Source organism: Paenibacillus sp. PastF-3, assembly GCF_029893135.1.
Taxonomy (GTDB): domain Bacteria; phylum Bacillota; class Bacilli; order Paenibacillales; family Paenibacillaceae; genus Paenibacillus_AQ; species Paenibacillus_AQ nitricinens.
Map to the genome: position 1 here is coordinate 57,672 of NZ_JARXWM010000005.1, position 230,686 is coordinate 288,357.

A 230,686-nucleotide genomic window follows, 5' to 3' on the forward strand; every position below is an offset into this window, starting at 1 on the left:
GCTCGCCCTGTAGCATTCGCTGAAAGGCTTGAAAGGTATCTTGTAAAGGATACATACTATCAATGATAGGGCGTATCGAGTGGAGTTCCATAAATTGAAGCATCGCAACAAACTCTTCACTGCTTCCCATTGAGGTTCCGATGACACTGATTTGGGGAAAAAATATGGATCGTACTGCTAATTCCATTCGATCTCCTGAGCTTGCCCCAAACGTGACGATCCGGCCATTTGGCTTAATGATATCAAAGTACTGTTGGAACGTCGCTGGCCCGATACTATCCAGGATGAGATCTACTGTTTCTCCGTTCATACTTTCCTTCCAATCACTATAACTGTCAAAGGCATGATCTGCTCCATGTGCAAGAGCAACTTGTCTTTTTGTTTCCCTTCGTGATGTGACACTGACTCGTGCACCCGCTGCTGAAGCCATAAGCATGGCATAAGTAGCCACACCGCCACCAATACCTGGAATAAGGATATGTTCACCTTGCTGTAAGCGGCCTCTCGTAAACAAAGCCCGATAGGCTGTCAAGGCAGATAAGGGCAACACGCCCGCTTCTTCCCAAGACAAATAAGCCGGCTTACTGATGGCATTTTGCACAGGGATGATGATAGACTCGGCAAATGTACCATCTGAAGGGCCGCCCACTATGGCCGGAACATTCGGGACATCGTGGGTGATTTCCCATCCGATACACGGATTAATGATTACATCGGTACCTACTGTAAGTGATGTTACGCCTTCACCTACCGCTTCAATTATACCCGCCCCATCAGAGCCCATAATCAGGGGAGAATCCTCATTTGTTCGATCCGCCATGAGAAATAAGTCTCGATGATTTAACCCTGCGGTTTTCAGCCTTACTTTTACTTCGCCGAAGCCCGGCTGTTTGCCAACAACGTCTTCATATGTCAGGCTCTTCAAGCCGTTCATCCCAGCATGTACGATTGCTTTCATCCTAATCCTCCAGTAATTCGTATTTCAATGAATCTATTCTGAATTGTACAGAGTGGGAATCATACAGTAAAATGAACAAAACCGAATGTGAGTATCATAAATGATCATACCAAGCAGGTGACATAGAAATGGAAAGCGGAGATTTAAGAATATTTCAAGCTGTAGCTCAAGAGGGTAGTATAACCAAGGCTGCGCAAATGTTAAATTATGTACAATCTAATGTGACGACTCGAATTCAGTATCTTGAGGCGCAGTTGAAAACCCCTCTTTTTCGGAGGTCCAATCGAGGAATGACGCTAACTTTGGCTGGCGAAAATTTACTGGAATATGCGGATAAGATACTGGCTCTGATGGATGAGGCTGTGAAAACTACACAATATTCGGACCATCCTGCAGGGCCTCTTCGGATAGGCTCCATTGAAGCGACAGCAGTCATTCATCTGACTCCGCTATTGGCCGAGTATCAATCACGATATCCGGATGTTAATTTATCGCTCACTACGGGTGTGACACATACGCTCTTACAAAAGGTGTTGGATTACGAGCTTGATGGAGCATTCGTCTATGGTCCTGTTGATGATCCAGATATAGAACATATTGCGGCCTTTGAAGAGGAGTTGGTGTTGATCTCTGAGCCGGGACAAAACGAAATGTATGATCTACTCATGAAACCGATGTTGTTCTTTGACGTTGGATGTACGCATCGGGCAAAAGCAGAGAGTTTTCTGAGAGGCACTGGCCTGACCACTTATCAGATAATGGAATTTGGAACATTAGCAGTTATTCTAGATGGCGTTTCCTCTGGACTCGGTGTGTCTATGCTGCCACAGTCATCGATAGCCAAGGCTGAAGAACAGGGCATAATTACTTCCCACCGTTTGCCTGAAGAGTATCGAGATTTGCAGGTATGGTTTGTGCATAGGCATGACTCGATTTACTCAAGCGCGTTGACAAGGTTAATCCAACTAGTTAAAACTAGGCAATAATAGTTAACCCGCAACGACCGAAGTGTTGAATGTTAGTTTAGTACTAGACTATTTCATCAAACAACAATCTAAGAACACGCAGCAGGAGGAAAATGATGAACTTTATTAAAGATCAACTAGCAGAATACGGTGTAAGCGAACAAATGACAGTTTATCTTTCGAATATAATCATGGTCTTATTTATAGCACTACTCTCTATATTGGCCAATTTAATAGCCAAAAAAATTGTGCTGAAGATAATTATTCATTTCATTAGTAAGGATCGGTATTCGTGGGATAATATCGTTTTGGAGAAAAAAGTGTTTCACAAGCTGTCGCATCTCGCGCCAGCCTTCATCATCTATTATTCTGCGTCTATCTTTCCGCTATATCAGGCTTTTATTGAAAAATCCGCCTTAACTTATATGATTATCGTAACTATCACAGTGTTTAATGCACTACTTAATGCAATCGATGCTATTTATCGCTCGTTTGAGATCTCCAAGATTAGACCGATTAAAGGGTACATTCAGGTTGCAAAGATTATTCTATTTATCATTGGTGTTATTGTGGTGATCTCTAACCTCGTTGGTCAGAATCCACTGATTATACTTAGTGGGTTAGGTGCATTATCAGCTGTTTTTATGCTAATTTTCAAAGATTCTATATTGGGCTTGGTGGCAGGTGTTCAATTATCATCGAATGATATGGTGCGTGTAGGTGACTGGATCGAAATGCCAAAATATAATGCGGATGGTGATGTAATTGACATTACATTGAATACGGTAAAGGTTATGAATTTCGATAAAACAATCACCATGATTCCTAGCTACGCCCTTATTTCAGACTCGTTTAAAAACTGGAGGGGCATGCAAGTATCTGGCGGCAGAAGGATTAAACGAAGTGTTCATATCGATACAAGCAGCATATGCTTTTGTACAAAAGAAATGATGGAGGAATTCCAGAAGATTCACTACCTTTCCGATTTTATAAAGGCAAGATTAAATGAAATTAGCATTTATAATATCGAACATCAAATCAATACGGAGAGTAAAGTAAATGGAAGACATCTCACTAATGTTGGTGTATTCAGAGAATATATCCATGAATATCTGAGGAATCATCCTAAAATTCATAAGGATATGACACTGATCGTCAGACAGCTAGCGCCAGAGGATAATGGACTGCCCTTAGAAATCTACGCGTTTAGCAATGATACTAACTGGGTGGTGTATGAATCGGTTCAAGCTGATATCTTTGATCACATTTTTGCAGTTGTACCGATATTTGGGCTTCGTGTCTTTCAAAACCCGACGGGCCATGATATTGCTCGCTTAAAAGAAAGCAAAGAGTATTCATCCGGATACTGAAGATAAAAATGATTTGCAGGAGAAGGCATTTCTTAATATCAGTAAAAAAGCGACCATCGTGGTCGCTTTTTTACGCTTTTTTCATTTTGGAAAGGATCATAAAACGTACAATTTATTGGGGTTCTGACATAGCAGAAGACTCTAATGGAAGTTCCCAGATTCATTTTCTGAGAATTTGCCATCGCTGTCATGCAGAGCTTGTTTGCGGCGATCATTACGGGCTTGCTGCTGCTGTTGGGCTTCCAGGCTGTTTACGGGCGTGGCTTCCAGTTCTTTTACTGTGTTGATTAGATTCTTATCTGGTTGATTTGCACTCAATTGAAAGCTCCTCCCTTGATTATCTAATGGTTGTGATTTTTATTATGTGCTGGCTACTGTGTGGCTATTCGTGTTGTATTTTCACAAGAGCCCAGGATACATTGCCGAGAGTACGGATGTATCAATGCTCTGTCCTATAATCATTAACTCAGAATACTGTTAGATGTGAAAAATATGAGGAAATGATTGTATCGGAACTGATTTCTGTTCTGATATGTTGGGGATGTTTCAGTTCTATAAAATGTAATATTTCAGGAGGGAATAAAATGAAAAAAAGTATTGCCAAGGTAATCAGTATTGGTGTGTTGTTTTCTCTTGCACTTTCTTTGATAGCAGGTGGATGGACAAATACAGTAGTGCATGCTGCTGGTCTTTCGATAACAGGCAGTGGAGGCTGGAATGAAGCGGCATATGTGGAATGGTCACCTGTAAGTAATGCGACAGGATATAACGTATATGTTAAACAGGCAAGCGCGTCAGATTCGGGGTACCAACAGATTGATAATGAATTGATCCGCAAATATTCTTCCTATTGGAGAGCGGATGCTGTAGGGCTTGCAGCTGGAAGTTATGTAATGAAGGTTGAAGCTACCCTTTCGGGGGGAGGAGCGGCAAGTGCAGTATCAAATACGTTATCCGTAACGTCATATGATCGATCTGGATTTTCTTTTTCGGCAAGCTCGCCATTTGGTACGGGTTCTGGTGCTTATAATGAGAATGGAACCCTTAGGAATGGTGCTCAAGTGCTTTATATAACATCTCAGAATGCGAAAACCATAACACTTGATGTGAAAATCAACAGCTCAGGTGCTGTACAAACTGGCGTTGGTCTTGGTAGTATCTTGGCTCTGAGACAAAAGGGTTATGATACAACCCCACTTGCCATCCGAATTATCGGTAAAGTTACAGCTGCTGACCTGAGCGGACAGCTTAACAGCAGTGGATATCTTGAAGTCAAAGGTAAAAATAATTATTCGGAAATGAATATTACAATCGAAGGTATCGGAAAAGATGCTTATGCATACAGTTGGGGGTTGCTGCTTAGATATGTTGGTAATTTGGAAGTAAGAAATCTGGGTGTGATGTTATTTCCTGACGATGGCATTTCAATGGACACAGGCAATGCGAATGTATGGGTGCATAATAATGATATTTTCTATGGATCCGCAGGGAGCGATGCAGACCAAGCCAAGGGTGACGGATCTACGGACCTCAAAAAAGGATCGACGTACATTACCATCTCGTATAATCACTACTTTGATTCCGGAAAGGCTGCTCTAGTCGGACTTAGTGAGTCTGCAGAATTCTTTGTTACCTTCCACCATAACTGGTTCGATCATTCGGACTCCCGTCATCCGCGGATCAGAGTGGCCTCTGTTCACGTCTATAATAACTTCTATGATGGAGTCTCGAAATATGGTGTCGGCGTTACAACCGGAGCTTCGGCTTTTGTGGAATCCAATGTATTTAGAAATACTAAAGACCCAATGCTTAGTTCTTTACAGGGTACAGATGCTTTAGGTGAGGGTACGTTCTCGGGTGAAAATGGAGGTGTGATTAAAGCTTATAACAATCTAATTGTTGATGCTTCAAGTCTTATCTACGCTAACTCCAATACAGGCACAGCTCCTGCTAATGCAGCCTCATTTGATGCCTACTTAGCCTCGTCTAGAAATGAATCCGTCCCAGGCTCATACAAAGCATTAAAAGGCGGAACAGCATATAATAACTTCGATACGAGCGTCCAAACCGGAGTGAACGTATCGAATATTGATAACGTAAGCAATGTAGAACAGGTTGTTACGGCAAAAGCCGGACGTCTGAATGGCGGAGACTTCACATGGGCATTTAATGATTCCGTGGATGATGCATCGTATGCGCTGAATACAGCGCTGATGTCTGCAATCAGAAGCTACACAACGGGGCTTGTCTCTGTAGGGGGCAATTCAAACCCAACAAGTCCGACTCCAACAGCTACTCCTGTGCAAACAGCAACACCATCTCCAACAATAACACCAACACCTGTACCTACACCGACTCCAGCGGGCACGCCAGTGCCTTCAGCGGAAGCAACCTTGCATAACTTTACCACTGATGGAACAACGAGCAGCTTCTTTAATATTCAGGGGAATCTCTCAACCAGTAAGGGAAATGTGACATATCAGGGTTCAACCCTAACCCAATGTCTAAAAATTGAGAGTGCAACCAGTATTCAGTTCACAGCTGCTAAAGCTTCAACCCTAACCCTAGTGTTCAACACAGAAGGAACCAAAATCAAAGTGGATGGAACAAGTTATCCTATAACGAATGGCATTGCCACTGTCTCCATTACGGCGGGCGCACATATCATAACGAAGGATAGTACGGCGAATCTGTATTATATGAAGTTGGAATAGATAGTTTTATAAAATAAAAGCTGCTAGCGATATTGTGATATGCTCCCATCATAATAGACAGTAGAAAAAACAAAAACTTCTACTGCTACAATGATGGGAGTTTTTCTAATGTCTAAAAGATCTTCAGGACAATCGCGGTCGCAAAAAGCCTGAAGAAGAACTAGATGAGCATGAACGTCTGAAGCTACGGATTAAAGAGCTAGAAGCGCGAAATGAATACCTAGAGATGGAGAATGACTTCGCAAAAAAGTTGGCGGAGATCAAGCGACGAAATACATGCTAACGCTCGTTCGGCAAGTGAACTTGTATCAAGCGATTCAAGAACTGAACAAAGAAAAAGATCACGCAATTACGAAATTGTGTGCATTAGCTGGAGTTGCTCGATCTGCCTATTACAAGTGGTTAAAATGGAAACCCTCTAGCATGGAACTTGAAATTCATGCGTTAGCCAAAGAAATAAAGCTTCGTTATGACAAGCGAAAAGGGATACTTGGCTATCGTCAAATGCGCACGCAATTGAACCGAAAGCTCAAAAAGAAGTACAACAAAAAGCGTTATTACCGAATCATGTGCGCACTTGGGCTCAAAGCGGTCATTCGCAGAAAACGAGCAAGTTATGTGAAAGCTGCGGAGATCCATGTAGCTGAAAATGTAATGAACCGTAACTTTAATGCAAATTCCCCTAATTCAAAATGGTGTACAGATGTGACAGAATTGAAGTACGGGAATGGGCGCAAAGCCTATTGGAGTGCCATTATTGATGTATATGATAATTCTATTGTCTCATGGGTATTAAGCCATTCCAACAACAATAACCTCGTGATGGATACGTTGAAAAGGGCTTACGTCGAAGCATCCTGGCGCAAGCTTTATCCTATGAACGGAAAATCCCCTTTATATTGATATATTGGTGGTGAACGACAATCTCTCCAACAAGGCGGGATGTCTTTCCTCTGTCTGCTTATTCGATAAAAGGTCTAACCATTCGACTTAAACTCCATTTGTTCGATAGAATGTTTTTTATAAGACTTAAGTAATTAAGAAAAATTGTCAAAATCTATCGAAATTGATAATCAAAGCGGTCATTCAATATTAACTTCATCTTCCTTCCCCATACCGATCAATCGCCATAGCTGCGGATTTCAGCATGCGCCGTTTAAGATACTCACCCTCGACGATTTTTACGCGCAGGCCAAGAAAACGGATTTTGGACAACAGAAATTCGCTGTCGTCTCTCATGTAGATGACTTTGACGCGATAGATACCCGAGTTTTCATCAAAGGACACGGATTTATCAAAACAGGAAAAGGCATATAGAATTCGTGACAGCTCAGTATTAAAGGTTGGTATGACTTGAATACATGCACATTCTTTTTGATCCTCTAATAAGCCAGCTATCCTTGCTTTCAAGCCTTCAATCCGTTTGGCGGGGAAGGGGGCTGCTTCGACAGAAACAATGTTTTTTAGTTTGGTGGACATAAGAGAACGCTGCCGGGTACTGTACCATTGCAGATACCACTCCCGCTTATACAAATTATATTCCAGCTTGTGAGGGAACCCGGCTTGGTCAGTTCGTTGCCCTCCATGCTTAATACGGAAAGTAATAAGGATCGCTTGATTCTGCATGATTATACGGCGGAGTGTACGTAGCATTGGATGATAGACCTGCAGCTCTTTGCTTTTGGCTTTCTCCATAATAATTTCCTTCACTTCTGTGGACGGTTCTGTCTCCAATATGGAGTTCAATTTACTTAAGGTGTCTAGTGTAAAAGCTGCTTCTGAAGCCGGGTGCTTTAACATGGTTTTTAGCCAAGAACGTTCCTGGGAGGTCAGCGCTAATGAACCCACTTCGTCGAGGCGGGAATTAATTTGAAAGTTAAATATTTTCTCAAATGGATTCATAATAGCTGTGAATCTCCTTCCACTCCGCGATGAATTGCTTACGCAGCCAAGGGGGTTCTAATACCTCGCAGCTCGAACCAAAGCTTCGTAACCACGGCTTAATTTCATAAATACCATTCACTGTGATCTCATAAAGGAATGTAGAATCGGACTCTTCCGTAATTACTCCCCACTGTCCCTGTGCTTCAACCCGCTCCCGAATGAAATTAACACCTGGACGATTGGGGTTATAAAATCTCGCCACCACTTTAATCGCACGGGTGGTATCTATAACCCAGCTGTTTGTCATCTGCTCTTCCAGATTGCTGAGTTTCTGAGCAAACTCTGCTTCTTCCACAGTGTCGCCCTCTTCAATCTGAGTAAGGCCCTCCATTCGGAATTTCATGATGCCCATACGTGAATTATGTCCGATTAAATACCAGCGCCCATATTGAAGGTCATAGATGACGCGGAGCGGAAGAACGGTTTCTGTGACGCCCCTTGTTTCCCGCTCAAAGAGAGGATTGGTATTCTGAGAGGCGTAGTTTTTTCCCTTTTTAGGGGATAAATATAGAAATTTTATTTTTTTTCGCTGCTGAATCGCTGCAAATATCGTATATAGGTGTGCCTCATCAAGAATACGTGAATGATAATTATATTTGTATCTATGGGTTTCCGTAGCTTCGAGGTTATAACCCCGCTTCCGCAGGACCTTTTTTAGGGTGTCGCGCAGCAGGTAACCTTGCACAGACGGAGTCTGCGTGTTGGCGATGACATCAACATAGTCGTAAAGATCCAAGAGCTGATCGCCGGATAATTGATCAATCAGATCGTTAGCAGCCTTGTATCGATAAGGGCGCCCTTCGTTTACACGAAGAATAACGCCAACTTCCTCAAGGTATTTCAGATCTCCACGGATGGTCTTCTCATCGGGCATTGGATAATGGGTTGGCATTTTCTCACTGCAGACATCCTGTAGATCTTTAGCCGTTAGCTCCTGAGTCTGGAGCGCAGTTAATAATAGAGTAAGCCGGATGCTCTCCGTTTCCTTAAGCGACTTCGCCCGGAACAAGAACAGGAGCAGCGGGTCGGCAGATTCATAGTAGTTATAGCGGAGCCACTCAGAGAGTTCTGTTCCTTGTTCTGTAGGCAGGTCTTGTTGTAAGACGGTTACCATGCCCTTCAGGTTGCGCAGCGTTTTGTCATAGGTATGTACAGAAATGCCGAGACGATCGGCGAATTGTTGTCTGCTGTAAGCTCCCCCTGCCAAAGAGAGCATGCGAAGAAATTGAATCTCCTTGTCAAAACTTTCCCGGGCCATTTGTATTCCTCCAGCCTGTAGCGAATCCATTAGAAATAGTAGTACTCATTATATTAAGCACCAGAGTTGAATAAAATGGAAGTGTTTTTGGCCGCCGCCATACTTCCGCCCTGTTCGTTACAGGGAAGATGAGCGAAGATAGATCCATGAAGCCGAAACAATTCTGATGAGGCGTTCGAATAGTAACAAGGGTAGAGAATAGGGAAGTAACCGATCTGGAGGGGTGAAGATGGATCCTATAAACAAGATTATCCGTGAGCAGCTGGAACAGATTGAACAGGAGGAGCAAGTTACAATATTGTATGCCTGTGAATCAGGCAGCCGGGCGTGGGGATTCCCATCGCAGGACAGTGATTATGATGTGAGGTTTATTTATCTGCATAAACCGGAATGGTACCTATCTATTTTTGATAAGCGGGATGTGATCGAGCGTCCTATTAACAATAGGCTTGATATCAATGGCTGGGATTTGCGGAAAGCACTGAATTTATTTCGGAAGTCTAATCCACCCCTGCTGGAGTGGTTGCAATCACCCATTCAATATGCAGAAAAGTACAGTATAGCAGAGAAGCTTAGAAGCATCTCCTCGTACACCTTTTCGCCGAAGTCTTGTATGTACCATTACTTAAACATGGCAAGAGGCAACTACCGGGATTATCTGCAAGGCGAGCAGGTCAAGATCAAAAAGTATTTTTATGTACTTCGTCCCGTTCTAGCCTGTGAATGGACTCACCGATATGGAGAGATGCCGCCGATGGAGTTCGATATATTGGTAGAGCGGCTTATTCCGAAGGATGAAGAGCTGTGGCAGGTGATTCAGCAATTGCTGGCCCGGAAAAAATCTGGTGAGGAACTAGACTATGAACCGCAGCTAACCGCAATTAACGATTATTTAGAAGAACAGTTCCAAGTGTTGGATAAGGTGGCGGCGTCCTTAAATGCTAAGGAGGACAAAAGAGATCATCAGCTGGATGCTCTATTTCGAGAAGCTTTACAGGAAGTATGGGGACGGGTCTTATAGAAAGATTGATAGGAGGAAGATGGTATGGCTATTGTACAACTGAAATCAACGAATCCAAAATTCACTTTTTTAATTAAAAAGAATCCAGTGACAGGTATGCAGCTTCGTCCGGTTCGTCAGGGATTGGCTTATGGATGGTATTCTGACGATGGAACTTATAACGTTTATTTTAAGGATGCAGATAACGATATATCCTACAAGCAGAACGAAAGTGAGAGCTTTGAGTATTTAAATGTCTCCCGGTTTAATACACCTCTATTTCCGCTTAATACGGTCAATGAGTTTTTCTCTACACCCTTCAAAGCGCAGGATGAACGCGATGTGGAAGGATATGAGCATTCTTTTTTCATCAATATGGTTCAGGTTGAGCGGATACACTATATTGAATTTTTCCAAAAGCATTTAAAGGGCTATACCTTCTCCTTGCAGCATCAGGCGCATAAGAGCTATTCACTGACAATTACCACACATAAAAGCTTGTATCATCTCTTGCATGTTGTTAGTGTGTTGTCCTTGTTCTTGTCCATATTTGGGGAAGAGTACATAGATATTTCGGATGCTATTTTGGATAAATATATCCGCAGCCTTAACGTCATTGATGCACCTTTTTATATAAGAAGTCTATTTGCAAGGAATTTCCTTACCTCTAAGGAACGGTTCAAGCGATATAAAGCCTCCATCGAACAAACGGACCAGTATTCTATTGGGCTGGAGTATGGCGGTACTGCAATGCAGCGGCGTACGTTTATTTCAAGTGTGCTTCCATTCAATAAGTCGATTCTGGACATCGGCTGCGGAGAAGGTTTCTATGCGATACCGTTTGCCGGAAAAATAGAGAGTACCTATTATGCGGTAGATATAGCCGAGGCGTTGCTGGAGGTTGTGAATCGGAAAGCGAAAGCTAAGGACATTGATAACATTGCAACCTTTGGCTCGCTGGACCATTTTCTGGAGTCGTACAACGGGGAGCAGGTTGATGTGATTCTAACAGAAGTTGTAGAGCACATGAGTGAAGGTGAAGCCGCAGAGCTTATTCAGCAAATTGTCGGTAATGTGAATTTCGAACAACTTATTGTGACCACACCGAATGCTGATTTCAATCGTTATTATGAGCTGGAAGGGTTCCGGCATGAAGATCATAAATGGGAAATGGGACAGCAAGCGTTCGGGCAATGGGTTTTGGATACGGTTCAAGGTTTAGCAGTCGAGGTCGAATATTTGATGGTTGGTGACCGGGTTGGCGAGATCCGTACGACGCAATGCGCTATTGTGCGAAGAAAGGAGGAATAGACAGTGGAAATTCAAACGCGTGTACACACCATATTTCTGCTTGTAGGAGCAACGGAATGCGGGAAATCGACTTTTGCTAAAGAAGTTCTGATCCCGCAGTTAAAACTAGAGGATGCCTCCAAAGATTTACGTACGAATGTGCAGTATTTATCCTCAGATAGTATCCGCCAGGAGATATTGGGCTACGACTATGATAAGTATGATCAGGTTATGCTGGAGGCGAGTTCGCATACCTTTCAATTATTATTTGAGAGATTGAAGTTAGTCACTTCTTTTCCGATTAATGCGGAGTTTGTGGTGATGGATACCATTGGGCTATCCGAAGATTATCGTAGTAAAGTCCGTGAGATCGCCGGGCAAAATAATTACAATCTGGAGGTTATTCTGTTTGATTACCGCAAACGGGAGGATTACTACGTCTCGGAGCGCTCGAAGAAGCTGATCTCCAATCATTTAAACCGGCTGAGAAAAGAAGTCCTGCCTGTTCTGTCACGGGAAGGCTACAACAAGATTCATAAGGTGCGTGCTAAAGATTTTATTCTCGAGGACGAAGATATACCTAACCCGGACTACCGGGTGATTATACAGGATTGGGATACTTACGCATCTACGGTACTTCTACAAGCACAAGAGTATATTGTGGTTGGGGATGTTCATGAGTGTGTCGAAGAGCTTCGGGGACTATTACTTAATTACGGCTACCGGGTGCACGAAGGGAAGTTAAGTGCTACAGATAAGCTGAGTAACACCCGAGTTATTCTTGCTGGTGACTGGATTGATAAGGGCAAGCAGACGCGGGAGACGATTGAGTTCTTATTTGATAACCGCGAGCATTTCCTATTTGTTATGGGTAATCACGAGAACTTTGTTTACAAGTACGTAAAGGGTGAGATTCAAGGTACCGATCCCGAACTGCTAAGAACGTACTTTGATTCCACCCAAGTGCTTAAGGAGGATGCTGCGCTTTTTAGTAAATTTTCGGCTTTAGTAGAGCAATCCCAGCCCTTTTACCGCTATATCGGTATGCAAGGTCCTTCTTTTTATGTTACCCATGCTCCTTGCCGTAATAAGTACATTGGTAAGCTGGATACGAATTCACTACGCCATCAGCGTAACTTTCGGCTGGATCGTGAGGTTTCCTTTGAGGAACAGCTTGATTTCCTAAAGCAAGAAGCTGTTAGTAATCACCCCTTTCATCTCTTCGGACATATTGCAGCCAAGCAGACTTTTCGGATCAAAAACAAACTCCACCTCGACACAGGGAGTGCGCAGGGTAATGAACTAACTTCTGTTCGCATGTCGTTTAAACCTTTCTATAAAAGTCAAAAATCGCATGTGACTACGGTGCACGAAGAGCTACCTATCCTGTTCCGGGCTGAGCAAACCGTATCCTTGTTAGAGCTTGATTATGAGTCTGTGCGCAGACTGCAGTATTCCTCGCAGAACCGGGTCAACTTCATCTCCGGGACGATGTCACCTGCGGATAAGGATGTGGCTGCCGGTGAGCTTGAGTCTCTGCGAAAAGGGTTGGATTATTTTGCCGAGCGTCGTATATCTGAAGTCGTCCTGCAGCCTAAATATATGGGATCACGCTGTAGTGTGTACCTTTATCGGGATATAGAGCAGTGTTACGCAATTAGCCGGAACGGCTATAAGGTTCAGGCGGTCGATCTAACGCCCATCTACGAACAGCTGCTTCATAAATTCGGAACCTATATGGCTGAGCAGGGGATTGGTGTGCTTTTACTGGATGGCGAGCTGCTACCTTGGAAAGCGCTTGGGGATGGGTTAATTGAGCGTCAGTTCCAGCCGATTGGCAAGGCGCTGGAGACAGAGCTGGATTTCCTAAGACAATATGGATTTGAGGAGTCACTGGGTAAACTGATACAGGATTTTGAAGTAAGCGGGTTTGAACAAGACCAGCACCATATGTCGAAAGAGGCGCTTAACAATAACTATGGGTCTCATGTTTACCAGACTTTTAAGCATGTCCGTGACATAAGAGAATCGTATGTAGATCTTGACCAGCGTGACGAAGCCTACCGGGTATATAAGCAGCAGCTGGAGCTATATGCGGGTGATGCGGAATTCGCATACAAACCTTTTGCAATCCTGAAGGAAGTGCTGGAGAATGGCGATGAACGGGTACCTGACGGCAAAACCTCCGAACTATACCGGTTCTTAAATGATGATGAATTTCTGATTCTGGACATGAATGAGCCCGATGCTTACATCAGGGCAGAGGCGTATTTCGCAAAGATAACGGTAGAGAAACATATGGAGGGAATTGTAATCAAACCGGAGCAAGAACAGCAGGGGGTAGTCCCATATATGAAGGTCCGCAATCCGGGCTACTTGTCGATCATCTACGGGTACGACTACAAGTTTCCACATAAGTATGCCAAGCTGATGAAGCAGAAGAATATCGCTCCTAAGCTTCGTACGTCCTTAATTGAGCACCGGCTGGGCAGACAAATGCTAGAAGTGAAGCTGGGTGAGATTTCGTCTGCCAACGAGGTCTACAAGCAAATTGCGGCAAACTTGTTATTCGAGGTAACGAAAGAGAAAGCGATCGACCCGAGGTTGTAGAGGATTGTTTTGGGTGAAGAAACTTGGGTTGCCAATTATGAGTTCAGGCTGTCGGGAAGGTCCCGGGAGTCTTTTTTTGTCTGGGGAGAAGCACAACAAGGAAAATATATTTGAAGCGGACTCACCTATAGAGATGTCTTTTTATATGCAGCTTCTGTTATGAATACGTGGACATATTAGTACGATTTGATAAGATGTACTTACTTAATGAGTTGATTATAGGAGGAATCTAATGAGTAAATATAAAATCCATAGCGACTTTGAACCCTATGAAAAGAGAGCACTTCCCTTAAATCCATTGTTATTGCCAATTTTAAATAAATTCATAGCGAGAAGTTTGAAAAAATTCAACTCTGCTGAAGGTGTGAAGGTAACAAAAAAAGTTATTTCAGGCTATAAAGACGGAAGCGTTCAGCTGACAATAATTGAACCTGAGGGTATATCCCAAAACGCTCCCTGCCTTATTTACATTCATGGAGGAGCCTTTGTCCTAAAGGCAGCACCTTCCCATATCCATTGGGCCTGTGAGTATGCTTCAAAGACACCTTGCAAAGTAATATTTGTGGATTATAGATTAGCCCCGAAGTACGCTTTCCCATATGGCGTTGAAGATTGCTATGCAGCATTTGAATGGGCCAGTGATCATGCGGATGCCTTAGGCATTGATAGGAGTAGAATTGCTATAGGTGGGGATAGTGCAGGTGGGGCGCTTGCTGCTGCAGTGACTCTAATGGCTCGCGATAGGCAGGCGCCTCCTATTTGTTTTCAAATGTTACTCTATCCAGTGACAGATGCAAGACAGACTACGGAATCCATTAAAGAGTTTACAGACACACCTCTGTGGAACTCTAAGCTTAATGAGAAGATGTGGAAGCTATATCTCAAGAATGGAGTAGCAGCTGGCAAGAGAGAATATGCGTCTCCTATGGAAGCAACTTCATTAAAAGGTTTGCCTAATGCTTATGTTGAAATTACGGAGTTTGATTGTTTGAGAGACGAAGGAATTCATTACGCAGAAGCCTTACAAGAATGTGGAGTTCAGGTTGAATTGTATCACACCAAAGGAACCATTCATGGATACGATATAGCGGAAAAAAGCGGAATTGTGCAGCAGAGTGTAGCGAGAAGAATTGAAGCTTTACGAGGAGCTTTTAAGTAGAAAAGGAGAATCAAGCCGTGAGTATCTTTTCGATGATCCGCGCGGTTGATTCTTTTTTGTTTTTATATCCACAAAATGTAAAAATGTCATATGATAATTTGATGACTGCTGTCACTATTTATCTTAAATTAAAACAATTACAATAAAGGATAGTCCTGAATTTTTAACTTTTATCCTAAAAAGAATTATTCACTCACACTGGAGGTCTCTCTTGAAGGTGAACCCACAACTGTTGCGCGATTTCCCGTTCTTTGAACATCTGGATTTTGAATATTTAGCTGAAATTTCCAAGCTATGTAGCGAGCGTACATATATAAAAGGAGAATCCATCTTTTTTGAAGGGGAAGAGGGAGAGGAGTTCTATCTTATTATCTCTGGAGTTGTTCAAATTTATCAAGATAACCACTCTAGGGATGTAATCCTTTCTATTTTTAGAGAAGGTGATTTCTTTGGAGAGATGGCTTTGTTACAAAATGAAAGAGCACGCTCTGCTTCTGCAAGGACCATCGAGAAATCCACCTTATGTATTCTGAAAAAACGCGATTTCATTCCCTTATTAAAAAGTAATCCGGAAATACTAATCGGCATTTTGGAAACAGCGTTAGATCGTCTGCGTGATGCCAATAAATTAATCACAGACTTAACCGTTATCGATGTGCGTACGCGCATTGCTCGCGTGTTGTTGCGTCTAACGGAACAGCATGGAGTGTCCTCTGATGATGGTGTTCTTATCGATTTGAAACTGACGCATCAACATCTGGCGGATATGACAGGAACGGCACGTGAGACAGTGACGAAATCATTGCTTGGATTGCAGGATGAGCAGTTGATACGGATTGATCAGAGGAAAATACTCGTGTGTAACACAGATAGACTTAGAAATATACTCGACGTCATTTGAGCTTGAATATATGGGAATTGTAATTGGGATTACAGACTGTAAATCACCCTAAATGATATAATATTATTAACAAAGAACGCGTTCGTTTGGCTTTATGAATCGTGATGACACAATGACCATCCATAAACGAAAGGAGGAAATGGAATGAGTGTGAAAAAATTGGTTTTATCTATGTCCGGTACTTTTGTGCTGGGGATCATTGTAGGAGGGGCTTTGTTATATAACAATTCGGTTTATAACTCCGTTAAAGATGCCCTGAATGGAAATGCCACGCAAAATTCGGTAGGCAGTGTGAATGGAGTGGGTGGTATGACACAGGTTAACATTCAGGACATGGATCTTGAAACAGCAATGATGGCTGTACAATCGAGTCGTGCAAGTATGTTAGACGAGCAGCTGAAAGATCAAATTGCAGCTGTACAAGCCAAGAATGAAACAATCTCACAACTGAATCAATTGCTAGGAGTGATCAATGAAGAGCTGGGGAAGCTTCCTTCAGGTGCTGAGGTCAGCTCTGCTGTACAGCTGGCAGATAACAAGGGGGCCATGTTTACTGCTATGGGTATGGCTATACCGCAAACCAAAGGAGAGCTTGAGAATCTGTTGGGACAAATCAAGTCAAAGATTGATAGTGCAAGCAATAGTCAGCAAATGGATATGCTGCGCCTGCAAAGTTTATCGAATAAACGTAACGAAGCTTTTGATGTAATGACGAATTTTGTTAAAAAAATGCAAGATTCCAGAAGTAGTATTATAGGAAATATGCGGTGATGAGTTAAAACTATGATACCTAATACTGCAGTTGATTTTCTACGTGATCATCCATTATTGCGAGGCATTCCTGATGGTGAGCTACGAAATGTAATTGATGCTATAAAACTTGTGTCTTTAGAGGATGGACAACGACTTCTTATGGAAGCGTCCACCTCTAAGGACTGTTTCATTATATGGCAAGGGAAGGTGCAGGTCACCTCGGTTAACTTAGTTGGGAAGGCACTGCTCTTGGCTGAACTTGGACCGGGAGAATTAGTAGGAGAAATCGGTCTTATTCGGAACCTACAAAGATCGGCTAGTGTTACGGCAATCGGTCAAGTAAGGGCGCTGCGTCTAGACCGTCCATCGTTCGAATATTTGGCGAACCTGAGTCCGTTATTTTATGAAAGTGTGCTTGTGAACATACGAATCCGAATGATTCATAGTATGCTTCGAAAAGCGACCATCTGGTCGGTCATACCTGATGCTGAACTTCGGGGTCTTGCGGAGATTACAATGATCAAGAAAGTGATGAAGGGCGAAGAAATTATCGCGGAAGGTGCAGTAATTGATCAATTTCTCATGATTAGCAGCGGGAGTATTGAGCTTCGCGGCCGAAAGCGGCGCAAGATTGTCCTTCGAGAAGGGGATTTTTATGGAGAGACAGAGTTACTAACAGACACGGTCTCCTCACATACGTTGATCGCGGTAGAAGATAGTGAAATACTGATTATGGGCAAGTTAGAGTTCTTAACTATACTCGATTATTACGCTCCGGTTCGTCAACAACTCATTAAGGTTCTAAACATACGAACACCCCATCTGATGGAGAAAGTTACAATTGCCTTCGGTGAGGAATTTATTGTCGAGGATAATGAATCGCTACCTAAGGCCAAAGACAAGTGGATGGACCAGTTGCTGTGGCTGGGAGGCGGATTTCTTGTCTTATCCCTCTTGGCATTGTTCTTACATAGTCAATGGTGGAAGATCGCCGCCTTAATTGTTGGAGGTGTAGTGGGTCCCGTAGCATTCGTAGCCTTTGTAAGAAGTCAGCAGTTAGTAGGCTTTCGTCAGATGAGGGTTGGTTTAGTTTTTGTGTCTACCGCGATTGTCGCCATCCCTCTGGCTTGGTATTTAGAGCGGATTTGGCTTTTTGAAGTAAAAGCAAATTCCTTTGACTTTTCGCAGCTTTATGTACCTTTGTCTGTGGCTTTAATAGAAGAAACTGCTAAATTGTTAATCTGTGTGATACTCGTTCGAACGCGAAAAATCCAATTTCTGATGGATGCAGTGGTGTTTGGTGCCGCAGCAGGAATGGGATTTGCAGCAGTGGAAAGTATTATTTATGGATGGGTACATTTAGACGAAGCATCTTCACTTGGGATGCTCGCGGTCCTATGGATGAGAGCATTATTATCACCCTTCGGCCATGGAACATGGACTGCAATTGCAACTGTGGGGATATGGTATGCAAGCAGCATGCATAAGAACTCGAACTTGGGGAATGGCAAGCCATGGACAAGATGGCGACATGCATTGGAGATGTTCTTGGCAGCAGTGGTGATGCATGCACTTTGGAATTATCGCTTTGAATCGGGTCTGATAAAGGCGGGTGCTATGACTTTAGTCGGGTTCATGGGCCTCTATTTATTGTTCTCACTCCTTCGCAGGGGAAGAAGAGAAGAATTCCACGTATTGAATATGTTAAATCCAACCACGCATGAGGCAATTCTGCATGACGATCAAGTGAAGTCAATGACACAGGAGCTTTACTGTGAAGGCTGCGGGTCAATGTCTCCCCAAGGTACCCGCTACTGTGCACGCTGTAGCCAGGCATTACGGATTAAATAATGGTCAATTCTATCTTAGAGCCAAAAGCTCCATTCCTCGTGGAACGGAGCTTTTCTGTGTGTTCATTTAGAAACAGGTGAAGGATTGGATGGACTGCAGGCTCAAGCCTGTATACATCCAAAACCTTCCGTTCCACTGAAAACCCGCAACCGAGGTGCGTCCTACGAAAACCGGGAAAAACCAGAATTGATTTCTATTTACGAGCCATACGTACGTATTCCGAAACAAACAACCAGCAATTGCTCCCGGGTCGACAGCAAAAGACGAAATGGCAGGTTGTTGAGGGATGAGTTGCGGGGGAGGTGAGCTGGGTGCCGTGAGTCCCGGTTGTCCTGGTGACCCTGGTATTCCTGGTTGTCCTGGTATTCCTGGTGGTCCGGGTTGCCCAGGCTGCCCAGGCTGTCCTGGGAATCCTGGGAAACTTGGAGATGGGAAAAATGACATGATCTTGTCACTCCTTAATGAATGGGCTAAAACATTGTATGTAGGAGCGGAGATAAGTGAATGGGCGTATCCGATATTTTATTGATAAATTTAGCGAGGAAGTTCCTCGACGTGGCTCTAACTTACTTAGCTTCTTCACATAGCTCAGTAATTGCTTTGTTTTTGGTTAGCTGTAATAGAAGGTCATAGAATTGCTTTCTTTGCTCTAGCGAGAGATTGTCCAGCATGTTGTCAGCGACTGTATCTTGGAAAGCCAGAACTTGCTCAATAGTGGATTGCGCAAGCTCCGTAAGCTGGATCAGTGTAGCGCGTCGGTCGGTTGGATCAGGAATTCGAACAAGGAGTTTATCCTGCTCAAGCGCATCAATAAAATCGGTAACGGTACGTGCTTTGATCCCTAATTTAACGGCTAACTCATTCATGCGGATACTGCCTGCTTCCGCGACGACTGAGAGCAGACGCAATCTAGGGCCGGAGAGATGATAAGGCGTATTAAGCGCTAATAACTGGGATTGAAACTCTGTTTTAATGTAGTTGGTTGATCTCATTAATATGTGGATGACGTCTATCGCCTTGGGATGATCTGTGTTCATGATGTAGGGCCTCCTTGACTTTATTGTCAATTTTTTATTCTCAATTTCGTGAGATGGATCAATATGTGGATACTCTTAATGAGTGTGCTCTTTAAATTATACTCTTATAAGGTGTATTCAACTATAGTTCGGTGAAACAGAATGTTTGTAGTTTGGTGAAGCGTGCACCAAGAGGCTCGAAGTAAAGGATATACCTTGACACCAGAGAAAATAGTGAGTATCCTCAGTATTAATGTTTTTACTTATAATTCATTCTGAATCAGAAAAGAGGTTTAGATTATGTCAGATACATCCACAGAAAATGCAGATAAGCTGCTAAAAATACTTGTAGTTACCTTAATATTCTCAGTTATGAACGGTACGATGTTCAATGTAGCTCTTCCTGAGATTGGCAAAGAGTTCAATCTTGTTCCTTCTCAGGTTAGTTGGATGATGACTAGTTATATGGTGGTATACGCGGTAGGTTCCATCGTCATGGGGAAATTAGCAGATAAATATCGGTTGAAGGATTTATTAACGTATGGACTGCTTATCTTCGCTCTCGGTTCATTAATAGGTCTGCTTGCTAGTGAGTTTTGGATTATTATTCTGGGCCGTGTAATTCAAGCTGCCGGTGCTTCCGTTCTTCCTGCAACAGCAATGATCATTCCAATTCGTTATTTTGTTCCCGAGAAGAGGGGGCGGGCACTTGGAACTTCTGCGGTTGGGTTAGCGCTTGGTAATGCTTTGGGACCGGTCGCTGCAGGCCTCATCACCAGCTTTGGAAGCTGGAGGCTTATGTTTGTTCTTTCCTTACTTCCGCTACTGACACTCCCTTTTTTTCGGAAGTATTTAGATAATGTGAAAGGGAAGGCAGGAAGTATTGATGTTCTTGGCGGCGGGTTATTAGCTACAGCAGTCGCAATCCTCCTACTTGCCATCACTCAGATGCAAGTGTGGTTGTTCCTTGGAGGGCTTGTTTTGCTGGCCTTATTCATCATTCGGATTCGGAAAGCTGTGGAGCCTTTTATTAAACCAGTATTGTTCCGTAACAAAACCTATTCGATCGGGTTGCTGCTTGCTTTTACAACGACAGCGATGAGCTTTAGTATGACGTTCATGACCCCACAATTTCTAGCGGCAGTGAATGGCTTGACTCCTTCGACCATTGGTTTTGTGTTAGTGCCAGCAGCAATTGCTTCAGCGATCATGGGACGTAAGGGTGGCAGATTGGCTGATGATCGCGGCAATTTGGCACTTGTGTTCGTGGCTTCGGTATTGTTATTTCTAGCGTTCTCCCTACTATCTACTTTTATTGGGGTATCGGCATATTTTATTGCCATTATTTTAATATTAGGAAACGTAGGTCAGACCTTCATGCAAATCTCAATGTCCAATACGATTTCGCAGACGCTGCCAAAAGAGGAGACAGGAGTTGGCATGGGATTACTCTCCATGATCAATTTCATTTCTGGCGCGATGGCTATGAGCGTGGTTGGGAAAATGCTAGACAAGGGCACTGCCGCTGTGCAGTTCAATCCTCTGAATACTAATGTTACTGCCCATGTGTATAGTAATATTTTTCTCGTTATGTCCCTGGTGACTATTGCTGTAGTTGTGCTGTACCGTTATCAGTTTGGTACGGGTGCTTCCGGGTCGAGGAAGAATAAAAAAGGAATGGAGATTTAAGAGGTTATGCCATCTACGGATCAAAGAAAAACATTATAAAGCTGGATACTGGATGTCACGAAGTAATCAAGCAAATAAAACCATTTTATGGTATGTTTTTTGTGATGGATGTTATAACCTAGGAGCTGCATAAGGATGATAGGGAATAGTACAGACAAAGAACGGACGATATTTGATCATGCTGGAAATACGATCAAGACAGAAGATCGAGAGATTCGAATTATTGCCAAGTATGAGGAGCCACTAGTTGTCTTACTAGGAAATGTGCTTAGCGATGAGGAATGCCATGAGCTAATTGAATATTCTAGGGAACGATTGCAACGTTCAAAAATAGGTGAAGACCATGTGGTCAATCCAATTAGAACGAGCAGTGGTGTGTTCTGTGAGGAGAATGAGACGGTTACTAGAATCGAGAAACGTTTCTCTCAAATTATGAATATTCCTGTCGAGCATGGTGATGGCTTGCAAGTCCTGCTGTATATCCCTGGCCAAGAGTATCTACCCCATTATGATTTCTTCGCAGAAACGAGTCGAGCAAGTAGCAATAATCGAATTAGTACGCTAGTGATGTATTTGAATGATGTGGAGGAAGGCGGAGAAACAGCTTTCCCTATGCTTAATTTATCCGTAAGTCCTAACAAAGGTATGGCGGTCTACTTTGAATATTTTTATGATAATCATGAATTAAATGAGTCTACCCTGCATGCAGGTACACCAGTGATCAAAGGTGAAAAATGGGTTGCAACGATGTGGATGAGAAGGCAAGCCCTTCGTTCCTCTTAAACAACTATATCTTCCAATATGATTCCATATGATTATCAGCAAAGACACCTAAATAGGTGTCTTTTTTCGAATTTAACGGCAATGTCTATTCCACCAAAATACCATTAATGAACGTCATAGTTTTGTCTTTAAATTCAAGGATAAATGTATTCGAAAAATCCGGATCGCTATGAATCTCCGTCCCCAACATCACCTCTGTTCCAACATTATCAAAGGGGTTATGAAGCAAACCTCTAGGCTTATACCTAGTTTCGGAACCAATCACATTATTATTCTCATCACGAATAAATGTAGTTTTCCCTGAGAACACCAAGTCCTTGCCGTTTTCCAAAGTTAGGTGAACCTCCAGACGAGTTTTTGTCTTCTGATAATCAATGGCCACATCTTTAGTGGATACAGGGAAACCAATAACGAAAAGTCCAACAAGGGCTGTAGCCAGTATGATCACTGTTAAGAGGGAAAAGACGAGCGTCTTTATATTTTTTGTTTTTACCTTTTTAAAATAATTAAGTTTCTTAACCTCCTCTTGATCAACAATAGGCAGACTTAGATTTGCTGTTGCGGTCATTTCATTATAAGATTGAAGGCATTTTTCACAGGATTGCAGATGTTTTTCAATCTCTTCGTTACTATGTAAAGAGGTGAGCTTTTCAATATAGGAAGGTAATAAATCCTGAATGATTTCGCATTTCATGTAGTTCTTCCTTTCATCAGTTTTTGTTTTCCACGGTAAAAGGTAACTCTCGCCCAGGTCTCATCTCTTCCAAGAATCTCGCCAATTTCCCGAAAGCTGAATTCTCCAGTCAAACGCAGATACAGTACTTCCTTGGTATTGGGATCAAGTAAATGAAGCTGTTTAAACAATTCCATTTTGTCTTGTGCAAGAATGAATTGAGATTCAGTTGAATTTGCGCTAGAAACAGGAGGATCATCTAGTTCATAAGACTTCCTTTTATGTTGCTTGTCCAGCTCCTGATACCATACATGCTTAGCAATCTGACAAAGCCATACATATACTTTGCAGGTTCCATCATATTTGTGTATGGACTTTACAGCTCTATAAAAAGTTTCTTGGGTGATTTCTTCTGCCAGTAAATGATTATGACAAAAACTAAATACGAATTTATATACTTGGGTTGAATATTCCCTGTATAATTCCTCGTTGTCCTGCATTCGTTCACCTCCTCAGGTTATATATCCGTAAAAAGCTATAAACGTTACAGCCTTTCTAAAAATATTATGAGTATAACGAAATAACGCCTTGGGTGTGTAGTATGATAAAAATCCTTAGAAATGTAAAAAAAGAAGGACTGCTTTTCCTCTATAATTAGATGAGATCTTATTGTACAAGTTACAAGGAGGCTCATAAATGACAATAAAGGTAACCCGACAATTAAACGAAGGTCCTAAAATTCAAAAAGAACAAGATATTGTCACGAAAATGATTCGTATATATTGTAAGAAAAAACATCATCATAAGGGGCTTTGCAACGAATGTCAGGATCTAAACGATTATGCTCTGAAGAGGTTAGCTTATTGTAAGTTCGGGGAAGTGAAAACGGCTTGTGCTAAATGCCCTATTCATTGTTATAAACCGGAGTATCGTCAAAGAATAAAAGGGGTTATGCGTTTTTCAGGTCCATGGATGTTACTATATCATCCCATTGAGTCAATTAGGCATATTCCATTACCCAATAAGCTGAGAAAATAAGAAAAAAAACGGACATCATTGGATGTCCGTTTTATGATCTAGCATTTTTACGTTCTATTTGCCACTTGGCAGTAGTTTATTCAGTACGATCGCTGCTAATGAAGCCGCTAGTATAGGTGAGCCCAATAAATATTGCACGAATGAAGGTAAGGAATGCAAGTAGTCGCCAGGAATGAGCACCAAAGCTAACGTGATAATCATCGGTATTGCGATAATGTACATTTCTTTCTCGCCAATCGTTACGTTCTTCATCACCTGCACACCATTAATTGCAATGATCCCGCAGACGATAGCGAAGACGCCGCCGATTACAGCGGATGGAATGGAAGAAATCAGAGCAGCTAATTTACCAGAACAACCGAAGAGGACAAACCATCCTCCAACAGCGAGGAAAACCCGGCGGGAGGCAACACCTGTGATGGAGATAATCCCCGCATTGGTAGAATAGCCTGTAACAGGTGTTGAACCGAGTGCAGAAGCAATAAGACAGCCAATCCCCTCACCGATAACCCCTTTATTAATATGATCGTCTGTTAAAGGTTTATTGATTACGTTGCTGACAGCAAACCAGGTACCTGTTGTTTCCGCTAGCAGTACGAGATAAATAATAACCATGGTGATAATAGCCGAAAAGTTGAACGAGAATCCGAAATCTACAAAAGCGATACGCGGCATGCTAAACCAGTTCGCTTTGCTAATCGCTGAGAAATCTAACACACCCATCAAGTTAGCAGAGATACATCCAACTACTAATGCCATCATGACGGAAATAATTCGGAAGATCGATCCTTTATTACGGAACATAGAACCGAGAATCACGAATAAAAGGAGTGTGCCCGCTGAAATAAGGGCTAACAAAACGTTCTGATTGATTGAAGCGCCTGAAGCTCCATAGATATTGTCTCTTATAGCAACAGGTAATAAAGAAAGACCGACTATGAATATGATCGTACCACCTACAATGGGTGGGATAAAGTTCTTAACGATTTTATTAAAGATCCCGACATAGCCTAAAATAATAACTAGAATCGCACCGATTAAGCTGGCACCTAACACGGAACTCCAGCCCAGCTCCCCGCCGCCACTAGCGGCATAAATACTGACGATCGCACCAAGCGGAACATAGGAAGGACCTTGAGCGATAGGAAGCTTCATACAGAAATAAGTCTGCACAATCGTTGCAAGTCCAGCAGCAATAAAGGTAGATTGAATTAACGCGCTTGACTGATTCGGCTGTAAGCCGATTAACATTGCAATCAGGAACGGAACCACATAAACGTCCATGGCCAATACATGTTGAAAGCCTAAGATGATGGATTTACTGAATGAAACTTTTTCATCGGGTAGAACGGTTAATAGTTGTGACTTTAATGGTGCTTGATCTTGTACGTTTGCTTGTGTTTCCACTCAGATGCCCACCTTAACTTTTCTAGTTTTTTCGGTCCTTAACGTGAATAAACCTTTTCACCCTGTACCCAGACCTCGCGGATATTCTCAGGTCGAGCTAGATACATCATTTTTTGAAACACGTCGTATAAATCTTCATTCCCATCAAAGAGAGGCAGTCTAGCCGATGGTACTTTTGTATCGATGATTTGAACATCCCACGTATAGCCTTCTAATATCCGGCCGATAGGTAAACTTAAGCTTTCTCCGCCACCAGCAGTAGCAAGATAGAAGGATTCATCAATCGTAATTCGTGATCCTAGTAATCCACGCTCTTGTGCAGGAAGGGAGGGATTAACGCCATCCTCAAGCATTCTTGAAGACATTACAGCTTGTCTTATGTTATCGAATAGACTAGGTGAGAAACCTCCGGAAATATCAGACCCCAAACCAATCTCCACACCCTTGGAATGGAAATGTGCGATCGGAATGACACTATTGGCAAAATAAGCGTTCGAGATCGGACAATGTGCAATAGCCGTTCCAGTCTCCGCAAATAAATCCACATCATCCTCATCCAAAAAATTGCAATGTGCCATGACTGATTTATCACTGAGCAGACCGAAATCATGCAAGGCAAAAGCATCGTTTTTCTGGAATCGTTCTTTTACATAACCGTGCGCCCAATCACTTTCACTACAGTGCGATTGAATATAAGTATCGTATTTAGCGGCTAATTCACCTAAACCTTGCAATGCCTTATCTGTACAGCTTGGAATGAACCTAGGTGTCACTACAGGGTAAACGCCTTGCTTAGTCGATTTGGCTAGTTCTTTTACAGCTAAAATAAATTCTTCCGTATCTTTTAGTGCCGTTTGGGTGTCAGCATCGTGATAGCTTTCTGGATTTCCTTGTGGATCATCCATTACCACTTTTCCAACGAGTCCGCGTTGCCCTTTATCCGCACAGATTTGGGCTAACAGTAAACTGGCTTCTTTATGCACCGTTGCAAAATAAAGAGCTGTAGTCGTTCCGTTCGCGAGTAAAGTGTCAACCACATCATCGTAGACCTTTTTTGCAAAATCCAGGTCCGAAAATTTAGATTCCAATGGGAAGGTGTAAGTATTTAACCAGTCATAGAGTGGAATATCTAATGCCGTTCCAGATTGAGCCCATTGGGGCGCGTGAACATGCAAGTCGATAAAGCCGGGCAAGAAAAACTGACCGTCCCCTAATCGATGGAAGTTGCCTTGGTCTTGGTAAGTATCTAGTAATGGTTGATAGTCCGGCGCTTCTGGAGAAACGATCCTTTCTATCATTCCATCTCTATTTATACAGAAGAGGTGATCTTTTAAAATTTGAATTTCCTTAGGTGATTTACTTGAAAATGAAGTCCCTAGGAATATTTGCATATATTTATTCATATTATCCGCCTTAATGTTCGTCTTTTGGTGTATGTTTGTTATTATAATCCGTAAAAACTGATAAGTCTACACCAAAAGTCGAACGAAAACGAATGTTAGTTACTGATTTATGCTCTAACTAGATCGAAATGTATGAATTTACATACGCTCTTCGGCAATCTCCTTCGGAGATACTTTGAAGATAATGTCCTTTTCGGCTATTAGCATTACGTAAAATGTATGCGGTTACTTACTTATGCTATAATACACATAGATAATTTAGGTTAAGCGCTTAAGAAAATTGGGTTAGGAGTGTTACTGAAATGAGAAGATATAACTTTTGGCGTCCGATCATGCTAATTATTGTCGCGTTGCTTACGAGAAGCCTGGTGACTAACGTATGTATTTTGTTTGGTATGCAGACTGAAGTAGCGAGTAGTATAGGTACACTGGGCATGGTCGTCGCCGGTTTAGTGATGTATAATCGCATGAATATTCGCCGTCGAAAATAACGATAGAATTTCTGGAATCCGATCGATTTGGTTAAGATATGAAATTAGCGCAGGAGCATTTGTTGACCCGTTATACATAAAAATGAATCGATCTGGATTTGTTTTTAAGACATGGCCAGTATCATACAAAATAATGAAAAAGACACCCTTAAGGGTGTCTTTTTTGGGTTGTCCAAGTGACTATACAAAACAGTTATAGTCATTCTTTCATCTTTACCGCTGTAAATATATGTGAGTAAATAGGTGGGTAAAGAAAGGGGAGAAAAAGAATGCCATATGTTGATAAACTTCCCAAGTCTATAGAAATGCAGCTTACGGAACAGCCGTTATTCCACTTTGGAACTGATTTAATGAATGATGGACAATTCGGTGAGCAATGGCTTGTATTGACAGAGAAGGAAGTGTCCGTTTGGGGAACGGACGGGGAAATGGTTTCGAAGTTTTTTGTTTCGAGTATAGCCGATGCTCGAGTAGTAGGTGGGATTGGTGGCGGTTCGTTACTTGTCGATACTAAAGAGGGTCCAATTATCCTTATACGTTATACCGCATCGCTTACCTCTATATTTGGATATGCGTCTAAATTAATTGCTGCTGTAGCTAAAGGGGAGGAGCGGCCAACGGCTTCTGAAAAAGAATTTCCAAGACATTGTCCGAAATGCCGCAATCCGCTACCAGACGATTCTCAGACCTGTCCGGTGTGTAAAAGTAACGGCAAGGTTCTATTTCGAATGTTAGGTTACGCGAAGCCGTATAAAATCCAAATGATCGCAGCAGCAATTATGCTGATTTTCACTACATTGATAGAGCTTGTTCCACCTTTTTTGACGAAAATGATTGTAGATAACGTGCTAACAAAAAAGGACATGGGTTCAACGTTACTATGGATTGTAATTGGGCTTGCTGCCACCTCTCTGATGGTTACTCTAATGCAGACTGTACGTGGACTTATCGGGGTATGGATTGGCTCGAAAATTATGGGTGATCTGCGTCATGATGTATATCATTCCTTGATGAAATTGTCGCTATCTTTCTTCGATCGAAGACAGTCTTCGCAATTCATTGGACGGGTAAATAATGACTCTGAGGCGATGCGGCAATTCATGACAGATGGCGTAATATGGGTCTCGGGTGAATCATTAAGGGTGATCGCAATCTTCGCCATTATGTTTAGTATGGATTGGAAGCTAACGCTGCTAGCCATGCTGCCTATGCCGCTTATGGTCGTTCTATCGACTGTGTTATGGCCGATGATTGGCAGACGGTGGTACCAGCAGTGGAGATCTATTTTTAGACTAAACGCTTTGGTGGGCGATTCTTTGCAGGGAATTCGTGTGGTTAAAGCATTTGGTCAGGAAACTACGGAAATGTCCCGTTATACTGTCGCTAATAAGGAATTGGTGCGGCACAATATCCGGATTGAAGGCTTGTGGCAGGGAATGTTTCCCGCTTTTGCGTTAGTTGCTGGCGTTGGTACGCTTTTAATTTGGTATTATGGCGGCAGAACGGTGCTTGACGGACAATTATCTATTGGTACGCTAATCGCTTTGGTTACTTACCTGGGGATGCTCCTCGGACCTTTGCAGTGGGTAAGTCAAATGATCAATTGGGCCAGCCATGCGATTTCAGCAGCAGATCGGGTCTTTGAAATTATGGATACACCATCGGATGTGCCTGATACGACGAACCCAGCTGATATTGGTCGTGTTAATGGTGAGGTAGAGTTTAAACAGGTCACTTATGGATACGAAAAGCATCACCCTGTGCTCAAGAACGTGGATTTAAAAGTAGGCGCAGGAGAGATGATTGGTCTGGTCGGACATTCAGGTGCTGGGAAGTCGACCTTCATCAATATGATTTGCCGATTCTATGACACAGATGAGGGCACCATCACCATCGACGGAGTGGATATCCGAAATATTAGCCAGTCTGACCTCCGGAGTCAGATCGGTGTAGTGCTGCAGGAGACATTCCTGTTCGACGGCACGATTGCTGAGAATATCGCTTATTCTAAACCGGATGCTACAGAGCTAGAAATTATGCGTGCTGCTAAAATTGCCAATGCACATGACTTCATCGTTCAGCTACCTGATGGCTATGACACAAGGGTAGGAGAACGTGGGCATAAGTTATCCGGAGGGGAGAAGCAGCGAGTGTCTATTGCCCGAGCAATAATTCACGATCCGCGGATTCTAATTCTGGACGAAGCAACGGCTTCTGTGGATACAGTGACTGAGCGGCAAATCCAAGAAGCCATCTCGCGTCTGGTCAAAGGTAGAACGACATTCGCCATTGCTCATCGATTGTCCACTTTAAGAAATGCCAATCGGCTCGTCGTGCTGGAACGCGGTAAGATTATTGAGGTGGGTACGCATGAAGAATTGCTAGCAGTAGAAGGGGCTTACTTCAAACTGGTCGAGGCACAGAAAGAAATGTCCCAGATTAAGGGGGTAGAAGTGCATGAGTGATCCAATCAGTGTCAGTGATGAATTGAAAGCTCAAGATAAAGATCCCTATGAAATTAACATTTTTGAACCGGGTCTGATTTCCTTTAACCGTAGTCAAGGTGGGGTATTTCAAGGGGTAGTAGAAGGTAAGGTTTATGAAGAGCTAGTCCTTTTTCGTATATTTCCTTTTCAATACAACACCCAGTATATTTCTGTGAGGAATTCTAAGAGTGAGGAGATTGGTGTCATTCGTGACATTGATCAGCTGGATGAGGAAAGTCGGGGGGAAGTGGACAAAGAACTGCAGCTGCGCTACTTTCTTCCCGTTGTGACCCGAATTGATTCCATTAAACAGAAGGCAGATATGTGGATTTGGGAGCTGCAAACGAATCTGGGGCAGACTCGTATCGTTATGCGTAACCTGCATGAGCATATGCAATACCCGAGTCTTAACCGCATCATTCTGACTGACGTCAATGGAAAAAGATGCGAAATTCGTGATTATTCCACTTTGGATATTCAGAGTCGGAATAAGCTGAAAGACGTTTTATAGTGGCAGAAGCAAAGTGCTTGGTAGTTTATACTACTGAGCACTTTTTTTTGATCTGTGTAAGCATGCGCGGTTATCCCTCCATTTATGAGGAGGAAACGCATTAGATTGGAGCAAATTTGTCACTAAACTTCCAGTATATGTGGTAATATATTACAACTAGATGATTTACTATATGGAGGTATGTGAGTGAAGCATAAATGGATGAACTCGCCGTACACCTTTGCTTTTGGAATGTTTGCGATGATGGTTCCCAGTCAGGCTTTTAGTTCTTTTTACAGTTATTTTTATGTGGAGAAATTGGGCTTGGGCATTGGACTTGCTACACTGGCCAGAACAATCTTTCTGATCTGGGATGCGGTGAATAATCCGTTGTTTGGATATTGGTCAGACCGGACAAATACCCGCTATGGTCGGCGTAGACCCTGGGTGTTCGGATCGATCCCTTTGTTTATGCTGGCGTTTGTGCTGGTGTTCTCTCCCCCCGGCGGTTTATCCGAGAATGGACTCTTCACTTGGTTTCTAGTGACGCTTATTTTCTATGAGGCTGTGGCTACGGTCTTGTGGGTGAACTATGGCGCGCTGCTTCCGGAGCTCTTCCGTGGAGATCGTATTCGGGCAAAAGCCTCGGCGATTCAGCAAGGGTATCAAGTGGTCGCTCTGTTAATCGGTACGGCTCTAACGCCAATCCTTTTCGCAGCGATTAACTTCTCTAATATGGCTATTGTGTATGCCTGTGTCTTCGGCGTGTTTATGTTCTTATGCATGATGAACGTTCAAGAGAAGAAAGAGACTACTAAGACCGAACCATTGAAGCTCATTCCGGCGTTTCGGGAGACGATTCGGAATAAGAAGTTCTGGGTGTTTAATATTTCGAACTCTTTTGCCCAAACGGTGAATGGACTTGTAAGCTCGATGATTCCCTTTTATGCAAAATATGTTCTACATATTTCAGAAACACAGGTGTCTATTATGCTCGCAGCTGTCTTTGTCTCGGTTATTCCATTAGTGTTCGTGTGGTATTGGATTATTCGTAAGATGGATGGGGTCAAGGCATGGCGGCTATCGCTTATCCTATATGCTTTATCTGTCATTCCGCTATGGTTCGGTTATGATCTTGTAAGTGGTGTAGCCGCTGGTATTGTTGTCGGTTTCGGACTAGCAGGATTTCTAGTAACCCCGGCAATCGTAGGTGGCAAAATTATTGATGAGGATGCGGAGAAGACAGGTCTGAGAAGAGAAGGCATCTATACCGCGGTAAGTGGATTTATCACTCGTTCGAGCGGATTAATCTCGGCGCTCGCCTTTTTCATTGTAGGGATGATCTTTGGTTATAAGGGTGGTGATGATCCAGGGTCTGATCCAGAAGCAACGTTCCGGTATTTAATAAGCGTGGTGCCGTTATGTCTGCTAGCCATATCTGTTGTCATATCTTTTACGATTAAATTCACATTTACGGGGCAATTGAGAGGTGATGCTGACTATGAGCAAAAGATTAATCATCAATTGTGATGATTTTGGGCAAAGCCCTGCCATGAATCAGGCGATTATGCATCTGTTAGAAGAAGGAAAAGTATCTTCAGCGACGATAATGGCGGTGGCCCCTGGATTCGAGGAGGCAGCTAGATGGTGTAGCCGTAGGCAACAACGAAATGTGGGCCTTCATTTGACAATGACTAGTGAGTTTGAGGCTTTACGCTGGAGCAGCCTGACGGGGGACTCTTCACTACATGACGATGGCGGGCATCAATATAAGACGGTAAAAGAGTTTGAACAGGGGGCGCAGACAAAAGCTGTGCTAAAGGAGATTGTTGCGCAGTATGAGAGAGTGAAACAATCCGGAATCGTGATTAGTCATGTAGACAACCATATGGGAAGTTTATATGGCATGGAAACAGGACGCAGCTTGCTTCCGCAGACGTTGTGGAGAACTTCGCGCTGGGGATTGCCATCACGGTTCTTTCGATACATCCATCCTGAGGATCCCCTGTTAGGATCGCTGAAAAATATTGAACGTCCTGTTGCACTTGGATCCGGGCTGGCCGATACACTTGGAGTTCCGATTCCTGATTACTTGTTGTCGCATCCTTTTGGTGTAGAGGAGGGTGAGACGTACGATCGTTTCAAACAATCTATTATTGATAAGCTATATTCGCTACCTGATGGTGTTAGTGAAACCTATATTCATCCCGGAATCGACGATCCATGGATGCTTGCAAATATACCACATTGGGAGAAGCGAGTCTGGGAATACCGTCTACCCTTTGATGATGATTTTACCTATGCGATTCGTGATGCTAGTGTTGAATTGACAGACTATCGCTACGTACAGGAGCATCTAAAGCGCCCACGGGTAAGATCTGCGGGGATACTTTTGAAGAAACTGATAAGTTCATAAGGAAAAATAAAAAGACACCTTGCGGGGTGTCTTTTGACTATCCCATTAAACCCTTCAGCCCATTCAAGAATGGGGAAATAGATCTAATCATATTGTAGCCCATTTTCACAACCGGCATTGTTCTTTGGATCATCCCTACGAAGCCCATAATTCCACCGAATCCTGAAGCGCCTGAACTTGCACCCTCGGCAGCGCCAGCAGCCCCTCCTCCCATTCCGAAGAGTGAGCCGAATAATGGCATGAGTCCGGATACGTTCGCTTTCCGGGAGCGGGAAGAAGTGTGTTTTTTTGATTTTTTGTTTTTATTTTTATTTTTACGTGGTTTGGAAAGGGTCAATCCATCCTTATCGAGGCCAGTTATCCATCCTACATACGTACGTCCATCATGAAGCGTAACGCATACAGGTCTACCCTTGAGCTGTTCAGCTCGCTTGCGAATTTTTGCTCTGTTTGACATTTGTGGATCACCTCATTGGTCTATTTAATTATATATTACTCAGATATTCCGGTGTTGCTTGTGCGAGTTCATCATTAATATGAAAATAAAGTCCAAAAATTGATGAGGAGAGGTTATAAGATTTGAATACCAATTAGTGAAGGGGGTGGAAGGGTGTTATCTGCATGGATTGGGAGTATTACTTTTGCGGGAGCGGCGATTCTTTACATATTACTGTCTTTAGGATTACCTTATGGTGAATTTGCAATGGGTGGCAAACATAGAATCATGCCCTCACAGATGAGGATTGCGTGTGCGATCTCAGTTGTTATACAATCGATTGCAATCTTGTACTTGTTGCAGGCAGGAAACGTGATTTCTATAGGATTACCTTTTGATAGAAGCGTATGTTATTTTTTCGCAGTCTATCTAATTCTCAATACCGTAATGAATATATTATCGAAGAGTAAAAAAGAAAGACTTGTGATGTCACCTTTGTCTTTAATCACGGCAATTTGCATTGGGTTTACTGCCATCATGAGTGGGTCTTGAGAGAGTTATTGTCAGATAAAGATTCGACGCTTTTAGACCTTATGTATGCGCTTTCTTAGAGTGCATCTGTATAAGGTGTGTTTTTGTATGTCTAGAGACTCTTGATCTAATAAAAACACAATGTGACCTAGGTCTTTCTTCACACGTTATTATATTTGACACGAATTTATATTAATTTTACAATCCTATACTTTTTCGTCATGTTTGTGTGATATAATATCACCGAAATTATGTAAAAATACTAGGGGGAATAAATCTTTATGGGATGGAAGACACGATGGAACAAGCCTCTCGCTTCTGTACTAGCAACTGCAGTGCTTTCAGCACAGGTACTAGGTGGTGTCGTTTTGGGTACGGTTTGGAGTCCGGACAAAGCCGAAGCCGCATCCGATACCACAGCCAAACTACGGTTGATGAGCACCACGGACGTACACACGAATGTCTACGGCTGGGACTATTTTAAGAATGCAGCCTCTACAACAGTAGGGCTCGATCGAACGGCTACGTTGGTTACTTATGCTAGAAGCGAATATCCTGTTAATAATCTTTTGCTCGACAACGGGGATCTGATTCAAGGTACTCCACTAGGGACCTATATTGCGAACGAAAGTAACCTGATGGAATCAGAGACCAAGCTACACCCTATGATTGCGGCTATGAATATTATGCAATATGATGTGGCCACATTTGGTAATCATGAATTTAATTACGGACTGGAATTCTTAAATCGTACTATTAAAGGCTATGATAATAATCCATTGAGCGGTGCCGATTTCCCATATGTAAATGCCAATATATATATTGATGACAAAGATGGTAATCCAGATAATGACGTAAATGCTTTTAAACCTTATGTAATTATCGACAAGACGATAATGGATAGCGATAACCAACCTCAGGAAATTAAGGTCGGCGTACTTGGCCTTGTAACCCCTCAAATTATGGAATGGGACAAGGTTAATCTGGAAGGCCGTGTCATCGCCAAGGACATTGCAGAAACTGCAGCGAAATTTGTTCCTGACATGAAAATTCAGGGAGCCGATGTAATCGTAGCAATGGCACATACCGGCTTCGATGCAACTGCAGTTGCGGGCACTGATGCAGAAAATGCTATCAATCTTTTAAGCAAAGTTGAAGGCATCGATGCGATTACCTTCTCACACACCCACAAAGTGTTCCCAACAGGTGACAATGCAACGCTTGATGCTTCTTTTAAAGATCCATTAACAAAACTACCATATAATAACGCTCAATCCGTTGTTGATAATGTTTACGGCCACATTAATAGTACTCCGGCTGTACAAGCAGGTTATGGTGGGGGTTACTTGGGTCTGATTGATCTTAATCTGGTGCAGGAAGGCGGCAAATGGAAAGTCGACAAAAAGAACTCTAAAGCTTCGACCCGCTCCATAGCCAATGCTAAACCGGATGCTGCTGTTGATGCTGCTGTTGCAGCAGACCACCAAGCTACTATTGACTATACAGGTCAAGAGCTCGGCGTTACTACCGCTCCGATGAACAGCTATTTCGCAATGGTTCAGGATGATCCAACCGTGCAAATTGTTACCAATGCCCAGAAGTGGTATGTGGAGAAGTATATTAATACTAACCTTCCACAGTATAAAAATCTTCCGATTCTCAGCGTAGGTGCTCCTTTCAAGGCTGGACGCAACGGTCCTTCTGAGTATACGAGTATTGAGAAAGGTCCGCTGACTATTCGCAGTGCGAGTGACTTGTACCTGTATGACAACACGCTGAAAGCTATTAAAGTCAAAGGCTCTGTTGTTAAGGAATGGGTTGAAATGAGTGCGGGCGCATTTAATACCATCGATGTGAAAAGCATAGCTTCACAAAGTTTGCTCAATGGAGATTTTGCGGTTTATAACTTCGATGTCATTGATGGCATTAAATACACAATTGATGTAACTAAACCTGCAAAATATACCCCTACCGGAACAATTAACGATGCTTCATCGAGTCGTGTGAAGCAAATTACGTATAACGGTAAAACGTTGGATCCGAACCAAGATTTTATTGTTGTGACTAACAATTACCGCGCAAGTGGTGGTGGGAACTTCCCGGGTGTGAAAGGTTCAGAGATGGTAGTCGATTCTCAGGATGAGAATCGCCAGATCCTCATGGACTACATTAAAGAAGTAGGTACTATAGACCCTTCTGCAGATGGCAACTGGTCTTTGGCTCCTATTTCAGATGAAGTGAATATTACGTTTACATCGTCACCGGATGCAGCAGCGGTTATGCCATCCAACATTAAGGACACTGGTGCAAAAGATATTAAGGGATTTAGTATTTATAAACTGGCTCTCCCATTTAAAGATGTAGAAGTTCACCTTCTGGGAATCAATGATTTCCACGGTCAACTGGATACAGTTTCTGTTGTGAATGACAAAAATGTGGGAACAGCTGCAATTCTTGCAACTTATCTGAATGAAGCACAGGCTAGATATGACAACTCCTTGCTCTTTCATAATGGGGATTCTGTTGGTGCGTCAGCTCCAGTATCTTCACTTGAGCGTGATGAGCCAACGATTGAGTGGATGAACATGATGAGATTTGATGTTGGATCATTGGGGAACCATGAATTTGACCAAGGTGTCGATGCATTAATGACACAATTGAAAGGCGGTGTGGACCCTAAGAACGAGAACGTTACCCATAAAGGTACGAATTTTGATTATGTAAATGCAAATGCAGTGAAAGCGGAAACCCGCGAACCGATTATTGCACCTTATGTAATCAAAGAAGTAGGTGGTGTAAAGATCGGCTTTATTGGACTTGTGACGAAGGCTACACCAAGCAAAGTTTCACCTTCCGGCACAGAAGGTGTATATTTCCTCACACCTGATGAGGAAGTAGCGGCTGTTGAAAAATATGCGAAGGAGCTCCAAACTGAGGGCGTAGAGACGATTGTTGTGCTTGCACATGATCCTGCCACTACTAAAAATGGAGTTACTACAGGTGAAGCTGCTGATCTGGCCAAAGCACTTCCTGCTGATTCTCCGGTTGACGTTATCGTTGCTGGTGACAACCATGGTCTGGCAAACGGAACTGTAAACGGTAAGCTAATTGTACAAGCGTATTCTTACGGTATGGCATTTGAAGATATTAAGCTGACCATTGATCCTAAAACAGGTGATGTGAAGGACAAGTCTGCTGTAGTAACGTACACCAATCACGATGGTGTAACGCCAGATCCGAGAAGTGTGGCACTGGTTGATGCTTACCTTAAGAAACATCCCGAACTTACCCAACCAGTCGGTACAACAGACGGAACTATAACTCGTACCGATGCTTACACCAAAGAAAGCGCACTTGGTAATTTGATCGCTGACGCTATGCGTACTGCTGACTTCGATGACAAAGCAGGTGCTGCTGATTTTGCCTTTATGAATCCAGGTGGTATCCGTGCAGATCTTCCGAAAGGCCCTGTAACCTTTGGCGATCTCGCTAAAATCCAGCCATTCGGTAATACACTAGTGAAGCTGACGCTAACTGGAGCACAGATCAAAACGTTACTTCAGCAGCAATGGAATGTGACAGCTGACGGAAAACCAGATATCAAGACGCTACAAATTTCGGGACTGAAATATACAGCAATTATGAATCTGCCAGTGGCAGATCGTATTACGAGTCTTACGTTAACTAATGGAACACCAATTAATCCTACGCAGAAATATACGGCAGTAGTCAATAACTTTATGGCTGCGGGTGGGGATAATTACAAGGTTCTGACTGAAGGTAAGAATTCACTGGCTGGTCCTATTGATTTGGATGTATTCTACGATTACATTGTGAATACGTTTGATCGCAAAGAGATCAAGGCAGCTATTGAAGGTCGTATTACGAACAAAGAGAAGGCTGATACGGGATCGGGTAGTGGCGATGGAAGTTCTAATGTTGTAACTCCAACACCTACTCCAACCGTGAAACCAACAGCAACACCAGCACCAACAGCAACACCAGCGCCAACTACTGCTCCAGCAGCAAACTTCAAAGATCTGGGTAAGGTAGCTTGGGCACAGGAAGCTATTCAAGCATTGGCTGCTAAGGGCATTATAAAAGGATTGGATGCAAATACTTTTGCGCCAACCAAAACAGTGACTAGAGCAGAGTTTATTACGATGCTGGTTCGCGCATTGAATCTGACGGGTTCGGCAACAACCAGTTCATTTAGCGATGTTAAACAAGGAGTTTGGTACACGGATTCTATCGCCCTTGCGGTGAAAGCCGGACTTGTAAAAGGCTCTGGAAATGGTAAATTTGAACCGGGTCGTGAAGTGACTCGTGAAGAGATGGCGATTATGATTGCTAATGCATTGAAGGATAAACTACAGCCGATTGATAAGAATGCAGCGCTGGGCAAGTTTGCAGACAAGTCCAGTATTGCTCCTTACGCACAGGATGCTATAGCACAACTGACCCAAATGGGAATTGTTAACGGTGTTGAGGGTGGTAAATTTGCACCTAAGGGCATAGCTAACCGCGCTCAAGCGGCAGTCATTATCTACCGTATGCTTGAACAAGCTTCATAATCCGATAGTTCTTCTAAAAAGTGTATCGATGATCCCTAATAGGGACTCGGTACACTTTTTCTTTTCACATTAGGTATTGCCCTTTGCGCTAATATATGATAATTTAGTTCTGCACTGCATGGTTCTTTTATATTTTGTGCGGTCGTGGCGGAATTGGCAGACGCGCACGGTTCAGGTCCGTGTGGGTTAATCCCCGTGGAGGTTCGAGTCCTCTCGACCGCATACCTAAGTGCTTATAAATTAGCTGTACTTTTGAATTGCTCTTCAACCTGAAGAGCCTTTTTCTATTTATAAGGATATTTCAAATTTGGATAACTCTAATGTAAAAGAAGTGAAGCGAAGATGGAACCTATTGTAAATGTCAATACGAAGCGAAGTGTGCGGTTTCTTGAAAAATATTTTTCAGGAGAATCGTTAGATTATCGCCATATGATTGCTTTATTTATCCCTATTCTGGTAGATCAGGCCTTTATAGTGGGGCTAAATCTAGTGAATACGGCCATGATCAGTTCGTCCGGTGTGGCGGCTATCAGTGCGGTGAACATGATTGATTCCCTTAATCTTTTTCTCATTAGTGTGTTTATCGCGGTATCAACAGGTGGTACGGTTGTCGTAGCGCAGTATAAAGGAAGCGGCAATAGTCTTATGGTATCAAAAGCTACCGCAGGCGCCACTTCATCGGTTTCCCTTATGGCTTTTGTTATTGGTATGTTTGGCATTCTTTTTCACAATCCGCTGCTCAACTTACTATTTGGAGCGGCCTCGCCAGAGGTAATGCACAACGCCCGAATCTATTTAATTGGGAGCTGCATCTCCTATCTTGGAATAGCTGTGGTAGAGGCAGTTTGTGGTGCTCTTCGAGGAATCGGAAGGACGAGAGCCTCGCTTGCGCTATCGCTCATTATGAATTTAGTTTACGTCCTCTTGAATCTCGTATTTATTAACCTTTTGCATATGGGCGTTCTTGGGATGACCATTTCTATAAATATAGCCCGATATTTGGGTGCGATATGCGCTCTTTATTATTTGTTCCGGATGGACAATGAATTGCATATTCGAATTCGTGACTTATTGGTTGTTCAATTCTCTATGCTCAAAAAAATAATGTTCATCGGTATGCCTTTTGCGGCAGAGCAGATGTTCTTTAATGGTGGTAAGATTCTGACGCAAGTCTTTATCGTCAGTCTCGGTACTTACGCGCTTGCTACAAACGCTATTGCCTCTTCCTTTGCGGGGATTATGCAAATTCCGGGTAATGCGCTGTCTTTGACGATTATTACAGTGGTCGGACAATGTATGGGAAGCAATAATGTTAAGGATGCCCGGAAATTTATTAAATCGTTTCTCGTAGCATCTTCCCTTTCCTTTGTGGTGATGGGATTGTTAGTTATGCCTTTCTTCCATCCGCTAGTGTCGATGTTCCATCCACCTGCAGAGATTGTGAGGGATATCTTCATAATTGTACTTATTAATACAATCGTACAAATACCGCTGTGGTCTGTTAGCTTCATAACACCGTCAGCGCTTAGAGCAGCAGGGGATTCCAAGTTCACATCTATGGTGTCTATGTTGAGTATGTGGTTGTTCCGTGTAGTACTCGGATACATTTTAGGGATTGTTCTTGATTTCGGTCTACTTGGGGTTTGGTTAGCTATGAACTGTGAGTGGGGAATTAGAGGATTCATATTTCTACGGCGCTTCATGGGTAAGAAGTGGGTTCAGCATCGTGTTATATAGTAAAAGTAAAAGACACCCCGTGTGGGTGTCTTTTTGTTTGCCATGCATGTAGTATTATTCTTTGATCTGTGAGAACAAATCATTCAAAGCTTCACTCATTGTAGGGTGAGTAAAGATATGATCTCTCAGAAAGGTAAAATCTTGCCCTGTTTGTATTGCCATGCTCACGATATTAATCACTTCGCTGGATTCCGCACAGAACAATGTAGCTCCTAGGATTTTATTGGTTTTTGCATCTACAATTGCTTTTAGGAAGCCCTCGGTTTCATTGATTAAGCGGGCACGGGGGATAGCTGCTGAAGGTAACTTAGCGACTTTGATTTCAAGTCCTTGTTCCACGGCGGCTTCTTCACTTATTCCTACTCTGGATAGTGGGGGATCAATAAATACGCTATATGGAACAACGTCACGGTCATTTGTGGTATGGGAATGATCCCCGAAAAGATCATTTCTTACAATTCTATAATCATCTAGTGAGATATAGGTAAACTGTAAACCGCCTTTGACATCGCCGAGGGCCCAAATATGGGGAACAGTGGTTTTTAGAGAAGGGTCTACCTTAATGGCCCCCCGATCGGTCACTTCAACACCGGCGGCTTCTAAATTTAAACCCTCAATGTTTGGTTTTCTCCCCGTTGCAACTAACACAGCATCGACTTCCAACTCTTGAATAGTACCGTCTATAGTATAGGAGATGATGGCTCCGTCATTAACATCCTTCAGTCCTATAATCTTTGCATTCAGTTTGACCTCAATGTTCTTCTTGGTAAAGGTTTGGAGGACGGCGTCCGCGACATCGCGGTCTTCTTTAGGAATGAATTTCGAGGAACCCTCCAGCACCGTAACCTGTGAGCCGAATTGACTGTAGATCGAAGCGAATTCCAATCCAATATAACCACCACCAATGATGGCTAGTTTAGTTGGGAGCTCCCTAAGATCCATAATGGATGTGCTGGTATATACGAACTTACTATCTTGTATCCCATCAATAGTAGGAATGATGGTTTCAGCGCCCGTATTAATGAAGATTTTATCGGCGGTTAAGATTTTCGTCTCACCTGCATCCTTTACTTGGAGTTCGTGTTCCGATAAGAAGGAAGCTTCACCATTGATAATTTCTATATTCTCGTTCTGATTTAGATTATCGTAATTTTTTTGGCGTAGACTTGAAATAAGCTGATCCTTATTATGGACCGCTTCTATATAATCTTCCCCTTGATGGGCTTGATAAGCTAAGGATTTCGTAGGGATACAGGCGATGTTAATGCAAGTTCCACCGTACATTTTCTTAGAGCGTTCAATCACGGCTACTTTCCATTTTCGATTAGCTAGTTCTGTGGCAAGGGTCTTTCCACCTTTACCGAAACCAATAATAATAGCGTCAAACTTGTTCATTTTAATACCTCCGGGTCACACAGGATGTTTTAGATTATGCATATGCATAAATAGCATGTTACTTTATTATTACCCTAAATCCGATGGTCATTAAACGAATAATAAGGAGAATTGAAGGCAAAAAAGAGATCTCCAAAAAAGGAAATCTCTTAGTCATTCATAGGATAGAGTATAATTTATCGTAATTTAATCGATCCCCCATCGACCATGATCGTTTGACCCGTAACATAGTCGGAATCTTCGCTAGCTAGGAATACTGCAACACGGCCGATATCACTTTCCAGCTCGCCCAGTCTTCTCAAAGGGATCTTCGAAATCATGCTTTGGTAGTACTCTGGGTTCGCTTCTGCCCACTCCATCATGCCAGGTGAATTAGCGATAGGAGAGATGAGGTTTACATTGATCCCGAATGGGCCAAATTCATTGGCGGCTACACGGGTAATTCCGCGGATGGCTTCTTTTGCGGCCGCATAGGAACCTTGATTGACATCGCCATTAATCCCAGCACCCGATGAAAAGTTTATAATCTTTCCTTTAGTTTCTTTTAAATAAGGTAGTGCGGCTTGCATGAAATAGAAGGTAGGATAGAATCCGGTGTTAAAAGATAAATCCAAATCCTCCTGTGTCATTTCTTCGATCGAACTCATTCTAGATGCATGTGCATTGTTGACCAAAATATCTATCTTTCCAAACTTCTCAGCCACCTGCTGTGTAATACCTGAAAGTTTATCGTGCTCCATTAGATTGGCTTGAATGAAGATTGATTCAGGTTGATATGCTTGTAATTCCTTAATGGTTTGGTTACCAGCTTCTTCGTTGAGATCGATAATAACTACCTTGGCACCTTCTTTAACAAATGCCATGGCCATTCCTTTACCGATACCGCCAGCTCCACCTGTGATGATTGCAACTTTCCCTTCGAGTCTATTCATGTTGACATCTCCTTTTTTGAAAAAAATGTTACCGCATGTCCAAACCCTTATCTGTATTAAGGGATAATTGTTCTTCTCCATACTTTACCCAAATTAGTAACTAACTTTACTATGAAGTGAAATTTATATTATTCCCACCCCATGAGTTTAAAATTAATTATGGATAAATAAAGGGAAGCCTATGGAAATTATCGCTCCACCATCTGTACGGTTCCTCGCCGTGATCAGACCTCCGGAGCGCTCGACGATCGCACGGGATATGGCTAGGCCTAATCCTGATTCCCCATCTTTTCCTTTAACAAATCGGTGGAACAGGTACGGAAGCAGGTCTTCTGAAATGCCAGGACCATCATCACTAACGGATAGTTGAACTTGTTCATCTTTAATAAAAGCATGAATGTAGATATGTTTGTTGGCATAACGAGTGGCATTGGAAACTACATTCAGAAGGGCTTGCAGCAGCTTATCTCTATCAGCCCGGATCGTAAGTGGCTTACAATCATCGTACGCTACATGTAGAGTCAGCCCTTTTTTTATTAAAAGAGGGTTCATACGTTCAATCGTTTCTACGACTAAATCGTCCAGAGGGATCTCGCTAGATCTAAATATATCTTCTTCACTATCCAGCTTGGCAAGTAGGGTCATCTCCGTAACGAGTTTCTTCAGACGACTACTCTCACTCATAATAATATCCAGACCTTTATCGATGCCTTCCCCTTCGAAGATGCCATCCTTGATCCCTTCAGCATAACCAGAAATAGACATCAACGGGGTTTTTAATTCATGGGAGGCATTCTGGAAAAATTGCTTCTGCACGTGGTTAAAACGATTCAATTCGCCAGCCATGTCATATACAGATTTAGCAACAGCGCCAATCTCTCCACCAGCTTTAATCAGCTTAACTTCAGAGAAGTGGCGTTCTTTTACCTTTTTCAGCTCTTGCTGTAGCTTCATTAGAGGTTGGATTAGTTTTTTTGTGATAAATAGAGCAAATAGGAACATAAATGCGCCTGCTGCACCGAAAACGATCAGTAGTCTTTTGAGCAGCGCTTGTTCAATCGTTGTAACTGCACTCATGGGTGTAAGCAGAGTTAGCGTGCCTATTGGCGTGGCTTTCACTTCTGTTATATATCTGGTATCTGTTCCATTCCAAATGCTCTGGAGATCAGAGGTCTGACCTGCGACAAACTGCGAAGTGGAGTCTAGCGTGATCGAACTCATATTCGATGAGGTGGACAATACTTTTCCTGTCTCATCGCTAAGAATAGCTTCGACGTTTGCTGCGCCTACAGAGGAGGACATGAACGCTGGCAATGTACGGATTTCAGTCTCTATATCGGCCCTTTGTGCACTCTCTTGAATCATAGTGGCTGACATGGCTGTACCAAGGGTTCGTAATTCCGCCTTTTGTGTTCCTACGAAATGATTGAGCAGCACGAAGTGGATCACGAAAGCGGTAATAGACAGGAGTAACACCAATACAATGCTAAAAGCAAAATTAATCTGATGAGCTAGCTTCATTGATTTCCACTCCTTCCTCAATACGCATGCGATAGCCATGTCCCCACACGGCTTCAATCGGCAGCAGATCCAGCTTTTTTCGCATTCGTTTAATTAAATGGTCTACGGCACGGTCGCTCCCGAAATAGTCATCGCCCCATACATGGGTTAGTAGCTCATCTCTTGTAAATGCGCGATTCGGAGAAGTTGCGAACACTTTTAGAAGGGTGAATTCTTTGCTAGTGAGTTCAATCTCCTTTCCATGCCAGAACACTCGTCTTTCATCCAATAATAACTGTAGGTGGCTAACTTCAATATGCGTCGGTGTGTGTGGACTACTACTTGCGGATTCCATTGGATTACTCATTTTATACCACCGTTGTAACTGGCGTTTAATGCGAGCAACTAGCTCCCGAGGGCTGAATGGCTTGACCAGATAATCATCACTGCCAAGCTCTAAGCCTAATATTTTATCCACTTCATTATCCCTTGCGGAGATCATAATAATGGGTACTTCGGCTTCGTTGCGAATTCGCCGGCAAAATTCGTACCCGTCCATGCCGGGCAGCATAACGTCGAGCACCCACATATCCGGGGGGCTTGTCTGCCATAAGGTCCATGCTTCCTCAGCGCTGCCAAGGCCAATCGTGCGGTAATTTTCTTTTTGTAAATAAGCTTCTACAAGATTACGTATATGTTGATCATCGTCTACTACGGCAATGAGATAGTTGGTATTCATTTCGTTACCTCCAGATTATTCTTCTACAAGTATATCAATCTGCAGGTGGGTATAGGGGTCTGCCATCGTTTTTCCACAAATTAACCAATGTTATGCCACACCCCTTTTGTATGCTTGGACTTGTAAGATCATTCAAATCGACAAGGAGTGTTGTATTTATGAATCAACAGATGTTATTTAAAAAGTTAGCGTTGTCCGCCCTACTAGTGTCCGCAGTTGCCGCACCGACTGCAGTGAACGCAGCTAGTGAAGCTAAGGATCAAAGCGCGAAATCAACAAAAGCAGCGGTGGTTACTCCAGCAACGAGTGGAGCACTTTCTGTAACCTTAACTAAGATGGATTGGGTAGATCCTTTGGAGCTAGCTAAGACCTATGCACCTAATACCCTAGAAGATTGGAAGAAAACTTTGGACGAATATTATAAGAATGCTGGATTCAGTGTGACCGGAGCTACCGGGCTTGTGCCTGCGCAACCGGTGGAGGGAGTTCAATTCACAAAAGAAATTTTATCCGACGATGCCCTGCCAGTGAGTTATATTGAAGCGGGCCACAGTGCTCAATTAGTATTGCCTGATGATATGGAGCGGGATACTGAATTCACTACTACTTCAATTAAAGCTGTAGCGGCGACTTCAATAGCAATTTCCATGGCAGACCTTAGTGAAGCTGATAAAGCCTTTTTTAAAGCTCAAGAAGATCTGAATAGTGCAGCTAAATCCAAGGATGCCACCGTAATTAAGGAAGCTCTGGCTAATCTGTTGGACCATTATAAAGAGAAGATCAAGGATCTAGAAACAGCTAAGTAACAGCAATTAACGCGGCTGGGTACAAAGTTGAGATATAGAAAAGGTAAAAGTAAAAAAAGACACCTCGAGGGGTGTCTTTTTTTCATGATACGAAGAATGGCTAAGCAATAATTCCTGCAAATCTGCAGGTTCCCTCTAATCCAACTCAATTCCACTCTTTACTTGAAGCCTAGCCTTTTTACGCCAATTCACTCCGATTACCCCGGCGATAATCATCACGGTGCCGGTCCAATGGTACCATTCCAGTTGTTCATTCAGCAGAAGCACACCGCCGAGAATAGAGACAACCGTCGAAAGACTGCCGAAGATACTCACGCGGGATGCTTCCATTCGAGATAATGCGTAGTTGGAAAGGAAGGAGGTCACGAGGGAGGAGAGTACCCCAAGATAGATCATGGAGAATATGAATTTAGGCTCCTGAAAAGGTGTGAAATATTGATTCAAGGTTCCTGCCGAACCATGCTTAATGATGGAAAGTCCATTGAAGAATATAAACCCGAATAAAGTGATCATATAGGTAAGTTCCTTGGGACTCCAGGTACGTGTTAGCTTTCGGGCTGCGACGTTATAACCGGCAAGGGATAATGCTGAGATCAGTATGAGTAAAACTCCCCAAAGACTAGAGGAAGATATACTGACACCCGGAATGGCAAAGATAAGAATAATGCCCGCAACCGAGATTAGTGTAGAGATCTTCTGAAAGCCGCTCGTAGTTTCCTTCAAGAACAACGTCGCCAAAATGATGGTGAAGATAGGCATGGTCGCCTGAATAATGCCTGCTACAGATGAGGTTGTATGCAGAAGCCCGAAGGCTTGAAGCGTAAAATACAACGAAGGGTATAGTAGAGCAAGTGGGATTACCACTGCTGCCTTGGATATTCCGAACTTCACCCGCCGCCACCCTGGAAATGCAAATAACGAAGCGGCAAGGAAAGATAATGTGAAGCGGTGAGCTAATGTATCGAATGGGTCAGAGACGGTTAAGGCCATTTTTACAAATATAAAAGAAAATCCGACAATAACAGCATTCAAGACCGCAGCTATGATCGCTTTTTGAGTAGAAGATTTATTCATCAGTATGACCTCCAAAGTGTTGCGCGCATTTAGGACCGGTCCTGTTATGCTCTTTATTCTAAGGCTAGAATAGCTATGCTACAATGTAATTATTGTTCATCTGTACCGGTACAAATTAGATTCGGAGGAAGGTGAAGAGGATGTATAAGTATTCGGAAATAATCAATGATCTAGAATTACAAATCGTTGAAGACACGTATCGAGAAGGCGACAAGCTACCCTCTATTCGGGAACTAGCACTTCGTTATGATTGCAATAAGAGCACGGTGATTCGTGCACTCCAGGACCTTCAAGATAAACATCTAATCTACTCAGCTTCAAAGAGCGGATATTATGTCATGAAACGCAGTGGACAGCGGAAAGAGGAAGGTTCGCACTGGATCGATTTTACGGCATCTGCACCAGACCCTGATATTTTTCCATATCTGGATTTTCAACATTGCATCAATAAAGCGATTGATATGTACCGTAAGGATCTGTTTATCTATGGAACACCGCAGGGGCTGCCGTCTCTTATCCGTGAAATGCAGCGACAACTGGCTTCTTATCAGGTATTCGCTGATCCAAAGCAGATTTTTATCACCTCTGGTGTGCAGCAGGCCCTTGGACTCTTGACCCGTATTCCTTTTCCGAATGGTAAGGAGCGAGTATTGATTGAACAGCCGAGTTATCCTTTGTTTATGGAGTATTTGAAGACATATGAAATCGAGGCAGAGGGGATACGGCGTTCGGATGATGGGGTGGATTTGGATGAATTAGAGCGGTTATTTAAAATTGGTGAATTTAAGTTCTTTTATACCGTTCCACGGTTCCATAATCCGCTGGGCGTTTCCTTTACACGAAATCAGAAGAAGGCGATTGCCCAGCTTGCAGCTAAATACGATGTGTATATCGTAGAGGATGACTACATGGCAGATTTGGAGCAGGATGCGAAGCAAGATCCGATCTATGCCTATGATAATACATCACATGTTATTTATTTAAAAAGCTTCTCCAAGATTATATTCCCAGGTCTGCGCGTTGGTGTGGCCGTACTTCCCGAGGTGCTCTGTGAGTCCTTTAACCGATTCAAAAGACTGATGGATATAGATAGCTCTATGTTGTCGCAAGCTGCGCTGGAGTTGTATTTGAAAAGCGGGATGTTCGAGCGCCACCGAAAAAAAATGCGTTCCTGCTACGGAAAAAGATCAATGCTCCTCCACGATTCGATTATGAGGGAGGCAAATGCAGCGTCTGAAGAGCATTATTCCTATGTTCCAGCCAGTCAGCTAGGTGTTCATACTTATCTGAAATTGGAGGATAACCTTAGAGCAGAGCAGATGATCAAACGGCTGCAAAAAAAGTCCATTCGAGTGGAATTGGCGGATAGCGGTTACCTTCCCTATTTTGCAAAAAAAGAGAGGATTCTAAAGCTCAATGTATCTAGTGTAAAAGAGCCTGATATTCCCTCAGGTATTGAACAGGTCATTCGAGAAATACGCTGAAGTAGCATCTTATGGATGCTATAAGCCTTCAATATCATCAGGGACAATCTTTCCCTCAGTCCTGCCCCAATCCTCCATTCGAATTAATTTTTTTGATTCTCCTCTAACAGGAGGTTTTATACTTGGTTCAGGTCGACAGCCAGTAGAGAAATCCAAGGAGGATTATAGATTATGAGATGGATTGAAATCATGCTTGTCTTATTTAATGTATTGATTTTGAGTGGGTTAATACTAGGACGCCCCAAATCACAACGCGGGTGGCTGATAGGCGGCGGAATTTCTGCTGCTTTACTGCTTGTCCACGCTTTCGTGGAAGGCTTTCGGTGGCCGATGATCCCAATGTATCTGGTCACACTATGGGTGATTGTAGGAGGGGTAAGGCCTTTCTTCCGATCCACAGCAAGGGCAGAAAGAAAGCCGCGACAGCGCTGGAGGGCGCTAATTCTCGGAGGAGTTGGAGTGGTTTATGCTGCTGTGTCCATTGCGCTGCCGATCCTATTCCCTGTATTTTCTTTTGCGGAGCCCACAGGTCCTTACGCGATAGGGACCGTCACCTACCATTGGACCGATTCTGCAAGAGAAGAGAAATTTACGAAAACATCCGGTGATTCCCGCGAATTAATGGTACAAATCTGGTATCCGGCAAGTTCGGAGGCTACTGGGAAAAAGGCGCCATATTTATCTGATCCTGCTCCGTATATAGAAGGACTGCATGAATTTTTGCACTTGCCGGAGTTTTTATTCTCAGGATTTAAGCTAGTCAATACCCATGCTATTGCGAATGCCGGATTAGCCGATACAGAATCTAAATATCCTGTGCTGCTCTTCTCGCATGGATTTATGGGCTACAAGAATCAGAACACGTTTCAAGTCGAGCAATTGGCAAGTCACGGCTATATTGTCGTTGGGATTGAACATGCTTATAGCAGCGTAGCTTCAGCATTTCCAGATAAGCCTGTGGTGAAGTTTGATTCAGAGGGGAAAATGGGCTATGAGCAAATGAAGTATTCTTTTATGGATCGGCGTAATGAAGTTTGGGTAGAAGATGCGAAGTTTGTGCTTGATCGAATGGAGGCCTTGTCTGCGAACGACCCTAGCGGTCTGTTTACTGACCGGATCGATCTTGAACATATGGGCATGTTCGGACATTCCTTTGGGGGAGCTACGACGGTGCAAATGCTGCTGGATGATCAGAGAATACAAGCAGGCATCGATATGGATGGGGTACTTTACGGTGAAAAGCGGATTCCTGCAGACGGCCTAAAGAAGCCTTTTTTGCTCATGAGTGCCGATGAAACGTTAAAAGGAGTAGACCAAACCACTGATGAAGAGATCGCCGCATTGGGAGCGAACAGAGACGAAATTACAGCCTACTATAATGAGCTGTTTGCCCGTTATGAGCCGGTAACCGTTGGCGGAAACTATTGGATGACATTCAAAAACAGCACACATATGAGCTTCTCCGATCTATATCTGCTCACCCCGTTGTTTAAATGGATGGAGGGCGTGGATGTGCGTGGAACGCATGAGCTGATTAATGAGTACACGCTCGATTTTTTTGACCATTATTTGAAAGGGCAGCCCTTGCAATATTTGAACATCAACCTGGGAGACCATCCGAAGTTCACACTTCAACAAGGCGCCGAATGAGCGTTGTCCTGCTCGAGTTTCCATTGTAATCCTTGCATCAGCAAGGCATTTCCTTTTACAATAACATCCCATTTGGGGTTGAGGAGCAGGCACAGTTTATTAAAGCGTTCTATTCGTTTGGAAGGAGCAGTTTGCATGCATTGAGCATATTGGCGGAAAAAGGCAGCCTTATCGCGGAACTGCTCTGGACCTGCATACTTCATCACAAAATCTTCAACAATTGCCTGTACAACAGCGCTGTCTGCTGATAATTTGTGTTGCAGGGCTGTCTCCACCCGGATTCGGATACTCTCCAGCGTTCTGATCCAAGATGCAGCGGGAACACGAGGGTGCTTGACCATATTTAAGAAGGGTAGTTCGAATCGGACGAGCTCCTCCATGTACTGCGCATCATTCATTAGCGCTTGCAGCTCATTCCAAGCTATGGTTTGCCCGGCCGTCACTTTGACTTCATTGATAATATATTTATTGAACAAATACAAAAAAGTATTCTGCCATTCGGACGGCAATTGACCGAGCGGCTGTATTTCTTCTATTTTGCTGGAGATGAACTCGTTTCGTTTAGCAGCATTCATGGACAAGGAGTCAGCCAGCTCATTCATGTAATCCATGGAATTGCCTGATGAATGATGCTCTTGAGCTTGGCGTAGAATCGAAATCATATTAGTCAGTGTACTAACCTGCGTCTCCAGTGCTTCGATTTGCCAGTTGAGTGCTGTATTGAGCTGAATCTCTCCAGCGATGACTTGGCGAATCTCGTCAATGCCGAAGCTCAAATAACGCAGTGTAGTGATCAGCCGCAGGCGGGAAATATCTTCGGGCGTATATAACCGATGTCCACCTTCGCTATGACTCGATGGCTTCAAAAGATCAATGTCGTCATAATAACGGATGGTTTTAATGGTTGTGCCCAGCAGCTTAGCCGCCTCGCCGATGGTTTTGGTATCTTTACGCAAGAAATCACCCCTTCTGATGGAATCATACGATGTTAGAATTGATTGTACCGAAAGGAACGACAACTTACAATTTGCCATTCCCACAACGCAAAACAGCGATCCACCAATAACGGGGGACCGCTGTTTTTTACCGCAACTATTTATCAGTATGGATGATGTCTCTTATTGATCTTTTAGAATCTCTGACTGCCAGCCTAACTGTCTGCACATTTCGCTCATCTTGCGGATATTCAGCCTTGCCTCAATCCGGGTTAAGCCCAGTCTGATCGAAGTATCAGCAGCCCAGCGAAGTAAGTACACTAAGGTATCGGCTTGCGCTTCTTTAGCCGCATAATCTAATAATATGAGGGTATTGTCTACGACACCGGCGCGTACATATCCCCAATAGCTGCCATCAAATTGCCGTAGGGTAAACAACTCGCGATCCTCTGTCACTCCAACCTCTACTAGTGGACTCTCCAGATGCTCCAGCCACTCCTTTTCAGAAGTGAAATGCAGTGTATATTGCGGAATGTTCCACTCAGTTGTCTGGGCCGCGAGATCGGCAAGCTGCTTACAATTTTCTATAGGGACCCAATTTTCCGCGGAATGATCTAACTCCGCCGGAACTTCTACGGCTATTTTCCAAGGTCTATAGTTTACTTCTACGCCAATGGACCCTAGGATCTCAGGTACGCCGACACTCTCCAAGCCTCTTTGCTTGGCGATCCGAATAAGTGCTCTTAATGCATCCGGTGAACCCTTTGCAACATCATTGCTATGCATAACCACAATGGTTCCATTCTCTAGCTTAGGTTCAACGTTGGCAACGATTTCTTCTGCAGGAATACCTGCCCAGTCTCCGCAATCAACGCCCTCAATATCCAGATAATCGCCCCATTCTGTCAGCCAATCGAGATTCTCACCCCGGTAGGAGCAGTATGGAAAACGCATGAAATTGGGAGACGGAAGACCTGTTGCGTCTTGATATGCCAGCTCAGTCAGCTTCAATTGCTCTAAGAATACCGTCTTTGGTACTTGGGCCATTCGCCGATGATGATACGTATGCGGAGCAAGCACATGACCCCGGGAGAGAATTAATCTCGCCTTCTCTGGATGCTGATCCATCCATTCTCCAGTGAAGAAGAAGGTACCAACCGCCCCTTCCTCCTCTAGAACATCCAGCCATAATTCAACGGGAAGCTGGGAAGGCCCATCATCAAATGTAAACGCGCATAATGCTTGGTTGACATCGCCTTTCCAAACCGCTTTAGCTGACATATTGACGCCTCTTTTCTATGATTGTTTGCCAAAAAAGTTCGGCAAGAACTCTTTATTGGCTTCCAGCATTTCATCCAGCATCCGAACCGCCACATCTACAGATGGAACGAGTGGATGATGTACCATTGCCTGAAGGGCAAGCGCACGATCACCAGTTACAGCGGCATCAATGGCTAGCTGCTCGTAGGTTTTGACCGCATGAATAAGCCCTTTGGCCATCGGTGGAATCTTAGTCAATGGTAAAGGTAGTGGTCCGTTCTTGGTGACAACACAGTTCACTTCAATACTTGCATCATCTGGCAAGAAGTCCAGTATGCCACGGTTAGCAACATTTAAGGTCTGGATGTCGTTTGAACCGTTATGGAGCGATCTCATGAGATTAACTGCTGCTTCTGAATAGAAAGCTCCACCGCGTTGTTCTAGCTGTTTCGGTTTCTCGCTCAGCTCTAAGTTGGCGTATAGCTCAAATAGCTCTTCTTCTACGCGTTTGACGACTTCAGCACGGTTGATACCTTGCTTAAACGATTCCATCTGCTCTTCGAGCATGGCATCCGTCATATAGAAATATTTCAAATAGTAGGAAGGCACGGCGCGAAGAGATTGTAGGAATTCTGGATTCCACTCTCGGGCGGGCACGTTCTTGGCACTGTAGCCCTCTGTGAGCATGTCATCCAGTTTATCTTCACCATCAACGTCGATTCGAGTAATCCAGTGCAAGTGATTCAGACCCACAAACTCAGCATATACACGGTCGGCAGCTACGTTATATTTGGAAGATACTTGCTTGATTAGGCCGATAGGTGCATTACAGAGACCGATACTCTTTACTTTGGAGTATTTCAGAACAGCCTCAGTGACCATTCCTGCAGGATTGGTGAAATTGAGCAGCCATGCGTTAGGAGCCAGCTCTTCAATATCCCGGCATACATCCAGAATGACAGGGATCGTACGCAGTGCTTTCATCATTCCGCCAGGACCTGTCGTTTCTTGACCAATGACACCATATTTAAGAGGAATCGATTCATCACGTGCGCGGGCATCAAGCATACCGACACGCATCTGAGTGCTGACGAAGTCTGCGCCTTCGATAGCCTTCCGGCGGTCTGTTGTAAGATGAACTTCAATCGGTAGCCCGGATTTCTCAACCATACGTTTAGCGAGATTTCCAACAATGTTCAGCTTGCGAAGTCCAGGTTCGATGTCTACGAGCCATAGTTCACGAACAGGAAGCTCCTTGTAATGAAGAATAAATCCCTCTACCAATTCGGGTGTATACGAAGAACCCCCACCGATAACTGCGATCTTTAATCCTTGATTAGTTGCCAAGATCAACCACTCCTGTCTTTTTTGTTTGTTGGATCGATTCATAATCTTGAAATTGCCGCATACTCTCATACACTTCACTACTAAGGGTCAAACCATCTTGATCCATCGCAGACCATACGGCACCTACTACAGGCTCTGTGGCAAGAGTCACCACAGTTGCATGTGGGGCTGCGGCTTGTACAGCTTTCTCAATAGGTCCGCGAATCCAGCCGCGATCCCCACGGGTTAGCAGACTTCCCGCCAGAACCACATCGAAAGTATCCTGCTCCATCCCAAGCTTGTGGATGACTGCAGCAGCGGACTTCCCTAACTCAACGCCTTGCCGATTTAGAATCTCTAAGGCTACAGCATCTCCTTCAGCTGCTGCTTCGAAGAGCAAGCGTGCAGCATGAACAGGGACCCTTTTCCAATGATTGAGGAAATCATTAAACATATCTGCAACTTCCTCATAACCTAGCAAGTTGAGTAGAAGTCCGGTCAAGAGGGTAGGTTGTTCCCGTCCATCCCAAGCTCTTATGACAGAACGAAAGACTTCAATGTTGAGTGCACCGCCACCGCCGAAGTCACCATACATGTAGTCAAAACCACCACACTGATAGTACTCTCCTTGCGTGTTTCTGCCAGCCGAATTGGTGCCTGTGCCGCAGATTAGTGCAACTCCATAAGGGCGAGTCGTCCCTGCACGTAATCCGATCATGGTGTCACAGTTAATGGTGTAATTGATAAATCCGATCTTGCGAATCATTGGATGGAGAATAGCATAATCGGCCTCGCGGTCAGCACCGGCAAGCCCAAGATAAGTATGTTGGATGTCCTCCAATCGGAGTCCGGCCTCATTTAGTGCCCCGAATGTGGCCTCTCGAATACTGTGGGCTGCCTCAAGGGCGCCTGTCTGGTGGTTGCCGTTACCGCTCCTGCCCTTACCGAGAACATTGCCATGTTCATCGCATAGCAGAGCATAGGTTTTGGTGCCTCCACCATCGATTCCCAAGTAGTAAGTCAATGGTTGTCACTCCTTGTTTATATTATTTAATTACTTGGAAGTAGTAGATTCCCGTACTATTAACTCTGGGTCAATCTTTACACCAGCTCCGCGCTTCATCTTTCCGGAGATACGCTTTAAGAGCATTTCGGCAGCTGCTAATCCAATTTTGTCCGAGGGCTGACGGATCGTTGTTAAATATGGATGAAGCTGTGAAGCGATATAATGATCATCATAGCCAATCACAGCTACCTGTTCGGGTACCCGAATGCCAGCTTCCATCAGCGCGTTGATAACGCCAAGGGCGATATTGTCATCGCCAGCGAATACTGCAGTAGGTAACTGTCCTTTGTTCAGCCAACGCTTACAGGTATCGTATCCCATTTCAATTTCGAATTCGCCATGTACAATTTCAAATGGAGTAAGATCTTTTTCCTCAAGCGCTTGTAGGAATCCGGCACGCCGCTCCCGTGTACTACGGAACATTTCCTGTCCACAGAGATGAGCGATTGATGTATGGCCGAGCGCTAACAGATGACGGGTAGCCATATATCCGCCTTTGAAGTTGTCGATTGTAATAGAGTAGGTGTCATTCTCAGGCTTTTGGTTATCGATTAGTACATAAGGGATGCCTCGTCGTTTCATTTCCACAATATAATTGTCCTCTTCTATCGGAGAGAGCAGAATCAAACCATCTACACGATCTTCTTGGATCAAATAATGGCTATCATCCGATTCGATGCCTGTTGAGATGGATATGGCTGAAAAATAACCATGCATCGCTAATACTTCATTCAGCTCTTTGACCACCGCGTCAAAAAAGGAATCCTGCAGCGTGGTGACAATAATACCGATAATTCCCGTCTTACCGCTTGCCAGACTGCGTGCCGCTGCATTAGGGCGATAATCCAGCTCTTTAATGGCCTCCAGCACCTTCTGGCGATTATTCTCGCGTACCGATTCGGCCCCGTTTAAGACCCGGGATACGGTTACAACGGATAATCCCGACTTTTTGGCTACATCAAAAATACTCACTTTCATCTCAAGCTCTCCTCGCGGCAGATTTTCCGATCCTGTTTTCTACCTTCAGTATACAGGGTTGGCAGACTGTCCGCTGAACGTATGATTTCAAACAGGCATACCGTCCCTAAAGGGACGGCATACTTGCCAAATATTAACGATGAATGATCTCCGTAACTTTTTTCTGAATCGTCGTCATCACCTCTTCCACCGTCTTATGTCCAGTTTCTACTGGCTGCAATTCATTAATGAACATGTCATTAATTTGCGAGTAGTTGGTGATCAAATGGTTATAGGATTCGAAGCCATAGTTCACAGCACCCTCGTAGACATTTTTGATATCTTGTGGATCGATGCCGTCAAAATGTTTATAGTAAGCTTCAGCAGCTTCGGTGTTGACGGGTGGGTTACCGCCACTAAGCTCAATGGATTTCTCCTGCACTTCGGTAGTGATCAAATATTTGATCCATTCCAAAGCTTCCTTCGGATGTTTGGAGTCCTTCAAGATCAGCAGCGGATCGACGTAAAGTGTGCTGCGCACCTTATCGTTTCCTCCCCATGGTACGGCGGCTACGCCGATTTTGAAGGGAAAGTCATTCGCACCTGCAAGGTTCCATGAGCCACCGATAGACATCCCGATTTTACCTGCAACGAAGGGATCGCCGTTCTGTCCGGCTACGCTTTTGCTCCACTCAGAGGAAGGGGAGACCTTATCCTTGAAGACGAGATCAAAGAGCTTGTTATAGGCGGCAATCACTTCAGGGGAATCAAAATAAGTCTCAGAAGGCACACCGCCATTAGTCCATGTATCCTCTGAATAAGGCTGCGCTCCAAAATATAATGGCCGCATATCGCGTTCAGACCAGGTAAAGTCTACGCCATATTGTGTTTTGGCAATATCATCGGAGACGAGAGTCATTTGTTTAGCTTGGTCGACCATCTTTTCAAACGTCCAGCTCTTATCTTCATAATCGCTTGTTGGGTAAGTCAGCTTGGCAGCATCAAACATGTCTTTGTTATAGAGCATTAAGGTGACATACATATTAACTGGGATACCATATGTGTGATCTTTAACCTTATAGATATTCATGAGGTTCTCTGGGATGTTGTAATCCGCTGGCTTGAAACCATCCTCTTTAATTAGGTCGGTCAAATCGAGCAGCATATCCTTGTTGTAGTATTCTGCGAAACCTCCATAACCCCAGTGACTTGTCACATCTGGTGATTTGCCACCGGCAATTAGCGTTTGCAGCTTGCTGTCGAACTGCTCATAAGGTGCTTTTTCCACTTTCACTTTAATGTTAGGGTGCTGCTTTTCGAAATCAGGAATTAATTTCTCAACAAATGTCCGGTCCTCTGAATCTATTGTGTAATGGGTGATGGTTACCGTTTCTGCCTTGCCTCCTGAATTGGTCGAGCCGCCATTTCCTTCGGATAGAGTGTTACCAGCCGATTTACCTCCGCTACAGCCTGACAATGCCAGAACAACTAGCATGGTTGTTGCAAGTAAAAGCGCACTACTTTTCCTGTTCTTGTTCATTAGCTAAACCCTCCATGATTTCAAGTATATTTGGCCGCCCTGTTGGCAGATTATTACTTAATCCCTGTAAGTACAATCCCTTCGACGAACTGTTTCTGTGCTACAGCGAACAGCGTAACGATTGGAACCATAGCCAGAACTGAAGCGACCATCAGCAGATGCCATGGTGGAATGCGGAATCTCGATGAGGTGAGAGAAGCCATCCCGACGGGTAGCGTGAACTTCTCTGAAGAGCTTAGGTATAGCACCGGTGTAAGCAGATCGTTCCAGTTGTAGATAAAAGCAAAGATAGCTACAGTGGCTAGGGCAGGCTTGGAGAGTGGGAGTGCTATAGTAGCCCACATCCGTATTTCGCCGCAGCCATCAATGCGTCCGGCATCAAACAGCTCTTCAGGCAACGTGGAGAAGAATTGGCGCAGCAGGAAAATGTTATAAGCTGAGCCGAAGAAAGCAGGCACAATCAAGGGTAGAAAGGTGTCGATCCAGTTCATTTGTGAAAAGAGTACGAATTGCGGAATCATAATGGCTGGATAAGGCAACATCATTGTGCTCAATAATAGAATGAACCATATCTGATTCCCTTTACCTCTAAATCTGGCGAATCCATAGGCGACCAGCGCCGAAGAAATTAATGTACCTACAACGCTGAGACCGGCGATAATTAAACTGTTTTTGTAAAGCGTACCGAACTGCAGGGTATCAAAAATTTCTGTGTAATTGCTCCACTGCCAGCTCTCCGGTAGAAAGGTGGGCGGGAACTTCAGCATCTCGCGTTTGGACTTAAGTGAAGTGGAGACCATGAAGAACAAAGGAAGCAGCATCAGAAAGGTTGTTACTACTAAAGTGATAAAGCTGAAAATCTTAACAGGTTCCACTTTCCGGCGGCGTCTTGTTCCTTTAGTCTGGGGGCTTAGCGCTCTTACTGTACTCATTTGCGTCCGCCTCCTTCGTAGTGAACATAACGGTTAGATAATTTCATAATTAGTGCGGTGCACAGCATAACTACGATGAGGAGCACCCAGGCCAAGGCTGAGGAATAACCGGCACGATATTCTTTGAAAGCACTGGTGTAGAGATTATACACATAGAACCAGGTTGAGTAATTTGGACCTCCTTGAGTCATGACAAAAGCTTGGGTAAAGACTTGGAAAGAATCGATCAGCCCCATAATTAGTTGAAAGAGCAGGACAGGAGAGATCATTGGTAAGGTAATGTTCAAGAAAATTCTGAAGCGTCCAGCACCGTCAAGATTGGCTGCTTCGATCAAACTGGCCGGTACGCCTTGCAGTCCTGCGAGGAATAAAATCATTCCTGAGCCTGCTGTCCAGAAAGTCATGATGATTAAGGCGTATAGCGCAGTGTCGGGGTTCATCAGCCAAGCCGGTCCATGAATGCCGAACCAGGAAAGAATGTAATTGAAGAGCCCGATTTGCGGGTTGAAGATCCAGTACCATAGCAGGGACATAGCCACGCCGGATACCATACTTGGAAAATACATTGCTGTTCGGAAAAAGCCGCGGAGAGGAATGGTCTGGTGGAGCAATAGCGCAAAACCAAGACCAAGTGCAAGCTGGATGGGAACACCGATGAAGGTATATCTCAGCGTGACAACTACCGATTTCCAGAACAGGTCATTGTGAAACATCTCTGTGTAGTTAGCGAGCCCGATGAACTTAGGTGGGTGAATGATGTCATAATCAGTGAAGCTGAAGTAAAGCGATGACAAAATAGGATAAAGGGCGAATACAAGGAAGCCGATAATCCAAGGAGAAATGAACAGATACATATAAAACGTCTGCCGCCTGTTCTCGCGATTGATCATGACACATCAACCTTTCAGTTTTAAAGTATAAGCGCTTTAACTTTTGATCATGACAACACTATTTAATAGCAATAATACTAGAAACTCAAAATCAAAAGTTTAACCGCTTTAACTTTTTGGTTCGCTTGATAAGCTTATCATAGAGGATGATTAATAAATAATCAACACTTATTTTTTCTGTAAAAGCGTTATCAGTCATAAAACATAACATAAACTCTATATATTTTCTGAGAAAGAGCCTATTTATCAAGATTTTGAGTGTGTGTTTGTTAGCTTAACTAACATATAAATATGTTTTCGATTGATATTTCTCATGCTATGATTAGGTTTGGTATTATTTTGTTGGAAATGAGGAAACTGAATGACGACTAGGCCTTACTTAAAAATGATCCAGCATTCTGTTACAACCTCAGGGATTACCTTTGAGGAAGTTACACCGAATTTCGTATATAGAGCGTCGGATGGATTGAAATCCTTTGTGATGGTAGACGCTGAAATAGGTCTGAATAGCAGTGCCTCTACAATTATTGCTATGAGTAAATCTCTAACTTATGACGTTCTTCACAAAGAGGATGTTGCGGCTGTAGAACATACCTATTTAGCACATCCCGACGCAAAATTTAATCATTCAGATCCTTATGAATTAGCCGAGCGTTCTTTTTATAAGTTCAATAAGCAGGTAGTTGTGAAGCAGGATAACGGGGCGCAGGGAAATCATGTTTATAAAATTAATGAGATAGCCGATCTGCACGAAAAGCTGGATTTATTATTTTCTTTGCAGCTTAATGGGGCGATAGGTCCTTATTATGAAGCGGAGATTGAGTATAGAATCGTAACTTTTAATCATCAAGCGCGTGTATTCCTTGGCAAAAAAAGAGTGCATTCCTGGAAGCATAATTTGATTAATGGGGCTCTTGCGATTGAAGTTAACGATCATGCCAAACGAGTGACGCTAGCGGAGCTTGCTTCCCGGGCTTCTAAAGCACTAGGCCTTGATTTCTGCTCCGTAGATATTTTAGAGACAAATCAAGGCCTCATGGTTATTGAAGTCAATCATAAGGTGATGTTAGATGAGTATTGTAAGCAGAATCCAAGTGAGGTGCCAGCTCTATCTGATCTTTATAGGGAAGTAATTCTCCAGCGCTTGGATCAGTTATAATCCGATATCGAGCAGCGATTGCCCGAATAATCTTTTGGCGTTTCCGATAAAGGTTTGCGTGCCGACAATAACAATAATTTCGGAGGAAGAGCTTGCCTTTAGGTGTGAGAGAGCATCCTCCAAATAAGGGAACTCGTAGCTTTTTTCGATAAAATGTTTGGCGATATGAAGTGCATCTGTAGGAAAAGAAAGATGACTTATATCAGGCTTTGTGACGATGATTTGCTCCGAGACCGTACTCATCATTTCAATAACTCCTGTATAATCCTTATCTTTAGGGACACCGATGATTGAAGTTACAGAGCGGTTGCGGTCAGGATTAACGAGTTGAATAAGTTCAGCCAAATAGCTTGCAGATTCTTTATGAATCGCCCCATCAATAATCGTTAATGGATCATGAGAGATCACTTCACAGCGCCCCGGCCACTGCAGTTTTGCAAAACAATTGCCAACGAGTTCCCTATTGAGGGAACCTCCTGTAATATCCTCACATAGTGCGACTGCAGTAGCTGCATTGAGTGCTTGAAACTGCCCTAATAACGGAATCGTTAAGGATGGATAAATCGCTTGATTTGTCCGAATATCAAAAGTAGTTCCAACCGGTCCAATCGCAATAGAATCAGCCCCAAATTGCTCCTCATAATACTGTGCAGAATGGGCGCTAAGGTTCTCCTTTATAGTCGCGAGTACGCTCGGTTTCTGTTTGCTGATATATACGTTTGTTGCTTTATTTTTGACGATGCCCAGCTTATGAAGCGTAATACTGTTTAGGTCAGCTCCCAAATTAGCTACATGCTCTTCCATAATCGGAGTGATGACAGCCCAGTCATTCTTCAGAACATTGGTGTCATCAAATCTTCCACCTCTTCCGCATTCAATCACATTGAAGTCAGTAAGATTCTCCTTGAAGTACAACGCCGCAATCGCTAGACCTACACCAACAGGACCTTGATACTCATCTGTGGCAAGCTGATCTTCAATCCTTTGGAATTCCTCGCCAACTATATTTCCTAATCGTACAAAATCGTCCGTGGATATGGCCTTCCCGTCAATCCGTATTCTTTCGTTGAAATCAACCAGATGGGGTGAGGTGAATAAGCCCACTTTATATCCTAAGTGACTTAACAAAGAGGAGATAAATCTAGAGGTGGAGCCCTTACCTTTACTGCCTGTGACTAGTATGTATTGTTGATCTCGATCCGGATTTCCGACTAGATCCAGCAATGCTCTGGTGAATTCCGGTCGTCTAACTTGTTCATCCAAAGATTCTGTGATGTTGTTAATGGCTCTCAGATAAGAGCTGTAGATCATATCTTCTACCTGGGATTGTGAAGTGAATTTCACGATCATCGCTCCATTTAGTTAATTTTTGCTCGTTCTTCGGATAGTGTTGTATAGATGATGATCGGAAGTAGTACAACGGAAATACCAACAGTCAGAGCGATGCTCCAGTTCAAATCCTTATACAGCTGCACTACTGTAAACAATAAAGCGATTACGGGCAAGACCAGCTTATTTAAGTGTTTTAAAAATAGAGAGTTCATGCTTCTTTTTACAGTAACCGATGTGCCGATGTTGGGGATTTCTAATTCATTTCGTGACAAAGCAGTGATTCCGATAAATAAGTGGCTGTCGATAAATTTAAGCTGCTCATTCTCCTCATTTAGCTTGATTAGCTGGGCAATATGCTCCGTATCTATGTCTAAGATGGGGACGGCGATTTCTTTATGGTTGTAGGAAATGACGATTTTATCGGTCTCTTCCATGCCCAGCAGTTTTCTAACATTGGGGTGAATTCGGCATAAGTTTTGGTGCTCATCAAAAGGGTAGGGATGTCCTACTCTTAGCGTAAGCTCTCTTTTGCCAATAAAAAGATTTCCTAATGCGGTTAAGGGCCGTTTGATTCCCAGATGTATAAGTTTATGTATGCCTGGCTTGGATTGAGGACTTGTTCTTGCACGGGTAATGATTAGTTGATCATCCTCAGTGGCCTGAGTCTCAAGCAACAACATGATGTACCTGTTGAAATACAGCGTATTCGGCTTGGCTGTGTGATCCTCTTTTAGAGTGATGTTTATGCGAAAGCCATTCTTAGGATTAATCAGCTCGACATGATTCGAATATTTACGGACGAGTGTTGGACATGCTTTGACATAAGGTTTGGCAATCTCGTTCACTTTAGGAATTCCCCGAAGGATTGTGTTGTACTCCGGTTTAGTGATGGTTAATCCTGTTAAGGGGCAGTCTCCTAGCTTGTCCTTTGCTCTTTTAGATAATTGTATACTCCCTCTTGGGATATCACCTTTTGATAAAAGTAAACAGCTAACCTGAGTGCCATTCTCTGCTGTAAGCTCGACAAAAATATGGTGAACTAAGCCTAAATCAACCAGCTCATCGGGATTCATCGTAATTTCTTCTCTGGCAGTATAGCTTTGTTTGTCTAATATGGTGAAGGTCTGCTCGATATTTATGTTAGGCGCCTCCCAATTGATTGATAATTTGTTCGAGGGAATGAATGGTTTTTTGGAATAAATCAAAGGATTTCGGGTTACGATAATTTCGATTAATTTCAATTTGAACACTTTGAACTAACAATTCTTTGGCTGAATATGAAGTGATCGTTCCGGGATGAGATGCAGAAAATGTATGGTTTTGATGAACATTGGTAATACCATTATTGAAAAAAATACGTACAACCTCATTTATATTATTTGCTTGTATGGATGTTCCGTGTAATGTGCCTAAATCCATATCGAATTCTCTATCTTTAGAAGCCCCATGCAGGTCTATAACGAATTTAATTTGATGTTCTTTGACAATTGTTCCAAGTGCAGCTTTATATTCTCCGCCAAGGATGTAATTGGGATCTTCTTTGGAGAAGCTATTGGAATAGATACAATGACAACCTGTGAGCTTTTGTAATAGCAGAGCAAGTGAACCTGTATACATATCCGCAGGTTTTACAGCATTTTCTCTATAGTGGTTAATGGCATGCGGAGCTGACACAAGTACCGGGAGAGCGCCTTTTACAATGGTGTAGGAGGGCTCCACTCCAATATCGCCAAAATAATTGTTATTAGAGAATTGTAACTCATACTTCTCGATCAGAGATAAGATATGCCATCACCTATTCCTATTTACTATTGTGAAATACAAGAAAGTATAAGTTTCACGTTTTATCTTATATTTTTACATTTCACGCTTAAACGATCAACGTCCTTATTAGGACACCGAAGGCGTTTATACTTATCTATTATAGCGTTCGAAGATTTCAGATGGCTAGTTTTACCAATAAAAAGGCTATTGTAATGTGGAAATTGGTGTGCTAATATTTCAATTGAAAACGTTACCGATAAGGATACCGGAAAAATAAAAAAAGATATTTAAGTTAAATGTAACCGCTGACATCATTTCGGTAGCGCTACTCGGAAACGTCTTCAAATGAAATTATGAAATAAAAAGTATGAGGGGGAAGAAAAATGAAGAACATCAAAAAATACTTAGGGCTCATGTTGGTAATGTCTATGGTTGTAGTCTTGGCAGCAGGATGCGGTAATAAAGAGAACAATACAGCAACAAATGATGGAAACGCTTCATCTGGCAAAAAAGGATCGGTTTACTTTTTAAACTTCAAGCCTGAAATTGCAGAAATATATGAAAAAATCGCTAAGGATTATGAAGCAGAGACAGGAGTTAAAGTGAAAGTCGTAACGGCTGCTGCAGGTACTTACGAAACGAAATTGAAATCGGAAATTTCTAAGTCCGAAGCACCTACGATTTTTCAAATCAACGGACCTGTTGGTTTTCAATCATGGAAGGATTACACCTTGGATTTGAAAGATACTAAGCTGTACAGCTACCTATCCGACAAGAGCTTGGCTGTAACTGAAGGTGAAGGTGTATATGGTATCCCTTACGTCGTTGAAGGATACGGTATTATTTACAACGATGCGATTATGAAGAAATACTTTGCGCTACCTGATAAAGCTGTGTCGATCTCTTCCACCACTGAAATCAATAACTTCGACACTTTGAAAGCAGTAGTAGAAGATATGACCGCTAAAAAAGATCAACTGGGTATTAAAGGCGTATTCGCTTCCACTTCCCTCGCTGCTGGTGAGCAATGGAGATGGCAGACTCACTTGGCTAACTTGCCACTGTATTATGAATTCAAGGACAACACTGAGTTTGATAACACAGTTCTTGCCGGTTTAGCCTCTAAAGAAGTTGAATTCAAATACAATGATAAATTTAAAAATATCTTCGATCTTTACATCAAGAACTCTGTGACTAAAGAATCTTTGCTAGGCAGTAAGTCTGTAGCTGATTCCATGGCTGAATTCGCACTCGGTAACGCGGCTATGGTTCAAAACGGTAACTGGGCTTGGTCACAAATCAATGATGTTGACGGTAACGTAGTGAAAGCAGATGAGATTAAATTCTTGCCTATCTACACAGGTATGGAAGGCGAAGAGAAACAAGGTCTGGCTGTAGGTACAGAAAACTATTTTGCAATCAACAGCAAAGCATCTGCTGAGAACCAACAAGCTTCTATCGCTTTCTTGGAATGGTTGTTCTCCAGTGAAAAAGGTAAAGCTTATGTAACGAACGATCTAGGTTTCATCGCTCCATTCAATACCTTTGAAGAAAATGAAAAACCAGCAGATCCACTGGCTAAAGAAGTCTCCGCTTGGATGGAAAAAGATTTGACCTCCGTAGCTTGGACATTTGCAGCATTCCCAAGTGAAGAATTCAAAAATGTCTTTGGTGATGCCCTCTTGCAATATGCTCAAGGGAATAAAACCTGGGATGAAGTTGTAACCATCTTTAAGGATACTTGGAAGGCTGAAAAAGCAAAATAAAAAAGGCGTGGAAAGATGATTGAATAATTCTCAGTTGTCATACAGATATAAGCTTAGTGCCACTGGAGTCGAGACGGATTTCAGTGGCACTAAGCAACAATTCGAGTAAATTACATCTAGTTCATCATTTTCCATACTGAGATAGGAGAAGACTCCATGGAAAAATCGATAAGAAAATATTTTGCTCTTTTTGCGTTACCGACCATGATAGCCTTTGGGATCGCGTTTGTTGTACCTTTTCTGCTGGGGATATATTTATCCTTTACAGAGTTTACTACCGTCAATGATGCAAAATGGATCGGGTTTGGCAATTACATTAAAGCATTTTCAAATCAAGAATTTCTAAATGCACTGGGTTTTACGGTTAAGTTTACAGTTCTATCGGTTCTTACGATTAATGTATTCGCCTTCATACTGGCGATGTTGTTAACTAGAAAGCTAAAAGGGACTAATGTATTTAGAACTATTTTTTTCATGCCTAACTTGATAGGCGGTATCGTTTTAGGATACATCTGGCAGCTGATTTTCAATGGTATTTTGTACAAATTTGGAGTTACTTTAACCTCTGACGCAACTTATGGATTTTGGGGATTAATCATCCTTATGAATTGGCAATTGATAGGTTACATGATGATTATCTATGTTGCAGGTATTCAAAATGTGCCTAAGGATATAGTAGAAGCGGCAAGAATTGATGGAGCTTCACGTTCGAAGATTCTACGTAATGTGACGATTCCACTCGTAATGCCGTCCATTACCATTTGTTTATTCTTAACGTTATCGAATTCATTCAAATTGTTTGACCAAAACTTAGCGTTGACTGCGGGTGCTCCTTCTAAGCAGACTTCGATGTTAGCACTCGACATCTACAATACGTTCTACGGAAAAACAGGATGGGAAGGTGTCGGTCAAGCGAAAGCCGTCGTATTTTTTGCACTGGTAGCCTTAATCGCCTTAATACAACTTGTCATTACTAGAAGAAAGGAGGTTGAGAACTAATGCAACAGACTAGAGCAAAAGACTACTCCATTTTCACCATTTTGTTGGTCTTGGCCATTGCGTTCTTATCTCCGATCTTTATTGTTCTGATGAACTCCTTTAAAGGTAAGTTTTACATTAGTGATACACCTTTCTTACTCCCTAATGGAACTACTTTTGTTGGTTTGAAGAACTATACTAGCGGTATAGCGAAGATTGATTTCTTCAGTGCTTTCGGAATGTCCTTGTTTATCACGGTGTGTTCGGTTGCTGTAATCGTGTTATTCACTTCCATGACCGCATGGTATATTACTCGGGTCAAATCAAAATTTACAGGTATGATGTATTATGCTTTTGTGTTCTCAATGATCGTACCATTCCAAATGGTTATGTTCACAATGACTAAAACGGCTAACGTTCTACATCTGGACAATCCAATCGGAATTATCTTGATCTATTTAGGATTTGGATCAGGGCTGTCTGTGTTTATGTTTAGTGGATTTGTGAAGTCTATCCCTCTTGAGGTTGAAGAAGCGGTTATGATCGATGGATGTAATCCGCCACAAGCCTTCTTTAAAGTGGTATTGCCGATCCTGAAGCCGATTGCTGTAACTGTAGCTATTCTTAATGTAATGTGGGTGTGGAACGACTTTCTATTGCCAGACCTGCTGATTGGTACAGAATATAAAACGATTCCTATTGCGATTCAGTACCTAAAAGGTGGATATGGATCGATTGACATGGGAGCTATGATGGCGATGCTGGTCTTAGCGATTGTGCCAATCATTATTTTCTACCTGACTTGTCAAAAGTACATCATCGAAGGTGTCGTTGCAGGAGCCGTTAAGGGTTAAATAGAATATGTATGTAGAAGCGAGTAGGGTGCTTTTCTTGTTGAGTCTTTTCTTCAAGAATCCCCTACTTTCTTATTTAACGTGTAAAGGAAAGATAGAGATGGAGAGACTGACTATTATAGATATCGCTAAATTATGTGGGGTTGGCGTGACTACAGTATCTAGAGCTATAAATAATCATCCGGATATTAATGAAGAAACAAAAGCGATGGTTATGAAAGTCATCAAAGAAAATCATTATGTTCCGAATAACAGTGCCAGAAATTTAAAACGTTCCGATTCGAAAACGATTGCAGTGTTGATCAAAGGGATATCTAACCCATTTTTCAGCCCGATGATTAAAGTATTTGAAAAAGAGATCCAGCGAAAGAAATACTCCTTCATCCTACAACGTGTCGATGAGAATCAGGATGAGATCGAAGTGGCAATTGAGCTGGAGAAAGAAAAACGCCTGAAGGGAATTGTGTTCCTGGGGGGATTATTCTCACACTCTCAAGAAAAATTACAGCAATTGACGGTTCCATTTGTCCTGAGTACGATTGGAATGACGGAAGAGTTTGATCTAAGTGACTATTCTTCTGTATCTGTAGATGACTTTAATGAGAGCTATAAAATTGTGGACTATTTATGTAATCTAGGGCATGAGAAAATCGCAGTCATTACCGCGCCTGAAGATGATGTGAGTATCGGTAAATTGAGATATGAAGGGTATAAGAAGGCTCTTTCTGATCATGGGATAGCTTATAATGAACGGTTAGTACGCCGGATGAAAGAGAATATTGACAGCTATAGTATGGAAAATGGGTATGCGGTTACAAAAGAACTGCTGGAGTCAGGGGAAGAGTTTACTGCTATTTTCACCTCATCAGATAGTATGGCCATCGGTGCTTGTAAAGCAATATTTGAAGCAGGTAAGCGAGTTCCAGAAGAGTACTCTGTGGCAGGTTATGACGGACTGGATATTTCCTTCTATTATAATCCTTCCATTACTACCATCAAACAGCCTGTAGTAGAAATTGCGGAAGCAACGATTAAGATTTTGTTTGATCTCATTAATAAGAAGGTAAATCATGCGCATCAGATCTTCCCTGCAGAATTAATGATTAGAGAATCTACGAGGTCTATATTGTAGTGTCAAGCAGTTCATATGTTTAAGTTTATTTACGAATCGGGGTGGGGAGATAGAACCGCAAGAGATTAAATCTAACGATATCAACAGCATCACACGGTTTCTCACCGCATTCGGTGACCCTACTCGGATTCGGATTGTTACGTTATATGAGTTTAGTCCCATTTTAGGATAACCAGGCACTTATCGTATCGGAAATGGGTTTATAGATAAATATCATCCATCCCAGTGGGTTAGAGACCGAGATATGTAACGCATTGATAAGACTGAAGAAAGCTCCCAGCAACAGAAGAAATGAGAAAGCCCACATCTCCTTGATTAATTTTTTCTTCCACATAAGAGGCACTTCAATGGCTGCAATAACGGCTACAACTATGAGGGTCACTACTATACCCAATGTTCACAACCTCCCAAACTATCTTTAGTTTCCGGATTTCAAATCATTGCTTAGGGCCCTTCGAAACATACCCACACTTAATAACACCAAGGGTAGAAATAACCCGAAGGTTATAGCATAGTATACCCAATAATTATCAAATACCGTGTTGTAATATGTGAAATTGGGGGCAATAAGGGGAGCTAGTGCAACCAAAATTAACCCTGTGGGTAAGGTTAATACTCGATACTCCTTTAGTTTTAATAATTGGGATAACCCTAGAATGAAAGCATAGAAGAACAAAGTTACTTTTATAAACAGGGTTAACATCCACTGTAGAGCTATCAAGGCCTCAACTCGCTCGAAGAATCCGCCCACAGATATTCGCCTTGCTATGTTATAACTTGGATATATATCTCTAGTCGTCAGATCCGAACCTAGCACTAATATGGAAACAGTCAGTGTCAGGAAGATTATAATACCTCCTAGGAAACAACCCTGAAGTAAGCTTTTTGTTATCTTTTGTTGTTCGTTTACATAAGGGAGGAACATTAGAAAGACAACCGGCTCTAAAAAGGTGTAAGCCGTAATGGAAATAGATCCTCTCAGCACTGGTTTTAATCCATCCTCCATTATGGGCAGCAGTCTGACAATTTCCATCTGAGGAATAATTGCTACCGTAAGGATCAGAAATAGGATAATAATCATGGGAGTAAAGATCTCACCAGTTCTGCCTACGACCTCTATGCCGAGTCGTGTTGCCATAATCACGATAAGTATAAATAAAGTTAGAATAGCCGGAATAGGGGTTCCTGGCAACATTTCTGAAATCACAAAATCACTGATCTCACGCATACTTCCAACGGTAACGATAAGAAAAAACATTAAAGTCATAAGCGATAAAATCGTCCCTAACCATTTTCCAAAAGCCTTTTGAATCGCCTGAATAAGGGTTAATTTGGGATATAACTTTGTGAACCTGCTGTACATATAGATGGCTAGCAAACCTGTTGCCATCCCTATTAAAGTGGAAATCCAGGCATTTTGTCTGGCGTAGTGTGTAGTGGAAGGGGGGATTACGAGAATGGAATCCCCGATGGTAAGAAGCATAACCAGTATAGTTAGCTGACGAATACTTAGTTTACCTTTTTCGAGCATAACTTCGTTCCCTCCAATGCATCACTTCATCTCTTCTAAGAAAGAGTTAGTTACTTTTCCTAACAGTCGAATCTTAATGTCCGTCTTTACACTTACTGGAAGGTTTATAAAGGTTTGATCCCAATTGTCCCGCAGTTTCTTCCATTCCTGTGGGTTAGAGCGATGGATGACCTCGCCGAAGCCAAAAATATCGGATTTGTATTCTTGTTGTATTTTTTTAATCGTAGTTTCGAATAAATCCACTACTTTCTGGTTAGCGATTTGTTCTAATTCGGTGATGGTCTTTGGATCGGTCAGGTCTAGATTTCTACATTGAACCTCTCCTAAATCTGATTCTATATGTTGTTCGATCCTGATTTCTGGCTTGCCGGTTTTCATGCTACCTTTTATTTTGGAGTGGGCTTCAAATACATCAAGAGACACCTTATCTCCTTCGGGACACTTGATGTAGAATACTGTGCTCTTCACCTTATTGGTTAAATAGTTATATACTTTTGATTCCTCTTGATTTAGCCAGCCAATCAATTTGTCTTCTTTGAATAGGGCTAATCCAGAGTATTTCAATTCTGTTGGAGAGTCTACTGTTTCAACATTCGTCTGAGTTTCTCCCACATCTACATTTCCATCGATGACAACCCCTGTTAAGACTGGATTCTTACCTTTAGTTACAAGCTCTGTTGTCAGTGTTCCTAATGTCACAGTAGATGTTGGTGCCCATTGTTTCTCCGATGTTTCCAGACTAGAATATAATCGCATGGCAGGAATCTTTTCAAGGCTGGTTAATATTTTCAAAGCGTCTGACGCTTTGGAGTTTTTGGATACGACTATAAAAAAGTCAGTTCTCACTTCCGTATCTCTAGACAAGAGATCAAGAACTTGACTAATTCCTTCTTTTGCTAAATCTTCGCCCAGAACCAATATTCGCAAATGAGCGATGTAAATTTTGCGGGGGCTAAGGGTTGTGATTTTCCTTACGGCTTCATAAACGGTGCTTCCAGTCGCTTTATAAAGGTTTACGGGTGACTGAGGACTTCCTCCTTTTGAGCCTGCAATCTGACTGGGTAAAACGACTTGTGCAGAAACTTGATAATGATCTCCTATCTTATCGATGCCCAACCCGACGGTGATCGCAAGATCGTTTAATTCCCGGCGACTCCAGCAGCCTGTTACGAATACTTGTACGAGTATAACCATACACAGCAGAAGTGCTCTTCGTTTCATAGTTTATTCCTCCGTTAGATCTCCCGGTTTTTCCGGTGGTGTACTCTTCACCCGAACCATATTTGCTTGATTGATTAGCTTAGGGCGGGTAAACATAGCCCAGCGGGGCATTCGGAAAAAGGTATCCTTTTGATCAGCAAGATTAAACGGAGCTAACGGGCTCATATAAGGAATTCCAAAGGAGCGTAAGCTACACATATGAAGCACTATAGCGATAACACCAATAATGATTCCGAACAATCCAAAGGAAGCGGCTAGAAACATCATTGGGAAACGAAGCATTCTGATTGTCAAGGCGAGATCAAAGGCTGGCAGAACAAAGCTGGAGATCGCGGTAACTGCAACGACAATGAGCATGGCGGCAGAAACAATGCCAGCATCTACTGCAGCTGTTCCAATAACCAATGTCCCTACTATAGAGACAGATTGGGCTATGGTTTGAGGCATACGCACACTGGCTTCCCTTAGAATCTCAAAAGCAAGCTCCATTAGAAGTGCTTCAATAAACGCTGGAAGCGGCACGCCTTCCCGTTGAGCAGCTAAGCTAATGAGCAGCGTTGTGGGCAACATCTCTTGATGGAAGGTAGTAATAGCTACATATAAAGATGGGGCTAGTAATGAAATGAATATACAGAGATAACGGAGCATCCGAACTAAGGTACCAACATCCGCACGTTGATAATAATCCTCAGCGGTCTGCATGAAGGAAACAAAGGTAGTAGGAACGGTCATGACTATAGGCGTTCCATCTACTAATATAGCTACTTTTCCTTCCATAAGCGCAGCGGCAATAACATCAGGACGTTCGGTATGATGAACGGTTGGAAATGGAGTATAGGTTTCATCCTCGATTAATTCCTCAATATAACCACTCTCCAAGATGCCATCAATATCGATCCGATCTAAACGCTTATGTACTTCTTGTACAATCCCGTCATCTACAATTCCTTTGATATACATAATGGCTACATCGGTTTGGGTGACGCGTCCGATTTGTTGTGTTTCTAACCACAAATTAGGGTCTTTTATTTTCCGCCTTATTAAGGCGGTATTAGTACGCAAGCTTTCTGTGAAGGCTTCCTTAGGTCCGCGGATCACCGTTTCGGTGGCACTTTCCGATACACCACGATCTTTCCAGCCACGCATGCCAATCGTGAAACCCTTGGCGTATCCATCTAGTAAGAGGATCACATCTCCGGATAATAGGGAGGTTAACAAAGCATGGAACTCCATCGCATCTTTGATATCACCTACGGTAAGCATGTGATTTCTTAATAAGGAATAGTTGTCTTTCTCAGGTTCTAAGCTCAAATCTGGAATTTCTAAGACAAGAGACTCCAGAATGAAATCCTGAATAGCTTTACTGTCAGCAAGTCCATCCGTATAGAAAATAGCTGCTTTCATCTGTTGCTTGGAGCCGATGAAGAAATCTCTGACCACAAGGTCTGTGCTATTTCCGAGCGTTGTCTTTATATGTTCAATATTATCTTGGAGGTTTTCCTTGAGAGGCTCTTTAGGTAATTCTTTAGTGGGGTTCGGGTGCCCTACTGTAGGGTTTTTGAATACTTTGGTTATTGTTCTGTTCAGAAATCCCATGGTTGTTATCCCTCTTCCGCAAGCTGCTGTAATTTAGCTATTACCATAATGCGGAGGGATTATTCTTTGAATAATCCATGGTGGGATTGGGGATGAGCTCGCAAAAAAAAAAAAGGCCATCGAGATTCTCTCGACAGCCAGGGTAGAACTAGATATTTAAGAACTAGAGGATGTCCAATCATTCGTCAGGTGTTTCTCAGTTAATATAGACAGCAACTGGATACCGACCTCATTATGGCCACCTTCTGGGATGATCAAATCGGCGTATTTCTTGGATGGTTCAATAAAAGCTTCATGCATTGGCTTAACCGTGCTCAAATATTGGTGATGGATCGATTGGATGCTCCGGCCACGTTCTTCGATATCGCGGAGTACCCGGCGGAGGATGCGTACATCAGGATCAGCATCCACAAAGACTTTGATATCAAGCATATCTCGGAGGTTCTCGTCGGATAGAACATGGAGTCCCTCGATGATTACAATGTTGTTTGGTTTCAGTTCTACAGTCTCCGTAGTGGAGCGGGCATGAACTGTGAAGTCGTACACCGGTGCATATGCGGTCTGATCTTCACGCAGACATTTAAGATGCTCAATAAGCAGCTCATTGTCGAAAGCGAAAGGATGATCGTAATTGATGGATTCACGTTCAGCGAAGCTGAGGTGTGAATGATCTTTATAGTAGTTATCTTGAGATATGAAAGTTACCTTTCCCGTTCCAAGACGGTCAATGACGGAGCGGGCTACGGTTGTTTTTCCCGAGCCGGTGCCGCCGGCGATACCAATGATAAGCATGTGATTCAATAACCCTCCCTAAGATTGCCGTTGCAATTCCAATATTGTAGCACAGCGCTCATGTTTTTTCACCTTAGATCGGGTAAAATTAAGATGGGATTTTTTGAAATTCGTCTATATTAGGGACAAGGCAAACACGGAAGGGGCAATTCTACCAATGAACGGAAAAAAATCAGTGCAAGAGGCCTTTAATGAAACGACGTATCGGATCGTAGGACATGGAAATCGAGAGGTTCAAGTCTTGAAGGAAGCTTTTGAAGCTGTAGAAAATAGTACACCGTCTGATATTTATGGATCGGGGAAGGTTATTGAGGATTTTCAATCGGAGATGGCGAAACTTCTGGGTAAAGAGACAGCGGTCTTCTTTCCGAGTGGAACAATGGCACAGCAAATCGCTTTAAGAATATGGTGTGATGAAAAAGGACTCAAGAGCGTCGCCTATCATCCTTTATGTCATTTGGAGATCCATGAGCAGGATGGGTTGAAGGAACTGCATCATATTGAGCCTGTCCTACTTGCGAACAAGGATCGACTAATCACCTTGGATGATGTATTACATATGAAGGAAGATATTGCTTGTCTGCTGCTCGAATTGCCGCAGCGCGAGATTGGTGGACAGTTACCGGAGTATAAGGAGCTTGAAGCGATTTCTGCACATTGCCGTGCTCGGGGAATTAAGCTGCATTTGGATGGCGCAAGATTGCTTGAGACGCTTCCCTATTATGGCAAGACAGCTGCTGAGATCTGCGCCCTCTTTGATAGTGTCTATATCTCACTGTATAAAGGAATCGGAGGAATTGCAGGCGCGATTCTTGCAGGCGGTGAGGCATTTACGAAGCAATCGAAGATATGGAAACGGCGGCATGGTGGCGACCTAATCAGTCTGTATCCATACATTATTTCCTCTGATTATTACTACCAGCAAAGAGTAGATAAGATGCAGCAGTATTACGAAGGGGCTAAGGAGCTTGCTGCTTTAGTTAATCAATGTTACGGGGTGACTACGTTACCTGCTGAGCCTGTCTCCAACATGTTTCATATGCATTTTCAAATGTCTAGGGAGAGCATTGAACCGATCCTGTCTTCTGTATATGAGTCAACAGGAATCGGTTTAAGCGCAGCGATAAGACCAACGGGAGAAGATACTTCTTATTGTGAGATCAGTATTGGAGACAAGTACGCCGACATTCCTAAAGAAGAGGTAAAAGGATTCTTTTTGCTGCTCGATAAGCTAATGCGCGAGTCATCTTCCGAGCAGTGTTCGAAGTAACGAGATCCGTAATAATTGCTTTTTAATAAGCTTCGTACGGAATTCATTTCTTAACTGATTGTAAATAGGCGGGCAATGGTTAAGAGCCCAATGATACATGAATTTAAAGTCTGTAGCGTCTTTTGCAGAATTTAATAAATAGTAGGAGATCGTATCATAAGCATTATGGTTAAACCATTCCGCCATTTCTGGCTCGCTATATCCATATTTCTGAACGGCCATATTCTTAATCAACAGCTTCTCCTCCAGATTCTCAATTAAGAATCCCTGACTCAGATTAAAGGTGATATTGTCCCCGTGTAATCTGTATACACCGGCAAGTGTATCTATGAAGCCGGCATCACCGACCAACAAGGAACGCAGATAAATAGAAGCATCATTAACCATGTTCATATTTAGGATATCCATAGCTATTAAAGCCTCACGCTTAAAGACAGTTGTTAAGGTGGAGGAGGGCTTCGGATATCCTTTTTTCTCGAAATTCATGAAATAATCCTGCTTCTTAATAATCTTGCTTAGCTGTAGGCTGTTGATCTTCAGTTGCTTGGCCTTTGAAAATTCAAGAAAAACATTAGCAGCCACAAATGATATTTCGGGATGGTGATTGTGAAACTCTACAGCCTTACTTAAATAATTCATGTCAATCAGATAGTCATCATCATCGAGAAAAAGAACATACTCACCATTACCATGAGCAGCAAAAGCTATACGGCGATTATTTCCCGGCCCGCTGTTCTTTTCGTTTCGCATGTAGATTACCTGTGACTCGCCTCCGAAGCTTTGATGCATTAACTCTTCCGTGCCATCTGTAGAGCAATCATCAATAACTGTAATCTCTTTATGCGGATAGTCCTGCATTAAGATGCTTTGGATCGCTTGATTTAGGAATGCCTTTCTATTGTAGGTAGTGATAATGACACTGACCTTAGGATAATCGGCAAAGGAAAGGAGAGTGGAGTCTGAGATAGCCATATCTGAGGACTGATGTTTGATTGCGACGATCCCATGGATTAACCCGTCTATCTCTTCGTTTACGATACTGAATTGCTCTGACAGATAGAATCTTATTGCATCCTCTGAAGCTCTCCCTGTGAGATAAGCACGGATCACTTCGGATAGGGTTTCTAGAAAGGTTTTGATTTGCGGATTTTGTTCTTTATCTAGGATCAGGCGGCATCGTTGAAAGATTTCCTGATCATCCATTTGAAGGGCAGATGAATGGTTTATTTCATCATTCAGGTCATTTAGAAAGACGTAACAGGCTTGCTGCAAAACCTCGCTATGATCCATTTCGAGTCCTCCTGATGTGTTATTTAGATACACTACTTACCTTAGGTCTAGCCAGAACCTTATGCTTGAGCTTCGCCCGATATCCTCTGAGATGCTCCCATGTATACAGGAAAACTTCCCGTTCCATTAAGGAGGCGATCACGAAATATATAGGCAGGATTACAAGCCCTAGCAGTACACCCCACAACATAAGCCCCACATAGGAATGGATTCGGATAGGGATGGCGCTAGAGATCAGAATAATGCCCGCAAAAACCACTGCATTCGTTAGCCATCTTCTAAAGGTGACCCAAGGGCTCCGATTCAGCAGATGTTTGCTAGCATAGACCACAATATCTACGGAGCGGTATAAGAGGGCAGCTATGGTTCCCATCAGTACACCGTAAATTCCCATAAAGATTACAAAGACAATAGAAGCGACTAGATTGATTACGGATTCTAGAATGGAACGGTTCTGTGTTTTCTTGAAATGTCCGGCAATTGTTATCACATTATTGGAAGAAGCTCTGGCATTGGTTAATAATTTGATGACTACGAACAAGACCGGCAGCCACATATCGATATAATTCACGTCGTTTACCCCTGCGGTATACAATTTCATAAAAGGTAGAATCAGAATATAGGCCACTGTTAGTATCGAGAAGATGAGCCCCATAAAATACACTTCGTAAGCATCATAAAATTTAATAAAGGCCTCTTTACTCTCATGAAAGCTCTGACCGAGAGCAGCTTTCACGCTTCCGTTTATGGTTTGGACGATGTTATCAACAATCGTAAAAATCATGTTGTACATGACATAAATGCTGACGATCTTTAAGTTCGTAAATATAGTCAGGATCAGCACGTCGGTATTTCTAAACACCAAGTAGGAGATCTCATGGACTAACACGGAATTTTTTTGACCAATGGCTTCATAGTCTGGTTTGAGAGTTAGGTTGATCCATTTGTAATGTTTATTGATATAGATATAGAAGACGACGATTTGAAGTACGGTTAATATGAAATAGGAAGCTTGCACAGCGATGATGTTAACCCCTTGAAGCAATAACAGAATCCGAATCACATTGTTCAGAATGTTAGCTACAGTGACTATAGATGTCTCTACATAGCTTTTTCCCTCTGCAGCAAGCAGAACTTTGAATTTTCCTTGAAAATAATAATTGATCGCCCCGCCCATTCCTGTGAGTAAAATAATGAGCGTAATCGATAATTTATCGATTTCAGAAGTAATCACTAATGGATACAGGGTGGCGATTAGAAGGACGGCGAAAAAATAATAAATGCCTGTTTTTTTATAATAGCTGGAGGTGGCGGCCAGAATAGAGTTGATATGGTTCTTATCATCCGAAGCCACTGGCTTATATAGGGCTTGTATCGAAGCGGCTCCTACTCCGGCTTCCAGCAGGGCCAAATAACTAATGATCTGTACAATAGAAGCGATTAAACCATTAGCTTCAGAGCCATAGTTGACCATAATCAGTCGGGGGATAAAAAAACCAAGGATGATCGTGATGAGCTGACTCCCGAGTCCAAAGGATAAGTTAAGAATGCTCCGCTTGGCTCTCATAACGTATCCTCCTTTCGTAAAGCGATAAATACTTATCCAGCTGCTCGAAATGTTCTTCGGCATGTTTGACTTGTGGCGTGACATCCATGCAGTGGGTAATCATACTTTCAAACACCTGTACAGGCTGGAGCTGCTCCAGTGTAGTGAAATCAGCATATAATCCTTTGAACTGGACATCTTCCATTACGTTGATCATTTTTTGGCTGTAAGCCACAGGAAACACAGGTTTGCCCAATACCCAGCCCAGGATCATCGCATGGAATCTTGAAGCAACTATAAAGCTGGAATTGGCTAGAACGGACAAAACCTCTTCCATATTTGTTTTATATAAATGCACTTGGATGGCATCCTCATAGGAGGGCCCCATAAGATTCTGGATCTCTTCAATCGCCAGCTGGTCCCCTTCATGTTCACAAAAGGACATGAAATGAACAGCGTAGCCTTTTTCAATGAAATAAATTGCGAATTCTTTCATTTTTTCATAATAGAGGTTGTCAAAGCCGTTCAGACCTTTAATAGAAGGCTTAATGACGGATAAGACAATGTAATCCTCGGGTTCGGCTTGAGGATCTGGTGGATCAAGCTGAAAAATAATATCTGGCGCTAAACGGACATTATCCAGATCCTCAAATAAATCATAAGAATATTTTTCTCTAAAGCAGATGTCGGTATAGTCCTTAAAAATGCGCTTATGTTCCTCGTAATATTCTTTATCTGTATAAGGGCCGAAATTCGATCCTAATAAATAGTAGGGCTTATTCTTATTCCGAATGGTTTCTGCGTTCTTGAAATGCTCTGACCAATGCTCTGCCTGCATAAAGATCGAGCCGCCGATATGAACGACACCATCGGAGTGATCGGCCATATATTTTTGCGCCAGATTATGTATCTTTAACCTTCTGCAAATAAAGGCAATGCCTCTAAAAAAGAATGTATCGGAAGGATAAACTCTGAGGTTCTTGATCTCTTTGAAGACCAGCTTGTATAAGCGTGGAGCGCAGATTCTGAATTCGGTATCCGGATACCTCTCACATAACACCTTTATGAATAAATCATCGCCCAGATTAAATTCGGTATAGGCATAGATCAGCAGCTTTTTCATATTCTAAATTCCTTTCGCTTGAACCTGGATAAGCTTTTCTCCACAGAAATGAATCTGTGATATAGAAGCGGGGAGATTAAGAATGTTCGGATATAAAGGGCTAATCTTCGATCATTACCTCTATAACGTCTTATGAGTTCATACATTTCTTGGTTTAGTTCCGGATAGGTATGATCGATGTCGCGAAGTAACTTCTGAATGCTTTCGCCTTTTGTCTCATTTAGACAGGTTTTTAGGTTGAAAAAGTAATTCTCGATCAATTCGCGATTTCTTATATAAGGAGATATCATATCCAAATTCTCAAAGGGATGGGCCTCGAAATAAGCATCGACCCGTTTGAATACATCAACGACATCAAATTTATTCACATTATAGCTATTGGAAATCGACGTATTTCTTTGTAAATAAAACGATAATATATCCGGTAATGTGATGACTCTAGTAGCTCTGGATAAAGCTTTGTAGATAAATTCCTGATCTTCTCCATTCACACAGCGTTCCGTATATTGGAGTTCGTGAAGGAGTAATAATTCCCGTTTGTACGCAATGCTCCCTGTCCATATTCGCAAGCTTTTGTTCACGAAAATATGAGTCAGCGCTTCACTGCCTGTGATGTCGCTATATGCAGAGGCGTAGCTCAAAGTAGCAACTCCATCCTCTGTGACATGGCTATATCCCCAGCAGATAATTTCGGGGTCAGATGGTTGAGTATAGGTATGAACGGTCCTTACTAAATCTGTAGAGATATAATCATCTCCATCCAGAAACAGCACATAGTTGCCTGTGGCTTCTGCTAAGCCTCTATTTCTAGCCGCACTAACCCCTTGATTCTCTGTTCGAATGACTTTGCAAGAAAGCTCGGGATGAAGTGAGAGGATCTTTTCTATCACATTGTAGGTGTGATCCGTAGATCCGTCATCCACGATAATGACCTCGAAATGCGGTTCACTTTGGGCAAGGAGTGTATCAAACATAGGGGTCATATAATGTTCAATATTGTATACAGGGACCACAATGCTTAGATTCATGTGCTGGCTCCTTTCCTTGGTAGAACTGGATAAACAGCTATCTTAAGCTTACCCTTCGTATCAAAAGATTGTATATACTACTTTAGTTTACTTATGGCTACCTCTAATTCGTTGTAACATCACGTGAATAATAATTATTACAGTATGTAAAATGACAATCATATCGATTGGTATAACATATATAGAAAGTCTATAAAATCATGAACGCTCGAAGCGGAGGGACCTGCGATGCAGCTGCAAAAAATATTCGCGAACGGAGAAAGATTAAAGAATACGATAGAGGCATTTGCGGATTATGGGCGTACAGATAACAACGGCGTGACCCGGTTATCGCTGACGGAAGAGGACGTGAAGGTTCGAAATTATTTTCGTACCTGTTGTGAAGAATTGGGCATGTCTGTGAAGGTGGACGATATGGGCACGATGTACGCCACGCTTGCGGGTGTAGAGTCTGGCCCGCCTATTGTGATTGGCTCGCATATGGATACTGTGAAAAAAGGTGGAAGATTCGATGGCGTTCTTGGGGTAATTGCTGGACTAGAGGTAGTTCGCACACTCGAGGACCACGGGATAAAGCCGAAGCTGCCGGTGACCATTATGAATTTCACAAATGAAGAAGGGGCTCGCTTTGAGCCTTCGATGATGGCCTCTGGTGTGCTGGCCGGTAAGTTCGATAAGGCAGAAATGTTGAATAAAAAAGATCCGGAGGGCATTACCTTTGGCGAAGCGCTGGAGGAAAGTGGATATAAGGGGGAAGCGATTAATCGAATTACCGAAGCCACTGCTTATTTGGAGCTTCATATCGAGCAAGGTCCTGTGCTAGAACGAGAAGAACTGTCGATTGGTCTGGTAGACTGTGTAGTTGGTATGGCCTGTTATGAAATTGAGGTGACGGGGGAATCGGATCATGCGGGCACCACGCCTATGGCAATGCGCAAGGATGCCTTGTTCGCTGCCACGGATTTGATCACGGAGCTTAGAAGCAAGCTTAGTGCGCTCGACTCTGAACTGGTGTATACCATGGGCAGAATGAATGTGCTTCCTAATATTCATACCGTTATTCCTAATAAAGTGATCTTTACGATTGAGGCAAGACATAAAGATATGGAGATTGTCCGTAAGGTGGAAGCCATTATTCATAGCTTGCCGGAGATGCTACTGGACTGTGTAGTAAGTAAGACCAAGCTTTGGGGCAGAGAGACGGTTTGGTTTGACCGGGGAATATGTAATTTAGTGGAGCAAGCGGCACAAGCCTTGGACTATTCTAACCGGAAGATCGCAAGTGGCGCAGGGCATGATGCTCAGTTCGTAGCAAGCTTTCTGCCATCCGCGATGGTGTTTGTACCTAGTGTGAAGGGGAAAAGTCATTGTGAAGAGGAGTTTACCTCCTATGATGATTGTGAAAAAGGGGTAAATGTAATCCTAGAAACAGTGTTGTTATTACTGTCAAATTAATACGTGTTACTAAACATAACATTACATGATGGTAGTAGTGCTTTAATTTCATACAAAATCGTCAAAAAGGCACTCTAAGCAGTGTCTTTTTTTATGAGATAATGATTAGGGTTGTGTTGGGTACCAAATGAACCTGAAGTTGATAGGCAGTTTAAGACGAATCCTTTGTGTAAAAACACAATGATGATAGATAATATTTTAATTTTTTACCAAATTGGAAATACTAAACGTATGTTATTATTCTTTACATAAGGGATCTACATTAGACGGGAGAGATGAATGATGATTATCGGAGTGCCTAAAGAAATTAAAAATAATGAGAATCGTGTAGCCATAACACCTGCGGGTGTAGTTAGCCTTATTAAAGAAGGACATCAAGTGCTGGTGGAAGCTGGGGCTGGTGTGGGAAGCGGATTTCCAAACGAAGAGTATGCTTCTGCCGGGGCAGAGCTGATTCAGGACGCAGCCACCGTCTGGAGCTCTGCCGAAATGGTGATGAAAGTGAAAGAACCACTGGAAAGCGAGTACCCCTATTTCCGTCCAGGCCTTATCTTGTTCACGTATCTGCATCTTGCACCTGAACCTTCTCTGGCCGCTGCGCTCAAAGATAAGGGTGTGTTTGCCATCGGGTATGAGACGGTTGTTCATGAACGTACCTTGCCGCTATTAACACCGATGAGTGAAGTGGCGGGCCGGATGTCCGTTCAGCTTGGCGCTCAGTTCTTGCAAAAGAACTATGGCGGACAAGGGATTCTTCTCTCCGGTGTTCCCGGGGTTAGTCGTGGCAAAGTTAGCATTATCGGCGGTGGTGTAGTAGGTACTAATGCCGCGAAAATGGCTATCGGATTGGGTGCCGATGTTACAATTGTTGACCTCAGTGCAGAAAGATTACGTCAATTAGATGATATTTTTGGTGCACAGATCAATACGCTAATCTCGAACCCTTACAATATTGCCAAAGTGGTAGCTGAGGCAGATTTGTTGGTAGGTGCGGTGCTGATTCCGGGTGCGAAAGCACCGAAGCTGGTGACAGAAGAAATGGTCAAGACCATGAAGCCGGGTTCGGTGATTGTTGATGTGGCGATTGACCAAGGTGGTATCGTGGAGACGATCGACAGAGTGACCACACATGATAATCCTGTATTTATTAAGCATGGCGTACTGCATTATTCTGTTGCTAATATGCCGGGTGCTGTGGCCAAAACTTCGACGATTGCTTTAACCAATGTGACTGTTCCATACGCCTTGCAAATTGCCAATAAAGGCGTGATCAAAGCGATTCAAGATAATGCCGGTTTAAGAAGCGGTGTAAATGTGGCTAATGGTAAAATCACTTGCCAAGCCGTGGCTGAAGCACTTGGTGAGAAACATTTTTCGGTAGAACAAGCCATGGAGCAGACGTTCACGATGAGCTAAATAGAGCTAAATAGAGCTAAATAGAGCTAAATAGATGCGTTCAAAATGCTTGAAAATATTTGGAAACCAATAGACAGCAAATTTCCGTTATGGGAGTTTGCTGTTTATTGTTCTGGGAGTAATATTTTCGGCTCAGTTCGGTGTGGGGAGGATCTGGCAGAAGTCTGCTAGTTTGATCTAGGAGGTAGCTAGGAGTGGCTTCAGTGTGCTAGATCCAGCAGAAATCTACTAGTTCGGTGTTAAAGGTTGTAGGACTGCGTTATGAAGATCGTTGGATCGGGTGGATGTTTGTTGGTGATGATTTTTAGGGAAATCCTCCCTATAAATTACGTAAAAAAAGCTTAAAATGCTATTTATAGGGAATTTATCCCTATAAATACGAAGAATATCCCCGATTGTGCCTGAATTGGAGGAGTTATAGGGAGGTTTTCCCTGATTAGTAGCAGGCAAACCTAAAGAGACACAATTACAGGGAGGAATTCCCTAAAAACTATAAGGGCTCTCTCTCAAGTAGCGGTTTAAGTGTTGTCGCGCCACTCCGTCACCTCACTTCTCGTCACCCGCATCAACGTAACCTGCAACTCCGTCCCGCGCGACTCCATAATCCCGCCATTCCGCAACCAACTTAACCTGTGACTCAGCAACTCCGCCCCATGTAACTTGTTAACCTCGTAAATCCTCTATCCGGCGATCTCAAGGTCCCAGCCATCGCGCCCCCATCCCATTATCTTATAGTCAGCGGGGAGCACGCATACTATAATAAAATCACTCTAAAGTACAAGGTTCGGCTATTTTTCAGGCAGGGGTGGGGCTAGTGACGGAAAAGGATCCATTGTTTGATCGTTTCTTCGATAGTATGGAATCGTTGGCGGATGCTATTAGTGAATCTCTTCAATCTCAAGTTACCATTGAGGACAGCAATCACCATGTGATCGGATACAGCTCCCATCAATTTGAGAGTGATTCTGCAAGAATTTCAACCATTATTGGAAAACGCGTACCTAACGCTGTCATTATTGGTTTGCGTAAGAAGGGGATTATGCAGCAGCTTGAGAACGCTACACGTCCGATTCGGATTCCTGCGGTGATGGAGGTAGGTCTTGGACCCCGACTCGCTATTTGCATCAAACATCAGAAGGAAATTCTCGGGTACATATGGGTAGTGGATGCAGGCAATCTAGTTGAGGGACACGCGGAGAATATCGTTGAGAAAGCGGCGGGCATCGTAGGGCGCTACTTATTGAAGCAGCGGGGGTGGAAGACGAAGCAGGAGAAAACGCAGGAGGATTTTTTCTGGAAGCTGCTCACCTCCCATTATGACAATGAAGCGAACATCAAGCAGGATGCGGAAGTTTGGTCAATTCTTTTGCCGGAGAAATATTATATTAGCGTGTTAGAGAGTGACAAAGTCATCAATGATCATTTTGTACTTCGGATTCGGCAAACTATGGCTTCCTATTCAGGCATGCAATTATTATTTCTGACTGCAGAGCATAATCGGTTGATTATATTGTTTTCATTCAGCTTTCGTATGGAAGGGACGGGTGGACTGTCTTCTTTTATGCGAAAAATTATTGAAGATATGCGTAAGAGTGAGGGCTGTATGCTAAGCGCAGGCTGTAGCCTGGATTACACCGAATATATGTCGGCAGCCATTGCGTATTGGGAAGCGGGGTCCATTCTGGAGATCAAGAAGCTGCTGCCTTTTCATGGCCGAGAGTTATTATTGTATGAGGATATTGGATTTTGGGCGTATGTTCCGGCTATTATAGAGCAAAAACGTAGTCGAACCCGTAAAAGTCCTTTGCTGTATCCGCTAAAAGAGCATGATCGCGAGCATAAAAGTGATTTTCTAAAAACGATCGCCGTTTATTTATCACTCAGTGGAAACTTGAAGGAATCCGCCGTTTTTTTACATATTCATACCAACACATTGCTGTACAGATTAAATCGCATAGCAGAGATTACGGGAAAAAGCTTAAAGGATACGGGATACCGCACTTCTATATATTTGGATATTTTGACGGAAGAGACAAGGCAGCTTAATCAGTGGTTTGTTGAGTCACGGGAATAAAATGAATTAAGCACCAACTGGGCAGCGAACACGTACAATAACCTATATTTAGAACCTATAATATTGGAGGGACTAAGCATGGTGAAGGAAGTTCGTTCACCCGATGCCCTTGACTTTGAACGGAAAATGAGAGACAGCATCGTGGAATCGGCCGAAGCTTTAAATAACAGTGGAGCGGATTTTGCAACATTTGATGAGTCGCGCTGCAACCCGCAGTTTTGGACGCGTACAGATATTGGAGGACTACAGCTGAACGCTGGTGTGGCGCCTTCGGTAGGGATTAAAGACATTTTTCAGAATGGACATTTATATGCCTTCGAATGCGCGACAGCCATGGTCATTGTTATGTACAGGGCGATAATTGAAGCTATAGGTGAAGAAACCTTTAATAGGTATTTTAAGGATTTGTTCTTATGGGATTGGAATTACGACGAGAATCTACGCTTAATTACGAACTATAATAAGGATCAGATGCTGCGGGGAGATATTGTGTATTTCAGGAATCCAGATCATGCACCTAGCAAGCCAGAATGGCAGGGTGAGAATGCGGTTAAGCTTGAAGAAGACCTGTTCTATGGCCACGGTATTGGGATAACTACTGCGGAAATCATTATAGACTCTCTTAATGAAGAAAGAGTGCCCGGAAGTAATACCTCAGCGTTTCTTACGAATGAATCCATTCATCCTGATTTTAACTATTTACAGAGATTATCTTCAGGTTCGGTCTTACCCGGAGCGGAAAATAGAGGCTCTGATTGCACTGTGTTCTCAAGAATAGGGACTAGAAGTTACATTTATAAGATCTAAAAGCTAAGAGGGTAACCAAGAAGAGTAATCTTCCTGAAAAAAGAGGCTGTCTCATAAGTAGATGTTCTACAAAAGAAACAGCCCATACTTATTCAATAGGCATTCTGGAATCAGTTCCCATCCGTTTGATCCGCCATACGTAGATTCAGTAAAGACACCATCTAGGGTGTCTTTTTTTCGTGATTCAATAGTTTTAGTTCGTAATCATTGAAGCTTGAGTAGCTATTTATGCGTTAAGAAAGAAATTTCATTGCATACAATCTAAATCTTTAATAGTAGCAAAGGTTTAAATTTACATTGAACTGTTATAGTTCTCATTGATCAATACTTTACTAATAGGGGGAAGGATAAGCGCTATGAATACATTACGTAAGACAATAGTGATTGCATCAGCAATAACGTTGCTAGTAGGAGGGTTGAATACAGGTTTTAGTCAAAATAATTATGCCTACGCAGCAGATGATGCTAAGCCATCCGTCGTGGTCGAAGATTTTGAAGATGGAATCAATGATGTGAAATTTAATCCTAAACGTATGTATAATGCTACGCTGCACTTAGAAGATAACAAGAAGCTTGTAAGAAATGGACAATATTCTGCTAGAATTGATTACGATATGATCGGCATAGTAGATAATCCCTCTCAAATTGAAGTCGGGTATAAAACGGGGAATATCCCAGTAACAGGTTACCCTACTAAAGTAGGCATGTGGGTTTATGCAAACAATGAAGGACATTTGCTGACGACAAAATTTAGAGATATAGGCGGATCTTCTTTCCAAACAGAATTTTATGATGTAAATCAAGTGGGTATCAACTGGTCAGGCTGGAAATATATCGAGGCAGATGTTCCGCAAGGTAAACCGGGCCCGATTGTTCTTGAATTGTTTTTCCAATTGAAACAATCGGATATGAGCAAGAAAAACAAGGGCTCTATTTGGGTAGATGATATTACCTTTATCTATGATGAGGTTGAAGAGGATAAGGATGTTCCTGCCATTAAACCTATAGCCCCTGTTGAAAATGAAGTATTAAATACTCAACTTGATGAAGTGAAGGTTGAGCTGACCGATAACGGATCAGGTCTGGATTTGAGTACCTTATCTGTTCAGTTAGATGGTACGGATATTACGGATGAAGTGCAATATTCTCCAGATACAAATGTATTAACTTACCCGGGAGAATATGTAGATGGTGGTTATCATGAGCTTGCTATTGAAGTGAAGGACAAGAAAGGTAACCCGGCAGCAAAAACATTCACCTTCACAATAAATGCAGGAGAGCGTTTGTTCATGGCTGCGGACGAAGAAGCAGTAAGTAATGAAATCTATCCTGTTCATATTAATATCAAAGACTACTTGAAAGCAGAACAGGCAAAATTCACCTTAAATTATGATGCAAGCACCCTTCAAGTTGAAAGCATTACTCAGGCGTCTGGAGTTTCCCTAACCTCAGATATTGATAATGAGCACGGTATGGTTCAAGTAGCACTTGATAATGTAATAGCGGCAGCTCATGATGCCGTTACTGTTAACTTCAGAGTGAGCTCTCATGCCGTCTTAGAGCGTGGCGAAGCGTATAAAACCATAACAATGAGCAATGCGAGTCTTACTGCTGGCGGCGTTCAGACGAGTACACCCTTAGCCGCGCCTATTCATTATACAATCGGTTTCCCCTATCAGCTGAAAATGACGGGAGTTGGTTTGGGTACACCTTCTACATTTACAGTGTTAGACCATGGAGGCAAGCCGTATGAAGGTGCGGGTATTATTTTTACTGGATTATTAAAACAAAGCTCAGTCGTGACAGTTAACACTGTTACGTCTAGTGTATATGAGGATGATGATACATCTTCTAATGTAATCATGGTTGCAAATGCTGGTGAACGTTACTATGCTTCAACAGCAGCTAAGAATGGATTTTACGAGGTTATTCTCGCAGACGGACAAACAACAGGTTATATCTCGGAAGCTGATGTTAGTAGTCAGTTATTGAACAGCAGCCTAGGCAAAACAGATGCTAAAGGACAGTTAACAACAGATCTCACTACATTGGCACTTGGTACCTATCAAGTTCAAGCTGTCATCGGTGATCAGAACAGTAAGGTTGTCAATTATGAAGTTGTGGAGCAGTATGGTACGAATGAAGCGCAATATATTCAAACCTATGTGACAGAGGATATGTCTTCACAACTAAGTGCTGCCTGGCAAACAAAACCAGATCAAACCTCTACTTATATTCAATACATTGAAGCTGGTGAATGGGGAGCAGGAGTAAGCCCAGACGTTAATATGGTAAGGCAACAGCAAGCCGAGAGTGAGCTGCAGGTGCTTAGCATGAAGGAAAATGGAACGAAAGGCGAAATCCGGTTTCATAATGTCCTGGTTAAGGGCTTGAAAGCAGATACTACTTACAAATATCGTGTAGGCTATGAGGACCATTGGTCAGAATGGAATGAATATTCTACTGTTGATCAGGATAAAAAAACACCGACCTCATTCTTATTCATTACGGATTCCCATACGAATCAATTACAAGGATTAGAAACCTATCAAGCGCTAATGACTAACGCATTGACACAATATCCATCAACACAGTTTATTATGCACGGTGGAGATATGGTTGATGTAGGCGGCGCATTCGAAGAATGGCAAAAGTTCTGGCTAGCATCTTCTATTTATGCAACAAAACTTCCGACTGCACTAGCACTGGGCAACCATGATGTGAAGAGTGAAGGAAAAGATGTGTTCACCAAAGGTGCGAATTTCCCAGAGAACGGACCAGAATCCCAACTGCAATATGCTTACTCTTATGAAGTCGATGATACTCATTTCGTCGTATTGAACTCAGAAGGCGTAGAGGAACAGATGATTGCTCAAGCAGCATGGTTAAAAGAAGATTTGGATCAGAATGATAAAAAGTGGACTGTCGTTATGTTCCATCGTCCAGCTTATCATACAGAGAATGGTCGGGAATCCCTTGTTGAGTATACCCAAACCTACTTTGCACCCATATTAGAAAAGAAAAAAGTCGATTTGGTTCTGGTTGGTCATGATCATGTATATGCACGGACCTATCCAATGAAGGATGGAAAGCCAAATAAAGCTACCAATGAGGGCACTGTATACCTTGATGGTGGTGCTTCAGGCTGGAAATTCTATGATGGCACGCAATATAATTATTTGAATTATATTTTTGATGAAGACGTTCCTGTGTACTCCGCTATTGAAATTACAGAAGATGCGATTCATGTGAAGGCACGTACAATTGCGGGTACATTGATCGATGAGTTTTCTGTCAAGAAAACAACGGAAACTGAGACACCAACACCAACACCAACACCAACACCAACACCAACACCAACACCAACACCAACACCAACACCAACACCAACACCAACACCAACACCGACACCGACACCGACACCGACACCACCAGCATCGACACCAAATTCAACAGCAACGCCACCAGTATCGCCAACGCCACCAACATCAACACCGAAGCCAACAGTAACGCCAACAGCGCCAACAGCGTCAAAGCTGGTGTTCAACGACAAGGTAAATGTAGAGGCAGTTAAGGCTATCGTGGAAAAAGAGAAGTCTGCTCCCGCTATACACTTTACGGATGTTCCGGCATCTTCGTGGAGTGCCTCCGTAGTGGAGCGTGCAGCTAAGATGGGGATTGTAACGGGTTATAGTGATGGTTCTTACCATCCGAATCAAAAGGTAACTCGCGCCGAGTTCGCCACAATGGTAGCAAAAGCTTTTGGTCTACCGAATTCAAGCGGTTCATTCTTCTCTGATACACAAGGACATTGGGCTTCAAAATCGATTGCAGCATTACAAGCTAAAGGGGTAATCACGGGATATAGTGATGGTTCTTTCCATCCTAATCAAGAAATTTCCCGCGCTGAGATCGTTGCAATGCTTGCTCGTCTGATAAACTATGTTCCTAACGCATCCAATCTATTTTTGGATGTAGCTACGAACTGGGCTTCTGAACAAATTAATGCTTTTGCAACTGCTGGCATAGTAACTGGTAAAGGCAACGAATTGTTCAAACCGAATGATACTGCATCCCGTGCGGAGTCGGTTGCGATGATCATTCGCTTGTTGGATAAATTGCTTGCACAATAAGTGAAATATTTCGGATAGTTAACCGGGTTCGCTTCCACCAATAAGTAGAAGAAGGGGCTGTCCCTGAGTCATTTATGACTTATGGGACAACCCCTTTGCTGCGTCTTATAGCCTAAAGCTGAACAAAGTCACTGCGGAATTTCTCGAAATCAGATTTTCTGCATTCCAGTTCAAGCCTTGTGCCTGTTTCTTCATAGCTAGTCGATTGGACATGGGCATGCTCGTTAAAATAGGAGACCACATTGCCGCGATCAAATGGAATCAGAATTTGACACTGTACATAATCCGTAAAAACATGGCTGCGAATCAGATCTGTAAGTTCAGCTATCCCGCTATTTTGTTTGGCGGAAAGATAGACATTGTCACCCTCAAGGTGAGGGTAAGGTAGGTCCGTTAGGTCAGCTTTGTTGTAGGCATAAACCGTTGGAATTTGGTCCGCACCGAGCGCTCTCAAAGTCTCATCGGTGACAGCCATATGCTGCTGATGCTGGGGATCGGAAATATCGACTACATGAATCAATAAGTCAGCTTCGGTCACCTCTTCGAGCGTGGAGCGGAAGGCTTTGACCAGATGATGGGGAAGCTGGCTGACGAATCCAACGGTATCTGTTAATAAAAAGGTTTTGTGATCCGGTAGCTCAATGCTCCGAACGGATGTCTCCAGCGTAGCGAATAACATATCCTTGGCGAACACTTGCTTATTAGAGCCTGGATGATACGTCTCCACGATTACATTCATTAAGCTGGACTTGCCGGTATTCGTATAGCCGACGAGACAGACGACAGGAACCTCATTCTTATGCCGCTGCTTCCGCTGAATTTGGCGCCTTGCTACTTGCTGTTGAAGCTCAACCTGTAATGCTGAAATCCGTTCTTCAATTCTTCTGCGATCCAGCTCCAGCTTTGTTTCACCAGCGCCTCTGTTCTTCAGCCCAGCACCACCACCTTGTCTGCCGAGAGATTCTCGGAGACCTGTTAATCGGGGGAGCATATATTGCAGCTTAGCTACTTCCACTTGCAGCTGAGCTTCTTTGGTCTTCGCTCGTTCTGCGAAAATATTCAGGATCAGAATCGTCCGGTCAATGACCTGACGGCCTAGAGAGGACTCCAAATTGCGAATCTGTGAAGGAGACAGCTCATCATTAAAAATAACAATAGGAGCATCATGCGCTTCTAAGAGAGCAGATAATTCTTGGATTTTGCCTGTGCCGATATAGTGGGAAGGGTTGATCCGACTTGCCTTCTGACTAAGCTCTCCTACAACTTCTAGGTCACAGGCAGCTGCCAGATTAGTGAGTTCTTCCATTGAATAAGCGAAGTTTGTTTCGTTTTGTAGCTGGACACCGACTATAATAGCTTTTTCTCGTAGTTGTTCCATATATTTATTCATCCTCCAGTAGTAAATAGTAAACGCAAAAAAACACAGGTCATCTGCCTGTGCTTATGGTTCGTTAGAGGACGTCAGACAAATGTGTAAGGGGAAATCTCCGTTACAACATTAGGGTCTTCCATAGATATATCAAATTAAACAACGGCTGGGGCGTAGGGAAATGATAACTTAATCCCTTACGAGCAGCAGTTGGTTTAAATTATAAGAAAGTATAAGTTTCACGATATACTTTATCCTTATAATTCTCACATAAACGCTACCGTCCTTATAAGGACACCGAAGGCGTATTAGTTTGTTGGCTTCTATGGAGTTAAATGGGTAGACCTATCCTGAGTCCTCTGCACATGGGCAGAGCTTTAGCGCTATTCAATTAGCCGCGCAAAGTTCTAACTCGGATAAAATCTATCACACGTAACCCTCCGTTCATAAAAAGTTAAGTCGAGTTTACCACATCCTTTATTTGGTGGCAAATCTGTATTTTATATCTGTTTAGCACTTCTCTATTTTAATATCATCCAAGAATTCTAAAAATTGATTGCATAGCATATAGATATAATTTGATATGAATAGGAGGTGTGAAGACATTGCCTGTCCTCTCTACAAGCACAATCATTAATTTACCTGTCGACGGTACCCGTCCAATAGATCAAGTTGTGATCGAAGTAGTTAACAATGGATCAGCTGGAGCGGCTTGTTATTTAACGGGTTTAGCCAATAGTGCAAGTCATCAGACAGTCTTTATTGAAGAATTATTTGAGCTGCAATATCGGGAAACGTTAAGTAAGACCTACCCTATTGTAGAGGATTTATTTCAATTTAATTTTGTGTATTCACAGGAGCAATTAAAGATTCAGGTTTTTCTTGTGGATGTGAACGGTGTCTGGACGGCTGTTAATCTGGATGTGTTTCAAGTAAGCCGTATAACCTCGGAAATACGTGATAACGTATCGGTTACATCGACTGACTTCGCAGCGATCAGCTTTATGAGGAGTCCTGCCTTTACTATTCCACAAGGTCTTGCGGCTGAAATTAGACCGGCTGCTTTAGATATTCTATCCAAGAGACCTGTGCGTTATATGGTCGTTGCAGGTGGAACTCTGGATGGGACATTTGAAAATTTCCCTACACCAACTACGGATATTCCTGTTACGGACACAGCACTGCTTGTCAATTACACCTGCACTACGGTCACGGGTGGAAAGGTGATTATGCAAGGTACAGGATCAGGGATCTCTGGTGCGTATGCGAATTTGGCCGTTAACTTGCTTAACGAGCGGCTCTCTTACGAGCTTCAGGATGAGCCGGTTACTTTGGTAGTTAACTCACTCTCAGGTGATGATGATCTCGCCGTCACTTTTAAGATGTCCGAGCAATGGTGAGCGTTCTACACTTAGATACCGCGATAGGGATACCCAAGGAACGAAAATCATATTGTAAAAAGTTTACTTATGATATAAGTTATAGGAAGTTGAATCGCAATAAACGGGTGCTTGATGAAGTCAGGCTGAGATAGCGGCCTTATGCCGCTGACCGTCAATCTGATCTGGGTAATGCCAGCGTAGAGACGTTATTGTCGAGCATCCTTTTTTTTGATGCCATGCGCAAGCCTACCCATGAATGGGTAGGCTTTTTAAAATTACTCACATCATGCGAGCAACGAATCCAAGAACCTAGAAGGGAAGTTGTTGAAGCATGGAACAAGCTAAGCAAGGACAAAGGCAAGGACAACAAGACAAAGGGACGAGGTCACGGGGATTGAAGCTGACTGATATTCTGGTAACCATCGTGATCGCGGTCGTATTCGGAATTATCTATAAAATCTGGGGACCGATGTACGACGTGGTCAAACCGCTGGGTACCCATGCGGAGCAAACGATATACGGCATGTGGTTCATTGCCGGGACGTTCGCGTTTCTCATCATCCGCAAGCCGGGAGTGGCGCTTCTGGCTGAGATTGCGGCGGCTTCCGTTAGTGCGCTATTGGGCAGTGAATGGGGGCTTTCGACCTTGTATTACGGCGCGTTGCAGGGATTGGGCGCGGAGTTAGTCTTCGCGATTTTCCTCTATCGCAACGCGAACGTCTGGGTCACGTCGCTGGCCGCGCTCGCGGCGGCGGCGGGTTCGTTGGTGCTGGATTTCGGCTACGGTTACATTGAATCGTTGTCCGCTTGGAACTATACGCTGCTGATCGGACTGAGGGGACTCGGAAGTATCGTCATCGCCGGTATCTTCGCCTTCGGACTGTCCAAAGCGCTTGAGCTCACAGGCGTAACCAAAGTGTTGAGACCGGCGTCCAAGGCGGACTATGACGCATTGACACGACTATGACGCCTGGAGTCTCCATAGCTGCGAGAGTTAAGAACCTAAAGCTTAAGTTTGCCGGAGAGGACTCCTTGTTGTTCAAGGGCATTTCCCTTTCTTTCCACCAGGGGGAGAAGACGCTGCTGCTCGGCCCGAGCGGATGCGGGAAGTCGACGCTGCTGCAGGTGTTGAGCGGTTTGATTCCCGGTTCGATCGAAGTTCCGATGATCGCTGAAGAGACATTTGTTCCCGAGCGATGGGGATACGTATTCCAAGATCCGGATACGCAGTTCTGTATGCCATATGTGGACGAGGAGATGGCTTTCGTTCTCGAGAACATGCGCGTCCCCCGCGAAGAAATGGCAGGTCTGATCCGCCTTTATCTCGCTCAAGTCGGCTTGAAAATTCCTGATATCCATATCGCAATCCAATCGTTATCGCAAGGGATGAAACAGCGATTAGCCATAGCTTCCGTTCTGGCTATGGAGCCAGAAGTGATTTTCCTGGACGAACCGACAGCGCTGTTGGATAGCGAGGGTACGGAGCTGGTATGGTCTGCGATCAGAAGCCTGTCCGAAGGCATTACCTTGATCGTCATTGAACATAAGATCGAAGGCGTAATCGACTTTTTCGATCGGATCGTCGTGTTATCCCGTGAAGGAGTAGTTATCGCTGACGGATCGCCGACGGAAATCTTTTCAGCTAAAAGGAGAGAGCTACAAGAATACGGAATTTGGTATCCGGGCGTCTGGGAGGACTATATCGAGAATAAATCCCGGAGGTCAGACTGCATTACTCGTTATTCAAACGCAAACGATCGGGAAGATGTCTATCTGGAAATGGACAGGTTTCGCGGGAAACGAGGGAACAGGGCGGTCATCGAAGTAGGGAGGGCAATCGTCACCCCTGGTCAATGGATCGGGATCATCGGCCATAACGGAGCGGGTAAGAGCTCCTTGCTGCTCTCGATCATGCGACTGATTAAGACCGAAGGGATATGCAAGATAGCAGGCCGGGAAGCGGAGCATGTTGCGCAAGCGGCCGAGCATATCGCATTCGTTTTTCAAAACCCCGAATTTCAATTTGTAACACATTCGGTACGGGAAGAGATCGAGTATTCGTTGTTGCTGGATGGCGTTCATTGCGAAATTCGGCGTGCGAAGGCGTATAAGCTAATGGAAGAACTTTATTTAGAGGACGTTGCCTCGCGGCATCCGTATCAGCTGTCGATGGGGCAGAAGAGACGATTAAGCGTCGCGACGGCGATCGTAAAAGGGCAACACATATTGCTGCTAGACGAGCCGACCTTTGGGCTGGACGCACGGAATACGTTCTCTTTGCTCGAGAAGCTTGAGCGGCTGCTTTCGGCGGGAGCCTCGATTATTATGGTCACGCATGATGCGCGGATCGTAGAAAATTTCTGCACAGCGTCATGGAGAATCGAAGACGGGAGACTTACTGATGTTATTGACCTTTCCCCACCGGGAAACCTGGCTACACCGCGTCAATCCTACGCTTAAGATCGTTCTGTTCTCTCTCTGGTTCGCGGCAATTATTCTCATCCACGACTTTAACGTCATGGTGAACGTAGCCATCGGCTCGATGCTGCTGCTTCCGTGGTCCGGGCACCCATTGCGCAGATTGCTGTTATACACCTCCCCTTTCTTGCTGATGTTCGTGTCTACATCTACGGGGATGATGTTCTTCGGCAAGGGAGAGACAGAGTGGGTCCGATGGGGATTAGTGAACATTACGGAAGAAAGCTTCTACAGAGGGCTGCATCTGGGGTTCAGGGCACTGAGCATGGCGTCGGTCGGGCTTCTGTTCGGTCTGACGACGAGGCCGGTAAACCTCTTCTACTCCTTAATGCAGCAGGGGAGATTACCGGCTAAGTATGCTTACAGCTTCTTGGCCGCGATGCGGCTGGTGCCTATTCTCGCAGAAGAATTCCAGACCTTGCACCACGCATTGAAAGTCAGGGGAATACGCAAACGAGGGAGGATATTTAACTTCTACCAGCTGTTGCAACGATACGCGATCCCTTTGCTTGCCCAAAGCATACGACGCGCCCATAGAATCGCGGTGGCTATGGAGGCGAAGCGGTTTTCCGGGCAGGCCAAGAGAACTTATTATTATGTTATTGGCTTTACGTACCGCGACGTCCTATTCACCGCATATGCGGTCGGCGTATTCTGGTTGGCATTCCTGGCCGGAATCGAATGGCCTTACGCGGACATTACCGATGTTCGTTAAGCCGTAAAGGATGACATGCACAGATTCGTTGGTGGTTAGAGAATGATTCTGATCTTATGCCATCGTTCAGTAACAAAAAAAGCAGAAACTCGGATATAAAGAGTTTCTGCCTTTTTATTGGATTAAACAAATCTTTCGCTACACTATCCAGCATCTTCTTGAGTATCTGAAAGCGGCAGGATTAGTCTGTTAAGCCTCGCCGCAATGTAAATAGGTCTGTCAAAGCCTCAGTAGACAGCTCGGTAATCCAGCCTTCGGAGCTGGAGATGACATTATCGCTTAGCTGCTGCTTACTCTCCAGCATCTCATCAATTTTTTCTTCGAGCGTCCCGAGGGCGATGAATTTATGCACCTGTACATCGCGCGTCTGGCCCATCCGATAGGCGCGGTCCGTCGCCTGGTTCTCAACGGCCGGATTCCACCAGCGATCGAAGTGGAATACGTGGTTGGCTGCGGTTAGATTCAGACCGACACCTCCAGCTTTAAGTGAAAGGATGAACACATTCGGCTGATCAGTCGGTGGTGCATCTGGACGACTGGATCCTTCGTCCACAGAAGGTATAGGCGTCTGGAATCGCTCAATCATTCGGTCACGCGCCTGTTTGGAGGTACTGCCGTTCAAATAAAGGACGGGCTCTCCCAGCTCCTGCTGTAGAACAGCCTGAAGCATTTTTCCCATCCCGACATATTGCGTAAAAATGAGACAGCGCTCATCCTCTGCACGAAGTTCCTTCACCATATCCAGCAGTCTTTCAAGTTTAGAGGAACGGTTAATGAGTGGACTGGTATCCAGTTTATTGTCCGAATCGGTTTCAGGGAGGGCCTCCTTGGTCAGAAGCATCGGGTGATCACATAGCTGCTTAAGTCCGGTCAAAGCCCCAAGAATGGCGCCCTTACGCTCAATACCTTCCAACTTCTGCATACGTTCGAGCAGTCCGTTTACGGTCTGGTCATAGAGCGCAGCTTGTTCAGCTGTGAGATGAACGTAGGTCTTCATCTCATTTTTATCTGGAAGATCGAGTTGGATGTTAGGATCCTTCTTCTTACGGCGTAGCATGAACGGCTTCACGAGATTTTGTAGGTCCGCTGTACGTTTCTCGTCACGTTCCTTCTCAATGGCATTACTGAATCGATCGTTAAAGGCTTTGGCACTACCCAGATAACCTGGGGTTATAAAATCATAAATGGACCACAGCTCAGATAATCTGTTCTCTATAGGTGTTCCTGTCAGCGCAATCCGGTGTAAAGCCGGGAAGCTACGTACAGCTACCGACTGCTTCGTTTGAGCATTCTTGATATTCTGTGCTTCGTCCAGGCAAATTGCCGCCCAAGTGAATTCCTTCAGCAACTCCTGATCAAGCGCTGCAGTCGCATAAGAGGTGAGTACCACGTCAGCTTGCGAAGCAGCGCCATAGAAGAAGCCTGCGTCCAAACGGCGGCTTCCGTAGTGCAGCATCACATTCAAAGAAGGCGCGAAGCGCTGCAATTCCTTCTGCCAGTTGCCCAACACGGAGGTAGGGCAGATGATCAGAGCAGGCCAACCCGGTGGGTCGGTCTGGCGGCGGGATGAGCTAGGATCGGTATTTTCTTTGATATGAAGTAAATATGCGATGAGTTGGACGGTTTTACCAAGCCCCATATCATCGGCTAGACAAGCCCCCAAACCAAATTGACGCAGGAAAGTCAGCCAAGCATATCCCTCATGCTGATAGGTGCGTAGCTCTGCCTGGAGTCCTGCGGGTACTGGGGGCTTCGGCCACTGTGAGCGCTGGCCGAGCTGACCAATGAGGCTGATTAAATGCTCGTTTAGTTCTACCTCGAGCCGCAGGCGCGCCGCATCCTCTTGAAGCTGCTCTTCTGTAGCCTCAGCATCTGCATCCTCACTCGCTTGTAGCAAATGAAGCTGAAGCACGTCTTGGAAAGACAAGCCTTGCGACTTGTCCATACCTGCCATGGCTCTTTGAATTTGCGCCAGCAGTGCGGGATCGAGCGAGACCCATTTGCCCTTGAAGCGGACGAGCCGTTCTCCTCTTGCGACTAGCTCGGCAAATTCAGCTTCGGTGAGGTCGACGTCGCCGATGGAGATTCGCCAATCGAAATCGATGATCGAATCCAGACCGAAGAGCGACTCGCCGCCGCTGCGTTTGTCCTCGCCGGAGCTGATCTTGGCGCGCAGGCGCGGTTTTTTCCGGCTGGCGGCTTCCCACCACGCCGGCAGCAGCACTTGCCAGCCTGCTTCCAGCAGCCGCTGGCTCTCGGCGGTTAAGAACCGCCAAGCGATGGCATCGCTGAGCGGTTCAGCCAGCACGTCGCCGCCCGCCGCGAAGCGCTCGGGCGGCAGACTGCCGCGGAGGCGCTCCAGCCATCCCGCGGCGCGTTCATGCACGTGGGCCGACCATGCTGTCGGCCACAAGCCGTGCGGCTCGCCATCATCGGCGAGCCTGATGGGAACAAGCGCGGATTCATCGCGCTTGTCCTGAAGGATCAGCTGCAGCCGCCAAGGGGATTCATCCCCTTCCGGCTCCAGCAGCTGAAGTGCAGGCCGGAAAGGCGCGGTATCCGCCTTCCAGCCAATGGCGATAAGCCATGCAGCGGTATCCATGCCCGCTGCAAGGGCCCCGCTTCTATCGAATAGAAGCGGGAATTCGCTCCGGAGGTCGCCTGCCTCGGCCTCCGTGCTGTAAAACCTCTGCGATACGGCGGCGGAGAACGCCGCGCGTAATCCGCGGCTAAACTCGCTGCCGTCATTTAGCGCCTCAAGGGCCCCTTTGGCAGTGTCATTCTCCGCTGCCACCTGCGCAAAAGCGTCCTCATCCCAGGTCCATTGCAACCTCCCGGCGCGATAAGCGGAGATATCGGGAATATACTGTTTATTCTCCAGACATATAGCCAGAAGTGGCGCCAGTTCAGTGAGATGGGCGGCATCGCCCTCCCAGTTCCATTCGATATGCGCCAGCAGCTTCTGCTCTGCAAAGAAAGGGAGGACCTGCTCCGCAGGTAGAATCACTAGCTCCATACCTTCGCCAGTTGGTTGAACCGTTAACTCCGTACCATAAAAAGATGCCTCATGCCAGGCGAATAACCGCTGCTTAAGCTGCAAGCCGGGCACGAGATCTTCTCTTTCATTCATTCCATATATTAAAGCATCGCCATACTGGCTTAATGCAAGCCGGATGGTCAGCGTGCGCAAATGCATGTTCATGGTATTAGCTTTCCTTTCCGAAGCTCCTCTTGCAACGCACGGAGTCTGCTGTGCTTTGTGGTGAAGGCAATGAGGAACTCTTCCCACCGTTCTTCTTGTTTCATTTTTTTATACAGCTTGGATAATCGCTTCAATAGTTTCACAGCCGCTTTGTAGCTATGTCTATTCTTATCCAGCACAAATCTTTCGACGGCCTGGTGGTAGAAGGGAAGCAGAACTCCGGGTGCGTTTTTCTCCATAGGCTGGAGGTCTGTAACACGAAATTCGGAAGGCAGCTTACCGATGGACAGTTGATAATCCATCCATGTCTGCCATTTTTCATAGGTAATTAACTTCTCTTCGTATACTTCTCCAGAGATAGGTAACATGGCGGCTAATGTATTCCACATCTGAGGCTCAGCTTCAGGAAGATGGCGAACGGCCTCTTCCCATCTGTTCGAATAGGTATTCAGATTATAGAGTCTGCTGCTCAGCAGTGGACCGGTCTGAACAAGCCAGCCCACCAATCGTGACCATTCACCTGCATCCAGAAGCGGGGAGGTGAAGCTCATCAGCTCATCAGGATGGAGACCTGGGCGCTCGGCAGCCGTATTCAATAATTCCCAAGCCTTCGGGTCATCCTTCAGATAAAAATACATGCGGCTCTGGGCTAACAGCCAAGCATGGCGTGACAGGGAAGCTCCTAACTCACTCTCTGCCTGCTGAAGCTGTTTGATTTCATCAAGGTAAAGCTTAGTTCCACCTGTATTCGGATAAATCCAGTTTCTCCACAGCAGGTCATAGCATAGTGAAAAAGAGGGCTGATCCCGCAAGCGATCGCGCGACTCCGTCAACATCTCGCGCCGCAAGTAGGTGAGGGTCTCGACAATATGCGGCCACAGATCATATTCCTGCTCCTGCTCGGAAGACAGCGGGAGTGTGCTTTTTAACAGACGTGTAATTGCTTCCTGTAGCTCTGATACCGCTACTTGCGTGTAATACCCGAGTGATGAAGTGAAGGCGACCTGACCGGGTAGATTAGCGGAAGGCTTAGCCAGCTTTTCTAGAAGAAAAAGATGGGCATGCAGAGTAAATAGCTTGTCCTTTTCCGGTGATAACTTCGGCTTAAATTTAGTAATGGAGGATAATGCTCGATCCACATATTCAGGATTCCGAGTGGTATGTGCCAGAGGCGTGATGCAGGATGCAAAATACTCGCGCCACTCCGTGATGCCTCCGTCAGCGATCCGGCTGGCATGTTCTTTTAGCTGCTGCTGGTGCTTTCCATCGGCTCCGGCAGGTGAACTACTTGATGTTTTTGGAAGAAAAGCTGCGGCCTTGGCGTTAGCTAGAACTTGTACAGACCTATTCTGTTGTTCAGCATAATGGAGCAGCACAGCTGCCATATGCTTACAATGACCTGAAACAGGGCAGTTACAATGACATCGAGTGAAGCTGTCCAGATCAATCGTAACGCGGTAATCCTCTCTACCCTCAACAAGGGCGCTGATCTTAGATGGCTCCATCATAGTGAACGAACGAATACGGCTTTGCTTATAATATTGGAACCCTCGTTTGAGGGTGAGGTCATCGAAATAATAGGCGACATTCTGGATGAGTTTAGTCCACTGCGTATCATCCATAGTATAAGTTGGTTGCATACAATTGGTCTCCTGTAAGAAAAATGGTCGTTATTTGACTTTCATTATATCATTTCTTTTTGAGTAGGATGTTTTGGGGTTGTAATGAATGCGAAATTGCGGGCTTGTATGGAATGTGGGGCCTAAACATATACTAATCGTGCTGTATTGTGAAGTATAGATCAAACAAAGGTCAAAATTGGTCAAATAAATAAAAAGAACTGATTTAGTCGTCTTAAATCAGCTAATTTACCTGAATTTGAGCAATAATCGCCTTAAATCGGTTTTGTTATTCCTCTGATAGGGGACTATAATAAGGTCATAGGTCAAATAAAGTCAAAGTCAATGAGAGGAGAATGGATAATGTTTGATTTGGTTCCTTTTGGTAAACGTAGAGAGGATGCTTTTGGTATGTTGGCTAAGTCTTTAAATGATGTTTTTAATGATGATTTTTTTGCGCCGATCAAGAGCTCCACGATGTCCTTCAGAACGGATATTCGCGAGAGTGAGCAGGCTTACCTGATTGAAGCTGAACTTCCTGGCTTTAAAAAAGAAGAAATCGACATTGATTATGCCAGTCCTTACTTGACGATTAAAGCGGTGCGGAAGGAAGAGAATGCGGAGGAGAACAAGGAGCATCAAATTGTACGTAGAGAACGTCGATATGGTGAATATCTTCGCAGATTCTATGTTCAGGATATTGCAGTGGAAGAGATTCGCGCGTCTTTAAAAGACGGATTACTGAAGCTGGAGGTTCCAAAACAGCAAAAACCGCAAGGGAAACGCATTGAGATTCAAGATGGAGATTCTAGCGCTTCGCAGTCTGAATAAGCATAATTTAGACGGAATTAGTTTCCGTTCAGCATCTTAGAGATAGGCAGCGAGCTTTAATATAGTGTTATGCATAGAAGGCGCATTGTAGTGGAGGATTCCGGCTATGGTGCGTCTTTTCTCGGAAACATACGATGAGTTGTATTTAATAAGCGTTGAAAGGAGGAATCCGAGTGGCTAACAACAGCTATTATGATGCTTTGGGCGTGAGCAAAACAGCAACTAAACAGGAAATTAAAAAGGCTTATCAAAAGCTGGCCAAGAAGTGGCATCCCGATGTGAACAAAGCCCCTGAGGCAGAGGCGAAATTCAAAGAAGCAGCTGAAGCCTATGAAGTGCTGAGCAATGAGGAGAAACGCAAGCTTTACGATGAGGAGCTGCTTTATGGGGCTCAGCGTGGCAGAGGTGGTGGAGGTGCGTCGAGCGGAGCCTCTTCGTGGGATTCAAACTTTGGTGGAAGCTGGGGCGGCGGAACTTATTCTGCAGGAGGTTCTGGTATTTCGGAGGAAGATTTGTTCGGAATGTTTTTTGGGAATCGGGGATCGGCGGATCGCGCTGGCTTTGATTTCTTTTCTAGTAGTGGTAGTGGGCGTTCGAACGGCAATCCATGGGGTGAGGCGCGCAGTAGGGCGCAGGCGCAGCTGGATATTACGTTGGAGCAGGCCTATAAGGGAGCAACTGTAAGAGTGCAGATCGGTGATAAAACTGTGGACGTTCAAGTTCCGGCGGGATCTAGTGAAGGCACAATTTTAAAAATCGCAGGTAACACTCAGAATGGCATAGCTTCCGGTGGCGATATACTGCTGGCACTTCATATTCTTTCTCATGATATATACGAGCTTCGAGCTGGCGACTTATACGGCACGGTTGAAGTTGCTCCATGGCACGCGGTATTAGGTGGAGAGGTGAAGGTTCCATTACCGGGTGGTGGTGCCGTGAAATTGAAGATTCCTGCAGGAATTCAAAGTGGTAAAACGCTGCGCATCCCGGGTAAAGGTTTGAAGCGAGAAAATGGTACGAACGGTGATATTTTATTTGGAATTGAGATTGTTGTCCCTGAGCCAATCAGCGAAGCGGAGAAGAACTTGTACCGTAAACTAGCCGAATCGAGCCTTTTCGAGGCCAGAGCTAAACGTCAAAGCGCTAGCGCGCAGCGTGAGAAGGCTAAAGTGGGTAATTAATTAGGTAGGTAGAGAGGTAGAAGAGACTTATGCTGAAACGAGTAGTGAAGGCACGTCGGGTAAAACAAAGGTAAAAATACCTTGGATCGCGTGGATTTCGGCTCGGTGAGCGAAAAGAAGAGCAAAAATGCCACGGATTGCGCTAAATGCGGCCGATTCGCCCAAATGTACGGGATTAATCCCGCTAATCAAACCGATCCCGGTCCAAACGGCCGATCCCATATATCATTCTTAAATAGAAAGGTGAGAGAGCTATGGATTTCAATAAACTTACTCAAAAGCTGCAGGAAGCAGTGGCTGCGGCGCAGTCGCTTGCTTCAGACAGCGGTCATCAGGAGATCGATAATCTCCATCTGTTAAAAGCGTTACTCCAGCAGCAAGAAGGCTTACTGCCTAGACTGCTGCAAAAGATGAATGTACCCGTAGCTGAGATGCTGCGAAGCACGGATGAACTGCTTCAGCGTAAGCCAAGCATAAGCGGATCAGGGGCAAGCACGGTACGGCGTTATGCCTCGCAATCGCTGATTCATCTGCTGGAACAGGCGGAGAAAGAAGCAGCGAAAATGCAAGATGAGTTTGTTTCGGTAGAGCATGCAGTGCTGGCCATGGTGTCGGATTCGAGCAGGGAGAATCGAGAGTTGCGTGATCTTTTTGTCAGTCGTGGATTAACACGCGAGAAGCTGATGTCTATCCTTGCTGAGATTCGTGGGCATCAGCGTGTGACGAGTCGGGAGCCGGAGGCTACTTATGAGGTACTTGAGAAATACGGGCGTGATCTTGTAGCAGAGGTTCGCGCGGGCAAGATCGATCCCGTTATCGGACGAGACGCAGAGATACGCCGTGTGATCCGTATTCTGTCCCGTAAAACGAAGAATAACCCTGTCCTCATCGGTGAGCCAGGTGTAGGGAAAACTGCGATTGTAGAAGGCTTGGCTCACCGGATTGTACGCAAGGACGTGCCAGAGGGACTGAAGGATAAGACGATTTTCTCACTGGATATGAGTTCCCTTGTAGCAGGCGCGAAGTTCCGTGGTGAATTTGAAGAACGTCTGCAGGCGGTACTGAGGGAAGTTCGTGAAAGTAACGGCCGTATTATTCTGTTTATTGATGAGCTGCACACGATTGTAGGCGCAGGTAAAACCGAAGGCTCGATGGACGCGGGCAATATGCTGAAGCCGATGCTGGCCCGGGGTGAACTGCACTGTATCGGTGCCACAACGCTTGATGAATACCGCAAGTATATAGAGAAGGACCCTGCGCTGGAACGCCGTTTCCAACAGGTGCTGGTCAGCGAACCGGATGTTGAGGATACGATCTCGATTCTGCGTGGGTTAAAGGAACGTTTCGAAGTCCATCACGGGGTCAAAATCCATGACAGCGCCCTTGTCGCTGCTGGCGTTCTGTCTAACCGCTACATTACGGATCGTTTTTTGCCGGACAAAGCGATCGACTTAGTGGATGAAGCCTGCGCCATGATCCGGACGGAGATTGACTCCATGCCAGGTGAGATGGATGAAGTGACCCGCCGTCTGATGCAGATGGAGATTGAAGAAGCAGCGCTCAAAAAAGAAACGGATGATGCTAGCAAACGCCGTCTGGAAATCTTACAACGTGAACTCGCCGATTTGAAGGAGAAGCAGCTTGGGATGACGGCGCGCTGGGAGAAGGAAAAGTCAGCGATTCAAGGCATCCGCGACCTCAAAAAACGGCTGGAGCAAGCCCGCAAGGATCTGGTCGATGCTCAGGAGGAATACGATCTTAATAAATCGGCGGAACTCAGCTATGGCATCATTCCTGATCTGGAGCGACAATTGAAAGCGGCGGAAGAAGCTGCACAGCAGGATCAGGATACTAGATTATTGCGTGAAGCTGTAACCGAGGAGGAAATCGCAGATATTGTATCGCGTTGGACGGGCGTTCCAGTTAGCCGACTGGTCGAAGGCGAACGGGATAAGCTGCTGCGTCTGGAAGAAACGCTGCATGAACGGGTTGTGGGCCAAGATGAAGCGGTCAGCTTGGTGGCCGATGCGGTGCTTCGTGCAAGAGCCGGGATCAAAGATCCGAATCGGCCGATCGGTTCCTTCCTGTTCCTTGGTCCGACTGGGGTAGGGAAGACGGAGCTGGCTAAATCGCTCGCGGTCTCTCTCTTTGATCGCGAAGATGGCATGATTCGTATCGATATGTCGGAGTACATGGAGAAGCATAGTGTTTCTCGCTTGATCGGTGCCCCTCCGGGATATGTTGGATATGAGGAAGGTGGTCAGCTCACAGAAGCTGTGCGGCGTCAGCCTTATACGGTTGTTCTGCTCGATGAAGTGGAGAAGGCGCACCCCGATGTATTTAATATTCTACTGCAGCTGCTTGATGATGGACGGCTGACCGATTCACAGGGCCGGATGGTCGACTTCAAGAACACGATCATTATCATGACCTCAAATATCGGTTCACCACATCTGATTCAAGGCACCGATGAGAAGGGTCAGCTTACGGAGGCTGCTAAGGACAGAGTGATGAAGGAACTGAGTGGTCAATTCCGTCCGGAGTTTCTGAACCGAGTTGACGATATTGTGATGTTCAAGCCGTTGACCCTGGGCGAGATCGAGAAAATCGTGGACAAACTGGTAGATGGATTACGTTTGCGCCTTGCTGAACGGGAGATTGGTCTTGAGTTAACTGAGCCGGCGGTACGTTTTATCGCTAAGGAAGGTTTTGATCCAGTGTATGGGGCGAGACCGCTGAAACGCTTCATCCAGCGTAGTCTGGAGACCCGTGTGGCACGTGCGATCATTGCTGGTGAAGCCGCAGAAGGTACAGTGATTCAAGTAGACGAATCCGGCGGCGAGCTGACGGTGAGCATAATCAAACCAGATGTCGATGAACCACAGCGTACTGAATAAGAGGAAGTTAGCAAAACGGATTGTACTATGTGAAAATAAAAGACGTCCACAAAGCCATTAAGGTTTTGTGGACGTCATTTTTATGATTACACTCACTCCACCCAAGGTATTAAATGAGGGTGTTCATCCAGAATGGTCAGGTATTGCTCCTTCCAGCCGTATTGGCCATCGGGATCAAGGAGCATGTAACGCAGATATTTTTCTAAGCGGAACTCTGCCTTCGACCAACCGAGATGCTTGAGTCGCAAGTTGCTTAGCTGGTGGGGAAGCTCGAAGACATTCTCCGGGAATCGCCCACAGTGCTGTGGAGATTCGTTCCATACATAGTTGAAGTCTTCTTTATAACGAAGCAGAAAAGGACGATAGTTCATATGAGAGCGCCAGTAAATATCTTCTCTGTAATGAGTGGCGTTCCATAAATCGTAGAGACGGAAACAGAATAGATCGACCTCGTCAGCGTACAGCAAGGGTTCGATATTTGCCGCGAAGCTTGCTTCAAAGATTTCGTCTGCATCCAGACTTAGAATCCACTCGGGCTTCGTCTTCAGAACCTCTTCCCATTGCTGCTTTCGCAGCTCGATTTCATTGCTGAATTTGGATATGGTATTGTGCACCAGATGAACGGGGATGCCTTCAAGTACCTCCAGGCAGATCGCTGCTGAATTATCGGTGCTGCCATCATCGATAATGACGGCCTCGTCGATGTATTTGCGATGCTCCTCCAGAACCTGTCGCAGAAAACGTCCACTTTCATTTTTCACAACCATGGTCAGGGTTAGCTTGGGCCGCTTTCTGGCTGGGGGGATTGTCTCTTTGGAGCTTTCGTTGTTTGGATTGTCTGTGGCGGGTGTCTGCATTACTGATTCAGGTACTTCGTCCGTAGATGAATTGTTCCCAGTATCAGTGGCTTCAGCTTTGGGCTCCGTAGTTTCTTTGATGAAAGCCTCAACTTTACTCAAATCACTGTCTCTATACAAGTGTAGCGCCGGATAATGGGTATCGACGAACAAGGGGATGCCAAGGGCTGCGGCACGAATGCAGAAATGACGGTCTTCCCCCCAGTATGAAATGTTGCGAATTTGATTATAGCTAACGCCGGCTTTTATCGCATGCTGACTAATCAATGTACAAGCCCCGAGTCCGCCTACCTCATAGATTCCTGGAATCCGCATCTTTGCTATGAATTCATGAAATCTGCGATTAATCTCCTCTGGTTGCAGTTTTTCACCGGGCAGTAGCTCCCATTGATTGTATTCGTCGTGCATCCATACCTGCGGCTGAAACATAGTCTCTGGCTGCCACTGCGTCCAGAACACCTCTGAAATAATATCCTTGTTCGTACCTATTAGATGTCTGAGGGTATCAGGATGGAGAATGAGATCAGAGTCAATAAGGAATAAATAATCATAGTTCAAGGTTTGGGCGCGGTTGATCATGAGATTCTTAAAATTGGCTACTTTCCAGACTAAATCGGTATTCCAGAAGTGGGTAGTATCATTGCGAATATACGCATCGTGAAAGCCGGAGCTCTGAAGATAAATATGATCACCCATACTTTTGAATTCCTGGAGCAGCCGACTAGATTCCTGATCATCATTATCATCAATTAGATGGAAATCCAGCTCGATATTGGCCACGTTCAGACGAAGCAGGGAAATCAGGAATTCTTTTAAAACCGTAGGCTTCTGGTGAATTGGACTGCCGATCAATACGCGAATCTTGTTTTCCGTCATTGCCACCTCCTTGGGGAACGCCCCTCTTTCCTTGGATGATCCTTATGTTCTCAATATATTTACAGGAGAGCGGCAATAATCCTTATTTTTCAAAGTTCTGTAAAGTAAATGAGTGTTAGATATATTAATTCGTAACGATCTGCTGTACAATAACCGAATAATTAGATACAGATGACCAAATGAACAGCAAAGGATGAGCGCTATGGATAAATCACTGAACGATTCCCTCAATATTACATTAATGTGAAATGCTATCCATTGTAATTCCTAGTATTCCGATATACAATATAAAAAACACAAGCCACACAGAACATAGAATACGGGGGAGAAACTTATGCGTAAAGGATTATCTGGAGTTATTACTTTGGTTTTGTTAACATTTTTGATTAGCGCGTGCTCCGGAGGGAATAACGCTGCTTCCACAAATACAAATCAGACGCCTACGGCTACTGAAGGAACGACGGCAAGCACTGAACCTAAAGATGGCGGTAACTTGATTATTGGAGTCGCTGCTGATCCTGTTATTCTAAATCCGAACTATGCGGGTGACCGTGTCAGCCTTACAATTGACCAAGCGCTCTATGCTCCACTGTTCCAAGTAAATGATGGTAAGAAGACCTTCTACTTGGCAGACAGCCTGACACTGTCAGAAGATAACCTGACTTATACTTTGAAGCTTAAAGATGGTCTTACATGGCATGACGGAGAAAAGCTTACTGCTGACGATGTCGTGTTCACGATTGATAGCATCCTCGATGAGAAGCAAAACAGCATGTTGAGAGCAAACTTATTCATCGGTGATAAACCCGTTAAGGCAGTTAAGGTGGATGATCTGACTGTAGAGTTCAAGCTTCCGCAGGTCAGCCCAGCTTTTGAAGCTACACTAGTGCAAGTATTTCCGATTCCAAAGCATATCTTTGAGAATGAGACGGATCTAGAGAAAAGCACCAAGAATGCTAATCCTGTTGGATCTGGACCATTTAAATTTAAAGAATATAAAGCGGGCGAATATGTTACACTCGAGAGATTTGATAACTACTTCGGCGGCAAGCCACATCTTGATTCTGTAACGTACCGGATTGCTAAAGATACGAATGCTGCGAATCTCGCACTTCAGAGTGGTGAGATCAACATTAAATATCTAGATCCGCAGGATGTTGGAACGATTGAAGCTTCGAACAATTTCGAGATCCTTCCTTATAGTGAAGGCCGATTGTCCTACCTGTTGTTTAATGCGAACAGCGATAGAGGCGCTCTTGCGAAAAAAGAAGTTCGTCAAGCCTTGTCTCTAGCACTAAACCGTGATGAAATCATTCAGGCTGCTTATACCTCTAGCGAATATGCTGACCCGGCGAAGTCATTCTTGACTCCGGATGCATTGTTCTATACTAATGACGTACCTTCTTTCGATAATGATGTGGAAAAAGCGAAGGAGCTTCTGAAGTCAGCTGGAGTTAGCGATCTGAAATTGAGATTGATTGTATCGAGCGGAAATAAAGCTCAGGAAGCCATTTCACTATACGTGCAGCAAAAGCTAAAGGCCATTGGCGCTGAAGTTGAACTGCAAAATATGGATGCCTCGGCATATGGTCAGAAGTTCAGTGATATGAATTCAACAGATTTTGAACTTGCAATTGCAGGTTATATTATGGGTTACGATCCTGACGCTTACAGAATTTTGTATACTTCTACTGCTGATTCCAACTACTCGCATTATAATAATGCTGAGGTTGATAAGTTGTTCAATGAAGGTGCAGGAGAAGCAGATGTGACTAAACGTGGTGAGATCTATAAGAAGATCCAAGAAATCATTGCAGACGATGCACCGATTTATCCAATCGCTAATACTAAGACTATTGTAGCTGTCTCCAAGAACTACGGCGGTCTTGAAGAAGCAGTCTTGAAGCCTGTCGTTATTTTTGAAGATTTATCGAAAATCTACCTTAAATAAAAACGGGAAAAAGTAAGCTGGGTTATCCAGCTTACTTTTTTACCGATATAGAACTGGGAGAATAAACGTATGAGACAACTTATCGTCCGAAGATTACTGCAAACCCTGCCGATGTTGTTTTTTGTTTCGGTTGTGTGCTTTGCGATGATTAAGCTGGCTCCGGGGGATCCGGTATTATCCTTCGTTACGCCGAATATGCACGCGGATGATATTGAACGCATCCGGCATAACCTTGGGCTGGATAAGCCAGCCTACATTCAATATTTTATATGGATCAAAGAAGTACTGCAGGGGAATTTCGGTTATTCCCTTGTGAATCATCAGCCCGTATTAGATCAAATTCTAGAACGTCTGCCTGCAACAGCAGGTTTGATGGGTTCGGCAATTGCGCTTGCTGTCTTGCTGGCGATCCCGATGGGACTGCTTGCTGGAGCAAATCGGAATCGTTGGGTGGATAAGCTGATTAATTTTATTTCCTATATCGGAATTTCTGTGCCTTTGTTCTGGCTCGCGATTTTATTGATGTATTTATTCGCAATTAAGCTGCACTTGCTGCCCATTATGGGGATGCGTACGATTGGTGTAGAATCGGCGGTTGATGTGTTAAAGCATGGGATTTTGCCTTGTACGGTCCTTGCCTTTGGATTCTTGGCTAGCTATGTACGATATATCCGTTCCAGTACGATTGGACAGCTTAAAGAGGAATATGTACAAATTCAGTATGCCTTTGGATCGAACAAAACCACCATCTTGTTCCGTCATGTAATGAAGCATGTGCTGCTTCCGGTGATTACATTGCTCGGGATGTCTATGGGCGATCTAGTAGCGGGTGCAATCGTGACGGAGACCGTATTTTCTTGGCCGGGAATTGGGTCCTTGGGGATGACTGCGGTTAAAGGGATGGATTACCCGGTAATTATGGGGATTACGCTGTTCTCTTCTTTAATGCTGATCATCGGCAACTTGGTCGCAGATATTCTATATAGCTTCGTGGACCCACGAATTAAATTAACGAGGTGACCTCATGAATCGCAGTAAATGGAAAAGTGTTGGAGATGAGCTATTTACGAACAAATTAGGCGCCCTTGCCCTCATTACTTTAATCATCTTCACACTAGGCTCTATATTCGCTTTTTTATCTGGACATGATCCGAATGCAATGGATGTTCTGGCACGTCTGAAAGCACCGGGAGCCGATCACTGGTTCGGGACGGATGACTATGGCCGGGATTATTTTGCCCGCGCATTGTATGGTGGCCGGGTATCTCTATTAGTTGGTTTTGCTTCAATGATCATTGCTACTGGCATTGGTGTGACGGTGGGGGTAATCAGTGGATATTTTGGCGGGTGGATTGATAATCTATTGATGCGGATGCTTGATGTAGTAATGTCCATTCCGTCTTTCCTGGTTCTGCTGCTGCTCAGCGTATTTCTGAAGCCAAGTGTAGGAAACATCATTATCATCATTGCACTATTAATGTGGATGAACATTTCCCGTGTGATTCGAGCGGAGACGATGACGATTAAAGAACGGGAATATGTACTTTATGCAAAAGCCTCCGGCCAGAGCAATTTCGGAATTATCTGGCGTCATATTCTTCCGGGGCTAGTGCCGGTTGTGATTGTAGGGGCGACGAATAGCATCGCTTCGGCGATTATGATGGAGTCCTCCTTAAGTTTCCTTGGGTTCGGGGTGCAGCCGCCGAATGCTACATGGGGCAGTATGCTAAATAACGCGCAGGGCTATATTGCTCAAGCGCCTTATCTGGCTTTATTCCCTGGGTTATTGATTCTATTAACGGTATTGAGCTTTAATGTTCTGGGCGATATTTTGCGGGTTGGCTTTGAACCAAAGCTGATCCGAAGATAGGAGTGTGAAGACATCATGACAGAACGGCTATTGTCTGTTGAGGATTTGAAGGTTTCCTTCCAAACCCGAGACGGAGAGAATCAAGCAGTTCGTGGCGTTAGCTTTCATATAAATGCTGGAGAAACCGTAGGGATTGTTGGTGAATCCGGAAGCGGGAAGAGTGTAACTGCGAAGGCGATTATGTCGTTAATTACACCTCCAGGTAAAATTATCGGTGGAAATATTCAATTTCGTGGTGAGAATTTATCTAATCTTTCGGAAAAAGAGTGGAGAAAGCTGCGCGGTAACCGCATAGCAATGGTGTTTCAGGACCCTATGACCTCTCTTAATCCTGTAAAAAAAATCGGCCAGCAGCTTACGGAAGTCATCCGTCGGCATCGGGGTTTAAATAAGCAAGAAGCGTTTAAAGAGGCGGCAAGCATCCTGCGTCAGGTAGGGATTAATAATCCTGAACAGCGTCTACAGCAATATCCGCATGAATTCAGCGGCGGGATGCGCCAGCGGGTCATGATCGCCATGGCTCTTTCTTGTAAGCCAGAGCTATTGATTGCGGATGAGCCGACGACTGCGCTCGATGTAACGATACAGGCGCAAATTCTCGATCTTTTTAAAGAGTTGAAAAATAATACTAGTACAGCCGTAGCGCTGATTACCCATGACTTGGGTGTGGTCGCTCAGGTATGTACACGGGTTATCGTAATGTATGGTGGACTCGTGATGGAGGAAGGTACGGTAGAGGATATCTTTTATCGCCCACAGCATCCTTACACGAAAGGTCTGCTACGTTCGATTCCAAAACGCGAAGGCAAATCGCGGGAACGTCTGATTCCTATCGAAGGTACCTCCGGATTTGTTGAATCCTCCTTCGGGCTGCCCATTTATGGAACGTTGCCCTAATGCTTTTGCCCGTTGCAGTGAACGTCCTCCGGTTATCGAATTATCGCCCGGTCACCGTTCAATGTGCTGGCTAGCAGACGGTATGCAGGAGACTCCAGCCGTAGCTGGTGTTGAAGGGAGCGGTTCGGTTGAGTGAGAATAAGATTCTAGTGGACGTAAATAATCTGAAAAAACATTTCTCCAAAGGCAAGGATATGTGGGGACGCGATACCTCTGTGCTTAAGGCGGTAGATGGCGTAAGCTTTCAGATACGCCAAGGTGAAACCTTTGGGCTGGTTGGAGAGTCAGGAAGCGGAAAGTCCACAGTTGGGCGCTGCTTGCTGCGATTATATGATTATACAGATGGTGAAGTGTCTTTTGACGGGCAGCCGCTCAGCAAGCTTGGAGAGAAGCAGCTAAAGCCTTTTCGCAGACGCATTCAGTCGATCTTTCAAGATCCCTATTCATCACTCAATCCAAGTCTGAATGTACTTGATCTGATCAGTGAGCCTATGAAGATCCACGGCATCCACGAAGGTGACGAACGAAAAGAGGCTGTTGCGGCACTGCTGGAGAAGGTGGGTTTGAAAAGAGAACATCTGTACCGTTTCCCGCATGAATTCAGCGGCGGGCAACGCCAGCGGATTTCGATTGCCAGAGCCTTGTCTGTAAAACCGGAATTTGTCGTATGTGATGAACCGATTTCAGCACTGGACGTATCTGTTCAGGCTCAGGTAGTGAATATGCTGGAGGATTTGCAGTCCGAATTCGGGCTGACCTATCTTTTTGTCGCACATGATCTATCGATGGTACGGCATATTTCAGACCGGATCGGTGTGATGTATGGCGGTCGTCTAGTAGAGGTAGCTGAAAGTGATGAACTGTACGAGAATCCTATTCATCCTTATACGAAGGCACTGCTGTCTTCGATTTTGGAGACGGACCCTAGACGCGCTAATCAAAGAATTATTCTAGATGGATATTCGCAAGAGTACGGCAGGGCTGAGACTTCTACACTTCAGGAAGTAAGTCCGGGCCATTATGTTGCTTATGATTTCATGGAATAAGTAGACTCTATATACAGGTAGGGGAGGAATCAGGATGTCAGACAATTTGAACACAGTAAAGTTATCCCAGTGGGATGCTTTATTAATAGAATCACTTCGCGCCTTGGGCTGGTCCAATGAGGATATTATTCGTAAAGTAGCGGAGGGCGACTTGCCCGTTGATGAGAGTGAATACGAGTTTGATTATAAACAGCTGAGCACATTGCAGTCGGAGCAGCCGGAGCTGTTCGAGCAAGCGGTGAAGACAGGCTACCAGATCAAATACAACACGATTCGTGGCATTCGCAGCTGGATTTGGGTAGCTCTGGGCAAAGAGGCAGTTCTGGAGCTTGAAGAGGGCAAGGAAGCGGTTGAGGCGACTTTGACCGTGGCTGAAAAGGGACGTTTGGCATCGGTGTTATCCTTTGGTTGGCAGATCGAAGGCGAGACGAATGCTGCAGATGAAGATATAGCGGTTTACCGGGTTGCCCCGATTGGACGCTAAGCTAAATAACTACAGCAAAAAAACGATTGATGCGTGGGAGGACTCCTTGTGCACAATCGTTTTTTTATTGAAAATTATATTACGTTTACCGCTGGATAAGCTACCTCATATTGTGCAGCTTCAATCCAGGTTCCTGTTTTGAAATCTCTGCCCCGGACAAGCACTTTATCTCTATACACTTCCACATAAAAGCCTTGGCTGCCTGTCTTATGCTTATCTTCATTCGTCCAAAGGTAGGCGACAGAAGCAGCATTAAACATCGTGGCGATTTCTCCTTGGCCAGGGAACATAGTGTTGTCCACCTCCAGCTCCCAATGGGTATGTCCAGTGAATAACAGGGCCTGAGGGTATCTTGAAAGAACCGCTTTTAATTCCTTATCTTGTGTAACGCCGTACCAATCTTGTGATTCCAGCGATCCAGCTACGGTGTCTTTGAGTGGTTGGTGCAGGAACAGAAAGATCGGTTGATCAGGCGAAGATTGCTCTTCGAGCTTATGATCCAGCCAATCCAGCTGTGCAGAGGAAAGATCACAGAATTTGAGCAAGCCTTGTTCTGTCCCTAGAAAAATAAAGTGATAACCATTGATCCAGTGATCATGATAAGGCCCAGACATGCCAGTCTGCGAAGTATACATCCCTAAGCGTGACTCCCAATTTCCAAGGGCTACATCATGGTTCCCTAAGGTAAAGGTAATATTGGGCAAGTCAGCTTTGTACGGATGGAGAATACGAAGCATTTCTTTGTATTCCGCAGGGAATCCGTGGTCTGTGACATCACCGATATGCATAATCCCGCTACTGCCTTCTCCATGCGCTGCTATATCACGGAGTGCCAGCTCAAAGTTAAGATTGTACTCATGATTTCGGTCAGCGGTGACATGGGTATCCGTGATGATTTGAAAGGTGACAACAGGTTTTTCCTCAGGTGTGATGTTCGTACTCATGTTTAGGCATCCTCCTTGATCTATGAACCTATGAAATATTGTTGCTGTTCGCTAATGTGTCTTGCCGCTAATGTTCAGCCCTATGATCCCGGTAATGATAACGGCTATCCATAGCAGGGAGGATAGGGTTAGCTTTTCATCGAAAAAGAGGGCCCCTATGAAGGATATCAGGATAATTCCCGCCCCTGACCATATCGCATAAGCAACGCCTACCTTAATAGACGTAAGGGCATAATTCAGAGAGGTGAAGCTGGCTCCATAGAACAGGAACATGAGCACGGAAGGCCAGAGCTGCGTGAACCCTTGAGATATTTTCATCGAGATGGTCCCTGAGAGCTCGAACACAATAGCTAGCGTCAGAAACATCCATGCCCATATTCCTTCTATTTTCACTAGGGAGTAACCTCGATTCTAAGCTCGGCATAAGATCTCACAATGAGATCTGCATCCGGGAGAATATGCGACGAAGCAATAATGTCTTCATTTTCAGAGATTCCTATGGCTAACTGTACGCCCGCTACTTTAGCCATTCGCATATCCCCATTAGTATCACCGATAACTGCTGTGTGCGCAGGTTCTACAGCCAACCTTTCGCAGGCCAGTCGCACCATGTCAGGGAAAGGTTTACCCTGATCCACGAGGTCTGTTCCAATGACCTCAGAGAAATAGTGCCTTATACCGAGCCATTGAAGATGTTTCTCTGCGGCATCTGTTTCATCAGCGGTCACCACAGCGAGAGGGATGCCTGCACTCACACACTCATCAAGAAAACGATGAAGTCCGGGAAGCGAGTGAACAGGGCGTTTCTCTTCCAGCATAACATCCGCTTCCAGACGGCACTGATGAACAAGCTCCATGGACTCCGCCCAAGATAAACCTTGCAGATAACCTTGCCAAGACAGGATGGCATAGAGATCACTCATAGTTCCCATAGCCAGCGGTCCGTTGCGATCATAATCGGTAATGCTCCCCTGGGTATTGTGTACCGTTCCCATTAGTGCAGGGAGCTGTTCTTCGGCAATCTTTAGTCCTTTTTGCTTCATATACGCTGTGAATCTCTCTAAAAAATATTCGCCCCAGCTGCCCCAGAGGGATACGAACTGGAGCAGCGTACCATCCTTATCGAATAGAATAGCGGCTACAGCGTATCTGCCTTGTGGAGTGATGAGCTCAGACATAAGGTCCACCGCCCTTTATTTTAATTTATCAAGTGCTGCTTGCGCCGTTTCTTGCGCTTCCTTTAGTGCTTGTGCGGCAGGGATATTCTCAATTTGTACCTTATCTGCGGCGATTTTCAGTGCATCGTTGATTTTGCCGCCAGTTGGGTCTTGGAAGGGTGCAGAACCATGAGACGCTTGCATCAACGGAACCTTAATCTGTGGATTGCTTTCGCTGAACGACACAAACGCCGGGTCTTGCAAAGCGGATTGGCGTACCGAAATATAACCCGTATTAATCGACCAGAAGGCAGTATTCTCAGCACCCGTGAAATAGGTTAGCCATTTCATAGCAGCTTCCTTCTCGCTGTCGCTAGCTTTGGATAAAATTCCGGCCATCAATGCTTGGGCTACCGGTTTTCCCTCGCCAACCCCTGCCCAGCCTGGCTGCTCCATAGCTGATACAATGCTGAAGTCCAAGTCGCCCTGATCGCCACTGGAGCCGGTGTAACCTGCGGATTGACCCTTCATAACATCGTCAATTGTCTTGTACCAATACTCCCAGCCTTGGCCCCCAGAATGAATCCGCATGATCTTATCCTCGTGAATCCACTTGCGGAACAAATCCCAGGTTTCGATCCACTCTTTGGAGTCGATCATGACCTGTTTCCCATCCTCACTAAGGATAGTACCTCCTTTGCTAAGCGCGGCATCAATCATGTTCCCTGAACCCCACATAGGCTCCCAACCGAAGAAGGTGGTTTTACCGCCGTCCTTCACGGTCATTTTCTCAGCTGCAGCAGCTAGGTCTTCCCAAGTCTTTAGAGTGCTCGCATCAATGCCATTCTTCTCAAAAGTATCTTTACGATAGTACATAACCTGCGTCGTTCCATACATCGGCAGGAAATATTGCTTGCCATCGATTTGGCCCTGATTTAGAAAGGTTTGGACAAAATCCTCTTTATTAAAATCTGGCTGCAATGCCATAAGCTCATCTATCGGAGCGAAATATCCTTTGCGGGCCCAATCTACATTGGAGGAGAGAGCAGCAGCGGGCACTTTTCCTGTAGCAATCGCCGCTTGCAGCTTCTGCTCGGTTTCAGTGTAGTCTGCCTGCGCGATACCTTTGACAATGACCTCTTGCTGAGAGGCGTTGAATTTCTGAATCAGTGCCTCCATATTCTCACCAAGCTTGCCGCCGAGACCATACCAGAATTCGATTGTTACCGGTGCCTTTTGTGTGGGTGAAGCCTCTGTGGAGGGGGCGGAAGAAGCTCCATTCGCCGCTGTAACATTGTCCGTATTCGTATTCCCTCCGCAAGCTGTTAACATTGTAAATCCGGCAACCAAAGATAGGGCGGACAGTCTCTTCAATACGTTCATCATCATTCTCCTCTTATAAAATAGAATTGTTAACTTATCCTTTGCTGGAACCAGCGGTCATGTTGACGCTTTGCATGATCGTTTTCTGAGCTAATAGAAATACAAGCAGCAACGGGGCGATGGTGAATGCACTAGCGGCCATGATCAGCGGCCATTTCAATCCGTAAGCACCTCCTTGAGTGAAGAAACTACGCAGACCGGCCGAGACCAGCTGTAGATTAGGATCTTTGGTGATGAGCATTGGCCAGAAATAGTTATTGTACTGATCAATGAAGGTGATCAGGGCTAGCACTGCAAAGGAAGAACGTGTAATGGGGACAAGAATGGTCCAGAGAATCCGCATATGCGAGGAACCATCTACTTCTCCAGCCTCCACCAGCTCATGGGGAACCTGAAGGAAGGCTTGCCGAATTAGAAAGATGGAGAAGACACTTACACAGTTAGATAGAATCAACCCGGCATATGAATCCAGTAAGTGAAGCTGGGATAATACCAAATATCCGGGAAGATAAACGGCGGTGGCAGGAACCATATAGCCGAAAAGGATAACCCCAGCGAACAGCCCTCTGAAGCGGAATTTCATATGCGTAAGCGCATAAGCCATCATCCCGGAATTTATCACCTGCAAAATAACAATCGACACGGCGACAAATACGCTATTGCCCATATATCTGAAGAAAGGGGCTTCGTGCCAGGCGGCTGAAAAGTTACTCCACAGCGGCTCTTTCGGCCAGATCGTGGGTGGAGACTGCCAGATTTCATCATTGGTTTTTAAGGCGCTGGTGACCATCCAATAGAAGGGGAAGGCCATGATCAGTGCAATAGCTGCAAAAAATAGATGGCGGGCCAGTGTGCCCACGCGTACGATCGTTGCATTCATCAGTCGTTCTCCTTTCAGCAGTTGTTATTGATAATGGGTTGTCCGTTTACTAACCTCTAGTGAGACTACGGAGAGCAGCATGCATATAAATACCAGAACCATTGCGACACTTGAGGCTTCTCCAATCTGAAAAGCTTCAAAGGCAGACTGATAATACATATAGAGTAAAGTGCGTGTTGAACCCGACGGTCCGCCTTGTGTGAGTACGTTAATCTGGTCGTAAGCCTGTAATGCCCCGATGATCTGTACGATGAACAGAAACAGTGTCGTTGGCGAGATTAGCGGTAAAATAATGCGAATGAATTTCTGAACAACATTTGCTCCATCCAGTTCAGCAGCTTCCAGCAGATCAGAAGGAACATTACGGAGTGCCACCAAGTAAAAAATCATTGCCCAACCGACCGATTTCCATATGGTCACGAGCAGAACGCCGAGCAGCGCCCATTTCGGGTCTTGAAGCCAACCGATTTTTTCTAGACCTAAGAAATCAAGTACGGTATTGGCCAAGCCAATTTCCGGTTCATAAATCCAGGACCAAACAATCGATACCGCCACTGTCGGCGTGACCCAAGGGGAGAAAAGCAGCACCTGATAGAGAGTGGAGCCTTTCAGTTTCCCATTCATCAGGAGTGCTAGTCCTAGTCCGATCAGAATAACGGGCAGTACACTTCCCGCACAGAATAACAGGGTTACTCTTAGTGCTTTATAGAAGGCAGGGTTGCTGAACAGATCCAGGTAGTTGGTTAGTCCGACAAAGGTTTTCTCAGGGCTCATGAAGTCCCATTCATTAAAGCTGAGATAAAATACATAAAGTAATGGCGCAAGCCAAAATACAACGAATGGAATCATTGCCGGCAAGGTAAAGAGCACCGGTTTCAACTCACCTATAAATCTTGAGCGTTTCATATTTCTGTCGATACCCCATTCCATCTTCTGTTTTTTGCGGTATAATTCTGAGGAAAGCTCCTCCGTTCAAAAAAAATTGTACACTCATATGGCGGCTACGTGGTCAAGCGGGCGTAAAGATCGATGCGAGATTATGTAAAAATTTAAGAGATTAGCGAAAGTACTTGCTATTTTGTGTAAAATAAAAGGACAGATTCTAAGTGGAATGAAGGTGCAGCTATGAAACAGGTAGCCTATGGTGAAGAGAATAGAGACTTATCTCCACGTGAGCAGCTACTGCGTCCGATGATCGATGCGATTGCTCAGACGATGGACTTATATGGTGCCAATTACTCATTTGGGCAGCTTTATGGGATTATGTTCTTTGAAGACCGGCCGATGACGCTTGAAGAAATGAAGAAAGTGATGAATATGAGCAAGAGTAATATGAGCTATGGAGTTCGTTCTTTGATGGCTTCCAAGATGGTCACCAAGCTGGAGGAGAAGCAGGATCGAAAGGATCTATATGCAGTGGAAACGGATTTCTTTCAGACTTTTAAGAACTTTTTCGGGATGAAGCTGCAGCGGGAGATTGATGTCATGAGGCATGCTTTGGATATGGTTATTCCTGAGCTGGAGGGATTGGTTCAAGCTGTGGATACATCGGAGGAAGAGCGGCAATTCTGTCTGAAGGATCTGGAAAAGCTGGAGCATGCCGTTCAGTATTATCATTGGCTGCAGCAGTTTGTGGACGAGCTTGGCGAAGAGAATTACTTTGCAGATAAGAATAGGCCTTAGACTGTCTATAATTACATATAGATGTATATAATTATTTATAGATCTCCATTTGCAGGAGGTGTTCCTCAAGCCAGTTCGGGCTTAAGGTTCGCCTCCTATTTTTATTGTATGAACCCAAATAAAAAGAAAATGTAACCAAAAGTAGGTGGAACTGTCACCGAATATGTAGTTACATAGTGAATAAGAAATCATTTTAAGGAGATTCAAAGAGTGCATACGAAAAAATATATGATTCTTTTAGTCATCGTTCTGCTAATAAGCCTCGCTGCTATTATCAACAATCAACGTGAGTCTTCTGCAGTTACTATAAATGTGAACGGTCAAATCATTAAGACGGTAGCTACATACCCGGCCTCGCCTGATGAGCTTATGATTCCCAAGGCTGTTGCCGAACAGGCGCTTAATATGCGTATCGACTGGCAGAAGCAGGGACCACTTCCGAAAGGCATTTACTACAGAGACAATGTAGTTGTGCTGATGTACCATCATCTTTCAGAGAAGCCGATGCCACAGTTTCCCTGGATATTATCGGTTGATCGGTTTGAGGATCAAATGAAGCTGCTAAAGGAAGAAGGCTTTCATGTGATTACGATGGAACAATATCGAGCATTTATGCTGAATAATGGCTCGATTCCAGATAATGCGGTGCTGCTGACTTTTGATGATGGATATGAGAGCTTCTATGAGTTTGCCTTTCCTATCTTAAAAAAATATGGTTATACGGCAGTTAATTTTGTTATCGTGTCTACGATCGATCACCCCAATCCGAACAGTGTGCCGAAGCTTACCTGGGAACAGATGCGGGAAATGAAGCGGGACGGGATGGGATTCTATAGTCACACGTATGACTTACACCATTATGGTATCGTGGATGCTGAAGGTGGGGAGCGGCCAGCGGCCAGTGCCTTATTATATATCGACGATGAGAACAGAAACGAAATGAATACGGAGTACTACAGCAGAGTTACTCGTGATTTGGCCAAGGCAGAGCAAAGGCTGAAGGAAGAGCTGGGGAATACCGATTCAGCGATTGCCTTTCCTTATGGATCTTACAATGACCGATTGCTATCCGCCTGTGACTCACTCGGAATTACGCTGACTTTTAAAATTCAGGATGGGATCAATGCGAGAACAGACCGGAACGCCTCTCGAATCAACGGGGGAAGTCAGAATCTAACCGCAATTCAAACCCTTGAGCAGATCAAACATGTAGATTCGCCCATGGAATTAACCCTGAATAACCAAAGAGTAGCTCTGATAGGAAGTGCGCCCGAAATGAGGAAAGGGACCTTGATGGTTCCATTTATACAATTATGCAAAGATCTACATATTGATCTCAACTATGATCAGAAGAGTCGGATCGTTAATTTATTACACACCACTGGGGGAATATAAAAGGCTGAGGAACTGTATGGAATGGATGTCATCTACCCTTATGTTCCTTAGGAGTTTACAAAAAGTGAGAAATTTCGCCAATTTAGGCGAATCACTAGTTGCTATAAGTGAATTCCTTACTGTAGACTATAAAAGAGTACTAATTGGTAGGCGAATGGAGAGAACTGATGGAAGTATTTAAGCGTTATTACGCGAATTTAACGGTCCGGCGTTTTTTTATTTTGGGTCTTGTTGCCCTGCTGCTATTCAGTATTAGAGATATGCTCAATTTAGTACTGTTAACATTTTTGATTGCTTATGTAATGAATAGCTTTCAAGTGCTGCTTACGAAGCGGATCAATAAATATGTGGCAGTCAACAGTAAGGTCATTATTGTTATTCTGTATTTAGCTCTGATTGCGCTGATCGTAGTGACCTTAGTGAATTATTTACCGAAGGTCTTTACGCAGATTAAGCAGTTAACAAATTTTCTAACCAGTTTAACCCCTGCAAATATTCCGCAGAACGATATTGTGCAGTATTTATTTGCGCAGCTTAAGGATTTGAACTACCAGTCTTATGTGAAAGATGGTCTTGAATACGTCCTGAAAATAAGTAATTGGGGCACCAGCTTCGTATTATCTACTATTCTGAGCTTTGTCTTTATTCTTGAGAAGAACAGAATTGTCAATTTTACTACACGTCTTAAAGATAGCAAGATCTCCTGGTTCTATGTTGAGCTTGAGTATTTCGGTAGAAAATTCATCTCATCTTTTGGTAAAGTGATCGAAGCGCAAATACTGATCGCGCTGTTTAATACATGCTTTACGGTGATTGGACTCTGGATCTTAGGTTTTCCTTATCTATTCGCCTTGTCGATCATGATCTTCCTGCTTAGTCTGATACCGGTGGTAGGCTTTGTAATTTCACTAATTCCGCTGTGTATTATTGGCTACAATATTGGTGGTCTGGCTATGACGATCTATGTACTCGTTATGATTGCTGTACTACATTTTGTTGAAGGCTACTTCTTGAATCCTAAGCTGATGTCATCCAAAATGAACCTGCCGATGTTCTACACCTTTATCGTTCTGTTATTCTCTGAGCATTATTTGGGTGTATGGGGTCTAATTCTCGGTATTCCAATTTTTGTGTTCTTCCTGGATATACTGGAGATCAATAGAGACAGCAAGATAGAAATTAAGAATTCAATTAAATAGCTCTGAATATAAGAAGAGGGTGATCCGATAGCCATTAAATGGCTATCGGATCACCCTCTTTATGGTTGGCGCGGAGCAATGTTGTACGGCCACTGTATGTATCTTTGTTAGCCGAAAGAAGTGAGAACGCTCTCCGTAACGATATCCCTCAGCTCGGCTGTATGTGCTGCATACTGCTCGGCTGTAATGCTTCCGGAAGCTAGCCTTGAATCTAGCTGTTCTGTTAGCTGTGCTACCTGTAGATTGATCACATCTTCAATATCTGTGTTTTGCTCTGAGGCAATATCTTGAAGTGACTTGCCATCATATAAGGCATCGTACAGATCTTCATCTGTAGGTTGGTTAAGGGCTTTCAATAATAATTCGTCTGGATCTGCAGCTTTTACAGTGGACCATTGGGCAGGCGAACTCGCGCTTGCAGTAAGGCTACTCCAAGCATTTCCGAAAGACATCACTATAACTACGGTTCCTACTATAATCACTCTTTTTATATCCATTAGAGTCCTCTTTTCTTATTTTACAAATAACGTTTTATGGTTTTCTGTTGAATGTGTTTGTGATGGTTGTGATTTAACCTATTTCTATTGTAACCCGCAAACCTGAGTCCAAGCTTAAGCAATATTTAAGATAACCTAAAGATTTAACATTGAAATGATATAGCGATAATATATCCTTAGTATACTTTCCAGATGATCTTCAATGCATATTTATGCACTGGGTCATAACTAAACAAATGGGGAGTGTTCGGAGTTTTGAGAATAACAGCAAAAGCTAAACGTTTTCTATCCAGCGTAATTGCAAGTAGTCTGATGTTGGGGATAATGGTTCCAGCAGGATATGCTGAAGAACAGCAGCTGGACACAGAGCAGACCTCTTCCGAATTAGGAGCACATTTTGACGAGCAGGTTGAGCTCGATACGCTTTTAAATCAACCGACAGTAGTGGCAGATGTGTATGCGACACCTGCTCATCCAGGAGCATTACTTATTACAGAGGTTGTTCCAGATACTAAAAATGTCAAAGGTGCGGATGGATCCTCTGTTGATGGTTATGAATTTGTTGAGGTCTATAATAATACGGATGAGCCAGTAAACTTTAAGGATTATTATTTTTACTATTATAACAGAGATAAATGGATAACCAACGGCGATGCTGTAATCCCGGCGCATGGAAATATCGTCTTCTGGATTATGAACGGCAATAATCTGAATGTTCCTGCCGAGGATTTCATCAAAAATTTTAATCCTTCAGCATCCTTGAAAGAAGGCGTAAACCTGTTCCGTATCAACGGTGGCGGTGGTATGGCTAACACTGATACGCGTAGCTTACAAATTAAAAGCAAAGCAGGAGATGCCCTAATTATCTCTTCTTCTTATGGAAAAGAACAGGTGAAGGAAAACAACGGGATTTTCTATCAATTTTCACAAGCTGACAGCTCTACGATGAGTCTCATGGCGATTTCGGGAAAGGCTGCGGCGACACCTGGAACCGTAGAACCCGAACAACTTCCTATACCAGTGCCTGGAGACAAACAGCCGTTGATTGAACACCATACGCAGAGCAGTGTAGATCCAGCTGATCTTCCTATCACCGCGAAGATTACGAACCTAGAGATTGGCCCAGATGGAGCATTGCCGGTAGTGAAGCTGCAATACGGCTCTCCTTCCCAGGCAAAAGATACGGTAATCACTATGACATCAAAGGGGGATAATCAGTTCACTGCGTTGATTCCTGCGGCTGCGCTGGAAGAGCCGGAACTGCACTACAGCATCCGTGTAAACAATGTTACGGAGCATTATTCTGTTCAAGTGAACCTGCCTGCGTTTGATTCGAACAATGTGCCGCCGCTGTTAGTTACTGAGCTGCTGCCGAATTCGACGAATGTAAAAGGAACGAGCACCGATGCTTTTGAATTCATTGAGGTGTATAACAATACGGATGCACCGGTTGATTTTAAGAACTATAAGATCTATTATCGCTATCCTGATAAAGGCAACGCTTCTGATGTGAAGTGGCCCTCTACGAAAGAGAGTTTCGTCATTCCTGCACAGCAGTCTGTGGTGTTCTGGATTATGAATAGTGCTAACAGTACATACACTGCTGATGATTTTAATACAGAATTCAATACGAATCTGATCGATGGCACGAACCTCTTTTTAATTAAAAGTGATGGGATGGCGAACTCTGGCCGCCGGGCAGTCGTAATCAAGAGCAACACGGAGAAAGAAATTTCCTCTGCGTATTATGATGCTGACCTCACCTATGAGGGTGGAGCTAAAGGTGACGACACCAAAGAAAATAAAGCGCTTCTATACAAGTATCCTGTGAATGGGCAAAGTAAAATGCTTAAGATTAGCACAGGATCAGCCGTTCCGTCACCAGGGCAAGTGGATGTAGGATTGGTTCCTAGTACACCGATCCATGTAGAGCCGGATACTGAAAATCCGACGGTGAATGATCTGACTGCTGTGACGGAGATTGATCAGTCGATGAGTTTGGATTTGAAAGCTTTCGCTGATGACAATAAAGCCATTACATCTGTAGAAGTAAGGGTAGCGTCGGACAAGCAGCCTGATTTTGTCAGCCATAATCTATCCCAAGACTTCAACGATAGCTTGTATCATTATAAGTTATCATCGGCTGATTTGATTGGCAGAAATGAAATACAGTATTATTTCGTCGTTTCCGATGGCACCAATGAGGTCGAATCTCCGGTAATGAAAGTGAAAATTACGGGAGGGCCTGATCAATCAGCGCTTCGTTTGAATGTGAAGGATGGGCAGTTCATCCATGGTTCTATGACGGTAAAAGGAACCTCTGCCACCGCAAAGGCTGATGCAGTGGACCTGAGCATCGATAATAAGGTACTCAGCAATCATGAGGCATATGCCGCGCTTGAGAATGATGCTTACTTTGTATTTGAAGCTAAAAATGTGGATTATTATTTTAAAAACGGCATCACAATGGGACCAGAAGAATTAGGGGATGCGAGCATTCTATACACCTTTATGGACCCGATTACTTCATATACGACATTGACCTTCCCGATCTCCTCTGCCGCTTTACAGGTGGGCACGGATAATGTGATCTACATTCGGGCGGGCTCTAAATCATCACCTTTTGACCCACGTCCCGAGGAGAATAAAGATGATTTCGAAGTGAAAAATGTACGCCTACTACTTGCAGACGGCACTGAAATTTGGGACCCTGCTTATGCAGAACGTGATAAAGAAATTAAGATGGGGGACAGCGCAGGTAAGCATGAATCTATCGGTTTCCGGTTCGATTTGAAATCGGATTTGTTCCGTTCGAAAGCGTATGACTGGAATACTAAAGAAGCCGCTGATGGAGAACATAAAGTAACACTGACTGAAGGTGGATCTAAGGTATCGTCAAGTGTAATTGTAGACAACACGCCGCCATCCATCAAAGCATCGATTGAAGATGGAAAGACTTATCGTGGTAATTTCGAAATTGCTGCTCAGATTACGGATACTTACGCAGGTGTAGACAAGGTCAGCGTGAAGCTCGATGGCAAAGGTATTGAACTTCCATATGCTACTTCCTCCGGAAAGCTAACGGCTGGAGAGCATACGCTTTCTATCACTGCCTTGGACAAGATCGGCAATCAGGCAGAGAAAGTAGTTATCTTCGATGTGCCGAATGAGAATCCATTTGCACCCCAGCTTATTTCTCCTACGAACTGGGAGACAGGTGTAGGTACTAATCCGACTTTGAGGGTTAAGGTTGAAGATCCTAACCAAGATAAGATGAATGTTACTTTCTTTAGAGGATTTAAGTATGATGCTAACCATCCTGAGCAAGGTTTCGCTGGGTTTATAAATGCATCCGATACAGAGCCGCCGAAACAATCCGTACCTGCGGGTGAAACAGCACTTAGCGGTGATGATTACAGTAAAATAAGCGCGGTGGACGGACAGTATTTAATCAACGATGCTGTAGAGCAATTCCCGTATCAGCGTTATGAAATTAAGCTTGATGATTCCGTTAAGGCGACAGATCGTGTGGATATTGAATGGAAGGGGAATTCACTTCCAGGTCGTAAAGTAAGTCTCTATGCTTGGAGTCCTGCTGAAGAGAAGTGGGTGCAGCTGGATCATTTGATCGCCGGAACAGAGGATTTTGAGCTGAAATCGACGGTGACCGTAGGACAATTTGCTAATGCACATAGCATTGCTGTTATGGTTCAGGATGAGATTGCGTCTGTGGCTAAGACTGCACCCACAGTAACGCAAGACACCTATGATTTCTCTTTTGTATGGATGTCGGATACACAATATTATTCCCAAAGCTACCCTTACATTTATCGTAAGAACGTGAAGTGGATAGCCGACAACAAGGATAATTTGAACCTGAAATATGTAATTCATACAGGGGATGTAGTGGATAAATCCTATCAAGAGTACGAGTGGAAGGAAGCGGACCAGAACATGAAGGTTCTGGAGGATGCAGGTATTCCTTATGGTGTGCTTGCGGGCAACCATGACGTAGGTCATCAAACCGGGGATTATACGAAGTTCTGGGAGTATTTTGGAGAGTGGAGATTCAAGAATATGCCGACCTTCGGTGGCTCTTATGATAACAACCGGGGCCATTATGATTTGGTATCTGCGAACGGAAATGATTTTATTATCGTATATATGGGCTGGGGATTGGCTGAAGAAGAGATTCAATGGATGAATGAGATCGTTGCCCGTTATCCAGAGCGCAAAGCGATTCTTTGCCTCCATGAATACTTGCTGGTTTCTAATAACCGCGCACCTATTGCGGATAAGATTTTTGAGATGGTTGTAAAACCTAACAAGAACGTAATCGCAGCGTTATCCGGTCATTATCATGATGCTGAGCTGAAGATCGACGAGCTGGATGATAACGGTGACGGTATTCCGGATCGCAGTGTGTATCAAATGCTGGCAGACTATCAAGGTGCTGAAGAGGGTGGACTTGGTTATATTCGTCTGCTTCAGTTCGATATTGCTAACAATAAGCTGCGTGTGAAGACTTATTCGCCTTATTTAGATGATTATAATTATTATGATGAAAATGAATTCCCAGGCAAAGATGAGTTCGTATTAGATCTGGATCTACAGCCTGTGACAAAACGTGTAGCTACCGATTATATCGGCGTTAAGGTCTACAGCGATCAGAAAGTCGCAGCCAATCAGCAAGTAGAGAGCGGTGCGGAGACTCAGGTTACTTGGAGCAAACGGAATCCGGATAGTTACTACCAATGGTATACAAAAGTCGAGGATGATCACTCCGGCAGTGTGCTTTCAGACATTTGGGGCTTTTACACTGGAAAAGAGGATGTGACACCGACGCCAACACCGACGCCAACACCGACGCCAACACCGACGCCAGAGGTATCGCCATCGCCTGAAGTGACACCGGCACCTCCAGTAGGTTCATCAGTGCCTACAGTGTCTTCGAGTCCTACAGCTACCCCTGTAGCGGAAAAAGGAAGCGTTGAACTGACCCTCGGAAGTGACGGTATGTATATTGCTAATTCTGCAGCATTAAAGAAGCTGATAGAGGAAGCTGCGACAGGTGGAAATATCAAGATTAGCTTAGGCAAAGGCGCTTTGACCCAAGATCAGATTAAACTTGCACTTGACGCAGCGAGCATCCAACAGGCTGCCGACAAGAAGCTGAGTCTGAATATTGTATCTTCCAGCATTACATTAAGCGTACCAACAAGCTCTTTACCAGCGATCCCAGCCGGAAGCGATATGCTGCTGCTGAGTGTTGATACAAGTACGATATCTGTACCAACCAATGTCGCTGGAATGAGTCCATCCAGAGCTGCCGTTACGCTGAACCTTAGTATCACAGCAGGCGGCAAAGAAACGGCTATTCACCAGTTTAAAGGTGCTGTTACCATTACATTGACGCTGACGAAGGAACAGCTTGCTAAGATCGATACTGATTTTGCAGGCGTCTATTATGTAAATGGCAGTACCTTGACATATTTGGGTGGCGTTTTTAAAGGTAATGCCGTTACCTTTACAACAGATCATTTCTCTTCCTTCGCGGTACTGGAATACCAGAAGCAATTTAGTGATACCGCTGGTCACTGGGCAGAGTCGTACATTTCCAAGCTGACGGCTAAGCATGTGATTATGGGTATCGACGATACACATTATGGTCCACAAGCTAATGTAACCCGTGCGGATTTTGTTACACTAGCCATTCGTTCACTTGGATTGGATGAGGCTAGTGGAACTATCGCACAAAGTACTTTTGCAGATGTATCTGAGGATGCATATTATGCCTCATCGATAGACAAGGCGGTCCAGCTTGGGCTCATTCAAGGCAGTGATGGCAAGTTCCGGCCTAAAGATGCGATAACTCGTGAAGAAGCGGCTGTAGTCCTCCAGAAATTGATACAGTACAAAGCTGGTTCAGACTCTTCTGGTGCTGCTACTGCAAGCTTTAAGGATATGAACAGCGTATCGGACTGGGCGAAGCGAGCGGTAAGTGAATTGAAAGCCAAGGGAATCCTTGACGGCAAGGGTGACAATAACTTTGATCCTCGTGGCAAAGTAACCCGGGCTGAAATTGCAAAACTGTTATATGGAATAATCAATTTATAAGGATAGTTTGGCAAAGGCAGACAGAGGGAACTCTGGTCTGCTTTTGTCATTTTTTATCCCTTTTCTTCTATGAAAGTAGGAAATTCTTACTATTTATATGATTTTTCATATATAATATTTTTGAATAAATTTTTAATAGATAATCTAACTTCCTGCTGACAGTCCTAATGATTTCTTTCGTAATTACACTTGTCATTCGCGATGATTCGGCAGTTATTCTCCTGGTTAAAGCACTTCTTCTAATTGGCACAGGAATGGGTATTCAACCATGGGTACTTGTATTCCTTATTGTTTTATCCACTGATCCCATCTTCTTTGCTTATCAATTACCAACGTATTTAACCGCTTATTATAGTGCTGGCTCGGACTCATCCTATAATACATAGATTGGAGAAACGAACCTTGAGAGTAAAGCTAGCACATATTTTACTTCTGCTAACTGTAATTTTTGCGATTCTACTGTATAGAGGGAGTCTCGACTCCATTGATCATCTGTTACAAGATCGCGTGATGCAGCACGAGCGCACAGTGGACACTACCATTGCGATTATCGGGATAGACGATCAGAGCTTGGAGGACTTCGGCAGCTGGCCGTGGAGCAGAAATGTTCATGCACAGCTGCTAGATACACTTTCCGAGGGACATCCAGCCGTAATTGGGTTTGACCTGACGTTCCCGGTGGGTTCGGAGGATCCCGAGGCGGATGCCGAGTTCGCTGCGGCTGTCGCTCGGGCGGGAAATGTTATTCTGCCCATATATGGTACCTTTGCACCTAATACCGAGCAAGGAAAGATTGAAGCACTGGAGCTGTCTGAGCCGTTTGAGGCCTTGAGGGAGGCTGCCGCTGCAACCGCCCATATTAATACCATTACCGACACCGACCGTGTGGTACGTAAGGTGCTTTATTCTTTTGACTATAAAGGAAAGCCAATTCATAGTTTGTCATGGACAGTCTTTCAGAAATATCAAGAGGTGATGGGGGGCACTGCTGATCCACAGAAGCTCCCGCTAGATGACTTTGGACGTTTCTATATCCCCTATTCAGGCAGTAAAGGAGCCTTTGAGGAGATTCCTTATTCGGCAGTACTTAACGGAGAGGTACCGCCATCTTATTTCGAGAATAGAATTGTACTTATTGGGCCATATGCTACAGGGTTCAAGGATGACTTCCTAACACCAATTAGCGGGAAAAACACATTATATGGTGTGGAAATTCATGCGAATATCATTCAATCTTTGCTGGACGATAATTATAAACGGGTGCTGGACTGGAAGTGGAATGAGGCAGTATTGCTTTTTGTTGCGCTCCTAGCCTATCTACTATTCCGTAAGGTGAAGATGTTATATTCCTATGTGGTCATTGTGGTCATCATTGCCCTACTTATCTTTGCGGGTCGTTATTTTTATGACCATGGAACGTTAATTTCACTAGGTTACGTGATTCCTTTTCTAATCGTTAGCTGCATTATCGTGATAGCCTTTCAATATTTAGAAGAATTGATGGAGAAGCGTAGAGTTACGGATATTTTTGGCCGATATGTTGCCCCGCAGGTAGTGGATCAAATTCTCAAGAACGGTCAGGAAGGGCTGAAGCTTGGAGGAAGCCGCAGAGAGTTGAGCTTGCTATTCGTCGATATTCGCGGATTCACCCCGTTGTCGGAGGCTGCTGAACCGGAGGAGATTGTTGAGATTCTGAATGAGTATCTGGATTTGACCGCGAGTTGTATTTTTAAGTATGATGGCACGCTGGATAAGTTCATCGGGGATGCCACGATAGCGATTTTTAATGCTCCATTGCTGTTGGAGGATCATCCGATGCAAGCAGTAAAGGCTGCGTGGGCGATGAAGCAAGGTTCGGCGGCGGTGGAACAAAAGCTGTTCGAACGGTTTGGGCTGGTCGTTAAATTTGGTATTGGGGTACATACTGGCCCTGCTGTATTTGGGAATATCGGCTCCAAGACACGGATGGATTATACAGCGATTGGAGACACCGTCAACACAGCGGCCCGATTGGAAAGCAATGCGAAGCCTGGGCAAATCCTCATCAGTGAGGCTACCTACGCTTTTGTAAAAGATAGAGTATCTGCTGTTTCATTAGGAGAGATCAAGGTAAAGGGCAAGGAGCAAGGAATCCATGTCTATGAATTGGAGGGATTGCGATGAAGGTGAAGTCGTTAAAGCTTACATTGTCGTTTATGCTGTTATTCAGCATTCTTTGGCCAGCGGTTGTCACAGAGGCGAAGGACAGCGTTAAGGTGGGGAAAATAACCACAGTCTCAGGAAAGTCTGAGGTGAAAAAGAGCGGGGGGACGAAGAAATTTAACGCTTTTAAAGGGATGGCGATTACGCAAGGCGATACGATTATAACGGGTTCTGATGGACAAGTTAATCTCGATCTCGACGCTAACAAAGAAGTTACGATTGGAGCAGGGACGACACTTACCATTAGCCAATTAGTCGAAAGCGCAAAGGCATTGGGTGGAAAAACAAGCCTGAAGCTACAAAACGGGCAAGTTTTGATTAAGGTGAAGAAGAAGCTGGATGGCGACTCCAGGTTCGAGATTGAGACACCGACGGCTATCATGGGCGTTATGGGCACAGAGTTTTTTGTTAGCGTTAATCCTAATCAAGGGAATCCAGCTCTGATTGGAGGGCTAGGAAATAATGGATATCTGGGGGTTTTGGAAGGAACCGTTCGCGTGGCTTCGCCTTTAAATCCGAATGCTAGTGCGTTTTCGATTACTGCTTCCCAGCAGCTTTTAATGAATGGTCAACAATGGAATAGGGAGCCGCTATCCTTGGAAGGATTGCCGCCTTTTGCTCTGGAACAGCATATGAAATACTTACAGGAAGAACAGATGTTAACCGAAGTTATGAAGAATCAGCTCGAACGTTTAATACAACAAAAGAAAGACGCTATGGCAGCGCTTAAACCAACACCTACGCCTGCGCCTGCGCCTCAGATTATCTATCCTGTATCTACTTCTGCTAGTCCTGGCAAAGGGGTTGTGCCGACATCAGCTCCGACATTGACGCCGGAACCAACGGCATCACCAACGCCGACGCCGGAACCAACGGCATCACCAACGCCGACGCCGGAACCTACCGAGACTCCCGTGCCAACGGAAACACCAGCTCCTATCGGTGTACCAGAGCTGGATCAGCAGGAATTTAGAGACCATATCTATGATTATCTCATCCGTGATAATAAGATTGTTGTGCCGTTTACAGCTCCACTGGCTTTTAATATAGCAGATGACTCTAATCCTAATGAGATCAGGAATATGGTGAAAGTTATGTTGGGTGAGAGTGAGAGCATGTTCGAAATAGGTGAGGTAATCATTGAAGAGAACAAGCTGGTTCTTTATCTAATGGACCGAATTTCTTATGGGTCTGTAGTTCAAATTAAAGTTAGTGGCGGTTTGTTAAAGAATGCTCTTTCCGGGGAGGTTCAGGAAGAAGATCAACAGCTATTCAATGAGGGCTTTTATTTCGAAGGACAAGTTGCTCCAAGTCATTTTAACTATACCGAGGTTGTAGGTGAAGGCGATGCTCCAGAGTTTACGATTCACTCACTGGGTTATGATGCGGGGCAGATTGGATATCGGCCGGGATTGTCTGGGGGAGAACTTCATCCTCTGGAAAGCGGGGATTACACGCTGGTTCGAAACGCTGAGAATACCTTTGTGCTCAAACTTTTGCCAGAATTCTTGAACGCAATGGGTTCTGAGCCATATATCGTGATCATTCCCATTGTGAAAAATATAGTAGCAGATGAAGGTTCTATGCAAATTGTAATAGACGAGCTCAGGCTCTATGTAAATATGCAATTCTAAGGGTGCGGTAACCCTTGAGAGGAGAAAATAACGCAATGAACAAGAAACTTATCTCCATCGCTTGCGGATTTATGCTTATAAGCGCAACATTTTCCAATATCGTAGCGGCGGAAACAGCACAAAACACGAAGGACGGCATTCAAGGGAGTATCGTCAAGAATGGTTCGTCGAATGCTGTATCCTCTCTTAAGCAGCCGTTGGGCGTGGTTACCGTACCTGGTAGCAATGATCTCATTATCGTGCAATCTGGAAGTGGTACTATCAGCAAGTGGAGTAATGGCGATCTACAGACGGTAGCTGGACATGATGCTGAAGGGTATACCGATGGTAAGAGCGAAGAGGCCTTGTTTAATCATCCGACATACACTGCCGCTGATAGTAAAGGCAATATCTATATCAGTGATACCGATAACCATGTAATCCGTAAAATAGAGAACGGAAAAGTGTACACCCTCGCAGGAACGGGAATCGCTGGCTATAAAGATGGACAACCCAATGCGGCGCAATTTAACGCCCCAGGCGGATTAGCGATAGATAGCAATAACAATGTATTCGTAGCCGATACGCTGAATCATCTGATTCGCAAAGTTACACCGGAAGGTGTTGTGAGTACTTTTGCGGGTCAGCAGAGCAACGATGGTGCTTATTTGGACGGTGCGGTGACTTCGGCCAAGTTTAATGAGCCTGTGGGTCTTGTGTTCGATGAAACCGGTAATCTCTATGTGGCAGACAGTGGAAATCAGATGATCCGATGGATTAAAGGCGATAAGGTTGAGACCTTTGCAGGCAAAGCAACCCCTATTGATCCAGTGACTGGTTATATGGCTGGAGGGTTCCAGAATGGCGATCGCCAGACGGCATTATTCAATCGTCCTCGTGGTCTGGCTTATGCCGATGGAGTGTTGCTGATTGCTGATAGTCTAAATCATCGGGTTCGGGCCATTCAGAAGGATGGAAGAGTCATCACAGTTGCAGGACAGGGCATCTCGGGAGATCAGGTTGGAGCATTGGATCAAGTGATGTTTAATCAGCCTTCCGGTGTTGCGCTTGGCTCCGGGAAATTGTATGTGACAGATACGCTGAATAATAAGTTAAAGGTATTAGAACTCGACTTGCAAGCCCTTAAGCCACTTCGTAGCAAAGCTGATCTGCTTGATGCAGTCTCGCTAATGCCAGCAGGTAAGGACATACAAGTATGGTTGGACGGAGTGCAGGTGAAGTTAAACACTGCCACTCTACCAATTAAGGAGTCGGGTAAAATATATTTACCGGTTAGAGCGTTATTTAGCTCATGGGGAGCGGATATTCGTTGGGATGCGGGAAGTAAAGAGACGATGATTAGCAAAGGGGAGTGGACACTTTCCCTAAAGCCAAACGGGGGGCTTAATGTGCAAAACATAAAGGGTACTTTGTATGTAGCAGCCGATTACTTGCCGACCGTTTCATCTTTTATGCAGGTTTATGATGAGGATAGTCAGGCAATTGTAATCGAAACTGGACGATAATTATCCGCTATGTCCTTTACAGGAGTTAAGGCTGTCGAGAAAATTCTCGACAGCCTTTTTTATGACGCTAATCCTTCAATGACTTTATCAATATTCCATTTAATCATTTTAAGGTATGTGTCACCCTCTTCGCCTTTCTTCGCTAAAGAATCGGTAAAAATCTTGGAATGAATCGGCACTCCCGTTTCATTGGAGATCGTTTCCATTGTTTTCGGATTCACGCTCGTTTCCAGAAACAAAGCGGGCACTTGATTCTCCTCAATAATGTTAATGATGTTTTTCATTTGTTCTGGCGTACCTTGACTATCCGTATTGATCTCCCATATAAATGCGGATTTAAATCCGTAGGCTTTTGAAAAATATTTAAATGCCCCTTCGCTTGTAACCAAAATACGTTTCTCCTGCGGGATTTTTTCTACCGCTTCTTTTGCATATTGATCCAATTCATTAAGCTTCTTTACATATTCTGATTGGTTATTCAGATAAAAATCTTTGTTGTCCGGATCTTTTTCGATGACATGTTTAGTGATGATATCTACATATTTAATCGCATTCTGAATATCGAGCCAGGCATGAGGATCTTCTTGAGTTTCTTTGCCTTTTTCTGTTAGGAACATTGGGGTTACTTCATCTGAAACAGCAAAGGCAACCTCTTTTTTGTTGGTGACATCTAATAGATCTTTAAACCATCCCTTACCCGTTTCCAGGTTTAATCCGTTATAAAAAACTAAATCTGCGTTAGATACTTTACTTGTATCCTTCGGTAATGGATCGTACATATGCGGGTCTGTTCCGATGGGAACCATACTGTATACCTCAGCTTTTTCCCCTACAATGTTTTCAGTCATATCCGCGATAATGGAGTATGTGGCAACAATTTTTAATTTGTCGTTGTTTCCTTCTCCCTCACTAACGTTTGAACATGCAGTAAATAGTAAGATGAACATTGTCAAAGAGAGCATCTTTATTGTTTTTTTCATCCTTGTTTAACCCCTTTTCTTAGAAAATTATTTTTGGGCGAGATAATAAATGATATAGCAAACAAACTTACGCCTACCAGAACAATGGTGGCACTTGTAGGTAAATTGAATCTAAAGCTTAGGATCACACCTATAATTCCAGATACAGCACCGATGGTAGAAGCAACGAGAATCATGTGGAACAGCTTATTTGTCCAAAGATACGATGTAGCTGCTGGAATAACCAGCATTGCAATCACAAGCACAATACCTACTTGAGATAGCGAGGACACGGTAACCACGGATAGCAGCATCATCAATAGATAATGATAGAACCCTGTTTTCAAACCGAAGGCCTTAGAGACGACAGGATCAAACGAACTAATCAAAAGCTCTTTGTATAACAATGAAATGATGGCTATAACAACAAGCATGATAATAAAGGATTGCGTTAACTCGGACTGCGGGACGGCCAAGATATTACCAAATAAAATATGAGTTAAGTCAAGCCCACTTTTGGCGAAAGTGATGAGGACAATTCCTAGAGCAAAAAATGAGCTGAGAATAATCCCGATCGAGGTATCACTTTTAATATTGCTGCGACTTGTAATAAATTGAATGAGAATTGCCGCTAACAGTCCAAACAATGAAGCGCCCACAAGAATGTTGATCCCTAGAATATAAGAGAGCGCCACACCTGGTAATACAGCATGAGATAAAGCATCGCCCATTAATGACATCTTTCTGAGCACAATAAAGCTTCCTAGAACGCCTGAGACAATGCCAAGAATGATAGCAGACAATCCCGCATTAAGTGCATAGATTGGAATGTTTAATAACTCTGACAAATAATTAATCATTCGCTGTTCCTCCCATCCCTTTGATCACCAGATTACCTAAGGAGGCCCCGTATGCGTTGAGGATATTATCGGCTGTAAAGGTGTCTTTCACATCACCAAAGGCAATGAGTTTTTTATTAAGAATGATTACTTTATCAAAATATTCTTCCACCTCATGCAGATCGTGATGAACGATAAGTATAGTTTTTCCTTCTTCGCGGAGCTGTTTAAGCAGCTTTACAATAATTTTCTCACTGACTAGATCTATGCCGACAAAAGGTTCATCTAAAAAAAATACATCTGCCCGTTGTGCAAGCGCTCTGGCAATAAAAACCCTTTGTAGTTGTCCCCCAGACAAATTGCTGATTTGTTTATTCGCAAGATCACTGATATCGACCATGGCCATACATTCCTCAACGGTTTGCCGCTCTTTTTTGCCTGGGCGCTGGAAGATTCTCAAATTTGGGTAGGTTCCAGTTAGTACGGTATCTTTTACTGTGATTGGAAAAGTAAGATCAATGTCATTCTTTTGTGGCACATATGCGATCTTCCGTTTGTACTCAGCAATATCTCTACCCTCGACCATAACGGATCCTGTTCTCTTTTTTATCACCTCTAACAATGACTTAATAAATGTAGATTTCCCTGCACCATTGGGCCCGATAATTCCGATCGTATACCCAAAAGGAATATCTATGTTTACATCTTCTAGCGCTGAATTACCGAAATAATCCACGTTTAGGTTTCTGATTTGGATCATAAAAAAACTCCTCGTTTTATATTCAATGATTTGTTTCCTGTTGGAAACATTTATTTTAAATATCTAATTTGTTTCCCTAGGTAAACATTTATTCTTAGGTACAATATATTTAACAATGGGCAAAATGTCAATTAAAAAGCTTGAATTTTATTTGATTTTGGATTGGAACAAGCTTTTGATCTGCTTCACTATAGGGGCTTTTTTTCTATATTTTAAAATACATACTTGACAGGTAGGAATAAAGGGGTATATGATATCACCAATCCTTAAACACTAATTAAATGAACAGTGAAATAATTTATCCGAGCCGATTGGACCGCCAAAGGCTCCCGCACTTTTACCTTGACAGGGGTATGTGCTGGGAGTCTTTTTTTGTTGGCCGATAAGGAGAAAGATGAGGTAGGCATGAGCGATACGTATTGGAGACAGGTGGAGGAGACAGATTGGATATTCCGCAAGGTGGTCCGCAGGTTCGTAAAGGAGCGGGATAAGGTCACTGTGGAAGGGATCTCCTTGCCAGGTATGCTGATTCTGCAAAAAATCATTCGCGAAGGCGAACAGCGGCTTGGTGATTTAGCGGATGAACTGGACTTTACGTCAGGTGCGATCACTGCATTGAGCGATAAGCTTGAGGCAGGTGGATTTACTGTACGCAAACGTAAGGAAGGGGACCGCAGGACGGTGATGCTGGACATCACAGACAAAGGCCGGGAAATGGCGGAGCTTAACAGCAATATTGGGGAACGATGTATCTCGCTTCTGTTTGAGGGGTTTACGGAAGAGGAATTGACGCAGCAAAGTCACTTTTATCAGCGAATCATCAGCAATCTTGAAGGATTCTCAGATACCTTGCTGAAGCTGGCGAAGGAGAATGCGGAGGCCGAGTCCTCACCGAGCCTTGAACAGAAGCCACGGGCAGTCACCAAGAAAAGCAATTATCTTAGCTATTAAAATAAATCAAATGTAGGAGAGATAAATTATGGGACATTCAACGATATATCCAACTGGAGCAACCGTATATAATCCGGGCAAAGCATGGAGTGGTTATACCGTATTTCAAGCGGGTGAAGAGGGCGTTGTTCTGATTGATATGAACGGTAAAGAAGTGCATCTGTGGAAGGGGCTGCTCGGGTTTCCGGCTAAAATCTTCCCTGGTGGTTATGTGCTAGGCAGCACTGGCAGAAGAGATCCGAAATTTGGTATTCAGGATAATGTAGATCTGGTGCAGGTCGATTGGGATGGTAACATCGTGTGGAAATACAACAGCTACGAGCATATAGAAGATCCGGGTTATGAAGCGCTCTGGTATGCCCGTCAGCATCATGACTATCAGCGTGAAGGTAATCCAGTCGGTTATTTTGCACCAGGGCTGGAGCCAAAGGTAGATGGCGGCAATACCCTAATCCTCGCTCACAAAAATATTTACAACCACCAAATTTCCGACAAGCAGTTGCTGGATGACACGATTATCGAGGTGGATTGGGAAGGGAATATCGTTTGGGAGTGGGCTCCAAATGAACATTTTGCAGAGTTGGGCTTTGATGAAGCGGCAAAAAATGTCCTATTCCGTGATCCTAACTCACGTTCCTTCGGAAATTTGGGGGGCGGTGTGGGTGACTGGTTGCATATCAATTCAGCTTCCTATGTAGGACCTAATAAGTTTTATGATGCAGGTGATGAGCGTTTCCATCCAGATAACGTGATCTGGGATGCGCGGGAAGCGAATATTATCGCAATTACAGATAAGCGTACCGGGGCCATCGTGTGGAGAATCGGTCCAGACTACTCAATACCAGAATTGAAGTCTATCGATTGGATCATTGGCCAGCATCACGCCCACATCATTCCGAAGGGCTTGCCGGGAGAAGGAAACTTACTCGTATTTGATAACGGAGGTTGGGGCGGTTATGGTCTTCCCAATCCATCTTCACCCTTTGGGCAAAAAAATGCACTCCGCGACTACTCACGAATTCTGGAGATTAATCCAGTAACACTCGAAATTGAATGGCAGTATACCGCGGCAGAAGCAGGCTTCTCCGTTCCGACGGATTCTTATAAATTCTACAGTCCTTATATCAGCTCAGCCCAGCGGCTGCTGAATGGCAATACCTTAATTACAGAAGGATCTAACGGTAGACTTTTCGAGGTTACGCCAGAACATGAACTGGTGTGGGAATACATCTCACCTTTTATTGACTCCAGAAATACGAACATGGTTTATCGTTCCTATCGTGTGCCATATGCATGGGTACCACAGCTGGAGAAGCCGGAAGAACAAGCGATTGAGCCGATAGATGTAACGCAGTTCAGAGTACCGGGGGCCGCACCTAAAGGTTCGGATTCCGTAGTGAGTGTAGCGACAACCCTGCCGTTTGTTGAGGGAGCTGCTTGTGTGGCGACGACAGATGAAGGTAGTAGCCGCAAAGCCAATTGACAAATTTGAGGGGGATGTTGTTTTGAAAAAATCATGGATCAACTCTAGCTTTCTGCTCTTATCCTTATCCGTTGTTATCCTTTTATCAGGCTGCAGCTCCAAAGGTGATGCGTCGCCCGCTAAAGATGGAGCAGCAAGCGGCAAAGAAGAGACATTGAAGATTAAAATCGCCGACATCAATACGAATCCAACTTTTCGTGTGGCGTTAGATAAAGGTATCTTTGCCAAACACGGGATAGATGCTGAACTAGTTAACTTTGGTTCTCCGGCAGAAGGTGTGAATGCACTCTTCATTAAACAGGTGGATGTGGCTTTCGGGGCGGATTTCCCCTTGCTGAACGCAGTGTCGAAAGGGGATTACTCTATCATCGCCTCGGCAGGTCTAGCGACAGACGAAGCTTCAACAGAATGGAAGCTGTTCGTACAGGATGACATCAAGACAGCTGAGGAATTGAAGGGTAAGAAGCTAAGCTTTATTCGCGGAACCTTTATTCCATACCTTTGGGATGAATATTTGAAAGAACATGAGCTTGCTCTAAGTGATGTGGAATTGATAGGACAGGGAGCCTTTGATGAATCTTATATTGCTTTGAAGCAGGGGGCTGTGGATGGGGCATGGTTCTATGGTTCTGTTCTTAATGATAAGCTGGGTGCCCTTGCTGGCGTACATGAGCTGACGGATATGTCCAAAACAACCGTACGGTTAGGTATGGGCATTGTAGCAGGTAATGATTTTGTAACCAACAATCCAGAGGAGATCGCGAATTTTCTCGCAGCAGTGGATGAAGCAGGGAGTTATGCACAGGCTCATCCGGATGAGGTGGCTGATCTGATGTACGAGGAAGTGAAGCAGCCTAAGGAATCCACGATCAAAGATCTTCCAAATAATCCTTGGGCCCTTGGGTTCACGCAGGAAGCATATGACAGTCTGACTAAACAGAAGAAATATATGGTCGACACTGGAATCATCGAAAAGGACTTCGATCTGGATAGCAAGCTTAATCTTGAACCGCTGACCAAAGCTTTGCCGGATGAAGTCACGTATAAGAAATAGGAGGGTTCAGCATGTCATTACCTGCTAAGCAGCACACCATTCATATTGAGCAGCTTCGCAAGAGCTACAGTGAGCCAGTCGCCGGAGATGTTCATTATATTATTAAAGACGTGGATCTCGTAATCAAAGGTGGGGAGTTCTTCGTTCTACTCGGCCCAAGTGGCTGCGGAAAATCGACGCTGCTGAATATGATCGCCGGATTTGTTTCCAAATCTGGTGGTAACCTTCGGGTGGATGACGAAGAGGTGAATAAGCCGGGCAGAGATCGGGCAGTAGTGTTCCAGCAAGCAGATTCCTCTTTATTTCCTTGGCTAACGGTTCGAGAGAATGTGGAGTTCGGACTGAGAATGAAGAAAATCGCGAAGGCAGAACGACATACAATATCGGATAGGTTCATCGGGCTTGTTGGGCTAAACGGGCATGAGCAGAAATTCCCTAAGGAGCTGTCAGGTGGTATGAAGCAGCGTGTCCAGCTGGCACGAGTGCTCGCCAATGATCCGGCGATCCTGCTGATGGATGAGCCATTTGGTGCGCTGGATGCGATGACTCGGAGGACGATGCAGAAGGAGCTGGTCAATATCTGGCAACAGACGCATAAGACGGTGATTTTTGTAACCCATGATATTCAGGAAGCTTTACTGCTGGGGGAACGGATCGGCATTATGTCTGTGGGGCCTTCCTCTAACATCACGAACATTTATGACAACACGCTCCCTTATCCGCGGGATATAAGCTCACCGGAATTTTACTCGCTATACAATCAAATTCAGAGCCATTTCGAAGAATAGGATAAGGTGGAACAGATGATGAAATGGGTGGAAAAGAAATGGGTCTCCGTATCCATACTATGGATTGCCGCACTCTGCATCTGGCAGCTTGGAGCGGTGATCTACGGTCCTGATGTGATCCCTGGGCCATGGAGTACGTTCAAGGGTGGACGGGAACTGCTGGAAGATGGCACCTTGATGCAATATATCGGCATTAGCTTTTACCGGGTGCTCATTGGCTGGGTACTCGGCAGTTTAATAGCGATTCCCGTAGGATTGGTAATTGGAAAAGTGAATGTGATTCGTATCTTTGCAGAGCCTTTTCTGAACTTCATCCGGTTTATCCCGCCGATTGCGTTTATCACATTGTTTCTAGTGTGGTTTGGGATTGGGGAGCAGTCGAAGATTGCGTTGATTATGTACGCTACCTTTTTTATTGTGGTGCTGAATACCTTGACCGGTGTCATGTCTGTGGAGGAGGATAAAATCCGCTCAGCCCGCAGTATGGGCGCTAGTGAGTGGCAAATCCTGATTCATGTGATCGTTCCGGCGACGATACCGTACATTTTTACAGGCATCCGGCTAGCAATGGGAACTTCGTATATGGCGATTATCGGGGCGGAAATGATTGCTTCGAACGAAGGTGTAGGTTATCTGATTTGGAATTCACGGTTATTTTTTCGTACCGATTGGATATTTGTTGGTTTGTTCTGCCTTGGTTTTATGGGCTTTTTCACGGATCGGCTATTTGGTTGGTTCGGTAAGAAAGTGCTCTATAGATACGGTGTGGTTAGTATGGCGGCACGTAGAAGGTAAGATGGCTTTAATAAAATAACGTAAACACCAAAGCTGCCTGAGTGGATCAGGTGGCTTTTTGGCATGTCTTCATTTTTATTTACAAATATTCCTATCTTCCTTAATGTCACGAAAATAGTACACGCCTATACTGCAATTGGGTGCCTAACAGTTTGAGCATAAAGAAGCCCGCAAATAAGAAATAGGAGTGAAGGGGAAATCATGAAAAAAGGGATCAAAAATCAATTGTCGATGGGTCTAATGTTATCCTTGCTCGTCCTGTTGCTTGCTGCTTGTGGAAATTCGGCTAAGGCTGACGAATCAACGAATGGAAATGCTGGCACCAAAGAATTAAGTCTGACCGAGATCGAGAGTAAAGCTAAAGAAGAGGGCAGTGTTATCAGTGTGGGAATGCCGGATTCCTGGGCGAACTGGAAAGATACATGGAGTGATATGAGTAGTAAGTATGGTCTTACACATTCAGATACCGATATGTCGAGCGCGGAGGAAATTGCCAAGTTTGATGCGGAAAAAGACAAGCCAACGGCTGACATTGGAGATGTAGGGATCGCTTTTGGATCGGTTGCTGTAGATAAAGGGGTAACGCAGCCTTATAAAACGACCTATTGGGATGAGATCCCCGATTGGGCTAAGGATAAGGACGGAAATTGGATTGTGGGCTATCAAGGGACGATTTCGTTTCTGACGAACACCAAGCTCGTGGCTAATCCACCGAAGAGCTGGGAAGATCTGAAGAACGGCAGCTACAAAATCATCGTTGGCGATGTAACCAAAGCTGCTCAAGCGCAGATGGCTGTATTGGCCGCAGCGATTGCTTTTGGTGGCGATGAGTCGAACATTGAGCCGGGGATTGCTTTTTTCGAGGATTTGGCTAAAAAAGGGCGTCTCTCCAATGCAGAAGCTTCCCTTGCTAACATTGAAAAAGGGGAAGTAGAAGTTACCCTGCTGTGGGATTTCAACGCTTTGAACTATAGAGACCAGATCAACAAAGATGGCTTCGCGGTAGCCATTCCAAAGGAAGGCAGTGTAGTGAGCGGCTATGCAACGATCATTAACAAATATGCGCCGCATCCTAACGCTGCGAAGCTGACACGTCAATATATCCTTAGTGATGAAGGACAGGTTAACCTTGCCAAAGGGTACGCTCGTCCGATCCGTGACAGTGTAAAGCTGCCTGATGATGTTGCGGCTAAGCTGCTATCCAAAGAAGAGTATGTCAACGCTAAACCTGTAGGTGATTACAAGGTTTGGGAAGAGACGGCGAAGACTATTCCGCAGCTATGGCAGGAACGTGTACTTGTGCATTTGAACTAGGATTGTTCTCCCCCTAAAAAAAGAAGCAGGGCGCCTTCGTCACGATGCCGTAAGGTGCCCTTGTTCTATTCCCGCGACAAGGAGTGAGTAAGTTGAAACAGAAAAGCCGCGGTGTGATCCTGGCACTCCTTCCGTTTGCACTGATGGTGTTAGCATTTCAGCTGGTACCTGTATTGTCCATGCTGACGGGAAGTTTCCAAAAGGCAGATGGGACTGGGCTTACGCTAGGTAATTATCTGCACGCACTGCAAAGTGCCTATTACATGCAGGCAATTAAAAACAGCTTGCTGATCGCTTTAACTTCAAGTCTGATAGGGATCATTGTCGGACTTTTTTGTGCCTATTGTATTACTCGGTTCACTCCGAGGGTAAGGGACAGACTCTTAATGTTGTCGAATATGACCTCTAACTTCGCAGGGGTTCCCTTAGCTTTTGCATATATTATATTGCTCGGAAATAACGGGGTATTTACGCTCTTATTCAAACAGTGGGGCTGGAGTGTTTTTACCGATTTTGATTTATATAGCTGGTCTGGTTTGATTTTGGTGTATGTATATTTTCAGGTTCCGTTAGCCTTACTGCTCTTGTATCCGTCTTTTTATGGCATCCGTGAGCAGTGGAGAGAGGCGGCTTCCTTGCTGGGGGCTGGGCCGTGGCAGTTCTGGAAGACGATCGGGCTACCGATTCTAACGCCGGCGATCTTCGGCACACTCGGGATACTGTTTGCTAATGCGATGGGCGCTTATGCTACAGCATATGCTTTGGTTGGCGGTAATTATAATCTGCTGGCGGTACGGATCGGTTCACTCGTTGCCGGAGATGTGGTGACTCAGCCGGAAATGGGCAGTACGCTTGCTGTTCTGCTTGGATTGACTACGATTTTGGCCGTCTATCTGAATCACCTGATGGTTCGGCGCACGGAGAGATTCGGAGCTAAAGCGCTCAGTAAACCGAATGTAAAAGCCAAATCTTCTCGGCGCTTATGGACAGCAGCAAGTGAGGAGGCTCGGCAATGAATATACGTAAAGCGGGCTTCGCTCCACGGACCTTCATGCTATTGCTCATGGTGTATTTATTACTACCACTGTTGGCAACCGGTATGTATGCTTTTGCGTTGGACTGGCAGAATACCTTATTGCCTCAAGCTTGGACACTGAATTGGTTCAGCGAAATGTTTAAGGATATTCGTTTTTTAGAGGCGCTTTGGACCTCGCTGTATTTATGCCTGATTAGCGTGGTGCTGAGTCTGGCCGTGATGCTGCCAGCTGTTTTTGTCATCACGATTTATTTTCCACATTGGGAGAGCTTTATGAAAGTGATTGTTGTTCTGCCCTATGCCGTGCCCGGTGTAGTGGCTGCGGTGGGACTTATCCGTACCTATTCCACTGGTCTCTTTGACATCGCTGGAACAGCTTACTTACTGGTAGGAGCGTACTTTGTGGTCATCCTTCCCTATATGTATCAGGGCATTCGCAATAGTCTGTTGACCGTTAACGCTGTAGAACTGCTGCATGCTGCGGAATTGCTTGGTGCCCGCCGCAGAACGGCCTTTGTGAATGTGATTTTACCAAATATCTGGCCTGGGGTTATCGTCTCCACCCTGTTATCCTTCTCCGTTCTATTCGGCGAATTTGTCCTTACAAACATGCTAGTTGGAGGGCATATTCAGACGATTCAGGTATATCTTTATCAAAGAATGGGCGAAAGCGGACATTTAGCCAGCGCGATTGCAATCTCTTATTTTCTGTTTATTCTAGTCCTTTCGATGGTACTGATGAAGCTTGGCAAAAAGATGGGAGGAGGCGTTAAGGGATGAACGATTATCTAAAGCTGCAGGGGATACGCAAAATGTTCGGTGATACCTGTGTGCTAGACAATATAGATTTGGAGATTCGCGAAGGGGAGCTTGTGACGCTGTTGGGCCCCTCCGGTTGTGGAAAAAGCACATTACTGCGCTGCATAGCTGGCCTTTCGGAGCTGGATGGCGGAAGAATTCTCTTGGAGAATAAAGATCTGGCCAATCTGCCGCCCCGTAAACGCGAGGTGGGCATGGTGTTTCAGTCCTATGCGCTGTTCCCTAATCTGACGGTAAGTCAAAATATTGAATATGGTATGAAGATGCGCGGTTTATCCAAGTCGGCCCGCCGTAGTCGCGCAGACGAATTGCTGGCTTTGGTTGATCTGGAGGAGAAGCGGGACGTCTATCCGCATTCACTCTCCGGTGGACAGCAGCAGCGGGTAGCGTTGGCCCGTTCTCTAGCCGTGCAGCCCAAAGTATTACTACTGGACGAACCTCTAAGTGCACTCGATGCTAAGATTCGTAAGAATCTACGTGCCGAAATTCGCGATATTCAGAAGCGCTTTAACATGACGACACTATTCGTTACGCATGATCAGGAGGAAGCACTGATTCTATCTGACCGCATCTGTATTATGAACGGTGGACGAATTGTTCAGGATGGAACACCGGAAGGACTATACACTTCGCCGCGCACAGAGTTCGTTGCCCGGTTCATGGGCAGCTATAACGTATTAACTCGGCCTGAAGTAATGGCGCTGTTCCACGGAATAGATAGTGGGATGGACAGCTTTGCTATTCGTCCTGAGGCTGTAACCCTACTGCATGAGGGAGCAGGTCCACAGGAGGCTGCTGCCGGAGCACAGCTGGTGAATGGAATCATTAAATCGGTCTCTGTGTTAGGGAATATCATACGATGTACAGTTGAGGCTGAAGGCATCCGATTAACGGTTGATCTTTTAAATGATGGACGCTGGCTGCGGGTTGGAGAAGGGGATAAAGTCACGTTGGCGCTGAACCCTTCCGAGCTTTTACATTTAGAGCGAGAAGGAGCGTGAGTAGAATGACGGAAATGACCAATAAGCTTATTGTGGTTGTCTTAGACGGACTTAGATATGATGCAGCTCGCACATACATGGGGTATCTGGAGCATCTTGTAGAGCAGGAACTCTTATCTTGTTATCGGGTACAGTCGGAGTTACCAAGTTTGTCACGTCCGCTGTATGAAGTGCTCTTAACGGGTACACCCGTGTCTAAAAATGGAATTACGGCTAACCATATTGTGAGACCAAGCCATGAAGAGAGCGTATTTCATCTGGCAGTGAACGCTAATCTGCGTACAGCTGCTGTCGCCTATCATTGGATCAGTGAGCTTTATAATTCAGCCCCCTTTGATCCGCTGGCTGACCGCCATCAGCACAATGTGATGAAGCCGATTCAGCATGGCAGCTTTTATTTCGAGGATCATTATCCCGATAGCCATGTATTTGCCGATGCCGTGTATTTACGAAGTGCCTATGATCCGCATTTTCTATATATTCACTCCATGAATATAGATGACGCCGGGCATCGTTATGGCGGGGAGAGCAAGGAATATGAGCTTTCCGTGCGTACTGCCGACGGCTTGCTGGCAACTGTTTTGCCCATTTGGATGGAGCAGGGATATAAGATTCTAATTACAGCAGATCATGGGATGAATGCCAATGGGTACCACGGCGGAATAACCAATTCTGAACGGGATGTGCCGTTATATACGTTTGGAGTCGATCGATTACCGCTGGAAAAAGAGGATCAAATAATCCCGCAGTTGCGGCTAGCTCCGCTAATGTGCCACTGCTTAGGTCTTGCTCCTTCGGCTGCAATGAGTAAGGAAGGATTGCCTCCATTTGTACAGAAGCAATTACAGCATGAAGTAGAGGAACCCACACTATTCATATGAACCTAAATAGTTAAGAACGACAGAAATCATATGCGATAAGCATGGATTTTTTGTATACTAAATAGTATATTTTTCCTATTTAGGAGGTTGTCTATTGAGTGCTTCTAAATCGATGAAATGGATTACAGGTTCGTGTGAGATTATTTTGGCGATTCCATTTCTGGGTGCTGCTATTGTAATGTTCAGTGGATACTCTGTACTGGGATTGATGTTTATTCTTCACCTGGTTACTTTGATTGTATCTTCAAAGAACCAGGAATCTATTTATGGTTCAGTACTCGGAATTATAACTTCTTTACTCGCTTGGATTCCATTCGTGGGCTGGGGATTACACTTAATCACAGGAATTCTGCTGATGGTAAGTGGTGGACAGAAGACTCGTTATCCTTCGAATCGTAACTATCTACAATAATTAGAATCAGCCCAATACAGCCCGATTCGGACGTTTGTCCGGTCGGGCTGTATTCATGTTATAATGAGGGCACATTTTAGCAAGAAGTACACACGGAAGGGGGCATATCCATATGGAGGTAACTGCGCAAGACGTAGCCGAATGGATGGTTAAGGAAATTCGTTTTACGGGTACCTTGTATCAGACTGCGGCGATTGAATATGTGAAAGAGAATTTTGGGGAACAATTTGTATTTGTGAATGAGAATGGCAATGCCTCACTGTCTAAGGAAGTAAAGAAAGCTTTCCGGAAGCTGCACGGCGGAAAGATCGCATGGGATCGGGATGGATTTTTGTGGGCGTGGACCTAAGCTGAACCCTGGCGTGTTATATTAAAAAGCAAGTTTCCAAGGAAGTGGAAACTTGCTTTTTTGCGTATAAATTATACAGGAACTTCTCTTTGATCTTTCGTCATAGGTGAGCTACAGAGTGGGCAGGGTTTTGAGGTCAAGTGATCCTCAGCTCCGCCAGCTTTCATCCGTGTCCAACCAGGACAACTGCTGCTCGTGCAATTCCATACTGGAACGACATGGGTTTTTGTTGTGGTTGTTCGGCTGGTCGGCAAGGCTCTTGTCGTTACCGATCTTGTCGTTACAGTTCTGCCCACCGAAGTCGCTGCAGAAGCAGAAACGGCAGATCGGAAGGCGGATAACATGAAGCGGGAGACCTCCGCTTTTTTACCCCGATGTTGTGCGGGCGAGCTGATAAATAGCTCCTCTCGGGCTCTCGTAACGGCTACATACGCCAGTCTCCGTTCTTCCTCCAATGCTGCTAAGCTTGAAGCTCCGCTGCTTCCGGCCGCAAGCTTGCGGTCTTTTAGCCGGTCGCCCTCCAGTGCAGAGCTATGCGGAAGGATTCCCTCAGACGCTCCAATTAAAAAGACTACAGGGAACTCAAGTCCCTTTGATTTATGAATGGTCATTAATGCAATCCGGTTGCCTTGCTCTTTCGTACCAGGTTGACGATTATGCTCGTTGCGCTCGGTAACATTATCTATGAAATCAAGAAAGGCAGGGATGCTGTCAAAACGCGCCGCGGAGGATTCTAGCTCATCTAGCATTTCTTTTAACGTCTCTCGGTGCAGCGTCGCTTGATGCCGTTCATTCGCCTCGATGAAATAATCATAGAATTGGGTACGAATCTGACGGATCGCTTGTATCGGGGTCAGTTCACGTATATTCCGAATGAGATCGAGCCGATCTCTTAGCTTACCTCCCTTAAAGTCTTCCATGCCAGGCATAGACAACAGGTGGATCAGCGGTCCTTGCTTGGGCTGTCTCGCTTCCATCTGGCGGATGTGATTCATGCCTTTTTCACGGTTCATATACAGCGTTGGCAGGATATTCTCCATCGCTGCAAAATTCCGCCGATTTACGGAGAGTCTCAAATGATCCACTACCGGCGAGATCAACCAGTGCTCGTACAATAATTGTCCTTCTCCGTAATCAATATAAGGAATATCGCGTAAAAGGAGCAGTTCGAGAACGGCCCGATTGCTGCTGGACGCTCGGTACAACATGGCGAAGTCTCGATATTCTCTTTTGCCGGTAGAGACCTCATTTAAAATATGCTCGACCATCTGCTCAGCTTCCTCGTCTGCTGTCTGCGGACGCAGATACCGGGGCTGACTTCCGCTGCCTTTGGCCGCTTGCAGGGTTTTGGAGCGCCGGCGTGTATTGTGCTTGATAATGCCGTTGCCGAGACCGACTATGGCTGGGCCCGAGCGGTAATTAATATCGAGAGTAATGACCTTTGCTCCCGGATAGAGCTTCTCGAACTCCAAAATGAACTCGCTGCGCGCCCCGTTGAAGGAATAAATCGTTTGGTCATCATCACCAACCACCATTAGATTATGCTGTGGGTGAGCAACCATTTTGACAAGCTCGTACTGCAAGGCGTTAGTATCTTGAAACTCATCGACCATTACATACAAATATCTCATCTGCAATTCCTGCAAAAGCGCCGGACGCTCCTTCAGCATCCGATAAGCAATTAAGAGGACATCATCGAAATCAATTTTGAAATTGTCTTGTTTCCATTGTTCATATATTTCTAGAATGGATTTCATTTCTTTTTCGGCAGTGGTTCCTTCCGGTAGATCTTCCACGGTGCCCATGTTCATTTTGCAGGAGGAGAGTAGTGAGAGTAGGGTTTCCGGTGGATAAGCATCCTTCGGCAGCCCAAGCTCCCGCATGATCTGCTTCAATAGGATATGCTGGCGCCGTGTCTCACTGAAAATTTCCTGCTGCAATCCCTGTCTGCGTAAGAAAAACAAGAAAAAGGAATGGAACGTCCGAGCCTGCAGCCTTGCGACGTCCGCTGTGCTTACGCCCGGGAGCAGGGCGATTCGTTCGCGCATTTCTGCCGCGGCTTTGCTAGAGAAAGTCAGCAATAGCAGCTGACTTGGCGAGACGCCGCGCACGGACAACAAATAACCGGTTCTGCAGATCAGAACCGAGGTTTTGCCGGAGCCTGCGCCGGCCAGTGTCAGCAGCGGCCCTTTATGATGCCGCACCGCTGCAATCTGCGGGCGGTTGAGCAGGATGCCACCATCCTCTAGCCTGCGGAAATAAGCGGAGTCCCCCTCTTCCCGCTTCACTAGATCCTTGCTGGTCTGTGCTGAAGCTACTGCCGCTTGCGGGATGCGTTCGCCGGTTGCTCCCAGCGGGATATTATGAAATAAGAGCTTATTCAATAGATTCACCTTCATATATTTCGGTATAGAGTGTCCTCAAAGAATCTAATCTTATGATGCTTTGAGTTCATCTTAAATAGTGTCTTAAATTTAGCCAATCTACAATATACCATCCCAGCGTTTTTGCTGCACAGAAAAAAATGCTGGATATAGTGTGGATAAAGGGTGAGGTTTGGTTGCGTGGGTGAGGATCGGTGAGCGGAAAGTACGGTATAAATCCCGTAGAAATGCTGGAATTAGGATCGGTGAGCGGAAAGTACGGTATAAACCCCGTAGAAATGCTGGAATTAGGCTCCGTGAGCGCCCCGCTCTTATGTTTACAGTAAAGCCCATTCCCTTTCCTTATCATGCTCATATCCTAAAGCAAAATCATGATATGGAGATGACCCTATGCCCTCACCCCGTAAAGTCAGCATAAGACATGCCGCTACTATAGATGTACTGATTCCGGCTATTGAAAAAGATCTGGCTACACTGCCCTATGTAATTGACGCTGTTCGAGCACATGTTAAGCATCCCATCGGCGAAATTTTGATTGTTGCTCCCAAGAAGCAGCGGATCATTGATTTCTGCCGTGCTAAGGGCTGCACATTTATTAATGAGAATACGGTCCTGCCGATTACGAAAAAAGACATTCATTACCGTTCACGCACATGGGAACGGTCGGGGTGGTTGTTTCAGCAATTGCTGAAATTGAATGGTGACAAGCTGTGTACGGCTGACTATTTTTTAGTCATCGATGCAGATACGGTCTTAATCGCTCCTCATAGATTCCGTGAGAAGGGAAAGACGATTTTTTACAGCCGCAATTGGAGTCAGCCTCAGTACTTTACAACCTATAGGAAGCTGATGGGTAGAAAGGCGTCATCTACATCCTCTTTTGTGACCCATTACATGCTGTTTGAACGTAGTCAATTGGCCCAAATGAAAAGAGAAATAGAAGCAAAGCATCAGAAGCCCTGGTATTCGGCGATTTTACACAGTATGAACCGTACTAAGCAATTTGCTTTCTCTGAATTCGAAACTTATGGGAATTACCTGTATTCGAAGGACCGTGGGGGCATGAAGATCCAAACAGCACGCAATAAAGGTCTTCATATGAATGCAGGTCAGCTGTCCAAGCAGAAGCTGAATGAGCTGGCGAAAAAATACAGATCATTGTCTTTTCATAAGCGGAAGGGGTATGTGAGAACACCGGGTAGTAAGTCCAGCGCAGGGGGGCGATAACGTTGCAGATCGTGCTCCTTTCAGGGGGATCGGGGAAGAGGCTGTGGCCGCTGTCAAATGAGATCAGGTCAAAGGCATTTTTAAGACTTCTCCCAACAGAAAATGGCGGCATGGAGTCGATGATCGAGCGAGTATGCAGAGGGCTGGATGAGGCAGGATTGTTAGATTCAAGCTGCATTGTAACTCATCGCAGTCAGGTGGAAATTACCCGCAAATCTGTTGGAAATCAGGTTGCTTTACTGGCGGAGCCACAGAAGCGGGGAACCTTTACTGCAGTTGCACTGGCGGCGAGCTATTTGCATTCCGTAAAGAAAATAAACTTAGAAGAGATCGTTGTGGTCATTCCGGTGGACTCTTATGTAGAGGCTTCTTTTTTCAGTCAGCTTCGGCAGTTTCCCAGCGTGCTGTCCGAATCACAAGCGGATATTGCCCTGATCGGTGTTACGCCTGAATTCCCATCCACACAGTTCGGGTATATATTGCCGAGTGAAGGTTCAGAGGGGACGTCTTTTCTAAATGTGAAGCAATTTGCAGAGAAACCCGGCGAATTGGCGGCGGCCGAGTTCATTTCCCGTGGAGGACTATGGAACTGTGGGGTGTTCTCCTGCTCATTAGGACACTTGCTCTCAAGTATGGTGGCACGGAAGCTTCCAGTAGATTACACGGAGCTAGTGGAGCTTTATGACGAATTGCCAGAACGAAGTTTTGACTATGAAGTGCTTGAGCATACGCAGCGAGCGGTAGTTATTCCTTACACCGGAGTTTGGGCGGATATTGGTAGTTGGGATGCACTTACCCCTCATTTGCAGGTAAAAACAATTGGCAGAGGGAGCATTTCTGAGGATTCAAAAGGAACCTATTTGGTGAACGAGCTCTCTTGTCCCGTGCATGTTATTGGTGCCCCAGGTTTGATTGTGGCGGCAGGTGCGGATGGTATTTTGGTTGCTGGGATCGAGCAGGCGAAACGGATTAAGCAGAAGCTGGAGGGTCACGCGGCGAAGCCGATGATTGAAGAAAAGCGGTGGGGAAGCTCGCGCATTCTCGATTTCTCACGAACAGTTGCAGGGGTTGAGGTTACGACTTCCAAAATCACGATGTTGGCAGGAAAGCACACCAGCTATCATTTTCACAGGCATACCAAAGAAATATGGTCTTTACTTTCGGGGGATGGAGAGTACCGTATGAACGGCGTTCTTCATGCAGTTACAGCCGGAGACACGGTCACAATACCTGCCGGTGCGAGACATGGTTTGCGGGCGATTACACCGCTCGAATTGATCATTATTGAACTGGTGACGTCTCCTGATGTGGGGGACTATGTGCGTGTTTCTGCCGAATGGGCGGGGGAGGAAAGCGCTCCTGATCATTTGTAAATCAATGAATTGAAGTAAATCAACCGGGTCTTTTTGAAACCAGCGTACTTGTCCCGGTTGATTTTGAGTATAATCGTTATAAATTTGAGCCACCTTCGTATCTTTTGGATGGAAATCGAAAGATGACCTCCGTTCCCAGTCCTAGAATGCTGCTAATGGATAAGCCGTATTCTGGTCCGTACATTAGCATAGCCCGGTCATTTACATTTTTGAGCCCATAGCCTATCGACTGGGATTTTAGCAGAAGATTAAGTCGTTCTTGTGGGATGCCAACGCCATTATCCTTTACTTTGAAGAGGATACACTCCTCCACCATTTCTCCGGATAGAATAATTTTGCTTCCTTCTTCTTCTCTATTCTCGATGCCATGAATAATAGCATTCTCTATTAGAGGCTGAAGCATCAGGTTAGGCATGTAATAAGAGAGAATAGCCTCGTCGATTTGGTATTCTACCTCAAAGCTGTTGCTATGCATGTTAAGCTGAATTTGTATATAAGCTTGTACATTCAATAGTTCATCCGAAACCGAAATGATATTATTCCCTTTATTCAGGGTAGTCCGATAGAACGTGGACAGAAGCTGCGCCATTTCACTAATATCTGTGGCATGGATTCGAATGGCTCTCCAATTGATGAGCGAAAGAGCATTATATAGAAAATGGGGATTGATCTGAGATTGTAGGGCTTTCATTTCATATTCTTTTCGTGAAATTTCCTCAATATATACTTTATCGATTAACACTTTAGTTTTGTCAACCATATTGCCAAAACCTCTGATTAAATCTCCGATTTCATCTTTGGATGTACTGGTGACCGTAACTTCCAGGGATCCCTCTTCTACGGTACGCATATTATTGCGTAGACGCTTAATTTGTGAATTGAATTTTCGAGAGAATAAATTGGCAGTTATAGCAACGGCAGCAATACAGGCAACAATAACAAGCCCGATTGTCGTGAGGATTTTCCAGGCAGAATTCGTAATCATCTTCGTAGGTTTGCATAACATCACTGTCCATCCTGATATAGGAACTTCAGATTGCAATACAGTGTACTTTGTATTTTTCCATTGCAGCGTATCCATGTTATCTGTGCTATTGGAAGGAATATATCCTTCTATACCAGGCGAGGCATAGATCGATTTTCCATAAGCATCTTTGACAAGAATCTCTGAACCCTGAGAGAGTAGGGGGTCAAAAGGATTAAATAGCGAATCGTAATTCACACGTGCATACAGCACATTTTCTTTAGGATTTTTCTGTTTCGTATTGATAATGCGTCGAACAGCAAAAATTTCCTTGTTTTCCGTAAACCACAGGACATCGACTGACTTCATCAACGCCGGGTACCAATGTTTCTGTTTAATATCATTTAAGGCTCGGACGGTATTGCCATGTGCCAAAAGATTGGTTCCTGTATACAGCGTTATTTGTTCTACACCGGTATTTAGATACCGTGCCGTATTGAAATTTTGGTCAATTACATGGGTTAACTGATCATACATTTCATACATACTTGTATAGGTATGATTGGCTGAATTAATAATTTCCTGATTAAAACTCAAGAAATTCATGAGTTTATTGTAAACATCTAAATGACTATTTAAAGCTAAAGCCCCTTGATTTAAGGCTGCTTTCAAATCAGATTTGGATTGCTTAATGAGGGATGATTTGGCTTCCTGATAGCAGAAGCTGCCCAATACAATAACAGGGATCATACTGATTAACATAAATGAAAGCATAATCTTGGTTTGAAACTTCAAATCGTGAATATTTTGCTTAAGTGTCCGCCAAAGTTGCATAATGCTCCTCCCGATATACAGAGGACTTCTGATTATACTGTCTATATTTTTCTGGTGTGTATCCATAGAAATCCCTGAAATTTTGGCAGAAGTATGAAATATTGCGATAGCCCACTGCGGTGCAAATGCTTGATATTTTTTGATGCGTATTTGTTAACAACTCTTTTGCGTTTTGCATGCGGACATTCTTAATATATTTATTAAGCCCACAGCCTGTCTGCTTCTTGAAGATGGAGCTAAGATAATGTGGAGATAAATACACTTTAGCAGCAAGCATTTCCAGACTGAGATCATCTGCATAATATTGTTCAATATATTGTTTGACGGCATCGACATCACGGTTCTGAATAGGCTCATGGTTGGTGGAGTTCTGATCAATCCGAGCGATACCTTCAAATATGATATCTTTGATGTCCCGCAAATCTTCAGATCCATATATGGTCTCGACGGCAGTCTGCAGCTCCATTTCTGATATCGGTGCAGCTTGTGTCATGATTTCTTGATAGATGGTGGAGAACATATACTTTACATACAAATGTGAATACTGTACTTGATGTACGTATTTTTGATATAAAATTTCAGTATTTGCCCGTAAGCTAAAAATATCTTGATCCTTCAAATTATTACGAATCTGATCTAGTAGATGACTATCTGTAAGGTCTGGATACAAGGCCTCAGAGAAATGTAAGTCATTTTGTGTATTAAATACAAAAGTATCTGGGAGAAAAAAACGATATTCCATCAATTCTTCTAATGAAGTCAAAATTGAACCTAAATCTGATATTGAGGTTACTTCCTCTTTCATAGCGAGATAACAATTCACTTTATATTTATCAAGGATACAATGATGCAGGTGCATTGCTGAATGATTATCAAACTGGGAAGAAGGGGACTTTTGCTCAGGAAACAGTAGTAGGCTTTGACATCCGTTTAGATTTAAGTAATCAGCAGATGAGTCTATTAAACCAAGTACAAACTCTTCGAATTCCGAATCTACAGATTCAAAAAATGGCTTGTCGAATTCTAACAAAAGCATTTTATTGTAATGGCTCGGTAATTCAATAGACAGCTCTTGAAGAGGAGGCGGGCTTCCGATGCCGTTGACTAGAGAGAAGAGTAGATGTTTTCTCACATAGCTTAGCTTTCTTTGAGACGCTTTTTCTTTTTGCTGCTGGTGCTTTAATTCCTGAATAACCTTTTCCAAAGTAGTCTGGAACGCTTCTATATTAACCGGTTTCAAAAGATACTCGGATACACCCAGGGAGAGGGCTGTTTTAGCATACTCAAATTCAGCGAATCCGCTGAATAAGATCACCTTAAGTTTGGAGTGCAGCTTTAATGCTTCCTTTGTTAGCTGTAATCCATCCATTATAGGCATCCGCACATCGGTAAATAGAATATCGACAGAGTGTGCGCTTACATATTCAAGTGCTTTACGGCCGTTTTCTGCAACATGCAATTGGAGGGGGAAGCCAAGCTCCTTAATGAGGAAAGCAATTCCCTCTCGCTCCTCCTTATGATCATCTACCACCAGTATGGATAACATTATGTACCACCTTTCGACATGTAGTGACATTGATATTGTAGTATAACATCTTCGACCGTAGCAATAATTCCCCGATATTATCATCAATGATGAGTATTTATTTGTGTAAAACATAATTTTTTTGCGTTTACGATGGATGGCAAGAATCTATAAACTTAAGGAAGTAACAATATAAATTTTTTTTGAAGCTGGCCGGCGCTTTGAAATCGTTTTCTAATACGAGTTTTTTATAGAAAAAGGGAGGCTCTTATAATGAAACATAAATTGAGAAAATCAAGCTCCATCATATTAGCATCACTATTAGCTGTTGCTATGGTAGGTTGTTCGAGTTCTAATAATTCTTCAGCATCTACCCCAAAGACAGATGCGAGTGATCCTGCATGGAAAGAAGCACAGACGACTCCGTTTGGCGCATATCCTGAAACGGTTTCTTATTCTGTGGGACAAGTGGCAACAAGCTATTCGGCACTTGCAGGAACCTCTTATGAGGGTGATAATTCCACAAACAATGTATGGACAAGATATTTCAAGAATAAGCTGAATATCCAAAATACGACCTCGTTTGAATCGAATGATGGTACAGACTATAGTCAGAAAGTTTCGATGGCCATTGTAAGTGGTGAAATCCCTGATCTTATGGTGGTTCCCGACTATGCGACATTGCAACAGCTTTATGAGAACGATCTGATTGCAGATCTGACAGAAGCTTATGAGAATACGGCCAGTGACCGTATTAAGGAAATTTATGATTCCTACGGTGGACGTGTTCTGGATAGTGCAAAGTTTGATGGCAAGCTGATGGCTATACCAACAACTGAAATCTCACATGGCCCTGGTATCCTCTGGCTTCGTAAAGACTGGATGGACAAATTGGGACTTGCTGATCCAAAAACAATGGCCGATGTCGAGAACATTATTAAGCAATTTGTAGAAAAAGATCCAGGTGGCAACGGAGCGGGTAAAACGCTAGGTCTTATTGTTGATAATGAAAACGTTGCTGGTGTTTCTGGTGGACAATTCTCATTTAATAATATCTTTTCATTATATGGTGCGTATCCAAAACAGTGGATTGATGATGGAAGTGGAAAGGCCGTATACGGATCTGTTCAACCAGAGATGAAGCCAGCACTGGCCAAGTTGTCTGAAATGTACAAGAATAACTTGATTGATCGTCAGTTTGCCGTACGTACTGGTGATGATCGCAAGGCGCTACTTACAAGTGGAAAAAGTGGTTCGTTCATGGATAATTGGTGGGGAAGCTGGACTGTAGCTGACACGCTTAAGCTGAATCCAGAAGCGAAATGGGTATCTTATGTTGCCCCACAATCAGAGGATGGCTCGCTTACCATGTTCACTGGAAATCCTTCCAGCAGTTATTTGGTTGTTCGCAAAGGCTTTGAACATCCTGAACTGGCAGCCAAGCTCGTGAGTGTTCAATATGACTATCAGCGTTACCAAGAAAAAGATGCAAAAGCTCTGAAAGAATTTGAAGATTATAAGAGCATGAATGTTGGCGGATCTCCACTTGCCATTAATATCGATTATTATGACGCTTTCTATCGTAATGTTGACATCATGAAAGAAGCATTAGAAACAGGAGATACAAGTAAATTGACTAGCAATGAGGATTTGACGGCTTATAACTCCTATAAGAAATATCTTGATAGTGAGAAGAATGGAGGAACACCAGATTCTAATGCATGGGCTGGCTACACTTCCAGTATTACAACAGCTAGTTTGGTGAAAGCCTCAAATATTAAAGAAGTGAATCCATTGTTCTTTGGAAGTACAGCATCCATGACTTTGAAATGGCCAACACTTACTAAAATGGAGCTTGAAATGTATTTGAAAATCATTACAGGTGAGCAGAAACCTGACGCATTTGATAAGTTTGTAGAGAGCTGGAATAAAACTGGCGGCGAAGTCATTACTAAGGAAGTTAACGAAGCGATAGCAACCAAATGATGTTGAAAGAGATGATCCGTAAATGAAAAATAAAAAAGATCAGACAGCATTCCATCTCATGATGGCGCCAGGCATGATTTTCCTAATTATCTTTTCGTTTATTCCAATGTTCGGGATTATAATGGCTTTTCAGAATTATATTCCGGCTAAAGGAATGAGTGGTTCATCCTGGGTAGGTCTTGATAATTTCAAATTTATGCTACAAATTCCAGACAGTAAACAGATTTTCAGTAATACGATCGTTATCGCGTTATGGAAGATTATTGTGGGTACTTTTACATCCATTGTGTTTGCCCTGTTATTAAATGAAATTCGTGTGAAGTTTGCTAAGCGATTTGTACAGACAGTTGTATATCTGCCGAACTTCTTGTCATGGGCGATCTTGGCTACTGTAGTCATGAACATCTTCTCTTATGAAGGTCCCGTTAATGCCATGTTAAGCTGGTTTGGGATTGACCCAGTCTTGTTTATGGCCAGCAATACCTGGTTTAGACCGATGCTAGTATTAACAGATGTTTGGAAAGGTTTCGGGTACGGTTCAATCATCTACCTAGCTTCCCTGACATCTATTGATCCCGGACTTTATGAGGCGGGCTCCATCGATGGAGCCAACCGGTTTAAGAAACTGTGGCATATCACGTTGCCAGGTTTGATGCCAACTATTTTGCTGGTTACAACCTTGAACTTGCCGAATGTATTAAATGCTGGTTTTGATCAGATCTTCAATCTGTATAATCCTTTGGTGTATGAATCTTCGGATATTATTGATACCTACGTTTATCGGGTGGGTCTGGTAGAAAGACAATACAGCTTAGGTACAGCAGTTGGCCTATTACGGTCGGTCGTTGGGATCGTACTGATTCTTTCTGCGAATAAATTGGCCCAAAAACTTACGGATTATCGTATTTTCTAAAGAAAGGGGGGTTCTCCCATTTACGCATCTAACATCAAGGGTCGTATTGCAGATGTTATTATCTGGGTATTTGTTCTAGCGTTCGCTTTGTCCTGTCTTATACCGTTAGTCAATTTAGTAGCCATCTCTTTCAGTGATAATGCGGCGGCTTCGGCAAATCTTGTAAGTATATTCCCGGTTAATCCGACATTTAGCTCCTATGAAAAATTATTGTCTGACAGCCAGTTTTGGCGTTCATTCATGATCTCTGTAGAACGGGTAGTGTTAGGTCTGCTTGTGAATATGGTACTGATGATTCTTACAGCCTATCCATTGTCTAAAAGTTCACGAGTATTCACAGGTCAGAAGATTTATATGAATCTCGTTATCTTTGCAATGTTATTCTCAGGCGGATTGATTCCAACCTTTATGGTAGTCAAAGAGCTTAACCTTTTAGACTCCATCTGGTCATTGATCTTACCGGGTGCCGTACCGATAGGGAATGTTATCTTGCTGATGAATGCATTCCGGGCTGTACCGAAATCGCTAGAGGAAGCTGCGAATATAGATGGAGCCTCGCAGTGGAGAATATTAGGGACAATTTATCTTCCGATAGTATTGCCTACGCTTGCCACGGTTACGCTCTTTACTATTGTGGGCCATTGGAATGATTACTTTGGTGCCCTGGTGTATATTAATAAAACGGCGAATTATCCATTGCAGACCTATATCCAACAGCTTAGCGTTGAGGTTCAGAATATTACAGATCCGGAGAAATTAATGGAATTAGCAAAGGTTTCGAATAAGACTTTGAACGCTGCTAAAATCGTAGTCTCCACGCTGCCATTGTTGTTGATTTATCCGTTTATGCAAAAGTATTTCGTATCAGGGATTGTCGTTGGTTCGGTTAAAGAATAAATATTAGTAGACAGCCGCTATGAAGCTTCATAGCGGCCTACTATTTTCAAGTAGGAGGCTTACAATGAATAGTAATAGTAATAGTAATCAAGTTCATCCATCCATTCTGGATGAAATGAAGATGTTTATCTCTCCAGAAGCTAATCGGAGTATTTCATTTACGAATAAAGAGGCCGCATTTTATTTTACGCAATCTCATCATACGAATCATGTGGAACATGCCTTTTTTGAGGGATTGAATATTGCTAAGAATAGAATTTTTGGTGGATACACTTTATTTGTGGGTGAGCAGAAGCTAGACAATCGACAATCTGAAGTTTGGGCCTATCCTTACAAAATGGTGCGTAACCATGCGGATTTGACAGAAGAGCTGTGGTTGTTGGATTATCATAATCTATTAGAAATTAGTCTCGCTAATGTGCAGGAAGCCATAGGTATTACTTTAAGAGGAGAGAATGTTACTTATATCAACCAACTGGATCAAATCGCGTTCTTTAGCCCTATCGAGGGAGATTGGGTCATTGCAGTTAGTGCTATTAACCCTTCGCCTTTGCACATGGATAATGAAATTCTAATGGCCGACGCAAACGCTGGAGGCTATTATATCGCTGTAGGGAAGACGAACGAAGCAGCAGCAGGTTTAATCCTTAAAGCTAAGCGAGATATAGGTGCTCTGAAAGATGAACGTGTTAAGCGGATGGAAGAGTTCTTACACCACAATGCCCATCTAACCAGCAGTGATGATACATTTACTTTAGCGATGAATTGGTTGAACATCACCATGGATCAGTTGGTTACTAGACAGCAGGGTGATGGTATCTATGCAGGACTGCCATGGTTTAACGAATATTGGGGACGAGATCAATTCATTGCGCTTCCAGGAGCCGTGTTAGTTACAGGGCAATTCGAAACGGCTAGAAATATCTTGCTGTCATTCGCAGAATTTCAGAATACGGACGAAGATTCTAAATACTTTGGTAGGATTCCAAATATCTTATCTCCTGGAAAGGTAGATTACCATACAACGGATGGTACGCCGCGATTCATTATCCAGTTGCAGGATTACGTTAAGTATTCAGGAGATACAGCGATCATTAAAGAGCTTTATCCCAATGTACAATATAGTATTGAAGGTTCCATAAAATATTGGGTAGATGATAAAGGGTACTTGAAGCACGCAGATAATGAAACTTGGATGGATGCCCGGGATGGCAATCTGGAGTCTTATTCTCCTCGGGATACCCGTGCCAATGATATTCAAGCACTCTGGTATAACCAATTGCTTGCTGGTGTTTACTTTGCTGAATATATGAATGACAAGGTGAATGCGGATAAATGGAAGGGTATTGCTGACACCTTGAAGCACCATTTTGAGTTGGATTTCTGTGATCAAGCTCATCCTTATTTAGCGGATAGACTAGACGCAGAGGACAAGCCGGAATTCTCCTTGCGCCCGAACCAGTTATTTGCTTTTGAAATGTTTAACGATAATGACTTTAAAGCAAGAGCGATTCGTACCGCATGGGAAGAGTTGGTCTACCCTTGGGGCGTTGCTTCTTTAGATAGACATCATCCTTTGTTCCGTCCATTTCATTTAACACCTCATTATCCGAAAGACGAGGCCTACCATAACGGTGCGGTCTGGATTTGGCTTAATGGTATTGCGATGCAGCGTATGATTGAAGCGGGGCAGGAAGAAACCGCCTATCAGCTATTCAAGAATATGAACTGGCAGGCCTTGAATCTAGGTGTTGTTGGTGGACTTTGTGAGAATATGGATGCTTATCCTGTGGAAGGGGAGAACTGGGCGAAGTTGACGGGGGCATACCTGCAAGCTTGGTCTAATGCTGAGCAGCTGCGTGTGTGGTATCAATATTTCTTAGGTATCCGTCCAGACCTGATTAACAATACACTGACCATTGCTCCAAGGATTCCGCAAGAGCTTGAATCCTTGGCTTATAATGTGAATATAGGAAAGGGACAGATCGAAGCCACGTATAACCGTGGACTTGAAGTCACTTACGCCTATACATTCAAGAATGTGGGACTGGAAGTTATGATCGATGTGTCTCCTTTTGAGAAGGTATCGCTTGAGGTTAAACCAAATATGGAGCTGGTTGTAAGACAAGAGGAACATTTACTGGCAGTCACCTTATATGATGAGAATCATCAAATACTCAAGGAGATTCAGTCAGGGCTGTCCGAATCACGTGTTATGCATAATAAGCAGAATAACGAGTTGTTAAAAGACGTTGAGTTTGCTAAGCCATTGAGCTTGGACAATCATCCTTGTATAAAGCGGTAGAAAAAAAACCTCTGACCCATCCTCAGGATGCTGTCAGAGGTTATTTAGCTGTTTATGATTAAGGTATGTTGGTTCAGAATTTAGCCAAAAGATGCTCAATTCCTACCGCTACCCCATCTTCATCATTACTGACGGTAACAAACTCAGCCATTTCCTTCAGAATGGGTGCCGCGTTAGCCATGGCAATTCGGTAGCCAGCCACCTCGAACATCGGTTGATCATTATAGCTGTCACCCATTACGGCTACATCTGCTAGCGGGATGCCATAGTGGGCGGCGAGTATAGTTACACCTGAGCCTTTGTTGGCGTCCTCATGGTTAATTTCGATATTATTGACATGGGAGGCTGTAATAATGAGGCCAGGGATCGCGGCGAAGCGGGTGGAGGCTTCTTTGAGCAGCTCCCGGTTTAGAGAAAAGGCTAATGTTTTATAAATGACGTTTTCTTCTTTACTCCAGATCTCTTCCATACTTTCGACGTATGTTACAGCCGCTTGTTGAAACTGCTGATCGATCATTGCTTTGAGCAGCCAGCTGACCTCCTCGGGTACTTCTTCTTCACTTAGTGAAGATAGCTTCTCTAATCTTACCCGTTTATTGAGTTCCACATATACGTTGTCCTCTGTGTATACCTCGTAATACAAATCAGGAATTTCGTTCATCCAGCGTAATGCAGGAATGATGTCCTCCTTATTCAGCGGCTTACTTGCTGCAAGCGTGTGGTCAGACAATGTAACCACTGCGCCATTCAGACTGACTACAGGGCATTCCAGATCTGCCAGCCGAAGTTGTCGTTCCGCATCCATAAAGGAGCGTCCCGTAGCAATAATTACGATATGACCTAAATTCTGAGCCTTTATAATCGCCTCACGGTTCTTTGGGCTAATTTGTCCTTCTTCGTTTAGCAATGTACCATCCATATCTAAAGCAATAAGCATAGTGTATGATCTCCTTGTCCAGTCATAGTTGTGCCCTTCGCGGGCCAGTGAGAACGTTACTTGTATCTTATCATTAATATTCTGAAAACCAAAAACACCTTTTCATTCCTATTCTAATCGTATATTTTTAGAAAATAGTTCAGTCGTGGTACAATAGTGGTTAAACTAATCGACTAGCCGAGTCTATCGTCTGTTCATGTCGTGGGACGTGATCCGCCGATATTTTGCCTGCGTAAGGACATCGGCAGCTGTGTATGTAAGGGGGACTAATCGTGAGATCCAAAAACTTGGCCACCATGTCACTAGCTTTTATGGCATGTGGGTTTCTGATTACACTATTTCTACCTGAAAATCTCGCTGTAATTCTACTAAGAGGCGGCTTTGAGGCCGGGCTCGTCGGGGGGATTGCCGACTGGTTCGCGGTAACCGCGTTATTCCGCCATCCGCTCGGGCTGCGTATTCCACATACCTCACTGCTGCTCAAGAATCGGGATAAGATTATCCAGTCGTTAATTACCGCTATGGAGACTGAGCTGCTGAACAAAGAGAGTATTGAGAACAAGCTGCGCAAGTTTGGTATTATGTCTATGGGTTCCAAGCTGCTGACAAAGTTCTTTAGCAAGAAGAAGGTGAGAGCCCAGATCCTAGAGCAGCTTAGCGAATTCGTGTCACGTCTTCCGGTAGAAAAAGCCGTACCTTTTCTTCAAAAGGCCGCTTCCGATTATATTCGTGAAGCAGAGCTTGGGGTTGCGGCTGATAAAATTGTCACTAAATTAATGAACGATGGAAAAGATGTAGCGGCTCTGGATTATGCGCTGGAAGGGGTATCTAATTGGAGCGGTCGTCCTGAAACGAAAGCTATGCTGGGTAAGATCGCCAGTGAGAAACTGGCTGAAGTGAAGCTCGGTGGACTTAAGGGGATGGCTTTCCAGGCTTTCGTTGGATTTATGGATGCGGATATGCTTGGTGAAATGCTGCAAGGAATGCTACAGTCCGGTGTTCGCGATTTCCGTGAGGAGGATAGCCCTTACCGTGAAGAGATCATCCGTGAAATTCGGGTGGCGCTGTTCCAGATTGTTAATGATGAGGCTAGAATGACTTCTGTAAAAGAATGGGCACTACATGAGCTTGAGGGAGAAGCGGCAACCGCTTTTCTGCATACTCAATTGGGGAACGCACGTAGCAAGGCGCTTTCTTTATTGGAAGAGGATCGAGCAGCTGGCGGACGCAAGTTATTTGCACTATACGCCATGCTTGTGCGCCGTATCAGTAAGGAACAAGAGTGGATTGGTAGCTGGGAGGAGCGGATTCGCGCTTCACTAATTGCATTTGTAGAGGCTAACCACTTCCGAATTGGTCTTTTGGTGAAAGAGAATCTAGATAGCATGGACGATGCTAGTTTAGTGAATATGCTGGAGGATAAAGTAGGTAAAGATCTTCAGTGGATTCGCGTAAACGGCGCGTTATGCGGCTTTGTTGTAGGGCTTGTCCTTACGGTTGTTCAGTTTATTTAAATCAAAATAGTCCGTCTCCAGTGATTGGAGGCGGACTATTTTTTTTGAAATATATGAGAGTATAAGTTTCACACTATACTTTCTGTCTTATATTTCTCGCTTAAACGCTTATCGTCCTTATAAGGATGCCGAAGGCGTTTATGCTTGTAGGAATCTATTGTTGTACTAAGGCAGCTTGATAAAGCCGCTCCAAATCAGTTGCTGTACGTTGCCAATTGAAGGCATCAAGCGCATCCGCTCGTCCTTGTCTGCCAATGGTTGCTGCTACCTCTGGATTCCGGCCTAGTCGCAGCAAATCTCTAGCAAAGGGTAAGGCCTCCCGATATCGTTCCACCAGATATCCATTATGGCCGGAGTCGATAATCTCACGGATACCGCCATTGCTAGAAGCGATGACCGGTAGTCCCGAGGCCATAGCCTCTACATTAACAAGTCCAAAGGATTCATGATTCTGAGAAGGACATACGAAGCAGTCGGCTGCTTGATAAAGGGTATGGATATCCTCATGAGCTACATTTCCAAGAAAGGAGACGGATACGCCTAGTCGCCGAGCAAGCAGCTTCAGCTGTCGCAAATACGTCGGTTTCCCTTTGCCTGCAATAACAAGATGAGCGGGAAGGTGTTTATTTAAATGGTACATAGCACGTATCAATACGGGCACCCCTTTGCGGGGAATGACTCGACCGACGAACAATACGGTAAAGATTCTCGGGAGTCTGTAAAGTCTGCGAAGATGGTATTTTTCCTGTATCGCTACAGGAGTAAATCGATCAAGATCTGCTCCGAGCAGGACGATGCGGATTTCATTGTTCAATTGAGGGAAACGACGGCTTAGTCTTCGCTGTAGAGAGTGGCTATTCGCAATAATCAGATCTGCTCTAGCCAAGGCACTGGCAGTCTTAACTGTGTCCGGTGTGAATGTAAGAGAATGCAGAAATAGAAATACAGGAAGATGAGGGAGCCGTTTCTTTACAGCAGACATAAGATGGGGACGATTATCGATCTGAACGATATCAAATGACTCATTCTGAATGTAGTCTAACACCGAAGTACGATAATGAACGGGAGTACTTGCGGGTAATCGAATGATTCTTACCTGCTCCAATATGGAAGCATCGGGCAGTCCCGGCGCTCTGCGGCTCACAATGGTAACCCTATGTTTCTCAGCCAGCCTTCTGGCAATGGCCCAAATGCAGATTTCTACTGACCCGTCTCCTGGAACCGGGAGACGTTCCGGCGCAATAATACAAATATGCATGGTTCATGCCTCCTCTGATCCGCTAATGGTTATCCTCTTCCCACCATATGCAGCTTGAGTATCTGGAGATACATCTGAGAGCGGAGAGGGCGTTCAACCCATTCCATTCATATAGTCGGAGCATAAAATACTAAGGTTAAGCAAGGCTGTGATCATTATTTGAGTGACAGGGGAGAGGGCAATTGGGAACGAAGTTAAAGTCTGCGTTGACCAGCAAATGGATTAAAACCAAGGTGCTCATGCAAAGTTCCGAGATTTCACCGCTCATTCCAGAAACAGTGAAGTTTAGTAAAGCAAACTTAAGAACGATGCTCTTGAAATATGGGATGATTTACGTTAAGCCGGAACATGGCACCTATGGTAACGGTGTAATGAAGGTTGAACAGAGTAAGGATTCTTCCCATGGAACGGAATACAAATACCAAAGTGGAACAAAGATAAAAACCTTTGGAGCCTATGACACCTTTTATTCATCCCTTAAGAAAGCGACACGCGGACGTAGTTACTTGATTCAGAGAGGGATTGTTTTGCTAAAGCACGGAAAGCATCGTTTTGATATCCGTGTGATGGTCCAGCTCAGTCCGCGTGGCAAATGGGAAACTACCGGATGGATTGGCCGAGTAGCTGAGAAGGGCAAGATTGTTACCAATTATCATAACGGTGGTACGCTAATGTCTATGGAGAAGCTGCTGTCGCCTTATTTGAACGATGCTCAGCAAACTCAGATGCTTAAGATATTGCGAAAGCTAGGTGAGGATACCGGACGTTTCTACCATAAGAAATATCCTGGCTTTAAACAGATTGGTGTAGATGTAGGATTAGATAGCCACATGACGCCTTGGATTATTGAAGTGAATACAAGTCCAGATCCATATATTTTTAAACATCTTTCTAATAAAAGCATGTACCGCAAAGTGATGGCTTACCGCAGAGCAAATGAGAAAAAGAAGTCCGTTAACTGATTTGCTTCTTCGTATTCGCAATAACAAGGGAAATCTTTTGTTCGAGCTCAATTATTTTTTGCTTATGGGTTGCAATCTGACGATAACCGGAGACCAGTGCAGCTAAGGACTGGGTAGTTAGGGTAAGGTTTTGTTTGCGAATCGCTGCTTTAAAGTCAGTCCAATCTGCTGAAATACGTTTGTTTAAAGAGGTGATCACGCTCTTGTTAGATTTGATCGTGATTTGAGGACTTTCAATGCCAGACAAGGTTTTGCGAGTCTCGGCTATCTTTTGGGAACGTTTCTTTTTCGCGGCGTTCAGCTGATTCTGCTTGTCACTGATCTCTTGGCGTGCCAACTGAACCAAGATCTTCATAGCATCACCTTGGGCACGCAGTACAGTATTCAAGGTCTTGTCCTTAAGAGACTTGGCGATACTAATTCGCTTGTTAAGTGCACTATACTGGTCGAATAAGGGCTGATAGCGCTGCTTGCTGCTCTTAACGGAGGCTTCCAATCGGGTCACTGCTTCAAGATCAATCCCTTTAATTTGTTGACGTACCACAACCAGCGATTGCTCATTATTGTAGTGAAGGATTCGGATTTGCTCCTCGCGCTGATCATACTGCAGCTTTAAGGTGGATAAATCATTGTAAAGAGAAGTCAGCTTAACTCTGGCAGGACCTTCTGCCGTTGCGGCCGTCAGATCAAAAGCCGCTTTAACAGAGGGGGTTAATTCTGTTGTAGATGCAGCAATAGCTTCGGATGATGTGCTTAGCAGTAGCAGGATCGTAAGCAGTAGTAAGGGCACTGACTTAAATATTTTCATTTATTCTCCTCCTATTGTCGCAACCTAATGGCAACAAAAAAAGCACCCGTAGCAAAGGCAAAAGCCTTTATTACGGGTGCTTCCAGCGTAATAGGTCACGAACGATATTATTAAAATATAAGAAAGTATAAGTTTCACGCTATACATTATTCTTATATTTCTCGCTTAAACGCTTATCGTCCTAACGAGGACGCCGAAGGCGTTTGTACTTGTGTTTAATAATAGTTTGCCCCAAGCCATCCAGTCAATATTTAAAATTAAGCTATTCCCTATTCAAAATGATACGCAGGACATTTCTATACTCACTTCTCTTATCGTATACTGAACTTAGGATGGAATAAAGGATGCAACGTTCGCAACAAAGGAGGTCTGGCGTAGATGGATAACGCGGTGGAATATAGCACAATGTTGGAACATGCATTTATGAGGTCCCCAGAGGGAATAGCCGCACTGTCTTTATACGATGGTAAGGGCAAGTGGCTGAAGGTCAATCCGGCTTTTTGCAATTTACTTGGCTTAACGGAAGCTGAGTTTCTTGCTGGGGCTATTTTTGCAGAAATGGAAAATAGACAGACGTCTTCGAAAGAGCTTTCCTATAGATTGGTGATGGACGAGCTTCAGAATTCTCCAGCAGGGAGCTGGAAGAAGGAAGAATGCTTTCGCAAAGGGGATCACCTGGTATGGCTTTCCCTGACATTCTCAGGATTTGGAACAGTAGGACAAGCCCCTTCGTGTATTATTGTGTACGCCGAAGATATTACAGAACGAATGATTGCAGATCAACAAATGGCAGTTCAACGAGATCTAGAGGAACAGATCTATCAAAGTGAACGTAATTATAGATTGATGTCCGAGAATTCGCTGGATTTAATCTCGCGTCATGCAGTTGAAGAGCGTAAACAGTTTGAATTCAAGCTTCAGGAGAATGAACAGCGCTATAAATCTTTATTTGAATATAATCCCTCTGCTGTGTACTCAATGAATTTGCAAGGAGATTATTTAACGGCCAATGCGAATCTGGAGAAGCTGACCGGGTATTCGCTGGAAGAACTGATCGGAATGTACTTTGGTCCCGTTGTGCATGAGAAGGATATGGAGAAGACACTGTATCATTTTAACTTAGCCGCTAAGGGATATCCCCAAAGCTATGAACTGACGCTTATTCATAAAGACGGTCATTTTGTAGAGATCAATACCACTAATATTCCGATCATTGTAGACGATCAAGTGGTTGGTGTATATGGTATTTCCCGTGACATTACGGAACGTATAAGATATACAGAACAAATTGAGAAGCTAAGCAATGAGTACACCCTGATATTAAATGCAGTCTCGGAGGGTATTTTTGGGCTCGATATGGAGGAGAAGGTGACTTTCATTAACCCTGCAGGTTTGCATATGCTCGGCTATGAACATGATGAGATCATGGGCCATTCTTATCTGGATCATATGCAGCAGACAGCACTTGATGGGATCCACTACAGGCCCGAGGAGTCCCCGCTTATCAAGGCTATTAGGTCAGGGGGATCTTATCAGAGTAAGGATGCAGTCTTATGGCGTAAAGATGGCACGAGCTTTCTTGCAGAGTACCAGGTAACGCCTCTTTTTGATAAAGGTGAACCTAAGGGTGTTGTAGTCGTGTTCAGAGATATTACGGATGAGAAGGAGATCATTCGTGCCAAGGAATCTGCGGAGAAAGCGGACCAAGCTAAATCAGAGTTTCTAGCCATTATGAGCCATGAAATTCGCACGCCTATGAATGGCATTGTGGGGATGACTGATCTGCTTGCAGAGACGGAACTAGATGAAGAACAACGTGAGTACACCAATATTATTAAGGAGAGTAGTAGCTCTCTTCTATATATTTTGAATGAAATTCTTGATTACAGTAAAATTGAAGCCGGAAAAATGATGATCGTACATGAGCCCGTGTATCTTCAAGAGGTACTGGACAGTGTAACGGATCTGTTTATGGCTAAGGCTTTGGAAAAAAATCTTGAGCTGTCTTACAGCATGGCACAAGGGGTTCCTACGTGCATTATGGGAGATGCAGGCCGATTACGTCAGGTATTGGTTAATCTGGTCAGCAATGCGATAAAATTTACTGACCGAGGCAATGTCTGTATTTATGTGGAGCAGAAATTGTCCGTGGTTTCAAAGAAATCGACTTTGAAGTTTAATGTCAGAGACACGGGGATAGGTATTCCTTTAGAAAAGCAGCATCAGTTGTTTCAATCATTTTACCAGCTGCACTCCTCGTTTAACCGTAAGTATGCCGGGACGGGGTTAGGCCTAGCCATTTGCAAGAAGCTTGTGGAGCTGATGGGCGGTGCCATTGCGGTGGAGAGTAGTGAAGGAAACGGCTCTAATTTCTATTTCACGCTACAGATTAATCCTGAAAGCAAATATGAGGGCGATGAGGTAGATATTACTCTGGCAGAGCAGAAGCCCGCACAGGAAATGGAATCACAATCTAATTCAGAGGGATCTATGGATGTTGGTGGAAATGTGATTTTACTTCCGGAAGGCTCTGCCCTTTCCGCTTCTAAGCCAAACTCTTCAAAGGGAGAAACATCCTGATGAAGCATAGAAACTCCAGTCTCAGTAACAAACTATCAGTAGATCCATACACACAGTGGGAGGCTGGGGTTTCATCCCCGTCTTCTGCATGTGGACCAGCGACCCTGGCAGCTTTAACGGAGTATTGGAATACCCGGCTAGGAATGGGCTTTATTCGTGGCAAAGGTCATTTTCACTCTAAAGCAGCTCATATTAATTACATATACAGTCATCACGGAGGTACCCCTTTAGGCATGAGTGTACGTCGGTTTGTAAAGGGAATCACAGCTTATATCCACTCCTCAATCTCGCCAAAAGGGGGACATAAGCTATCTATCTCTACTTTTAACGATTTCGATGTGTATAAAGTGGAGATTGATGCAGGTCGGCCAGTAGCTGTTAAATTTGATAAATGGTTTAATTTTCGGTGGAGAGGGAATTTTGCTTACGATTACCACTGGGTATTAGGAATAGGGTATGAAGTACCTGATAACGGGGATTGTCCAATCCTCATCGTTCAGGATAATGGTGTGAGGTATAGGGATGGAAGGATTGCTCTCTGTAAAGAACGCCGCATCCCATATTATGCAAATAAAGACATCATCACAATGGTGGGAATGAATATCTTAGAAACGCCAAGTTAGTCGTGATTTAGCTATGTAATTACCCTGGAAAAATGATCTGGTTATTTTGAGTCCAAACGTTTGCACAAATTTGAGGATCATACTATAATCCAGTTAATAACTGGAAAAGGGGATAGGTGCTTTGTCCGTACAAAAGGAAATGAAGGAACCGATTTTTTATGGTGATCCTGCGACTACTAGAGGGATTTCCGTATTTGCTCAGGAGTTTGATCAGTTGTTTAGTTATGACGGGGATGATCTCGGACTTACATATTCATCGGCCTCTTCATCATTTTGCTTGTGGGCTCCTACGGCTCAGGAGGCAGAGCTAGTAATTTATGATTCATGGCAGGGAGCTGCGGAGTCCGAATATGCTATGATCCGCGATATTCGGGGAACGTGGAGAGCTACGGTTGACGGTGATTTAGATGGCAAGTTCTATACCTACCGAGTTCGTCTAGGTGAACAGTGGAATGAAGCAGCTGATCCTTACGCACGGGCTGTTGGCGTGAATGGGGACAGAGGCGCTATTCTAGATTTGCGCAAGACGGACCCTGAGCGGTGGACAGAAGATAAGCCATCGTTTGAGGATCCTGTAGACGCCATTATTTATGAGCTTCATTTGCGTGACTTATCCATTCATCCAGCAAGCGGAATGGCTCATAAGGGTCAATATCTCGCTTTGGCGGAAGAAGGAACCCGCGGACCAGAGGGCATTCTCACCGGACTCGATCATATCGCAGATCTCGGTGTAACCCACGTGCAGCTATTGCCTATTTATGATTATTCTACAGAGAGTGTAGATGAGACGAAGCTGGATGAGCCGCATTTTAACTGGGGTTATGATCCGAAGAACTACAATGCTCCTGAAGGCTCCTATGCTACGGATCCTTATGTGCCCGGACTACGTATTCAAGAACTAAAAACAATGATTCAAGCGCTTCATGATCGTGGACTCCGCGTCATTATGGATGTAGTTTACAACCATGTGTACGACGGATACCGCGTGAATTTCACTAAACTGGTTCCTGGCTATTATTTGCGTTATAAACAAGATGGAAGCCTGTCGAATGGCTCAGGCTGCGGAAATGACGTGGCTACAGAACGTATGATGATGTCCCGCTTCATTGTGGACTCCGTGGTCTATTGGGCTAAAGAATACCATATCGACGGCTTCCGCTTCGATTTGATGGGCTTGATGGATGTCGATACAATGCGGGAAACCCGGCGGCGTCTGGATGGAATAGATCCGTCCATCATGACGATCGGTGAAGGCTGGATGATGGGGACTGAGCTACCGGTGGAACGGCTCGCTCATCAGAAGAATGCTTCCCTTATGCCGGGAATCGGACATTTTAATGATGATTTCAGGGATGCTATTAAAGGAAATATCTTTTTGTATGATCAGCCGGGCTTCATCAGTGGAATGATGGGTCTGGAGCCTGCGATCAAAGCAGGGGTTGCGGGAGGAATTGACTTCAGCCCAGGAATTAAGCAATTTGCCGTGGAGCCTCAGCAAAACGTTAATTATGTAGAGTGTCATGATAATCATACCTTATGGGATAAGATCGTATTGTCCACCGAGGGTGAGACGGTTACGCAGCGCCGTTCCATGCATAGACTGGCTTCTGCGATAGTGTTCATGAGTCAGGGGATTCCTTTTATCCATGCAGGGCAGGAGTTTATGCGTACGAAGGACGGGGTGGAGAACAGCTATAAATCTTCGGTCGAAATCAATCGTATGGACTGGGAATTGTGCGCCGCGCATCAGGAAGATGTGACGTATATGAAACAGTTAATCGCACTGCGTAAAGCTCACCCGGCCTTCCGTATGCGAACAGCAGCTGACATTCGGAACCATTTGGTTTTTGAAAAAGCACCGGCAAGTGCAGTAGCTTACACGCTACGTGGTCATGCTGGAGAAGATGCAGCGAAGCATATTTATGTTCTTTTTAATGCGAATGCTGAACACACTACTGTGGTTCTGCCGCAGCTTGGAGCATGGAAGACCATCTTCGGGGCTGATCTTACGCAGGAGCTGACTGGAAATAAGCTAACTGTAAATGGGATTGGGACAGTAGTCCTGACGGCGCAATAGATAGTCTTTTACAAGATCATTATTGAAAAGCATGCGGAGTAACGTACTTTAATCAGGTACAGTACACTGTGTGCTTTTTTTTGTTTTTTCATTTTCTTAATTTGATTGTTTCATTTTACATAAAAAGGTGACATTACTCATTTTCGATGATGATATTGGATGTTAATATGAAGGCATTTACTTTGGTGCTTTAGAGTGGCATAGGCTTGGCAGCAGACAAACATAGAAAGTACCTTTCTTTTTTAGCGGTTCAGAAAGTATATATTTGTGGGGGATTTAGAGAGGATGAGAGAGATGGGGAAAGCAACCGGATTTTTGGAATTTGAACGGCAGACGCCTTCGGAGTGTGAGACGCTGGAGCGGATTAAGAATTGGGATGAATTCTCGATCCCTATGGATGAAGAGAAGCTGCGCGAGCAAGGCGCACGTTGTATGGACTGTGGTACGCCATTTTGTCATGTAGGACGTCTGTTATCTGGTATGGCTTCCGGCTGCCCTCTGCACAACTTGATTCCTGAATGGAATGATATGGTTTATCGTGGAAACTGGGAGGTTGCACTGCAACGTCTGCATAAGACCAATAACTTCCCTGAATTTACTGGACGTGTATGTCCGGCACCTTGTGAAGGTTCTTGTACAGTAGGGATGAACGGCAAGCCTGTAACGATAAAGTCGATTGAAAAGTCGATTGTAGATAGAGGTTTTGAAGAAGGTTGGATTGTTCCTGAGCCACCGCTTATTCGCACAGGTAAAAAGGTAGCTGTAGTGGGCTCGGGTCCAGCAGGTCTTGCCTGTGCAGCTCAGCTTAACAAGGCGGGGCATTCGGTGACCGTGTATGAACGGGCAGATCGGATTGGCGGTTTGTTGACGTATGGTATTCCGAACATGAAGCTGGATAAGAAAACGGTTCAGCGCCGGGTAGACCTGCTGAAGGCTGAAGGCATTACATTCGTAACTCGTACAGAGATTGGGAGAGATATCTCGGCGACACAACTCAAGGCGGAGCACGATGCTGTTGTCTTGTGTGGCGGGTCTACGCAGGCACGAGAGCTTCCTCTAGAGGGTCGTGAGCTGCGGGGCATTCATCAGGCGATGGAGTTTCTGACACTGAATACTAAGAGCTTACTGGATTCAGAGCTTGCTGATGGCGAATACTTGTCTGCGGCAGATAAGGATGTAGTTGTAATCGGTGGCGGGGATACTGGCACAGACTGTGTAGCTACGTCGATCCGCCACGGTTGCCGTAGTGTGATCCAGCTTGAGATAATGCCACAGGCTCCACTGACCCGTCAGCCTAGCAATCCGTGGCCGGAATGGCCAAAGGTTCTTAAGGTGGACTATGGCCAAAAAGAAGCGGCTTCACTGTATAAGGAAGATCCACGTCGTTATCTCGTTTCGACGAAACGTTTTGTTGGTGATGATGGTGGATATGTGCAGGAGCTGCATACTGTGCGCATTGAGTGGACTCGCAATGAACAGGGACGGATAGTTCCGGTTGAAGTACCAGGCAGTGAAGAAGTTCTAACGGCACAGCTGGTACTACTCGCATTAGGATTCACAGGGCCCGAAGAGATTGTGCTAGGTGAGCTTGGGGTGGCACGTGATGAGCGCGGAAATGCCAAGGCGGAGTTCGGAGCACAAGCGACCAATGTAGAAGGAATATTCACAGCAGGTGATATGCGCCGCGGACAAAGCCTTGTAGTTTGGGCCATTGATGAGGGGCGTCAGACAGCCCGCGAAGTGGACCGATTCTTGATGGGATCATCGAATTTACCGTAAGAATAAAAGGGCATATAGGGCAGGGCGTTCCTTTTGGAGGAACGTCCGCTTTTGCGTTGTTTGCCTGTTCAAGGTTAAAATTGAAACCTAAGCACAAGATCTATTTAAGTCGAAAAGGAGAATACATGATGAAGCTAATGTTTATTTCCGATATTCACGGTTCTTTATTCTGGTTAGAACGGGCTTTGGAAAAGGTAGAGGAAGAACAGCCAGACAGTCTTGTAATCGTAGGAGACTTTTTATATCACGGTCCCAGAAATCCACTGCCGAAGGGTTATGACCCGCAGGGAGTTGCTAATAAACTGAATGAATATAACAAAAAGAAGCCTATTACGGCAGTACGTGGTAACTGCGATGCTGAGGTAGACCAGATGTTGCTGCAGTTCCCGATGATGGGCGATTATGTGATGCTCCTGCATGAAGGCAGACGAATCTATGTTACACACGGTCATGGCTTTAGTATTGAGAATTTACCGGCACTATCTGAGAAGGATATCTTTATTCAGGGGCATACCCATCTTCCGGTTGCGGATGTAAAAGAGGGCGTATACGTGCTGAATCCTGGTTCGATATCGCTGCCTAAAGAGAATAACCCGAATTCATATGGTATCCTTGAGGGTGGAGAATTCATCGTTAAGAATTTTGAGGGCGATGTGGTAAAAAGGATTACACTATAAGCTCAGTCAGATCCCATATGACCCGAATTCCTTCCAACATTATTAGTGTTCCAGGGAATTGAGCACTAGAACATATTATTGTATGATGAGGTAGGAGTCTTAGGACAGGGCTGGCTCCAAATATAATAGTAAAGGTAGTTAACACATGAATCCTAAAGATTTGAACTATACAATGCCACCGGAATGGGGCAAGCATGAACGTACTTTTATCTCCTGGCCGGTGCAGGAATCTATGTGTTTCCCGGACAACCACGAGTCGGTATGCCAAGGTTATGCTGACATTATTACAGCTATTGCCGAGTTTGAACCGATTACGGTCATCGTTAACCCGGAGGACGTGGAAAAGGTAGAACGTCTGGTCAGCGGACCGAATGTAACGCTACTGCCTATAAAGCATAGCGATGCTTGGCTGCGTGATAACGGGCCTACCTTTGTTGTTAATAAAGACGGCGTTCTAGCAGGCGTGAACTGGAAGTTTAATGCCTGGGGCGGTAAATATTCACCTTGGGATCTGGATGATGAGGTAGCTCCACAGATTCTCGAACACTCACAAGTGACACGTTTTGATGCGCCGCTTGTGATGGAAGGCGGCTCGATCCATACGGATGGAGAAGGCACCTTGATTACTACAGAAGAATGTCTGCTCAATACGAACCGCAACCCGGATTTGAAGCGCGAGAATATTGAAGAGTACGTGCGCAATTATACAGGTACAGAAACTATTATCTGGCTTAAGCGTGGTCTAAGCGGTGATGAAACCGATGGTCATGTGGATAATATCGCTTGCTTCGCTGCTCCAGGTAAAGTCATTATTCAGGTCTGTGAGGATCCGCAGGATGAGAACTTTGAGATTACACAGGAGAATCTTCGTATTTTGGAGAATGCCATAGATGCCAAAGGGCGTAAGCTGGAAATCATCAAGATTCAGCAGCCACCACGGGTGGATCAAGACGGCAGCCGTCTGACGCTCAGTTATTTGAACTTCTATTTCGTAAATGGTGGGATTATATTGCCTGTGTTTGGCGGTACAGCGGTGGAAACAGATAAGCTTGCTGAGGAAGTACTGGCTGGTTTGTTCCCGGAACGTAAGATTCGTACAGTTAATGGTATGGCGGTTATCACCGAAGGCGGGAATGTTCACTGCACTACGCAGCAAATGCCTGCTCAGCAATAATTGAAGGAAACTAAACGTCCTGAGGGACATTTATATATAAGGAGGACAGATTCTTGAGAAATGTAAAAGTAGCTGCGACGCAAATGAGCTGTTCCAGCAATATTGATGAGAATATCAGCAAAGCCGAAACCTTGGTCAGAGAAGCGGCGGCACAGGGAGCACAAATTATTTTGCTGCAGGAGCTGTTCGAGACACCGTATTTCTGCCAGAAAGAGAAAGCTGATTATTACGCATATGCAACAGAGCTTGAGCATAACAAAGCGATTAATCATTTCACAGCAATAGCCAAGGAACTGCAAGTGGTGCTGCCAATCAGTTTTTATGAGAAAAAGAACTACGCACGTTACAATTCACTAGCTGTAATCGACGCCGATGGAACGATATTGGGGAAATACCGCAAGAGCCATATTCCAGATGGCCCAGGGTATGAAGAGAAATTCTACTTCAATCCGGGAGATACTGGCTTTAAAGTATGGAACACTCGCTATGCCAAGATTGGTGTAGGGATTTGCTGGGATCAGTGGTACCCGGAAGCGGCTAGAGTGATGAGCCTGATGGGAGCAGAAATTCTGTTCTATCCAACCGCTATCGGATCAGAACCACAGGATGGATCGATCGATTCTAAGGATCATTGGCAGACTTGTATGCTTGGGCATGCAGCGGCTAACCTTATTCCAGTCATTGCCTCCAACCGTATCGGTGAAGAAATTGATGAAGATTCTAGCATTAATTTCTACGGCTCTTCGTTCATTGCGGGACCGCAAGGCAATAAAATTGTTGAAGCAGGCCGAGACGAGCAAACTGTAATAGTGAGTGAATTTGATCTGGATGCTTTGGAAGTCGGACGGATCGAGTGGGGCGTCTTCCGTGATCGCCGGCCGGATCTGTACAAAATGATTGGTTCTTATGATGGGGACATCATTCTTTAATAGAATTTACAGGTGAATGTGCTAAAGGCATTGCTAGAGAGGAAAGAATCTCTGGCAATGCCTTTTTTTTTGGTGTTTCAACTTTCTGTGAAAAGAGCTGTAAAAGTCTGGAAAAGTAGAATATTGCTATTTTATCAGGTATATTAGAAGAGTAAACCGTGATTCAGGGATCTACTATGAAAATTCTGTCGGATACGTGGAGAGGAGGCTCTGGGATATCTTTTGTTATCATAATCTTACGGTGATAGAAGGAGAATACGATGAGCACATTTAAAAGCTGGTTGAACACAACCAAAAACGGACTAACAGATCAAGTGAAGAAATTCAAAAATAAAGATTTCATGAATGCGGTAGTTGCGGGTTGCGCCTTAGTTGCTGCTGCCGACGGTAAGATAGAAGAAGCTGAAAAGAACAAAATGGCCGGCTATATGAATATGAGCAATGAGCTAAAGGTGTTTGACATGAGAGACGTCATTACCCAGTTCAACTTTTATGTAAGTAACTTTGAGTTCTCACCAGAAATCGGTAAGCAGGAAGCACTGAAAGCCATCGGTAAGTTTACCGGTAAACCAGATGTGGGACGTGTAATTGTGGGTGTGTGCTCAGCTATTGGATCAGCTGATGGTGATTTTGATGACAATGAAAAAGCAGTTGTGCGGCATATTTGCGGTGTCTTGGGATTAAACCCTAGTGAATTCAGTTTATAAATGATGTAATACCCTATACATGAGTTCGGATGAAACGTATTTAGTTCTTTAGCGTATCACTCATATAACATCCAAAAGCTAGACTACTAGATGGTGATTCTTTTTAGAGAATGGAGGTACGTAAAGTTGGCTGGAATTAATCTGGTAAAAGGTCAGAAGATTGATCTCACAAAAGGTAATGCAGGCTTATCTAACGTAATTGTAGGTTTAGGCTGGGATCCGGCTGCGCCGGCTCGAGGATTCTTCGGTGTGAAGAAACAGGCCAACGTGGACTGTGATGCCTCAGCATTGATGCTTAATGAGAATGGTAAGTTAGTTAAGAAGGGGAACCTGATTTGCTTCCATAATAAGCAAAGTCCTTGTAACTCTGTCATTCACTCTGGAGACAATCTCACGGGTGATGGAGACGGAGACGATGAACAAATCATGGTCAACCTGAATGCTATTCCTTCTGATGTGCACAAGGTTCTTGTAGTGGTGAATATTTATGATGCCACAAATCGTAAACAGGATTTTGGTCTGATCAAATCAGCGTATATCCGTGTTATGAATGCTGTAGGCAATAATGAACTAATCCGCTTTAACCTATCTGATAATTACAATGGCTACACGGCACTGGTTTGTGGGGAGCTGTACCGACAAGGTGGAGAATGGAAATTCGCCGCAATTGGTGAAGGTAGTCACGCAGCACATATCAATCAACTGGCAGAACGCTACGTATAATCCAAATAAAAGAAAAGAGGAATGTTATCATGGCAATTAATCTATCTAAAGGTCAAAAGATCGATTTAACCAAAACAAATCCGGGTCTATCCAAAATCACAGTAGGTCTTGGTTGGGACACTAATAAATATGATGGCGGTAAAGATTTCGATTTGGACGTTTCTGTATTCTTGACTAACGCGAACAGCAAAGTTGAAAAAGAAACGAACTTCATTTACTTCAATAATAAACAGAATGAGAATGGTTCAGTTGTTCATACAGGTGATAACCGTACGGGTGACGGCGATGGTGATGATGAGCAGGTTCAAGTGGATCTTCTGAGTATCCCAGCAGATGTGGAAAAGGTAGCTTTTACCATTACGATTTATGAAGCTGACGCAAGAAGCCAAAACTTCGGACAAGTTTCCCGTTCTTATGTACGTATTGTAAATGATTTAAACAATGAGGAGCTCATTCGTTTCGATTTGGGTGAAGACTTCTCTATTGAAACTGGTGTTGTTGTTGGTGAGCTATACCGTCATGGTGCAGAGTGGAAGTTCAATGCCATCGGTAGCGGCTACAAAGACGGCTTGAGCGGTTTGACTCGCGATTACGGCCTGCAATAAGCCTTGTAGTATAGAGCTTAGAGTTATACAGTGAACTGAATCTACTCAATGAAAGAAGGTTATGTCCGTGACGATCAGTCTCTCCAAAGGACAGCGAATTGATCTTACCAAGACTAATCCAGGTCTGACAAAGGTAGTAGTTGGATTGGGCTGGGACACTAATAAATATAGTGGAGGTCAAGAATTTGACCTCGATGCTTCAGCGTTTCTGCTTCATGAAGACGGCAAGGCTAAAGGTACTGATGATTTTGTATTCTATAACAATCCAAATGGTGGTGCGAGTTCTGTAATCTACACTGGAGATAACCGTACAGGTGAAGGTGACGGAGATGACGAGCAAATCATCGTTGATTTCACCAAAATCCCTGCCCATATTCAGCGTATTGGGATAACAGTAACCATTTATGATTACGAATCTCGTGCACAGAACTTTGGACAAGTCTCCAATGCTTTTGTACGAGTTGTGGATGCGTCGTCGGATCGGGAAGTACTTCGTTTCGACCTGGGTGAAGAATTCTCAACAGAGACAGCCGTTGTATTCTGTGAATTCTACCGCAATGGTGCGGATTGGAAGTTCCAGGCTATTGGTAGTGGTTTTGGCGGCGGTCTTAGCGCATTGTGTAGAAATTATGGGCTGGACGCGCAATAGCATCTTCCGGGCGGGGTCATTACCGATCCTGCCCTTTTTTTAATTCTTTATGGATTCCCTCACAAAGGACATGGAAGGGATCTCGAAGGATAAACTCCACTATGTGGGGTTATTTAAAAATATAAGCAAGTTAAGGTTCATACGATACTATATATCTTATATTTCTCGCATAAACGCTTGTCGTCCTTATAAGGACATCGAAGGCATTTATGCTTGCTCCATTTATAAAGGTGGTGTAAGAATGGGTATTACAGTTGTTAAAGGACAAAAGGTCGATTTAACTAAAGGCAATCCTGGACTTGATTCTCTTATCGTAGAGATTGGCTGGCAATCGCCATCCTCACTTGAGATTGATACTTCTGCTTTTCTGCTTGGAGCGCAAGGTAAAGTAAGCAAAGATGAGGATTTGATATTTTATAATAATCCGTCTACACCTTATATCAGATATAAGGAAATGCCTACATCAGACAGCCTCAAGCAATTTGACGTGGAACTAAACAAAATTCCTTCTGATGTGATGAAACTCGCGTTTACACTTACCATTTATGATGGCGAGAAGCGAGGTCAAAGTTTTAGGCAGGTAAATCAGGCCTATTTTCGGATTCTGAATCAAGTAACAGGTGCGGAGCTTCTCCGATGTGATCTTGAAAATCATTTCTCCGTGGAAACGGCTGTTGTGGTAGGAGAATTATATAGATATAACGGTGAATGGAAATTCAGCGCCATTGCCGCGGGTTTTGCTGGTGGTCTACAGGAACTGTGTAAGAACTTTGGGTTAGAAACGAACGATGAACCAGCACCGGCACCAATACCAGTGCCTAAGCCTGCTACTCCACCGCAGCCAGAGCTTAAACGTCAATCAGCGCCTGCAGCGGAGCCTAAGATTCAGATTCCACCTCCTCCTGCAGCTGCGCCTTCAGCTGTAACACCCCCTCCGGTCAATCTCAACCTGAAGAAGATCGAACTGAAGAAAAAAGGTGATTCGATCAACCTGAAGAAATCAGCTGGTGGTTTGGGTGAATTGCTAATTAACCTCAACTGGAATCAGAAGCAGGGTGGAGGGCTATTTAATCGTAAAAATGGTGTGGATTTAGATCTTGCTTGTCTATATGAGTTGAAGAATGGCAGTAAGGGAGTAGTTCAGGCGCTGGGCAATGCTTTTGGCTCATTGAACCAACCTCCTTATGTCATGCTTGATGGAGATGACCGGACAGGCTCTGTAACAACCGGTGAGAATCTGCGGATTAACGGCAGCAAAATTGCTGATATTGAACGGATTCTAATTTTTTCTTTTATTTATAAAGGTGTTACCAATTGGTCAGAAGCTGACGGTGTTGTCACGATTACCCAGAGTGGCGGCCCCGATATTATTGTCAATTTGGACGAGCATAACAACCGCAAAGGCATGTGTGCTATCGCGTTATTTCGGAATGTGAATAACGAGACATTCAGTGTTGAACGGCTGGTCCAATATTACAGTGGTCATCGGGAGATTGATGAGGCATATGGCTGGGGACTGCGCTGGGTTGCTGGCAGTAAATAGACGATTTTTTCGGAGGCGCAAGTGTAATGGATTGGTTCGCTGATTTTTTTAGGAATATTAGTGAGAACTACGGTCATTTTTTCTCATGGAGCGATGTGGTAGGTACGCTCTCAGACCCGGTTAGCTGGGGCATTATTGGTAGTTTAGTTCTGCTAGAGGGACTGCTCTCTGCAGATAATGCGCTTGTTCTCGCCGTCATGGTTAAGCATTTACCTAAGGAACAACAGAAGAAGGCGCTCTTTTACGGTATTATAGGCGCTTATGTATTCAGGTTTTTGGCTATCGGTCTAGGGACATTTCTTATTAAGTTTATGTTGGTTAAGGTTCTTGGTGCAGCCTATCTCTTTTATATCGCCTATGGCGGGTTATTTAAGGGCGGTGGCGATGAGAAGATCGAGAATAAGGGGTTCTCTTTTTGGAAGACGGTTTTCCTTGTTGAATTAATGGATATTGCTTTCAGCATTGATAGTGTTATTGCTGCATTTGGTGTTAGTAACCAGGTTTGGGTGCTCTTTATGGGCGGAATCATAGGCGTTCTGATGATGCGGGGAGTAGCGCAATTATTCTTGAAGCTTATTGATAAAATTCCGGAACTTGAGCGTGCCGCCTTTGCGCTTATTGCCATTATTGCTGGTAAAATGCTCGCGGGCGCTTTTGGGTACGAAATGCCACATGTATTATTCTTTTCAATCATTATTCTTGTATTCGGTGGTACGATCCTTTACAGCGTACTGCGTAAGAAAAAAGAAGCCCATAGAAATGCTTGATTTCAAAGCTAGTTGAACACTGCTGCTTTCAGGTAATCGTATATGTTTATAGCGTAGGCCTTCACTTATATATGAGAGAACCGGATAGGGTATAGCTGGTTCTGCCACTCTCTATAGGAGAGGCCTGCGCTTGTTTTGCTTGGCTTCGCAAAACTATAAGGGGGAACCATCTTGAGATACTTCGATTACCTGACGAAAGAACAAGAAATAGCCTTATTTTATAATCCGCCGATTTCATTTAACCATAATACTACGAGTAAAGATTTGCTGGCTCATGCTGTTGGAGCTGCCCTTTATATGCCAGCAACTCGTGCTAGTGTTCCCGAAGACATTTTGAAGCTCAAAAGTGCAGGACTTGTAACCGTTATTATTGATCTGGAGGATGCGATCGGTGATAACGAGGTTGACCATGCAGAGGAGTCTCTCATTCAGCATCTTATTTTTCTCGCCGCATATGAGGAGAACGAGCCAAGCGGGAGTGATAGTCTTCCGCTCCTCTTCATCCGAGTTCGTAACCCGGAGCAGCTACGGCAGCTGATTTTTCGGTTAGGGTCTTTGGTTACGATGTTAACAGGGTTTGTTTTCCCTAAATTTTCGGTCGACAACGGAATCCAATATTTCGAGGCGATAGCCGATTACAATAGAACGCGCAGTTACTCAGACCCAGTGCTTTATGGCATGCCAATTCTGGAAAGTGCGCCTATTATTTACCGGGAGAGCCGGGTAGATAGTCTTTTATCTATTCGTAATTTGCTAGGCAATTACCGCGAATATGTGTTGAACGTTAGAATTGGAGCAACAGACTTCTCAAGTTTATTCGGACTGCGCCGTAGTCCTGATATTAGTATTTATGATCTTACCCCTATTCGAGACTGCATATCGGATATTATTAATATTTTTGGCAGAGTGGAAGAAGGGTATGTAATTTCCGGACCAGTCTGGGAATATTTTGCGAATAAAGGGCATCGGGTGCTCAGACCACAGCTACGGCAGACTCCATTTGAGGACACCTATGGTAAAAACGGCCGCGACATGCGAAATAGTTACATTTCTAGCAGCATGGATGGGCTTATTCGTGAAGTGATTTTAGATAAAGAAAATGGGATCTTGGGCAAGACAATTATACATCCCTCACACCTCAGACCTGTTCAGGCCATGTACACGGTAATGCACGAGGAATATGTTGATGCCTGCAGTATCGTAGAGAGTAACGATGGCAGCCTAGGCGTCTTCAAGAGTCAATATTCTAATAAAATGAACGAGATTAAGCCGCATTTGAACTGGGCAAAACGGATTTTACTACGATCACAAATATACGGGGTGTTACATGAACAACAGCATTTTGTCGGATTATTACCCGAAAACAAATTTACACACGTATAACATAGTCGAGAACCTGCAGGTTATGGTTACCGAAACATCTAATCCCTTTCATTTGCCTGTGGATACTTTATTCTCCATGGCAGCCCGGATTAATAAGAAACGCTCCTTTTTGTTCGTCAGCAAGGTACTTGGTAAACATATCCCTGTTAATCCGTACACCTCTCTGCTAAGTGGTGCTGCATTAGCGCTGCTGTTATATCAGGAGATGAACGGTAATTCTGCGGATAATGATAGGATGGAAGATTTATTAGATAAAGCTGTACACGGACTGATACATCCTGAGTCTTCCAAGGAAGCCTATGAGCATTTATTAGCTGCACGATTAATTCTTCCTAGGCCTGTTGTCTTTATTGGCTTTGCTGAGACTGCAACTGCACTGGGTCACAGTGTGTACAACATGTTTGCTGATGCAGCATCATATATTCATACTACCCGTGAACATATCATCGATTTGGAGTCCATTGTTAGCTTTGAAGAAGAGCATTCACATGCGGTTGACCATCTATGTTACGCCTTGAATATTAAGCTATTATCAGGGACTGAGCCGATTATTTTGGTGGATGATGAGATTACAACAGGGAATACAGCCATTAATACGATCCGTGATATTCAGTCTAAATTCCCTCGGGAGGAATACGTAGTCGTTTCTATTTTGGATTGGAGGAGCGGTAATAATCTTCATACCTATAGCGAATTAGAACAGGAACTGGGGATTCGGATTAAGTCCTTGTGTTTGCTTCAAGGCAGTATTGAAGTAAAAGGCACGCCTTTGCTAAATGCTGGGAATGATAAAGATTTGTTATCGTCTTCAGTGGAATCCGAAGTAGTGACCACTTATGTAGTGGACGGTTTAGAACGTCTGCAGGCAACATCCGTAGATTCATATGGTGACACCAACTCGTCTCCTTATGTGAAATACAGCGGACGTTTCGGACTGGAGTCGCTGAATAATGATGATCTTGATGTAGGGGTAACCCGGATAGCTGCTCATCTAAGAGAACTACGAGGGGGGGATTCTAAGACTCTAGTGATGGGTGTAGGTGAATTTATGTACCTTCCTATGCGGATAGCGGCTGAGATGGGGGAAGGCATTTCGTATCAGTCCTCTACTCGCAGTCCAATCCACCCTGAACGTCGACCAGATTACGGAGTGCATAGTGCTGCCGCATATCCTTCAGCTAGCGATCCGGAAATTACAAACTTTATTTATAATGTGGATTCTGATCAGTATGATGAAATATTTGTGCTGATTGAGCGTGATGTACCGCATGAACGAATGAAACCCATGCTTGATATACTGAAGACACTTGCTCGCCATAAAGTGCATCTTATTGTACTGACTCCTGAAGGAAGAAGTGGAGGGCCTCCAGTATGAAGGGAACAAGTAATCATAAAGTCATAGACAAAAAAATAGCAGAACCGGTTCCCTTAGGTAGCTATCCACCGTCAGATGTTACGTTTCTGCTTAAGGATCTTAGTGACGTTTCGCTGGAGCTGGCGACGGAGGAAAGGGAGGAGGCTATTCAATCGGGTGTCCATTATTCTGAGATGTTGCCCGTTGAATATCAGCCTACCGAGCAGTATGTCGACCTGTTTCATGAGACGCTGCAGCAATCAGCTAAGAAGGTTGCTTTAGCTGTTGCCATTGTTTCTGAAATGATTTTCTCGAGAAGAGGACGCAGTACAGTGCTTGTCTCTTTAGCTAGAGCTGGAACACCCGTTGGTATACTGATTAAGCGTTATATAACTGAGAGATACGAGGTAGACTTGCCGCATTATAGTATTTCTATTATTCGAGGAAAAGGTATAGATGAGAATGCGATACTCTACATTCTGCAGAAGCATGGACTTGATGCTGATTTGCAGTTTGTGGATGGGTGGACAGGAAAAGGGGCTATCCGTGGGGTGCTGATTGATTCTTGCAATACCTTCTATGAGAAGTATGGTATTCGCTTAAATGATGATCTTGCCGTATTGGCTGACCCTGGAAGCTGCGCAGGTATGTTTGGGACTAGAGAAGACTATCTCATTCCTAGCGCCTGCTTAAACTCTACCGTTTCAGGGCTGATGAGCCGAACGGTGTTACACGCTGATCTCATTGGTCCTGAGGAATTTCATGGTTCAAAGTTTTATAAGGAGTGGCTGAATGCGGACGAGTCCAATGTATTTATTGATACGATTTGCCCGTATTTTCCTTCCGTAGTAGAAGAAGCGAAGAATATTGCTGAACAGATGCTGGAGCATCCGCCAGAAATTACTTGGCAGGGTCTTCGTGATATTCAGTGTATTCAGGAGACTTTCGGAATAGATAACATTAATCTGATAAAGCCGGGAGTCGGCGAAACAACCCGCGTATTACTACGTAGAGTACCTTGGAAAATTCTTGTCGATACTATGGATAATCCGAATCTAAAGCATATTCTTCTCTTAGCGAAGGACCGGGGCGTTCCTGTTGAGATCTTTCCTGGGATGACGTACTCCTGCTGCGGAATAATTAAACCGCTGAAGGGGGAGACAGAATGATATATGCTAGTGATCTAGATCGTACTTTGATCTATTCTTTAGGTGCAATAGGTGTGCCGGAGAATACTCCAGGTCTAATTCCGGCAGAAATTATAGAGGGAAAGACGAGATCCTATATTTCGCAGCATGCATTAAATCAGCTGATGGATCTGAACACACGGATTATTTTCATCCCGGTTACTACGCGTACGATACAACAATATAAGCGTATTAATCTGTTTCAAGAAACAGTAATACCGGACTATGCGGTTACAAGCAATGGGGGGAATATCTTAATCGGTGGTGTTGTGGATAAGGAATGGAGAGAATCAATCGGTAGATTGGTAGCTCGTCACTCTGCTGGGGCTGAAGAGATTAGATCATATATCAAGGCGGTTGTACGTGAGGATTGGATCATTAGTGAGAATTATTGTGATGATCTATTCTATTCCTTCATGGTTTATCGGGATCAGTTACCTTTAGATGAAATCACTAATCTATCAGATCGGCTCTATAATCTTGGCTGGAGGGTTTCTTTACAAGGCCGCAAGTTGTACGCTGTGCCGGCTGCCGTGAACAAAAGCGACGCTATACTCCATTTGCGGCGCACCGTTCGTTCTGAACCTATGGTAGCCTCCGGGGACTCACTGCTAGATAAGAGTCTGCTTGAGAGTGCCGACTATGCTATTGCTCCTTGCCATGGTGAAATATTTGCAGAGCAACAGAGTGGTCTTGTAAAATCAAGATATCCATTTACGAAAGAATCAGGCGTATTTGCTGGAGATGAGATTTTGCAGTATGTAAATATGATCTATAATAATCTAACTGCATTGGGAGTGGGGCCACTATGAAAAAGGTAAATATTTATTTCAATCGTTGGTTTTCCGTGGCTTACCATTATATGAATCTCCTTCGCAATAACGAGGATGGTATACCGGTTCAAATCTTTGCAACACACCCGGATATCCGCCATATGTCGCTACAAGGTGCTGACTTTGCTGAAACCGAGCCGGCGCTGAAGGGAATAGAATATGTTCAGTTTTGCGTTGATTTCTGTCGGCGTAATGAGATCGATGTCTTTATTCCACGGTTGCATATGCTTGATATTGCTCTCCATGTGGCAATGTTTGATGCGATTGGTACTAAGGTTCTGGTCTGTAGAGATCTTGATCTGCTGGAGTCCATTATGGACAAAGGTAAATTTTACGAGAATGTTAGGGAGCAGGGCATCATGAGTATCCCGGATTATCATGTAGTTAGTACAGCGGAGCAGTTTAAAGACGCTTACACGGACCTTGTTGCCAAGGGACATCGTGTTTGCTTTAAACCTACTGAAACAGAAGGCGGGTTAGGCTTCCGAATTATCGACAATACCCGCGATCCGCTTCAAGAGCTTTTTGGGTATGTAACTCCATTGATTACGTTTGAGGATGCCTATCATATTCTTGCAAGCAAAGAGAACTTCCCTGATTTGATGGTGATGGAATTACTGGAGGGTTACGAGTATAGTATAGATTGTCTGGCAGATGAGAACGGTAAGCTATTAGTGGCTGTGCCACGTCGAAAAGTGGGCGGTCGTCTGCGATTGATGGAGCATATTCCTGAACTGGAGGAGATTGCAGCTAGAGTTGCAGAAGTTTACAAGATCCCCTTCAATTTCAATATTCAAATGAAATACAATGGAGATATTCCAAAGTTGTTGGAAATTAACCCACGAATGTCCGGTGGACTGCATATGTCATGTCTGTCAGGGATTAACTTTCCTTATTTAGCCGTCAAAAGCGCACTCGGTGGCGAGGTTCAGCCTATGAATTTTGAAGGTGATGTATTGGCTAGCCATCTGGAGCAACCGATGATTATGAAAATAAACGGCCAATCTGTCATTCCGGATGCCGTGAATTGAGCGTTCATAAAGTCGCTCACAAGAGGTGAGAACAATTCAGTTTAAATCGAAAGTGTTGCTTTACGCCGGTATCGGTTATGTTGTTGCTGTATTAACGAGCTCTTTTCTGCCCGAATTCATCTCTCTGCTGTTGCCTTTAGCGGGTGCGGGGATAGGTGCTCTGGTAACGAGAAGTCCAAGAACCAATCTCCCAGCGGAGGTGTTGCCAGCAGGCCCTGTGACGACACCTATTGGTAAGGCACCCGCTGAGAGTGCTCCTCAATTAAGCACCACGACAAATGATACCACATCAGGTAATCACAGCTATGACAGTAGAACTGAGAGCGCGGTGAAGATTGGACCGGAGTTCGCTCCGGTTGTGGAGTATCTTAGTATTCTGGAAGATATGATTATCTCAGAAGGGCAGAAGGATACGCTGGACAATGAAATTGTCGAGAAATCATTGGCGCTCTTCGCGAGGCTTCAACGTGTAATTCCACTGCTGCAGGAGCTGAATAACGGCGAGATTAATCATACGGTCCGCAGGTTGATTCTGAAGGATTTGAATGGTGTAATCAATCCGTTCTTACGGCTCGGCGGTGAAGCAAAGACGAAGAATCGGAGAATGCTGCTGAACGGTCTAAGAGATGTCGACTCCAAAATATCGGATATCGCGTCCACGATCGAACATAAAGACCTGATGGAACTTCAGACGAAGGCGGAACTGATTCATCAGCGGTACAGCAGTTCCGAACTATAGGAGGGAATCCCATGTCCACGCAGTTGATCCAATTAAAAAAAGAAGATGAACAAAAGGTAGTCGAGGAAGCGGCACAATTAATTGAGAAGGTATCCCAAACGGATACGGTTACACTGGATTCCTTGATGGATGATATCGGCAAGCTTGGGGTTAAGACGCAGGAAAAAGCAGGACAAACCTTGAAGCTGCTGGATCGCCCAGTGAATGACCTGATGTCTGGTAAGCGCGTTGAAGTGCCTAATATGATTATGAAGCTGCGGAATGAGTGTGAGAATCTGCAGCAAAGTAAGAATGTGAGCTTCTTTGGCAAGATTCTGCGCAAGAGTCCAATGAAGAACTATGTGTATAAATATCAGTCGGTTCGTACGAACATTGATGCCATAGTTACAGGGCTTCGCGATGGTAGAGATACCCTCGAAGAGAGCATTGTGAATATGCGTCAGCTGAAACGTACCTCTATGGAAGAGATCTATAACCTACAGACCAAAATTGCTTTCGGCACTAAGTTGAAAGAATTGTTCGAGGTAGAGATCGCGAAGCCTGAGAATGAGTACCGTAAAGCTTATCTGGAGCGCGGATTGCGTAAAGTGATGGTTCGAATTCAGTCGATGACAGAAATGATTCTGCTGTACAATCAAGCGATTGCTGCTACAGACATCATTAATGATAATAATGACAAGCTGATTGATTCCGTGAATAACGCAATTGATAAGACCTCTAATCTGATCACGGTGTCGGCAATGATTGCGATGTCTTTAGCGGATCAGGAGAACGTCATCAATGCTGTAGAAGCGACGAATAAGACGATTGAAGATCAATTTAAAGAAAATGCACGTCTGCTGCGTACCACTACAGAGAAAACAACCGAGTTGCTGTCTAAGCCTTCTATGTCTATGGAAGCTGTGAATCAAGCGATTGGTGATCTGCTTAGCGCACTAGATACTTCAGAACAGTCCAACCGTCGTATTATTGAGAGCTGCCAAGATTATACGTCTAAAATGACGGCAATCAATACTCAGTTGGGTAATCGTTTAGGACTAAATGAGGCGGACAAGCCTCAGGCACTGAAGCAAGGAGAGGCTGAGAGTCAACTGAGCAGTTTCTTGAACTAAATTGTTTCTGACAATAATAAAAATACAGAGAATAGATTGAGATGCCTGTTGAATTCATTCAACAGGCTTTTTTTAACGCCAATACTCAATCATAAAGTCCTATCTTCACACATAAGTTGTCACAAGACTACATGTGTAGAAAGTGGGGATAGGCATATGATCTTAGGGTGTTTGATACTCGTGCTTATCATCGTAGCCAGCAGCGAAAAAGCAGAAGCGATAGCCAAATTGAATGACGACAGTTAGCGGGAATTAACATCAATTCCTCTGAGAAATTCGGGGATTTTCAACCACAACTTGGTTCAAGTAATTTCCAGCGGGTTATTGGGTATAATAACTCAAGGCTGTACGATTAGCCCTTAACTAGCTGGAAATACCAAAATCCCTAAGGAGGTCACATGGAGAACGAGGCGCTGCTTCAGGTTGAACAATTGGCACTCAAGAAACAGAAAATTTTTCGGCAAAGTATAATGCGTTATATTGCCAGAGCCATGCTGGCCAGTATGTTTATCGGGTTTGGTGTAATTGTAGCCTTCAAGACAGGCAACTATTTCTATATGGAGCATTCACCGTTTGCGTATCCAATGGCTGCGATTACTTTCGGAGCAGCGATCATCCTAATCTCATACGGTGGAGGGGACTTATTTACCGGAGATACTTTCTATTACACGTACACGGCTTTGAGACGCAAAATGAAATGGTCCGAGGTTGTACGCATGTGGGTCATGAGTTATATAGGTAACATTCTTGGTGCTGCTGCATTTGCACTGTTGATTTTTTTAACAGGGCTGTTTTACAGTTCTGATGTAAATGGTTTTTTACTATATGTGGTTGAGCATAAAATGGAGGCTCCGGCAGGGCAGCTTTTTTTCCGCGCTATCCTCTGTAACTGGCTTGTTTGTATGGCTTTTTTCATCCCAATGAATATCAAAGGCGATGGGGCCAAAATGTTCGCAATGGTCTTATTCGTATTCTGTTTTTTCATCTCCGGTTATGAGCATAGTATTGCCAATATGTGTACTTTTGCAATTGCATTAGTCCTTGACCATCCCGGAACGGTTTCGTGGGGCGGTGTGGTGCATAATCTTGTGCCCGTTACAATCGGAAATCTAATTGGCGGCGGGGTTCTGATGGGGGTTATGTATTATTATGTGAACAAACCTTTTTTGGATGATCCGAAACATTAAGAAGAAATAATGTGAATCCGCAACTTCGCTCTTTAAAAGAGCGGAGTTTTTTGTGCTGTAAGATATTTCTTCATCTTTGGGATATTTTGATTTTTTAGGGTTGAAAAGGATTAGGGGGAAAGAAGTAGAATACATATTAGTATTGCAAAATTGAAGAATCATACAGAATGGGGTAAGGCTTTGGAAAAGACAACAGGGATACTGACGGATGAGACTATCATTAAGGCTTCCAATCAGCATTGCATTGATCAAGGAATAGATCCAGAGCAGCCTCCTATTTTTCCAAAATGTTATGCTGCAGATGAATTGGGGTCACAACTCCATGTATATAGTGAAGTGATTGAGGTTATTGATTTTTTTGTAAACAAGTTCCTTTCTTCAGTAAAAGGTAATCCGATCCTTGTTACGATATCGGATGATGCAGGTTATCTATTGGCGTTCAAAGGGGATCCGACGATTATTGATCTCGTAGGGCAGGTTGGCATCAAAGAAGGTGTGCAACTAAACAAAGAAGTGGGTACAAACTCAATTGCATTGTGTCTGGAACATCAGCGGCCTTTTCAGTTGAAGGGACAAGATCATTATCATCAAATTCTTCATCGTTTAGTGTGCTGTACGGCTCCTTTTTATAAAGAGGATGGGCTTGAAATATTGGGGACGATATCATTTATGGCGGATATTGATGTGGCGCATCCCCACTTATTGCCTTTGCTCTGTACCATGGCTGACTCTATCGAACGCGAGATTTTGCTGCGTAGGGGGAATGCTGAGCTTCAGCTTTTAAATCGAATCCTATTGGATACCAATTACTTGGGTGTTATTATAACGGATGAACTTGGAACGGTCGTCAATATAAATGAGAACTGCTTAACCATGCTTCATTTGGATGGTGAGCATCAAGCATCTGTTATCGGTGCCAGTGTCTTCGAAATTCGGAATGTGGGCTCTTATTTTCAACATGTCATTCTTCAGCAAGAGGCATGTGCTGGGCTGGAAGTGATTCAGGAGAGCAACGGTTTATTTGAGCATTATATGCTGGATGTGCTTCCGGTTTACGATTCGAATGCATGTTTAGCTCGTGTGATAGGGAGTCTTCGTAATATCACAGAGATGAAAAAAACGGAAGAAGTGTTGCGCAATACAGAGAAGCTAGTGGTCGCTGGACAACTAGCCATGAGTATCGCACATGAGATTCGTAATCCGCTAACTACAGTCAAAGGAATGCTTCAACTAGCCAATAAAGATTCGCAATTGCTACATTATGATCTTATAATGTCAGAAGTAGAAAGAATGAACCTCATTGTGAGCGAGTTCCTCATACTAGGTAAACCGCAGGCCGCGCATTATAGGGTAGAACAATGTAGCACGATTCTGCAGGAAGTGCTCAGCATTTTTGCGATTCAAGTGGAGATGAATAATATATCATTGAAAACACAATTCCATTGTGATGCGAATATCTTGTGTGACCGTAATCAGATTAAGCAGGTCTTCCTAAACATCCTAAGAAACTCAATGGAAGCCTTGCCCTTTGGCGGAAGCATTACAGTTGCCCTAGATGTGGAGAATGGATTCCAGACGATTACCTTCAAAGATAACGGAGAGGGTATGAACAAGGAAGTGCTGGATAAATTAGGGCAGCCTTTTCACACAACCAGAGGTGACGGTAATGGACTGGGAATCATGATTGTTAAAAAAATAGTGTCTGCACATAGAGGACGCGTGGCCATAGCAAGTGAAGAGGGCGTAGGTACAGCCGTTACGATTTATCTGCCAATAAAATAAAGGGCTTATCTTGGCTATTTCTTCGTCGTGCAAGCAGTAATTCATAATAAAAGACTCTTCCGCCTATGCAGGCTGGAAGAGTCTTTTATTTGGAGAAAGTCTACCACTTGGATCCGCCTGATGAATTTCGGCCGGACTTCCCTCCGCCGCCCCAAGAAGATCCGCCGGAGGATTTGCCACCGCTGCCGCCTCCACCCCAGGAGGAGCCTCCGGACGAGCGTCCTCCACCGAATCCACCTGATGAAGGTGGGCCAGAGGACATTCGTTTGCGAGCCTGTGCGCGACGTTGTTGTTCTCTCAGCATAGCTAATTGAGCTAGTCGCTCTTCTTCTTCCTTCTGACGAACGAGTCGGTTCGCTTCATTCACAAAGGAATTGATCTGTGAATCATAAGAACGGCCAAGGGATTCCAGTTCCTCAAGATTGTAAGGCCGGGATGCCAAACGATGTTCCAGTGCACTGTATTCCGGCAGTAAGGATAGCTCGAAGCGAATTCTAGAAGATAACCCTCTGCTATGCAGCATACGCTGGGTTGTTTCCACCCGGCTTTGCCCTTCGGAAAAGAGGCGAGTGACCTTATCCAGTCTTTCATGAAGTGCATTTAGACTTTCTGAGACACCATCGAACTGCTTTGCAGCTTCATCTTGGAGGGATAGCAACTGTTCTAGCGCATTGTGGGCCTTATCATATTCGCCGCGCTCATCACTGGTCCAATTCTCAATCTGCGCCACTTCACTAGCACCTTCCCGAAGGCGTGTGCTCCACGCTGTAAGGATGTTCTCCACAGTTGATACATGTTGTTCTTCAAAATACATACGTGCTTCGGTAATCCGGCTTTGCAGTCCGTCTCGCCGCTGTTTTAATTGGCTCCACTGGGTACGGAATATCTCTAAATCTCTGCGGTTATTCTGCCGAAGAAGTGCTTGTTGTTCTGTCATAGCAACAGCCTCATCCAGGAGAAGGTCAAGAGTAGCGCCTATCTTGCGCACCTCATCCATATCTCCAACATGCAGCGGCGCTTCAAGCGTTAGCGATTCTGCGCGGGCCTGCTCCAGACGATCAAATGGTTTTACCTTCATGTTGTGGAGTGAACTCTGCTCGATGATGTTTGTGATTTTGGCACGGGCTGCAGCTAAAACCGTAGGGAACTTATTTAGCTTATCATCGTAGAGATCGACATCCTTCAGGTCTTGTTCAATCTTTTCTTGGCGATCTTGTGCATCCTCGGTAATTTCTTGTGCGGCGATAGGGTCAAAAAGCTCCAATTGATCTGCCTTAGAGGTCTCCTCGGCAAGCTCCTTGAGCTCTTCTACAATTTCTTGAAGTGCATAGCCAGTTTCTTTAACCGCACCCTGCAGCTGCTCTTCAAGCTCTGGTGCATCCTCTTTCAGCTCTGTAATTCGCTGTTTAACATTGCGATCAGCTTCACTGATGACAGCAATGTTCTTCTCTTCTTCCTCGAGCGCTGCGCGGAAGGAGGCCTCTGTCTGCTGTAATTGTTCCACGGCTGCCTTAAGGGCAGTCAAACGATAAAAGGGTGGCTGTACACCTTGCCCATCACTTTGCAGTGAAGAGATTTCAACAAGCTTTGCAGAGAGCCGTTTTGAAATGCCTTCTACCAGTACCTCGGTTTTTCCCTGAACGATCCCTTGAAATGGCTTTAATGACTCCAATGCTCGATTTGCCTGTACTAGCAAATCGGATAATTGCTCTTGTTGTGCGTTTAGCTGTTTGCGTCGACGTAGACCTGTGACCACTATGAATAGCACAAGTAGTATTAGTACGATTCCGATTAGAATGGCGACAATCGTAAACATGGAGCTATTGGAGCGGCTTCCGGTACTGACCGAGGTCCCTGGTTTACCGGAGGTTCCGTTCCCTGAACCGCTATTCGTACTGCCAACTGCACTACCACTTCCTGCATTTCCTCCAGTATTTCCGATACTCTCCCCGATGGAATGGACCGCTTTAATTAGAGCCTTTGTCCCTCCAGCGAAGTCTCCTTCTCTGGCATAAGGGATGAAATAAGTATTAACTAGCGCTGTAATGGCAGCACTTCCTGATTTTCCTCCCTGATTTTGGGACCAGGCATTTAACGAGGTTTGAAAGCCCGGATTGTTAAAATTTAGTTCAATGGACTGGTCGCCAGCGGAGATCAGCAAGAGAATATCGCGTGTGGATAATCCCCAAGAGGTGTAAGTATCCTCGGCGTACTTATCGGCCGGAGTGCCGTTTAGGGAATCTACGGTGAGTACATGCATAGTAATCAGATCTCCAGTGGCAGCAGCAGAAATGGACGTCGCTTCTGCGGAACTGAACATTCCAGCTTTATCGGTTACTAATCCCTGCTCAGCAGGGATTTCGGCGGCGTATGCACCGGGTATCCATAACACGCTGATCAATAAGAATAAAGCTATATACTTTTTCAAGCTGACACGCTCCAATCTGAAGGACTTTGTATTCAGTATATTATGCTGATAATTATACTATATCATTAACCCTCAAGTGACCCGGGGATACCTATTCTTACATAGCTGCCAATCATACAAGCAAAAAAAGCCGCATTCCCTAAAAGGAATGCGGCGAATATTCAGAAAGGTTATCTTGTCGGCAGACAGAGAATGTATTGCAATCTGGATTTAATTTCTTTTTGCCATTTTAAATCTCCAACTTTAACGGCAAGATTGAGCAGATCCAGATAATCGTCAACCTGTAGTGTTGTTCGGGTAGAGGTAACGTTCATGGGTGATCAGTCTCCTTTTAACTTAAATATAGTAAAGTGAAATCAATAACTTATTTAATAATGATAATCATTATCAACTTGTATCATTATTGTTATTATCCACATTTTCCATCTAAAAAGCAACATAAAAATGTAGCATCCGTAATTTTATATAATTTACAAAGGGAAGGGTTCATTGATGGGATTTGCGTATATTATGTGACGAGGAAAGAAAAAGCAGGGGTATTGCCATATTTTGTCGAATAACATTTAGGATATTACTGTAAATTCAGTAAAAAGGGGGAACGAGCGATGAAGCAGTGCAGACTGTTGCTTCTGATTAGCATTCTATTTATGCTCTTACCTCCTACTGCCCTTCACGCCGAAAGAAAGGAGATTGAATATCAAGTAGAGCTGGAATATCCACCTTATAAATATATAAAAGATGGGTACATGACCGGTTTTGATATTGAATTGAGTAATATGATCTTTGAGAAGCAGGATTACGATGTCCACTACAGTACAGGGAAGTGGCCTGATGTGTATAATCGGCTCGTTCAGGGTGATATCGAAACAGCGGGTCTAATGGCAGTAACGGAAGGACGAAAACAAGAGTTGTTATTTTCAGATCCTGTTTTCAAAAGCTATATTTCCATCTACGCAAGGCGAGGGCTTAAGGGTAAGATCGATTTAAATAAGCTTGGAGGTTATAAGATAGGTCTAGGAAACGGGCAGTATTCTGAAACAGTACTGAACGGCAAATTGGGAATTAATGATTACTTAGAATTTGCTACGATTCCTGAAGCCTTGGAGGCTTTAGAAACAGGGGAGATCGACCTTCTATTTGAGAATCAGGAGGTGGTCGATTATCTGCTCGTTGAACAGGGGAAGACAGACAGTATTATTAAGGAAATGAATGATCTTTATCCCAGGGATGTAGCTTTTGCAATCAATAAGTCTGCACCGGAGTTAGTTTCTTATGTTAACGAGAGATTGGGGGAATTGAAGCATTCAGGTGCTTTTGAAGAGTTGTACCAGAACTATTTTTTCGTTCATTCTGATTATTATAAAGGCATGATCCACAAAAGATGGGTTTACGGAGCAATCCTTCTATTCTGTCTTCTTATCCTGGGTGGAGTCCTGCTTAAAATGAATATTAATCGTTTACGGCGTGCTGTTTATTCAGAGCATCAATTTTTTGAAGATGTTATAGAGCATAGTGGCATGGTAGTTTGGGCGGTGCAGGCAGATAAAAAGGTAGTGCGGTTTAATAAATTCGCTGAACAGATGACGGGTTTAAGTGAAAAAGAGGTACTGGGTGTAAATATTGAGGATATCGCAGGTCTGGAGGGCAACACGGCTATAATCCGGGATCTACTGAAGCAGGCAATACGTCTCGAATATGTCAGCAACGTAGAAATTAAGCTCCCAGACCAGTCATCTGAAGCGCGATATTTCTCATTCCGGACAGCCTTATTAAAAGGACTTGATAAGCAAGCAGCCGATATCTTTGTCCTTGTAGGTGTGGATATCGATAATCGTAAACAAAATGAGTTGAGGCTACAGCTAAGTTATAGAGAATTGGAAGCTACATACGAAGAGCTCTCAGCGACAGAGATCGATCTACAGGAGCAATTTAATAAGCTACAAATCAGTGAAAGGCGTATTCGGCTCTCCACAGAAGGTTCTGGTGCGTATATGTGGGAGTTTGATTTGGAGGCGAGACACTTTAATTTATCGGATCGATGGTATGAACTCATGGGTTACACGAAGGATGAAATCAATTCGTTTGAAGATGGAGTGCTTAGTATTGTTCATCCGGAAGACCTTGCTACAACCCTCAAGCTTAAACAAGATCACCTGAAGGGTGTCACACCTATTTTCGAAACGGAGTTCCGCATGATTACCAAAGATAATCAAATCGTGTGGTTTGAGGTTAGGGGTAAGGCTACCGTTAATCCAAAGGATAAAGTTCTGTTATTCATGGGCTCCTTGATTGATATCGGCGAGCGGAAGCAAGCGGAGCTTAAACTGAGCAACAGCTACCAAGAGCTTGGGGCGACCTATGAGCAGCTCGCGACTACTCAACAGGAGCTTCTAGTACAATATAATATGCTTCTAGACAATCAGAAACATATGCATCGTCTGGCTTATGTGGATGCGCTTAGTAACTTACCTAACCGTTTATGTCTGCTGGAGACCATGGAGAAGTATCTAAAGCATCCGGGAGGGAAATTTGCACTGCTGTTTCTGGATTCAGATAATTTTAAATACATCAACGATACCCTAGGTCATAAATCCGGGGATGTACTCATCCGGAAGGCAAGTGAGAGATTGCAGTCACTGATGCGGGAAGGAGATATGCTCTCACGGCTAGGTGGAGATGAATTTGTTATTTTTATTAAAGATACAGAGGATCGTGAGGCTGTATTGCGTCTGGCAGAGCGTATAATGAGAGCGTTCAGGCAGTCCTTTTTAATAGGAGAGAGTAATCTGTACGTCTCGCTAAGCATCGGAATTTCCTTTTATCCAGAGGATGGAGAGACGGCCGAGCAAATTTTGAGTAATGCGGATGTGGCGATGTACCGTGCTAAAGAGGATGGCAAAGGAACTTATGTAGTCTATGACAAATCGATGCATACAGCGTTTAATGAACGAATGAATATAGAGAAACATTTGCGCAGTGCTATGAACAATAATGAATTTGAACTGAACTATCAGCCCCAGATGGATATCGAATCCGGATTCATCTCTGGCTTTGAAGCTTTAATTCGTTGGAACAGCCCATCTCTCGGTTCTGTATCTCCACTTTCTTTTATAAAAATTGCTGAGGATTCCAGACTGATCATCGATATTGGTGAATGGGTGCTTCGCGAATCTTGCATCTTTATGAAAGGTATTCAAGATCGTACTGGTGTTCCTTATAAAATATCGGTCAACATTTCGATTATTCAGCTATTCCAGAACGATTTTATCGAGAGGGTACAGGATAGTCTGGCAGTAAGTGGCCTAAATCCAAGCTGCCTTGAGCTGGAAATCACCGAGTCTATTTTTATGAAATCATTTGAGAGTATTCTGGGTAAGCTGCAGTTTCTAAAGTCTAAGGGCATTAGTATCGCCTTGGATGATTTCGGAACGGGATACTCATCACTTAGCTATTTGCAGCAATTGCCGATTTCAACGCTCAAGATGGATAAAACCTTTATTGATTCGCTTTCAGAAAAAGCTGACAGCCAGTCTTTTGTGCAGTCCATTATACAGTTGGGGCATAATATGGGACTGAAAGTTGTAGCAGAGGGTGTAGAAGAGGTCATTCAGATGGATGTGCTCAAGCAATTAGGCTGCGACAAGATCCAAGGCTACCTGATTAGCAGACCTGTGCCAAAGCAGGCAGTCGAAGAGCTTTTGGAAACACAGAGGCGCTATGGGATACAGCAGTCAGATTCAAGCAGATGAACACAAAAACGCTTACCGTCCATTAGGGACGCCGAAGGCGTTTTTGCTTGTGTTCGGCCTTTAGCTGATTACGATTTTGTTCTTCCCGGTGTTCTTAGCCTCATAAAGTGCATCGTCTGCTTTCTGAAATGTAGAGTTTTTGGAATCTGTACCTATAAAATCGTGCATACCGATACTGACGGTTACGTTTTTGTCGTTCATTTCCGCAAAGGGGGTATCGGAGATGGACGTTATAATATGCTTCATAATCTCATGAGAATGATCAAGGGTCTTAGAAGTCAGAATGACGACAAATTCTTCCCCGCCAAAGCGAGCCGCGAAATCATCAGGACCGACATGCTCGAGGAGGATCGCTGCAACCTTTTGCAATACGATATCTCCAACGGAGTGCCCATAGGAATCATTTACTTTTTTGAAGTTGTCGATGTCCATGACGGCTAGCTGCATAGGAAATGGATTACTCTGCTGATGATCGATCAGCCATCCTAAGTATTCATGAAACGTCTTATGATTATAAAGGTCCGTCAGAGGATCGATCTTGGATAGCCGGTCCATGATTATATTCTGAATGCGTAACTCCTGTTCTGACTTTACGGAGTTCTCCAGGGATCGCATCAAATCACGCCCGCGACCGATAACTGCAAAGCCTGCTAAAGCAGTAGAAGCAAAAATAAGAACAATAATGATAGTTTGGGCGATGGGGACATACCCGTGATTAGATGCCTTGATGAATAAAATGATCGTGTACAGTAGACAAACAGCAGAAGAGGCTATCATATAACTAGACTTCATATAGATCATGGATACAAGCAGCGGCAGCAGCATAATTAATGACTTAACATACAGTTCATCATTGAGATTGATGATAATAAGAAGCGCAAATAAATGGCTCGCTACTGTAATCGCTAGCTCGGACCATTCGGGTTTCCATCTATAGATAAATTCCAGAATAAAGATCAAAGTCAATATGACGGAATCAGGAATCAGCGACTGAGTAATAAACTCTCCCCTGGTTAGGGTATCCGAATGTTGGCCCCATAAGCATTGAGAAACAAACATATGAATACTTAAATCCACAATCAGGATGATCCAGAATGCATTGAGCAGGACGCGATTCCAATGGGTCTGACGAGGAGTTTGAGATGTAGTATGCATAATGTGTTCCTCTTTTCCAGTGGCAATTTGCTTATATATTCGACAATAATTACGGATTCCCTCTCGACCAATTATCTCCAAATATATTCGTATATTACGGTAACGTTGGTATAGGTCCTCCATAGATATGGATTAGCGTGTGGAAGGACTGATCGAAAAGGAATAGTATAGAAAGTATTTCCTTTCATTAACTCTGCTGATATAATGTTAGAATACATAACATCAATCGAGTGGAGTGGGAATAATGATGCAGATTCGTCGAAGCCAGATTTTTGTAGTCGTCCTGTTGCTCCTGGTCAGTGTTTACAGTTTGTTGATAGACATGTTTTGGATTCATAAGCTGGTAATCATCCTGCTTATGGCTTCTCTAGGCTGGGTCCTGCTAAATTTGTCCCGCTACGTTTATCGTAAAGAAGTACTGCTGAAGGAAGCTAATAGTAAGGTGGAGCTGCTTGGCAATGAGATTGTAGTTACTTCGGACCGACTGCATGGTGCACTCGAAGAAATCAGCCGTCATACAGAAAAGCTGCAGCGGACAGCTGATTATTCACATGAATATGAAATGGATTTGCGGATTCGCAGTAACGAAGCTAAAGCTAACATTGAAGATGCTTATCGGACAATGGGCGGAGTAGCATCCGTTACCACACATATCGAAGAGTTGACGGAGAGACTGGGGTCAAATATGCAATATGCCCGTCAAGGAATGACAACCATGGTAGATTCCTTGAGCATCGCAGATGCTGTGATGAAGGATTTACAGATGCAGAGCGGGGACATGTTAGCTAAGTTTACTATCTTGAGTAATCATATTGCGATGGTAGAAGAGATCAATACGCTTATTAACGGAATTGTGGATGAGACCTCGCTGCTAGCACTTAATGCTTCCATAGAAGCGGCCCGGGCCGGGGAACAGGGCCGCGGATTTGCGGTGGTGGCCAGCCGGATTCGGCAGCTGGCTGATCAAAGCAAGAGCTCGGTCGACCGTTCCTCCGGCATCTTGCTCGACATTAATAACGGAGTACAGCAGGTGCTGGAATCCGTTACGAAAGAGCAAGATTCAGTGGAACGTGGGGTGAACGAGGTCGGCACGGTGAAGCTTCGACTCGATGATATTGCTTCGAGAGTCGATGAGGTCGGCAGCGCAGTAACGGAAACCATCGATGCTGCCGCGAAGCAGGGCAAGCTGATAGTTGAAGTGACGACGGAGCTGAGTGGGGCAGTGGCTATCGTGAATGAGACGATTGCCAATGTGGATCTTACGCTGGAACAGGTGACACGGCAGCGGAGCCAGATCGGGCAGCTGAACGAAGTCAGCGCCAATCTGTTAGCCGAGTCGCAATCGTTGCAGCAGTCGGTTACCGGCATTGCGGGTCGAGAAGAAATCGAGATGAGCCAATATGCAGCCCGGCTTCAAGAAATGCAGAGTCTCTTGGAGACAATTTCAGCTAAAGAAGAACTGTACGACCCAGATACTGAAGTTCATCAAGGTGTTTTGACCTCTTACATTAAAAAAAATCCGGATGTACAAGCCATTTGGTCCAATCGGACGGATGGGACCTTTATCTATTCCGAGCCAGCGGCTGGCCTCTTGAATGCCAAGCGGCGTGATTGGTGGAATGGGGCCATAAATGAAGGTGAATATGTCTCGAAGCCTTATGTATCTGCGATTACGAAGCGTTCTTGTGTTACATTATCCAGAGCGATTAAGAATCGTCAGGGAGATGTCGTTGGTGTAGTAGGTATCGATTTGGCGGTGTAATAAAACCAGAAAAGCAAGCCCTGCTATATTAGGGGCTTGCTTTTTGTTATTTTAGGTAGCGCTGATCTGCAACTGTTTCCACGTCGCCTGCCAGTTCTTTTTAATAACGCGTTGTTCATAAATAGGGAGTAAGCTCGGGTTTTCAGTAAAATGTGGGGTAGGTCGTAATACTACATGAATAACATCGTAAATTCCGTGTGGAGCGACTAGGAGGATTTTCCCTGATGGATCTAGGGAGAGTCCAAGCGCTGTAGCGGTTTCCGGAAACTTGGATATCGCATCAACAGCTGATGTATACGGTGGGAGTTGATTGACGGTATGCATTCTTGCTTCATTCTTAACAGACCAGGGAATAGCAGGATTCAGGCTTCGTAGTCTCGCCTCCCAATCCTTCTCCACCTCCTCTTGAAGATTGCTGTCGTCATAATAAATAACATCAACATCTGGCAAAGGTGTCCGTTCTTCGAAGCCGTGAAGGGTGTCCCAAATTTTTGCACGCACAAAGCCGGCGCAAACCCACCAGTCAGGTAACTGCAGCGATCTAGCATTCTCTAATATATCCATCATCCAGGGATCATTTTGTACAAGCTGTATGATATCTGCCTCATGTTCTAATTTTTGCAAACCGCCCACCTCCGTATATGTATGCTTTTATTCTGATCCTATCATACAACAAGAGTTTCAATAGAGGTATTAAAGGATAGGCTGAATGGACAGAGGCATGAACTATCTTTATAATAAGTCGACATCTAGTCCTTTGGAGGCGGAGACCGTGCAATATACGTTTACGATATTACTGCAATTATTCGAAAGAGCTGCACTACTGCTGATGTGTCTGTTCGTGCTGACTCGTCTGCCGCGGTTTAAAGAGATTTTTCAAAAAGGAACCTACGCCCCGCAGGAGCTTGCCATTGCGACTACGATCTTCAGTTTATTCGCTATCTTTGGTACCTATAGTGGGATTAATGTGGAAGGCTCGCTTGTGAATGTACGAATTATCGCCATCGTGTCTGGTGGGATTTTGTTCGGGCCATGGGTAGGGCTCATAACAGGCATCATCTCAGGGGTTCACCGTTTTCTAATTGATATTGGAGGGGTAACCTCTCTTCCTTGTCTGATTACGAGTATTACCGCAGGGATTGTGTCAGGGGTAATATACCGCCGCACTTCAGGTGAACGTCGCTGGATGGCCGGTATTTTGGCCGGGATGGCCTGTGAAGCCCTGACGATGTTGCTCATTCTGGTGATGGCCGAACCGTCATCGCTGGGTGTGGATATCGTGTCCAAAATTGCTTTTCCGATGATTATGAGCCAGATTAGTGTTGGTCTGATTGTCATGCTAGTGCAGAGTGTGGAGGGTGAAAAGGAACGGATTGCAGCGAAGCAGTCCAAGCTGGCACTGGATATTGCCAATAAGACCTTGCCATATTTTCGCAATATTAATCCCGAGTCGCTTCGTACCATCTGCCAAATTATCAAAGAAGATATCGGTGCAGACGCTGTAGCTATTTCGGATACAAGACTCATTCTCGCTTACGTTGGTGTTGGAGAAGAGGATTATACTACGACCAATGAAATTATAAGCGAAGAAACGAAAGTGACGTTGTCCAGTGGTGAAATTACGATCCGTAACGACGATAGTGATTATGTGAATCCGGAGATTAAATCGCTGATTATTATTCCATTGAAGGAAAAAGGTGAAGTGACGGGAGCGCTCAAAATCTATTACACCAGAGCCCACAAGATCACTTATTCTTTACAAGCTATGGCTGTAGGTTTGTCGCAAATGATCTCTACGCTAATGGAAGTATCGCGGGTTGAGGGCATTAAAGAAATGGCGAACAAAGCGGAGCTAAAGGCGCTGCAGACAAGCATTAACCCACACTTTCTGTTCAATGCGCTGAACGCGATTGCGTCCTCGATCCGGATTAATCCGGATAAGGCGCGTGAGTTGATCGTGAATCTGTCCGGTTATATGAGATACAATCTGGAGCTGACGGATGAATTTATCGACATTAAACGAGAGCTACAGCAGGTCCAGCAATACGTTGAGATTGAAAAGGCGCGCTTCGGAAGCCGTCTTAACGTGCTTTATGATATTGATGAGGTTCAAGTCCGGATTCCGAGTCTGATTATTCAGCCGCTTGTAGAGAATGCGATCATCCATGGCATACTGAAGGTAAGAGGGACGGGAACGGTAACGATTTCTGTAAAAGATCAAGGCGATAATGTGCGGGTTGGCATTCGGGATACCGGAGCTGGCATCAGCGAAGATACCATAGAGAAGGTCTATGCTGGCGATATGCCGGAGAATAAAATCGGACTATTTAATGTACATCAACGGGTCAAGCTGATCTATGGGACAGGACTTACCATTCAGAGATTGGATAAAGGGACGGACATCTTTTTTGATGTCAAAAAGGAGGGGCTATGAGAGCGATCATCGTAGAGGATGAAGAGCTGGCAAGACAGGAGCTGGCTTATTTAATAGAGACACATAGCGGGATCGATATTGCCGCACAATTTGAAGATGGGCTGGATGCACTCAAATTTTTACAGGTTGAGACGGTAGATGTGATCTTTCTGGACATTAACATTCCCTCGATAGACGGAGTGCTGCTGGCTCAGAATATTAGCAGATTCTCGGTAAAACCTTATATAGTGTTTATTACTGCGTATAAGGAGCATGCCGCTGAGGCATTTGAGATTGAAGCGTTTGACTATATTCTTAAACCCTACAGTGAGGTTCGCATTAAAGCTATGCTGCACAAGCTAGAGGGGGCATTCGTTGCTCGCGGAAGACAGGGGGAAGAGGAACGTAATCCCGTCAGTGATAAGGTGAATCTGTGGAAAAACGAAAAGATTATCGTAGTGAATGCCGACGATATTTATTACGCCTCCGCACAAGAGAAAAGTACGAGCGTAATAACTAAAGGTGAGGAATATAGTATGGCGCTCAGCATCAGCGATTTTTATAATCGACTGCCGGAGGATCGTTTTTTTCGCTGCCATCGTTCCTATATCGTTAACCTGTCCAAAATCAAGGAAATCATCCCTTGGTTCAACAATACGTATTTGCTGCGTTTGCATGATTTGGAGTTTGAGGTGCCCGTAAGTCGCAGTAAGGTAAAAGAATTCAGGCAGATCATGCGCTTATAAATGCAGTTCATTCTTCATTTGCGTCATTTCATGCCAGATTTCTCTCAACATCCGCTGGTTTAGCTACAATAAAGAGGCGATAGAAGCTCTTGTAGCACATCACGAGAGAGAAAGAAGGAATAGACCATGACTTCGACGAAAGACAACAAAAACGCAAAACGGTGGCTTATCGTATTAGGAACCGTAATTATGCAGATGGGTCTAGGTACCATTTATACATGGAGCTTGTTCAATGCACATCTGGTAACAAAATTCGGATGGGAGCTTAACGCTGTTTCGATTACGTTTTCGATCACGAGCTTTGCACTCGCTTTTGCGACTTTGTTCGCAGGGAAATTGCAGGATCGGTTTGGTCTTCGCCGGTTAACTGCCACCGCAGGGATTGTGCTTGGTCTAGGATTGATTCTTAGCTCTCAGGCGAATTCGCTGCTAATGTTCTATATATTGGCTGGGGTAATCGTTGGTTTTGCAGACGGAACAGCTTATATCACTTCATTATCTAACTTAATTAAATGGTTTCCGAATAATAAAGGCTTAATCTCCGGTGTGTCCGTGGGTGCTTACGGAACGGGGAGCTTGATATTTAAATATATCAATGGTAGTTTGATCGACTCGGTGGGTGTGTCTAATACGTTTATGTATTGGGGCATGATTGTTATGGTGATGATTGTAATCGGTTCCTTACTTGTCAGAGAAGCTCCAGTACAAACGGCATCACTGGGTGCAGCATCAGCTTCGACTATCGCTAAACCGAAGGACTACACGGTAAAAGAAATGCTACGTACAAAAGAAGCTTATCTGTTATTCATCATTTTCTTTACCGCTTGTATGTGTGGTCTGTATTTGATCGGTATTGTTAAAGACATCGGGGTGCAGCTGGCTGGACTTGATGTACAGACGGCAGCTAATGCCGTAGCGATGATTGCAATTTTTAATACAGCAGGGCGTTTAATCTTGGGTGCCTTGTCTGACAAAATGAGCCGTTTGAAGCTGGTAGGTGCTTCGCTTGCAGTAACGGCAGCCGCTATGCTGACCCTTAGCTATGCGACGCTGAATTTCGGACTGTTCTTCACTTGTGTAGCAGCCATTGCATTCTGTTTCGGGGGTAACATTACAGTGTTCCCGGCGATTGTCTGTGACTTCTTTGGTCTTAAAAATCACAGTAAGAACTATGGAATCGTATATCAAGGTTTCGGTATTGGAGCCCTTTCCGGTTCGTTCATCGCCGTCTTCCTGGGCGGGTTTAAACCTACTTTCGTGATCTTTGGTCTCTTGTGTCTGCTGGCCTGCATCATCGCGATTTCGCTAAAACCGCCAGTGGAGAACGCGGAAGAGAAGAAGGCGCTTCGGCTCAAAGCTACAGAACGGACGGCTTAAGGATATTTATAAAAGACGTACAACTGACAACAGTTGTACGTTTTTTTTATTGGTTAGAAGTGTGTTCAGTACGTGGAGTGTGCCCCCAAAAATACCTGTGGAGTCTAAGAGCTATACAGACTGCATAGCTCTTATTAGCCTCTAAATGTGTATAATTGGAGTTAATTTGAGCAAATGGCAGCATTTGAGTCCGACTGTAGGCGGAAACTGCATATTTTTCTGAAATAAGGTTTCTTTGGTCTGTTAAACATTCTATATTACGCTGGAATTACTTCTGTGTAACAAAGGTTTATACTGATTTGCTCCGATTTTGGTGTACATAGGCACTTTTTTCTAGGCTCAAGTGTTATAGAAGATATAAAGGGTAAGGAGGTGCTTACATCGCCACAGGATTTGTTAGACCCCAAGGAATTGGAAGAGTGCATAGCTAGTGTGCAAAAAGGCAATACCGACCAATATGCTTTTATTGTCCAAGCTTTTCAAATGCCGATCTATCGCTATTGTTATCGTTTGTTAGAGAACAAGCAGGATGCGGAGGACGCAGTTCAGGATATTTTGGTAAAGGGCTATCAATCTATCCATCAATACAAATTGCAAATGCATTTCTCGGCATGGCTTTATCGTATCGCGTATCATCATTGTTTAAACCTGCTGCGCAGACGCCGTTTGCAAAAGCGGGTCATGAGTATCTTCAAGCCTGATTTTATGTCTGCAAGTCCTGAACAAGAGCTGGATGATCGGTTGTTTAATCCCTCATTGTCAGCCGCATTAACACAGTTATCGCTGGAAGAGAGGAATATGCTTATTTTGCGGGTCTTTGAAGAGAAGACTTATGCAGAGATAGGCGAAATTCTTGGGGTCAGTCCGAATGCACTGACGAAGAGAATGAACCGGATCAAGCGGAAGGTGCAGGAAGCTATAAAATTGGAGGAGGAGATCAAATGGAACGAACCACAATCAGCGATGAATACCAAGATATAATCTATGCCTCGGCCGGCAATGAACTTCTGGGTAAAATCGATGTAGAAGAGAAGGTCATGGGTCGTATCCATGGCATATCCTCTCGAAAGCGGTCTTTTTCGCTGCGGATGATGAATAAAACAACGGCATTTGCCAGTATGTTAGCATTGTTCCTGCTGATCTCTGTGACAGCCTATGCTGCATCGGAATATATCCAGATCCGCAATAGTGAAGGCGTAGTGAAGGTCCAGCATGTTGCCCCGAATGAATCGGCAGGAGTAGCCTCCTATGATAAATATGCGCAGCAAGCCGATACATTTGCTAAACCGGGTGAGCTGATTGCATATTTGATGAACAACAAAGCAGGTGCAGAAGGCATGGCGACACAATTGCAATTTAAGTATAAAGAGCAGCGGATAGGCGTATACTCTGATTTCTTAAAGGAAATCAAACGGACAGAGGCACCGATGCTTCCTGCAATGGCATCAGGGTATGCTTTTAAATATGGGGTTATATACCCTAATTATCCGACAACGGATGCAGATAAGAAAAGTTCTCGATACCAGGAGACATTACAAGATCTTACAGCCCAGGCAAACAAAGAGAAGGGGAGCCATAATATATTTATGAAGGCTATTCCATGGTCGGAACCAGGCTGGATCAGTGCAATTTATTCGAAGAATAATGCTTTTATAGGTATCTCTGCCACGATCATGCATGGCGGGAAAGTGTTCGTGGAGCAAGAACCTGAGAATCAAGCGGATAAGATTGTAGTAGCAGGTACGGAGGTTGTTTATAACAAAGTAGTAAAGAAAGAGGTCAGTTACGACTATCTGAATTGGTATAACGAGAAGCAGGATGCGTATTATACGCTCACTAGCTACGGAGATAAGATTTTGACCAAGGAGCAATTTCTTCAGGTGGCTGGTGAGCTGCTGAAGTAGATTCTTGTAGTTTTGTAGTTGTATTGCGCTAAGTTAGTTGTACTATATACAATTAAAGTTAACTAGTACCTTTATATAAGCCCTGTAGTTGTATTTAATACAGTTATTGATGCTTAGATTAGTGGAAATAAACGTTTTTGCGGATTTTAGTTGTAGAGAATGCAATGAAGGAAGAGGATATGGGAGATCAGAAATAAATAAGTGTACAAAATACAGTTAGATCATATGTAAGGTAGGAAGCATTGCTGACAGCGCCCGGCTTTCTAAACTAAGGATTCATGATTCACCCTGTACTTACGAAATACTTCATCTCAAAAGTTGATTCAGATATAAAAAAAGGTATCCCTAATGCGAAGCTTTAGGGATACCTTCTTTATATTCTTAAGTCGAAAGATCGATCAGGGTTAGCCTTCCAGCAGCAGCGCTTCTGGATCTTCCAGCAATTCCTTCACTTTGACAAGGAAGCTAACCGCTTCAGAGCCGTCAACGATCCGGTGATCGTAGGAAAGGGCGATGTACATCATTGGGCGGTTAACAGTTCTTTCTTCGTCCAGCGCGATGGGGCGCAATTGAATCTTATGCATCCCTAGAATACCCACTTGAGGCGTATTCAGAATCGGAGTGGATAACAGGGAACCGAATACACCACCGTTTGTGATGGTGAACGTTCCGCCTTGTAGCTCGGAGAGGCTGAGTGTATTGGCGCGTGCTTTGGAAGCGAGATCGCCAATTTGGCGTTCGATTTCCGGGAAGCTTAGGCGATCCGCGTCACGGACAACCGGAACCACCAGACCTTCCTTAGCTGCAACTGCAATACCGATGTCGTAGAACTTCTTAACGACCAGATCTTCACCGTCGATCTCAGCGTTCAGCAGTGGATAGGTCTTCAGTGCTCCGATCACAGCTTTGGTGAAGAAGGACATGAAGCCTAGTCCAACTTCATGCTTCTCTTTGAACGCATCCTTACGGCGTTTACGGATGTCGAGGATCGCGGTCATATCCACCTCGTTGAAGGTGGTCAGCATGGCTGCAGTTTGCTGCGCTTCAACTAAGCGGCTGGCAATCGTGAGCCGTCTGCGCGACATGCGCTTGCGCTCCACGTGCTTGCCATCGTCCGGCGCGGCTTTGCTCGCTGCCGGCTTCGCTGGCTCCGGCTTGGCTTGTGCCGCCGGAGCTACCGGTGCAGCGGCCTGTGGCGCTGCTGCACCATGGCCCGACACATCGGCCTGACCAATCCGGCCGATAGGATCACGGGCGCTAACATCGCCGAGGTCGATGCCGCGCTCCCGTGCCAGCTTGCGTGCGCCCGGCGATGCCAGTGCAGCGGGGCTTTCGCCACCCGCTACAGCGACTTCGGGCGCTGCTACAGGTGCGGCTGCTGCGCTGCCGCTTGCCGGTGCCGCTTCAGGCGCTTTGCTCTCAGCGGCCTGCGGTGTACTGCCGCTAGCGGCTCCAATGATACCGATGGCTTCGCCAACGGCTACGTTCTCGCCCGCTTGACGCAGGATGGAGGAGATGACACCCTCCACCTCCGCACTAATTTCCAAATTGACTTTATCCGTCTCTAACTCAGCAAGCACATCACCTTGACCTACCGTGTCGCCTTCTTTAACCAGCCATTTGTAGATGGTTCCTTCGGATATAGATTCTCCCAGATCGGGTACTAAGATTTCTGACACAGGCCGTTACCTCCCCAAACATAATGGTTTACGCTATTGTGATACCATCCTCTTAAGAGGATGGTACAGCTGTTTGTACTTGTGAATTTGCTTTTAGGGCCTCTGAAACAATTCTACGCTGTTCAAAGCTATGAACATCTGCATAACCACTCGCAGGACTGGAACGTTCAGGACGTCCGATATATCTTACGCTAGTGTTGTTCGGTGCGATGGCGCGTAACCGAGGTTCGGTATAACTCCATCCGCCCATATTCTTCGGCTCTTCTTGCACCCAGACAATTTCCTGAAGGGATGTGAAGGAGCTTAAGTGAGCACTCAGTTCAACTTCTGGGAACGGGTAGAGTTGCTCCAAGCGTAGTACATGTAGCCATGACCAATCTTTGTCTGAAGCAGCCTCTAGCTCTGTTTGGATGTCGATAGCTACTTTACCGCTGCAGACTACTAGACGTTTGACCTCACCTGGTTTCTGGCCTAGCAGGGGCTCTGCTAACACAGGCTGGAATTGTCCGGAGGCGAGCTCAGTACCGGCAGATGTGCTGCGCGAATTACGAATGAGACTCTTCGGCGTCATAATCACCAGTGGTTTAGCGTCTTCCTGTCCACATAAAGCAGCTTGGCGCCGCAAGACATGGAAATATTGAGAAGCGGTGGTCAAGTTGGCAACGGTCCAGTTCTCTTCCGCGGATAACTGCAGGAAGCGTTCTAATCTACCACTGGAATGCTCGGGTCCCTGTCCCTCGTAACCATGCGGTAACATGACGACGAGGTTGCTGCGCTGCGTCCATTTCGCACGTCCGGCGGCAATGAACTGATCAAATATAACCTGACCTGCATTGGCGAAGTCGCCATATTGTGCTTCCCAGATGACGAAAGTTTCTGGTGCGAACACATTATATCCATACTCAAAACCTAGCACAGAAGCTTCAGATAGCGGACTGTTATATACACCAAAGGAAGCACGGGAATTACTTAGCTGATGAAGCGGAGAGAATAATTCTCCAGTTTTGCTGTCGTGCAGTACTAGATGGCGGTGTGCAAAGGTACCGCGCTGTGCATCCTGACCGCTAAGTCGAATTGGCGTTCCATCCTTCAGGATGGTAGCGAAGGCGAGAGACTCAGCGAGTGCCCAGTCGACCTTTTCACCCTCATTCAATGCATCCTTGCGACGCTGCAGAATACGTTCCAGTTTCGGATAGACTTGGAATCCATCAGGTACGGTCAGTAGCTCACGATTAATCTCTTGCAGACTGGAGATCGGTACGGCTGTTGTCCCTGCCGCTGAGCGCTCTGTTTGAAGAGGAACGAAGGCTTTTGGTTCTTTTTTCTTGTGATTGCCTTCCTTCATACTATCGTATGCACGTTGCAATACGCCTTCTGTTTCAATGTGCATCTTTTGTACATCTTCAGCTGTAAGGATTTTCTCACGCTGTAGCCTCTCCGCATACACCTTGTAAACGGTTGGATGATTACGCACCTTGCCGTACACGATAGGTTGTGTAGTCTCAGGATCATCCATTTCGTTATGTCCATGACGACGATAACCGATGAGATCAATAACGAAATCCTTTTTGAATTGATTGCGATATGCGCTAGCTAAACGAACAGCTGATATACAGGCATCGGGATCATCAGCGTTGACATGGATAATTGGAATTTCATATCCTTTTGCGATGTCACTCGCATAATGCGTTGAACGGGAGTCTTCACTTTCTGTCGTAAAGCCGATCCGGTTATTAACAATGATATGGATCGTCCCGCCATTCTGATAACCTTGAAGTTTGCCAATATTAAGTGTTTCTGCAACAATTCCTTCACCTGGAAAAGCAGCGTCGCCATGCATTAGCACCGCTATAGCTTTACTGGTATCAATCTTCGGCAATCCGGCTGTGCTCCGATCTTCTTGAGCAGCACGAGTGAAGCCTTCCACGACAGGATTGACGAATTCCAAGTGACTTGGGTTATTCGCTAGTGTTATTCTTGTGCGTACGGTTTCTCCTTCGCGAACAGCGCGGTCTGCACCGAGATGGTATTTCACATCACCCGTCCAGCCATAGTTAATGCCTGTAGAGCCTTCGGAAGGGAAAAGCTCCTTGTTTGGAGAATGATGAAACTCTGAAAATATAATATCATAAGGTTTGCCCAAAATATGTGCAAGAACGTTGAGGCGACCACGATGCGCCATGCCCATCAGAATATGCTCTGCACCGTCATGCGCAGCAGCGCGTACGATTTCATCGAGCATCGGTACGAGAGCGTCATTGCCTTCCAAGCTGAAACGCTTCTGACCCACAAAGGTTTTGTGGAGGAAGGTTTCGAATTGCTCGACTTGGATCAGGCGGTTTAGCAGCTCTTTACGTTCTGTATTATTTAAAGGCGCTGGTGAGCTTGTGGATTCTGCCTGTCTGTTCAACCATTTCAGTTCTTCTTCTTCATGCACATGCCCGAATTCATAGGCGATCGTCTTGGTGTAAGCCTGACGCATACGCTGAACTGCATCCCATCCGGTATGCACATCATTCGGGGCATTCTCCCAAATGAGCGTGGCAGGTAGTGCGATCAGATCCTCACGAGTCAGCTCATAGGTTTCGAGTTCGAGATATTTAGCCATGGGATTGTGATCACGCTCAAGCGGATCAATATCAGCGGCCATATGGCCATATATACGAATATTAGCGATTAGCTTGGAAGCTCTTACTGCCTTTCTAAGCCATTCGGTGTCACCCGAAATGCGAGGCTGTGGAGCCGGTTCGGTGTCCGGTGTTAGGGGTGGGGGACCCGAATTTGTAAAAAGCTCGCGATAATTATTCTCTACGGTGGATGGATCTTTCACAAACTGTTCATATCTTTCTTGAATGTAGCCTAAATTGGGTCCGTAATACTTACTCCAAATGGATTCGTTATAGGGCTCTTTGGCTGCCATGAATACATCCTCCTTAACGGATGAACTCCATACGTGACATTTTGTGTCAACGCTTACTGGAGCTGTGATGATTGCGGTTTCATTTCTCATCTTATTGTGCTACTTTCCACACGTGTAATCAATTCATTCTTTCGTCCAATACGTTCGCAAAATGGTATGGGTTAGCTTGTTCTAATGAAAAGAACGCTGTTTCTTCTCATTACCCATTCCTAAGGCCCACTAAAATGATTCTAATATCCTTATTTTTAACTAATAGGGAAGGAAGCATCATTATATTGGCTTAATTAATTTTATGAATAGGACGAGTATCGTGTTAATAGGACAAGATATCACAGAAAAGAGCTTCTATTTTTTGTTTTTTAATGGAAAAACTAATCAGAAATCGACACACTTTTCCACTTTAGTATAGTATAATGTTATTGCAGTTAGCGTTTTTCATCCTTTTTGAAGTAGATCCTTTCGTGTAAAGGGTCCAGTAAAAGGTAAACCTGCCGAAAGACAGGGGCACAAAGTCGCGGGTCTAAGGTAGAAATACTATGACAGCCGGATTGCCTGGGGACGTAAAATCTTAGGAGGAGATTTTTTGGACAAGTCCAACCAGGGAAGCAACAGAGAACAGCAGGTTATTGATGTAGACGTAGAGTGGGTACATTTATTATTAGCAGCTAAGAAGGCTGGCATAAAGGCAGATGAAATTCGTCGATTCTTTCAGGAGAAGACTGTGCAAGCCGTGCAGTAATACATTAGAGCGTTATATACCGAAAAAGGGCATGGCGATAAATCGCTGTGCCCTTTTTCTATAAGTTGTACACGATACATGGTTAGAATATAAAACGCCTTCGCCATCCATGTTAGGAGGGCGAAGGCGTTTATGTTTGATAGTATGAGTAGAAGAGGATCTTATTAGATCAGATGAAGGATTAGTCCTTCTGATCCAGGCGCCATTTCTGGTAGTCCAGAAACTCCTTGAATTCGCGTTTGCTTATGCCTGAGGCCATAGCTTCCTGCACCAATCGGAACCATTCCGAATCTAAAGGCGATTCCTCAGCATCATTAGGCTCTCCATAGAGCAAAGCATGGATGGATACCTGAAGCGCATCGGCGATCTTTTCGATAAACTGGATGGAAGGATTGGATTGGATGTTTCTCTCCACATTGCTAAGATACGATTTAGCAACATCCGCTCTGTCCGCAAGCTCAGATAGGGAGAATCCCTTTTCTAGGCGGAGATGCTGGATACGTTGGCCCATATTTTGTGCCACTATGCTGACGCCCCTCCGTATTTTTTGTTATTAGTATAGCAAATATCGATAAATTCGACAAAGTTTATTGTAAAGAGAAGAGCAGCATCTACTTATCCGCTTTCCGGAATAAGAATCTGCTGCTCTTCGAATGGAAGACTTATTAGATTAGTAGTCAGTTCCTTTGCCTTGTTTAGCAAAGAAATCCCAAGTTAGTGTTAATGAATCCTTTTGGAAATAGTTTTGATCTTGGCCATCATCAACAAATTCAAATTGGACTGCGAATGTATCATTAGTACCGGCTTTAATTCCAGCAGCTTCACTGAGTAAAAACTTTCTTTCTACGATATCAGGGGACAAAGCCTTCAAATCGGCTAGTGTTGTTTCATAAACTACTTTATCGGCTTGAAATATATTACTCTTATCAAGATTTGTTAAGAATTTAACTTTAATGGATTTACCTAAATCAACACCGTTGTTGTTACCGCCCACATCATTAACGGAGTAGCTTGTCTTAAGAAGAACAGATCCGATATCGAGGGAACCGTCATTTTTTAATTTGAAGGTTTTAAATACAGTATCACCTGGCTTCAGGTTTGCGATATTTACGATAACAGAAGGGTCGGAGTTCAAATCGAGTGTACCTGCAGCGAATGTAGAAGTGTTTTGTGCAGTGTCACTAAAGTAAGCGAAGGTTCCTCCACCAATCAATGATAAACCCAGTGCTGCAGATGCTACGCCAAGACCCAATGTTTTTTTGATACCCATAATTAAAATTCCTCCTCGGTTTTTGTGGTTTTTTTATAAAATTTATATATTGTAACTTCCGGTTCGTAAGCGGAAGCGGACAATCAACGGATTACTGTATTTCAGTTGGGGGTGGAGAGGTGGGCAGTATAGCAGCATTTTTCTTTTCGAGTGCAGCTACAGCCTTCCATGATGAGTACAGGGCATAGAGCAGGAGCATCAAGCCTGGTACGATCATGAGCACGACACTTCCAGCTTTGGAAACTGCGAAATTCATAGCGTAACCTACGTAAGGTACGGTAACCCCGGTATACTCAGCTACAACATTCGTTGAACTGGTAGGGTTCATATCAGGCGCATCATTGTTATCGCCTTTCGTACGATACATGGCTTCACCAGTAGCGTTGTTCATTGTTGCTTCCACAACACGGTGAGTAATGAGCAGGTTTTCTTCATTTCTAAAGGTGATAACATCGCCTTTTTTGAAGCGATTCATATCTCCTCCGGGTTTTAAAGCGACAATCGATCCGGTGTGAATCCCTGGTTCCATCGAACCTGAGAGTACGGATTTGATCTGGTATCCGAAGAAGGCAGGTTCACCGCCGGAGGCCTTTGATAAAACTACAGCTACCACCAGCAGGATAAAGATGACAAGCATGATGCTCGATAATGTATTGTTGATCATTTTTTTAATCCGCATATTATTCTCCACCTTTGTCTTGTTGAGGGGCCGCAGGAGCTGGTGTTGCTGCCGGTGGGGAAGAGGTTGTATCTTCCGCCTTTGGCGTCTCCTGAGGAACCTTTTGCTGTGGTACATCTTGTGGAATCGTTGGCTCTTCACCAACTCCCGGAACGACCGGGTTAGTGGCTGGGGCTTCAGGTTGTTCTTTATTTATGTTTTCTGGAGCTGCTTCACCTGTCGGTGGAGTCACTTCCGTTTTTGTTTTCTCTTCTGCTTTCGCTTTGTCCTCGGCTTCTTGCTTTTCCTTCTTCTCCAGGGCCAAACGCTCTTCTTCTTTCTTCGCTTGTTCCAGCGCCTCTAATCGGGCTTTCTCAAGGGCTTCCAATTGTTGTTCACGGGCTTGACTGATCAATTGGAGCTGACTCTGAAGATTGCTGATTCCTGAAGTAGCGGATTCTTTAAGGTCATTCATTTCAGTGTTGAGATTCTCATAAGTGGAGGTCAGTTCGCTAGAGATATTGCCGGCCGGCTGACTAAAAGGAATCAGGAAAGGCAACGGCTGCTGAAACGCCTCATTGCGTAACTCGGGTTGTCCATATACATCACTGGTCACTACCGAAGCAAATGGAAGGCCGATGTCGTGTATGGAGTTTAGGTACTGGATAACTCCCTTTAATGAAGCATTTAGAGATTCAGAGATTACCCCACTTTGATTTAGGCTGCTTTGCAGCTCTCTGAAGAATGGTTCATCCTTGATTTCTAGACAGTTTGAATCTAGAGAGGTCATATATCCTCCAATCTGGAATAGGACGGCTGCTGCTGCGTTCAGCTCACCATTGATTTCGTTCCAAATTTGGCTGTTTGTGGCCAGTTGCTCATTCACGCCATTGATTTGAGATTGAAGTGCGGAGATTTGTGTGGAAATCTCTTGCGCTGCGACATCAAGCTCATCCAGCGTCATGCCTTCTATTCCCGAAACGTCTGAGAGACTGCCTGAAGGGGTATAGCTTTGCAGAGATCCTTTTAAAGCAGTAGCTCTTTCGATATGATCTTTGAGTTCTGTTAGAAGCCCCTTGATCGAGTTTGGAAATACTTCGCAAAAGCTAATGGTGCTAGTGGTTTGCGCAGTAGCTCCAAAACCACCATAGGTACTACCCACTTGCTGCGAGGTAGTCAGAAACAAGACGGAGACAGCCATTCCTGATTGCAGAACACGTAATCCGATTTGCTTCTTTCGTTTAGGCCTTCTTTTTGCTGATCTGGGTCTCAGAGGAATACCTCCCCTCAATGTCTTGAGTTTCTTTGGTTCGTTATTATTGTTCTTTATTAAGAACAACTTCTGTAATGAATAATACATGGAATAATTTGAAAAGAAAACTGTCAATAAGTCTCATTTGTGCTCTATAAAGAACGATAATGTTAATTTATCTCTATTTATCTCGGTTTATCGCTTGATATCTATTTTTATTCGCAATAAAGAACGGTATAAGAGGCGACTGCATTAAAAATAGCCTAATCGCGCGTGAAGCACGATTAGGCTATTAAGAATTCTTGCGAGTTTTAATTGTGGGTTCAGTTAGGGAAGACGAGTACCACGTGAACTAACATATAGGTCATACCATTCTTTTCGAGTAAGCTCCAGCTTGTCCGCATCGGCGCAGGCAGCGATGCGCTGCGGATTCACAGTCCCAATCACAGGCTGAATAGCTGCCGGATGTGTCATTAGCCAGGATAGCACTATGGCTTCGGGTGTTGTTCCTTTTTTATCTGCAATTTGTTTAACCATGGCGGCTGTCTGGACGATATTCTCTGGCTGATCCTCTAATGAACGTCCGCTAAATATGCCTTGTGCGAGTGGGCCCCAAGCTTGAAGCTGAATGTTCTCCATTCGGCAATGTTCAAGGGTTCCTTCGGGAAAGGTAATATCCTTCCAAGGTTCACGGTTTACACTGATTCCAGCATCGACCCAGCTGAGCTTGGCTAGGCTCATGTGTAGCTGGTTTACGATAAAAGGTTCATCGCAATAGGCTTGCAGCATTTTGATCTGCGCTGCACTCATATTGGAGACGCCGAAATGACGAACCTTACCAGCTGTCTTCAATTGATGTAATGCGGAGGCCACTTCCTCCGGATCCATTAAAGGATCAGGTCGATGCAGCAGCAGAATATCAATATATTCCGTTCCTAGTCGTGATAATATTCCATCCACACTGCTTAGAATATGCTGGCTTGAGAAATCAAAGACATTAGAACTGTCTCCAGGCTCCATTAGCTTAATACCGCATTTTGATTGGATAATGATTTCTTCGCGGAGTCCTGGGCGTTCTTTAAAGATCTGACCGAATACCTTCTCGGCTTTACCACGGGTATAAATATCTGCGTGATCAAACATATTGATACCAATAGATCGTGCAGCGTCGACGGCTGCATGTCCTTGCTTAACATTCTCGGTGGTGATCGGTTCATGATCCCAGCCCCCACCAAATCCCATACAACCTAGAGCAATACGGCTGGCTGGTATACCGCGCTTGTTTAAAGGCAGCGTTCTCAACAATGTGATTCCTCCTAGGGAAATATGATTGCGTACACGTACATATTGTACACGCTTAGATTCTAGTATGGTATTTATTGTCTCTGGAAAAGTAAAAAAAGAGTAGAGGCCCTAAGGACTCTACTCTGTATTAAGTGGTGTTCCAATGTCATTCAACTTGCGTGCTACAACATCATCATAGAGACGTTGCAGCCATTTTAGTTCAATAAGGGTGTGTTCATAGGTGCCGTACATGAGATGAAGGGCGGAACGAGGAACAATAGGAATATGTTCTTCATATACCTGATAAGCCAGATTCACCTGATGTTCGGTTTCCCGAATACGTTCTTCGAGCAGCTTCTCCACCTTGTTTTGATCAACATGACGGGACATGGCTAGAGCCATATACATCGGATGATAGAAGGGCTCGTTCTTTTTAATTTGCTGTAGAATTAACTGCTCGAATAAATTTTTACCTTGCTCAGTAATACCGTAAATGGTTTTGTCTGGGCGATCACTGCTGCTTATCACTTCTAAAGCTTCTATATAACCATCTTGTGCAAGTTTATCGACAGCGTAGTAGAGAGACCCAAGCTGGAGCTTTGTAATCCGGTCCATGGAGCGCTCTTTCATGACTAGTGTAATTTCATAGGGATGCATATTTCGTTCAAGCAATAGTCCGAGAATAGCCAATTTCATCGACATATAATTACCTTTTACCCTCGGACGCCTGAGCAGTTTTACTCGGGATGGTGAGGCGGTCTTTTGGCATCAGCAGCACAAAGACTAAACCAAGGACGGCAGGAATCATGGCCCACATAAAGGTATGTGCGATTGAAGAGGACAGTGCACTAGATATTTTCTCTAAAATTTCAGGTGGAATCTTGGCTCTTGCTTCAGGTGTAAGGGCTGCCCGTGGATCGCCGAAGGCTGCTGACTGCCCACTTCCGCCAAAAGCTTCGCTAATGCTGCTAGTGAAGTTGTTACGCTGAATAATACCGAAGATCGTAATCCCCAGCGTCATCCCAAGCGAGCGCATAAAGGTACTTGTTGAAGTTGCCGAACCGCGTTGGCGCATATCGAAATTATGGATAGCTGCCATGCTTAGCACGGAGAAGGAGAAGCCCACGCCGAATCCAGTTAAGGCCATGAATACATTAAGCATGAGACGGGAGGTATCTGGTGATAAAGTGCTTAGACTGTAGACACCTGCTACAAAACAGACAGCGGATAGGATCATAATGTTGCGGAAGCTGGTTTTGGTTGTAAGTAGCCCACCGGTTTGACTGCCCACGACCGTACCGATCATCATCGGCATGAGGATCAGTCCAGAGTTCGTAGCGGAGCCGCCAAATACGCCCTGTACAAAGATAGGAATGTAGATGGTGGCTACGATAAAGGCAGAGCCATAGAACAAGGCTGTCACACTGCTTGTTGCAAACAACCGTTTACTGAACATCGCGAACGAGATAACAGGTTCAGCCGCCACTCTCTCAATGAGGATGAATGCCAGCAAGAGTACAGCGAAGCCGGCGAATAAGCCGAGAATGACACTGGAATCCCAAGCGTATTGATTGCCTCCCAGTTCTAGCGCAAACATTAGGCAGATAATGGCGCCGACGAGAGTGAAGGCTCCGCCCCAGTCGATGCGCTGTTTAGCGTGAGAGATCGATTCTTTGTACGAAGTTGCGATCAGAAACAGTGCAATAACTCCGAGCGGCAGGTTAATGTAGAATACCCATTGCCAGCCTACATAGTCGGTAATATATGCACCTAATAATGGTCCGAGTACACTGGAGATTCCGAAGACGGCACCGAATAGGCCAGTCAGCTTTCCTCTTTTTTCAGGCGGGTAAATGTCGAAAACGATAGTGAAGGCGATAGGCATTAGTGCACCGCCGCCGATCCCTTGAATAGCCCGGTAAATACTGAGTTGTGTAATACTGGTTGCAGTACCGCACAGTGCTGAGCCAATCAGGAATACAATCAGTCCGAACATGAAGAAACGTTTACGTCCATACATATCCGAGAGCTTGCCGAAGATTGGGGTCCCAGCCATTACCATGACCATATAGGCCGAAGTGACCCATACGATTTTGTCCAGACCGCCAAGGTCGGAAACAATGGTTCCCATAGCTGAAGCTACAATGGTATTGTCCATCGCGGACATCAGAATACCGAGCAGCAGGCCGATAACTACGAGTTTAAGATTACTTTCTTTAGTATGCATGCTTCGCAGGCTCCTTTTTCTAATAGTGATAAATCCGTTCAAAAAATGTTCATAGGTTAGAAGCAAAATTTATTATATTCAAATTTGAATAGGGTAGCAATAGTTTTTTTAAAATATAAGAAGTATAAGTTTCACACCATACTATATGTCTTATATTTCTGCTTAAACGCTAACCGTCCTTATATAGATACCGAAGGCGTTTATGCTTGAAAAAATGGGATTTAGGGGATAGGAAATAAAGAACATCTCTTGACATACCCTACGGGGGTATATTATATTATTGGCAAGGAGGCTGATCCTTATGTCTACTAGTAAGCAAGAGCAAGAACAAACTGAGAAATCCTGTGAAGCTGACTGTCATTCTTCAGTATCTGGAGAACGAATGAGTCATCATTCGACAGATTTCAAAAATGGTTTGAATACTCGCCTCAACCGGATTGAAGGCCAGATCCGCGGGATAAAGGGTATGATAGAGCGGGATACTTATTGTGACGATGTGCTCAATCAGCTCGCAGCGGTTCAAGCGGCACTAAACGGTGTTGGTAAGATGCTGCTGGAAGGGCATATGAAGAGTTGTATTGTTGAACGAATCGAAGCCGGTGAACATGAGGTTATCGATGAGCTGCTAATCACGGTTAACAAATTAATGAAATAATAAGCTAATGCTTCTTAAGCATAGCTTCATAACATTTACTGGAGGTAATAATAATGTCGAACGCTACATTAAATGTCGAAGGAATGTCTTGTGGTCACTGTGTCAACTCTGTAGAGAAGGCTGTAGGTAATCTTGGAGCTACTGCTAAAGTGGATCTTGCAGCTAAAAAAGTTTCCGTTGAGTATGATGAGAACAAGGTGAGCCTTGGAGCTATTAAAGAAGCTATTGAAGAGCAAGGGTATGATGTAGTTTAATTTGAAGCACAGTAATAAGGCTTGGAGCTGTTATGGGGATGCCATAAGCTCCAATGCCTTTTCTTTTTATAGAAATTATCATACTCTATAGGGGTATGAGGAGGCTTTGGAATCATGGATAAGTTAAAAATAACAGCTTCACCCAATGAACAGCAAGCGACCGTACAGATTACAGGCATGACCTGTTCTGCTTGTGCAGCTCGAATTGAGAAAGGTTTGTCCCGGATGGAGGGTGTTTCTCGCGCAAATGTAAATTTGGCCTTGGAACAAGCCACTGTCGGATTTGATCCTTCTGTATCAGGGTTACCACAAATTGAAGATAAAATCCGCGCTCTTGGTTATGATACCGTCAAAGAGACCGCGGATTTTGATATATCAGGCATGACCTGCGCTGCATGCTCGGCGCGGATCGAAAAAGTGTTGAGTCGTACGCCGGGGATCGCAGCAGTGAATGTGAATTTAGCGCTGGAAACGGCACATGTAGAATATACTCCCGGTAATATTAGTCCAAGAGAGATCATGGAGAAGGTAAGCAATATCGGATATAAAGCTACACTTAAAGAAGACCGCAAGGATCATGTGGACCGTCGTGTACAGGAAATTCAGCATAAGAAGTGGAAGTGGATCATTTCTGCTATTCTTTCTTTCCCGTTGTTATGGGCGATGGCAGGTCATTTCTCATTCACAAGCTGGATTCCAACACCGGAGATATTTATGAATCCTTGGTTTCAGCTTGTTCTGGCGACCCCCGTACAGTTTATCATCGGCTGGCAGTTCTACGTAGGCGCGTATAAAGCACTTCGTAACGGGAGTGCCAATATGGATGTGTTGGTCGTACTGGGGACATCAGCAGCGTATTTCTACAGTCTTTATCTGACGATTGATTCATTAAGTATGAAGGGAATGAATCATACCACCCAAATGTATTATGAGACGAGTGCTGTACTCATCACGCTCATCCTCGTGGGTAAATGGTTCGAGGCGCTAGCCAAAGGACGTTCCTCTGACGCCATTAAGAGCTTAATGGGGCTTCAGGCAAAGACGGCTCTCGTGATCCGTGATGGCAAAGAAATGAATATCTCGACAGATGAAGTGATTCCCGGCGATATTGTATTGGTGAAGCCCGGAACAAAGGTGCCGGTGGATGGCGAGGTAGTAGAGGGTTCCTCTTCTGTGGACGAGTCTATGTTGACCGGAGAAAGTATTCCTGTAGAGAAAAAAACCGGAGATACCGTTATCGGTGCTACATTAAATAAGAATGGGATCTTAAGAATTAAAGCTAACAAAGTAGGAAGAGACACTGCACTCGCTCAAATCATTAGAGTAGTGGAGGAGGCCCAAGGCTCCAAAGCGCCTATCCAGCGGATCGCGGATGTCATCTCAGGTATTTTTGTACCGATTGTTGTAGGCATTGCGATGATCACTTTCTTGGTCTGGTACTTCTGGGCAGCACCTGGTCAATTTGCCGATGCCCTTGAAAAAGCTATTGCGGTGCTCGTAATCGCTTGTCCATGTGCGTTAGGTCTTGCAACGCCGACCTCCATTATGGCGGGATCGGGCCGCGCTGCGGAGCTTGGTATCCTGTTCAAGGGTGGTGAGCATTTAGAAGGCGCACAAGGGGTTAAGATCGTTGTTTTGGATAAGACAGGTACGGTTACAAATGGTAAGCCCGTGCTGACTGATATCGTGACTACCACTGGAATTGCCGCTTATGGTAAAGAAAGCGCCGAGAATCGTTTATTAGCTTTAACTGCGGCAGCCGAGAAATTATCAGAACATCCGCTTGCGGAAGCCATCGTAGCAGGAGCTGCTGACAGAGAATTGATCTTACCCGCCGCTGAACAGTTTGATAATGTACCTGGACGGGGAATTATGGCTGTTGTCTCCGATCAACAAGTTAGGGTGGGTACACGGCGTATGATGGAAGATCATCAATTGGACATCACAGAGTGGACCCCAGTCATGAAGAGACTGGAAGAGGCAGGAAAGACAGCTATGCTTGTAGCGGTGGGCGATGAGATTGCCGGGATTGTCGCTGTTGCCGATACGATTAAACCAACCTCAAAAGCAGCTGTAGCTGCGCTTCATGCGATGGGCATAGAGGTCATTATGATTACAGGTGACAATAAAATCACCGCAGAAGCTATTGCGAAGCAAGCAGGTATTCGAAAAGTGTTAGCAGAGGTTCTGCCGGAAGGCAAAGCGGAGGAAGTTCGTAAGCTGCAGCGGAATGGGACAAAGGTAGCTATGGTTGGAGATGGCATCAATGATGCTCCTGCACTGGCTACTGCAGATACGGGCATGGCGATCGGTACAGGTACGGATGTAGCAATGGAGGCTGCAGATATTACACTGATGCGGGGAGATCTGAAGAGCATACCCGATGCCATTATGATGAGCCGTAAAACGATGAGTAATATTAAGCAGAATTTGTTCTGGGCACTTGCATACAATACAATAGGTATACCGATTGCTGCACTCGGATTTCTAGCTCCATGGCTAGCTGGAGCTGCGATGGCATTCAGTTCTGTGTCCGTCGTTTTGAATGCACTTCGTTTGCAGCGGGTAAAGCTGTAAGAGAAACCTAACTATGTAAGGAGTGGCCGCTGTGCAAGAAAACAACGAGACAATATCTCTATTAATGAACCATGCATCTGTCCGCAAGTATCAGGATAAGCCAGTAAGTGAAGAGCAGCTTGCAGCTATTATTGAAGCAGGCCAAATGGCTTCGACTTCCAGCAGTGTACAAGCCTATAGTGTCATTGCAGTGACTGACCCGGCTCTAAAAGCAGAGCTTGCCGGATTAGCGGGTAATCAGGCTTATATCCAACAATGCCCAGTCTTTTTGGTCTGGTGCGCGGATTTATATCGGCTGCGTGAGGTCACAAAACCTCATTTACAGGGAGAGACATCGTATGAAGATTCTGCGGAGAACCTTATTGTAGCTACCGTTGATGTTGCGCTTGCTGCTCAGAATGCTGCTGTAGCTGCGGAATCACTCGGGCTCGGGATTGTTTATATCGGCGGAATCCGTAACCGGATCGGGGAGGTTTCTGAGCTGCTTGGACTGCCTGAGCTGGTTTACCCGGTATTTGGAATGTGTGTGGGCTATCCTGATGGAGCCACAAGCCTGCGTCCGCGTCTGCCATTAGAGGCTGTTCTACATCGCAATCGCTACAATGCCGAAATGACAGTGGAGCAGGTCAAGACTTACGATAAAATCTCTTCAGACTATATGCGTGAGCGGACTCATGGTGCCAAGGATACACCTTGGTCTGTGATTATGGCAGAACGGTTGGCACAGCCAGCGCGAATGCATATGAAGGAATTCCTTCTCGGAAAAGGATTTTTCAAGAGGTAATCTAGTATTTTCGCTTAAAGAGGCTGCCCTATTCGTAGTTAAAACTATGGATAGGACAACCTCTTTTTTTTGTGAAGGTGACAGTTGTCATCTTAAAGAAATGACAGTCCATACTAATGTCTGGTCTCCTTTTTCCATATGATTGAAATAGATCAAACGCATTCGGAATCGGAGGGGTTACGAAATGGACAATGTTATTGAGATGAATGGAGTTAACAAATTATATAAGGATAAGAAAGCAGTAGATAATATCAGCTTCAACATTGCCAAGGGTTCGATTACAGCTATTCTTGGACCAAACGGAGCAGGCAAAACAACAGCATTGGGAATGTTATTGGGGCTATTAGAACCCACTGAAGGTACAGTGAAAATATTTGGACAACATCCAAAAGATAAAATCGTACGTGAAAAGACCGGCGCGATGCTGCAAGAGGTAAGTGTGATGGATCGGCTGAAGGTTCGGGAGATCATTGCTCTGATCCGTAGCTATTATCCACAGCCGATGGATATGGAGTTTCTAATTAAAGCTACAGGGCTTGCGCCAGCGGATTTAAATAGATACGCCGAGAAGCTCTCGGGCGGTCAAAAGCGTAGTCTCGGCTTCGCGTTGGCCTTGGCGGGTGACCCAGAGCTGATCTTTTTCGATGAACCTACAGTTGGATTGGATATTACTTCCCGGAGGCGGTTCTGGGATACGGTTCGTGGACTTGCGGAGCAGGGCAAGACGATTGTGTTCACGACACATTACTTACAAGAGGCCGAAGATATCGCGGATCGTATTCTATTATTCAGCAAGGGTCACTTAGTTGCAGACGGAAGTCCGGATGAGATTAAATCAAGAATTGTGAAGCGTTCGCTATCCTTCCTGCCAGTAGGTGATCGTTCTGAATTACGCAGAAGTCTAATGAAACTAACCGCTATTGAAGATTGTTATGAAAAAGAAGGTCGAATTCATGTGACGACAGACGATACGGATGAAGCACTGCGAGCGATTTTTGTTACTGGACTTCCCGTGAAGGATGTTCGTATAGATCAGGGACGTTTAGATGACGCTTTTGAACAATTGACCATGAACCAAGAGGAGGCTATCTAAAGATGAGATTAATTACTGTACAGTGTAAAGCCGAGATGCTGAGGATCATCCGTAATCCTTATTACGTGTTCTGGTCATTGCTCATGCCCATTATGTTCTACTTCATCTTCACCCGCGTGGTTAATACAGGTAACGATGACCCGACTTGGCGCGCTCACTACTTAATGTCGATGGCAACCTTTAGTGTAATGGGCTCTGCGATCATGACGCTTGGCATCCGTTTAGTGCAAGAACGAACACAAGGCTGGACGACCTTTATTCGGATTACCCCGCTACCGGGTTCTGTTTATTTCTTCGGAAAAATGTTCGGGCAAACGATGATGCATCTGTTTTCGGTCATTTGTATTTTTATCGCAGGATATTTAATCAACAGTGTCTCCTTATCTGCGGGTCAATGGGTGCTTAGCGGGCTATGGATTTTGATCGGTTCCCTTCCATTTTTGGCGATTGGTACGCTTGTGGGTGCTATGAAACGGGTGGACACAGCTAGTGGAGTCAGCAACGTGATTTATATGGCGCTTGCTGTAGCGGGGGGCATGTGGATGCCGATTGAGATTTTGCCGCAATTAATGCAGAAGATTGGTCATTGGTTACCTTCCTACAACTATGGAAATGGGGCATGGGAGATTGTGCGTGGCTCAGCTCCGCATTGGAGTAATGTCTTGATTTTGCTCGGGTATTTGGTAGTTTTTATGTTACTATCGGTTTATATCCGAAAAAAACAGGAAGCGGTGTGAATGAATGGCTGAGCGTGCGCAGTTCCGGTTATTTCCACAAAAACAAGGGTTTTTCCCTTATGTATGGGCTGTTTATCTGGTTTTGCCCATCCTGAATTTGCGTGGGGAGACTGGATTGAAGCTCATTCTAGGCGGGTTGATGATAGCGGTGTTTGCCATCAGCTATCGCCAGCTGTATTGGGTTCGGGGTGGAGTCTTTAATGTCTGGCTAATGATTCAAATGGTGATCATCGTGGTGCTTAGTTTGTTTTATACGCCCTTTAATCTTTACATGGGCTTTTTCACCGCGAATTTTATAGCTTACTATACGGAGAATAAAGGGTTCAAAATTGCATTTACTTCTTTTGTGGTCATGGTACTTTCTGTGCTGGTCTTAGTGGGTCGTGAGATGGAGTGGGGAAGCATGATATTTTTAGCTCCATTTATCATTATTATGTTGATTAGCCCATTCGGAGTGAGATCCATGAATCGGAATCAGAAGCTGGAGAAAGAGCTGGATCAAGCCAATGAGGTGATTAAAGAGCTGGTGAAGCGTGAGGAACGGATGCGAATCGCTCGTGATTTACATGATACGCTCGGGCATACGTTGTCCTTGATTACATTAAAAAGCCAACTCGTAGAGAAGCTGGTGACCAAAAATACGGAGCGAGCCCAAGAGGAGGCGCGGGAAATTCAGCGTACTTCGCGGGCTGCGCTCCGTCAGGTGCGTGAGCTAGTGTCGGAAATGCGTGCGATCTCAGTAGCAGAAGAACTGGCAGAAACCGGGGAAATGCTGCGCACGGCGGAGATTGCCCTGGAAGTGGAAGGGGATATCTCGCTAGAGGGAGTATCCGATCTGACGCAAAATATTCTCAGCCTTTGCATCAAAGAAGCGGTGACTAACATTGTGAAGCATAGTAGAGCAGATAAATGCTTTATCGGGGTGGAAAAGACCGCCGGAAAAGTTCGAGTTACCGTTAAAGATAACGGAATTGGCCTCCAGAACGGTGAGAGATGTAATGGTGAGCTTAGTGATGGAAATGGTATGAAGGGGATGGCGGAACGACTATCCCTGATTGATGGCTCTCTGTCGCTAAGCTCAGAAGAAGGTCAGGGAACTACGCTGATCGTTATGATCCCTCTAATCGTTAAGGAAGCAACAGGAGGTGAGAGTGCATGATAACCATCGTTATAGCGGAGGATCAACGTCTGCTTCGGGGAGCGATGGCATCCCTGCTGGATCTTGAGGATGATATCGAAGTCGTCGGAGAGGCCTGTGATGGAGCTGAGGCGTTAGCTTTAATCGACAGGCTTCAGCCGGACGTATGTCTCATGGATATTGAAATGCCGTTCAAGAGCGGGCTGGAGGTTGCAGAAATATTGCGGAGTAAAGGCTGTCCGACTCGAATTATCATCTTGACTACCTTTGCCCGTCCGGGCTATTTCGAGCGTGGAGTGAAGGCTGGTATACAAGGGTATTTGTTGAAGGACGAGCCTGTAGATAAGCTGGCCGAATCTATTCGACGTGTCATGGCTGGACATCGGGAGGTATCCCCCGAGTTAGTTTTTGGTAGCTTGCGGGAAGAAAATCCACTAACAGCACGGGAGCGAGAGATTTTAAAGCTGGCTGGTGAAGGGCAAACGGCGGCGGAAATCGCGTTTTCTCTACACCTTTCTTATGGAACTGTTCGCAATTATATTTCTGAAATACTCAATAAGCTGGAAGTGAAAAGTCGAATTGAGGCGGTACGACTGGCAGAGGAAAAAGGTTGGATTTGAGGGGAGCAGGGCATTATTATGCAAATATTTCTGATTCGTCATGGTGATCCGGACTATTCCATAGATGGTCTAACAGAATTCGGGCATCAGGAAGCAGCAGCACTAGGAAAACGCATGGCATCTATAGGTCTGGATGAATTATATGCTTCACCACTGGGTAGGGCACAGACAACAGCCAGTTATGTGGCCAAAGAGACGGGACTTGTCATTCATACAGAGCCTTGGACTTGTGAACTGGATTGGACAGAGATTATGTTGGATGGACAATTGGCATCTATTTGGGATAGCCCCGGAGAACATATTAGCGAACTATCGAGTGGAAAAAGAGTATGGTCTGATGAAACAGATCATTGGTTGAAGCAAGAGGAATACAGATTGCGGTTTAGCGAATTACAAACGGCTTCAGATCAATTCTTGCTTCGACACCATTATAGAAGAGAAGATGGCCTTTATCGTATCCTTGAGCCGTCTACCAAGAAGATTGGAGTAGTATGCCACGGTGGCTTTGGTCTCGCATGGCTAGCTCATTTATTACAAATTCCGTTAGCCTTGACTTGGTCCGTATTCTGGCTTGCGCCAAGCTCGGTAACGACGATCTTGTTTGAAGAGCGCAGCAAGCACTTTGCGGTTCCTCGATGTATTGGACTAGGAGACGTTGCCCATCTTTATGCTGGCGGCATGAGCTATCGCCCACGGGGATTAATGGGCAATCATGTTTAAGGTGAATGATGAAGAGCGAGTAAGTTTATTTCTTATGGAGTGAAAGCCATCCCTGAGAGGATGGCTTTTTTGCTGGATTTTATATGATCGGAATAGGTGACTTTTCAACGTGGATTTAGTTTCACCTGTGAACCTTTACCACCTGTCTGAATGCCAGTATCCTTCGTTCCGACTTCCTTCAGGTCAGTTACTAGTCGCTCCAAAACGGACTTGGAAGCAGCGGCTTCTTTGGCGCCGGATGCCTTCACAACTAATTGCACTGGCTTGCCGGAGCGAAGATGCTTGTCTGCCTGACGGAGCTTCGTATCGTAATCATGCTCCTCAATATGAGCAGTGAAGCGTAGTTCTTTGACCTTCTCTTTGCTGCCACCTTTTGCAGCTGGGCCACCACTAGCCTTGCGTGCTGAGGCTGCCTCCTTCTGCGCGGCCGCTTTTGCTTTGCCCTTTGCAGTTAGGCTACAGGGCGGCGGGCTGCTCATTAGCGAGGTACAAACTAGATCTGCACCTGCAGCGCGAGCCATTGCTAATGCCTCTTCTCTAGATACAATGCCCAGCTTCTCACCTCTAAGTCCAGTTAGGACTACTTCGGATGCTCTTATTTGTTCATTGATTAATACTGCCACTTCTATGAATCCTCCCCTGATAACTAAAGATAAAGCTATCATATATGGAACTAGCTTGAGGTTCAAATGTGAAGAGTAGGATTTGTGTGAAAAACATTGACCTAAATCCGTAACCTTTGGGAACTTCGTGGGCACTTGTATATAATACGGAAGAAGGGAGCGAGCGAAGGTATGCTTCAGTATATTGAAGAAGCGAGACGAGGAGACCGTCAAGCTTTTGAACAGATCGTTAGGCATTTTACACCAATGGCGAATGCAGTTGCGTATGAAAAGCTCCACGATTATCAATTAGCGGAGGATGCTGTGCAGGAAGCCTTCACAGAAGCCTTCCTGAATTTGAATAAATTACGGACAGTAGAGGCATTTCCGGGCTGGTTTAAAGCGATTGTTACAAGGCAATGTTATCGAATCTTGCGAAGAAAGCAGCATCCTGCATTACCCTACGATGAAGCTGTGCAATCGACAGAATCTTCATGTAGTGTGGCGGACATTATTGAGAAAAAAGAAGCGCGGCGTCTGCTTCACGAGTCTATAGCTGCATTGACATCCAATATGCGGATTGCCGTTCAATTATATTATTTTCAGGGATATTCCCTTCAAGAGATTGCTGATTTTCTGGGGACTTCAGTCCCGGTATTGAAGAAACGACTCTTTGATGCTCGCCGCAAGCTTAAGGGTGCGCTACCTGTTGCGGATGTCCTCTCCGTGTTCAATCATTTGTACGAAGGAGGAAAAGGTGTGCTTCATATTGTAAACGGAGATGTAGTGGGAGATAAGCTGCGTCAGGGAATTGTGCAAGGGGATGTATTAGTATGGAGAGAGGTCTACTCTCATGGGCCGGTCTTTTTAGAGCCAGCGGAACAGAATAACCGCTTAGTAAGAGCGCATTATTTAGAACAAACGATGGGGATTCCGCAGAAGGTATTTATACAGAGCAGTAAGGAACAGGAAAAGATCTTAGCTGATTTTCATAAATATGATGAAGTTGTATTATGGTTCGAGCATGATCTTTTCGATCAGACGATGCTGTGCTATTTGCTCCATTGGTTCTCGAAGCAGAAGAAGGAATCCACGAAGCTGAGTTTATTGTGCATTGGAGAATATCCCGGCATTGAGCTGTTTCGAGGACTTGGACAACTGTCTGTAGAGCAAATGGAGACTTTATCAGGAACGTGGAAGTTAATCGGCGACAAGGAGCTAGAGTTAGGCCAATCACTCTGGGAAGCCTATGTATCACCTAATCCAGAAACGCTGCAACAACGTTTAACCACAGATACGTCCACTTTACCATTTGCATATGACGCCTTCATGGCACATTTATCATGTTTCCCATCAACCTATAATGGACTTGGTATCGTAGAACAGATGACTCTGGAGATGATTCATGCTGGAATGAACTCCCCTTACGAGTTGTTCAAGAATGTGGGAGCTAAGCTTCATATACTAGGCATGGGCGACTTGCAATATTGGCATATTCTAAGACAGATGGCACAACGCCCGTACCCATTGCTGCAAACCTATGGGTACAATGATTTTCCTGGTTATAACGATCCAGTAATGCCATTCATAGACTGCGAGCTTGCATTAACCGAGCTAGGCAAAAGTGTATGGGCTGGAAATGAAGACTGGGTTCAGAAAAAAGGAATCGATGAATGGTATGGAGGGGTGCATCTGCAAGGATCGACTCCACGCTGGCGATGGAATTTTTCTTCGCAAACGATTCAATGATATAAAGATTGTAAGTTAGAGAAGGGGCTGTCTCAAAAGTAGTGAATGCTACTTAGAGGCAGCTTCTTTTCTTGAGAATAATTAGGGAGAAATTCCCTGATTATCTATCGGAGGCTCCGCGGACGGAGTGTTGTTTCAAACTCTTTTCAAAACGTTGAAGCCTGCCGCAGTTTTTTACTTTAGTCATTATTCATAAACGTCTTATGATAGGCGTTACGATATTGGGTTGGTGTCATATTTTCGTATTTGCGGAAGAGGCGCATGAAATATTTATCGTCGGTGAACCCCGTCTCTATCGCGATTTCCCTCACGCTGAGGGCGGTTCTGGTTAGCAGCTCCTTCGCTTTAGTCACACGTACGGAATGAATATACTCCAAAGGCCCCATCGAGGTGTGTTGTTTAAATAGACGAGCTAAATAATCCTTGTTGTAATTGAATTTCTCCGCGATGATGGCCACCGTAAGAGGCTCTCCTGCAT

187 protein-coding genes, 1 tRNA gene, 1 pseudogene and 2 riboswitches (2 of these 191 only partly in view) are annotated in these 230,686 nt (G+C 44.3%); of the genes and pseudogenes, 118 read left to right on the plus strand and 71 right to left on the minus strand.

From position 1 onward, the window contains the following. A protein-coding gene (locus M2444_RS12040; RefSeq protein ID WP_280787073.1) for a zinc-binding dehydrogenase crosses the window boundary here: on the minus strand, nt 1–958 show its 5' portion. It extends 32 nt beyond the left edge of the window; 958 of the gene's 990 nt are visible here — the first part of the coding sequence; it begins with the start codon at nt 956–958; the stop codon falls past the left edge of the window. Nucleotides 959–1,086: 128 nt separating this feature from the next. Between M2444_RS12040 and M2444_RS12045 the strand changes: the two genes are divergently transcribed. After that, entirely contained in the window at nt 1,087–1,944 is an 858-nt protein-coding gene (locus M2444_RS12045) for a LysR family transcriptional regulator (RefSeq protein ID WP_094874403.1), read from the plus strand. 95 nt (nt 1,945–2,039) lie between these two features. Further along, nucleotides 2,040–3,293 carry a mechanosensitive ion channel family protein gene (locus tag M2444_RS12050; protein ID WP_094874404.1) on the plus strand — a complete coding sequence of 418 codons (1,254 nt, stop codon included), beginning with the start codon at nt 2,040–2,042 and terminating at the stop codon, nt 3,291–3,293. Nucleotides 3,294–3,434: 141 nt separating this feature from the next. On the opposite strand, the gene M2444_RS12055 is transcribed toward M2444_RS12050, so the two are convergent. Then, nucleotides 3,435–3,611 (minus strand): hypothetical protein, encoded by a 177-nt coding sequence (locus tag M2444_RS12055; protein WP_179085866.1) that lies wholly within the window; start codon nt 3,609–3,611, stop codon nt 3,435–3,437. Nucleotides 3,612–3,877: 266 nt separating this feature from the next. Between M2444_RS12055 and M2444_RS12060 the strand changes: the two genes are divergently transcribed. Further along, nucleotides 3,878–6,007: a pectate lyase family protein gene (locus M2444_RS12060; protein WP_094874405.1), complete on the plus strand. Its 2,130-nt coding sequence runs from the start codon at nt 3,878–3,880 to the stop codon at nt 6,005–6,007. Nucleotides 6,008–6,283: 276 nt separating this feature from the next. After that, on the plus strand, nt 6,284–6,910 hold the full coding sequence (locus M2444_RS12065) for a DDE-type integrase/transposase/recombinase (RefSeq protein ID WP_280787074.1): 627 nt from the start codon (nt 6,284–6,286) through the stop codon (nt 6,908–6,910). Between the two features lie 195 nt (nt 6,911–7,105). Here M2444_RS12065 and M2444_RS12070 read toward each other — a convergent pair whose 3' ends face one another. Then, nucleotides 7,106–7,909 carry a WYL domain-containing protein gene (locus M2444_RS12070; RefSeq protein ID WP_094877779.1) on the minus strand — a complete coding sequence of 268 codons (804 nt, stop codon included), beginning with the start codon at nt 7,907–7,909 and terminating at the stop codon, nt 7,106–7,108. Continuing rightward, the gene (locus tag M2444_RS12075; protein ID WP_280787075.1) at nt 7,896–9,209 is read right to left on the minus strand and encodes a helix-turn-helix transcriptional regulator; all 1,314 of its coding nucleotides are present in this window, start codon (nt 9,207–9,209) and stop codon (nt 7,896–7,898) included. Before M2444_RS12075 ends, M2444_RS12070 begins: the two co-directional genes overlap by 14 nt. Nucleotides 9,210–9,438: 229 nt before the next feature. Between M2444_RS12075 and M2444_RS12080 the strand changes: the two genes are divergently transcribed. The 7 genes from M2444_RS12080 to M2444_RS12110 all read left to right on the plus strand — a co-directional run bounded on the left by M2444_RS12080 (nt 9,439) and on the right by M2444_RS12110 (nt 18,773). Further along, nucleotides 9,439–10,230 (plus strand): nucleotidyltransferase domain-containing protein, encoded by a 792-nt coding sequence (locus M2444_RS12080; protein ID WP_280787076.1) that lies wholly within the window; start codon nt 9,439–9,441, stop codon nt 10,228–10,230. A 24-nt stretch (nt 10,231–10,254) separates the two neighbouring features. After that, a complete protein-coding gene (locus M2444_RS12085; RefSeq protein ID WP_280787077.1) occupies nt 10,255–11,520 on the plus strand; it encodes a class I SAM-dependent methyltransferase in 1,266 nt (421 codons plus the stop codon). Between the two features lie 3 nt (nt 11,521–11,523). Further along, on the plus strand, nt 11,524–14,109 hold the full coding sequence (locus M2444_RS12090) for a metallophosphoesterase (protein ID WP_280787078.1): 2,586 nt from the start codon (nt 11,524–11,526) through the stop codon (nt 14,107–14,109). A 232-nt stretch (nt 14,110–14,341) separates the two neighbouring features. Then, nucleotides 14,342–15,268 (plus strand): alpha/beta hydrolase, encoded by a 927-nt coding sequence (locus M2444_RS12095; RefSeq protein ID WP_280787079.1) that lies wholly within the window; start codon nt 14,342–14,344, stop codon nt 15,266–15,268. Nucleotides 15,269–15,485: 217 nt separating this feature from the next. After that, complete coding sequence (locus tag M2444_RS12100; protein WP_280787080.1) at nt 15,486–16,169, plus strand: Crp/Fnr family transcriptional regulator; 684 nt, start codon at nt 15,486–15,488, stop codon at nt 16,167–16,169. Nucleotides 16,170–16,313: 144 nt separating this feature from the next. Beyond that, nucleotides 16,314–16,940, plus strand: a complete 627-nt coding sequence (locus M2444_RS12105; protein WP_280787081.1) for a hypothetical protein — start codon at nt 16,314–16,316, stop codon at nt 16,938–16,940. A 12-nt stretch (nt 16,941–16,952) separates the two neighbouring features. Further along, nucleotides 16,953–18,773 (plus strand): PrsW family glutamic-type intramembrane protease, encoded by a 1,821-nt coding sequence (locus M2444_RS12110; RefSeq protein ID WP_280787082.1) that lies wholly within the window; start codon nt 16,953–16,955, stop codon nt 18,771–18,773. Between the two features lie 66 nt (nt 18,774–18,839). Here the strand turns inward: M2444_RS12110 and M2444_RS12115 are convergent, their stop codons facing one another. Continuing rightward, a complete protein-coding gene (locus M2444_RS12115) occupies nt 18,840–19,217 on the minus strand; it encodes a collagen-like protein (RefSeq protein ID WP_280787083.1) in 378 nt (125 codons plus the stop codon). Between the two features lie 122 nt (nt 19,218–19,339). Further along, nucleotides 19,340–19,810 (minus strand): MarR family winged helix-turn-helix transcriptional regulator, encoded by a 471-nt coding sequence (locus M2444_RS12120; RefSeq protein ID WP_094874547.1) that lies wholly within the window; start codon nt 19,808–19,810, stop codon nt 19,340–19,342. A 279-nt stretch (nt 19,811–20,089) separates the two neighbouring features. Between M2444_RS12120 and M2444_RS12125 the strand changes: the two genes are divergently transcribed. Both M2444_RS12125 and M2444_RS12130 read left to right on the plus strand, forming a co-directional pair. Continuing rightward, the gene (locus M2444_RS12125) at nt 20,090–21,478 is read left to right on the plus strand and encodes an MFS transporter (protein WP_280787084.1); all 1,389 of its coding nucleotides are present in this window, start codon (nt 20,090–20,092) and stop codon (nt 21,476–21,478) included. Between the two features lie 135 nt (nt 21,479–21,613). Beyond that, nucleotides 21,614–22,261 (plus strand): 2OG-Fe(II) oxygenase, encoded by a 648-nt coding sequence (locus tag M2444_RS12130; protein ID WP_094877762.1) that lies wholly within the window; start codon nt 21,614–21,616, stop codon nt 22,259–22,261. 85 nt (nt 22,262–22,346) lie between these two features. Here M2444_RS12130 and M2444_RS12135 read toward each other — a convergent pair whose 3' ends face one another. Beyond that, nucleotides 22,347–22,955 (minus strand): zf-HC2 domain-containing protein, encoded by a 609-nt coding sequence (locus tag M2444_RS12135; RefSeq protein WP_094877761.1) that lies wholly within the window; start codon nt 22,953–22,955, stop codon nt 22,347–22,349. Next, on the minus strand, nt 22,952–23,434 hold the full coding sequence (locus tag M2444_RS12140) for an RNA polymerase sigma factor (protein ID WP_094877760.1): 483 nt from the start codon (nt 23,432–23,434) through the stop codon (nt 22,952–22,954). The genes M2444_RS12135 and M2444_RS12140 overlap by 4 nt, the downstream gene beginning before the upstream one ends. Before the next feature lie 196 nt (nt 23,435–23,630). Here M2444_RS12140 and M2444_RS12145 point away from each other — a divergent pair, with 196 nt between their 5' ends. Beyond that, the gene (locus tag M2444_RS12145; RefSeq protein WP_094874444.1) at nt 23,631–23,972 is read left to right on the plus strand and encodes a nitrous oxide-stimulated promoter family protein; all 342 of its coding nucleotides are present in this window, start codon (nt 23,631–23,633) and stop codon (nt 23,970–23,972) included. A gap of 54 nt (nt 23,973–24,026) precedes the next feature. Here the strand turns inward: M2444_RS12145 and M2444_RS12150 are convergent, their stop codons facing one another. Continuing rightward, entirely contained in the window at nt 24,027–25,379 is a 1,353-nt protein-coding gene (locus M2444_RS12150; RefSeq protein ID WP_094877759.1) for a uracil-xanthine permease family protein, read from the minus strand. A gap of 38 nt (nt 25,380–25,417) precedes the next feature. Next, entirely contained in the window at nt 25,418–26,782 is a 1,365-nt protein-coding gene (guaD, locus tag M2444_RS12155) for a guanine deaminase (RefSeq protein ID WP_280787085.1), read from the minus strand. Between the two features lie 302 nt (nt 26,783–27,084). On the opposite strand from guaD, the gene M2444_RS12160 reads away from it, so the two are divergent. The 5 genes from M2444_RS12160 (at nt 27,085) to M2444_RS12180 (ending at nt 32,665) form a co-directional block, all read left to right on the plus strand. Next, nucleotides 27,085–27,273, plus strand: coding sequence for a hypothetical protein (locus tag M2444_RS12160; RefSeq protein ID WP_094877757.1), 189 nt, complete (start codon nt 27,085–27,087; stop codon nt 27,271–27,273). A 269-nt stretch (nt 27,274–27,542) separates the two neighbouring features. Further along, entirely contained in the window at nt 27,543–29,738 is a 2,196-nt protein-coding gene (locus M2444_RS12165; RefSeq protein ID WP_094877756.1) for an ABC transporter ATP-binding protein, read from the plus strand. Beyond that, entirely contained in the window at nt 29,731–30,270 is a 540-nt protein-coding gene (locus tag M2444_RS12170) for a DUF1854 domain-containing protein (protein WP_094874440.1), read from the plus strand. The genes M2444_RS12165 and M2444_RS12170 overlap by 8 nt, the downstream gene beginning before the upstream one ends. 186 nt (nt 30,271–30,456) lie before the next feature. Further along, entirely contained in the window at nt 30,457–31,779 is a 1,323-nt protein-coding gene (locus tag M2444_RS12175) for an MFS transporter (protein ID WP_094874439.1), read from the plus strand. Further along, nucleotides 31,751–32,665, plus strand: a complete 915-nt coding sequence (locus M2444_RS12180; protein ID WP_280787086.1) for a polysaccharide deacetylase family protein — start codon at nt 31,751–31,753, stop codon at nt 32,663–32,665. The genes M2444_RS12175 and M2444_RS12180 overlap by 29 nt, the downstream gene beginning before the upstream one ends. A 37-nt stretch (nt 32,666–32,702) precedes the next feature. Here M2444_RS12180 and M2444_RS12185 read toward each other — a convergent pair whose 3' ends face one another. Next, nucleotides 32,703–33,122: an LSm family protein gene (locus M2444_RS12185; protein ID WP_094874437.1), complete on the minus strand. Its 420-nt coding sequence runs from the start codon at nt 33,120–33,122 to the stop codon at nt 32,703–32,705. A gap of 153 nt (nt 33,123–33,275) precedes the next feature. Between M2444_RS12185 and M2444_RS12190 the strand changes: the two genes are divergently transcribed. From M2444_RS12190 to M2444_RS12205, 4 genes are all read left to right on the plus strand, one after another. Beyond that, entirely contained in the window at nt 33,276–33,653 is a 378-nt protein-coding gene (locus tag M2444_RS12190) for a hypothetical protein (protein ID WP_280787087.1), read from the plus strand. A 260-nt stretch (nt 33,654–33,913) separates the two neighbouring features. Beyond that, nucleotides 33,914–38,206 carry a bifunctional 2',3'-cyclic-nucleotide 2'-phosphodiesterase/3'-nucleotidase gene (locus tag M2444_RS12195; RefSeq protein WP_280787088.1) on the plus strand — a complete coding sequence of 1,431 codons (4,293 nt, stop codon included), beginning with the start codon at nt 33,914–33,916 and terminating at the stop codon, nt 38,204–38,206. A gap of 138 nt (nt 38,207–38,344) precedes the next feature. Continuing rightward, nucleotides 38,345–38,428 (plus strand) — tRNA-Leu (locus M2444_RS12200). Between the two features lie 120 nt (nt 38,429–38,548). Then, nucleotides 38,549–39,943: an MATE family efflux transporter gene (locus M2444_RS12205; protein WP_094877529.1), complete on the plus strand. Its 1,395-nt coding sequence runs from the start codon at nt 38,549–38,551 to the stop codon at nt 39,941–39,943. Nucleotides 39,944–39,997: 54 nt separating this feature from the next. On the opposite strand, the gene M2444_RS12210 is transcribed toward M2444_RS12205, so the two are convergent. The 4 genes from M2444_RS12210 to M2444_RS12225 all read right to left on the minus strand — a co-directional run bounded on the left by M2444_RS12210 (nt 39,998) and on the right by M2444_RS12225 (nt 44,509). Then, complete coding sequence (locus tag M2444_RS12210) at nt 39,998–41,338, minus strand: FAD-dependent oxidoreductase (protein ID WP_280787089.1); 1,341 nt, start codon at nt 41,336–41,338, stop codon at nt 39,998–40,000. 176 nt (nt 41,339–41,514) lie between these two features. After that, nucleotides 41,515–42,270, minus strand: coding sequence for an SDR family NAD(P)-dependent oxidoreductase (locus tag M2444_RS12215; protein ID WP_094877527.1), 756 nt, complete (start codon nt 42,268–42,270; stop codon nt 41,515–41,517). 153 nt (nt 42,271–42,423) lie between these two features. Continuing rightward, on the minus strand, nt 42,424–43,791 hold the full coding sequence (locus M2444_RS12220; protein WP_280787090.1) for a sensor histidine kinase: 1,368 nt from the start codon (nt 43,789–43,791) through the stop codon (nt 42,424–42,426). Further along, nucleotides 43,769–44,509, minus strand: a complete 741-nt coding sequence (locus M2444_RS12225; RefSeq protein WP_094877525.1) for a response regulator transcription factor — start codon at nt 44,507–44,509, stop codon at nt 43,769–43,771. The genes M2444_RS12220 and M2444_RS12225 overlap by 23 nt, the downstream gene beginning before the upstream one ends. 158 nt (nt 44,510–44,667) lie before the next feature. Here M2444_RS12225 and M2444_RS12230 point away from each other — a divergent pair, with 158 nt between their 5' ends. Then, the gene (locus M2444_RS12230; RefSeq protein WP_094869214.1) at nt 44,668–45,315 is read left to right on the plus strand and encodes a hypothetical protein; all 648 of its coding nucleotides are present in this window, start codon (nt 44,668–44,670) and stop codon (nt 45,313–45,315) included. A gap of 135 nt (nt 45,316–45,450) precedes the next feature. Here the strand turns inward: M2444_RS12230 and M2444_RS12235 are convergent, their stop codons facing one another. Then, nucleotides 45,451–46,389, minus strand: a complete 939-nt coding sequence (locus M2444_RS12235) for a DMT family transporter (protein ID WP_094877523.1) — start codon at nt 46,387–46,389, stop codon at nt 45,451–45,453. Nucleotides 46,390–46,529: 140 nt separating this feature from the next. Between M2444_RS12235 and M2444_RS12240 the strand changes: the two genes are divergently transcribed. Continuing rightward, nucleotides 46,530–47,873 (plus strand): aminotransferase-like domain-containing protein, encoded by a 1,344-nt coding sequence (locus tag M2444_RS12240; RefSeq protein WP_280787091.1) that lies wholly within the window; start codon nt 46,530–46,532, stop codon nt 47,871–47,873. A gap of 171 nt (nt 47,874–48,044) precedes the next feature. Then, the gene (locus M2444_RS12245; protein WP_280787092.1) at nt 48,045–49,523 is read left to right on the plus strand and encodes an alpha/beta hydrolase; all 1,479 of its coding nucleotides are present in this window, start codon (nt 48,045–48,047) and stop codon (nt 49,521–49,523) included. Here the strand turns inward: M2444_RS12245 and M2444_RS12250 are convergent. From M2444_RS12250 to M2444_RS12285, 8 genes are all read right to left on the minus strand, one after another. Beyond that, complete coding sequence (locus M2444_RS12250; protein ID WP_280787093.1) at nt 49,505–50,479, minus strand: MerR family transcriptional regulator; 975 nt, start codon at nt 50,477–50,479, stop codon at nt 49,505–49,507. The genes M2444_RS12245 and M2444_RS12250 overlap by 19 nt on opposite strands. Nucleotides 50,480–50,641: 162 nt before the next feature. Further along, a complete protein-coding gene (locus tag M2444_RS12255; RefSeq protein WP_280787094.1) occupies nt 50,642–51,739 on the minus strand; it encodes a polysaccharide deacetylase family protein in 1,098 nt (365 codons plus the stop codon). A 15-nt stretch (nt 51,740–51,754) separates the two neighbouring features. Continuing rightward, nucleotides 51,755–53,107, minus strand: a complete 1,353-nt coding sequence (locus tag M2444_RS12260; protein ID WP_094869208.1) for a 6-phospho-beta-glucosidase — start codon at nt 53,105–53,107, stop codon at nt 51,755–51,757. Continuing rightward, nucleotides 53,055–54,068: an N-acetylglucosamine kinase gene (locus M2444_RS12265; RefSeq protein ID WP_280787095.1), complete on the minus strand. Its 1,014-nt coding sequence runs from the start codon at nt 54,066–54,068 to the stop codon at nt 53,055–53,057. Before M2444_RS12265 ends, M2444_RS12260 begins: the two co-directional genes overlap by 53 nt. Nucleotides 54,069–54,098: 30 nt before the next feature. Further along, nucleotides 54,099–55,088 carry a LacI family DNA-binding transcriptional regulator gene (locus M2444_RS12270; RefSeq protein WP_094877518.1) on the minus strand — a complete coding sequence of 330 codons (990 nt, stop codon included), beginning with the start codon at nt 55,086–55,088 and terminating at the stop codon, nt 54,099–54,101. Between the two features lie 133 nt (nt 55,089–55,221). Continuing rightward, nucleotides 55,222–56,607, minus strand: coding sequence for an ABC transporter substrate-binding protein (locus tag M2444_RS12275; RefSeq protein WP_094869205.1), 1,386 nt, complete (start codon nt 56,605–56,607; stop codon nt 55,222–55,224). A 53-nt stretch (nt 56,608–56,660) separates the two neighbouring features. Next, nucleotides 56,661–57,539: a carbohydrate ABC transporter permease gene (locus M2444_RS12280; RefSeq protein ID WP_094869204.1), complete on the minus strand. Its 879-nt coding sequence runs from the start codon at nt 57,537–57,539 to the stop codon at nt 56,661–56,663. After that, on the minus strand, nt 57,536–58,429 hold the full coding sequence (locus M2444_RS12285) for a carbohydrate ABC transporter permease (protein WP_036687229.1): 894 nt from the start codon (nt 58,427–58,429) through the stop codon (nt 57,536–57,538). The genes M2444_RS12280 and M2444_RS12285 overlap by 4 nt, the downstream gene beginning before the upstream one ends. 361 nt (nt 58,430–58,790) lie before the next feature. Between M2444_RS12285 and M2444_RS12290 the strand changes: the two genes are divergently transcribed. Next, nucleotides 58,791–59,588: an ATP-grasp domain-containing protein gene (locus tag M2444_RS12290; RefSeq protein ID WP_280787096.1), complete on the plus strand. Its 798-nt coding sequence runs from the start codon at nt 58,791–58,793 to the stop codon at nt 59,586–59,588. Here M2444_RS12290 and M2444_RS12295 read toward each other — a convergent pair. The 3 genes from M2444_RS12295 to M2444_RS12305 form a co-directional block, all read right to left on the minus strand. Next, nucleotides 59,583–60,932 (minus strand): bifunctional folylpolyglutamate synthase/dihydrofolate synthase, encoded by a 1,350-nt coding sequence (locus M2444_RS12295; RefSeq protein WP_280787097.1) that lies wholly within the window; start codon nt 60,930–60,932, stop codon nt 59,583–59,585. The genes M2444_RS12290 and M2444_RS12295 overlap by 6 nt on opposite strands. 14 nt (nt 60,933–60,946) lie before the next feature. Beyond that, entirely contained in the window at nt 60,947–61,993 is a 1,047-nt protein-coding gene (locus tag M2444_RS12300) for a hypothetical protein (protein ID WP_094869201.1), read from the minus strand. Between the two features lie 67 nt (nt 61,994–62,060). Continuing rightward, nucleotides 62,061–62,594, minus strand: coding sequence for an N-formylglutamate amidohydrolase (locus tag M2444_RS12305; protein ID WP_143812425.1), 534 nt, complete (start codon nt 62,592–62,594; stop codon nt 62,061–62,063). Between the two features lie 473 nt (nt 62,595–63,067). Here M2444_RS12305 and M2444_RS12310 point away from each other — a divergent pair, with 473 nt between their 5' ends. The 4 genes from M2444_RS12310 to M2444_RS12325 all read left to right on the plus strand — a co-directional run bounded on the left by M2444_RS12310 (nt 63,068) and on the right by M2444_RS12325 (nt 67,414). Further along, nucleotides 63,068–64,450, plus strand: a complete 1,383-nt coding sequence (locus M2444_RS12310) for an ABC transporter substrate-binding protein (protein WP_094877514.1) — start codon at nt 63,068–63,070, stop codon at nt 64,448–64,450. 156 nt (nt 64,451–64,606) lie between these two features. Then, complete coding sequence (locus M2444_RS12315; protein WP_094869198.1) at nt 64,607–65,449, plus strand: carbohydrate ABC transporter permease; 843 nt, start codon at nt 64,607–64,609, stop codon at nt 65,447–65,449. After that, on the plus strand, nt 65,449–66,282 hold the full coding sequence (locus tag M2444_RS12320; RefSeq protein ID WP_094869197.1) for a carbohydrate ABC transporter permease: 834 nt from the start codon (nt 65,449–65,451) through the stop codon (nt 66,280–66,282). Before M2444_RS12315 ends, M2444_RS12320 begins: the two co-directional genes overlap by 1 nt. A gap of 100 nt (nt 66,283–66,382) precedes the next feature. Next, the gene (locus M2444_RS12325) at nt 66,383–67,414 is read left to right on the plus strand and encodes a LacI family DNA-binding transcriptional regulator (RefSeq protein ID WP_094877513.1); all 1,032 of its coding nucleotides are present in this window, start codon (nt 66,383–66,385) and stop codon (nt 67,412–67,414) included. 163 nt (nt 67,415–67,577) lie between these two features. Here the strand turns inward: M2444_RS12325 and M2444_RS12330 are convergent, their stop codons facing one another. From M2444_RS12330 to udk, 5 genes are all read right to left on the minus strand, one after another. Further along, nucleotides 67,578–67,808: a hypothetical protein gene (locus M2444_RS12330; RefSeq protein ID WP_280787098.1), complete on the minus strand. Its 231-nt coding sequence runs from the start codon at nt 67,806–67,808 to the stop codon at nt 67,578–67,580. A 24-nt stretch (nt 67,809–67,832) separates the two neighbouring features. Continuing rightward, nucleotides 67,833–68,945, minus strand: coding sequence for a GerAB/ArcD/ProY family transporter (locus M2444_RS12335; protein ID WP_280787099.1), 1,113 nt, complete (start codon nt 68,943–68,945; stop codon nt 67,833–67,835). 21 nt (nt 68,946–68,966) lie between these two features. Beyond that, entirely contained in the window at nt 68,967–70,166 is a 1,200-nt protein-coding gene (locus tag M2444_RS12340) for a Ger(x)C family spore germination protein (RefSeq protein ID WP_280787100.1), read from the minus strand. Between the two features lie 3 nt (nt 70,167–70,169). After that, complete coding sequence (locus tag M2444_RS12345) at nt 70,170–71,762, minus strand: spore germination protein (RefSeq protein ID WP_280787101.1); 1,593 nt, start codon at nt 71,760–71,762, stop codon at nt 70,170–70,172. Between the two features lie 156 nt (nt 71,763–71,918). Beyond that, the gene (gene udk / locus M2444_RS12350) at nt 71,919–72,554 is read right to left on the minus strand and encodes a uridine kinase (protein ID WP_076116417.1); all 636 of its coding nucleotides are present in this window, start codon (nt 72,552–72,554) and stop codon (nt 71,919–71,921) included. Nucleotides 72,555–72,711: 157 nt separating this feature from the next. Here udk and M2444_RS12355 point away from each other — a divergent pair, with 157 nt between their 5' ends. After that, entirely contained in the window at nt 72,712–73,824 is a 1,113-nt protein-coding gene (locus M2444_RS12355; protein WP_280787102.1) for a threonine aldolase family protein, read from the plus strand. Here M2444_RS12355 and M2444_RS12360 read toward each other — a convergent pair. Genes M2444_RS12360 through M2444_RS12375 form a run of 4 tightly spaced genes read right to left on the minus strand, consistent with a single transcriptional unit; the run spans nt 73,798 to nt 78,811 of the window. After that, the gene (locus M2444_RS12360) at nt 73,798–75,114 is read right to left on the minus strand and encodes a glycosyltransferase family 2 protein (RefSeq protein WP_094877505.1); all 1,317 of its coding nucleotides are present in this window, start codon (nt 75,112–75,114) and stop codon (nt 73,798–73,800) included. The genes M2444_RS12355 and M2444_RS12360 overlap by 27 nt on opposite strands. Before the next feature lie 19 nt (nt 75,115–75,133). Then, nucleotides 75,134–76,681, minus strand: coding sequence for a lipopolysaccharide biosynthesis protein (locus M2444_RS12365; RefSeq protein WP_094877504.1), 1,548 nt, complete (start codon nt 76,679–76,681; stop codon nt 75,134–75,136). Then, nucleotides 76,656–77,783, minus strand: coding sequence for a polysaccharide pyruvyl transferase family protein (locus M2444_RS12370; protein ID WP_280787103.1), 1,128 nt, complete (start codon nt 77,781–77,783; stop codon nt 76,656–76,658). The genes M2444_RS12365 and M2444_RS12370 overlap by 26 nt, the downstream gene beginning before the upstream one ends. After that, nucleotides 77,780–78,811 carry a glycosyltransferase family 2 protein gene (locus tag M2444_RS12375; protein ID WP_280787104.1) on the minus strand — a complete coding sequence of 344 codons (1,032 nt, stop codon included), beginning with the start codon at nt 78,809–78,811 and terminating at the stop codon, nt 77,780–77,782. The genes M2444_RS12370 and M2444_RS12375 overlap by 4 nt, the downstream gene beginning before the upstream one ends. Nucleotides 78,812–79,039: 228 nt before the next feature. Between M2444_RS12375 and M2444_RS12380 the strand changes: the two genes are divergently transcribed. The 5 genes from M2444_RS12380 (at nt 79,040) to M2444_RS12400 (ending at nt 88,696) form a co-directional block, all read left to right on the plus strand. After that, nucleotides 79,040–80,266, plus strand: a complete 1,227-nt coding sequence (locus M2444_RS12380; protein WP_280787105.1) for a Zn-dependent hydrolase — start codon at nt 79,040–79,042, stop codon at nt 80,264–80,266. Nucleotides 80,267–80,548: 282 nt separating this feature from the next. Continuing rightward, on the plus strand, nt 80,549–81,682 hold the full coding sequence (ald, locus tag M2444_RS12385; protein ID WP_094869185.1) for an alanine dehydrogenase: 1,134 nt from the start codon (nt 80,549–80,551) through the stop codon (nt 81,680–81,682). An 814-nt stretch (nt 81,683–82,496) separates the two neighbouring features. Next, entirely contained in the window at nt 82,497–83,756 is a 1,260-nt protein-coding gene (locus M2444_RS12390; RefSeq protein WP_280787106.1) for a PucR family transcriptional regulator, read from the plus strand. 78 nt (nt 83,757–83,834) lie between these two features. Further along, nucleotides 83,835–84,563: a protein-glutamine gamma-glutamyltransferase gene (locus M2444_RS12395; RefSeq protein WP_280787107.1), complete on the plus strand. Its 729-nt coding sequence runs from the start codon at nt 83,835–83,837 to the stop codon at nt 84,561–84,563. A gap of 356 nt (nt 84,564–84,919) precedes the next feature. Beyond that, nucleotides 84,920–88,696, plus strand: coding sequence for an S-layer homology domain-containing protein (locus M2444_RS12400; protein WP_280787108.1), 3,777 nt, complete (start codon nt 84,920–84,922; stop codon nt 88,694–88,696). A 112-nt stretch (nt 88,697–88,808) separates the two neighbouring features. On the opposite strand, the gene hflX is transcribed toward M2444_RS12400, so the two are convergent. Beyond that, nucleotides 88,809–90,074, minus strand: coding sequence for a GTPase HflX (hflX, locus tag M2444_RS12405; protein ID WP_094879036.1), 1,266 nt, complete (start codon nt 90,072–90,074; stop codon nt 88,809–88,811). Nucleotides 90,075–90,670: 596 nt separating this feature from the next. Between hflX and M2444_RS12410 the strand changes: the two genes are divergently transcribed. From M2444_RS12410 to M2444_RS12425, 4 genes are all read left to right on the plus strand, one after another. Continuing rightward, complete coding sequence (locus tag M2444_RS12410) at nt 90,671–91,465, plus strand: hypothetical protein (RefSeq protein WP_280787110.1); 795 nt, start codon at nt 90,671–90,673, stop codon at nt 91,463–91,465. A gap of 93 nt (nt 91,466–91,558) precedes the next feature. Beyond that, nucleotides 91,559–91,670: riboswitch (TPP riboswitch) on the plus strand. A gap of 108 nt (nt 91,671–91,778) precedes the next feature. Continuing rightward, a complete protein-coding gene (locus M2444_RS12415; RefSeq protein ID WP_094877237.1) occupies nt 91,779–92,414 on the plus strand; it encodes an ECF transporter S component in 636 nt (211 codons plus the stop codon). Continuing rightward, nucleotides 92,411–93,907, plus strand: coding sequence for an ABC transporter ATP-binding protein (locus M2444_RS12420; RefSeq protein WP_094877238.1), 1,497 nt, complete (start codon nt 92,411–92,413; stop codon nt 93,905–93,907). Before M2444_RS12415 ends, M2444_RS12420 begins: the two co-directional genes overlap by 4 nt. Then, nucleotides 93,849–94,640 carry an energy-coupling factor transporter transmembrane component T family protein gene (locus M2444_RS12425; RefSeq protein WP_094877239.1) on the plus strand — a complete coding sequence of 264 codons (792 nt, stop codon included), beginning with the start codon at nt 93,849–93,851 and terminating at the stop codon, nt 94,638–94,640. Before M2444_RS12420 ends, M2444_RS12425 begins: the two co-directional genes overlap by 59 nt. Before the next feature lie 181 nt (nt 94,641–94,821). Here the strand turns inward: M2444_RS12425 and M2444_RS12430 are convergent, their stop codons facing one another. After that, entirely contained in the window at nt 94,822–97,842 is a 3,021-nt protein-coding gene (locus tag M2444_RS12430) for a DEAD/DEAH box helicase (protein ID WP_280787111.1), read from the minus strand. After that, a complete protein-coding gene (locus M2444_RS12435; RefSeq protein ID WP_094877241.1) occupies nt 97,839–99,482 on the minus strand; it encodes an SWIM zinc finger family protein in 1,644 nt (547 codons plus the stop codon). Before M2444_RS12435 ends, M2444_RS12430 begins: the two co-directional genes overlap by 4 nt. 342 nt (nt 99,483–99,824) lie before the next feature. Here M2444_RS12435 and M2444_RS12440 point away from each other — a divergent pair, with 342 nt between their 5' ends. The 3 genes from M2444_RS12440 (at nt 99,825) to clpB (ending at nt 104,370) form a co-directional block, all read left to right on the plus strand. Then, entirely contained in the window at nt 99,825–100,292 is a 468-nt protein-coding gene (locus tag M2444_RS12440) for an Hsp20/alpha crystallin family protein (RefSeq protein ID WP_094874657.1), read from the plus strand. Between the two features lie 173 nt (nt 100,293–100,465). After that, the gene (locus M2444_RS12445) at nt 100,466–101,473 is read left to right on the plus strand and encodes a DnaJ C-terminal domain-containing protein (RefSeq protein ID WP_280787112.1); all 1,008 of its coding nucleotides are present in this window, start codon (nt 100,466–100,468) and stop codon (nt 101,471–101,473) included. A gap of 254 nt (nt 101,474–101,727) precedes the next feature. After that, on the plus strand, nt 101,728–104,370 hold the full coding sequence (gene clpB / locus M2444_RS12450; RefSeq protein WP_280787113.1) for an ATP-dependent chaperone ClpB: 2,643 nt from the start codon (nt 101,728–101,730) through the stop codon (nt 104,368–104,370). A 92-nt stretch (nt 104,371–104,462) separates the two neighbouring features. Here the strand turns inward: clpB and M2444_RS12455 are convergent, their stop codons facing one another. Beyond that, nucleotides 104,463–106,103: a glycosyltransferase family 2 protein gene (locus tag M2444_RS12455; RefSeq protein WP_280787114.1), complete on the minus strand. Its 1,641-nt coding sequence runs from the start codon at nt 106,101–106,103 to the stop codon at nt 104,463–104,465. Nucleotides 106,104–106,437: 334 nt separating this feature from the next. Here M2444_RS12455 and M2444_RS12460 point away from each other — a divergent pair, with 334 nt between their 5' ends. The 6 genes and pseudogenes from M2444_RS12460 to M2444_RS12485 all read left to right on the plus strand — a co-directional run bounded on the left by M2444_RS12460 (nt 106,438) and on the right by M2444_RS12485 (nt 112,351). Beyond that, the gene (locus M2444_RS12460) at nt 106,438–108,054 is read left to right on the plus strand and encodes an ABC transporter substrate-binding protein (protein WP_094874207.1); all 1,617 of its coding nucleotides are present in this window, start codon (nt 106,438–106,440) and stop codon (nt 108,052–108,054) included. 69 nt (nt 108,055–108,123) lie between these two features. Next, nucleotides 108,124–109,074 (plus strand): ABC transporter permease, encoded by a 951-nt coding sequence (locus M2444_RS12465; protein WP_094874208.1) that lies wholly within the window; start codon nt 108,124–108,126, stop codon nt 109,072–109,074. Nucleotides 109,075–109,078: 4 nt separating this feature from the next. After that, nucleotides 109,079–109,924 (plus strand): ABC transporter permease, encoded by an 846-nt coding sequence (locus M2444_RS12470; RefSeq protein ID WP_094874209.1) that lies wholly within the window; start codon nt 109,079–109,081, stop codon nt 109,922–109,924. A gap of 15 nt (nt 109,925–109,939) precedes the next feature. Next, nucleotides 109,940–110,957: pseudogene (locus M2444_RS12475) on the plus strand (ABC transporter ATP-binding protein). Next, nucleotides 110,950–111,867, plus strand: coding sequence for an ABC transporter ATP-binding protein (locus M2444_RS12480; RefSeq protein ID WP_280787115.1), 918 nt, complete (start codon nt 110,950–110,952; stop codon nt 111,865–111,867). Before M2444_RS12475 ends, M2444_RS12480 begins: the two are co-directional and overlap by 8 nt. Before the next feature lie 34 nt (nt 111,868–111,901). After that, nucleotides 111,902–112,351, plus strand: coding sequence for a hypothetical protein (locus M2444_RS12485; protein ID WP_094877247.1), 450 nt, complete (start codon nt 111,902–111,904; stop codon nt 112,349–112,351). 74 nt (nt 112,352–112,425) lie between these two features. On the opposite strand, the gene M2444_RS12490 is transcribed toward M2444_RS12485, so the two are convergent. From M2444_RS12490 to M2444_RS12515, 6 genes are read right to left on the minus strand one after another with little or no spacing between them, the layout of a single operon-like run. Continuing rightward, complete coding sequence (locus tag M2444_RS12490; RefSeq protein ID WP_280787116.1) at nt 112,426–113,295, minus strand: metallophosphoesterase family protein; 870 nt, start codon at nt 113,293–113,295, stop codon at nt 112,426–112,428. A 51-nt stretch (nt 113,296–113,346) separates the two neighbouring features. Beyond that, on the minus strand, nt 113,347–113,688 hold the full coding sequence (locus M2444_RS12495; protein ID WP_373455835.1) for a DMT family transporter: 342 nt from the start codon (nt 113,686–113,688) through the stop codon (nt 113,347–113,349). Continuing rightward, nucleotides 113,688–114,473 (minus strand): HAD family hydrolase, encoded by a 786-nt coding sequence (locus M2444_RS12500; RefSeq protein WP_280787117.1) that lies wholly within the window; start codon nt 114,471–114,473, stop codon nt 113,688–113,690. Before M2444_RS12500 ends, M2444_RS12495 begins: the two co-directional genes overlap by 1 nt. Before the next feature lie 15 nt (nt 114,474–114,488). Beyond that, nucleotides 114,489–115,835: an ABC transporter substrate-binding protein gene (locus tag M2444_RS12505; protein WP_094877269.1), complete on the minus strand. Its 1,347-nt coding sequence runs from the start codon at nt 115,833–115,835 to the stop codon at nt 114,489–114,491. Between the two features lie 34 nt (nt 115,836–115,869). Continuing rightward, nucleotides 115,870–116,715, minus strand: coding sequence for a carbohydrate ABC transporter permease (locus tag M2444_RS12510; RefSeq protein WP_094877251.1), 846 nt, complete (start codon nt 116,713–116,715; stop codon nt 115,870–115,872). A 24-nt stretch (nt 116,716–116,739) separates the two neighbouring features. Further along, nucleotides 116,740–117,621, minus strand: a complete 882-nt coding sequence (locus tag M2444_RS12515; RefSeq protein WP_094877270.1) for a carbohydrate ABC transporter permease — start codon at nt 117,619–117,621, stop codon at nt 116,740–116,742. Between the two features lie 219 nt (nt 117,622–117,840). On the opposite strand from M2444_RS12515, the gene M2444_RS12520 reads away from it, so the two are divergent. From M2444_RS12520 to M2444_RS12530, 3 genes are all read left to right on the plus strand, one after another. Further along, nucleotides 117,841–118,398: a GbsR/MarR family transcriptional regulator gene (locus M2444_RS12520; RefSeq protein WP_094874216.1), complete on the plus strand. Its 558-nt coding sequence runs from the start codon at nt 117,841–117,843 to the stop codon at nt 118,396–118,398. 210 nt (nt 118,399–118,608) lie between these two features. Then, the gene (locus tag M2444_RS12525; protein WP_094877252.1) at nt 118,609–119,793 is read left to right on the plus strand and encodes a polysaccharide deacetylase family protein; all 1,185 of its coding nucleotides are present in this window, start codon (nt 118,609–118,611) and stop codon (nt 119,791–119,793) included. Between the two features lie 167 nt (nt 119,794–119,960). Beyond that, entirely contained in the window at nt 119,961–120,992 is a 1,032-nt protein-coding gene (locus M2444_RS12530) for an AI-2E family transporter (RefSeq protein WP_094874218.1), read from the plus strand. Between the two features lie 107 nt (nt 120,993–121,099). On the opposite strand, the gene M2444_RS12535 is transcribed toward M2444_RS12530, so the two are convergent. Beyond that, nucleotides 121,100–121,489: a hypothetical protein gene (locus tag M2444_RS12535; RefSeq protein ID WP_094874219.1), complete on the minus strand. Its 390-nt coding sequence runs from the start codon at nt 121,487–121,489 to the stop codon at nt 121,100–121,102. A 255-nt stretch (nt 121,490–121,744) separates the two neighbouring features. On the opposite strand from M2444_RS12535, the gene M2444_RS12540 reads away from it, so the two are divergent. The 5 genes from M2444_RS12540 to M2444_RS12560 all read left to right on the plus strand — a co-directional run bounded on the left by M2444_RS12540 (nt 121,745) and on the right by M2444_RS12560 (nt 132,947). After that, complete coding sequence (locus M2444_RS12540) at nt 121,745–127,606, plus strand: S-layer homology domain-containing protein (protein WP_280787118.1); 5,862 nt, start codon at nt 121,745–121,747, stop codon at nt 127,604–127,606. A gap of 167 nt (nt 127,607–127,773) precedes the next feature. After that, nucleotides 127,774–127,992 carry a hypothetical protein gene (locus M2444_RS12545; protein ID WP_143812201.1) on the plus strand — a complete coding sequence of 73 codons (219 nt, stop codon included), beginning with the start codon at nt 127,774–127,776 and terminating at the stop codon, nt 127,990–127,992. A gap of 16 nt (nt 127,993–128,008) precedes the next feature. Then, nucleotides 128,009–129,769, plus strand: coding sequence for a CHASE2 domain-containing protein (locus tag M2444_RS12550; protein WP_280787119.1), 1,761 nt, complete (start codon nt 128,009–128,011; stop codon nt 129,767–129,769). Further along, the gene (locus M2444_RS12555; RefSeq protein WP_280787120.1) at nt 129,766–131,442 is read left to right on the plus strand and encodes a FecR family protein; all 1,677 of its coding nucleotides are present in this window, start codon (nt 129,766–129,768) and stop codon (nt 131,440–131,442) included. Before M2444_RS12550 ends, M2444_RS12555 begins: the two co-directional genes overlap by 4 nt. Before the next feature lie 35 nt (nt 131,443–131,477). Next, nucleotides 131,478–132,947, plus strand: coding sequence for a stalk domain-containing protein (locus M2444_RS12560; protein WP_280787121.1), 1,470 nt, complete (start codon nt 131,478–131,480; stop codon nt 132,945–132,947). 59 nt (nt 132,948–133,006) lie between these two features. Here the strand turns inward: M2444_RS12560 and M2444_RS12565 are convergent, their stop codons facing one another. The 3 genes from M2444_RS12565 to M2444_RS12575 are packed head-to-tail and all read right to left on the minus strand — an operon-like array spanning nt 133,007 to nt 135,505. Next, entirely contained in the window at nt 133,007–133,927 is a 921-nt protein-coding gene (locus M2444_RS12565) for a metal ABC transporter substrate-binding protein (protein WP_094873829.1), read from the minus strand. Beyond that, entirely contained in the window at nt 133,924–134,766 is an 843-nt protein-coding gene (locus tag M2444_RS12570; RefSeq protein ID WP_094873831.1) for a metal ABC transporter permease, read from the minus strand. Before M2444_RS12570 ends, M2444_RS12565 begins: the two co-directional genes overlap by 4 nt. Further along, complete coding sequence (locus M2444_RS12575; protein ID WP_094877257.1) at nt 134,759–135,505, minus strand: metal ABC transporter ATP-binding protein; 747 nt, start codon at nt 135,503–135,505, stop codon at nt 134,759–134,761. Before M2444_RS12575 ends, M2444_RS12570 begins: the two co-directional genes overlap by 8 nt. A 405-nt stretch (nt 135,506–135,910) precedes the next feature. On the opposite strand from M2444_RS12575, the gene M2444_RS12580 reads away from it, so the two are divergent. From M2444_RS12580 to M2444_RS12635, 12 genes are all read left to right on the plus strand, one after another. After that, nucleotides 135,911–136,456, plus strand: coding sequence for a MarR family winged helix-turn-helix transcriptional regulator (locus tag M2444_RS12580; protein ID WP_094877271.1), 546 nt, complete (start codon nt 135,911–135,913; stop codon nt 136,454–136,456). A 28-nt stretch (nt 136,457–136,484) separates the two neighbouring features. Then, entirely contained in the window at nt 136,485–137,939 is a 1,455-nt protein-coding gene (locus M2444_RS12585; protein ID WP_280787122.1) for an aryl-sulfate sulfotransferase, read from the plus strand. 22 nt (nt 137,940–137,961) lie between these two features. Next, complete coding sequence (locus M2444_RS12590; RefSeq protein ID WP_280787123.1) at nt 137,962–138,993, plus strand: ABC transporter substrate-binding protein; 1,032 nt, start codon at nt 137,962–137,964, stop codon at nt 138,991–138,993. An 11-nt stretch (nt 138,994–139,004) separates the two neighbouring features. Beyond that, nucleotides 139,005–139,781, plus strand: a complete 777-nt coding sequence (locus tag M2444_RS12595) for an ABC transporter ATP-binding protein (protein WP_094877260.1) — start codon at nt 139,005–139,007, stop codon at nt 139,779–139,781. A gap of 18 nt (nt 139,782–139,799) precedes the next feature. Continuing rightward, a complete protein-coding gene (locus M2444_RS12600; protein WP_094873842.1) occupies nt 139,800–140,576 on the plus strand; it encodes an ABC transporter permease in 777 nt (258 codons plus the stop codon). A 201-nt stretch (nt 140,577–140,777) separates the two neighbouring features. Continuing rightward, nucleotides 140,778–141,890, plus strand: coding sequence for an ABC transporter substrate-binding protein (locus M2444_RS12605; protein ID WP_094877261.1), 1,113 nt, complete (start codon nt 140,778–140,780; stop codon nt 141,888–141,890). Between the two features lie 92 nt (nt 141,891–141,982). Beyond that, nucleotides 141,983–142,906 carry an ABC transporter permease gene (locus tag M2444_RS12610; protein WP_280787124.1) on the plus strand — a complete coding sequence of 308 codons (924 nt, stop codon included), beginning with the start codon at nt 141,983–141,985 and terminating at the stop codon, nt 142,904–142,906. Then, nucleotides 142,903–143,706 (plus strand): ABC transporter permease, encoded by an 804-nt coding sequence (locus M2444_RS12615; protein WP_094873848.1) that lies wholly within the window; start codon nt 142,903–142,905, stop codon nt 143,704–143,706. Before M2444_RS12610 ends, M2444_RS12615 begins: the two co-directional genes overlap by 4 nt. After that, entirely contained in the window at nt 143,703–144,746 is a 1,044-nt protein-coding gene (locus M2444_RS12620; RefSeq protein ID WP_280787125.1) for an ABC transporter ATP-binding protein, read from the plus strand. The genes M2444_RS12615 and M2444_RS12620 overlap by 4 nt, the downstream gene beginning before the upstream one ends. 5 nt (nt 144,747–144,751) lie before the next feature. Then, nucleotides 144,752–145,627 (plus strand): alkaline phosphatase family protein, encoded by an 876-nt coding sequence (locus M2444_RS12625; protein WP_280787126.1) that lies wholly within the window; start codon nt 144,752–144,754, stop codon nt 145,625–145,627. 94 nt (nt 145,628–145,721) lie between these two features. Further along, on the plus strand, nt 145,722–146,039 hold the full coding sequence (locus M2444_RS12630; protein ID WP_280787127.1) for a hypothetical protein: 318 nt from the start codon (nt 145,722–145,724) through the stop codon (nt 146,037–146,039). A gap of 112 nt (nt 146,040–146,151) precedes the next feature. Further along, on the plus strand, nt 146,152–146,388 hold the full coding sequence (locus M2444_RS12635) for a DUF6953 family protein (protein ID WP_042123499.1): 237 nt from the start codon (nt 146,152–146,154) through the stop codon (nt 146,386–146,388). Nucleotides 146,389–146,459: 71 nt separating this feature from the next. Here the strand turns inward: M2444_RS12635 and M2444_RS12640 are convergent, their stop codons facing one another. After that, a complete protein-coding gene (locus tag M2444_RS12640; RefSeq protein ID WP_280787128.1) occupies nt 146,460–148,772 on the minus strand; it encodes a UvrD-helicase domain-containing protein in 2,313 nt (770 codons plus the stop codon). A 390-nt stretch (nt 148,773–149,162) separates the two neighbouring features. Here M2444_RS12640 and M2444_RS12645 point away from each other — a divergent pair, with 390 nt between their 5' ends. Further along, entirely contained in the window at nt 149,163–149,999 is an 837-nt protein-coding gene (locus tag M2444_RS12645) for a DUF6492 family protein (RefSeq protein ID WP_094878614.1), read from the plus strand. An 11-nt stretch (nt 150,000–150,010) separates the two neighbouring features. Continuing rightward, entirely contained in the window at nt 150,011–151,372 is a 1,362-nt protein-coding gene (locus tag M2444_RS12650) for a sugar phosphate nucleotidyltransferase (RefSeq protein WP_280787201.1), read from the plus strand. Nucleotides 151,373–151,448: 76 nt separating this feature from the next. On the opposite strand, the gene M2444_RS12655 is transcribed toward M2444_RS12650, so the two are convergent. Both M2444_RS12655 and M2444_RS12660 read right to left on the minus strand, forming a co-directional pair. Next, complete coding sequence (locus M2444_RS12655; RefSeq protein WP_280787129.1) at nt 151,449–153,170, minus strand: sensor histidine kinase; 1,722 nt, start codon at nt 153,168–153,170, stop codon at nt 151,449–151,451. After that, complete coding sequence (locus M2444_RS12660) at nt 153,148–154,716, minus strand: response regulator (protein ID WP_179283780.1); 1,569 nt, start codon at nt 154,714–154,716, stop codon at nt 153,148–153,150. The genes M2444_RS12655 and M2444_RS12660 overlap by 23 nt, the downstream gene beginning before the upstream one ends. A gap of 252 nt (nt 154,717–154,968) precedes the next feature. Between M2444_RS12660 and M2444_RS12665 the strand changes: the two genes are divergently transcribed. From M2444_RS12665 to M2444_RS12680, 4 genes are all read left to right on the plus strand, one after another. Continuing rightward, the gene (locus tag M2444_RS12665) at nt 154,969–156,681 is read left to right on the plus strand and encodes a type 2 periplasmic-binding domain-containing protein (RefSeq protein ID WP_094873865.1); all 1,713 of its coding nucleotides are present in this window, start codon (nt 154,969–154,971) and stop codon (nt 156,679–156,681) included. 22 nt (nt 156,682–156,703) lie between these two features. After that, a complete protein-coding gene (locus tag M2444_RS12670) occupies nt 156,704–157,594 on the plus strand; it encodes an ABC transporter permease (protein ID WP_094873867.1) in 891 nt (296 codons plus the stop codon). Nucleotides 157,595–157,612: 18 nt separating this feature from the next. Next, entirely contained in the window at nt 157,613–158,491 is an 879-nt protein-coding gene (locus M2444_RS12675; protein WP_094873869.1) for a carbohydrate ABC transporter permease, read from the plus strand. 64 nt (nt 158,492–158,555) lie between these two features. Then, complete coding sequence (locus M2444_RS12680) at nt 158,556–160,796, plus strand: amylo-alpha-1,6-glucosidase (RefSeq protein ID WP_280787130.1); 2,241 nt, start codon at nt 158,556–158,558, stop codon at nt 160,794–160,796. 73 nt (nt 160,797–160,869) lie between these two features. Here M2444_RS12680 and M2444_RS12685 read toward each other — a convergent pair whose 3' ends face one another. After that, entirely contained in the window at nt 160,870–161,733 is an 864-nt protein-coding gene (locus tag M2444_RS12685) for a Cof-type HAD-IIB family hydrolase (RefSeq protein ID WP_094878619.1), read from the minus strand. A 272-nt stretch (nt 161,734–162,005) separates the two neighbouring features. Here M2444_RS12685 and M2444_RS12690 point away from each other — a divergent pair, with 272 nt between their 5' ends. Continuing rightward, nucleotides 162,006–163,247: a DUF445 domain-containing protein gene (locus M2444_RS12690; RefSeq protein ID WP_280787131.1), complete on the plus strand. Its 1,242-nt coding sequence runs from the start codon at nt 162,006–162,008 to the stop codon at nt 163,245–163,247. Nucleotides 163,248–163,401: 154 nt separating this feature from the next. Here M2444_RS12690 and M2444_RS12695 read toward each other — a convergent pair whose 3' ends face one another. After that, a complete protein-coding gene (locus M2444_RS12695; RefSeq protein WP_094873876.1) occupies nt 163,402–164,505 on the minus strand; it encodes a glycosyltransferase family 4 protein in 1,104 nt (367 codons plus the stop codon). 182 nt (nt 164,506–164,687) lie between these two features. Here M2444_RS12695 and M2444_RS12700 point away from each other — a divergent pair, with 182 nt between their 5' ends. Beyond that, nucleotides 164,688–165,467: a YheC/YheD family protein gene (locus tag M2444_RS12700; RefSeq protein WP_280787132.1), complete on the plus strand. Its 780-nt coding sequence runs from the start codon at nt 164,688–164,690 to the stop codon at nt 165,465–165,467. Here the strand turns inward: M2444_RS12700 and M2444_RS12705 are convergent. Continuing rightward, nucleotides 165,460–166,275 carry a hypothetical protein gene (locus M2444_RS12705; RefSeq protein ID WP_094873878.1) on the minus strand — a complete coding sequence of 272 codons (816 nt, stop codon included), beginning with the start codon at nt 166,273–166,275 and terminating at the stop codon, nt 165,460–165,462. The two genes, M2444_RS12700 and M2444_RS12705, sit on opposite strands and share 8 nt — an antisense overlap. 378 nt (nt 166,276–166,653) lie before the next feature. Between M2444_RS12705 and M2444_RS12710 the strand changes: the two genes are divergently transcribed. From M2444_RS12710 to M2444_RS12815, 22 genes are all read left to right on the plus strand, one after another. After that, nucleotides 166,654–168,855: a PAS domain-containing hybrid sensor histidine kinase/response regulator gene (locus M2444_RS12710; protein ID WP_094869628.1), complete on the plus strand. Its 2,202-nt coding sequence runs from the start codon at nt 166,654–166,656 to the stop codon at nt 168,853–168,855. After that, entirely contained in the window at nt 168,855–169,478 is a 624-nt protein-coding gene (locus M2444_RS12715) for a C39 family peptidase (RefSeq protein WP_094876739.1), read from the plus strand. The genes M2444_RS12710 and M2444_RS12715 overlap by 1 nt, the downstream gene beginning before the upstream one ends. Nucleotides 169,479–169,599: 121 nt before the next feature. Further along, on the plus strand, nt 169,600–171,555 hold the full coding sequence (gene pulA / locus M2444_RS12720) for a type I pullulanase (RefSeq protein ID WP_094876738.1): 1,956 nt from the start codon (nt 169,600–169,602) through the stop codon (nt 171,553–171,555). A gap of 294 nt (nt 171,556–171,849) precedes the next feature. After that, entirely contained in the window at nt 171,850–173,334 is a 1,485-nt protein-coding gene (locus tag M2444_RS12725) for a glutamate synthase subunit beta (RefSeq protein WP_280787202.1), read from the plus strand. 128 nt (nt 173,335–173,462) lie between these two features. Then, nucleotides 173,463–174,011 (plus strand): phosphodiesterase, encoded by a 549-nt coding sequence (gene yfcE, locus M2444_RS12730; protein ID WP_280787203.1) that lies wholly within the window; start codon nt 173,463–173,465, stop codon nt 174,009–174,011. Nucleotides 174,012–174,156: 145 nt separating this feature from the next. Beyond that, nucleotides 174,157–175,185: an agmatine deiminase family protein gene (locus tag M2444_RS12735; protein WP_094876735.1), complete on the plus strand. Its 1,029-nt coding sequence runs from the start codon at nt 174,157–174,159 to the stop codon at nt 175,183–175,185. A gap of 53 nt (nt 175,186–175,238) precedes the next feature. Further along, nucleotides 175,239–176,114 carry an N-carbamoylputrescine amidase gene (gene aguB / locus M2444_RS12740; RefSeq protein ID WP_094876734.1) on the plus strand — a complete coding sequence of 292 codons (876 nt, stop codon included), beginning with the start codon at nt 175,239–175,241 and terminating at the stop codon, nt 176,112–176,114. A 260-nt stretch (nt 176,115–176,374) separates the two neighbouring features. Continuing rightward, the gene (locus tag M2444_RS12745) at nt 176,375–176,821 is read left to right on the plus strand and encodes a tellurite resistance TerB family protein (protein ID WP_094869635.1); all 447 of its coding nucleotides are present in this window, start codon (nt 176,375–176,377) and stop codon (nt 176,819–176,821) included. 126 nt (nt 176,822–176,947) lie between these two features. Next, nucleotides 176,948–177,544 carry a TerD family protein gene (locus M2444_RS12750; protein ID WP_094876733.1) on the plus strand — a complete coding sequence of 199 codons (597 nt, stop codon included), beginning with the start codon at nt 176,948–176,950 and terminating at the stop codon, nt 177,542–177,544. A 29-nt stretch (nt 177,545–177,573) separates the two neighbouring features. Further along, nucleotides 177,574–178,149, plus strand: a complete 576-nt coding sequence (locus M2444_RS12755) for a TerD family protein (RefSeq protein ID WP_094869637.1) — start codon at nt 177,574–177,576, stop codon at nt 178,147–178,149. A gap of 67 nt (nt 178,150–178,216) precedes the next feature. Continuing rightward, nucleotides 178,217–178,798 (plus strand): TerD family protein, encoded by a 582-nt coding sequence (locus tag M2444_RS12760; protein ID WP_094869638.1) that lies wholly within the window; start codon nt 178,217–178,219, stop codon nt 178,796–178,798. Between the two features lie 241 nt (nt 178,799–179,039). Continuing rightward, a complete protein-coding gene (locus M2444_RS12765; RefSeq protein WP_094876732.1) occupies nt 179,040–180,341 on the plus strand; it encodes a TerD family protein in 1,302 nt (433 codons plus the stop codon). Between the two features lie 26 nt (nt 180,342–180,367). Then, entirely contained in the window at nt 180,368–181,108 is a 741-nt protein-coding gene (locus M2444_RS12770) for a TerC family protein (protein ID WP_094869640.1), read from the plus strand. A gap of 171 nt (nt 181,109–181,279) precedes the next feature. Beyond that, entirely contained in the window at nt 181,280–182,491 is a 1,212-nt protein-coding gene (locus tag M2444_RS12775) for an HpcH/HpaI aldolase/citrate lyase family protein (protein ID WP_280787133.1), read from the plus strand. Next, nucleotides 182,436–183,866: a phosphoribosyltransferase family protein gene (locus M2444_RS12780; RefSeq protein WP_481857496.1), complete on the plus strand. Its 1,431-nt coding sequence runs from the start codon at nt 182,436–182,438 to the stop codon at nt 183,864–183,866. Before M2444_RS12775 ends, M2444_RS12780 begins: the two co-directional genes overlap by 56 nt. After that, nucleotides 183,863–185,014 (plus strand): cysteine protease StiP family protein, encoded by a 1,152-nt coding sequence (locus M2444_RS12785; RefSeq protein WP_094876730.1) that lies wholly within the window; start codon nt 183,863–183,865, stop codon nt 185,012–185,014. Before M2444_RS12780 ends, M2444_RS12785 begins: the two co-directional genes overlap by 4 nt. Further along, entirely contained in the window at nt 185,011–185,844 is an 834-nt protein-coding gene (locus M2444_RS12790; protein WP_280787134.1) for an HAD family hydrolase, read from the plus strand. The genes M2444_RS12785 and M2444_RS12790 overlap by 4 nt, the downstream gene beginning before the upstream one ends. After that, a complete protein-coding gene (locus tag M2444_RS12795) occupies nt 185,841–186,896 on the plus strand; it encodes an ATP-grasp domain-containing protein (RefSeq protein ID WP_280787135.1) in 1,056 nt (351 codons plus the stop codon). The genes M2444_RS12790 and M2444_RS12795 overlap by 4 nt, the downstream gene beginning before the upstream one ends. A 34-nt stretch (nt 186,897–186,930) precedes the next feature. Next, nucleotides 186,931–187,635 carry a hypothetical protein gene (locus M2444_RS12800; protein ID WP_094876743.1) on the plus strand — a complete coding sequence of 235 codons (705 nt, stop codon included), beginning with the start codon at nt 186,931–186,933 and terminating at the stop codon, nt 187,633–187,635. A gap of 11 nt (nt 187,636–187,646) precedes the next feature. Beyond that, the gene (locus M2444_RS12805) at nt 187,647–188,747 is read left to right on the plus strand and encodes a toxic anion resistance protein (protein WP_094876727.1); all 1,101 of its coding nucleotides are present in this window, start codon (nt 187,647–187,649) and stop codon (nt 188,745–188,747) included. 398 nt (nt 188,748–189,145) lie between these two features. Next, complete coding sequence (locus tag M2444_RS12810; protein ID WP_280787136.1) at nt 189,146–189,934, plus strand: formate/nitrite transporter family protein; 789 nt, start codon at nt 189,146–189,148, stop codon at nt 189,932–189,934. Nucleotides 189,935–190,114: 180 nt separating this feature from the next. Continuing rightward, nucleotides 190,115–191,716, plus strand: a complete 1,602-nt coding sequence (locus M2444_RS12815; RefSeq protein ID WP_094869706.1) for an ATP-binding protein — start codon at nt 190,115–190,117, stop codon at nt 191,714–191,716. A 100-nt stretch (nt 191,717–191,816) separates the two neighbouring features. Here the strand turns inward: M2444_RS12815 and M2444_RS12820 are convergent, their stop codons facing one another. Next, nucleotides 191,817–194,144 (minus strand): septation ring formation regulator EzrA, encoded by a 2,328-nt coding sequence (locus M2444_RS12820; RefSeq protein ID WP_280787137.1) that lies wholly within the window; start codon nt 194,142–194,144, stop codon nt 191,817–191,819. 170 nt (nt 194,145–194,314) lie between these two features. After that, a complete protein-coding gene (locus M2444_RS12825) occupies nt 194,315–194,458 on the minus strand; it encodes a hypothetical protein (RefSeq protein ID WP_167348483.1) in 144 nt (47 codons plus the stop codon). Nucleotides 194,459–194,749: 291 nt separating this feature from the next. On the opposite strand from M2444_RS12825, the gene M2444_RS12830 reads away from it, so the two are divergent. Beyond that, nucleotides 194,750–197,893, plus strand: coding sequence for an EAL domain-containing protein (locus tag M2444_RS12830; RefSeq protein WP_280787138.1), 3,144 nt, complete (start codon nt 194,750–194,752; stop codon nt 197,891–197,893). A 60-nt stretch (nt 197,894–197,953) separates the two neighbouring features. Here the strand turns inward: M2444_RS12830 and M2444_RS12835 are convergent, their stop codons facing one another. Continuing rightward, nucleotides 197,954–199,048 carry a GGDEF domain-containing protein gene (locus M2444_RS12835; protein ID WP_280787139.1) on the minus strand — a complete coding sequence of 365 codons (1,095 nt, stop codon included), beginning with the start codon at nt 199,046–199,048 and terminating at the stop codon, nt 197,954–197,956. Nucleotides 199,049–199,292: 244 nt separating this feature from the next. On the opposite strand from M2444_RS12835, the gene M2444_RS12840 reads away from it, so the two are divergent. Beyond that, the gene (locus M2444_RS12840) at nt 199,293–200,810 is read left to right on the plus strand and encodes a methyl-accepting chemotaxis protein (RefSeq protein ID WP_280787140.1); all 1,518 of its coding nucleotides are present in this window, start codon (nt 199,293–199,295) and stop codon (nt 200,808–200,810) included. A gap of 51 nt (nt 200,811–200,861) precedes the next feature. On the opposite strand, the gene M2444_RS12845 is transcribed toward M2444_RS12840, so the two are convergent. Next, nucleotides 200,862–201,377: a nucleotidyltransferase family protein gene (locus M2444_RS12845; RefSeq protein WP_179283662.1), complete on the minus strand. Its 516-nt coding sequence runs from the start codon at nt 201,375–201,377 to the stop codon at nt 200,862–200,864. Between the two features lie 262 nt (nt 201,378–201,639). On the opposite strand from M2444_RS12845, the gene M2444_RS12850 reads away from it, so the two are divergent. The 5 genes from M2444_RS12850 to M2444_RS12870 all read left to right on the plus strand — a co-directional run bounded on the left by M2444_RS12850 (nt 201,640) and on the right by M2444_RS12870 (nt 207,250). Further along, on the plus strand, nt 201,640–203,244 hold the full coding sequence (locus tag M2444_RS12850; RefSeq protein ID WP_280787205.1) for a sensor histidine kinase: 1,605 nt from the start codon (nt 201,640–201,642) through the stop codon (nt 203,242–203,244). Next, on the plus strand, nt 203,241–203,969 hold the full coding sequence (locus tag M2444_RS12855) for a LytR/AlgR family response regulator transcription factor (RefSeq protein ID WP_094869650.1): 729 nt from the start codon (nt 203,241–203,243) through the stop codon (nt 203,967–203,969). The genes M2444_RS12850 and M2444_RS12855 overlap by 4 nt, the downstream gene beginning before the upstream one ends. A gap of 126 nt (nt 203,970–204,095) precedes the next feature. Further along, on the plus strand, nt 204,096–205,346 hold the full coding sequence (locus M2444_RS12860; RefSeq protein WP_280787141.1) for an L-lactate MFS transporter: 1,251 nt from the start codon (nt 204,096–204,098) through the stop codon (nt 205,344–205,346). Between the two features lie 372 nt (nt 205,347–205,718). Next, entirely contained in the window at nt 205,719–206,327 is a 609-nt protein-coding gene (locus M2444_RS12865; RefSeq protein WP_094876722.1) for an RNA polymerase sigma factor, read from the plus strand. Next, nucleotides 206,288–207,250, plus strand: coding sequence for a hypothetical protein (locus M2444_RS12870; RefSeq protein WP_280787142.1), 963 nt, complete (start codon nt 206,288–206,290; stop codon nt 207,248–207,250). Before M2444_RS12865 ends, M2444_RS12870 begins: the two co-directional genes overlap by 40 nt. A 404-nt stretch (nt 207,251–207,654) precedes the next feature. On the opposite strand, the gene odhB is transcribed toward M2444_RS12870, so the two are convergent. Together odhB and M2444_RS12880 are read right to left on the minus strand one after the other, a co-directional pair. Continuing rightward, nucleotides 207,655–208,929: a 2-oxoglutarate dehydrogenase complex dihydrolipoyllysine-residue succinyltransferase gene (gene odhB, locus M2444_RS12875; RefSeq protein ID WP_094869654.1), complete on the minus strand. Its 1,275-nt coding sequence runs from the start codon at nt 208,927–208,929 to the stop codon at nt 207,655–207,657. 52 nt (nt 208,930–208,981) lie between these two features. Then, complete coding sequence (locus tag M2444_RS12880; RefSeq protein ID WP_094876720.1) at nt 208,982–211,849, minus strand: 2-oxoglutarate dehydrogenase E1 component; 2,868 nt, start codon at nt 211,847–211,849, stop codon at nt 208,982–208,984. 471 nt (nt 211,850–212,320) lie between these two features. Further along, nucleotides 212,321–212,405: riboswitch (cyclic di-GMP riboswitch) on the plus strand. A gap of 27 nt (nt 212,406–212,432) precedes the next feature. Here M2444_RS12880 and M2444_RS12885 point away from each other — a divergent pair. Then, a complete protein-coding gene (locus M2444_RS12885) occupies nt 212,433–212,588 on the plus strand; it encodes an anti-repressor SinI family protein (RefSeq protein WP_143812120.1) in 156 nt (51 codons plus the stop codon). Between the two features lie 181 nt (nt 212,589–212,769). Here M2444_RS12885 and M2444_RS12890 read toward each other — a convergent pair whose 3' ends face one another. The 7 genes from M2444_RS12890 to M2444_RS12920 form a co-directional block, all read right to left on the minus strand. Next, on the minus strand, nt 212,770–213,099 hold the full coding sequence (locus tag M2444_RS12890) for a helix-turn-helix domain-containing protein (protein ID WP_256989782.1): 330 nt from the start codon (nt 213,097–213,099) through the stop codon (nt 212,770–212,772). Nucleotides 213,100–213,258: 159 nt separating this feature from the next. Next, on the minus strand, nt 213,259–213,858 hold the full coding sequence (locus M2444_RS12895; protein ID WP_094869657.1) for a TasA family protein: 600 nt from the start codon (nt 213,856–213,858) through the stop codon (nt 213,259–213,261). A gap of 91 nt (nt 213,859–213,949) precedes the next feature. After that, nucleotides 213,950–214,537 carry a signal peptidase I SipW gene (sipW, locus tag M2444_RS12900; RefSeq protein WP_094869658.1) on the minus strand — a complete coding sequence of 196 codons (588 nt, stop codon included), beginning with the start codon at nt 214,535–214,537 and terminating at the stop codon, nt 213,950–213,952. A 1-nt stretch (nt 214,538) separates the two neighbouring features. After that, nucleotides 214,539–215,702 carry a flagellar export protein FliJ gene (locus M2444_RS12905; protein WP_280787143.1) on the minus strand — a complete coding sequence of 388 codons (1,164 nt, stop codon included), beginning with the start codon at nt 215,700–215,702 and terminating at the stop codon, nt 214,539–214,541. 393 nt (nt 215,703–216,095) lie between these two features. Then, nucleotides 216,096–217,073, minus strand: coding sequence for an aldo/keto reductase (locus M2444_RS12910; protein ID WP_256990484.1), 978 nt, complete (start codon nt 217,071–217,073; stop codon nt 216,096–216,098). A 117-nt stretch (nt 217,074–217,190) separates the two neighbouring features. Beyond that, a complete protein-coding gene (locus M2444_RS12915; protein ID WP_042184294.1) occupies nt 217,191–217,754 on the minus strand; it encodes a PadR family transcriptional regulator in 564 nt (187 codons plus the stop codon). A gap of 4 nt (nt 217,755–217,758) precedes the next feature. After that, a complete protein-coding gene (locus M2444_RS12920; RefSeq protein ID WP_280787144.1) occupies nt 217,759–219,279 on the minus strand; it encodes an MDR family MFS transporter in 1,521 nt (506 codons plus the stop codon). A 382-nt stretch (nt 219,280–219,661) separates the two neighbouring features. Here M2444_RS12920 and M2444_RS12925 point away from each other — a divergent pair, with 382 nt between their 5' ends. The 9 genes from M2444_RS12925 to M2444_RS12965 all read left to right on the plus strand — a co-directional run bounded on the left by M2444_RS12925 (nt 219,662) and on the right by M2444_RS12965 (nt 227,857). Further along, nucleotides 219,662–219,934, plus strand: coding sequence for a metal-sensitive transcriptional regulator (locus tag M2444_RS12925; RefSeq protein ID WP_256989783.1), 273 nt, complete (start codon nt 219,662–219,664; stop codon nt 219,932–219,934). 53 nt (nt 219,935–219,987) lie between these two features. Further along, on the plus strand, nt 219,988–220,188 hold the full coding sequence (copZ, locus tag M2444_RS12930; protein ID WP_042184300.1) for a copper chaperone CopZ: 201 nt from the start codon (nt 219,988–219,990) through the stop codon (nt 220,186–220,188). Between the two features lie 114 nt (nt 220,189–220,302). Beyond that, complete coding sequence (locus M2444_RS12935) at nt 220,303–222,765, plus strand: heavy metal translocating P-type ATPase (RefSeq protein WP_280787145.1); 2,463 nt, start codon at nt 220,303–220,305, stop codon at nt 222,763–222,765. Between the two features lie 31 nt (nt 222,766–222,796). Beyond that, a complete protein-coding gene (gene nfsA, locus M2444_RS12940; protein WP_280787146.1) occupies nt 222,797–223,549 on the plus strand; it encodes an oxygen-insensitive NADPH nitroreductase in 753 nt (250 codons plus the stop codon). A 184-nt stretch (nt 223,550–223,733) separates the two neighbouring features. Next, on the plus strand, nt 223,734–224,642 hold the full coding sequence (locus M2444_RS12945) for an ABC transporter ATP-binding protein (RefSeq protein WP_280787147.1): 909 nt from the start codon (nt 223,734–223,736) through the stop codon (nt 224,640–224,642). Between the two features lie 2 nt (nt 224,643–224,644). Further along, nucleotides 224,645–225,379, plus strand: coding sequence for an ABC transporter permease (locus M2444_RS12950; RefSeq protein WP_094869711.1), 735 nt, complete (start codon nt 224,645–224,647; stop codon nt 225,377–225,379). A 4-nt stretch (nt 225,380–225,383) separates the two neighbouring features. Further along, nucleotides 225,384–226,538 carry a sensor histidine kinase gene (locus tag M2444_RS12955; protein ID WP_143812121.1) on the plus strand — a complete coding sequence of 385 codons (1,155 nt, stop codon included), beginning with the start codon at nt 225,384–225,386 and terminating at the stop codon, nt 226,536–226,538. After that, entirely contained in the window at nt 226,535–227,137 is a 603-nt protein-coding gene (locus M2444_RS12960; protein WP_042184310.1) for a response regulator transcription factor, read from the plus strand. Before M2444_RS12955 ends, M2444_RS12960 begins: the two co-directional genes overlap by 4 nt. Before the next feature lie 18 nt (nt 227,138–227,155). Continuing rightward, on the plus strand, nt 227,156–227,857 hold the full coding sequence (locus M2444_RS12965; RefSeq protein WP_280787148.1) for a histidine phosphatase family protein: 702 nt from the start codon (nt 227,156–227,158) through the stop codon (nt 227,855–227,857). A gap of 104 nt (nt 227,858–227,961) precedes the next feature. Here the strand turns inward: M2444_RS12965 and infC are convergent, their stop codons facing one another. Then, a complete protein-coding gene (gene infC, locus M2444_RS12970; protein WP_094869666.1) occupies nt 227,962–228,480 on the minus strand; it encodes a translation initiation factor IF-3 in 519 nt (172 codons plus the stop codon). A 171-nt stretch (nt 228,481–228,651) separates the two neighbouring features. Between infC and M2444_RS12975 the strand changes: the two genes are divergently transcribed. Continuing rightward, on the plus strand, nt 228,652–230,208 hold the full coding sequence (locus tag M2444_RS12975) for a sigma-70 family RNA polymerase sigma factor (RefSeq protein WP_280787149.1): 1,557 nt from the start codon (nt 228,652–228,654) through the stop codon (nt 230,206–230,208). A gap of 179 nt (nt 230,209–230,387) precedes the next feature. On the opposite strand, the gene M2444_RS12980 is transcribed toward M2444_RS12975, so the two are convergent. After that, nucleotides 230,388–230,686: the 3' portion of a helix-turn-helix transcriptional regulator gene (locus tag M2444_RS12980; RefSeq protein WP_280787150.1), read on the minus strand. The gene runs 595 nt beyond the window's last position; only the last 299 of its 894 coding nucleotides appear in the window; its start codon lies beyond the right edge, outside the window; its stop codon occupies nt 230,388–230,390.

Bases quoted from the DNA above. Each gene is read 5' to 3' on its own strand.
- M2444_RS12045 (WP_094874403.1), top strand. From the start codon at position 1,087: ATGGAAAGCGGAGATTTAAGAATATTTCAAGCTGTAGCTCAAGAGGGT.
- M2444_RS12050 (WP_094874404.1), top strand. From the start codon at position 2,040: ATGAACTTTATTAAAGATCAACTAGCAGAATACGGTGTAAGCGAACAA.
- M2444_RS12060 (WP_094874405.1), top strand. From the start codon at position 3,878: ATGAAAAAAAGTATTGCCAAGGTAATCAGTATTGGTGTGTTGTTTTCT.
- M2444_RS12065 (WP_280787074.1), top strand. From the start codon at position 6,284: ATGCTAACGCTCGTTCGGCAAGTGAACTTGTATCAAGCGATTCAAGAA.
- M2444_RS12070 (WP_094877779.1), bottom strand. From the start codon at position 7,909: ATGAATCCATTTGAGAAAATATTTAACTTTCAAATTAATTCCCGCCTC.
- M2444_RS12075 (WP_280787075.1), bottom strand. From the start codon at position 9,209: ATGGCCCGGGAAAGTTTTGACAAGGAGATTCAATTTCTTCGCATGCTC.
- M2444_RS12080 (WP_280787076.1), top strand. From the start codon at position 9,439: ATGGATCCTATAAACAAGATTATCCGTGAGCAGCTGGAACAGATTGAA.
- M2444_RS12085 (WP_280787077.1), top strand. From the start codon at position 10,255: ATGGCTATTGTACAACTGAAATCAACGAATCCAAAATTCACTTTTTTA.
- M2444_RS12095 (WP_280787079.1), top strand. From the start codon at position 14,342: ATGAGTAAATATAAAATCCATAGCGACTTTGAACCCTATGAAAAGAGA.
- M2444_RS12105 (WP_280787081.1), top strand. From the start codon at position 16,314: ATGAGTGTGAAAAAATTGGTTTTATCTATGTCCGGTACTTTTGTGCTG.
- M2444_RS12110 (WP_280787082.1), top strand. From the start codon at position 16,953: ATGATACCTAATACTGCAGTTGATTTTCTACGTGATCATCCATTATTG.
- M2444_RS12115 (WP_280787083.1), bottom strand. From the start codon at position 19,217: ATGTCATTTTTCCCATCTCCAAGTTTCCCAGGATTCCCAGGACAGCCT.
- M2444_RS12120 (WP_094874547.1), bottom strand. From the start codon at position 19,810: ATGAACACAGATCATCCCAAGGCGATAGACGTCATCCACATATTAATG.
- M2444_RS12125 (WP_280787084.1), top strand. From the start codon at position 20,090: ATGTCAGATACATCCACAGAAAATGCAGATAAGCTGCTAAAAATACTT.
- M2444_RS12130 (WP_094877762.1), top strand. From the start codon at position 21,614: ATGATAGGGAATAGTACAGACAAAGAACGGACGATATTTGATCATGCT.
- M2444_RS12135 (WP_094877761.1), bottom strand. From the start codon at position 22,955: ATGAAATGCGAAATCATTCAGGATTTATTACCTTCCTATATTGAAAAG.
- M2444_RS12140 (WP_094877760.1), bottom strand. From the start codon at position 23,434: ATGCAGGACAACGAGGAATTATACAGGGAATATTCAACCCAAGTATAT.
- M2444_RS12145 (WP_094874444.1), top strand. From the start codon at position 23,631: ATGACAATAAAGGTAACCCGACAATTAAACGAAGGTCCTAAAATTCAA.
- guaD (WP_280787085.1), bottom strand. From the start codon at position 26,782: ATGAATAAATATATGCAAATATTCCTAGGGACTTCATTTTCAAGTAAA.
- M2444_RS12160 (WP_094877757.1), top strand. From the start codon at position 27,085: ATGAGAAGATATAACTTTTGGCGTCCGATCATGCTAATTATTGTCGCG.
- M2444_RS12165 (WP_094877756.1), top strand. From the start codon at position 27,543: ATGCCATATGTTGATAAACTTCCCAAGTCTATAGAAATGCAGCTTACG.
- M2444_RS12170 (WP_094874440.1), top strand. From the start codon at position 29,731: ATGAGTGATCCAATCAGTGTCAGTGATGAATTGAAAGCTCAAGATAAA.
- M2444_RS12180 (WP_280787086.1), top strand. From the start codon at position 31,751: ATGAGCAAAAGATTAATCATCAATTGTGATGATTTTGGGCAAAGCCCT.
- M2444_RS12185 (WP_094874437.1), bottom strand. From the start codon at position 33,122: ATGTCAAACAGAGCAAAAATTCGCAAGCGAGCTGAACAGCTCAAGGGT.
- M2444_RS12195 (WP_280787088.1), top strand. From the start codon at position 33,914: ATGGGATGGAAGACACGATGGAACAAGCCTCTCGCTTCTGTACTAGCA.
- M2444_RS12205 (WP_094877529.1), top strand. From the start codon at position 38,549: ATGGAACCTATTGTAAATGTCAATACGAAGCGAAGTGTGCGGTTTCTT.
- M2444_RS12210 (WP_280787089.1), bottom strand. From the start codon at position 41,338: ATGAACAAGTTTGACGCTATTATTATTGGTTTCGGTAAAGGTGGAAAG.
- M2444_RS12215 (WP_094877527.1), bottom strand. From the start codon at position 42,270: ATGAATAGACTCGAAGGGAAAGTTGCAATCATCACAGGTGGAGCTGGC.
- M2444_RS12220 (WP_280787090.1), bottom strand. From the start codon at position 43,791: ATGAAGCTAGCTCATCAGATTAATTTTGCTTTTAGCATTGTATTGGTG.
- M2444_RS12225 (WP_094877525.1), bottom strand. From the start codon at position 44,509: ATGAATACCAACTATCTCATTGCCGTAGTAGACGATGATCAACATATA.
- M2444_RS12230 (WP_094869214.1), top strand. From the start codon at position 44,668: ATGAATCAACAGATGTTATTTAAAAAGTTAGCGTTGTCCGCCCTACTA.
- M2444_RS12235 (WP_094877523.1), bottom strand. From the start codon at position 46,389: ATGAATAAATCTTCTACTCAAAAAGCGATCATAGCTGCGGTCTTGAAT.
- M2444_RS12240 (WP_280787091.1), top strand. From the start codon at position 46,530: ATGTATAAGTATTCGGAAATAATCAATGATCTAGAATTACAAATCGTT.
- M2444_RS12245 (WP_280787092.1), top strand. From the start codon at position 48,045: ATGAGATGGATTGAAATCATGCTTGTCTTATTTAATGTATTGATTTTG.
- M2444_RS12255 (WP_280787094.1), bottom strand. From the start codon at position 51,739: ATGTCAGCTAAAGCGGTTTGGAAAGGCGATGTCAACCAAGCATTATGC.
- M2444_RS12260 (WP_094869208.1), bottom strand. From the start codon at position 53,107: ATGAATCGATCCAACAAACAAAAAAGACAGGAGTGGTTGATCTTGGCA.
- M2444_RS12270 (WP_094877518.1), bottom strand. From the start codon at position 55,088: ATGAAAGTGAGTATTTTTGATGTAGCCAAAAAGTCGGGATTATCCGTT.
- M2444_RS12275 (WP_094869205.1), bottom strand. From the start codon at position 56,607: ATGAACAAGAACAGGAAAAGTAGTGCGCTTTTACTTGCAACAACCATG.
- M2444_RS12280 (WP_094869204.1), bottom strand. From the start codon at position 57,539: ATGAGTACAGTAAGAGCGCTAAGCCCCCAGACTAAAGGAACAAGACGC.
- M2444_RS12285 (WP_036687229.1), bottom strand. From the start codon at position 58,429: ATGATCAATCGCGAGAACAGGCGGCAGACGTTTTATATGTATCTGTTC.
- M2444_RS12290 (WP_280787096.1), top strand. From the start codon at position 58,791: ATGACGACTAGGCCTTACTTAAAAATGATCCAGCATTCTGTTACAACC.
- M2444_RS12300 (WP_094869201.1), bottom strand. From the start codon at position 61,993: ATGAATCCCGATGAGCTGGTTGATTTAGGCTTAGTTCACCATATTTTT.
- M2444_RS12310 (WP_094877514.1), top strand. From the start codon at position 63,068: ATGAAGAACATCAAAAAATACTTAGGGCTCATGTTGGTAATGTCTATG.
- M2444_RS12315 (WP_094869198.1), top strand. From the start codon at position 64,607: ATGGAAAAATCGATAAGAAAATATTTTGCTCTTTTTGCGTTACCGACC.
- M2444_RS12320 (WP_094869197.1), top strand. From the start codon at position 65,449: ATGCAACAGACTAGAGCAAAAGACTACTCCATTTTCACCATTTTGTTG.
- M2444_RS12325 (WP_094877513.1), top strand. From the start codon at position 66,383: ATGGAGAGACTGACTATTATAGATATCGCTAAATTATGTGGGGTTGGC.
- M2444_RS12335 (WP_280787099.1), bottom strand. From the start codon at position 68,945: ATGCTCGAAAAAGGTAAACTAAGTATTCGTCAGCTAACTATACTGGTT.
- M2444_RS12340 (WP_280787100.1), bottom strand. From the start codon at position 70,166: ATGAAACGAAGAGCACTTCTGCTGTGTATGGTTATACTCGTACAAGTA.
- M2444_RS12345 (WP_280787101.1), bottom strand. From the start codon at position 71,762: ATGGGATTTCTGAACAGAACAATAACCAAAGTATTCAAAAACCCTACA.
- udk (WP_076116417.1), bottom strand. From the start codon at position 72,554: ATGCTTATCATTGGTATCGCCGGCGGCACCGGCTCGGGAAAAACAACC.
- M2444_RS12355 (WP_280787102.1), top strand. From the start codon at position 72,712: ATGAACGGAAAAAAATCAGTGCAAGAGGCCTTTAATGAAACGACGTAT.
- M2444_RS12360 (WP_094877505.1), bottom strand. From the start codon at position 75,114: ATGGATCATAGCGAGGTTTTGCAGCAAGCCTGTTACGTCTTTCTAAAT.
- M2444_RS12365 (WP_094877504.1), bottom strand. From the start codon at position 76,681: ATGAGAGCCAAGCGGAGCATTCTTAACTTATCCTTTGGACTCGGGAGT.
- M2444_RS12370 (WP_280787103.1), bottom strand. From the start codon at position 77,783: ATGAAAAAGCTGCTGATCTATGCCTATACCGAATTTAATCTGGGCGAT.
- M2444_RS12375 (WP_280787104.1), bottom strand. From the start codon at position 78,811: ATGAATCTAAGCATTGTGGTCCCTGTATACAATATTGAACATTATATG.
- M2444_RS12380 (WP_280787105.1), top strand. From the start codon at position 79,040: ATGCAGCTGCAAAAAATATTCGCGAACGGAGAAAGATTAAAGAATACG.
- ald (WP_094869185.1), top strand. From the start codon at position 80,549: ATGATTATCGGAGTGCCTAAAGAAATTAAAAATAATGAGAATCGTGTA.
- M2444_RS12395 (WP_280787107.1), top strand. From the start codon at position 83,835: ATGGTGAAGGAAGTTCGTTCACCCGATGCCCTTGACTTTGAACGGAAA.
- M2444_RS12400 (WP_280787108.1), top strand. From the start codon at position 84,920: ATGAATACATTACGTAAGACAATAGTGATTGCATCAGCAATAACGTTG.
- hflX (WP_094879036.1), bottom strand. From the start codon at position 90,074: ATGGAACAACTACGAGAAAAAGCTATTATAGTCGGTGTCCAGCTACAA.
- M2444_RS12415 (WP_094877237.1), top strand. From the start codon at position 91,779: ATGGAACAAGCTAAGCAAGGACAAAGGCAAGGACAACAAGACAAAGGG.
- M2444_RS12420 (WP_094877238.1), top strand. From the start codon at position 92,411: ATGACGCCTGGAGTCTCCATAGCTGCGAGAGTTAAGAACCTAAAGCTT.
- M2444_RS12425 (WP_094877239.1), top strand. From the start codon at position 93,849: ATGTTATTGACCTTTCCCCACCGGGAAACCTGGCTACACCGCGTCAAT.
- M2444_RS12430 (WP_280787111.1), bottom strand. From the start codon at position 97,842: ATGAACATGCATTTGCGCACGCTGACCATCCGGCTTGCATTAAGCCAG.
- M2444_RS12435 (WP_094877241.1), bottom strand. From the start codon at position 99,482: ATGCAACCAACTTATACTATGGATGATACGCAGTGGACTAAACTCATC.
- M2444_RS12440 (WP_094874657.1), top strand. From the start codon at position 99,825: ATGTTTGATTTGGTTCCTTTTGGTAAACGTAGAGAGGATGCTTTTGGT.
- clpB (WP_280787113.1), top strand. From the start codon at position 101,728: ATGGATTTCAATAAACTTACTCAAAAGCTGCAGGAAGCAGTGGCTGCG.
- M2444_RS12455 (WP_280787114.1), bottom strand. From the start codon at position 106,103: ATGACGGAAAACAAGATTCGCGTATTGATCGGCAGTCCAATTCACCAG.
- M2444_RS12460 (WP_094874207.1), top strand. From the start codon at position 106,438: ATGCGTAAAGGATTATCTGGAGTTATTACTTTGGTTTTGTTAACATTT.
- M2444_RS12465 (WP_094874208.1), top strand. From the start codon at position 108,124: ATGAGACAACTTATCGTCCGAAGATTACTGCAAACCCTGCCGATGTTG.
- M2444_RS12470 (WP_094874209.1), top strand. From the start codon at position 109,079: ATGAATCGCAGTAAATGGAAAAGTGTTGGAGATGAGCTATTTACGAAC.
- M2444_RS12485 (WP_094877247.1), top strand. From the start codon at position 111,902: ATGTCAGACAATTTGAACACAGTAAAGTTATCCCAGTGGGATGCTTTA.
- M2444_RS12490 (WP_280787116.1), bottom strand. From the start codon at position 113,295: ATGAGTACGAACATCACACCTGAGGAAAAACCTGTTGTCACCTTTCAA.
- M2444_RS12500 (WP_280787117.1), bottom strand. From the start codon at position 114,473: ATGTCTGAGCTCATCACTCCACAAGGCAGATACGCTGTAGCCGCTATT.
- M2444_RS12505 (WP_094877269.1), bottom strand. From the start codon at position 115,835: ATGAACGTATTGAAGAGACTGTCCGCCCTATCTTTGGTTGCCGGATTT.
- M2444_RS12510 (WP_094877251.1), bottom strand. From the start codon at position 116,715: ATGAATGCAACGATCGTACGCGTGGGCACACTGGCCCGCCATCTATTT.
- M2444_RS12515 (WP_094877270.1), bottom strand. From the start codon at position 117,621: ATGAAACGCTCAAGATTTATAGGTGAGTTGAAACCGGTGCTCTTTACC.
- M2444_RS12520 (WP_094874216.1), top strand. From the start codon at position 117,841: ATGAAACAGGTAGCCTATGGTGAAGAGAATAGAGACTTATCTCCACGT.
- M2444_RS12530 (WP_094874218.1), top strand. From the start codon at position 119,961: ATGGAAGTATTTAAGCGTTATTACGCGAATTTAACGGTCCGGCGTTTT.
- M2444_RS12535 (WP_094874219.1), bottom strand. From the start codon at position 121,489: ATGGATATAAAAAGAGTGATTATAGTAGGAACCGTAGTTATAGTGATG.
- M2444_RS12545 (WP_143812201.1), top strand. From the start codon at position 127,774: ATGATTTCTTTCGTAATTACACTTGTCATTCGCGATGATTCGGCAGTT.
- M2444_RS12555 (WP_280787120.1), top strand. From the start codon at position 129,766: ATGAAGGTGAAGTCGTTAAAGCTTACATTGTCGTTTATGCTGTTATTC.
- M2444_RS12560 (WP_280787121.1), top strand. From the start codon at position 131,478: ATGAACAAGAAACTTATCTCCATCGCTTGCGGATTTATGCTTATAAGC.
- M2444_RS12565 (WP_094873829.1), bottom strand. From the start codon at position 133,927: ATGAAAAAAACAATAAAGATGCTCTCTTTGACAATGTTCATCTTACTA.
- M2444_RS12570 (WP_094873831.1), bottom strand. From the start codon at position 134,766: ATGATTAATTATTTGTCAGAGTTATTAAACATTCCAATCTATGCACTT.
- M2444_RS12575 (WP_094877257.1), bottom strand. From the start codon at position 135,505: ATGATCCAAATCAGAAACCTAAACGTGGATTATTTCGGTAATTCAGCG.
- M2444_RS12580 (WP_094877271.1), top strand. From the start codon at position 135,911: ATGAGCGATACGTATTGGAGACAGGTGGAGGAGACAGATTGGATATTC.
- M2444_RS12585 (WP_280787122.1), top strand. From the start codon at position 136,485: ATGGGACATTCAACGATATATCCAACTGGAGCAACCGTATATAATCCG.
- M2444_RS12595 (WP_094877260.1), top strand. From the start codon at position 139,005: ATGTCATTACCTGCTAAGCAGCACACCATTCATATTGAGCAGCTTCGC.
- M2444_RS12600 (WP_094873842.1), top strand. From the start codon at position 139,800: ATGAAATGGGTGGAAAAGAAATGGGTCTCCGTATCCATACTATGGATT.
- M2444_RS12605 (WP_094877261.1), top strand. From the start codon at position 140,778: ATGAAAAAAGGGATCAAAAATCAATTGTCGATGGGTCTAATGTTATCC.
- M2444_RS12615 (WP_094873848.1), top strand. From the start codon at position 142,903: ATGAATATACGTAAAGCGGGCTTCGCTCCACGGACCTTCATGCTATTG.
- M2444_RS12620 (WP_280787125.1), top strand. From the start codon at position 143,703: ATGAACGATTATCTAAAGCTGCAGGGGATACGCAAAATGTTCGGTGAT.
- M2444_RS12625 (WP_280787126.1), top strand. From the start codon at position 144,752: ATGACGGAAATGACCAATAAGCTTATTGTGGTTGTCTTAGACGGACTT.
- M2444_RS12635 (WP_042123499.1), top strand. From the start codon at position 146,152: ATGGAGGTAACTGCGCAAGACGTAGCCGAATGGATGGTTAAGGAAATT.
- M2444_RS12645 (WP_094878614.1), top strand. From the start codon at position 149,163: ATGCCCTCACCCCGTAAAGTCAGCATAAGACATGCCGCTACTATAGAT.
- M2444_RS12655 (WP_280787129.1), bottom strand. From the start codon at position 153,170: ATGCAACTTTGGCGGACACTTAAGCAAAATATTCACGATTTGAAGTTT.
- M2444_RS12660 (WP_179283780.1), bottom strand. From the start codon at position 154,716: ATGTTATCCATACTGGTGGTAGATGATCATAAGGAGGAGCGAGAGGGA.
- M2444_RS12665 (WP_094873865.1), top strand. From the start codon at position 154,969: ATGAAACATAAATTGAGAAAATCAAGCTCCATCATATTAGCATCACTA.
- M2444_RS12670 (WP_094873867.1), top strand. From the start codon at position 156,704: ATGAAAAATAAAAAAGATCAGACAGCATTCCATCTCATGATGGCGCCA.
- M2444_RS12680 (WP_280787130.1), top strand. From the start codon at position 158,556: ATGAATAGTAATAGTAATAGTAATCAAGTTCATCCATCCATTCTGGAT.
- M2444_RS12685 (WP_094878619.1), bottom strand. From the start codon at position 161,733: ATGCTTATTGCTTTAGATATGGATGGTACATTGCTAAACGAAGAAGGA.
- M2444_RS12695 (WP_094873876.1), bottom strand. From the start codon at position 164,505: ATGCATATTTGTATTATTGCGCCGGAACGTCTCCCGGTTCCAGGAGAC.
- M2444_RS12705 (WP_094873878.1), bottom strand. From the start codon at position 166,275: ATGAAAATATTTAAGTCAGTGCCCTTACTACTGCTTACGATCCTGCTA.
- M2444_RS12710 (WP_094869628.1), top strand. From the start codon at position 166,654: ATGGATAACGCGGTGGAATATAGCACAATGTTGGAACATGCATTTATG.
- M2444_RS12715 (WP_094876739.1), top strand. From the start codon at position 168,855: ATGAAGCATAGAAACTCCAGTCTCAGTAACAAACTATCAGTAGATCCA.
- M2444_RS12725 (WP_280787202.1), top strand. From the start codon at position 171,850: ATGGGGAAAGCAACCGGATTTTTGGAATTTGAACGGCAGACGCCTTCG.
- yfcE (WP_280787203.1), top strand. From the start codon at position 173,463: ATGAAGCTAATGTTTATTTCCGATATTCACGGTTCTTTATTCTGGTTA.
- M2444_RS12735 (WP_094876735.1), top strand. From the start codon at position 174,157: ATGAATCCTAAAGATTTGAACTATACAATGCCACCGGAATGGGGCAAG.
- M2444_RS12745 (WP_094869635.1), top strand. From the start codon at position 176,375: ATGAGCACATTTAAAAGCTGGTTGAACACAACCAAAAACGGACTAACA.
- M2444_RS12755 (WP_094869637.1), top strand. From the start codon at position 177,574: ATGGCAATTAATCTATCTAAAGGTCAAAAGATCGATTTAACCAAAACA.
- M2444_RS12765 (WP_094876732.1), top strand. From the start codon at position 179,040: ATGGGTATTACAGTTGTTAAAGGACAAAAGGTCGATTTAACTAAAGGC.
- M2444_RS12770 (WP_094869640.1), top strand. From the start codon at position 180,368: ATGGATTGGTTCGCTGATTTTTTTAGGAATATTAGTGAGAACTACGGT.
- M2444_RS12780 (WP_481857496.1), top strand. From the start codon at position 182,436: ATGAACAACAGCATTTTGTCGGATTATTACCCGAAAACAAATTTACAC.
- M2444_RS12785 (WP_094876730.1), top strand. From the start codon at position 183,863: ATGAAGGGAACAAGTAATCATAAAGTCATAGACAAAAAAATAGCAGAA.
- M2444_RS12790 (WP_280787134.1), top strand. From the start codon at position 185,011: ATGATATATGCTAGTGATCTAGATCGTACTTTGATCTATTCTTTAGGT.
- M2444_RS12795 (WP_280787135.1), top strand. From the start codon at position 185,841: ATGAAAAAGGTAAATATTTATTTCAATCGTTGGTTTTCCGTGGCTTAC.
- M2444_RS12805 (WP_094876727.1), top strand. From the start codon at position 187,647: ATGTCCACGCAGTTGATCCAATTAAAAAAAGAAGATGAACAAAAGGTA.
- M2444_RS12810 (WP_280787136.1), top strand. From the start codon at position 189,146: ATGGAGAACGAGGCGCTGCTTCAGGTTGAACAATTGGCACTCAAGAAA.
- M2444_RS12825 (WP_167348483.1), bottom strand. From the start codon at position 194,458: ATGAACGTTACCTCTACCCGAACAACACTACAGGTTGACGATTATCTG.
- M2444_RS12830 (WP_280787138.1), top strand. From the start codon at position 194,750: ATGAAGCAGTGCAGACTGTTGCTTCTGATTAGCATTCTATTTATGCTC.
- M2444_RS12835 (WP_280787139.1), bottom strand. From the start codon at position 199,048: ATGCATACTACATCTCAAACTCCTCGTCAGACCCATTGGAATCGCGTC.
- M2444_RS12840 (WP_280787140.1), top strand. From the start codon at position 199,293: ATGATGCAGATTCGTCGAAGCCAGATTTTTGTAGTCGTCCTGTTGCTC.
- M2444_RS12845 (WP_179283662.1), bottom strand. From the start codon at position 201,377: ATGATGGATATATTAGAGAATGCTAGATCGCTGCAGTTACCTGACTGG.
- M2444_RS12850 (WP_280787205.1), top strand. From the start codon at position 201,640: ATGTGTCTGTTCGTGCTGACTCGTCTGCCGCGGTTTAAAGAGATTTTT.
- M2444_RS12855 (WP_094869650.1), top strand. From the start codon at position 203,241: ATGAGAGCGATCATCGTAGAGGATGAAGAGCTGGCAAGACAGGAGCTG.
- M2444_RS12860 (WP_280787141.1), top strand. From the start codon at position 204,096: ATGACTTCGACGAAAGACAACAAAAACGCAAAACGGTGGCTTATCGTA.
- M2444_RS12870 (WP_280787142.1), top strand. From the start codon at position 206,288: ATGGAACGAACCACAATCAGCGATGAATACCAAGATATAATCTATGCC.
- M2444_RS12880 (WP_094876720.1), bottom strand. From the start codon at position 211,849: ATGGCAGCCAAAGAGCCCTATAACGAATCCATTTGGAGTAAGTATTAC.
- M2444_RS12890 (WP_256989782.1), bottom strand. From the start codon at position 213,099: ATGGGCCAACGTATCCAGCATCTCCGCCTAGAAAAGGGATTCTCCCTA.
- M2444_RS12895 (WP_094869657.1), bottom strand. From the start codon at position 213,858: ATGGGTATCAAAAAAACATTGGGTCTTGGCGTAGCATCTGCAGCACTG.
- sipW (WP_094869658.1), bottom strand. From the start codon at position 214,537: ATGCGGATTAAAAAAATGATCAACAATACATTATCGAGCATCATGCTT.
- M2444_RS12915 (WP_042184294.1), bottom strand. From the start codon at position 217,754: ATGTCGATGAAATTGGCTATTCTCGGACTATTGCTTGAACGAAATATG.
- M2444_RS12920 (WP_280787144.1), bottom strand. From the start codon at position 219,279: ATGCATACTAAAGAAAGTAATCTTAAACTCGTAGTTATCGGCCTGCTG.
- M2444_RS12925 (WP_256989783.1), top strand. From the start codon at position 219,662: ATGAGTCATCATTCGACAGATTTCAAAAATGGTTTGAATACTCGCCTC.
- copZ (WP_042184300.1), top strand. From the start codon at position 219,988: ATGTCGAACGCTACATTAAATGTCGAAGGAATGTCTTGTGGTCACTGT.
- M2444_RS12935 (WP_280787145.1), top strand. From the start codon at position 220,303: ATGGATAAGTTAAAAATAACAGCTTCACCCAATGAACAGCAAGCGACC.
- M2444_RS12945 (WP_280787147.1), top strand. From the start codon at position 223,734: ATGGACAATGTTATTGAGATGAATGGAGTTAACAAATTATATAAGGAT.
- M2444_RS12950 (WP_094869711.1), top strand. From the start codon at position 224,645: ATGAGATTAATTACTGTACAGTGTAAAGCCGAGATGCTGAGGATCATC.
- M2444_RS12955 (WP_143812121.1), top strand. From the start codon at position 225,384: ATGGCTGAGCGTGCGCAGTTCCGGTTATTTCCACAAAAACAAGGGTTT.
- M2444_RS12960 (WP_042184310.1), top strand. From the start codon at position 226,535: ATGATAACCATCGTTATAGCGGAGGATCAACGTCTGCTTCGGGGAGCG.
- M2444_RS12965 (WP_280787148.1), top strand. From the start codon at position 227,156: ATGCAAATATTTCTGATTCGTCATGGTGATCCGGACTATTCCATAGAT.
- M2444_RS12975 (WP_280787149.1), top strand. From the start codon at position 228,652: ATGCTTCAGTATATTGAAGAAGCGAGACGAGGAGACCGTCAAGCTTTT.